The organism is Streptomyces sp. 135 (assembly GCF_020026305.1).
GTDB lineage: Bacteria > Actinomycetota > Actinomycetes > Streptomycetales > Streptomycetaceae > Streptomyces.
The window spans coordinates 1425430-1656115 of record NZ_CP075691.1 but is presented as its reverse complement, the minus strand read 5'-3'; the positions used below and the strand labels follow the sequence as shown (position 1 = coordinate 1656115).

Sequence of the window (230686 nt, the reverse complement as noted above, 5' to 3'; positions counted from 1 at the left end):
ATGATCCGCGGCAATCTCGGCATGGCCATGCAGGGCCTCGCCGTGGTGCCGCTCTTCGCGGGGTATGACGTGGACCGCGAGAAGGGCCGTATCTTCTCCTACGACGTCACGGGCGGCCGCTCCGAGGAGCACGGGTTCGCGGCGACCGGCTCCGGGTCGGTCTTCGCGCGTGGTGCGATGAAGAAGCTGTACCACGACGGTCTGACCGAGGAGCAGGCGACGACGCTCGTCGTCCAGGCGCTGTACGACGCCGCCGACGACGACTCGGCGACGGGCGGCCCCGACATGGCTCGTCGGATCTTTCCCATTGTCACCGTCATCTCCGACGAGGGGTTCCGGCGGCTCACGGACGACGAGTCGGCCGCGATCGCGCGTTCGATCCTGGAGAAGCGGATGGAACAGCCGGACGGCCCGCGCGCCGCGCTGCTCTGATCGCTCCGAATTCGCCACTGACTGAAGTTTTTTGACAGAAAGGGACGGATCCGGTGTCGACGCCGTTCTATGTATCACCTCAGCAGCAGATGGCCGACCGGGCGGAATACGCCCGCAAGGGCATCGCGCGCGGCCGCAGTCTGGTCGTCCTGCAGTATGCCGACGGCATCGTGTTCGTCGGCGAGAACCCGTCCCGTGCGCTGCACAAGTTCAGCGAGATCTATGACCGCATCGGTTTCGCGGCCGCCGGCAAGTACAACGAGTACGAGAACCTCCGGATCGGCGGCGTCCGTTACGCCGATCTCCGTGGTTATACCTACGACCGGGACGACGTGACGGCGCGCGGTCTGGCGAATGTGTACGCGCAGACGCTGGGCACGATCTTCTCCAGTGCGGCCGAGAAGCCGTACGAGGTGGAGCTGGTGGTCGCCGAGGTGGGCGAGACCCGCGAGGGCGATCAGATCTACCGGCTGCCGCACGACGGTTCCATCGTCGACGAGCACGGTTCGCTCGCCGTGGGTGGTAACGCCGAGCAGATCAGCCAGTACCTCGACCAGCACCACCATGACGGCATGACGCTCGCGGAGGCGCTCAAGCTGGCCGTGCGGGCGCTTTCGCGGGACACCAACGGCACTGAGCGGGAGATTCCCGCCGAGCGCCTGGAGGTCGCGGTGCTCGACCGTACGCGTCCGCAGCAGCGCAAGTTCAAGCGGATCGTGGGGCGTCAGCTCTCGCGTCTGCTGGACGAGGGCGGTGCGACGGATGCGGCCGGTGATACGGATGAGGATGCCGGGCCCGCGCCGCGGTCCGGCGGCGACGTCGAGTAGTTCATCGGGTGGCTCACTGTGGCGAACGCCCCGTGCTCCGGCCGTCCGGCCGGGAGGCGGGGCGTTCGCGTGTGTGGGGCGCGGGGCGGGCTAGCGGGCGGGCCCGGTCGAGCCGCGGACGACGAGTTCGACGGGGAGCGGGGTGGCTTCGGGGGTGCGGCCCTCGACGACGGCGACCAAGGTTTCCATGCCGCGCTCGCCGAAGTGTTCGGCGGGCAGCCGTACGGTCGTCAGTTCCGGCTCGACGGCGGTCGCGAGAGTCATGTCGTCGAAGCCGGTCACCGAGAGGTCCTCGGGGACGCGCAGTCCGAGCCGGCGGGCGGCCTTGCAGACGCCGGCGGCGAGGAAGTCGTCGTCGCAGATGACCGCCGTGGGGTGGGGGCCCGGAGGGGCCAGGGCGGCTTCTGCGGCGGTGCGGGCGGCCTCGACGGTCAGGGGTGCCGCGACGCGCCGTACGGTCGCGTCCGTGCCGTGCAGGGCCGTGGCGAGGGCTTCCGCGCGTACGTCGAAGGTCCAGGAGTCGACGGCTGCCGCGAGGTGCAGGAAGTCGCGGTGGCCGAGTGCGAGCAGATGCTCTGTCACCTGGCGCATGCCCTCGGCGAGGTCGAGGTTGACGGTGGCGGCGCCGAGGCTGTGCGCGGGGTCGCTGTCGAGCATGACCAGGGGCAGGTCGTCGCCGCGGATGGTGGCGAGGGTGTCCGAGGCCATGGAGGAGGCGAGGACGCCGTCCAGTGAGGCGCGTGCCGACTCGAAGGGGTCGCGGGCGGGTCCGGTGCCTTCGGGGGAGGGGTAGAGGAGGACGCCGAAGCCGTGCCGGGCGGCGACGCGGGCGGCTCCGGTGTAGACGTGCGCGAAGAACTCGTTGGTGAGGGCGGGGACGACGAGCAGCGCTGTCCTGGTCCTGCCGAGGCGCAGGTTCCGGGCGGCGAGGTTGGGGCGGTAGCCGAGGTGCCGTGCGGTGGCGCGCACGCGCTCGGCGGTCGGTTCGGCGACGCGGCCGCGCCACTTGTCGCCGAGTACGAGGGAGACGGTGGCCTGTGAGACGCCTGCGGCGCGCGCGACGTCGCGGCTCGTGGGGGGCCGGGGGGTTCCGGCTTCCTGCTGTGGTCCGGCCACTGTCACCTCCCTGATCGGCCCGCGGGTGCGGGCGCGGTGGACCTGCGGACTGGGCTCATGGTACGTATGACGCTCGACGTTATACGTAAAACCCCGGCCGTGGCGGCGCGGGGGAGGGGCAGGACGGTATGGCTGCGGGTTACGCGGAGATCCTCCGGACGCGATACGCGACACGGCTGCTCGCCGGGACGCTGGTGGGCCGGCTGCCCAACGCCACGGCCGCGATCGCGATCGTGCTGTTCATCCGGGCCGAGGGCGGCACCTACAGCCTGGCCGGTGCCCTCGCCGCGGTGTACGGCGTGGCCAACGCGGCGGGGCAGCCGCTGCTCGGGCGCCTCGTCGACCTGTACGGCCAGCCGCGCGTGCAGCTGCCCGCGGCCCTGCTCTCCGGGCTCGGGATGGCGGCCTTCGCGTTCACCGGCCCCGACCAGCTGGCCCTGGCCTACGTGGCGGTGGGCGCGGCGGGGCTGTTCACGCCGCCTCTGGAGGGCGGCCTGCGGGCCCTGTGGCCGAGCGTCCTCGGCAAGGAGGAGCAGGTCCACACGGCGTACGCCATGGACGCGATCGCCCAGGAAGTCATGTTCACCGTGGGGCCGTTGCTCGTGACGGGCTGTGTGGCCCTGTGGTCGGAGCAGGCGGCGCTGCTGGTGGTGAACGCCGTGGGCCTGCTCGGTGCTGTCTCCGTGGTGGTGTCGCAGCCCTCGCGCGCCTGGCGTTCGGAGCCGCGCGAGGCGCACTGGCTCGGCGCCCTGCGCTCGCCGGGGCTCCTCGCGCTGCTCGGCGCGTTCCTCTTCATCGGCATGGCGCTCGGCTCCATCACCGTCGCCGGTGTGTCGTACGCGGACGGGCACGGCGGCGACGCGGTGTACGGCTGGATGATGGCGGCGCTCGGGCTCGGCGCGCTGATCGGCGGTTCGGTCTACGGCGCGCGGCAGTGGAGCGGCGTGCCGGAGAAGCGCCTCAGCGTCCTGGTGGCCCTGCTCGCCGTCTGCTACGTGCCCTTGGTGCTTGTGCCCGGCGCGCTCGCGATGATCGCGCTCTCCGCTCTCGCGGGGGTCTTCCTCGCGCCGTCGCTGGCGTGTGCCTTCATCATCGTCGACCGGCACGCCCCGCGCGGGACCGTCACCGAGGCGTTCTCCTGGCTCGTGACGACGTTCACCGTCGGGGCGTCGCTCGGAACCGCCGCCGCCGGGCCCGTCGTCGAGTGGGGCGGGACGGCGGGGGGATTCGCGGTTCCCGCGCTCGCCGGGGCGGCCGCCCTGCTGGTTTTGCTGGCCACCGCTCGGGTACTGGTTCCGGCCCATGAATCCGGGATCGTTGCGGGTTCATCGGAAAATGATCGAAACGGTGCCGTCGAACCCGGTTTCAGTGCCGGGCATCAGGCGTAATGTTCAGTCATGGACCGCCGCATTTTCGGGCTGGAGAACGAGTACGGCGTCACGTGCACGTTCAGGGGACAGCGCCGCCTGTCGCCTGACGAGGTGGCGCGCTACCTCTTCCGCCGTGTTGTGTCATGGGGCCGCAGCAGCAACGTCTTCCTGCGGAACGGCGCCCGCCTCTATCTTGACGTGGGATCACATCCGGAATACGCCACACCCGAATGTGACAACGTGACCGAGCTGGTCACCCACGACAAAGCAGGCGAGCGCATTCTGGAAGGCCTGCTCGTCGATGCCGAACGCCGCCTGCACGAGGAGGGAATCGCGGGCGACGTCTATCTCTTCAAGAACAACACCGACTCGGCGGGAAACTCCTACGGCTGCCACGAGAACTACCTGGTGGCCCGGCACGGAGAGTTTTCCCGGCTCGCGGACATTCTCATTCCGTTCCTCGTGACCCGGCAGCTGCTGTGCGGCGCGGGCAAGGTGCTGCAGACACCGCGCGGCGCCGTGTACTGCGTCAGCCAGCGCGCCGAGCACATCTGGGAAGGCGTCTCGTCCGCGACCACCCGCTCCCGGCCGATCATCAACACCCGCGACGAGCCGCACGCGGACGCCGAGCGCTACCGCAGGCTCCACGTCATCGTCGGCGACTCGAACATGTCCGAGACGACCATGCTCCTCAAGGTCGGCGCCACCGACCTGGTGCTGCGCATGATCGAGGCCGGCACGGTCATGCGCGACCTCACCCTGGAGAACCCGATCCGGGCCATCCGCGAGGTCAGCCACGACATCACGGGCCGCCGCAAGGTGCGCCTGGCCAGTGGCCGCGAGGCGTCCGCCCTCGAAGTGCAGCGCGAGTACTACGAGAAGGCGGTGGACTTCGTCGACCGCCGCGGCATCCGCACCGGCACCGTCGAGCAGGTGCTCGAACTGTGGGGCCGCACGCTGGACGCGATCGAGTCCGAGGACCTCGACCGCATCGGCACCGAGATCGACTGGGTCATGAAGTACAAGCTCATCGAGCGGTACCGGGCCAAGAACAACATGACCATGTCGCATCCGCGGGTCGCCCAGATAGACCTCGCCTACCACGACATCCACCGCCGCCGGGGCCTCTACTACCTCCTGGAGAAGAAGGGCCAAGCCGCCCGGATCTGCAACGACTTGAAGATCTTCGAGGGCAAGTCGGTGCCCCCGCAGACCACCCGGGCGCGGCTGCGCGGAGACTTCATCCGGCGTGCCCAGGAGCAGCGCCGCGACTTCACGGTCGACTGGGTGCACCTCAAGCTCAACGACCAGGCACAGCGCACCGTGTTGTGCAAGGACCCCTTCCGGTCGGTGGACGACCGGGTGGAGAAGCTCATCGCCGGGATGTGAGCCGGTGGGGCCGTGGCATGGCCGCGTGGTAGCCGTGTGATGGCCGTGTGATGTGAGCGGCGTTGTGGGAACGCAACGCGGGCGCCGTACGTTCCTCGTGCGGCGCCCTTCTCACGCCGTAGAGTTGCGCGCACTCCAACCCACAAGATCGACCGATACGAGGCCCCCACCGTGCGCCGACGCTCACTCCTTCTTGCCGTCCCGGCCGGCCTGCTCACGCTGGCAGGCTGCGGTGACGACAAGGCCGACAAGGCCAAGCCCAAGCCCAGCGACAGCCCGACCAACTCGCCGTCGGCCGCGCCGACGGCGAAGATCGTGGCCGGACCGCTGCCCGAGATCACGAAGGGCACGAAGTTCGGCCAGAAGCCGACCGTCGCCAAGGGCCCCGGCAAGGCGTCCTCCGACCTCGCGGTCAAGACGCTGATCGAGGGCAAGGGCAAGGAGGTCGCCAAGGGCGACTACCTCCAGGCCCACTACCTCGGCCAGATCTGGGCGACGGCGAAGGTCTTCGACAACTCCTACGACCGGGGCAACCCCACGGTGTTCCCGATCGGCGTCGGTCAGGTCATCCCCGGCTGGGACCAGGCGCTCGTCGGCAAGAAGCTCGACAGCCGCGTGGAGCTCGCCATCCCCCCGAAGATGGGCTACGGCGAGGAGGGCAACAAGCAGGCGGGCATCAAGGGCTCGGACACCCTCGTGTTCGTCGTCGACCTGGTGAACACCTTCAACGCCAAGAGCTCGGTGAAGGGCCAGGAGGTCGCGCAGTCCAACAAGGACCTGCCCAAGGTCGGCACGAACACCGACGGCAAGGCCCCCTCGATCGACGTCCCGAAGACCGACGCGCCCAAGAAGCTCGTCGCGTCGTACGTCCTGGAGGGCGACGGCGACGAGATCAAGGAGACCGACAGCCTGCTCTGCCAGTACAAGGGCGTGCTCTGGGCGGACGGCAAGGAGTTCGACTCCTCGTACAAGAGCGGCCGGCTCGCCCAGTTCCAGCTGGCGCAGGTCGTCAAGGGCTGGGCGCAGGGCCTGACGGGCAAGAAGGTCGGCAGCCGCGTTCTCATCGTCATCCCGCCGGAGCTGGGGTACGGCGACCAGCCGCCGCAGGGCAGCTCCATCAAGAAGGACTCCACGCTGGTCTTCTGCGTGGACATCCTGGCGAAGGCGTAAGCCCTTCGGGGATGTAAGACTGTCCGCGCTGACTTTCCGTACCAAGCAGGAGCATTTTCGTGAGCATTGACAAGCCCGAGGTCGACTTCCCGGGTGGCGAGCCGCCGGCCGAGCTGCAGATCAGGGACATCTGGGAGGGCGACGGCGAGGTCGCCAAGGCGGGCGACCGCGTCAAGGTCCACTACGTGGGCGTCGCCTTCAGCACGGGCGAGGAGTTCGACGCCAGCTGGAACCGCGGCAACCCGCTGGAGTTCCAGCTCGGCGCCGGCCAGGTCATCTCCGGCTGGGACCAGGGCGTGCAGGGCATGAAGGTCGGTGGCCGCCGCGAGCTGATCATCCCCGCGCACCTCGCGTACGGCGACCGCGGCGCCGGCGGCGGCCGCATCGCCCCGGGCGAGACGCTGATCTTCGTCTGCGACCTGGTCTCCGTCTGAGGACGTCCTTGACCTGATCCTTTCGCCGAGGGTCCATGCCTGACCAGGCATGGACCCTCGGCTTTGCCCGGACACCCCGGGGCGGTACGGTCATCGGTCGGAAGCACAATGTGTAAAGGCCGAGAAAGGGCGTCGATGGCCATTGCCAAGGCCGAGCGGCTCATGAATCTGGCGCTGTGCCTGCTCGGGACCCGGCGGCCGCTCAGCAAGCGGGAGCTGCGCGAGTCGATCGAGGCCTATCTGGAAGCGGGATCCGACGACTCCTTCAACCGGATGTTCGAGCGCGACAAGGACGATCTGCGCGAGCTGGGCCTGGTCATCGAGACCGTGGAGAACCTCGACGGCGAGGTCGGCTACCTCGCCCGGCGCGACAGCAACCGCCTGCCGCCCATCACCATCGACGCCGAGGAGGCCGCGGCCCTCGGCCTCGCCGCCAAGGTGTGGCAGCAGGCGCGCCTGGCCGGAGCCGCCAGCGGCGCCCTCCAGAAGCTGCGCGCCGCGGGCCTGCCCGAGGACGCCGACCCGTACGGGGCGCACAGCGCCCTGGAGCCGCGCATCCCCGCGCACGAGGCGGCCTTCGAGCCGCTGATGCTCGCCTGCCGCGACCGCCGCCCCGTCGTCTTCGACTACCGCAAGGCCACCGCCGCCCGTCCCGAGCAGCGCCATGTGGAGCCCTGGGCGCTGGAGTGCTGGCGCGGCCACTGGTACCTCGCGGGCTGGGACCGCGACCGGGGCGCCGAGCGCGTATTCCGGCTCTCCCGGATCACCGGCAAGGTGCGCGCCCGCGCGGGCAAGTACACCGCCGACGTCCCGGACGTCGTCACGGTCCGCGAGACCGTCGCGAGCTGGGCCGGGGAGAGCGCCGACCGCAGCGCGCGGATCCGGCTGCGCGCCGGGGCCGGCTACCCGCTGCGCGCCAAGGCCGCCTCGGTACGGGAACTGGGCGACGGCTGGGACGAGTTGGAGATTCCCTACGGGCACGGCCTTGACGCCTGGCTGGTGGAGTTCGGGCCCGACGTGGTGGTCCTGGAGCCCGCCGAGCTGCGGGCCGACGTCGTGGACCGGCTGCGCGCCGTGGCCAAGGGCTGAGGGGGAGCGGAGACCAATGGCCTCGAACGCCATCGACCAGACCCGGCGGATGCTGTCGCTGGTGACCTACCTGCGCGAGCGCCCCGGCGCCCACGTCGGCGACGTCGCCCGCGCCTTCGGCATCACCCCGGACGAGCTGATCTCCGACCTCGACGTGCTGCCCCTGTGCGGGACCAGCTTCCGCGGCGGCGACCTGCTCGACATCGACACCGACGGCGACCGCATCTGGTGGCACAACCCCGACGACGTGGCGGCCCCGCTGCGGCTCGCCGCCGACGAGGCGACCGCGCTCCTGGTGGCCGCCCGCGCCGTGGCCACCCTGCCCGGCCTGCGCGAGAGCGACCGCCTCGCGCTGCTGCGGGCCACCGCGAAGCTGGAGACCGCCGCCGGCGAGGCGGCGGGCGCCAGCTCCCGCCTGTCGGTGACCTTCGAGTCCGAGGGCGGCGTCTTCGCGGACGTCGACCGGGCCATCTCCGAGCGCCGCAGGCTCTGGATCCGCTACTACTCGCCCGCGCGCGACGAGGTCACCGAGCGCGAGATCGACCCGATCCGCCTGGTGAGCGTCGGCCACACCTACGTGGAGGCGTGGTGCCGCCGCTCCGAGGCGCGCCGTACCTTCCGCCTGGACCGGGTCGCCGAGATCAAGATCCTCGACGAGCCGTCCGCGCCGCCCGAGGTCGAGCTGCGCGACCTCTCCGAAGGCCTCGTACAACCCGCCGCCGAGGATCCCGAAGTCGTCGTGGAGGTCGGCCCCGGCGGCCGCTGGGTCGCCGAGTACTACCCCCACGACAGCGCCGAGGAGCTGCCCGACGGCGGCCTGCGGATCACCCTGCGCACCCCCGAGCCCGCCTCGCTGCGCCGCCTCGCGCTGCGGCTCGGCGGGGACGGCCGGATCGTCTCGCCGGCCCAGCTCGCGGACAGCGCCCGGCAGGCGGCACGCGAGGCCCTCGCCGCCTATGACCAGGACAGCGATCCAGGCAGCGATCAGCCGTACGGCCAGATGTATGACCGGCCGCCGTACGGCCAGGCCCACGACCGGCAGGAGCACGGGCGTTGAGTTCACCGACCATGTCCGGACTGCCGGGAGTGCCGGCGCAGCGGCCCGCCCCCGTCCTCTTCACCGCCGCCTGCACCGACTGCCGCGCCCGCTTCGAGCTCTCCGCGGGAGCGCTGCGTCTGGTGATGGGCGCCAGCCGCCGCACCACCTTCTACTCCTTCACCTGCCCCGAGTGCGGGGCCGCGGTGCGCAAGCCCGCGGGCGAGCGCATCGTCGAACTCCTCACCGGCGGCGGGGTGCGGACCCTGCGGCTGCACTCGACCGTCTAGGCTCGGCGCATGTTCTGGGCGATGCTCGCGATCGCGGCGGGCTTCTTGGGCCTCGCCGTCCTCGGCGTAATGGCGGTCAAGGTCTTCGTGGAGGCACAGCGCCTCGCGCGCCAAGTGACCGAGACCACACAGCAGATCAACCGGGCGGCCGAGGACCTGGAGAAGGCGGCGGCCGGTGTGGCCCGTGCGGGACGCGAGGCTCTTTAGCGTCCGCGACCTGTCAACTCCCCGAGGGCTGCGGGTACGCTGCGAACGCGGCCCGGATCGAGGCGGGGGCCGCACTCGGAGTACGCGCGGGGATTGCCGGGCGTTTACCCCGGGGGGTTACGATCGCTGACAGCGGAGATCGGATGTATGTCCGGTCTGCCTAGCAACCAGACTCCTGTCGCCTCGGTGAAGAAGGTAAACAGCTATGGGTAGGCTCGGCCCCACCGAGATCATTCTCATCCTCGTCGTCATCGTCCTGCTGTTCGGAGCCAAGAAGCTGCCCGACATGGCGCGCTCCCTCGGCAAGTCGGCCCGCATCCTCAAGAGCGAGGCCAAGGCGATGAAGTCCGAGAGCAAGGACGACGCCGCCGCTCCGGCCGACCCGCCGAGCGAGCCGGTCGTCCAGCAGCGCACGATCCAGGCGGCCCCCGGCGACGTGACCAGTTCGCGCCCGGTCACCGAGCCGACCGACACGACGAAGCGCTGATCCAAGGCCGGCGACGGCCGGCCTGCCGCACGAGATGAGGACGTGGGTTGCTCAAGTCTGCCCGCAAGAAGGAGAAGGACCCCGAGGGACGGATGCCCCTCGCGGAGCACCTTCGCGAGCTCCGCAACCGGCTCGCCAAGGGGCTCCTCGCGATCACGGTCGTGTCGATCGTGGCGGCTTTCTACAGCCAGGACCTGATGGAGTTCCTGGCTGATCCCGTGCCGCGCTGCGAGCCCGGCATGAAGGTGACCGGCGGTCACTGCGCGAAGGTGACGTTCAACGACCTGCTGTCGCCCTTCACCACGACGGTGAAGGTCAGCCTCATGGTCGGCATCATCGTCTCCAGCCCGGTCTGGCTCTACCAGCTGTGGGCGTTCGTCGCTCCCGGTCTGCACAAGCACGAGCGGAAGTACACCTACTGGTTCGTCGCCGCCGCCGTGCCGCTCTTCTTCGGCGGCGCCTGGCTGGCGTACACGATCCTCCCGGTCAGCATGCGCGTCCTGCTCGGCATCACGCCGGACGGGGCCGAGAACCTCCTCCCGATGGACACGATCCTCGACTTCACGGTCAGGATGGTCCTCATCTTCGGCATCTCGTTCGAGCTCCCGCTGCTCCTGGTGATGCTCAACATGACGGGGATGGTGACGGGCCGCCGCATGGCGACCTGGTGGCGCGGCGTCGTCATGGGTGTCTTCATCTTCGGCGCGGTGGCGACCCCGACGACCGACCCCGTCGGCATGATCGCCCTCGCGGGACCGATCGTCGTCCTCTACTTCATGGCCGTCGGCATCTCCCTCCTCAACGACAGGCGCCGCCGTCGCAACGACCCGGACGCCGAGCTGGACGACGACGAGGCCTCCGCGATCGACCTCACCCCCGAGGCCATCGGCGGGATCGAGCCCGTCGCCTCGGCCAAGGCCCTGCCCGAGCAGGCGGGCACCGGCCGAGCCGATCACCGGGTCAACGGTTTCGACGACGTGACATGACATGACCTTGTAGGGTCCCCGCCGTGACCAGCGAGATCACCCTCTTCGTCAACCCCACCGCGGGCCGCGGCCGGGGCGCCCACGCGGCGCAGCCGGCCGCTTTCGCATTGCGGGACCGTGGCTTCTCCGTACGGACGGTCATCGGTGAGGACGCCCCCGACGCGCTGCGGCGGGCCCGCGAGGCGGTCGAGGGCGGTACGGGGGCGCTGATAGCCGTCGGCGGCGACGGCATGGCGAGCCTCGCGCTCCAGGCCGTCGCCGGGACGCGCACCCCGCTCGGACTGATCGCCGTGGGCACCGGCAACGACTTCGCGCGGGCCCTCGGGCTGCCGGTGCGCGAGCCGGCCGCCGCCGGAAGGATCGTGGCCGAGGCGCTCAAAGGGGCCCGCACCCGTGACATCGACCTCGGCAGGGCGGGCGGCACCTGGTTCGGGACCGTGCTCGCGTCCGGGTTCGACTCGCGGGTCAACGACCGGGGCAACCGGATGCGGTGGCCCACGGGCCGCTTCAAGTACGACCTGGCGATGATCGCCGAGCTGGCGGCCTTCAAGCCCGTCCCGTACCGGATCACGCTGGACGGCGGCGACGTCCACGAGACGGAGGCCACGCTGGTCGCCGTCGGCAACGGATCCTCGTACGGCGGCGGCATGCGGATCTGTGCCGGAGCCGACCTGGTCGACGGCCTCTTCGACATCACCGTGGTGGGGGCGTGCAGCCGCACCACGCTGCTCAAGGTGTTCCCGAGGGTCTACAAGGGCACGCACCTCGACCACCCCGCGGTCACCGTCCACCGGGCCACCACGGTGGAGCTGGCCGCCCCAGGGATCACGGGGTACGCGGACGGGGAGCCGCTGGGCGCACTGCCGCTGACCGCGGAGTGCGTGCCGGGGGCCGTGCGGGTCCTGGCCCCCTGAGCGCCCCCGCCCGCGCTTCCGCTGCTTACGGGGCCTGCGGATAATGATCGTCCGTTGTCAGTGGTGGCCGGTAGTCTCGAAAGCACGATGACAGAGGACCTCTCACCGGCCGAGCGGTACGCGGCGGCGCGCAAGCGCGCTGTCGAGCAGGCCACCGCACTCGCGTCCTTCCGCGAGATGTACGAATTCGGCCTCGACCCCTTCCAGATCGAGGCCTGCCAGGCACTGGAGGCGGGCAAGGGCGTGCTCGTCGCCGCCCCCACCGGTTCGGGCAAGACGATCGTCGGCGAATTCGCCGTGCACCTCGCCCTGCTCCAGGGCAAGAAATGCTTCTACACCACGCCCATCAAGGCGCTCTCCAACCAGAAGTACACCGACCTCGCCAAGCGGTACGGCGCGGACAAGGTCGGCCTCCTCACCGGCGACAACAGCGTCAACAGCGACGCCCCGGTGGTCGTGATGACCACCGAGGTCCTGCGGAACATGCTGTATTCGGGCTCCCAGTCGCTGCTGAACCTCGGCTATGTGGTCATGGACGAGGTGCACTACCTCTCCGACCGCTTCCGCGGCGCCGTCTGGGAGGAAGTGATCATCCACCTCCAGGAGTCGGTCACCCTCGTCTCCCTCTCGGCGACGGTGTCGAACGCCGAGGAGTTCGGCGACTGGCTCGACACGGTCCGCGGCGACACCGAAGTGATCGTCTCCGAGCACCGGCCCGTACCGCTCTTCCAGCACGTGCTCGCCGGCCGCCGGATGTACGACCTCTTCGAGGAGGGCGAGGGCCACAAGAAGGCGGTCAACCCCGACCTCACGCGCATGGCGCGCATGGAGGCCAGCCGCTCGTACAACCCGCGCGAGCGACGCAAGGGCAAGATGGTCCGCGAGGCCGACCGCGAGCGCGAGCGGCGCCAGCGGTCCCGGATCTGGACGCCGGGGCGCCCCGAGGTCATCGAGCGGCTCGACGCGGAAGGCCTGCTGCCCGCGATCACGTTCATCTTCAGCCGCGCCGGCTGCGAGGCGGCCGTGCAGCAGTGCCTGTACGCGGGCCTTCGGCTGAACGACGAAGAGGCGCGGGCGAAGGTCCGCGAGATCGTCGAGGAGCGCACGGCCTCGATCCCGGACGAGGACCTCCACGTCCTCGGCTACTACGAATGGCTGGAGGGGCTCGAGCGCGGCATCGCGGCGCACCACGCGGGCATGCTGCCCACCTTCAAGGAGGTCGTCGAGGAGCTGTTCGTGCACGGCCTCGTCAAGGCCGTCTTCGCCACCGAGACCCTCGCCCTCGGCATCAACATGCCCGCGCGCAGCGTGGTCCTGGAGAAGCTCGTCAAGTGGAACGGCGAGCAGCACGCCGACATCACCCCCGGTGAGTACACCCAGCTCACCGGCCGTGCGGGCCGGCGCGGCATCGACGTCGAGGGCCACGCCGTGGTGCTCTGGCAGCGCGCGATGAGCCCGGAGCACCTGGCCGGGCTCGCGGGCACCCGCACGTACCCGCTGCGCTCCAGCTTCAAGCCGTCGTACAACATGGCGGTGAACCTGGTCGAGCAGTTCGGCCGGCACCGCTCGCGCGAGCTTCTGGAGACGTCCTTCGCGCAGTTCCAGGCCGACAAGTCGGTCGTCGGGATCTCCCGTCAGGTGCAGAAGAACGAGGAGGGCCTGGAGGGCTACAAGGCCTCCATGACCTGCCACCTGGGCGACTTCGAGGAGTATGCCCGGCTGCGCCGCAGGCTCAAGGATCGCGAGACCGAGCTCGCCAAGCAGGGCGCGGCCCAGCGCAGGGCCGCCGCCGCTGCCGCCCTGGAGAAGCTCAAGCCGGGCGACGTCATTCATGTGCCCACGGGGAAGTACGCGGGCCTCGCGCTCGTCCTCGACCCCGGGCTGCCCGCCGGCCGGGCCAACGGCCACCGCGGCTTCGACCACGTGGACGGCCCGCGGCCTCTGGTGCTGACCGCCGAGCGGCAGGTCAAGCGGCTCGCGTCGATGGACTTCCCCGTGCCCGTCGAGGCCCTGGAGCGGATGCGCATCCCGAAGTCCTTCAACGCCCGCTCGCCGCAGTCCCGCCGCGATCTGGCGTCCGCGCTGCGCACCAAGGCCGGGCACATCGTGCCCGACCGGCACCGCAAGGGGCGTGCGGCGGCGGCCGACGACCAGGAGATCGCCCGGCTGCGCGCGGAGCTGCGTGCCCACCCCTGCCACGGCTGCGACGAGCGTGAGGACCACGCGCGCTGGGCCGAGCGCTATGACCGCCTCAAGCGCGACACCGCCCAGCTGGAGCGCCGCATCGAGGGGCGTACGAACACCATCGCCCGCACCTTCGACCGCATCGTCGCGCTCCTCACCGAGCTCGACTACCTGCGGGGCAACGAGGTCACCGAGCACGGCAAGCGGCTCGCCCGGCTCTACGGCGAGCTGGACCTGCTGGCCAGCGAGTGCCTGCGCGCCGGGGTCTGGGAGGGCCTCGGCCCCGGTGAGCTGGCCGCGTGCGTCTCGGCGCTGGTGTTCGAGGCGCGGGTCGGCGACGACGCGCTCGCCCCCAAGCTGCCGTCCGGTGCCGCGAAGGCGGCGCTCGGCGAGATGGTGCGGATCTGGGGCCGCCTGGACGCACTGGAGGAAGACTTCAGGATCAGCCAGACCGAGGGCGTCGGTCAGCGTGAGCCCGACCTCGGCTTCGCGTGGGCGGCGTACATGTGGGCGAGCGGCAAGGGCCTGGACGAGGTGCTCCGCGAGGCGGAGATGCCGGCCGGTGACTTCGTGCGCTGGTGCAAGCAGGTCATCGACGTCCTGGGACAGATCGCGGCGGCGGCGCCTCGCGAGGGCGGCAGCACGGTCCCGAAGACGGCCCGCAAGGCGGTCGACCAGCTGTTGCGCGGTGTGGTGGCGTACAGCTCGGTGGGCTGACGTGATGCGGTCGGTGACGCGCCCCTGAGGGGCGTCGACTCCCGGGCCCCACAGGGGCGTTGGTGCACAATGGCCGTACTGACGTGCTAGTGCACTGGGGGGTCCGTGATGACCACGCGCCGGAGACTGCTGGCCGCCGGAGCGGTCGCCGTGGCAGGGGCGGGAGTTCCCGCCGCGGCGACCGCCGCCGGGGGCGGGCCGGCCGGGGGAGCCGCAGCCGTGTCCGGTCCCGGCCACGACCAGCCGCTCGGCATCGCCATGGAGGGCTTCCCCTCGCCTTTCCCGGTGCGCTTCCTGCGGCTGGTGATCGAGGGCGAGCACGTGAACATGGCGTACGTCGATCTCGCGCCGCGGGGCGAGCCGTCCGGGCGGACGGTTCTGCTGCTGCACGGCAAGAACTTCGACGGCGGGGCGTGGGAGCCCACCGCGCGGGCGTTCGTCGCCGCCGGGCACCGGGTCGTCGTACCCGACCAGCTCGGGTTCGGGCGGTCCTCGAAACCGGCCTTGAAGAACTACAGCTTCGAACTGCTCGCGTCGAACACGGTTACGCTCCTCGACCGGCTGGGTGTCGAACGGGCCGACGTCGTCGGTCACTCCATGGGAGGCATGCTCGCCGTCCGCTTCGCCCTGCGGCATCCGGCGCGCGCCCGCAAGCTGGTCCTCGCCAACCCGGTCGGCCTCGAGGACTACCGCGATCTCGTCCCGGCGCTGCCCACCGAGCGGCTCTTCGCCGATGAGCTGGCCAACACCGACCTCGCCGCGATCCGCGCCTTCTACCGCGCGTACGTGGTGCGCTGGCGCCCGGCGTACGAACGCAACGTCGGCATCCGCTACCGGGTGACCCTCGGCGCCGAGTACCCGCGCTGGGCCATGGCCTCCGCGCTCACCTATCAAATGGCGTACCACCAGCCGGTGGTGGCCGATCTGCCGAAGCTGCGGCTTCCCGTGCTGCTCGTCATCGGGCAGCACGACCGCACCGCGATCGGCAAGCCGTACGCGGCCCCCGAGGACCGGGCCAAGCTCGGGAACTACTCGGTCCTCGGGAAGCGGGCGGCCGCCGCGATCCCCGGGGCGCGGCTGGTGGAGTTCGACGACGCCGGGCACCTCCCGCACCTGGAGCGCGGCGCGCGCTTCGAGCGGGAGGTCCTGGCCTTCCTGCGCCGGGACTGACCGCCGGCGGCCGGGCGCTCCGCCCGAGGGACCCTCGGGTCTCTGGGGTCTTCCCGGCTGTTCGAAGACGTCACGCCATGTGTTCGAATGATCGCCCCGCGTGTAAATGGGCGAGTGTATTCCCGTCGGTGGGGCCCGTGCAGGGGGATGCCGAATATGACTCGGCGATGTTTGCGGCGGACTAAGCTCGCCCGGAGCGCGGCGAGTTGAAGTGAGTTGCGAGGAATTCGCGCGCTTGTTCCCAATTCTTTCGATAGTTCGTTTTCGCTCCCCCTTCCCCGAGTTCCCCAAGACGAGTGTTCAGAGGGCATACATGGTGAGTGTTCAATCGCCTCCCGGTGGCCGAGAAGTCCCTTATACGCGTGTGTTGTTGCTGCCCGCCATGCTCATGGCCGCGGCGACCGGAGCCGCCGTCGCGGCGGTGACGGAGCCGGCCAGGCCCGCGGTCGGCTGGTGCGGCGCCGTCGCCACGCTCATGGTCGTCGTGGTCGGCACGGAAGCCGTGCGGCGCGGCAGGACCATCAGGGGCCAGCGCGCACAGTACGCACAGCGGCTCGCCTACCTCGAAGGGCGCATCGCATCCCACGACGACGAGACCGTGCGGCTGGGCCGGGACATCCTGCCCGACGCGCTCTGGCGGCTGCGGCAGGGCGAACCGCCCGCCGACGTGGTCCGCAACGTCGTCGACAAGGACGAGGCCTACCGCGATCTGCCCGACTCCCAGCGCCAGTTGCTGCGGTCGGTCCTGGAGACCCTGGACCACGAGGAAGCGATGCGCGAGTCCGCGCAGCGCGCCTTCGTGAACATCGCCCGGCGCGTCCAGTCGATCGTCCACCAACAGGCCGCGGAACTGCGGGAGATGGAGGAGTTCCACGGCCGCAACCCCGAGGTCTTCGACGACCTCCTGCGCATCGACCACGGCACCGCGCTGATCGGCCGCCTCGCCGACTCCATCACCGTGCTCGGCGGCGCCCGGCCCGGCCGCCAATGGCCCAACCCCGTACCGCTGTTCAGCGTGTTGCGCGGTGCGATGTCCCGGATCCTCGACTACCCGCGCGTAGAGCTGCACTCGATCGCCGATGTCGCGATCAAGGGCACCTCCGTCGAGCCGCTCATCCACGCCTGCGCCGAGCTCCTCGACAACGCCACCCGCTACTCGCCGCCGCAGACCAAGGTGCACGTCACCGCCGTCGAGGTGCAGACCGGCATCGCCGTCGAGATCGAGGACGGCGGCGTCAGCCTCAGCGAGGAGGCCCGGGCCCGCGCCGAGCGCATGCTGGCGCAGGCCCAGGCCGGCATCGACCTCAACGACCTCGGGGACACGCCGCGCCTCGGCATGGCCGTCGTCGGCCGCCTCTCGCAGATGTACAACATGCAGATCTCCCTGCGGCAGTCCGCCTACGGCGGCGTCCGCGCGGTGCTCATCGTGCCGCGCGACATGATGACCACCGACCCGGCCCCCGGTCTCGCCCACGGCATCGGCGCCTCCGCCGTGCCCCGCGTGGACAACGGCGGACAGCTCATCGAGGAGCCCGTCCGCAACATCCGCCGCAAGAAGCCCCGTGTCGTCACTGCGGGCCCACCGCTGCGCTCCCAGCTCACCGCGACCATGGAGGACGACGTCCCCGAGGTCACCGAGTGGACCGAGAACGGCCTGCCGCAGCGCCGCAGCCGCGCCAAGATGTCCCTCAGCGAGCGGTACGCCAGGGAGGCCGAGGCCCAGCGGATCGCCGAGGCCCACGCCGCCGCGACCGCACAGCCGCCGGCCCCCAAGAAGCAGAAGACCGAACCGGGCCTGTGGATCGAGGCGTTCATGAAGGGCGTCAAGGGCGACGGCACGGGCGACCCTGATCCGTCCACCCCGCAGGGCACGATCCCCCCGCAGGGCACGACGCCCCCGCAGGGCACCACCCCTCCGCAGGGAACCACCCGGAACAACCACGGCAACGCCGACGAGGGGGGCTGGCAGTGATCCAGCAGCGCGCCAATTTCGACTGGATGCTGAAGGAACTGGCCGACGGGGTGCCGCAGACGCGGCAGATCGTGGTGCTCTCCGCCGACGGCCTGCGCATCGCGCGCTACGGCGGCGACCCGGACGCCGCCGACCGCATCGCCGCGGCCTGCGCCGGCCTGCAGAGCCTCGCCGCCGCCGTGGCCACGGAGATCCCGCGCAGCGACGGCGGGATGAAGATGGTCATCATCGAGATCGACGGCGGCTACTTCTACCTCATGGCCGCCGGTGCCGGTGCCTATCTGGCGGTGCTCGCCGACGAGACCGTCGACGCCGGTCTCATCGCCGCCCGGATGCGCGACCTCGTCGTACGCATCGGGGCGCACCTGACGAGCCCGCCCCGGCGTGACGGGCAGGCCGTATGACTCCTCCGCAAGGCCCGTCACCCGGCCCTTCGAACGGGGACCCGCCGTCCCGGCGGGACGCGCCCGACCCGGACGCCCCTCCCCAGCGCGAGCGACGCGGCCCCGACAACCCCGAGCGGCTGTACATCCTGACGGGCGAGGACTCCGAGCGGGCGCCCCTCGACCTCGTCACGCTGATCGTGGCCAACGGCGAGGCGTCCCCCATGGCGCAGCCGGAGCACTCGGCGGTGCTGCGGCTGTGCAGGACGCCGCTCTCCGTCGCCGAGATCTCCGCGTATCTGGCGCTGCCGTTCAGTGTGGTGACCGTGGTCCTGACCGATTTGCTCGCGGCCGAACTCGTCCAGGCGCGCGCCCCTATCGTCCGCTCCGCGCTCCCCGACCGATCCCTTCTCGAAGCGGTGATGCATGGACTTCAGAAGCTCTAAGAGCGCCGACACGATCACCGGTCCCCGCAGCGAGGACGTCCTGCCGCACACGGCCGCGGCCGCCGTGAAGGTCGTGATCGTCGGCGGGTTCGGCGTCGGCAAGACGACGATGGTCGGCTCGGTCAGCGAGATCCGCCCGCTGACGACCGAGGAGACGATGACCCAGGCGGGCATCGGCGTCGACGACAACTACGGATCCGAGTCCAAGACGGCCACCACCGTGGCCATGGACTTCGGCCGGATCAGCATCTCCGAAGAACTGGTGCTCTACCTCTTCGGCACCCCCGGCCAGGAGCGCTTCTGGTTCCTGTGGAACGGGCTCTTCGAAGGAGCGCTCGGCGCGGTCGTCCTCATCGACACCCGCCGCCTGGAGGTCAGCTTCGACGTGATCGGGCGTCTGGAGGAGCGCGGGGTGCCGTTCGTCATCGCCGTCAACGACTTCCCGGACGCGCCGCAGCATCCGGTCGAGACCCTGCGCAGGGCGCTGGACCTCGGACCCGGCGTCCCGATCATGGCCTGCGACGCCCGCCGCAGGGAGTCCAGCCGCGACGTCCTGATGACCCTGATGCGCTACCTCCACTCCCTGACCGTGGCCCGCGTCTGACCCGTCCGACGCCTGTGACCCGTCCCTTGCCACATCTGCCTTATCTGCCGCATCTGCCACCCGGAACCCCTTCCGTCAACCCGGAGCGACGACCGTGACGACCCCCTCCCCCTCCTGGCCCGGTACCGACGACCCCGCCGCGCCGCCTCCCGGCTGCCCCGCCCATGGCCTCGGCCCCGGCGGTCTGCGCCGCCTCTACGGCCCCGAGGCGGGTGCCGACCTGGCCGGCCTGTACGAGAAGCTGCGCGCCGAGCACGGCCCGGTCGCCCCCGTACTCCTCCACAACGACGTGCCGATCTGGGCCGTGCTCGGGCACAGCGAGAACCTCCACATGGTCCGCACGCCCTCGCAGTTCACCCGGGACTCGCGCATCTGGCGCGCGGTGCGGGACGGCAGCGCCGGGGCGGACCACCCGCTCGCCCCCGTCTTCACCTGGCAGCCCATGTGCAGCTTCGTCGAGGGCGACGAGCACCAGCGGCTGCGCGGGGCGGTCACCGGCGCCATGTCGACCATCGACCACCGCGGCGTCCGCCGCCACATCAACCGCTACACGAACCACCTGCTCAACGACTTCTGCGAGAACGGCACGGCCGACCTGGTCAGCCAGTTCGCCGAACACCTGCCGATGATGGTGATGTGCCACGTCCTCGGCATGCCCGAGGAGTACAACGAGCGGATGGTGCAGTCGGCCCGCGACATGATCAAGGGCACCGACACGGCCATCGCCAGCAACGCGTACATCATGGAGGTCCTGATGGGCCTCGTGGCGCGGCGCCGGGTCCAGCCCGAGGAGGACTTCACCACGAGCCTCATCTCGCACCCGGCGCAGCTGACCGACGACGAGGTCGGCGCGCATCTGCGGCTGGTGCTCATCGCCGCGTACGAGGCGACCGCCAACCTCATCGCGAACGTCCTGCGGATGGTCCTGACCGACCCGCGCTTTCGCGCGCAGCTCAGCGGCGGGCAGATGACGGTCCCCGAGGCGGTCGAGCAGTCCCTGTGGGACGAGCCGCCGTTCAGCGCCATGATCGGCTACTTCGCCAAGCAGGACACCGAGCTCGGCGGCCAGCGGATCCGGGCGGGCGACGGCCTGATCCTCGGCATCGCGCCGGGCAACGTCGACCCCGTCGTACGCCCCGACCTCGCCGCGAACATGCGGGGCAACCGCTCACACCTCGCGTTCAGCGGCGGGCCCCACGAGTGCCCGGGGCAGGACATCGGCCGGGCCATCGCCGACACCGGTGTCGACGCCCTCCTGATGCGCCTGCCGGACGTCGAACTGGACATCGACGAACGGGACTTGAGGTGGACGTCGTCGATCCTCTCGCGGCATCTGGTGGAGCTGCCGGTGCGGTTCGCGCCGCGCCCCCCGCAGGACGTCATGGCCCGGCCGTCGGCGCAGGTGCCAAGGTCCCGCACGGACTGGCAGATCTCCACGCCGCCGCTGCGGCAGCCGATGCCGGCCGCCGCCCGGGCCCCGCAGCCGCAGGGCGCCCCGACGGCGGCGCCCGCGCCCGAGCCGGTCCAGGCGCAGGGGGCATGGCGGCGCTTCGTCACCTGGTGGCGCGGCTACTGAGCCGGGGCCGCGCGGCTACCGTGCGGCTGTTGGTTCCAGTCGTCGTACGCCGACCACGCGCCCAGCGTCCGCCCGCTCACGAAGCGGTGCCGGGCGCCCGTGACCGGATCCGTGAACTCCAGGACGCGCGCGAGGAGTTGCAGGGGCCGCCGGAAGTCGTCCGGCGCCGCGGGTCCGGTCACCACCGGGTAGACCGGGTCGCCGAGGATCGGCAGGCCGAGCGCGTTCATGTGGACGCGCAGTTGGTGGGTGCGGCCGGTGCGCGGGGTCAGGCGGTAGCGGCCGAGGGCGCCGCGGTGCTCGATGAGTTCGACGTGGCTCTCGCTGTTCGGCTCGGCGCCCTCGACCTCGTACGCCGCGATGCGTCCGCGCTCCTTCTCGATGTGGCTGCGGACGGTGCGGGGGAGCGGCACGTGCGGGTCGTAGGGTGCCACCGCCTCGTACTCCTTGTGTACGAGGCGGTCGCGGAACAGCGTCTGGTAGGCGCCGCGTTCCTCGGGCCGCACGGTGAACAGGAGCAGCCCGGCGGTCAGCCGGTCCAGGCGGTGGGCCGCACTCAGCGTCGGGATACCGAGCCGCACGCGCAGCCTGGCGAGGGCGGTCTGCGCGACGTGGCCGCCGCGCGGCATGGTGGCGAGGAAGTGCGGTTTGTCCACCACCACGATGTGCTCGTCGCGGTGGACGACGTCGAGGGCGAACGGCACGGTCGCCTCCGGCGGCAGGTCCCGGTGGAACCACACGAAGGCGCCCGGTTCGTACGGGGCGTCCGGCGCGACCGGTGTGCCGTCCGCGCCGACGATCTCGCCGCCGCGCAGCATCGCGTCGATGACCCCCGGGCCGGCCGCGAGCCGCTTCACCAAATGGTCGCGGACGGTCGGCCATGTCCCCTCGGGCGGCAGCCTGACCCTGACGGGGTCGACGCCGTCGCGCTGGGGCAGCGGGGCGGGCGGAATGCGGGGCTTGCGTCTCATCAGGAGGCCAGCGTACGGGGCGCCGCAGGTCAGGGCGGTGCGTCGACCGCCGGGGCCCGAAAACCAGTGCCGTCATGTTTGCCGCCGCTGCCACGATGAGGCCATGCCCTACCTGATCTCCGACGTAGTCGCCCCCGGCGCCCTCGCCTGCCGGCAGCAGCCGACGCTCCCCGTCTCCGACGGCGGCCTGGTCCTGCGACCCTGGGCGTCCTCCGACGCACCCGCCGTGTACGAGGCGTTCCAGGACCCCGTGCTCCAGCGCTGGCACGCCCGCGTGGCCGACTCCGAGGGCGAGGCGCGCGACTGGATCGAGGACTGGCGCGCGGCCTGGGCCGGTGAACGGGCCGCGCACTGGGCGATCGCCGACGCCGCCACGGACCGGCTCGTCGGACGGATCGCCCTGCGGATGATCGAGCTCCCCGACGGTCAGGCCGAGGTCGCCTACTGGACTGTGCCGTGGGCACGCGGACGCGGCGTCGCCCCGCGCGCCGTCGAGACCCTCGCGCGCTGGTCCTTCGACGAAGTGGGCCTGCACCGCCTGGAGTTGACCCACGCGACGGCCAACGAGGCATCGTGCCGCGTGGCCCTGAAGACCTGCTTCCCCGCAGAGGGAACCAAGCGCAGCGCGGTACTGCACGCGGACGGCTGGCACGACATGCATCTGCATGCGCGGGTCGCGGGGGCTCCCTTTGAGCCGCGGGGGAGTGGGCGCCCCTGAAAGGGGCGCCGGGAACTGCGCAAGGATGGACCACAACCGGCAGTCGGCCACCGGCATCGGCCCCTACGGCGGCTGCCCGGCCGACCCGACGGCGAGTGCAGTGCTCCGTGCGAAGGACCCCGACACTCATGGGGCCTGCCTTTGGGCTGCGGGGGAGCCGGGCGCCCCTGGAAGGGGCGCGGGGAACTGCGCAAGGACGGCCCACGACCGGCAGTCACGCCACGGACATCGACCCCAACGGCGGCTGCCCGGCCCGGCGGCCAGCCGACCAGTCGACCCGGAAGCCAGCGCAGCGCCTACGCCCCGTTCTCCTGCTCCGCCTCCACCCGCGCGTTCCACTCCCGCTTCGACGCCTGCCAGCCGTCCTCGTTGTGCCCGAGGCGCCAGTAGCCGGAGATCGACAGGCGCTCGCGCGGGATCTCGCGCTCGACGCGGAGGTAGCGGCGCAGCTCCTTCACGAAGCCCGCCTCGCCGTGGACGAAGGCGTGGACGTCACCCGGAGGGAACTCCAGGGAGCGCACGGCCTCGATCAGGGCCTGGCCCACCGGCCGCCCGTCGCGGTGCAGCCAGACGACGTCGGCGTCCGTGAGGATCTTCTGCTCCTCCTTGGGTCCCTCGACCTCCACGAAGATCCGGGCGACCGCGCCTTCGGGGAGCGCCTCGGCCGCGGCGGCGATCGCGGGCAGGGCGCTCTCGTCACCGGCGAGCAGATGCCAGTCGGCGGCCGGGTCCGGGGCGTAGCCGCCGCCGGGGCCGAGGAAGCGGATCGTGGTGCCCGCCTCGGCCTCGCGCGCCCACGGCCCCGCGAGGCCCTCGTCGCCGTGGATCACGAAGTCGAGGGCCAGCTCGCGGGCCTCGGGGTTCCACCAGCGCACCGTGTACGTCCGGGTGACCGGCCACTGGTCGCGCGGGAACTCCTCGCGGATCCGCTGGATGTCGAAGGGCTCCGGGTAGGTGACGCCCTCGGCGGCGAAGAGGAGCTTCACGTAGTGGTCGGTGCACTCGCCCGCGCTGAATTCGGCGAGGCCCTCGCCGCCGAGCACCACGCGCTGCATGTGCGGGGTCAGCCGCTCCGTGCGCACGACCCGTCCCACGTGGGTCTTCGGTGCCTTGCGTGCCGGACGTTCTGCCATGGCGGCGGCCTCCCCTGATCTTCAGATACTTAGGTTTACCTAAGCTAACACCTCAGGTCTGGAGAGTGGTGAGAAGCCGCTGGAGCGAGCCGCCCAGGTTCCAGCGCCGCGCCAGCTCGTCGAGCCCCGCCGGGTCGCGCGGCACGCGGGGCAGCGCCACGTCGACCTCGGGCAGGGGCACGTCACCGGCGACCCGGACGACCTTCGGGGCGACCGCCACGTACGCCCGCGACTCGTCGAGCCGCCTGCGCTGCGAGGGGGTGAGCTTCGACCTCGGGTCGTCGACCGCGGCCATGATCCCGGCCAGGTCGCCGAAGGCGTCGAGGAGCTTGGCCGCCGTCTTCTCGCCGATGCCGGGCACGCCGGGCAGACCGTCGCTCGGGTCGCCGCGCAGTAGCGCGAGATCGACGTAGCCCGGGCCGTCCACCCCGTACTTCTCGCGCAGCCAGGCCTCGTCCGTGACCTGGAGCGTGCCGACGCCCTTCAGGGGATAGAGGACGCGGATGCCGCGCTCGTCGTCGACCAGTTGGTAGAGGTCGCGATCGCCGGTGACGATGTCCACCGGACCCGTGGCGCGCGCCGCGAAGGTGCCGATCACGTCGTCGGCCTCGTACGCCGGCACGCCCACGCGCGCGATGCCGAGCGCGTCGAGGACCGCCTCGATGACCGGGACCTGCGGGGAGAGGGTGTCCGGGATCTCCTCGGCGTCCGGGCCCTGCGCGGTCTCCTCGGCCACGCGGTGCGCCTTGTACGAGGGGATGAGCTCGACGCGCCAGTGCGGGCGCCAGTCCGCGTCCATGCAGGCGACCAGGTCGTCCGGGCGGTGGTCCTGGACGAGGCGGGCGATGAAGTCGAGCAGCCCGCGCACGGCGTTGACCGACGTGCCGTCCGGGGCCTTCACGGAGTCGGGGACCCCGAAGTAGGCCCGGAAGTAGAGGGACGCCGTGTCGAGCAGCATGAGCCGTCGTGTTCGCTGAGTCACGGTGGGCATCATGCCGCACGCCACCGACATCCTCACCGGACCCGGGGCGGCGGAAGTGAGCTGGGTCACTCTTGAGTTTGGTTTGCATGACTGGGGGAAGGCGCGCCGCCGGAGCGCGCCCCGTCGACGATTCAACATTTCGACCGGGCAAGTGGGCAGAGGCCACGGCGCTCCACGGCCCGCCGGCGGGGGAGGCGGGCCGTCTTGCTTCGACCCGAGAGGTGTATGTGTCCAGGCTGCAAGCCGAGCACTTGTACAAGGTGTTCGGCAGACGACCCGATGACGCGGTGGAGCGACTCCGCCACGGAGCCGACCGGGAGGAGCTGCGCGCCGACGGCACCACCGCCGCCGTGATCGACGCTTCCTTCGAGGTCGAGCCGGGCCAGATCTTCGTCGTCATGGGTCTCTCCGGATCCGGCAAGTCCACGTTGCTGCGCATGCTCAACGGGCTGTCGGAGCCGACGGCCGGTCACGTCCGCTTCGACGGCCAGGACCTCACCGAGCTGAGCGCGCGCGAGATGCGCGAGGTGCGCTCCAAGAAGATCAGCATGGTCTTCCAGCACTTCGCGCTCTTCCCGCACCGCAGCGTCCTGGAGAACGCCGGGTACGGTTTGGAGGTGCAGGGCGTCCCGCGCGCCGAGCGCGAGCGGCGCGCCACCGAGGCGCTGGAGCTCGCCGGGCTCAAGGGCTGGGAGAAGTCCTGGCCCGACGAGCTGTCCGGCGGCATGCAGCAGCGCGTGGGCCTGGCCCGCGCGCTCGCCACCGACGCCGACCTGCTCCTCATGGACGAGTCGTTCAGCGCGCTCGACCCGCTGATCCGCCGCGACATGCAGGACCAGCTCCTCGAACTCCAGAAGCGGCTGAAGAAGACCATCGTCTTCATCACCCACGACCTGAACGAGGCCATGCGCCTGGGCGACCAGATCGCCGTCATGCGCGACGGCCGCATCGTCCAGATCGGCAGCGCCGAGGACATCCTCGTCACCCCGGCCAACGACTACGTCGCCGCGTTCACGCAGGACGTCGACCGCGCCCGGGTGCTCACCGCCGGCGCGATCATGGCCGAACCGGACAGCGACTTCGTCCAGGCCGACGCCCCCGCCACGGTCACCGCGGACACCCCGATCATCGAGCTGTTCACGCCCTGCTCCACCAGCGGTGTGGCGGTCGCCGTGACCGACGCGGACGGCAAGCTCATCGGCGTCGTGCCGCGGGCCCGGCTGCTCGCCGTACTCGGCGAGCCGATGGCCCCCGAGGACGAGCCGCAGGAGAGCAAGAAGGTGGTCAGCGGTGCCTAGGATTCCGTTCGGCGAGTGGGTCAACGACGCCGTCGACTGGCTGCTCAGCCACATGGCCTGGCTGTTCGACTTCCTCCAGACCGTCTTCCAGGGCGCCTACGACGGCATAGCCGACGTGCTCCAGGCGCCCGAGCCGCTGCTCCTCGCGGGCATCTTCGCCGTCATCGCCTTCTGGCTGCGCGGCGTGGTCGCCGGTGTGCTGACGTTCGCGGGCTTCGCGTTCATCATCTCGCTGGAACTGTGGGACCACGCGATGATGACGCTGGCCCTGGTGCTCGTCTCGACGATCATCGCGCTGCTCATCTCCGTGCCCGTGGGTATCTGGGCGGCTCGCTCCAGCACGGTCAGCGGCATCGTCCGCCCCGTGCTCGACTTCATGCAGACGCTGCCGGCGATGATCTACCTCATCCCCGCCATCCTCTTCTTCGGGATGGGTGCCCCCGCGGGCATCGTCGCCACCCTGATCTTCGCCCTGGCCCCCGGCGTCCGCATGACGGAGCTGGGCATCCGCCAGGTCGACAAGGAACTGGTCGAGGCCGCTGACGCGTTCGGCACCACGCCGCGCAACATCCTGCTGCGCATCCAGCTGCCCCTCGCCCTCCCCACGATCATGGCCGGCGTCAACCAGGTCATCATGCTGGGCCTGTCCATGGCCGCCATCGCGGGCATGGTCGGCACCGAGGGCCTGGGCGCCGACGTCAACGAGGCCATCGGCCAGCTCAACGTGGGCCTCGGCTCCGAGGCGGGCGTCGCCATCGTCATCCTGGCGATCTACCTGGACCGGATGACCAGCTCGCTGGGCACCCAGGTCTCCCCGCTGGGCCGCCGCGCCGTCGCCAAGCTGCGCGCCGCGCGGGGCCTGAACATCTGGACCTACCGTCCGCAGGCCGCGGTCGCGGTCGTCGGCGTGGTCGTCCTCGCGCTCGTCGCGGGCGGCATGGGCGTCTTCGGCGGCTCGAAGTCGGACGAGGCCGCCGCGGACACCGAGAACGTCGGCCAGGGCAAGCAGATCAACATCGGCTACATCCCCTGGGACGAGGGCGTGGCCTCGACCTTCCTCTGGAAGGAGATCCTGGAGCAGCGGGGCTTCAAGCCGCAGACCAAGCAGCTGGAGGCCGGTCCGCTCTACACCTCGCTGGCGCAGGGCAGCGTCGACTTCCAGACGGACTCCTGGCTGCCGACGACGCACGCCGCGTACTGGAAGAAGTACGGCGACAAGCTGGAGGACATGGGCGCGTGGTTCGGCCCGACCTCGCTGGAGCTGTCCGTGCCCTCGTACGTGAAGGGCGTCGACTCCCTCGAAGACCTCAAGGGCAAGAGCGGCACGTTCAAGGGCAAGATCGTCGGCATCGAGTCGAGCGCCGGAATGATGGGGCTGCTGAAGGACAAGGTGCTGAAGGAGTACGGCCTCGACAAGGAGTACAAGGTCGTCGACGGCTCCACGCCCGCGATGCTGGCCGAGCTCAAGCGCGCGTACGCCAAGAAGGAACCGATCGTCACGACGCTCTGGTCGCCGCACTGGGCGTACAGCGACTTCGACCTGAAGAAGCTCAAGGACCCGAAGGGTGCCTGGGGCAAGGGCGACGGCGTGCACACGCTGGCGCGCAAGGGCTTCTCCGACGAGAACCCCCGGGTCGCCAAGTGGCTGAAGGACTTCAAGATGAGCGAGAAGCAGCTCACGGGTCTTGAGGCGGAGATCAACAAGGCGGGCAAGGGCAAGCAGCAGGAAGCCGTCCGCGCCTGGCTGAAGAAGAACCCGGGTGTCGTCGACAAGCTGGCCCCGCTGCCCGAGACGTCCACCCCCGCCGAGGCGAAGCGTCCGCTGAACGCCGCGTACTTCGCGTGGGACGAGAACATCGCCGTCACGAACCTCTGGAAGCGCGTCCTGGAGAAGCGCGGCTACAAGATGAAGCTGACGCCGTCCGACGTCGGCCCCGTCTACACCGCGCTCGCCCAGGGCGACCTCGACCTGGACCTCGACGCCTGGCTGCCGACGGCCCAGAAGCAGTACTGGGAGAAGAACAAGGCGAACCTCAAGGACCTGGGCTCCTGGTACAGCCCGACGTCGCTGGAGATCGCCGTCCCGTCCTACGTCAAGGACGTGAAGTCGCTGGCGGACCTCAAGGGCAAGGGCGACAAGTTCAAGGGCAAGATCATCGGCATCGAGCCCGGCACGGGCGTGATGACGGCGCTCAAGGACAAGGTCCTGCCCGGCTACGGCCTCGACAAGGAGTACAAGATCGTCTCCGGTTCGACGCCCGCGATGCTCTCCGAGCTGAAGTCGGCGTACGCCAAGAAGGAGCCGGTCGCGGTCCTGCTCTGGTCGCCGCACTGGGCGTACAACGAGTACGAGCTGACCAAGCTGAAGGACCCCGAGGTCGCCTTCGGCAAGGGCGACACGATCCGCACGATCTCCAGCAAGGAGTTCCCGGAGCAGTACCCGCGGCTCACGAAGTGGCTCAAGGACTTCAAGATGAGCGAGCCGCAGCTGGCCAGCCTGGAGAACGAGATCAACAAGGCGGGCAAGGGCAATGAGCCCGAGGCAGTCGACGCCTGGCTGAAGAAGAACCCGGGCTTCGAGGAGAAGATGACCTCCGCGAAGTAGCACGGCCGGTGTTTCCCGAGGGGTGGGCCTCGCCTTGTGGCGAAGCCCACCCCTCGGGGCGTTCCGGAGGGGGGCCGGGGTCCTTAACCTCGACTGGGCCCCGCCACGCCTTTTCCCGACTGGGCCCCGCCACCCCTTCTCGACTGGGCCCCGCCTCCCCACTTCGCATTCTCGAACACCTGAACGTGAGATCCCGCCCCGTGACCGCAAGGCAGCCGAGAACGGCGCTCTTCACCGTCGCCGCCGTCCTCGCCCTGGCCGCCGCCCTGCTCCTCGCGCAGCTGGCCCGCGCCGACGCCGCCCCCGCCTCAGCGGGCACCGCGCGCCTGGCCGCGCTCGCCGAGGACGTCACCGCCGCCGACGGCCACCGCTACGACGCGCGGGACCACACCGGCCGCACCATGGACGCCGCGCAGATCGAACAGGCCCAGGACGGCACCTACCTCGCCGTCTACCACACGCTGCTCGCCGACGGCCGCTTCCACGCCGCCGTCGCCACCTCCACCGACCTGCGGCACTGGCAGCGCCGCCACGACTTCGGGCCCGGCACCCACCAGGCCTCGCTCGCGCACGACGGTCGCGGTGGCTATGTCCTCGCGTACGAGAAGGACCCGCGCAACCACATCGCGGTACGGGCGTACGCCGGTCCGGCGGCGCTGCTCGACGGCCGCGCCGACCGGGCCTTCGACGCGCCCCTCACCCTCTCCCGCTGTGCCGAGGGCACCCCGAGCATCACCGCCGTGCGCGGCGCGACCATCCGGCTCACGGGGCACTACCGCGCGGGCTGTGACACCGACCGCCAGCTGCGCGCCACCCTCACCGGCTTCCGGCACTGGCACGCCGAGCCCGACCGGCGGCTCGACCGCGCCGTGCGGATCTGGGGCAACGGCGGCAACATCGGCGACCGGGCGCCCGTGGAGCTCGGCGGGCAGCGCGTGGTGCTCGTCGAGGGACAGGGGCGGCGGGGTGACTTCGGCAGCTGGGGCACTTACGCGTACGACCCCACCAGCGGCCGGGCGGACCGCCTCCACATCCGTACGCACGGCGGCAGCCGCGCCTTCGCCAACCCCTCCGCGACCCTCCTGACCGATCCGCGGGGCCGCCCGGCCCTGCTCGTCAGCCTCTTCGTCCCGAGTGAGGGTTCCGCCCCCGGCGAGGCCGGGCAGCTGCTGTACTGGCACAGGCTGTAGCAACGGGGCGGAACCGTTTGGCGAACATGCGTAGGGTGCAGAAAACCCGTCAGGGTTGAGAGTGGACCGGCGCGCTGAAGGGAGCCGAGGCGATGGACGAGCACAAGGAGACCCTCCGGGTGGGCTCGGCCGTGCGGCGGCGGCGCCGCCGGCTGGAGCTCACCCTTGCCGTCGTCGCCGAGCGCAGCGGCCTGTCGGTGCCCTTCCTCAGCCAGATCGAGAACGAACGCGCCCGGCCCAGCAGACGCTCCCTGCAGCGCGTCGCGGACGCGCTGCGCACCACCGACGTGGAGCTGCTCGCCGCTGCCGACCCGGCCCGCACCGTCGAGGTGGTGCGTGCCGGAGACGACACGGACCTGGCCGGTTCGACGCCCGACGCGCGCGTGCGGGAACTGGCGCGCGGCCACCATCAACTGCACGTCCTCGAATTCATCGGGGACCACGACGCGGGCCGCGAGTTCCAGCACCGCAACGACGAGTTGATGTACATCGTCGAGGGCGCCGTCGAGATGGAGGCCGAGGGCCGCGCCTACCGCCTCGGGCGCGGCGACAGCCTCTTCCTCACCGGCGGGGTCCGCCACCGCTGGCGGGCCACGGTGGCGGACACGCGGGTGCTGGTGGTCGCCGTGGGGGACCACATCGAGGCGGTGGACGACGGAGGGCGCTGACATGCCGCGCGCCCGGACCGCGCCCAGGACCCCGCCGCGGGTCGTCTCCCTGGTGCCCTCGCTCACCGAGGCGGTCGCCGTGACCGTGCCGGGCGCGCTGGTCGGGGCCACCGACTGGTGCAGCCATCCGGGGGACCTCGACGTCACCAGGGTGGGTGGGACGAAGAACCCCGACGTGCCCCGGATCATCGCCCTCGCGCCCGACCTGGTGATCGCCAACGAGGAGGAGAACCGCGCCCCCGACCTGGCCGCGCTGCGGGCGGCGGGCATCGAGGTCCTCGTCACCGAGGTGCGCACGCTGGACCAGGCCTTCCGCGAGCTGCGCCGGGTCCTCGCCGCGTGCGGGTCGGCACAGCCGCGCTGGCTGGACGAGGCGCGGGCCGCGTGGTCGGACCCGCCCCGCCCCGCGCTCAGGCCGCGGGCGGCGATCCCGATCTGGCGGCGGCCGTGGATGGTGCTCGGCCGCGACACGTTCGCGGGCGACCTGCTCGCGCGCATGGGCGTCGACAACGCGTACGCCGCGCACGCCGAGCGCTACCCCCGCGTCCCCCTGGAAGACCTGCGCTCGGCCGGCCTGGACCTGGTGGTCCTGCCCGACGAGCCGTACCGCTTCACCCCTGACGACGGCCCCGAGGCGTTCGGGCCGGGTATGCCGGTGGCGCTGGTCAGCGGCCGACACCTCACCTGGTACGGGCCGTCGCTGACCGAGGCCCCGGCGGTGCTGGGCGCGGCGCTGCGAGAAGCCTGCCGGTGACGGTGCCGCGCAGGGTGTGGGCCGACGCCAGGGCCCAGGCGGCCACCAGGAAGGCGTAGAGGCCGGCCGCCAGCCAGTCGAAGGCCGCAAGGCCCGTGTGGGCACCGAGGCCCTCGGCGCCCGTCACGCAGGTGCCGACCGGGAAGGTGAAGGCCCACCAGGTCATCGTGAAGCCCATGCCACCGCGCCGGGCGCGCCGCACCATGGCGGTCGCGAGCGCCAGCCACAGCAGCGCGAAGCCCATGACGGGTACGCCGTAGAGCACGGCGAAGGCGAGGAAACCCTGGTCGAACGGGGCGGGCACGACGCCGGGCGCGGCGTCCGCGAACTTGTTGGCGGCCGTCGTCGACTGGCCCAGCGGGCCGAGCACCAAGAAGAGCGTGGGCGTGAGCGCCAGGGGCAGCGGGCCCGCGGTCACCAGGCGGGCGAAGACCACCGGCAGCATCACCAGGGTGGCGAGCAGGCTCAGGCCGAACATCGCGCAGCAGGCGTACAGCATCGTCTGCTGCGCCTGGCCCGAGGGCAGGTGCGGCAGCAGCAGCGGGCCGACGGCCGCCGACACCATCGGGGCCACCACGGGCAGCAGCCACACGGGCGAGGCCTGGTCGGCGGTGATGCGGTGCCGGACCACCATCAGGTACGGGACGGCGACCGCGCCGGCGAGCCCGATCGCGGTGCCGACGATGAACAGCACGGCGCCGATCCCCACGGCGGCACCGGTGCCCGTCCAGTCCTCGCCCACGCTCAGCGTGCCGCCGCCGACCGCGAGCAGCGCCATCGACAGGCAGCCGTAGAAGGGCGCGACCGCCGGGTCGAGGAGGTGGGCGCGAGCCTGGTCGCGGTGGTGGATCCAGTGCGCGGCGCGAGCGGTGAGCAGCACGGCGAGCATCAGGAAGGAGAGCGCCCAGACGGTGGTGCAGGCGGTACGCAACCCCGTGACCTGGTACGGGAGCGTGGCACCGGCGTTGGCGACGACGGCGGTGCCCATGACGGACGCGTACCAGTTCGGGCCGAGGTGGCGCACCGCGGGGAGGCGGGTGCGGGGGGTGGCGGCGGCAGTGGCCAGGGGGGCGGGGTGGGCGGCGGTGACCATGGGTTCCACGGTCGTACGGGGGCGGGGAGGCCACCAGGGAGTACCTTCCTATGGGGGCATAAGCTGGATTTATGAGCCGCCGTCCCGCTTCCTCCGTTCCCTCACCCATACCGGCATCCGGCCCGGCGGATGTGCCGGTGCCGCTCGCGCACCGCGTGCCCGACCTCGGCGCGCTCCAGCTGCTGCTGGCCGTGGCCCGGCTCGGCAGCCTCGGGCGGGCCGCACGGGAGCTGGGCATCACCCAGCCCGCGGCGAGCAGCAGGGTCCGCGCCATGGAGCGGCAGCTGGGCGTCGCACTCGTCGACCGGTCACCGCGCGGCTCGCGCCTCACGGACGCCGGGGCCCTCGTCACCGACTGGGCGGGGCGGATCGTGGAGGCGGCGGAGGCCTTCGACGCGGGGGCGCAGGCGCTGCGGGACCGGCGGGACTCGCGGCTGCGGGTCGCGGCGAGCATGACGATCGCCGAATATCTGCTGCCGGGCTGGCTGATCGCCCTGCGGACCCAGCGGCCCGACACGGCGGTCTCGCTGCTGGCGGGCAACTCCGCGGCCGTGGCGGCCCGGCTGCTCACCGGCGAGGCGGACCTCGGCTTCGTCGAGGGGCTCACCGTGCCCGGCGGCCTCGACGGCGTGGTCATCGCCCACGACCGCCTGGTCGTCGTGACGGCACCGGGGCACCCTTGGGCGCGACGCGGGAAACCCCTCGGCGCGGCGGAGCTGGCCGCGACCCCGCTGATCCTGCGCGAGGAGGGGTCGGGCACCCGGCAGGTCCTCGACGCGGCACTCGGCGGCCTCGCCCGCCCGCTGATCGAACTGTCCTCCACGACGGCGGTCAAGGCGTCGGCCGTCAGCGGCGCGGGCCCCTCGGTCCTGAGCGAACTCGCGGTGGGGGAGGAGCTGGCGGCGCGGCGCCTGGTGGAGATCCCGCTGGCGGAGGTCCGGCTGCGCAGGGAGCTGCGGGCGGTCTGGCCGACGGGACATCGCCCCGCGGGGCCGGGACGGGATCTGCTGGCGCTGACGCGGGGTGGGTCGGGCGTCGGGGGCCGACGGACCTGAGCGCGTCCGGATTCACACCCGAGCGGCGCACAAACAAACTGTTCACAACGAACAGTTGACTGCATGTCGTGTGTCCACGCATGCTGGACGCATGTCGCCCCACCCTGAACAGCCGCACCCTGAACAGCCGGGGTCCGAACAGTCCCGGTCCGCCGACCCACGACCCGCCGACCCCTTCACACCGCCCCACCCCGACCAGGCTCGCGCCCAGCGCGTGTACGCCTCGCTGACGCGCATCGCCGAGCGGCACGCGGCCGACGACGAGCAGCGCGAGCGCCAGATCCACCCCACCGCCCTCGGCCCCCACGAAGCCGTGCGGCTCGTGTCGTTCCTGCTCAGCGGCGCCGCGAAGCCCGTCGCCGGCGAGCCGGCGGTGGACCACGCCGACATCACCGCGGCCCTCACGCTCCTGCCGCTGGTCAGAGGCGAATTGGACGAGCTGGAGACGGGCCTCCTCCAGATGGCCCGCGGGCGTGGCATGACCTGGCCGGACATCGCCTTCGGGCTCGGCCTCGGCACCCCGCAGGCGGCCCGGCAGCGGTATGAGCGGCTGGCGTCGCGGACGGCGGCCGGGGCGGAGTAGGGCGTGCCGCCGCCCACGCGTAAATCCGTGGCGGCCGCTCCGCGTCCCGCCCACCATGGGGGACATGAACCCGTCCGCACCCCCGGCCACCGGCGTCCGCACGCCTTGGCGTCAACTCCCCGTGTACGTACGGGAGGGGGTGGAGGACGCCCTCGGCGCGCCCGTGACCGAAGCGGTGACGCAGCACGGTGGGTTCTCGCCGGGTGTCGCCGCCCGGGTGCGGCTCGCCGACGGGCGGCGGGCCTTCGTGAAGGCCGTCAGTGCCGAGGCCAACCCCGGCAGCCCCGCCCTGCACCGCGCCGAGGCCAGGAACGCCGCCGCCTTGCCGGACTCCGTGCCCGCGCCCCGGCTCCTCGCCTCCTACGATGACGGGGCCTGGGTCGCGCTCGCCTTCGAGGACATCGACGGGCGCCAGCCCCGAGTGCCCTGGGACGTCGGCGAATTGAGGAGCGTACTGGACGCCGTGGACCGCCTCTCGCGGGTCCTGACGCCCGCGCCGGTCGAGGCGCCGTCCGTCATCGAGGCGGTGGCGCGCCCCTTCCGCGGGTGGCAGCGGCTGGTCGAGAGCGGCGCGCAGGACGACGGCAGGCTCGACCCGTGGGTCCGCCGCAACCTGCCCGCTCTCGCCGAACTCGCCGCCCCCTGGCCGGAGTTCGCCGTCGGCGACACCCTCGCCCACGGTGACCTCCGCGCCGACAACATGCTGATCACGGCCGGCGGAGGCCGGGTCGTCTTCGTCGACTGGCCGCATGCCCTGCGTGCCGCGCCCTGGTTCGATCTGCTCCTCATGCTGCCGTGCGTGCGGGCGCAGGGCGGCCCCGACCCCGAGGACGTGTTCACCGCCCAACGGGTGGGCCGGGCGGCGGACCCGAGGGGCGTGACCGCGGTGCTGGCGGGCGTCGCCGGATTCTTCGTAAGGGGGTCCCTGCAGCCGGATCCGCCCGGTCTGCCGACCCTGCGCGCCTTCCAGGCCGCCCAAGGCGCGGCCGCCGTCGACTGGCTCAGGAAGCGGCTCGGACCAGCGCTGCCATGACGCGGGTGTCCTCGCCCATTTCCGGGTGCCACTGCACGCCCAACGCCCAGGCGGGGGAGGGCAGTTCGATGGCCTCGGGGGTGCCGTCCTCCGCGTACGCCGATACCGCGAGCCCCTTGCCGAGGCGGTCCACGGCCTGGTGGTGGTAGGTCGGCACGTCCGTGGAGGCGTCCGGCACGATCGACTCGTACAGCGTGCCCGGCACCGGCTTCACGACGTGCGTGCCGAAGACGCCCGGTGCCACCGTGTGCCCGTCCATGTGCTGGACCAGCGTCCCGCCGAGCGCCACGTTCAGCAGCTGCATGCCCCGGCAGATGCCGAGCAGCGGTGTGCCCGACGCCAACGCGGCCTCGATGAGGGCGAGTTCCCAGGCGTCCCGCTCCCGCGCGGGCGGCCCCGTGTGCTCCTCCGGCTCCGTGCCGTACCGCACGGGCTCGACGTCGGGCCCACCCGAGATGACCACGCCGTCAAGACGGGCGACGACGGACGCCGCGTACGAAGGGTCGTCCGGCGGCAGCAGCGCGGCGATGCCGCCCGCCCGCTGCACCAGGCGCGGATATCCGGCCGGCAGCAAGACCGAGGGCAGCTCCCACACCCGCCAGGTCGCCTTCTCCTCCAGGTAGGTACTGATACCGATCAGTGGCCTGCCGCTCACCGCGTTCTCCCTCACCGTGCTCCTGTCCGTGGTCATCAGTCGCGTGCCAACTCCGCCTCGGCGGCCGCCAGTGCCGCGAACTCCTCCTCCGGCGCACGCGCCACCAGGTGCTTGCGGCTGTACATCCCGAAGTACGCGATCGCGACCACGTACACCGCGAGCGCGATGAGCGCCGCCGTCACGTCCACCAGGAACGTCGCGACCAGCGCCGCACAGGCGAGGACCAGCGCGACCGACGACGTGAGGACACCGCCGGGAGTACGGTACGGCCGCTCCAGGCCCGGCTCGCGGCGGCGCAGCACGATGTGCGAGAGCGACATCAGGGCGTACGAGATGGTGGCGCCGAACACCGCGACGTTCAGCATGCGCGCCCCGTCCCCGGTCGCCGCGGCGAGCCCGAAGCCGATCGCGCCCGGGACGAGCAGGCCGAGGTAAGGGGCCTTGCGGCTGCTGGTGAGGGAGAGGAAGCGGGGGAGGTAGCCGGCGCGGGAGAGCGCGAAGAGCTGGCGCGAGCCCGCGTAGATGAGCGAGAAGAAGGACGCGACGAGGCCGGCCAGGCCCGCGTAGTTGACGACGCGGCTGAGCGCCGTCGCCTCGCCGTCCGGCTGCAGGGCCTCCACCAGGGGGTTGCCCGCGTCCTGGAGCGCGTTCGCGCCGCGCGCGCCCGCCGAGGCGAAGAACGTGAGGAGCGCGAGTACGACCAGGATGGCCATCGACCAGCGGATCGCCCGTGGCAGCGTGCGCGCCGGGTCCTTGGTCTCCTCGGCCGCCAGCGGCACGCCCTCGACGCCGAGGAAGAACCACATGCCGAACGGGAACGCCGCCCAGATGCCCAACAGGCCCATCGGCAGCCAGGAGTTGGCGCCGAACGCGTCCGCCTCCACAGGGATGTCGTTCAGCTTCGACGCGTCGAAGTCCATGAACGCGCCGACCGCGAAGACCAGCAGCGCCGCCACCGCGATGCCGGTCACGACGAAGCTGAAGCGCAGCGCCTCGCCGACGCCCCACAGGTGGATGCCGATGAAGACGACGAAGCAGGCGAGGTAGACCGGCCAGCCCGAGGTGAGGCCGAACAGGCCGAGCGACTCGACGTAGTCGCCGATGAAGATGGAGATCGCGGCCGGGGCGAGGACGTACTCGATGAGGATGGCGGTTCCGGTGAGGAAGCCGCCCCACGGGCCGAGCGCGCGGCGCGCGAAGCCGTAGCCGCCGCCCGCGGTCGGCAGCACGGAGGAGAGTTCGGCGAGCGAGAAGACCATGCACGCGTACATCACGCCCATGAGGGCCATCGCTATGGCGAGGCCGCCGAAACCGCCCTCGGCCAGGCCGAAGTTCCAGCCCGAGTAGTCGCCTGAGACGACGTACGCGACGCCGAGGCCGGTCAGGAGCAGCCAGCCCGCGCTGCCCCGGCGGAGCGTCCTGCGCTCCAGATAGTCGTCCGCCGGTTCGGCGGGGCTCGGACTGCTGGACTCCACGGTCATGGCACGGCTCCTTCGTGGGGGCGGCACTGCGGGGCAGCGGCTTGGCGGCGGGGCGACTCAATGGAACGGATCCATACCTTTGCCGTGCCGGGGGTGAGAAAGCAAGACCCGTGCGTTACGCCGCGGTTAATCACGCCTCACGTCAGAAAGCCCCGCAGCAGCGCCGCCGTCCCCGCGCAGTGCTCCCGCATCATCTCCCGCGCCCCGTCCGCGTCCCCGTCGAGCACCGCCTCGACGAGCGCCGTGTGCTGGCGCTGCGAATGCTCCAGGTTCCGCACCAGCAGCGGAATGCAGTCCAGGAGGTCGTTCACCGTCGCGCGGACCGCCGCGTACTGCGCAGTCAGCGACGGCGAACCGCACAGCTCGGCGAGGGTGAGGTGCAGCAGCGTGTCCAGGCGGCGGTACTCCGACAGAGGCGCGTCATGGGTGTGCGCGAGCGCCGCCCGCAGCCGGTCCGCCTGCTCACCGGTGAGACCGTGCGCCGCGCAGAGCCCGGCCGCGCCCACCTCGAGGACCTCGCGGAAGCGCAGCGCGTCCTCCACGTCGACGTCCTTGATGCGGCGCCGCAGCTCGTCCTCGCCCGGCGCCTCGGGGCGCGGGCGCACGAACGTGCCGCCGTAGCGGCCGCGCCGCGACTCGACCAGGCCCTGGTCCGTCAGGACCTTCAGGACCTCGCGCAGCGTGACCCGGCTGATGCCGAGACGGTCGGCCAACTCCCGCTCAGACGGCAGCCGTTCGCCGCCCGGCACCAGACCGAGGCGGACCACCTGGAGGATCTGCTCCAGGGCCTCCTCGAAGCCGTTGCCCGCCCGCACCGGACGCAGTACCGGAGTAAGCCGGTCGTCGTCGTGTGCGGCGGGCCGCCCGCCCTGTGTCATGCCCTCTTCCGGGCCCTCGCCCGGGCCCTCTTCCGAGTGCGACATGTCCGTACCCCCTTCCCAAGCAAAGGTTCTCCGCAATACCTTATGGCTCCCGGCTGACCCAAGGAGGCTTTTCCCGTGGCAGACCGCACACCCCCGCTCGCCGTCCAGGAGCTGACGGCCCTGGTCGCGAGCGGCGAGATCGACACTGTCGTCCTGGCCTTCCCCGATATGCAGGGGCGGCTCCAGGGCAAGCGGTTCGCCGCCCGCTTCTTCCTCGACGAGGTCCTCGAACACGGCACGGAGGGCTGCAACTACCTCCTCGCCGTCGACCCGGAGATGAACACCGTCGACGGATACGCGATGTCCTCCTGGGACCGCGGCTACGGCGACTTCGCCATGCACGCCGACCTCACCACCCTGCGCCGCGTCCCCTGGAACGAGGGCACCGCGATGCTGATCGCCGACCTCGCCTGGAGCGACGGCTCACCCGTGGTCGCGGCTCCCCGGCAGATCCTCCGCCGCCAGCTGGAGCGCCTCGCCGAGCTGGGCTACACCGCCCACGTCGGCACCGAGCTGGAATTCATCGTCTTCAAGGACACCTACGAGCAGGCCTGGGACGCCGGGTACAAGGACCTCACCCCGGCCAACCAGTACAACATCGACTACTCCGTCCTCGGCACCGGCCGCATCGAGCCGCTCCTGCGCCGCATCCGCAACGACATGACCACCGCCGGTCTGGTCGTCGAGTCCGCCAAGGGCGAGTGCAACCCCGGCCAGCACGAGATCGTGTTCCGCTACGACGAGGCCCTCGTCACCTGCGACCAGCACGCCATCTACAAGACCGGCGCCAAGGAGATCGCGGCCCAGGAAGGCGTCTCGCTCACCTTCATGGCCAAGTTCAACGAGCGCGAGGGCAACTCCTGCCACATCCACCTCTCGCTCCAGGACGCCGACGGCAACAACGCCATGCGGGGCTCCCAGGACGACCCGGGCGGCATGTCGCCCCTCATGCGGCACTTCCTCGCCGGACAGCTCGCCGCGCTGCGCGAGTTCTCCCTGCTCTACGCGCCCCACATCAACTCCTACAAGCGGTTCGTGCCCGGCTCCTTCGCGCCGACCGCCGCCGCGTGGGGCTACGACAACCGCACCTGCGCCCTGCGCGTCGTCGGCCACGGTCGCTCCCTGCGCTTCGAGAACCGGCTGCCCGGCGGCGACGTCAATCCGTATCTCGCCGTCGCGGGCCTGGTCGCCGCCGGTCTGTACGGCATAGAGCAGAAGCTCGAACTGCCGGACGAGTGCACCGGCAACGCCTACACCGGCGACTACGAGCACGTCCCCACCACCCTGCGGGAGGCCGCCGAGCTGTGGGAGAACAGCGCCATCGCCAAGGCCGCCTTCGGTGACGAGGTGGTCGCGCACTACCGCAACATGGCGCGGGTCGAGCTGGACGCCTTCGACTCCGCGGTGACCGACTGGGAGCTCCGCCGCTCCTTCGAACGCATGTGAGGCACCCTTGCTTGAGGTCCTGAAACTCGACGTACTGAACCCGGCGACCGAAGAGGTCGTCGCGACCGTCCCCGCCGCCACCCCGCAGGACGTCGACGCCGCCGTCGCCCGTGCCGCACGGGCGCAGGAGGAGTGGGCCGCGGTCGCCCCCGCCGACCGGGCCCGGCTGCTGCGCCGCTTCGCCGCCCAGGTCGACGACCACCTCGAAGAGCTGGCCCAGCTGGAGGTGCGCGAGGCCGGTCACCTCATCGGCAACGCCCGCTGGGAGGCGGGCAACGTCCGCGACCTGCTCGATTTCTCCGCCGGGGGAGTCGAACGGCTCAGCGGCCGGCAGATCCCCGTACCCGGCGGCCTGAACGTCACCCTCCTGGAGCCCCTCGGGGTCGTCGGCGTCATCGCCCCCTGGAACTTCCCGATGCCGATCGCCGCCTGGGGCACGGCGCCCGCCCTCGCCGCGGGCAACGCGGTGATCCTCAAGCCGGCCGAGACGACACCGCTCACCGCGCTCCGCCTCGCCGAACTCGCCCTGGCGGCGGGCCTGCCCGAAGGCCTCTTCCAGGTCCTGCCCGGCGAGGGCGCCGTCGCGGGCAACGCGCTCGTCGAGCACCCCGGCGTCGCCAAGATCGTGTTCACCGGCTCCACCCGCGTCGGCAAGCAGATCATGGCCAAGTGCGCCGACCGGGTGAAGCGACTCACCCTCGAACTCGGCGGCAAGAGCCCCAACATCGTCTTCGCCGACGCCGACGTGGAGGCGGCCGCCCTCGCCACCCCCATGTCGTACCTGGACAACTCGGGCCAGGACTGCTGCGCCCGCACGCGCGTCCTCGTGCAGCGTTCCGTGTACGACCGCTTCCTGGAGACCGTGGCGCCCGCGATCGAGTCCGTCGTCGTGGGCGACCCGGCCGACGAGAAGACCCAGATGGGTCCGCTGATCTCCAGGGCCCAGCTGGACCGCGTCCGCTCCTTCGTCACCCCCGGCGACGGCATCCACGGCACGGCTCCCGAGGGCCCCGGCTTCTGGTTCCCGCCGACGCTGCTCACCGATGTCGACCCGGACGCCCCGGTGGCCGCCGAGGAGGTCTTCGGACCCGTCGCCGTCGTCATCCCCTTCGAGGACGAGGCCGACGCGGTCCGGCTCGCCAACGCCACCGAGTACGGCCTGTCCGGCTCGATCTGGACCCGGGACGTGGGCCGCGCGCTGCGCGTCTCCCAGGCCATCAGGGCCGGCAACCTCTCCGTCAACTCGCACTCCAGCGTCCGCTACTGGACCCCCTTCGGCGGCTACAAACAGTCCGGACTCGGACGCGAACTCGGCCCCGACGCCCTGCACGCCTTCACGGAAACCAAGAACGTCTTCATCAGCACGGAAGGTCCCGCACAGTGACTGAGCAGAACATCTGCCGCCGCCTCGTCGGCCGTACCGCCGTCATCACCGGCGCCGGCAGCGGCATCGGCCTCGCCACCGCGCGCCGCCTCGCCTCCGAGGGCGCCAACGTCGTCTGCGGCGACATCGACGAGCGGGCGGGCAAGCAGGCCGCCGAAGAGGTCGGCGGGACCTTCGTGAAGGTCGACGTCACCGATGCCGAGGAGGTCGAGGCGCTCTTCAAGACGGCCTTCGACACCTACGGCTCCGTCGACATCGCCTTCAACAACGCGGGCATCTCGCCGCCCGACGACGACTCCATCCTGGACACCGGCCTGGAGGCCTGGAAGCGCGTCCAGGAGGTCAACCTCACCTCCGTCTACCTCTGCTGCAAGGCCGCCATCCCCTACATGCGCCGCCAGGGCAAGGGCTCGATCATCAACACCGCCTCCTTCGTGGCCCGGATGGGCGCCGCGACCTCGCAGATCTCCTACACCGCGTCCAAGGGCGGCGTCCTCGCCATGTCCCGCGAGCTGGGCGTCCAGTTCGCCCGCGAGGGCATCCGCGTCAACGCCCTGTGCCCCGGCCCGGTCAACACCCCGCTGCTCCAGGAACTGTTCGCCAAGGACCCCGAGCGCGCCGCCCGCCGCCTCGTGCACATCCCCGTGGGCCGCTTCGCGGAGGCCGACGAGATGGCCGCCGCGGTGGCGTTCCTCGCCAGCGACGACTCCTCCTTCGTGAACGCGACGGACTTCCTCGTCGACGGCGGCATCTCCGGCGCGTACGTCACCCCGGTGTAGCCCCCGGCCGCAGCCCCCGCAGTTCACCCAGCAGCCACCCACAGGTCAGCCGGGCGTCGCGCGACGCCCGGCTGACCTGCGTAAACACGGGAGTGTGTTCGTGAACTTCAAGCGCCGCGCCGTCGCGGCCGCAGCCGTACTCGCCGTCGCCTCAGCCGGTCTCGCCGCCGTCCAGGCCACCGCCGAAGCCACTCAGCCCGAACCCCACGCGCGGCCCGCGGCCTGCCCCGACCTGACCGTCTCGCGAGGCTGGCACGGCGAGAACGAGGCGCGTCTCCAGCGCCTGATCGACACGTACGGCCACTGCGGCCCCCGGAGCGAGCAGGGCGGCGCCCGGCCCGTCGCCGTCTTCGACTGGGACAACACCGTCATCAAGAACGACGTCGGTGACGCCACCATGTTCTGGCTGCTGCGCCACGGCAAGATACGTACGCCCCGGAACGGCGACTGGCACACCACCAGCCGCTACCTCACCGACCCGGCCGCGAAGTCCCTGGCCGAGGCCTGCCCGGCCACCGGCACCACCCTGCCCACGCACCGCGACACCGCCCGGGGCGCCGCCTGCGCCGACGAGATCCTCTCCGTCTACGGCGAGGGCACCACGACCGGCGGCAAGGCGGCCTTCGACGGCTTCGACCACCGCCGCATGGAGCCGCAGTACGCCTGGCTCGCCCAGCTCACCCGCGGCTGGTCCACCCACCAGGTCAAGCGGTTCGCGGCCGCCGCCCGCGCGGAGAACCTCGCCGCGCCCATCGGCACGGAACAGCGGGTCGGCACCGGCGAGGTCACCGGCTGGGTCCGCTACTACGACCAGCAGCGCGACCTCATCCGCACCCTGAAGAAGGCCGGCTTCGACGTGTACGTCGTCTCCGCGTCCCCCGAGCCGGTCGCCGAGGTCTGGTCCGAGAGCGTCGGCGTCGACCGCCGCCACACCATCGGCATCCGCAACGTCACCGCACACGGCCGGCACACCGCCCACCTCAAGGGCTGCGGCACCGTCGAGGACGGCGACGACTCGATGATCACGTACATCGACGGCAAGCGCTGCTGGATCAACCAGGAGATCTACGGCGTGCACGGCGCCGCCGCCGAGAAGGTCCGACCGGCGGCGAAGCGGCAGGTGTTCGCCGCGGGCGACTCCGACACCGACATCTCCTTCCTGCGCGACGCCACCGCCCTGCGGCTCGTCCTGAACCGCAACAAGGACGAAGTGATGTGCCGCGCGTACGACAACGGCGACCGCCGCTGGCTGATCAACCCCATGTTCATCGAGCCCAAGGGCGAGAAGACCGGCCCGTACCCGTGCGCCACCACCGGCTACATCGAACGCAACGGCGACGTGGGCCCGGTGCGCCGCGCCGACGGCTCCGTGATCCCCGACCAGAAGGACACGGTCCACGCGGCCGCACGGACTCCGTGATCCCGCGCGATCCCACCGGCACGCGTCGTCAGACCATCAGAAAGAATGTACGGTCCACTCACATGCGTAACAGAAACACTTTGGCGCTGACCCTGGCCGCTGCCGCCACGCTGGCGGCCGTACCGGCAGCTCTCCCCGCGACCGCCGCCACGGCCGCCGACTCTCCCGCTGCCGCCGCGCATTGCCCGCAGCTGTCGAAGAAGCTCGCCTGGCACGGTGACAACCGCGCCAAGCTCCAGCGGATGATCGACGAGCGCGGCCGCTGCTCGAACCCCCACCTCGGACACGGCCAGAAGCGCCCGGTCGCCGCCTTCGACTGGGACAACACCGTCGCCAAGAACGACGTCACCGACGCGACCATCGCCTGGTCCCTGCGGCACGACAAGATCCTGCGCCCCAAGAGCTGGAAGTCCACCAGCAAGTGGATGACGGACGAGGCGGACCGCGCCCTCACCGAGGCCTGCGGCACCGACGTGCCCGTCGGCAAGCCCCTGCCGACCTCCAAGAACACCGCCTGCGCCGACGAGATCTTCGAGGTCCGCGAGGACGGGAAGACCATGAGCGGCGCCGCCGCGTTCGCGGGTGAGTGGGACCACCGCCACACCGTCCCGCAGTACGCCTGGGTGCCGCAGCTCTTCGCCGGGCACACCGTCCCCGAACTGGAGTCGTACGCCGCGAAGGCCCGCAAGGAGGCGCTCGCCGCCCCCGTCGGCGCCACCCAGACCGTCGGCACCCACGAACTCCCCGGCTACGTCCGCTACTACGACCAGCAGCGCGACCTGATCCGCACCCTCAAGAAGGCCGGGTTCGACGTCTACATCGTCTCGGCGGGCTCCGAGCCGGTCGCCGAGGTGTGGTCCAAGAGCGTCGGCATCGACCGCGCGCACACCATCGCCATCCGCTCCGTCCTGGACCGCAAGGGCCGCATCACCACCTGGAACCAGGGCTGCGGCGGCGTCCCCGTCAACAAGGGCGAGGCCATCCCGTACATCGACGGGAAGCGCTGCTTCATCAACCAGGAGATCTTCAAGATCAAGGGCAAGTCGGCCTGGGAGAAGCAGGACTGGGACCACCGCATCGCGCTCGGCGGCGGTGACGCCGACACGGACGTGACGTTCGTCGGCGACGCCACCGGCGCGCACCTCGTGCTGAACCGCAACAAGAGCGAGTTCATGTGCCGCGCGTACGACAACGCCGACGGCCGCTGGGTCGTGAACCCGATGTTCATCGAGCCGATGCCGCAGAAGAGCGGCACGTACCCGTGCTCGACCGCCGCGTACAACGAACACGACGGCCGCAAGGGCCCGGTGCTCCACGACGACGGCTCGGTCGTGCCCGACCAGCGGGATTCGGTGTACTGACCCGCGGACCACGTCCTAGAGTGCCGGGATGAGCATGACACCTCCGCCCGGCTGGTACCCCGACCCGAACCAGCCCGCCGTCGAGCGCTGGTGGGACGGGGCCGCCTGGACCGAGCACCGGCGCACCCCCGGGAACGCCCAAGCGGCCCCGGCGCCGCAGGGCTTCGGCCCGGCACCGGACCCGGCGGCGACCGCGGTCATCGCGTCGGCGTCCTCGTCCGGCGGCGGCCGAGCGAAGATCATCGCGCTCGCCGCCGCCGGAGCCGTCCTCGTCGCGTCGATCGTCACGGGCGTCGTCGTGCTCGGCAAGGACGACGGCGACCCTCGGGGTGGCGGCCCCGCGCCGCGCCGATCGGCCACCACCGCCCCGGAGCCGACCGCCACGAAGTCGGCATCGGCATCCCCGGCGGCCGACCCGAACGTCCTCGTCGACGACCTCAACGGCGTCACGATCCCCATCATCGACGGCTGGGAGAAGGCCGAGGGCGCCGTCCACGACGTGCCGACCCTCCAGACACCGGACACCTTCGACTGCCCGGGCGACCCGGGCATGTGCCGCTACGGCGAGGTCACCTCGCACACCGTGACCTCCACCGACGAGACGTCCCCCAAGGCGCTGGCCAGAGGCGACATCAAGGACGCGACCGACAGCGTCTACGGCAAGGACGTCCTCGACAACGAGCACTACGGCGGCGTGACCGGCCACCAGAAGGTCAAGGAAGGCACGGTCGCCGTCGCGGGCCGCAGCGGCTACTACGTCCGCTGGAAGGTGCGGACCGGCAAGGGAGCCGGAGGACACGTGCAGTCCGTGGCCTTCAAGTCCAGCGTCGGCTCCGAACCGATGGTCATCGTCCGCCTCTCCATCGACATCGCCGAGGACGCGCCGCCCCTCAGCGACATGGACCGCATCGTCAAGGGCATCCGGTCGTCCGGGGACAGCGCCACGGGCGGCGGCGTCGGCGAGGACGTCGGCGCGACGCCGTGACGATCCGGCGGGATCACAGGAAGGTGCGGCCCTCGCCCCGGTACGTCGGCACGCTCCCCGTCACCCGGTCACCCTCCACCAGGTGCAGCGCGTCGAACCGTTCGCACAGCTCCCCGGCCTTCGCGTGCCGGAACCACACCTTGTCGCCGATCCGCAGATCGTCCGCCGGGAGCCCGTGCAGCGGCGTCTGCACCTCGCCCGCGCCCTCCTGCGGGTCGTACCGCAGCCCCTCCGGGAGATACGGCACCGGTGAGCGGTCGGGGCCCGCGACCCCCGACGCCGGATAGCCGCCGCCCAGCACCGTCACGGTCCCGGGGCCGGGCCTGCGCACCACGGGCTGCGCGAAGAGCGCGGCCGGACGCCCGCTGAACGACGTGTAGTTGTCGAAGAGCCGCGGCACGAAAAGCCCCGACCCGGCGGCGATCTCCGTCACCGCGCGCTCGGCCGCGGTGTGCTGCACGCTGCCCGTCCCGCCGCCGTTCACGAACTCCAGGTCCGGCGCGACCGCCCGCACGGCGGCGATCGTCCGCGCCCGGCGCTCCGCCAGCTCCTTGCGGGCCGCGGCCTGCATCAGCCGGATCGCCCGCGAGCGCGCCGCGTGCCCCTCGACCGCGTCGCCCACCCCCGCGACATGGCCTTCGTACGCCATGACGCCGACGAGACGGAAGCCGGGCCGCCGGGCGATGGCCCGGGCCAGGGCGGCCACCTGCGCGGGGGAGTGCAGTGGTGACCGCAGCGCGCCGATCCGCACCTTGCCGCCCAGCGGCCGGAAGGAGGTGTCCAACTCCAGGCAGACCCGCACCTCTTCCTTCCCGCCGCCCCTGGCCTCGTCGATCAGCCGCAGCTGCGCCGGGTCGTCGACCATCACGGTCACGGCCGCCGCGAGCTTGGGATCGGCGCTCAGCTCGGCGAAACCGGCGCGGTCGGCGGAAGGGTAGGCGAGCAGGACGTCGTCGAAGCCGGAGCGGGCGAGCCACAGCGACTCGGCGAGCGTGAAGGACATGACCCCGGCGAAGCCCTCGCGTGCCAGGGCCCGCTCCAGCAGGGCCCGGCAGCGCACGGACTTGCTGGCGACGCGGATCGGCTTGCCCTTGGCCCGGCGTACGAGATCGTCGGCGTTGGCGTCGAAGGCGGCCAGGTCGACGATCGCGAGGGGCGCGTCGAGGTGTGCGGTGGCCCGGTCGTAACGGGCCCTGTCTGCGGCACGGTCTGCGGCACGGGCAGTCATGGCCGAAGCCTGCCAGACACGATTACCCGAGGGTAGGGGGATGATCCGGGCAGATCGCCCGGGGCCGTGGACTGGGTTCCCGCGCGCCCCGCGTCTGCCCGTAGAGTGACGCGCACGGAGCCTCGCCGGGCCGAGCGTTCCGGCAGCCGGAGCGCGAGGAGACGGGGGAGCATGGGCACGGAGGCGGGACGCACCCCGATTCCCCCGCGCCCCACCGTGCCACCCCGCCCCACGACCCCACCGGACGAGCCCCCTCCGCCCCCGTCCGCCCGCTTCCCCGACGTCCGCCCCCCGGTCGACGACGACTGGCTCCTGACCGCCCCACGCCCGCCGGCCGGGCGGCCGGACGCGGATGTGGCCGCAGGGTCGATCGGGATGGGCGTGGATGTCGCCGTGGGTGGCAGGAGCGTGGATGCCGTGGCGGTCGAGGCCCGTGGGGGTGTCGCTGCGGGTGGCACGAGTGTGGCTGCCGTGGTGGTCGAGGTCTGCGGGGATGTTGCTGTGGGTGGCAGGAGCGTGGATGCCGTCGCGGTCAACGCCTGCGAGGGTGTCGCTGTGGGTGGCAGGAGCGTGGATGCCGTCGCGGTCAACGCCCGCGGGGACGCCGACGTGGTTGGCACCAGCATGGACTCCGATGCGACCGCCACCGGCGTGAACGCCGACGCGGCCCATCCCGGCACCGACACCGAGGCCCTCGACCGGGCGTCCCGCGTGGAAGAGCTCCTGGCCCCGTTCACCGAGGCCGCCCGCAGCCGAGGCCTGGCGTCCTCGCGCCGGGAAGATGTGTCCGCCGTGCGGGATGGCGCCCCAGACCTGCCCGACCGCGACGCGTCCGCCCCGCACGAAGATCCCCCAGCCCTACGGGACGACAACGCCGCCACCCCGAACTCGTCCGCCAGGCAGGCCGCCCCCGAGGCACCCCCCAAGCCGAGCGGCCGGGCCACCGAGTCGGCCGCGGCGGAGGCGGCCACCGGGGAGGTCACGGGCTCCGTCACCGGCGCGGCCCGCACCGCTCCCCGCGCCCCGACCTCCGCCGGTAGCGACGCCCCGCCGCCCCGCCCCCGCCTCTGCCCGGCTCCCCGACGCCCCGCCCGCGGCCACGGGCTCCCTGCGTGTCCTCGACGTGGACGACGCGCCGGAGGGGTCCGCCGGGGCCCGGCCGCCCCCGGTCCGGGACACGGCGCCCGAGCAGACCACCACCCGGCCGCGCCCCACCGCCGACGACGCGCCGCCGGTCAAGGGCACCGTCGACCTGACGCCGGGGCCCGGCGCCGGGCGGCCCTTCGTGTCCTTCGCGCGGCCCGCCCTGTACGACGACACCACCACCCGGTTGCGCCCCGTCGGCGCCTGGGTCCGACCCCGCGCGGCCGCCGCCGCGGCCTGTGCCGTCCTCGGGCTCGGCCTCATCGGCGGCGCGGTGACCGGCAGTTGGCTGACCGGCGAGTCATCGGCCACCGGCTCCACCCGCAGCGCGTACGCGGTCACCGGCGAGCTCTGGCACAGCGTCCCCGTCGACCGGCTCCTCCCGCCCATCCTCAAGGGCGAGGGCGCGGGCCCCGGCGGCGCCGACCGCTCCTGGACCCGGGTCGCCGTCGCCCCGGACAGCACCTGCGAGGCCGCCTTCGACCCGCTGCTGAGCAAGGCCCTCGCGCCGGCCGGCTGCCTGCGGCTGGTCCGCGCCACGTACACCGACGCGACCCGCAGCCACGTCACCACCGTGGGACTGCTGTTCACCAAGGCGGACGCCGACGGCATGCGCGCCCTGCGGAACCGTTTCACGGAAGAGGGCCTGGACCGGCGCCCCGACCTGATGCCCCGCACGTACCCGGCCAAGGACACCGTCGCCGAGGACTTCGGGGACGCCCAGCGCGCCTCCTGGACCATGTCCGTGCTGCCGGACGCGCCCGTCGTCGCGTACGCCGTGTCCGGGTTCGCCGACGGCCGCGCCGTCACGGACCCCGAGCCCGCCCCCGAGGCGATGGGCAGCAACACCGCCTCGGCGCCCGCGCAGTCCGGCCTCGGTCACGAGGCGAAGGGCATCGCCGACCGCGTCGAGCGGGGCCTGCGCAAGACCATCGCCCGAGCGGAGGAGGCCTGATGAGGCCCCGCGGGACCCGCCGCCCCCTCGTCGCCGCCGCACTCGCCGCCACGCTGGCCCTCGCCCCCGCCACCACGGCACATGCCGACGACGGCATCCGCGCCCAGCAGTGGGCCCTGGACACCATGCGCACCGGCGAGGCCTGGCAGACCACCAAGGGCAGGGGCATTACCGTCGCCGTCCTCGACACCGGCATCGACGCCCAGCACCCGGACCTCGTCGGCAACGTCCTCGAGGGCAAGGACATGGTCGGCTTCGGCGCCCGCCGCGGCGACCGCCCCTGGGCCCGCCACGGCACCGCCATGGCCGGCATCATCGCGGGCCACGGACACGGCATCGGCCGCGGCGACGGCGTGCTCGGCATCGCGCCCGAGGCGAAGATCCTGCCGATCCGCGTGATCCTCGAAGACGGCGACCCCGCCCGCAAGAAGGCCCGCAACACCCGCGGCAACGCGCTCGCCGAAGGCATCCGCTGGGCCGCCGACCACGGAGCCGACGTCATCAACCTCTCCCTCGGCGACGACTCGAAGTCCGCCCACCCCGAACCCGCCGAGGACGCCGCGGTCCAGTACGCCCTGAAGAAGGGCGTCGCCGTCGTCGCCTCCGCGGGCAACGGCGGCGAGCGCGGCGACCACGTCTCCTACCCGGCCGCCTACCCCGGCGTCATCGCCGCGACGGCCGTCGACGAGAACGGCGCCCGCGCCCCCTTCTCCACCCGCCGGTGGTACGCCACCGTCGCCGCGCCCGGCGACGACATCGTCATCGCCGACCCCGACCGCAAGTACTACGAGGGCTGGGGCACCAGCGCCGCCTCCGCCTTCGTCTCCGGCGCCGTCGCCCTGATCCGCGCCGCCCACCCCCGCCTCACCCCCGCGCAGATCAAGCAGCTCCTGGAGGACACCGCCCGCGACGCCCCGCCGGGCGGACGCGACGACTCCCGAGGCTTCGGCCTCATCGACCCGGTCGCCGCCCTGGACCGCGCGGGCAGGCTCAGGACGGGCAAGCCGGCGACGGCGGTGTACGGCGAGAAGTACTTCGGCCGGGGGCCCGACGCGCGCCAGGGCGACGACGGGCCCGCCGGCTGGGCGGGCCCGGTGGCGGGCGGCCTCGGCGTGGCCCTGCTCGCCGCGGCGGTCTCGCTCTGGCGGGGCAGGCGCGTCCCGCCGGAAGGACGCGGCACGGGCCCTCTGTAGGGTCGACACCGTGGCGAACACGGCGAACACGGCGAACACGGCCAAGACGGCCAAGACGGTGAGCATGGCGAGCATGGCGAACAAGAACATTCCGGACCCCGGCTTCTCCGACGACGACGGCACCGCCGACCCCCGGCTGGCCGCGGCGCTCACCGCCTGGTCACAGGACCGCACGGCCCACGGCCCCGTCCTGGAGGCCCTCGCCGGAGCCCGGCTCCTCGTCCCCGTCGTCGCCGTGCTCGGTGAGGTGGAGGTGGACGAGAAGGGGCTGCGCCGCGAGAAGACCAGCGACATGGCCGTCCCCACCCTGAAAGCCGGTGACCGCAAGGCGCTGCCCGCGTTCACCTCCATCGAGGCGCTCGCCCTGTGGGACCCGGCGGCCCGGCCCGTCGCCGTCCCCCTGCACCAGGCGCTTCAGGCCGCCGCCCACGAGCAGGCCGACACGATCGTCCTCGACCTCGCGGGACCCGTCCCCTACGAACTGGGCAGGACCGCGCTGATCGCCCTCGCCGAGGGCCGCGCCAGCGCCGACCCGCTCGCCGACCCCGCCGTCACCGGCGCGGTGCGCGCGGCCGTCGCCGCCGAGCCCGCCGTGCTCCGCGCCCACCTCGGCCCCGGCAGCTCCGACGGCACCCTCGCCCTGGTCCTCGACCCGTCCGCCGCCCCGGCCGAGGCCGCGCAGCGGGTGGCCCGCCGCATCGCCGCCGACGAAACACTGAGGGCCCGCCTGGTGCACGGCCTCGACCTGGCACTCCTGCCGGCCGAGGCCACGCCACCGGGCGAGCCCCTCTACGTACGTACGGTGTGACCGCTCGTACCTACGATGTGCGGGCTCAGCCGAAGACCGGGCCCGTGTACTTCTCGCCCGGGCCCTGGCCCGGCTCGTCCGCCACGATCGACGCCTCGCGGAACGCCAGCTGCAAGGACTTCAGGCCGTCCCGCAGCGGCGCCGCGTGGAACGAGCTGATCTCCGTGGCGCTCGCGTCCATCAGGCCGGCCAGCGAGTGGATCAGCTTGCGGGCCTCGTCCAGGTCCTTGTGGCCCTCGCCGCCCTCGGCGAGGCCGAGGTTGACGGCGGCGGCGCTCATCAGGTGGACCGCCACCGTGGTGATCACCTCGACCGCGGGGACGTCCGCGATGTCACGGGTCAGGGTGTCGAAGTCGGGGGAGTCGGGCGCGGGGGTCCCCGGGGCCGGTGACTCGGGGGTGGGGGTCGTGTCGCTCATGTCCCACACGATATGCCGAGCCCCGCGGCCGCCCGGCGCCGGGAGCCGCCGCGCCCACCGGTTCGCTCCACCCCGGGGGAGCTGCTAACCTTGTGTAACGACCGGCCGGAGACCCGCGTGCCAACGCAAGGATCCGGCCCACAAGTGGAGGCTCCGATCTCCCACCTGACCGCTCCCCGGAGCGGCGGGTCACCGGTCAGGCGGCCGAAGTCCCCGAGGCTTCGGGTCGCCCGATGTGCGCCCCGCGATCACCGCGGAGGTGCTCCGGTAGTACGCGGAGCCCCTTCTGTGATCGGTCGGGGCATTTTTTGTTGCCTCGCTCGGTTGGTCCAGTCAAACAGACGTAACGCGGCTGTCCGCCAGACGGTCGCGTGGTGCTACCGAGGAGGATCCATCAGCGCCGAGCCCCGCATCAACGACCGGATTCGCGTTCCCGAGGTGCGACTTGTCGGTCCCAGCGGCGAGCAGGTCGGGATTGTTCCGCTTGCCAAGGCCCTGGAGCTTGCGCAGGAGTACGACCTCGATCTCGTCGAGGTCGCGGCGAACGCCCGTCCGCCCGTGTGCAAGCTCATGGACTACGGGAAGTTCAAGTACGAGTCGGCCATGAAGGCCCGTGAGGCGCGCAAGAACCAGGCGCACACGGTCATCAAGGAGATGAAGCTCCGGCCGAAGATCGACCCGCACGACTATGACACCAAGAAGGGTCACGTCGTCCGGTTCCTCAAGCAGGGCGACAAGGTCAAGATCACGATCATGTTCCGTGGTCGCGAGCAGTCCCGCCCCGAGCTGGGCTTCCGGCTGCTTCAGCGGCTCGCTTCGGACGTCGAGGACCTTGGGTTCATCGAGTCGAACCCGAAGCAGGACGGCCGAAACATGATCATGGTTCTCGGTCCGCACAAGAAGAAGACCGAGGCGATGGCCGAGGCCCGTGAGGCCCAGGCGGCCCGCAAGGCGGACGCGAAGGCCAACCCGGGCCGCTCGCAGAACTCCGCCGAGGGGGAGGAGTCTTCCGAGGCTCCCGCCGAGGCCCCGGCCGAGGCCAACGCCGAGGCCTGATCTCCCGGACGCGAGTCCAGGGGATCGCCACCTGACACATATGGCTCCCGGATGCCCGGTTTCACGACCGGGCATCGGAGTGCCACTGACGAGGAGAGAACGGCGCTATGCCGAAGAACAAGTCGCACAGCGGTGCCAGCAAGCGCTTCAAGGTCACCGGCTCCGGCAAGGTGCTCCGTGAGCGCGCCGGCAAGCGCCACCTGCTCGAGCACAAGTCGTCCCGTCTGACGCGTCGCCTCACCGGCAACGCCGAGATGGCCCCGGGCGACGCCAAGAAGATCAAGAAGCTTCTCGGCAAGTGAGCCGGGGCGCGCACCGCGCGCCTGAGCTCTGACCGGGACCCAATCGATACCGGGTCGTGTGAGTCCAACCACGGCCCCGCTACAAGGAGTTAACAAGTGGCACGCGTCAAGCGGGCAGTCAACGCCCACAAGAAGCGTCGGGCGATCCTCGAAGCGGCCAGCGGCTACCGCGGCCAGCGTTCGCGCCTGTACCGCAAGGCCAAGGAGCAGGTCACCCACTCCCTGGTCTACAACTACAACGACCGCAAGAAGCGCAAGGGCGACTTCCGTCAGCTGTGGATCCAGCGCATCAACGCCGCTGCCCGCGCCAACGGCATCACCTACAACCGCTTCATCCAGGGTCTGAAGGCCGCCAACATCGAGGTGGACCGCAAGATCCTCGCGGAGCTGGCCGTCAACGACCAGAACGCGTTCGCCGCGCTGGTCGAGGTTGCGCAGAAGGCGCTGCCGAGCGACGTGAACGCGCCCAAGGCTGCGTGACGCCGCGCTTGGCTGAGCGTTGTTTCGGACCCGCAGGCCGTTGGCCTGCGGGTCCGTTGCTGTTCGGGGTTTCGTCTGCCCTCTGCTGTTCGCTGCCGTCCGCGGGTTGCTTCTGGCTGGTCGCGCCCACGCGGCGGAGCCGCATATCGATACAGCCCCGCGCCCCTTTCAGGGGCGCTGTTCCCGAGGTGAGTTTTATGGTTGCCCCCGAGTTGATCTCTCCCAAGTCGCCGCGTGTCAGCGCCGCCCGGCGGCTGTTCCTCGCCGACAGCGGAATCCGGGGACGACCGTGACCGCGGCTGTTCCGGTTCCTCGCCGAGCGCGGCCGGCGGCCGGCGCAGGCCGCGGGCACGCTGCGCCGACGCCGCCGAGGCGTGTCCTCGCCACCGTCAACCCCAAGTCGGTGCGCCGGCGCTTCCACCTGCCGGTCGCGGTCGGCGTACCCGTGGAGAAGGCCGTACGCGGACTCAAGGACGCCGGCGTGCGCATTCTCGCCGCCGACGGCGCGGGCGAGGACGACCTGGACACGGAGCTCGACAAGGGCACCATGGGCACCCCCACCGCCTGGGTCTTCGGCAACGAGGCGTGGGGGCTGCCGGAGGAGACCCGCGCACTCGCCGACGCGGTGGTGCGTGTTCCGATCCACGGCAGAGCGGAGAGCCTCAATCTCGCGACGGCCGCAGCCGTGTGCCTCTATGCCTCCGCTCGTGCACAGCGCGCCGCCGGAGGGTGCCGCTCCGTCACATCGAGCTAGTAGTGTGACGGGCTCGGGGGCCCTCCCCCAAGCTCACGCCTTTGCTCGAGCGGGGAGGCACCCCCACCGCCAGTCCGAGAGGTGGGGTACGGGGAATGAGTGTCGGCACCAGCAGAGCACCGGGAGCACCGGACATCGTCCGTGCTCGCGCGGACCGCCGCGGCCCCGGTGATCTCGGCGACCTCGGACTCGACCCCGACGAACTGCCCGACGGGCTCGTCGTCGCGGACGAGACGGGCCAGGTCATCTGCTTCAACGCGGCAGCCGCGCGGATCACCGCCGTCCGCGCCGCCGACGCCCTCGGCGCGCCCCTGGAGCACGCCCTCCCATTAGAGGACCTCGAAGGCCGCCGCTGGTGGCAGCTGACGAATCCCTACGGAGGCCTCGCCATCCGCGTCGGCCAGCCCGAGCGCAACCTGCTGCTGCCGGGCGGCCGCGAGGTCCTGGTCTCCGCCCGCTATCTGCGTACCACCCGCACCGGGCCCGTGCGCCGCGTCGTCGTCTGCCTGCGGGACACCGAGGCCCGCCGTCGCACCGAGCGCAGCCACGCCGAGCTGATCGCCACCGTCGCCCACGAGCTGCGGTCCCCGCTCACCTCCGTCAAGGGCTTCACGGCGACGCTGCTCGCCAAGTGGGAGCGGTTCACGGACGACCAGAAGAAACTGATGCTGGAGACCGTCGACGCCGACGCCAACCGCGTCACCCGGCTGATCGCCGAGCTCCTCGACATCTCCCGCATCGACTCGGGACGGCTCGAACTGCGCCGTCAGCCCGTCGACATAGGCGCCGCCGTCGGCCGGCACATCCAGGCGCACGTCGCCTCCGGCCAGGACGCCGCCCGCTTCCTGCTCCGCCTCCAGCAGCCGCTGCCCGATCTGTGGGCGGACCCCGACAAGATCGACCAGGTGCTGAGCAACCTGTTGGAAAATGCGGTGCGGCACGGCGAGGGAACCGTCACCATCGACGTGGCACCCTCCTCGTCCCCGCGTGAGCGAGGCGGCGCCGAGACCGCCGTGACCGTCAGCGACGAAGGTTCCGGCATTCCGGAGGAGTCGATGGGCCGCGTCTTCACCCGCTTCTGGCGGGGCAGCAAGCGCGGCGGGACGGGACTGGGGCTGTACATCGTGAAGGGCATCGTGGAGGCGCACGGCGGGACGATCACCGTCGGCCGCGCCCCGGGCGGCGGCGCCCAGTTCCGATTTACGTTGCCCGTGGGGGCTCCCGCGTATCTCCAGTGAGTCCACGGTGACTCCGGTGAGGACGTCCTGAGCAGCCCGCGGGCGCATTCGATCACCGCACCCCCGTTAGACTCGGTCGTTGGCACTTTGCGTCCCCAACCTTGGGACACTCCGTCTCCGATTCGTCGACGGGGACCATCCGCCAGCCAACCGGAAGCACGGGAAGAGATGTCGGCACCGAACAAGTCGTACGACCCTGTTGAGGTCGAGGCACTGAAACCTGAAGAGATCGAGCGCATGCGGGACGAGGCGCTCGCCGCCTTCGCGGCCGCAGACTCCCTCGACGCGCTCCAGGAGGCCAAGGTCGCGCACACCGGCGGCACCTCGCCGCTGGCGCTCGCCAACCGCGAGATCGGCGCGCTGCCCCCGCAGGCCAAGGCCGAGGCGGGCAAGCGCGTCGGCATGGCGCGCGGCGCCGTCAACAAGGCGCTGGCCGCCCGCCAGGCCGAGCTGGAGGCCGAGCGCGACGCCCGGGTCCTGGTCGAGGAGGCGGTGGACGTCACCCTGCCGTACGACCGCACGACCGCCGGCGCCCGGCACCCGCTGACCACGATGATGGAGCGCGTCGCCGACGTCTTCGTCTCGATGGGCTACGAGGTCGCCGAGGGCCCCGAGGTCGAGGCGGAGTGGTTCAACTTCGACGCCCTCAACTTCACGCCCGACCACCCGGCCCGGCAGATGCAGGACACCTTCTTCGTCCAGGGCCCCGAGGGGACCGAGGGTGACGAGTCCGGGGTCGTCCTGCGGACGCACACCTCGCCCGTGCAGGCCCGCGCGCTCCTCGAACGCCGCGATCCGCCCGTCTACATCGTCTGCCCCGGCCGCGTGTACCGCACGGACGAGCTCGACGCGACGCACACCCCGGTCTTCCACCAGATCGAGCTGCTCGCCGTCGACGAGGGCCTGACCATGGCCGACCTGAAGGGCACCCTCGACCACATGGTCCAGGCGCTCTTCGGCCCGGATATGAAGACCCGGCTGCGGCCCAACTACTTCCCGTTCACCGAGCCGTCCGCCGAGATGGACATGGTGTGCTACGTCTGCCGCGGCGAGTCCGTCGGCAACCCCGACCGCCCCTGCCGCACCTGCGGCAGCGAGGGCTGGATCGAGCTCGGCGGCTGCGGCATGGTCAACCCCAAGGTGCTGACCGCCTGCGGCGTCGACCCCCAGAAGTACAGCGGATTCGCCTTCGGGTTCGGCATCGAGCGGATGCTGATGTTCCGCCACAACGTCGAAGACATGCGAGACATGGTCGAGGGTGACGTCCGGTTCACCCGGCCGTTCGGGATGGAGATCTGATGCGGGTCCCGCTTTCCTGGCTGCGGGAGTACGTCGACCTCCCCGCCACCGAGACCGGCCGTGACGTGCAGGCCAAGCTGATCGAGGTCGGCCTCGAGGTCGAGACCGTCGAACAGCTCGGCGGCGGCCTCAAGGGCCCGCTCGTCGTGGGCAAGGTCCTCACCATCGAGGAGCTGGAGGGCTTCAAGAAGCCCATCCGCTTCTGCACCGTCGACGTCGGCACCGCCAACGGCACCGGCGAGCCGCAGGAGATCGTCTGCGGCGCCCGCAACTTCGCCGTCGGCGACAAGGTCGTCGTGGTCCTGCCCGGCGCCGTCCTGCCCGGCGACTTCGCGATCGCCGCCCGCAAGACGTACGGCAAGACCTCGCACGGCATGATCTGCTCCGGCGACGAGCTGGGCATGGGCGACGACGGCTCCGGCGGCATTATCGTGCTGCCGCCCGAGCACGAGGTCGGCACCGACGCCATCGAGCTGCTCGAACTGGTCGACGAGGTCCTGGACATCGCCGTCACGCCCGACCGGGGCTACGCCCTGTCGATGCGCGGCGTCGCCCGCGAGACCGCCATCGCCTACGGCCTGCCGCTGCGCGACCCGGCGCTCCTGGACGTGCCCGCGCCGAACTCCTTCGGCTACCCCGTCAAGATCAGCGACCCCCTCGGCTGCGACCGCTTCACCGCGCGCACCGTCACCGGCCTCCAGCCCGAGGCCCGCTCGCCGATCTGGCTCAAGCGGCGCCTCCAGAAGGCCGGGATGCGCCCCATCTCGCTCACCGTCGACATCGCGAACTACGTGATGCTGGAGCTGGGCCAGCCCCTCCACACGTACGACCGCTCCCGCATCCAGGGGACGATCGGCGTGCGCCGGGCCGAGCAGGGCGAGAAGTTCACGACGCTCGACGGCGCCAAGCGCGTCCTCGACGCCGAGGACCTGGTGATCACCGACGACCGCGGGCCCATCGGCCTCGCGGGTGTCATGGGCGGCGCCAACACGGAGATCGCCGACCACGACGCCGAGAGCGGCACCACCGACGTCGTCATCGAGGCCGCGCACTTCGACGCGCTCTCCGTCGCCCGCACCGCGCGCCGCCACAAGCTGGGCTCCGAGGCCGCCAAGCGCTACGAGCGCGGCGTCGACCCGCAGGCCGCGTCGGCCGCCGCCCAGCGGACCGTCGACCTCCTCGTGCTGCTCGCGGGCGGTACCGCCGAGGCCGGTGTCACGGAGATCATCGCGCCCACCGCGCCGCGCACGATCACCATGCCGGCCGACCACCCCGACAAGGTCGCCGGTGTCACCTACGGCCGGGAGACCGTCGTACGCCGCCTCCAGCAGGTCGGCTGTGACGTGTACGGCCAGGACGACCTGACCGTCACCGTGCCGTCGTGGCGCCCCGACCTCGCGGAGCCGAACGACCTCGCCGAGGAGGTCATCCGCCTCGAGGGATACGAGAACCTCCCCTCGACCCTGCCGAAGCCCCCCGCCGGCCGCGGCCTCACCGACCGGCAGCGCCTGCACCGCCGCTTCGGGCGCGCGCTGGCCGGTGCCGGGTACGTGGAGGCGCTGAGCTACCCCTTCATCGGTGAGAACGTCTTCGACCAGCTGGGCCTGGAGGCGGACGACCCGAACCGCCGCGTGGTCAAGCTCGTCAACCCGCTCTCCGACGAGGAGCCCGCCCTCCGTACGACGCTGCTGCCGGGCCTGCTCGCCGCGCTCCGCCGCAACGACGGCCGGGGCAGCCACGACCTGGCGCTCTTCGAGACGGGCCTCGTCTTCCACCCCCGCGAGGAGCTGAAGGTCGCGGTGCGCCTGCCCGTCGACCGGCGGCCCACCGACGAGGAGATCGCGTCCCTCACCGACGCGCTGCCCGTCCAGCCCCGGCACGCCGCCGTCGTCCTCGCGGGCGCCCGCGAGCAGGCCGGCTGGTGGGGCAAGGGCCGCCCGGCGGACTGGGCGGACGCCGTCGAGGCGGCGCGCACCCTCGCCCGCGAGGCCGGCGCCGAGCTGATCGTCGACCAAGGGCAGTACGGCCCCTGGCACCCGGGCCGCTGCGCGGAGCTGAAGGTCGTCATCGACGGCGACATCGTCTCCGTCGGCCACGCCGGCGAGCTGCACCCGCGCGTCGTCAAGGCGCTCGGCCTGCCCGCCCGCACCTGCGCGATGGAGGTCGACCTGGACCGCCTGGAGCAGGCCGGCGAGGGGACGCTGCGCGCACCGCGGATCTCCGCCTTCCCCGTGGCCACGCAGGACGTCGCGCTGGTCGTCGACAAGGAGGTGCCGGCCGCCGTGGTCGAGTACTACCTGACCGGCGGCGCGGGCGAACTCCTGGAGTCCATCCGGCTGTTCGATGTATTTGTTGGGTCACAGCTCGGCGAGGGCAAGAAGTCCCTGGCGTACGCGCTGCGCTTCCGCGCGGCCGACCGCACGCTGACGGTCGACGAGGCGTCGGCGGCCCGAGACTCGGCCGTCGCCCTGGCGGCCGAGCGCACGGGAGCGGTGCTCCGCGGAGCGTAGTCACCGTCTGTAGGTTTCACCAGGCGCACAATGGGGCGTAAAGAGGGGCCTATCCGGACCACCGGATAGGCGGGTCACCGCAGAATCCGGCGTCGGCCTGCGCGTGCCATAGGGGCCGACGGCATGATCCCCTGGGGCTGTGATCTGCGTGGGCGGCCCGTCGTCGGCCGTCGTCGGTTCCGGCGCGCGCTCGTGCTGGGGCTGCCGACGGTGTGGGGCGCCGTCGCCATCACGTACAAACTGGCCTGTCCGCTGGCCCAGCAGGACGGCATGGGGGCGCGGATCGTCAGCAGCGCGGTCTTCTTCGCCGTCGGGACCGGGCTCATCGTGCACGTCCACCGGACGCTGCTGCGGGAGCTGCGGCAGGTCCGCGCGGTCGCGGGCGCCGCGCAGAACGTGCTGTTGAGACCGCTGCCGCCGCGCGTCGAAGGGCTCGCGCTCGCCGCTGGACGGGTATCGGCGTCGCGGGGCGCCTGTGTCGGCGGCGATCTGTACGAGGTCGCCGCCACCGACCATGGGGTGCGCGTCGTCATGGGTGACGTCCGCGGGCATGGCCTCGGCGCCATCGGGACCGTCGCCGCCGTCCTCGGCAGCTTCCGCGAGGCCGCCCACGACGAACCCGAACTCCCGATGGTCATGCGCCGGTTGGAGCGGGCCCTCGGGCGGCACCTGCGGGAGCGCTCGTACACCGAGCAGCCCGTGAGCGGCAGAGCGGCCCACGACGGCGCGCTGGCCGAGGAGTTCGTCACCGTCCTGCTCCTGGAGATCGGCGAGGACGGCGAGCTGCTGGCCATCAACTGCGGCCACCCCTGGCCGTACCTGCTCACCCGGCAGGCCCGGCCGCTGGCCGACGCCGAACCGCTGCCACCGCTCGGCCTCTTCCCGCTCCCCGGCGAACTGCCCGTGGTGCACTGCGGGCGGCTGCTGCCGGGCGAGTCGCTCGTCCTGCACACGGACGGCATGGAGGACGCCCGCGACGCGGCGGGCGCGTTCTTCCCGCTCCAGGCCGCGCTGACCGAGTCGGCGCGGGCCCGGCCGGCCTCCCCGCAGGACCTCATCGACGCGGTATACGCCGAATTCCTGCGCCACGCGGGCCACTTGCCGTCCGACGACGCGGCGCTGCTCGTCCTGCGCAACGACCGCGAGCAGGCCCCCATCCGGCAGCAGGAGCCCGAGCGGCCCACTACCCGCACCATGAGCTGAGCGCCCCGGTGGGACGGCGCGCGCCGCGCGCCGTCCGCCCCGCCATGGAGTTGTCGGGCAGACAGCGGGACGGACGGCGCCAGGAGGGGCCGCCGCACTGTATTGAGGGGGGAGCCGGCGACCCACCGGCCTCATCGACTGATGAGGCACCTCAGTCAAGCGAGCCCACACAGGACGCGGCAGAGCGCACACCCCCCGGATCCGGGCACTCCGTTCACACCCCGTGTGAAGGCGCCTCCACTACCCTGAACAGCACCGAGCCACCGGAGGGCATCCATGCAGCCCAACACCCTGCTCGACGCGATCCTCGACGAAGCGGGCATCTCGCACGCGGGACTTGCCGCACATGTGAACCAGGCCGGAAAGTCCAGAGGCCTCGCGCTGCGCTACGAACACACCGCCGTCTCCCGCTGGTTGAAGGGGCAGCGCCCGCGCGGTCAGGTCCCGGACCTGATCTGCGAGGTGCTCGCCGCCCGGCTCCAGCGGCCCGTCACCCTCGACGACATCGGCCTCGGGGTGCCCGGCGTCCCCGCCGCCCCCGTCGGCTCGGTCACCTCCACGCTCTCCGGCTTCGTGGAGCGCGCCACCGCGCTGTGGCGCTCGGACGAACAGCAGCGCCCCCACCTGCTCGGCGCGCCCGCGGTCACCGGCACCCCCGCGGTGATGCCGGTCTGGGAGTGGGAGAACCCGCCCGAGGACACCGACGTGTCCCGCGGCGGACGGCACCCCGTCAGCACGGCCGACATCGAGATGATGCGCGCGGCCCGCGCCCACTACGAGCAGATGTACCGCAAGACCGGCGGCGTCGCGACGCGCACCCGCATCGTCGGCTTCCTCAACGCGGAGGCCGCGCCCCTGCTGCGGGGCAGCTACACCGACGAGATGGGGCGCCAACTGCACCGCTCCACTGGCGGGTTGGTGGCGATTGCGGGGATCTGCGCCTACGACTCCGACGCGCACGGCCTAGCCCAGCGCTACTTCCACCAGGCCCTGCGCCTCGCGAAGGCCAGTGGGGACAGGGGACTTGGCGCGTACGTCATCGCGCTGCTGGTCAACCAGTCGCTGTTCATGCGCGAGTACCGCCAGGCCGTGGCGTTCGCCGAGGCGGCGCTGCGGGCCTCGGGCCGGGACCTCACCCCGGCGCTGGCGTCCGATCTGTACGCGATGCAGGCGAAGGCGTACGCACACCTGGGCGACGGCAGGAGCGCGCTGTCGTGCATCCGGCGCGCGGAGGCCGCGGCCGACCGGATCCTGCGGGGCCGCGAGCCGGACGAGACGGGATACGTCCAGCCGGGACTGGTCAACGTACAAGTGGCGGAGGCCCTGCTCAGCCTCGGTGACCTGGTCAGCGCCCGGGAGCACGCCGCCGCGGCCGTCGACACGCCGGCGCACGACCGGGGCCGGGTCCACCGGCTCGCGATGCTCAGCCAGATCGAACTGCGCCAGGGCAACACCGACGAGGCGGTCGCCACGGCGGTGCAGATGGCGGAACAGGCCCGGGGGATGGAGTCCCAGCGGCTGCGGGACAGGCTGCGCGCGGTACGCGAGCACCTGGTGCGCAGCGACTGCGCGGGCACGGCCGAGGCGGCCGAACTCATCGACGGGGCGTTGCGCGTCCCGCTCTGACCCTGGCGCCCCATGACGCCCCCTGACGCCCACTGCTCTGCGGTTCTCCCTGCTGCGATATTGCCGTCTACTCGGCGAAAGGTGGCAGAACCGTGCAGTGGACGAAACAGAGCGAACAAACTGTGTATGGAAACAGGTGGTTCACGGTCAATCTCGCAGATGTCGAGCTACCCGACGGCCGGCATCTGGACCACTTCCTGATACGGCTGCGGCCCGTCGCCGTGGCCACCGTCGTCAACGACGCCAACGAAGTGCTGCTGCTCTGGCGGCACCGCTTCATCACCGACAGCTGGGGCTGGGAACTCGCGGCGGGCGTCGTCGAGGACGGCGAGGACATCGCGTACGCGGCGGCCCGCGAGATGGAGGAGGAGACCGGCTGGCGGCCGGGCCCGCTGCGGCACCTGATGAGCGTCGAACCCTCGAACGGGCTCACCGACGCCCGGCACCACATCTACTGGTCCGACGAAGGGACCTACGTCGGCCATCCCGAGGACGACTTCGAGTCGGACCGCCGTGAGTGGGTCCCTCTCAAGCTCGTCCCCGACATGGTGGCCCGTGGGGAGGTCCCGGCCGCCAACATGGCCGCGGCCCTTCTCCTCCTGCACCATCTGCGCCTCGGCCAGGACGCGCGCTAACCGTGCGGTGGTCAGTGGCCGAGGGCCTGCCAGACCGCCACGGCGAGCGCCGCGACCGCCGCGAGAGCGACGATCGTGGGGAGCGGCCAGCGCGTGTGCTCCAGGGCGGTGACCCGGGACTGCAGGGCCTCCACGTTCTTGGCGGTCTGCTGGTCGTGCTGCGTCAGCAACGCCAGCCGTCCGTCGACGCGGGCGAGACCCACGTCCAGGCTGCGGCGTAACTCCGCGAGTTCTTCCGGGACCACGGCACGCTCGCCATCGGTGGTCACGAGTCCACTCCTCTCTGTAGTGGCGCGTCCCCCCTTCTTCCGCACGGGAAGTCAACTCGCGTGACGGACAGGGCGGGAGAGTGTGCGATGGGCATATGCGAGCCCACCGCGCACACGGTGTGTGAACGCCGCGGGCCCGGCACTCGAAGGAGTGCCGGGCCCGTCACCACAGAGGATTCACACGGGGCGTCAGGCGTACGTGTAGAAGCCCGAGCCGGTCTTCCGGCCGAGGCGGCCCGCGTCCACCATGCGCTGGAGCAGCGGGGGCGCGGCGTACAGCGGCTCCTTGTACTCGGCGTACATGGAGTCGGCGACCGAGGCGACCGTGTCCAGGCCGATCAGGTCGGCGAGCTTGAGCGGGCCCATCGGGTGGGCGCAGCCCATCTCCATGCCGTTGTCGATGTCCTCGCGGCTCGCGATGCCCGACTCGAACATCCGGATCGCGGAGAGCAGGTACGGGATGAGCAGCGCGTTGACCACGAAGCCCGAGCGGTCCTGGGCGCGGATCGCGTGCTTGCCGAGCACCTTCTCGACCATGACCTGCGCCCGGCTGATGGTGCCCTCGGACGTGGTCAGCGCCGGGATCAGCTCGACGAGCTGCTGCACCGGCGCCGGGTTGAAGAAGTGGATGCCGATGACCTGGTCGGGCCGCGAGGTCGCGACCGCCAGCTTCACCAGCGGGATGGAGGAGGTGTTGGAGGCGAGGATCGCGTCCTGGCGGGTCACCACCTGGTCGAGCACCTGGAAGATCTCGGTCTTGACCTGCTCGTTCTCCACGACGGCCTCGATGACCAGGTCACGGTCGCTGAACTCGCCGAGGTCGGTCGTGAAGCTGAGCCGGGCCAGGGTCGCGTCCCGCTCCTCCTCGGAGATCTTGCCGCGCTCGGCCGCCTTGGAGAGCGAGTTGTACAGCCGGGTGCGGCCGATCTCCAGGGCCTCGCCGGTGGTCTCCGCGACCTTCACATCCAGTCCGGAGCGGGCGCAGACCTCTGCGATTCCGGCGCCCATCTGGCCACAGCCCACCACTCCGACGCGTGCGATATCGGTCATGGAGTCGGTCACCTCGTGCCTTTCGCTGATCAACGGGGCCGGCAGGTCCCCCGTATGGATGGTGCCTGCCTCGGCCGTGAACGTTACTCCGCAACCTGGGGTCCATGACGTGCCGGGTCGGGCATGCTGGCCGCAACCCGGCGAAAGGTGCCGGACACAGCGAGCTCAGGGGCGTACAGATGAGGCGTATGTCACGTCGGGGTTTCTCGGTGGTGGCCGCGGCGACGATCGCGGGCCTGGCGACGGCGGGGGACGCGGCGGCGGCCCCCGACCGGCGCCGGAAGAAGGCGCGCGAGCTGCGGGCCATGTGGCTGGCGACCGTCGTCAACCGCGACTGGCCCTCCAAGCCGGGCCTGTCCGCGCAGCAGCAGCGGAGCGAACTCCTTGCGTTCCTCGACTCGGCGGTGAACCGCAGACTGAACGCGGTGGTCTTCCAGGTGCGGCCCACCGCCGACGCCCTGTGGCCCTCGCCGCACGAGCCGTGGTCGGAGTACCTCACCGGGACCCAGGGCAAGGACCCGGGCTGGGACCCGCTGGGCACCGCGGTGAAGGAGGCGCACCGCAGGGGCCTGGAGCTGCACGCGTGGTTCAACCCCTTCCGCATCGCGAACCACACCGACCCGTCGCGGCTGGTGGCCACGCACCCCGCGCGCGTGCACCCCGAGTGGGTGGTGCCGTACGGCGGGAAGCTCTACTACAACCCGGGCCTGCCCGAGGTGCGGCGCTTCGTGCAGGACGCGATGCTCGACGCGGTCCGCCGCTATCCGCTGGACGCGGTGCACTGGGACGACTACTTCTATCCGTACCCCGTCGCGGGCCAGACCTTCGACGACGACGACGCCTTCGCGCGCTACGGCGGCGGCTTCCCGGACCGCGCCTCCTGGCGCCGGGACAACATCGACCGACTGGTGCGCGAGATGTCCGGCCGGATCAAGAAGACCCGGGGACGCACCCAGTTCGGCATCAGCCCCTTCGCGGTCTGGCGCAACAAGGCGACCGACCCGACGGGCTCGGACACCCGGGCCGGGGTGCAGACGTACGACGACCTGTACGCGGACACCCGCGGCTGGGTGAAGAAGGGCTGGATCGACTACATCGTCCCGCAGGTGTACTGGAACATCGGCTTCCCCGCGGCGGACTACGCCAAGCTGGTGCCGTGGTGGAACGACGTCGTACGCGGCACGGGCGTGCGCCTGTACATCGGTGAGGCCCTCTACAAGGCGGGCGACCCGGCGCAGCCCCCGGCCTGGCAGGACCCGGCGGAGCTGTCCCGCCACCTCACGTACGCCGAGGGCTTCAGCGAGGTGCGCGGGCACATCTACTTCTCGGCCAAGGAGGTCGGCGTCGACAGGAACGGCGCCATGGCGCGGGTCGTCGCCGACCACTACCAGGAGCCGGCGAAGCCGCCGCGCTGACGCTCCGGTCCCGGCTCGCGCCCTAGCTCGTCGGGTCCTCGTGCCGTACGACGGTGTCGGGGCCCGGCGACATCAGCGTCTCGTGGCCGTCGTCGAACCGGACGCGGTACGGCGGGCCGCCGTCCTCGCCGAGCACCTCGACGACCTCCGCGGTCCGGTCGTGCTGCCCGACGATCCTGCCGTGCACCACCAGCCTGTCACCTACGGTTGCGCGCATCTGGAGTACTCCCTCGTCCCGCTCTGCGGTCGCGTTCCGTGGCCTCCATTCTAGGGCGGAGGGCGGGAGCCGGCGCCCGGTCGGACGCCGGTCGGGTCAGCCTCGGGTCAGCCGCGGGCCCTTTGGGTGACCGCGATGCAGACGAGGACCGCGGCCGCCGTGAGGGGCGCGGCCACGGGCAGGTGCTCGCCGAGCAGGAACACCGACCAGACCAGGGTCAGCAGCGGCTGGGCGAGCTGGAGCTGACTGGCCTTGGGTACGCCGATGGCCGCCATGCCCCGGTACCAGACGACCAGGCCGAGGAACTGCGAGCCGATCGCGGAGTAGAGCAGGCCCGTCGTGCTGTGCCCGGTGAGCTGGGACGACTCGTGCTGGAGGGCGAGGACCGCGCCGAGCAGGTTGAGCGGCAGGCAGAGCATGAGCCCCCAGCCGATGACCTGCCAGCCGGGCATCTCACGGGCCAGGCGGCCGCCCTCGGTGTAGCCGGCGGCGCAGATCAGGAGCGCGCCGAAGAGGTAGAGGTCGGCGGCGGACAGCGCGCCGCCGCTCTGCTGCACGGTGAACGCGATCACGGCCGCGGCCCCGGTGAGCGCCGCCGCCCAGAACATGCGCGAGGGGCGCGCCCCGGTCCGCAGCGCCGACAAAACGGCGGTCGTCAGGGGGAGCAGGCCGACGACCACGGCTGCGTGCGCGGTGGTGGAGGTCTGCAGGGCGAGCGTGGTGAGCAGGGGGAAGCCGACGACGACCCCGGCGCCGACCACCGCGAGCCCCGCCCAGTGGCGGCGGTGCGGGACCGGCACGCGCAGGGCGAGCAGACAGCCGCCCGCGATGAGGGCGCTGAGCGCGCCGCGCAGGGTGACGAGGCTCCAGGGGCCGATGCCTTCGAGGCCCCAGGCGGTGGCGGGGAAGGTCAGCGAGAAGGCGGTGACGCCGAGGGCGGCCATCACGGTGCCGGTGCGGCGGGAGCCGTGCGGGGCGGGGGCGGCGGCCATGGGCGCCGTCGTACCGGTGGCGGCTTCACTGACCGCTATCCGCTTCGGGCGAGTAGCGCTATCCTGTGCTGTCATGCAAGACGGTAGCAGTGTGGGCGAACTGGCGAAACGGCTGCGGGACGAGATGGACCGCTACTCACCTGGAGGAAAGCTGCCGTCCAGTCGGTCGCTCGTCGAGCGGTTCCGGGTGAGCCCCGTGACCGTGTCGCGGGCCCTGGCGCAGCTGGCCGCCGAAGGGCTCGTCGTCACCCGGCCCGGCTCCGGGGTCTTCCGCGCCGAGCCGTCGGCGCCCGCCGTGCCCGCCGGCGACACCTCGTGGCAGGAGGTATCCCTGAGCGCCGACGCCACCGCCGAGCTGGTGCCGCGCGCGGTCGACGCGTCCGGGGTGCTCGCCACCCTGGCCGCACCGCCGCCCGGCGTCATCGAGTTCAACGGCGGCTACCTCGACGCCTCCCTCCAGCCCGAGCGCGCCATGGCGGCGGCGCTCGCCAGGGCGGGGCGGCGGCCCGGGGCGTGGGGCAGGCCACCGGTCGACGGCCTGCCGGAGCTGCGGGAGTGGTTCGCGCGCGGCGTCGGCGGGGCCGTCACGGCCGCCGAGGTGCTGATCACCGCGGGTGGACAGAGCGCCCTGACCACGGCGCTGCGCGCGCTCGCCCCGCCGGGGGCGCCCGTGCTCGTCGAGTCGCCCACCTACCCCGGGATGCTGGCGATCGCCCGTGCGGCGGGGATGCGTCCCGTGCCGGTGCCCGTCGACACGGACGGGGTGCGCCCGCAGCTCCTGGAGGCCGCCTTCCGCGCGACGGGCGCCCGGGTCTTCGTCTGCCAGCCGCTGTTCCAGAACCCGACGGGGGCCGTACTCTCCGCCGAGCGCCGCCCGGAGGTCCTGCGGATCGCCCGGGAGGCGGGGGCGTTCGTCATCGAGGACGACTTCGTGCGCCGCCTCGTCCACGAGGACGCCGGGCCGCTGCCGCCGCCGCTCTCCGCCGACGACAAGGACGGCGTCGTCGTGCACGTCTGCTCGCTCACCAAGGCCACCTCGCCGAGCTTCAGGGTGAGCGCGCTCGCCGCGCGCGGACCGGTCCTGGAGCGGCTGCGCGCCATCCAGGTCGTCGACCACTTCTTCGTGCCCCGACCGCTTCAGGAGGCGGCGCTCGAACTGGTCGGCTCCCCGGCCTGGCCGCGCCATCTGCGGGCGGTGGCGGGCGAGTTGAGGATCCGCAGGGACGCCATGGCCGCGGCGCTGCGGCTGCGCCTGCCCGAACTCGCGATGCCGCACATCCCCGCGGGCGGCTACAACCTCTGGGTGCGGCTGCCCGACGGCACCGACGAGACGGCGCTCGCCTCGGCCGCCCTGCGCGCGGGCGTGGCCGTGGCCCCCGGCCGCCCGTACTTCGCGGCGGAGCCCACGGCGGCGTACGTCCGGCTGAGCTTCGCGGCGGTCGCGGGGGTGGGGGAGATCGGCGAGGGGGTGCGCAGGCTGCGGGCGGCCTGCGACGAGGTCCGGGGGTAGCCGCCGGGCGGAAAGCGGTCGACGGGACGCACGGGGTGCTGGGAGGGTCGGGGCATGAACGACAGTGTCACGCTCCACGGTCCGTACGAGATATCCGCCGACCCCGCCCGCGTCGACGCGGCCCGCGTCCACCAGTGGCTCTCCGCGGACGCGTACTGGGCGCTCGGCCGCAGTCGCGCCAAGCAGGACGCGGCGATCGCCGGGTCGCTGAACTTCGGCGCGTACGACGGGAGTTCGGGGGAGCAGGTGGCGTACGCGCGCGTGGTGACCGACCGGGCCACCTTCGCCTGGCTCTGCGATGTGTACGTCGCCCCGGCCGCGCGCGGCAGCGGCCTTGGCACCGCCCTCGTGGACGCGGTCCGCGCGCACCTGGAGCCGTTCGGCCTGCGCCGCGTACTGCTGGCCACGGCCGACGCGCACGGCGTCTACGAGAAGGTCGGGTTCAAGCCCCTGGACGACCCGGGGGCGTGGATGGCGCTGGTCGGTCAGTGACCGCCGGGCCCCGGGCGGCCCGTACGTACTCCGTGACGAGCAGGAGATCCTTGGCGGGGCCGCCGACCCTCCACCGGCTGCGCCAGTGATCCGCGTCGTCCACCTCGAACTCGCCCCGGTAGAGGTCCGCCGCGCACGGATGGTCCGTCGCGTGCCGGCCGGAGCGCAGGTCCAGGTCGTGGAAGAAGCGTCCGTCGGCGAACTCGACGCGGGCCGTGCCCGGGGTCGCGCCCGGCAGGAAACGCAGGGTGCGCTCGGCGGGGCGTGCGGTGCCGTGCCAGGTGAAGACGCCCGACTCGTGGTGGAGGAGCCCGCCCTCGTCCGGGGCGGGCAGCGGCGAGAAGAGCGTCGTACCGCTGAAGTGGCCCTCCGAGCCGTCCGCGAGGTCGCGGACCGTGCGGGTCACGCGCCACTCGCCGACGAGATGGGCGAGTGGCTCCGGGACGGGGTGGAGGGAGGGCATACCGGCAGGTTAGCCGCTACTTGTCGAACACCGGCATGTGCTACTTGTCGAGTACCGGCATACGCTACTTGTCGAGCACCGACATGCTGCGCGCGTCGTACCGCGTGCCCGCGACCTTGTCGGCGGGAGCCGCCGCGTCGATCGCCGCGAGGTCCTCGGCGGACAGTTCGAGCGCGGCGGCCGCGATGTTCTCCTCCAGGTACTTCTCGCGGCGCGTGCCCGGGATCGGCACGACGTCGTCGCCGCGGTGCTGCACCCAGGCGAGCGCGAGCTGCCCGGCGGTGACGCCCTTCTCGGCGGCGAGCGCGTTCAGCGTCTCGACGATGGCGAGGTTCCGCTCCAGGTTGCCGTCGGTGAAGCGGGGCTGGGTGCGCCGCAGATCGCCCTCGGGCAGCGCGTCGAGCGAGGTGTAGCGGCCGGTGAGGAAGCCGCGCCCGAGCGGCGAGTACGGCACGATGCCGATGCCGAGCTCCCGGCAGAGCGGCGCGATCTCCGCCTCCAGATCCCTGGTCCACAGCGACCACTCGCTCTGGAGCGCGGCGATCGGATGCACGGCGTGCGCCCTGCGGATCGTGTCCGCGCCCGCCTCGGAGAGCCCGATGTGGCGCACCTTGCCCGCCTGGACCAGCTCGGCGAGCGCGCCGACGGTCTCCTCGATCGGCACGGTCTTGTCGATCCGGTGAGCGTAGTAGAGGTCGATGTGGTCGACGCCGAGGCGCCGCAGCGAGGCGTCGCAGGCCTCGCGTACGTACGGGGCGTCGCCCCGGATGTGCGTCGGCTCGCCGAAGCGGTTGGTGAAGCCGAACTTGGTGGCGAGGACCGCCTGTTCACGGCGCGGGCCCGCGAGGGCGCGGCCCAGGAGCTGTTCGTTGTGGCCGCTGCCGTAGAAGTCGGAGGTGTCGAGCAGGGTGACGCCGAGGTCCAGGGCGCGGTGGATCGTCGCGATCGACCGGTCGTCGTCCGACGCGCCGTAGCCCTGGCTCATCCCCATGCATCCGAGCCCCTGGGCCGAGACCGTCAGCGCGCCGAGCCGGCGGGTGGGAAGACTGGTCATGGTGGTACCTCCTGGCTGGTGCTCCGTGGTCGGCTCCGACACTAGGAGCTGGAGCGGACTCCAGGTCAAGGCCGGACGGCCTACGGCCTCGGGAGAACCGGAGCGCGCGTACGGGGGTTGCCCCCAGGGGCGTTCGGCCCGGTGGCCCGATGGTGGCGCGCCGCGCGCCTTCCCAGCGTGGTGATCGTCTCCGCCGAGTGGGCCGGGGCGGACACCGACGGACCAAGGAGCACGATGCGCGTCGCCTCGACCATCACCGCGGGTTTGGGACCGGCCGGTCTCCTCGCGGGCGGAGTGGCCGCCGCGGCCCCTCCCCCCAAGTCGACACCTCGGCGGCTGAGTTGGGGCGCCTGCTCGGCCGCTCAGAAGGAGCTGATCGCGGCGGGCGCGCAGTGCGCGAAGGTCACCGTGCCCCTCGACTACGCCGACCCCGAGGGCCGCACCATCCGGCTCGCGATCTCCCGCATCAAGGCCAAGTCGCCCGCGCGGCGCGGCATCCTGCTCTCCAACCCCGGCGGCCCGGGCGGCACCGGACTCGCCAACACCCTCGCCCTGCGGCCCGCGTTGAAGGACGTGGCCGACCGCTACGACCTGATCGGCTTCGACCCCCGCTTCCTCGGCGAGAGCACCCCGCTCACCTGCGGCCCCGCCCCGCGCCCGGCCCCGCCCGCGCCGACGACCACACCGCGCGAGGACTTCGAGGCGTCGGTGCGTGCCGCCCGGGACACCGCGCGCCGCTGCCAGGAGCACGGCGACAACGCCACGCTGCTCCCGCACGCCTCGACCCGCAACGTCGCCCGCGACATGGACGCGATCCGCGCCGCCCTCGGCGAGAGCAAGCTGTCGTACTACGGAGTCTCGTACGGCGCGGACCTCGGCGCCGTCTACACCCAGCTGTTCCCGCGCCGCGCCGACCGCGTCGTCCTGGACTCCTCGACGGACCCGGCGGCCACGCAGTACGAACTGTTCCAGCGCTCGGGAGCGCCCGCGGAGGCCGCACTGGCGCCGCGAGTGCGGGCCGACGTACAGGAGTTGCTGGCGCGGGCCGAGCGGCTGGAGAGCAGCGTGGTCGGCGGCGCGATCTTCATGTGCGGCGACGGGGGGTGGCCCGCGGGCGGCTGGCCGAGGAACCCGGCGACGTACTGGAAGAACATGCAGCGCAGCCGTGCCACGCAGCCGGTCTTCGGCCCGTACGTCAACGGCATGATCGCGCCGTGCGCGTTCTGGGGGAGCGAGCCCCGCGAACCCGGCACGACGATCGGCAAGGACGTGCCGATCCTGCTGCTCCAGGCCCGCCACGACAACAACGTGCCCTACGAAGGCGCCCTCGCCCTGCACCGCAGGCTCACCGGCTCGCGCCTCCTGACGGCGGACATCCGCGCGCACGGCGTCTACGGCCGGGGGAACGACGGCCTGACCCCCGTCCCCTGCGCCGACCGCGCCGTCAACACCTACCTTCGCGACGGCGAGCTGCCCGCCGCCGACCTCACCTGCCCGAAGCCGGAGGCGCGCTCATGACGGACATCAGCAGGCGTACGGGGCTCGCGGCCGCCACGGCGGCGCTGCTCACGGGGGCGGCGGCCCCCGCCTCTGCGGTGGCGCCCCGACGGGAGCGGGCCCTGCGACGCCACGTCGACGCCCTCCTCGCCACCGGAGTGACCGGCGTCCTCGCCGAGGTGCAGGGCGCGCACGGCCGCACGGCCGCCCGCGCGGGCGTCGCCGACCTCGCGGCGAAGGATCCGGTGCCCTGGGGCGCGTACTACCGGATCGGCAGCGACACCAAGACGTTCACCGCCACGCTCCTCCTCCAACTCGTGGGCGAGGGGAGGCTGAAGCTCACCGACACAGTCGAGCGGTGGCTGCCCGGCGCGATCCGCGGCCACGGCAACGACGGCCGCCGGATCACCGTCACCAACCTGCTGCGGCAGACCAGCGGCCTGAACGACTACGTCGCCCTCGGAGCGGACCCGGACGACCTCACCCCGGAGGCCTACCGCCGGAACCGCTTCCGCTCGCAGACCCCCGAGGAGCAGCTGACGGCCGCCCTGAGCAAGCCCCCGGAGTGGCTGCCCGACGCCGACGACCCGGCGGGGGAGCGACGCTGGGCCTACTCCAACACCAACTACGTCGTCGCCGGGCTGCTCATCGAGGCGGTCACCGGCCACCCCTGGGCGCAGGAACTCCACGAGCGGATCATCGAACCGCTCGGCCTGCGCGACACCCTCATGCCGGGCACGTCGTCATATGTGCCGAGGCCGACGGCCACCGGTTACACGTACTTCCCGAACGGCACCCGGCCCGTCGACACGACCCTCGGCTTCGGCGGCGGCGCGGACGGCTGCCTCATCTCGACGCCCCGGGACCACGGCGTCTTCCTGCGCGCCCTGCTCGGCGGGCGCCTGCTGCGCCCGGCCGAGCTGGCGGCGATGCGGCGGACCGTGCCCGTGAAGGACTGGATCCCGGCCGACGGCGTCCGCTACGGCCTCGGCATCGCCTGGCGGCCGGTCACCGGCCGCCGCGACGGCATCTGGTTCCACGGCGGAACCAGCCTCGGCTGCGTCAGCGAATGCGGTGTCACCCCGGACGGAGCCACGGCCGTGACCAGCGCGGCGTTCACGCTCCGCTTGGACAGCCGCGAACGGAGCGAGAGGCAGTCGCGGGCGGCTCTGCGGATGGTGGACGGGGCGCTGGGGGAGGCTCTTTCCGGGGGCGGGCGGTAGCTCTGGCGGGGGGTGGGTGCCGCGGTGGTGGGGGCCCGGTGCCTCGGCTGCCGGGCTCGCCGCGTCGTTCGTGCGCGCTCACGATCATCGTGATCGCGAGGGGCAGCGCCCGCAGCGCGCTGTGCAGCGGGTCGAGCTCCAGTACGTCCTGAAGGAAGTACGTGCCCACGAAGAGCGCCCCGAACATCGCCGCGGAGGCCGCCACCAGGATGCCGAGGGCGGTCCCGACCGCGGCCGAGCCGATCAGGAGGGGCGGTATCAGCGGGCTCGCGGCGCGGCGTTCGTGCCGGATGAATACGGCCGCCGCGAGCGCCGTCCCGCACGCCCCGAGCGCGGTGGCCGCCGGCCGGCCGCTCTCCGAGGCGCCGACCAGCGTGTGCACGAGGCACGCCAGCGCCACCGCGAGCAGCCCCGCCCCGGTCAGGTCGAGTCCGGGCGCGGGCCCCTCCCGGGGCGGCGCGGGCACGCGCACCAGCAGTGCCAGTACGCCGATCACCAGCGCGGGCACCACGCTCAGGAAGAACACCGAGCGCCAGCCCAGCTCCGTCGCGAGCGCCCCGCCGAGCACCGGCCCGGCCGCCGCCGCGAGGCCGATCGCGCTGGTCCGCACCGCGATCGGCATCCCGATCCTGTCGGGTGGGTACGCGGCCCGCAGCATCCCGAGAGTGGAGGGCTGGAGCAGCGCGCCGAAGACGCCCTGGGCGACGCGCAGCGCGATCACCCAGCCGATGTCCGACGCGAGGCCGATCCCCGCCGAGGCGAGCGCGAAGCCGAGTGTCCCGACGGCGAAGACCCGCCGGTGTCCGTACCGGTCACCGAGCCGCCCCGCGAAGACCAGCAGGCTCGCCACGGCGATCAGATAGCCGGTGCTGGTCCACTGCACCTGCGTGAACGACGCGCCCAGATCACGCTGGAGGGCGGGCTGCACGACGGTCAGCACGGTGCCGTCCAGAGCGACGACCATGGCGCCGAGAACACTGCACGCGAGGGTCAGGTTCCGCTGCGTCCGGGGGCCGGGCGCCCGCCGGGTCCTTGTACCGAGCACCCCCTCACCCCCCAGCCCCACGGCAGTCACGCCCGCTCCGCACCGAGGTGTGCGTCCAGCGCCGCCTCGATCAGTGGTTCCACGTCCGCCGCCCCCGACGCCAGCCGCAGGCTGCCCCACCCCCACAACTGCGCGATGCCGTGCAGGTTCGCCCAGAGGGATCCCGCGGTGATCCGCGCCCCGGCGCCGGACGCGGGGCGTGCCTCGGCGACCAGGCCGACCAGGACGTCGAAGAGCGGCAGGCTGGTCTCCCGCAGGCCGAGTCCGTCGCTCTCCAGGAGATCGTGGCGGAACATCAGCTCGAACATCCCGCGGTGGTCCGCCGCGAAACCGAGGTAGGCACGGCTCAGCGCCTTCAGCCGCGTACGCGCATCGCCTTCGGCCGTCGCCCGCTCCACCTCCGCCGCCAGCGCCGCGAACCCGCGCCGCGCGATCGCCGACAACAGCTCCACATGCGTGGGGAAGTAGCGCCGGGGCGCCCCGTGCGAGACCCCGGCCCTGCGGGCGATCTCCCGCAGGGCCAGCGCCTGCACACCCTCGGCCGCCAGGAGTTCCACGCCCACGTCCACCAGGCGGGCCCGCAGCCCGGCGTCCTGTGGCTCGTCCGGCTTGGCTGTCCCGTCTTGGTTCATAGACACTGTCTACTACATCGCGTAGACAGTGTCTACGCGGAAGGAAATGGCCAGGGCCCTGTCCGTACGGGGGGAGGTAGGAGATATCTTGATGTCGAGCAATGTTGCAGACGCGGAGCGGAGCACCCGGTGACTGACTCGACCATCATCTACACCCACACTGACGAGGCCCCGGCCCTGGCGACCCATTCGTTCTTGCCGGTGGTCCAGGCCTACGCCTCGACGGCAGGCGTCAGCGTGGAGACCCGTGACATCTCGCTCGCGGGCCGGATCATCGCGAGCTTCCCCGAGCGCCTCGAAGAGGGCCAGCGCATCAACGACGCCCTCGCCGAGCTGGGCGAACTCGCCAAGACGCCCGGGGCGAACATCATCAAGCTGCCCAACATCTCGGCCTCGATCCCGCAGCTGAAGGCCGCGATCGCCGAGCTCCAGGGCCAGGGCTACGCGCTCCCCGACTACCCGGACGACCCCAAGACCGACGAGGAGCGCGACATCCGCGCCCGCTACGACAAGGTCAAGGGCAGCGCCGTCAACCCGGTCCTGCGCGAGGGCAACTCCGACCGCCGCGCCCCCGCGTCGGTCAAGAACTACGCCAAGGCCCACCCGCACCGCATGGGCGCCTGGACGTCCGAGTCGAAGACGAACGTCGCCACCATGGGCGAGAACGACTTCCGCTCCACCGAGAAGTCCGCGGTGATCACCGAGGCCGGCGCGCTGCGCATCGAGCTCGTCGGTGACGACGGCTCCACCACCGTCCTGCGCGAGTCCGTACCGGTCCTCGCGGGCGAGGTCGTCGACGCCTCCGTCATGCGCGTCGCCGCGCTGCGCGAGTTCCTCAAGCAGCAGGTCGCCCGCGCGAAGTCGCAGGGCGTGCTCTTCTCCGTGCACCTCAAGGCCACGATGATGAAGGTCTCCGACCCGATCGTCTTCGGCCACGTGGTCCGCGCCTTCTTCCCGAAGACCTTCGCCGCGCACGGCGAGACCCTCGCCGCCGCCGGCCTGACCCCGAACGACGGCCTGGGCGGCATCTTCAAGGGCCTGGACTCGCTCCCCGAGGGCGACAAGATCAAGGCGTCCTTCGAGGCCGAGCTGGCCGAGGGCCCGGAGCTGGCCATGGTCGACTCCGACAAGGGCATCTCCAACCTGCACGTCCCGAGCGACGTCATCGTCGACGCCTCCATGCCGGCCATGATCCGCACCTCCGGCCACATGTGGGGCCCGGACGGCGAGGAGCACGACACCCTGGCCGTTCTCCCGGACAGCAGCTACGCCGGCATCTACCAGGTCGTCATCGACGACTGCCGCGCCAACGGCGCCTTCGACCCGTCGACCATGGGCTCCGTCCCGAACGTCGGTCTGATGGCGCAGAAGGCCGAGGAGTACGGCAGCCACGACAAGACCTTCGAGATCCAGACCACCGGCACCGTGCGCGTCGTCGACGCCGCGGGCAACGTCGTCCTGGACCAGGCCGTCGCCGTCGGTGACATCTTCCGCATGTGCCAGACCAAGGACGCGCCGATCCAGGACTGGGTCAAGCTCGCCGTCACCCGCGCCCGCGCCACCGGCAGCCCCGCCGTGTTCTGGCTGGACGAGACCCGCGCCCACGACGCCGTGCTCATCGGCAAGGTCAAGCAGTACCTCGCCGACCACGACACCGCGGGCCTGGACATCCGCATCATGTCGCCGGTCGAGGCCACCGCGTTCTCCCTGGAGCGCATCCGCCGCGGCGAGGACACCATCTCCGTCACCGGCAACGTCCTGCGCGACTACCTCACCGACCTCTTCCCGATCCTGGAGCTGGGCACCAGCGCCAAGATGCTGTCGGTCGTCCCGCTGATGAACGGCGGCGGCCTCTTCGAGACCGGCGCCGGCGGCTCCGCGCCGAAGCACGTCCAGCAGCTGGTCAAGGAGAACTACCTGCGCTGGGACAGCCTCGGCGAGTTCCTCGCCCTCGCGGTCAGCTTCGAGCACCTCGCCACCACCACGGGCAACGCCCGCGCGCAGATCCTCGCCGACACCCTGGACCGCGCGACGGCCACGTTCCTGGAGAACGACAAGTCGCCGAGCCGCCGCCTCGGTGGCATCGACAACCGCGGCAGCCACTTCTACCTCGCCCTGTACTGGGCCCAGGAGCTGGCCAAGCAGACCGAGGACACGCAGCTCGCCGAGGCGTTCGCCGCCCTGGCCAAGACGCTGGCCGAGCAGGAGCAGACCATCGTGGACGAGCTCATCGCCGTCCAGGGCTCCCCGGCCGACATCGGCGGCTACTACCAGCCGGACGTCGCCAAGGCCACCGAGGTCATGCGTCCGTCCGCGACGTTCAACCAGGCGCTGTCGATCCTGGGCTGACGTCCGGCACACAGTCGTGAAGCCCGGCACACAGTCGTGAAGGGGGCCTCCCGCCGCTCGGCGGGAGGCCCCCTTCACGGGCCTTCATGTGCGTACGCGACTACGAGCGCCGCCGCGGCTTGCCGCGCTTGGCGGGCTTCGGGCGGGACACGGCCTTCTTCTTCGGCTGGGCCGCGGCCTTGGGCCTGGCCTTGGCCTGCGGCTTCGCCTGGGACTTCTCCTTCGCCGCCGGGGCCTGCGCGCGCCCCCGCGAGCTGTTGACCGTACGGCCGCGGACGATGCCGATGAAGTCCTCGACCAGCTCCGTGGTCCCGTCCTCCCGCCACGAGAGGGCCACACGCGACTCGGGGGCGTCCGTGACGGGGCGGTAGGTGAGGTCCTTGCGGTGGTGCAGCCGCGCGAGGGACTGCGGGACGAGGAGCACGCCAACACCCGCCGCGACCAGCTCGATCGCGTCGGCCGTGGTCGCCGGGCGCTCGGCGGCGGGCACCCCCGGGCGCCGCTCCCACTCCAGCGTCTCGTCCAGCGGGTGGAAGACGATCTCGTCGGCGAGATCCTCGGGGGACACCTCGTCGACCGCGGCCACGACGTGGTCCTTGGGGATCACGACGACCGTGGTCTCGGCGTAGAGGGGGATCGCGCTGAGATCCGTGCGGTCGATCGGCAGCCGTACGAACCCGGCGTCGGCCCCGCCCGCGCGCAGCACGTCAGGTGCCTCGCCGGGGGAGACCTGGAGAAGGGTCAGGGGGACGTCGGGCAGCCGCTCGTTCCAGATACGCACCCACTTGGTGGGCGTCACCCCCGGGACGTAGGCGAGCCGGAACGAAGGGGTTACTTCCGAGCCTGTCACCTCGCCAGGCTACCGGTCGTGGTCAGAGGTAGCGCACATGCTCGATACCCTTGACACCATGACGTCGCACCAGAACACCCAGACCATGAAGCCCGCGACCGCGGCGAAGAAGCTGGGTGTGCTCCTCCAGGCCACGCCCGCCGAGTTCCAGGAGGGTGTCGTCTCGCGCAGCGAGCTGAACTCGCTTCAGGCCGACCCGCCCGAGTGGCTCCAGGAACTGCGGCGCAACGGCCCCCACCCCCGCCCGGTCGTCGCCGCCAAGCTCGGCGTCTCCATCGCGGGCCTCGCCCGGGGCGGGGTCACCGAGCCGCTCACCACCGAGCAGATCGACGCGCTGAAGGACGAGATGCCCGGCTGGCTGCGCCAGGAGCGCGCCACCCAGGCCGAGGTCCGCAAGGAAGCGGTGCGGATCAAGGAGAAGCAGGCCGAGCAGGCCCAGAAGCGTGCGGCCCGCGCCGACGAGGACGCCCGCTAGTCCCGCGTGCGCAGGCTCACCACCAGTTCGCGCGGCAGGCCGTGGGTGTCGTGCAGGTAGCGGAAGTCCTCCTCGTCCAGCGGGCCCCGGAAGCGGGGCCGGGCCAGTACCTGCCGCCCGCGCTCCAGGAGCCGCCCGAAGCGGCGCTCCTCCTCGACCAGCACCCGGTGCACGGCGTTCGGATCGGCGTCCTGCCGGAAGCGGTCCAGGGTGTGCCGCACCAGCTCGTCCGGGAGGTCGCCGAGCGTGCGCGAGGCGTCGTCCCGCCACAGCACGGTGAGTACGCGACGCACCAGCCGCCGCAGCACATAGCCGCGTCCCGAGACGGCCGGGCCCACGCCGTCGCCGATCACCACCACGGCGGAGCGCAGGTGGTCGCAGACCAGCCGCAGCGACGGCTCGTCCAGCGGCCACAGGCCCGGCACGAGCCGCCGCCAGAGGTCGAAGACGTCGCTCTCGAACACCGACCCGCGGCCCTGGAGCAGCGAGGCCAGCCGCTCCAGGCCGAGGCCGGTGTCGACATTGCGCTGGACCAGCGGTACGAGTGAGCCGTCGTCGAGGCGGCGATGGCGCATCATCACGTGGTTCCACACCTCGACCCAGCGGTCGTCGCGCGTCGGGGTCGACTCCGGCGGTCCTTCACCGGTCCACAGGAAGATCTCCGAGTCGGGCCCGCACGGTCCGGCCGATCCGCTGGGCCACCAGTTGTCCTCCACGGTCGGCTCCACCGGGACCCCTCGGTCCTGCCACAGCTCCAGGGAGGCGGTGTCGGGCCCGGTCCGGTCGTCGCCGCCGAAGACCGTGGCGTGCAGCAGCCCGGGGTCGACGCCGAAGCCGTCGGTGAGCAGCTCGTACCCCCAGGCCAGGCTCTGCGGGCCCTCGTAGTCGCCGAGGGACCAGGTGCCGAGCATCTCGAAGACGGTCAGATGGGTGGGGTCGCCGACCTCTTCGAGGTCCGTGGTGCGCAGACACCGCTGGACGTTGACGAGCCGCCTGCCGAGGGGGTGCGGGCGCCCTTCGAGGTACGGGATGAGCGGATGCATCCCCGAGGTGGTGAAGAGCACCGGGTCGCCGGGCGGCGGCAGCAGGGTCGAGCCGGTGATCCGGCGGTGCCCGCGCTCCTCGTAGTACTCGACGAACGTACGGACGATCTGCTCGGTGCTCGGCCCGGTGCTCGGCCCGGTACTCAGGGGGGTCTTCGGGTTCTTCATGAGGGTGGCTCCTTCGCGTCGCGGCGGAAAGGCGCCGGAAGACGGCCCGCGCGTACGGGAACCGGGACGGGAAGACCACGGAACACCGGCGGGCCGTTTCCGGTCGCCGGTGGGGATTCAGGACGTACGTCAGGCGGCGGCGACCGGCGAGCGGGGCGCTCGCGCGGTCGCGGTGGGGCGGTGGCCGATGACGTTCATAGGGCCGAAGATAACGCGGCGGGGCCCGGCGCGGCACGCGAATTACGGGCCGCGCCGGGCCACCGCCGTCGCTCAGCCCGCCATGGCGGCCCCGAACCACCGCGGGAGGGCGTCGAGCAGGGACCGCTGGTCCTCGCCGACCCACGCCACATGGCCGTCCGGGCGCAGCAGTACCGCGGGCGCGTCCAGCTCCTCGCTGACGTCGACGACGTGGTCGACGCGGTCCGCCCAGCCCACCACCGAGAGCCGGCCCGTCTGGTCGAGCAGCAGTCCGCGGCCGGCGTGCGTCAGGTCGTAGAGGCGGCCGCCCTTCAGCCGCACGTCCCGGAGCCGCTTGCCGAGCAGGTCGTGCCCCTCGCCGAAGTCGTAGCGGACCCCGATCGCCGTGATCTTCTCGATCAGGTACCGGTTGACCTCCTCGAAGTCGATCAGCTGCGCCATCAGCCTGCGCACCGCCTGCGCGCCCGGTTCGAGCGACATGAGCTCCATCTGCGCGCGGGTGTTGTCCAGCACGTCGGCGGCCACCGGGTGCCGTTCGTCGTAGTAGCTGTCGAGCAGCCCGTCCGGCGCCCAGCCGTTGATCTCCGCGGCCAGCTTCCAGCCGAGGTTGAACGCGTCCTGGATGCCGAGGTTCAGGCCCTGCCCACCGGTCGGCGGGTGGATGTGCGCCGCGTCGCCCGCCAGCAGCACCCGGCCGACGCGGTAGCGCTCGGCCTGCCGGGTGGCGTCGCCGAAGCGGGAGAGCCAGCGCGGCGAGTGCGCGCCGAAGTCGGTGCCCGCGTACGCGCGGAGCTGCTGCCTGAGCTCCTCCAGGGTCGGCGGGGTCACGCGGTCCTCGGCCACCCCGTCGGCGGGCACCACGACGCGGTACACCCCGCCCTCCAGGGGCATGAAGCCGAACCGCTGCTGCGTCTTGCGCACCTCGGCCACCGCGGCGGCCAGCGTCTCCGGGGAGACGGTCACCTCCACCTCGCCCAGCAGCGTCTCCACCCGGGCGGGCTCCCCGGGGAAGGCGACGCCGAGCAGCTTGCGGACCGTGCTGCGCCCGCCGTCGCAGCCGACGACATGGCGTGCGCGCAGCCGCGTGCCGTCGGCCAGTTCGACGTCCACCCCCTCGTCGTCCTGGCTCAGCCCGACCAGTTCGTGGCCGCGCCGGATCTCGGTGCCCAGCTCCGTGGCGTGCTCGGTCAGCAGCCGCTCGGTGATCTGCTGCGGGATGCCGAGGACGTAGGAGTGCGCGGTGTCGAGACCCTCCGGCCACACGGTGCCGAGACCGGCGAAGAAGCCGCCGACCGTGAACTGCTTGCCGTGCGCGAGGAACCGGTCGAGCAGCCCCCGCTGGTCCATCACCTCGACACTGCGCGCGTGCAGCCCCTGCGCGCGGGACTGCACGGTCGGCTCCGTCTCCTTCTCCAGCACGAGCACGCGCACTCCGTGCAGGCGCAGTTCCGCGGCGAGCATCAGTCCGGTCGGTCCGCCACCGGCGATGAGTACGTCGATCATTACAACAACCCCCATGTATTTCCGCAGGTCGCGGCCTTGCCAGGTGATTGTGCGGGGTAAGGGTACCCTTGCCGCAAGTCCCCCCTTGCGCTATATCTTGAGAGTGGCAAGGAGAGCGAACGACCTCCTTGCCTTTGTCTTTGGCCCCCCCTCCCGGGCGCCCTTTGCATAAAACTGCGGCTATGCGTATAGTCATGCCATCCAAGAGGAGGGTTCCATGGCGGTACGCGCAGCAGTGGCAGGGGCGAGTGGGTACGCGGGCGGCGAGTTGCTGCGCCTGTTGCTCGCCCACCCCGAGGTGGAGATCGGCGCTCTCACCGGGAACTCGAACGCGGGCCAGCGCCTGGGAGCGCTGCAACCGCATCTGCTCCCGCTCGCCGACCGCGTCCTTGAGCCGACCACCCCGGAGATCCTCGCGGGGCAGGACCGGCCGCACGACGTGGTCTTCCTCGCGCTGCCGCACGGGCAGTCCGCCGCCGTCGCCGAGCAGCTCGGCCCCGACGTCCTCGTCGTGGACATGGGCGCCGACTTCCGGCTGAAGGACGCGGGGGACTGGGAGAAGTTCTACGGCAGTCCGCACGCCGGCACCTGGCCCTACGGCCTGCCCGAACTGCCCGGCGCCCGCGCCGCGCTGGCGGGCACCAAGCGCATCGCGGTGCCCGGCTGCTACCCGACCGCCGTCTCGCTCGCGCTCTTCCCCGCGTACACGGCGGACCTCGTCGAACCCGAAGCGGTGATCGTCGCCGCGTCCGGCACCTCCGGCGCGGGCAAGGCCGCCAAGCCGCACCTGCTCGGCTCGGAGGTCATGGGAAACATGTCCCCGTACGGAGTCGGCGGAGCGCACCGGCACACCCCCGAGATGATCCAGAACCTGAGCGCCGCCGCGGGCACCCCGGTCACCGTCTCCTTCACGCCGACCCTGGCCCCGATGCCGCGCGGCATCCTCGCCACGTGCAGCGCGAAGGCCAAGGCGGGCGTCACCGCCGAGACCGTGCGGGACGCGTACGCCAAGGCCTTCGCCGACGAGCCGTTCGTCCACCTGCTCCCCGAGGGGCAGTGGCCCGCGACCGCCGCCGTGTACGGCTCGAACGCCGTACAGATCCAGGTCGCCTGCGACGAGGCGGCCGGCCGCGTGATCGTGATCAGCGCCATCGACAATCTCGCCAAGGGCACCGCGGGCGGCGCCCTCCAGAGCATGAACATCGCCCTCGGCCTCGACGAGGCGACCGGGCTCTCTACGATCGGAGTCGCGCCGTGAGTGTGACGGCAGCCAAGGGATTCACGGCGGCGGGCATCGCCGCCGGCATCAAGGAGAACGGCAACCCGGACCTGGCCCTCGTGGTCAACACCGGGCCCCGCCAGGCCGCCGCGGGCGTCTTCACCTCCAACCGCGTCAAGGCCGCGCCCGTCCTCTGGTCGGAGCAGGTCCTCAAGGGCGGACTCGTCTCCGCCGTCGTCCTCAACTCCGGTGGCGCCAACGCCTGTACGGGGCCCAAGGGCTTCCAGGACACGCACGCCACCGCCGAGAAGGTGGCCGAGGTCCTCTCCCTGAACGCGGGCGAGGTCGCCGTCGCCTCGACCGGGCTCATCGGTGTCACGCTGCCCATGGACAAGCTCCTGCCGGGCGTCGAGAAGGCCGCCGGTGAGCTGTCCGCGCACGGCGGCGAGAAGGCCGCCATCGCCATCAAGACCACCGACAGCGTCCACAAGACGTCCGTGGTGAGCAGGGACGGCTGGACCGTCGGCGGCATGGCCAAGGGTGCCGGCATGCTCGCCCCCGGCCTCGCCACGATGCTCGTCGTGCTGACCACGGACGCCGACCTGGAGGCCGACGTCCTGGACCGGGCCCTGCGCGACGCCACCCGCCTCACCTTCGACCGCGTCGACTCCGACGGCTGCATGTCGACCAACGACACGGTGCTGCTGCTCGCCTCGGGCGCCGCCGAAGTCGCCCCGGAGTACGCAGAGTTCGCCGAGGCCGTCCGCGAGGTCTGCGACGACCTCGGCCGGCAGCTCATCGGCGACGCCGAGGGCGCCAGCAAGGACATCAAGGTCGAGGTGGTCAACGCGGCCAGCGAGGCCGACGCCGTCGAGGTCGGCCGGTCCATCGCCCGCAACAACCTCCTCAAGTGCGCGCTGCACGGCGAGGACCCCAACTGGGGCCGGGTGCTCTCCGCGATCGGCACCACGTCCGCCGCCTTCGACCCGAACCAGCTGAACGTCGCGATCAACGGCGTCTGGGTCTGCAAGAACGGCTCGGTGGGCGAGGACCGCGACCTGGTCGACATGCGCTACCGCGAGGTCGTCATCACCGCCGACCTGGCGGCGGGCGAGGAGACCGCGACGATCTGGACGAACGACCTGACCGCGGACTACGTCCACGAGAACAGCGCGTACTCCTCATGAGCAAGGACCCGGGCTCCCAGCCCACCGCCCGCAAGCACACCGCGCTGCCCAAGGCGCAGATCCTCATCGAGGCGCTGCCCTGGCTGACCCGGCACCGAGGCAAGACCGTCGTCATCAAGTTCGGCGGCAACGCCATGGTCGACGAGGAGCTGAAGGCCGCGTTCGCCCAGGACGTCGTCTTCCTGCACCACGCGGGCCTGAAGCCCGTGGTCGTGCACGGCGGCGGACCGCAGATCAGCAAGGCGCTCGAACGGCACGGCATCGTCAGCGAGTTCAAGGCGGGCCTCAGGGTCACCACCGAGGACGCGATGGACGTCGTACGCATGGTGCTCGCCGGTCAGGTGCAGCGCGAACTGGTCGGCCTGCTCAACCAGCACGGGCCGCTCGCCGTCGGGCTCACCGGCGAGGACGCGCACACCATCACCGCCACCAAGCACCAGCCCCGCATCGAGGGCGAACTGGTCGACATCGGCCGGGTCGGCGAGATCACCGAGATCGACACGGGCGCCATCGAGGCGCTGCTCGCCGACGGCCGCATCCCGGTCGTCTCCTCGATCGCCCGTTCCCAGGACGATCACCATGTCTACAACGTCAATGCTGATACGGCGGCTGCGGCACTCGCTGCGGCGCTTGATGCCGAGACCCTGATGGTGCTGACCGACGTCGAGGGCCTGTACGAGGACTGGCCCAACTCCGACGAGGTCATCAGCAGGCTCACCGCCACCGAGCTGGAGAAGCTCCTGCCCGAGCTGGCCAGCGGCATGGTCCCGAAGATGGAGGGCTGCCTGCACGCCGTGCGCAACGGCGTGGAGACCGCCCGCGTCATCGACGGCCGCGTCCAGCACTCGATCCTGCTGGAGATCTTCACCGACGAGGGCATCGGCACCATGGTCGTGCCGGACGCGTTGAACCACGACAAGACCGAGGGGGAGTCATGAGCAACCAGGAGCTGACCGCGCGCTGGCAGGGCGCGCTCATGGACAACTACGGCACGCCGCGGCTGCCCCTCGTGCGCGGCGCGGGCAGCAGGCTGTGGGACGCCGACGGCAAGGAGTACGTCGACTTCGTCGGCGGCATCGCCGTCAACGCGCTCGGCCACGCCCACCCGGCGATCGTCGAGGCCGTGAGCGCCCAGATCGGCGCGCTCGGCCACGTCTCGAACCTCTTCGTCGCCGAACCGCCCGTCCGGCTGGCCGAACGGCTCCTGGAGCTGTTCGGGCGCGAGGGCCGCGTGTACTTCTGCAACTCCGGGGCCGAGGCCAACGAAGGCGCCTTCAAGATCGGCCGGCTGACCGGCCGCCCGCACATGGTCGCCACCGACGGCGGCTTCCACGGCCGGACCATGGGCGCGCTCGCCCTCACCGGACAGCCCGGCAAGCAGGAGCCGTTCCTGCCGCTGCCCGGCGATGTCACCCATGTGCCGTACGGCGACGTGGAGGCCCTGCGCGCCGCCGTCACCACCGAGACCGCCTTCGTGATCATCGAGCCGATCCAGGGCGAGAACGGCGTCGTCATGCCGCCCCCGGGCTACCTCACGGCGGCCAGGGAGATCACCCGCGCCACCGGGACCCTCCTCGTCCTCGACGAGGTGCAGACCGGAATCGGCCGCACCGGCCACTGGTTCGAGCACCTCGCGCACGAGGGCGTCGAGCCTGACGTCGTCACACTCGCGAAGGGCCTGGGCGGCGGTCTGCCGCTCGGCGCGACCGTCGCGTTCGGCGCCGCCGCCGAGCTGTTCAGGCCCGGTCACCACGGCACGACGTTCGGCGGGAACCCCGTCGCGTGCGCCGCGGGGCTCGCGGTCGTCGACACCATCGTCGCCGAGGGGCTCCTGGAGAACACCAAGCGGGCGGGCGAGAAGCTGCGGGGCGGGATCGAGTCGCTCGGGCACCGGCTCGTCGGGCATGTCAGGGGTGCGGGCCTGCTGCTGGGTATCGTGCTCACCGAGCCGCTCGCGCCGCAGGTCCAGCAGGCGGCTCAGGACGCCGGCTTCCTGGTGAACGCGCCCGCCCCCGATGTCGTACGACTGATGCCACCGCTGAACGTGCGGGGCGACGAGGTGGACGCGTTCCTCCGGGTGCTGCCCGGCATCCTGGCCAAGGCGGACAAGGCGGCCAAGGCCGATGGGGCCGACGGGGACGGACGATCCGGAGAATGAGACGACGATGAGCCAGGCGCAAGGCAACGAGCACGGCGACCACGCGGGTCCCGCCGTGCCGCAGACCCGCACCGCACGCCACCGCCGGATCGTGGACATCCTCAACCGGCAGCCGGTGCGCTCCCAGAGCCAGCTCGCGAAGCTGCTCGCCGACGACGGTCTGAGCGTCACCCAGGCGACGCTCTCGCGGGACCTGGACGAGCTGAACGCCGTGAAGATCCGCAACGCCGAGGGCGACCTCATCTACGCGGTGCCGAGCGAGGGCGGTTTCCGCACCCCGCGCGCGCCGCTCGGGGAGTCGGCCAAGGAGGAGCGGATGCGGCGCCTCTCCGCGGAGCTGCTGATCTCCGCGGAGGCTTCGGCCAACCTCGTCGTGCTGCGTACGCCGCCGGGCGCCGCCCAGTTCCTGGCGTCCGCCATCGACCAGGCCGAGCTGCACGACGTCCTCGGCACGATCGCGGGCGACGACACGCTGATGCTGATCAGCAGGGAGCCGGCGGGCGGCCAGGCGCTGGCGGACCACTTGCTGCGGCTGGCCTCCAACGAGTGACCCCGGGCCGCGCCCGGCCCGTCCTCAGCTGCCGGCCGGGCGTGCACTCCTGCGCGCCATCCACGCCGCCACCAGCGCCCCCGAAACGTTGTGCCACACCGAGAACACCGCCGAGGGCAGCGCGGCCAGCGGGCTGAAGTGGGCCGTGGCCAGGGACGCCGCGAGGCCCGAATTCTGCATGCCGACCTCGAAGGCCATGGCGCGGGACGCGGGCGGGCCGAGGCGGGCCAGCTTGCCCGCGCCGTAACCGAGCGCGAGGCCGAGGCCGTTGTGCAGGAACACCGCGAGGAACACCAGCGCCGCGGCCGACTTGATGGCCGCGGCACTGCCCGCGACCACGATCGCCACGATCGCGGCGATGGTCAGCGCCGACAACCACGGCAGCGCGCCGAGCACCCGGTCCACGTACCGTCCGAAGAGCAGCCGCACGACCAGGCCGCCGAGCACCGGCAGCAGCACGGTCTTCAGGATGTCCGTGACCATCGAGCCCGCGTCGACGGGCAGGTACTCGCCCGCGAGCAGCAGCGTCAGCGGCGGCGTGACCAGCGGCGCGAGGACGGTCGAGACGGTGGCGACCGACACGGACAGCGCCACGTCGCCGCGCGCCAGATAGGTGACCACGTTGGACGCGGTGCCGCTCGGCGCGCAGCCGACCAGGATCACTCCGGCCGCCAACTGCGGTGACAGGCCGAGCGCGTGGGCTATCAGCCAGCCGAGGCCCGGCATGATCACGTAGTGCGCGACGAGCCCGAGCGCCACGGCCCAGGGCCGCTTGACGACGCCCTGGAAGTCCAGCGGGGTCATGGTCAGCCCCATGCAGAACATCACCACGCCGAGCAGGTACGAGACGCTCGTGCGCCCGCCCTCGAACGCCCCCGGCACGGCGAGGCCGAGGGCGCCGGCGGCCAGCACGAGGACGGGGAAGACGGTGACGGCGCGGCGGGCGGCCTTGTCGGCGCCGCTCGTGTCGTCGGCGGGATGAGGGATCGTCTGTTCGGGTCGCACGGCGCGATGCAACGCTCCGCCCCCGCACGCGTGCAACCCCGTCTCGGTATGTGGTCGTTACACGGAGAGTGGGCGCATGGTTCAGACGGTGGAGGGCGGCAGGGGGAGCGGCAGCCCGGGGAGCCCGTCGATGCTCTGCGCGATGAACTCCTTCTTGTCGAAGTAGGCGTTCAGCGAGGCGTCGTCCTCGCGCGCGAAGCGCTTGGCGTGCAGATCGCGGTCCTCGTCGTACGTCATGAAGGGCACCGCGTACCCGCAGGTGTCGCGGACGAGGTCGGCCGTCACGACGATGATGGCGCGCAGGCCGTGCGGCGTGGGGTCGATCCCGGGGAAGTGGCCGAGCAGATCCTTGAAGCGCGGGTCGTCACGGAAGACGGGCTCGCCGCGGCCGTGCACCCGCACGATGTTGGGCGGCCCCTGGAAGGCGCACCACATGAGCGTGATGCGGCCGTTCTCCCGCAGGTGCGCCACGGTTTCCGCGTTGCTGCCCGCGAAGTCCAGGTAGGCGACGGTCAGTTCGTCGATGACCGCGAAGGAGGCCTTGAGCCCTTTGGGGGAGAGGTTGACCGTGCCGTCACCGGAGAGGGGAGCGGTCGCCGTGAAGAACATCGGCTGTTCTTCGATGAAGGTGCGGAGCCGGCCGTCTATGCGTTCGTAGGTCTTTCCCATGGTGCCGAATTTATCCCCGAAATCCTTCGCCTGTCTAACGACTTCGGGAATTGACGAAGCATGCGGAGTTCTGCATACTCATGCATAACGCACATCGGTGAACCCGCAAGCGACAGCCCTGAGGAGCACGTGCAGTGAGCAGCAACAACGGCGGTGACGTCCGGCTCTGGGGCGGACGGTTCGCCGACGGGCCCGCCGAGGCCCTGGCCAAGCTGTCCGCGTCGGTCCACTTCGACTGGCGCCTCGCGCCGTACGACATCGCCGGTTCCCGCGCCCACGCGCGGGTGCTCCACAAGGCGGGCCTGCTCACCGAGGACGAACTGACCCGCATGCTGGCCGGGCTCGACCGCCTCGAAGCCGATGTGGCCGACGGCTCGTTCGTCGGCACCATCGCCGACGAGGACGTGCACACCGCCCTGGAGCGCGGCCTCCTGGAGCGGCTCGGCCCCGACCTCGGCGGCAAGCTGCGGGCGGGACGCTCGCGCAACGACCAGGTGGCGACGCTCTTCCGGATGTACCTGCGCGACCACGCGCGGATCATCGGCGGCCTGATCGCCGACCTCCAGGGCGCGCTCATCGGTCTCGCCGAGGCGCACCCGGACGTCGCGATGCCGGGCCGCACGCACCTCCAGCACGCCCAGCCGGTGCTCTTCGCCCACCACGTCCTCGCGCACGTCCAGTCCCTCTCCAGGGACGCGGAGCGGCTGCGGCAGTGGGACACGCGGACGGCCGTCTCGCCGTACGGCTCGGGGGCGCTGGCCGGCTCGTCCCTCGGCCTCGACCCGGAGGCGGTCGCCGCGGACCTCGGCTTCGAGCGCGGCAGCGCGGGCAACTCCATCGACGGCACGGCCTCCCGTGACTTCGTCGCGGAGTTCGCCTTCATCACCGCGATGATCGGCGTGAACCTCTCGCGGATCGCCGAGGAGATCATCATCTGGAACACGAAGGAGTTCTCCTTCGTCACCCTCCACGACGCCTTCTCGACCGGCTCGTCGATCATGCCGCAGAAGAAGAACCCGGACATCGCAGAGCTGGCGCGGGGCAAGTCGGGCCGCCTGATCGGCAACCTCACGGGGCTGCTCGCCACGCTGAAGGCGCTGCCGCTCGCGTACAACCGCGACCTCCAGGAGGACAAGGAGCCGGTCTTCGACTCCTGCGACCAACTGGAGGTCCTGCTGCCCGCCTTCACCGGCATGATGGCGACGCTCACCGTCCACCGCGAGCGCATGGCGGAGCTGGCCCCGGCCGGTTTCTCGCTCGCCACCGACATCGCCGAGTGGCTGGTCAGGCAGGGCGTGCCGTTCCGTGTAGCGCACGAGGTCGCGGGCGAGTGCGTGAAGGTCGCCGAGGCCGAGGGCAAGGAGCTGGACGACCTCACCGACGATCAGTTCGCCGAGATCTCCGAGCACCTCACCCCCGAGGTCCGCACGGTCCTGAACGTGCCCGGCGCCCTCGCCTCGCGCGACGGCCGCGGCGGCACCGCTCCCTCGGCGGTCGCCGTCCAGCTCGCGGAGGTCAAGGCGGACCTGGCGGCGCAGCGGGAGTGGGCGGCGGCGCGGAAGTGACGGCCGTGCGGGGGTGACGGCCCGCGTGGGTGACGAAGGGCGTCGCGGGTTACGTTGGCGGGGGAAGATCGCCTACGACCACGAGGAGCCCGCGATGCCCTTCGCCCGGCTGGCCGCGGCCACGACCCCGACCGCGCGCATAGGGATCGGCCTCGCCGCCGTCGGCAGGCCCGGCTACATCACGCTGGGCCGCGAGAGCGACCTGCCGCCGTCCCGCAGCGTCGAGGCCCTGCGCGAGCGCACCTTCGAACTCCTCGACGCCGCGTACGCCTCGGGGGTCCGCTACGTCGACGTGGCGCGTTCGTACGGCCGTTCCGAGGAGTTCCTGGCCGACTGGCTGCATGCGCGGCCCGACAACCGTGACGTCGTCGTCGGCAGCAAGTGGGGCTACACGTATACGGCCGACTGGCGTACCGACGTCGAGGGCCCGCACGAGGTCAAGGACCACAGCGTCGCCGCCTACGACCGGCAGCGCGCGCAGAGCGCCGGGCTGCTCGGCGACCGGCTCGACCTCTACCAGATCCACTCCGTCACGCCCGAGAGCCCGGCGCTCACCGACAAGGAACTCCACGCGCGCCTCGCGGGGCTGGCGGCCGAGGGAGTGACCGTCGGCCTCTCGGTGAGCGGTCCCGGGCAGGCGGCGGCGATCCGCGCCGCCCTTGAGGTCACCGTGGACGGTGAGCCGCTCTTCCGTACGGTCCAGGCCACATACAACCTCCTGGAGCCCTCGGCGGGGCCCGCGCTCGCCGAGGCGCACGACGCGGGTCTCACCGTCATCATCAAGGAGGGCATGGCCAACGGCCGGCTCGCCGCCCCGCAGGCGCCCGCCCCGCTGCGCGAGGTCGCCGAGGGGACCGGGTTCGACTGCGACGCGGTGGCGCTCGCGGCCCTGCTCCGCGAGCCGTGGGCGGGGGTCGTCCTGTCCGGGGCGGCCACCTCGGTCCAGCTCGTCTCCAACCTGCACGCCGCCGCCGTGGACCTGGACGCGGACCGCCTGGAACGCCTCACGGGGCTGGTGGAGGAGCCGGGGGAGTACTGGGCCCGACGCGCGGCCCTGCCCTGGCACTGACGCCGCCCTGGGACCCTCTGAGACATATCCGTCTCAATAGGATTATGGTTGTCTCATGTCAGTCGATCGCGACCAGGTACTGCGCAGCGCCGCGGCCCTGCTCACCCGCAAATCCACCTCCACGATGGACGAGGTCGCCCGCGCCGCGGGAATCAGCAGGGCCACCCTCCACCGCCATTTCGCGGGCCGTGACGCGCTCGTACGCGCCCTGGAGGAGCTGGGGCTCCAGGAGTGCGAGGCGGCCCTGGACCGGGCGGGGCTCCGGGACGGCAGCGCGCAGGAGGCCCTGCGGCGCCTGGTGAAGGAGTTCGAGCCCGCCGCCGGGCTCCTCGCGTTCCTCTACACCGAGAACCAGCTCTTCGAGGGGGAGACGCAGAACGAGGGCTGGTCGCGGATCGACGCCCGCCTCGCCGCGCTCTTCCGGCGCGGCCAGGAGAGCGGCGAGTTCCGCATCGACCTGACGCCCGCCTGGCTCACCGAGGCGCTCTACGGCCTCATCGGGTCGGGCGCCTGGGCCGTGCAGGACGGCCGGGTGGCGGCCAAGGACTTCTCGTACATGATTGCCGAGCTGCTGATCGGCGGCGCACGGCGGAGAGTGGAGTCATGACCAGCACCCACCAGCGGGCCGCCGGGGCCGACGTGGAGCGCGGCCCCGGCCGCTGGCTCGCGCTCGCCGTGCTCGTCCTCGCCGTGCTCCTGGTCGCCGTCGACGCGACCGTGCTCGGCCTGGCGACGCCGTACATCAGCGAGGACCTCAAGCCCTCCGGCACCCAGCTGCTGTGGATCGGCGACGTCTACTCCTTCGTCATCGCGGGACTGCTGGTCTCCATGGGCAGCCTCGGCGACCGCATCGGCCGCAAGAAGCTGCTGCTCACCGGCGCCGTCGCCTTCGGCGCGGTCTCCGTCCTCAACTCCTACGCCACCAGCCCGGAGTTGATGATCCTGGCCCGCGCGCTGCTCGGTGTCGCGGGCGCGACCCTGATGCCGTCGACGCTGGCGCTGATCCGGAACATCTTCCACGACCCGCGCGAGCGCAGCCTCGCGGTCGGCATCTGGGGCGCCATGGCGTCCGCGGGCGCGGCCGTCGGGCCCGTCGTCGGCGGCTTCCTGCTCGAACACTTCTGGTGGGGTTCGGTCTTCCTCATCAACCTGCCGGTGATGGCGGTCCTGGTCCTCGTCGGCATCAAGCTGCTCCCCGAGTCGAAGAACCCGGCGCCGGGCCCCTGGGACCTGGTCAGCGTCGTGCTCTCGCTCATCGGCATGATCGCCGTGGTGTACGCCATCAAGGAGGCGGCCGCGCACGGCCTGCGCTGGGACGTCGTGGTGGCGGCGGTCGTCGGCGCGGCGGCGCTCACCTGGTTCGTACGCCGCCAACTGACCCTCGACGCGCCGCTCCTGGACATGCGGCTCTTCCGCAACCGCGGCTTCTCCGGGGCGGTGCTCGCCGACCTGCTGACCGTCCTCGGCCTCTCCGGTCTGGTCTTCTTCCTCTCCCAGTTCCTGCAACTGGTGCAGGGCAGGCGGCCGTTCGAGGCGGGCCTCGCCGAACTGCCCGCCGCGGTGGGCGCGGTGGCGGCGGGTCTCGTCGCGGGCGTGGTGGCGCGCCGCTTCTCCGTCCGTATCGTGGTCGCGGGCGGGCTGGCGGCGGTCGGGCTCTCGCTCGCCGCGCTCACCGGCCTGAGCCAGTCCACCGGCTATCCGCTGCTCGGGGCTTCGCTGCTGGTCGTCGGCATCGGCGCGGGCTTCTCGTTCACGGTGACCGCCGACGTCATTCTCTCCAGCGTCCCCAAGGAAGAGGCGGGCGCGGCCTCCGCGGTGTCGGAAACGGCGTACGAACTGGGCGCGGCGCTCGGCATCGCCCTCCTCGGCTCCATCGTCACCGGCGTCTACCGCGACTTCACGGCCCCACCGGGCACCCCGCCCGCCGTGGCGTCGGCGTCCCACGAATCCCTGGGCGGCGCCGTGGAGTCGGTGGCGGACCTGCCGCCCCACCAGGCGGACGCCCTGCTGGCAGCGGCCCAGACGGCATTCGTCGACGGCCTGAGACTGGCGGCGACGGCCGGCGCGGCGGTCCTCCTGGCGACGGCGGTAGCAGCGTGGTTCCTCCTGAAGGGCCAAAAACTCGCAGAAACCCCAGAAGACCCCTGACCACCGCCAGCCCCGCAAGGGGCGCGGGGAACTGCGCGAGCAACCCCCACGCACCCGCACGAAGTCACCGGCAGGGGCCCCGTAGGGGGCGCGGGGAACTGCGCGAGCAACCCCCACGCACCCGCACGAAGTCACCGGCAGGGGCCCCGTAGGGGGCGCGGGGAACTGCGCGAGCAACCCCCACGCACCCGCACGAAGTCACCGGCAGGGGCCCCGCAAGGGACGCGGGGAACTGCGCGACCAGCCCCCACGCACCCGCAGACGAACCGCCCCCACCCTTCCCCAGCAACCCGCAACCCACCACCCGCAAAAACACGGAACGCCCGCCCCGGCCCGGAGGGCAAAAGCCCCCCCCGCACCGACACGGGCGCACCACCAAACCGCCCAAGCCCCGCAGGGCTACGCCGCTTTGGCCTTCGTCGCATACATGTCCACATACTCCTGCCCGGACAGCTGCATGACCTCCGTCATCACGGAGTCCGTCACCGCCCGCAGCACATAACGGTCACGATCCATGCCGTCGTACCGCGAGAACTCCATCGCCTCGCCGAAACGAACCGTCACCTTGCCCGGCCGCGGCACCCCCTTGCCGCCGGGCTGAAGCTTGTCCGTGCCGATCATCGCGAACGGCACGACCGGCGCCCCCGTCATCAGCGTCAGCCGCGCGATCCCCGTACGGCCCCGGTACAGCCGCCCGTCGGGCGACCGCGTGCCCTCGGGGTAGATGCCGAAGACCTTGCCGTCATCGAGAATGCGCCGACCCGTCATCAGCGCGGCGACACCGCCACGCCCGCCGTCCCGGTCCACCGGAATCATGCCGACGCCCGTGAAGAACCACGCCATCAGGCGGCCCTTGAGGCCCTTGCCGGTGACGTACTCGTCCTTGCCGATGAAGAACACCGGACGGTTGGTCACGAGCGGCAGGATCATCGAGTCGATGAACGTCAGGTGGTTTCCGGCCAGAATGACGGGCCCGGTCCCGGGAATGTTCTCGGCGCCTTCTACCCGTGGGCGGAACATCAGGCGCAAGATCGGTCCGAGCACTGCCTTGATGAGCGCTAGACGGGACAACAGGCCCTCCGGTGTCAACGGGTCGACGACGAGTAGGTGACGAGTAAGTGCAGGTGAGTACGGTACTCGCGGGTCACCGCCGTTTGCACATCGGGTTCACGCACCCGATACGCAGTGTTGACACGGCCCTGTGCCACGTCGCCCCGGGGCGTGGCCCGTGCGACGACCGTATCCCCGCGGGAACGGTGTGGCCCGAAGTAGTGGTCCTTGTCACCCACACACTTCTCTCTGCGTAGCGGCCCTTCCGCACGGGCCGCAGCCTCCATGGTGCGCCCATTCGCCATGCCGCGTCACCCCGCCGTTCCGTCCAGGGTCTCCCACCCGTCACTCGCGGCCACCTACGATCAGTCCCGCTTTGTCAGGTGCAAGGCGGATGCACAACGGGAGGAGCGCCAATGGCGACGCAGGAGTCGGGTCAGCAGCAGTCGGGGACGAGCCGGGGGCGTCGAGCGGTACTGGGGGCTGCGCTCCTCGGCGCGGGCACCGCCGCGGTCGGTCTGCCCACGGTGGCGAGAGCCGACGAGCGGCACGGACCCGGGCACGGCGGATACGAGAGCCTGCCGAAGCCGACCGTCGTCGCGCACCGGGGGGCCAGCGGCTACCGGCCCGAGCACACGCTCGGCTCGTACCAGCTCGCCCTGGACATGGGCGCCCACGTCATCGAGCAGGACATCGTCCCCACCAAGGACGGCCACCTCGTATGCCGTCACGAGAACGACATCACCGGGACGACGGACGTCGCCGCGCGCCCCGAGTTCGCCTCCCGCAAGACCACCAAGTCCGTGGACGGCGCCAAGCTCACCGGCTGGTTCACCGAGGACTTCACGCTCGCCGAGCTGAAGACGCTGCGCGCCAAGGAACGCATCCCGGGCACCCGCCAGCGCAACACCCTCTATGACGGCCGCTGGGACGTGCCCACCCTCGAAGAGGTCTTCGAGTGGGCCGAGAAGCAGGGCCGCAAGCGCGGCAAGCCGATCTGGCTGCACATCGAGACCAAGCACCCCACCTACTTCCGTGGGCTGGGCCTCGGCCTCGAAGAGCCGCTCGCCAAGCTCCTGCGCCGCTACGGCCGCCACAAGAAGAACTCGCCGAACTTCCTCCAGTCCTTCGAGCCGAGCAGCATCCAGCGCCTGGCCAAGCTGGTCTCCGCGCCGCGCGTCGTCCTTCTTTCCGGCGCCGCCAGCCGCCCCTGGGACTTCGTCGAGGCCGGCGACCCGCGCACCGTCGCCGACCTGATCAGGCCCGAGGGCCTGCGGTGGATGGCGCGCTTCGCGCAGGGCATCGGTCCGACGCTCGACCTGGTCATCCCGAAGAAGGCCGACGGCAGCCTCGGCACGCCGACCACGCTCGTCGAGGACGCGCACGAGGCGGACCTGATCCTGCACCCGTACACGATGCGCAACGAGAACACCTTCCTGCCCGCGAACTTCAGGAAGGGCACCGACCCGGCCGCCTACGGAGACGCCTTCGGCGCCCTCAAGGCCTACTTCGAGACGGGCATCGACGGCATCTTCTCCGACAACCCGGACACCGCGCTGCTGGCCGCCGCGGACTTCGACAGGGACTGAGCGGCGCCCCGTCAACGACTGGGGGAGCGCCCCCGGTTGGGGTGAGAGACGGCCGCTCCGGCAACCTCGTACCGGAGCGGCCGCGTCCCGCCGGGCATGACGTACGAGCTCATCCCCACGCTCATCCCCACCCTGCGTCCGCTGCTCGCCGCCGAGGCATCCGCGGAGGCACTCGACTCCGGCGCCGACGCGCGCGACCTGGAACAAGCCGTCTGGCTGCGCCTGCTGGAGCGCCTGGAGTCCGACGGTCCGCCCGCCGACCCGGCGCTGTGGCTGCGCGGCGCCGTCCAGTCCGAGGCGCGCCGCTCCCGCCGCACCAGCCGGCAGGAGGTGGCGTACGCGGCCGAGCCCGCCGACGACACCGACCGCGGCCCCGAGCAGCGCGCCCTGACCGCCGACCGGCACCGCACCCTGCACGCCGCGGTGCGCAGGCTGCCCGGCCGCTGCCCCCGCCTCATGGCCGCGCTGCTGTCCCCCAAGGACCTCACCTACCGAGAAATCGCAGGGGAGTTGGGAATGTCACAGGGGAGTCTGGGGCCGGAACGTTCCCGATGCCTGGGATGCCTGCGCAGAATGCTGGCGGCGGAGGTTGCAGCTCCTGAACCGCGGGGAAAGGAGCGTTAGACAACCGGTGGAGCAGGTGAGCGGGAGGCATGCACACATGGGCATGAGCGTGACCATCTCGGAGGCGACGGAAGCGGACGCCGAGCAGATCCTCAAACTGCAGTACCTCTGCTACCAGAGCGAGGCCGAGCTCTACGGCGACTACTCGATCGAGCCGCTGACCCAGTCCCTCGACTCCATCAAGGCCGAACTGACCACGGGCACCGTCCTGGTGGCCCGCCTCGGCGACGAGGTGGTGGCCTCCGTGCGCGGCACGGTCGACGCCGACGGCACGGCGCGGATCGGCAAGCTCATCGTCCACCCCAGGATGCAGCGGCACGGCCTGGGCGGCCGGCTCCTGAACGCGATCGAGCGACAGCTCGGCGCGGACGGCACCACCAAGAGCTTCCAGCTCTTCACCGGCCACCGCAGTGAACAGAACCTCCAGCTCTACCGCAAGCACGGCTACGCCCCCGTGCAGACCCGGCGGGTGAACGACCGGCTCACCGTCGTGACCCTGGCCAAGGACTCCGACACCCGCGCGTACGTGGCGAGCGCCTAGCGAAGCCACTGGCTCCCTGACACCGGCCGGCCGACGCGAACGCCCTCGTTCCAGGGCGCTCGCGTCGGCCGTCGGCATGTGTGCGGCGCCCGGCATCGATTTCCGCCGCGGTGCCACGCGGACATTTCGCCCGGCGGACCCGCCAGTTTCCCGTGCCGTTTCCTCGCGTTCCGTGATCCCCCGAGCCGCCCTGTCGCAGGGGACGGCTGATTCATAGGGCACCAAGTCGCCCCACGGAGCGCCACGCAGCCCCCGTGAAGCGCTTCCGCCCCTTGTTCCACGGGCGACCGGTGAATGGCCGGGAGTCGTCGCATGCGCATACGTTCAGTCACCACTGATGGCCTTGCGTCAGATATGTGTGTCCTGTGTCACGTTGACGCCCTTCGGCGGTGCCGGGAACGTTCCCGATGGTCTTGGAATCGAGGAGTTCGCAGCCAAGGTGCACGCCGCTCCCGAGGGATACGTCATGTTGTGGGGCAGCTGGAGCGGCTTCAAGAGAGGTTGATGACCAGGTGGGTAGAGGTGCCTATGGCGTGCGTCGCCATACGCAGTACGTGAGTGCCCTTGTGGTCCCGCTGCTACTGGGGGCCGTGGCATGCGGCACCGATTCCGGTGAAGGGGAGGAGCGGGACGGGGGAGCCGAGAAGGAGAGCGGTGCGCCGCAGCGGGAGGCAGGGCGGGCCGCCGTGCTGAAAGCCATGGAGCTCACCGGTGAAGACATCGGGCCGCGGCGCGAGATACGGGTCCTGGACAACGGGTTGGCCGCCGCGTACGGGAAGTCCGACTCCGCCGCCGACCCTGCCCGGTGCCGGCCGCTCGACCTCATGTCGTCCTACAGCTCCAGCCCCAAGCCGAAGGCGTTCCACCCCTACGCGGTCGTCGAGAAGGGGACCACGTATGACAAGCCGAAGGGAGAGGAACTCGTCGTCGGGCTCGCCGCGCACGACAACGCCGGGGCCAAGAAAGTGATGGCGGGGCTGCGCGACGCGGTGGCGAAGTGCGGCAAGGGGTTCGAAAGCGCCGAAGGGACGTACGGCAAGGTCGACGACTGGCCCGCCCAGGGCATCGGGGACGAAGCCGTCGCCTACGTGCTTCAGGGCGGCACGCACGGTGAGTTCGCCGCCGCCCGGTTCACCGTGGTGCGCAGCGGATCGACCGTCATCACGTTCCGGGCCACCGATCTGGAGGCGCCTTCGGAGCTGACAGCACCCGATCTCAAGCTTCTCGACGCCCAAGTGGAGAAGGTGGAGAAGGAGGAGGCAGAGCAAGGCGGGGGCCAGGGCTGATTCAGCGCCCCGCCCGGCCCGCCCGCCGCGCCCTCACCAGCCAGAAGATCGCCGTCACCGGCAGGATCACCGGAATGAAGAGGTAGCCCATCCCGAAGTCCGACCACACCGTGGCGTCGGGGAAGGCGGACGGTTCCGCCAGCGTCCAGGTACCCACGGCCAGCACGCCCACCAGCTCCGCGGCGCAGCACACCAGCGCCGCCTTGCGGGCCGTGTCGCCGCCGCGCACCAGCGAGTACGTGATGAAGCCGTAGACGAGGCCCGCGAGCGCCGACAGGGAGTACGCGAGCGGGGCCTTGTCGAAGTCCGTCGAGATCTGCACGGCCGAGCGCGACACCGCGCCGACGACCATCACGCCGTACAGCCACAGCAGCAGGATGCCCGGCCCCGTGATCAGCTTCTGGCGACCGTCGGCCCGCACGCTTCCCTTGGTGTCCGTCACCTCAGCCACCCCAGATGTCGTAGAGCCGTACCTGGAGCACGGCGAGGACCACGCCGCCCGCGGCGACCGTGAGCGAACCCCAGCGCGTGCGTTCGGCCAGTGACATGAAGCCCGCCGCCGGCACGCACGCGAAGGAGCCGAGCAGATACGCCACGAAGATCGTCGTGCCCTGCTCCGGGTCCTCGCCGCGCGCGAGCTGGACGATGCCGACGATCAGCTGGACCAGGGCCAGCAGGGTCACCACGCCCATGCCGATGAAGTGCCAGTCCTTGGTCGGCTGGTCCCGGTACGCGGCGAAACCGCACCAGGCGGCGAGGGCGAGCGCGGCCACGGCGGTCGCGATCGTCAGGGCAACAAGCATGTCCGTGACTTTATTACGGGCCCTTTGACCCGATGCGCCTGCCCCCGGAGTGCCCGTGCGCGTGCCCCCGGCGTGCCCGTGCGCCTGCCCTGTGGTGCCCGCGCGCCCACACCCCGGAAGACCCGGCCGGTCGGGCCCAAGGCCCCCGCAAAGCGGCCCGAGGCGCCCCGTACGCTCGGACACCATGAAGATCCAGGCTGAAGCGCTCCTGTTCGACAACGACGGCACCCTCATCTCCTCCCTGGAGTCGGTGTACCGCTGCTGGACACGGTGGGCGCGGGAGTACGGGATCACCGCCGAGGAATTCGCCCGTGTAGAACTGCACGGCCGCCCCGCCGCCGAGATAGCCGCCGACCTGCTGCCTCCGGAGAAGGTCCCAGCGGCCGTCGTCCGCATCGAGGAGCTGGAGGTCTCGGACGTCGCCGGCGGCGTCGAACTGCTGCCCGGCACCCGTGAGCTCCTGGAGTCGCTGCCCGCGGACCGCTGGGCCGTGGTCACCTCCGCGACCCGCGTCCTGGCCGAGGCCCGCCTCGCCGAGGTCGGCATCCGCCCCGGCCTGCTGATCGCCGCCGACGACATCACGCGCGGCAAGCCCGACCCCAAGCCCTACCTCCTCGCGGCCGAGAAGCTCGGCGTCGACCCGGCGCGCTGCGTGGTCTTCGAGGACGCCCCGGCAGGCCTTCAGGCCGGACGGGCCGCGGGCATGACCACCGTGGCCTTGGCCACAACCCACGACGCCGCCGAGCTGTCCGCGGACGTCCTGGTCAAGGACCTCTCCGCCGTGTCCGCGCAGGCCACGGACGAGTTCGTGGAGATCGATGTCGCCGGCTGACCGCCCCGCCCGCACCGCCCGGCCCCGTCCCACCGCTGTCCGCTATACGGACAGCGGTGGCGGGCCGTGACCTCACGCGTGTTTTACTTGGGCCCATGACCACGACGAGCAGCCGCACCCTTGCGACCGAGGCGACGATGACGCCCGGTGCTCGTTGTATGTGTCGAATGTGCGCCTTCTGAGGGCCCCCGCACCACGAAGAGCCTCGCGCCCCGAAGCGAAGCCGCTGTGCCGCACCCCCTGCACGACGTACGCGACGAAAGAGCCGTACTGACGTAGGAAGCGAGCCTGCCCCGCGCACACGTCCTCCGGTTCCTTTCGCCACCGCGAGAACCGTGCCGCGTTCCGAACGAATGCCCCGTGCCCGGCGACACCCGCGCCGCGCACTCGACAGTGACGGAAACCCCTGTGATCACCACTTCCGGCCTCACCAAGGTCTACCGCTCACGCGGTCGTGAAGTAACCGCCCTCGACGGAGTCGACCTGCACGTCCGCGAGGGCGAGGTGTACGGCGTCATCGGCCAGTCCGGCGCCGGCAAGTCCTCCCTCATCCGCTGCGTCAACCTCCTGGAGCGTCCCACCTCCGGCACCGTGACCGTCGCCGGACAGGACCTCACCGCCCTCGCCGGCCGCGGCCCGCGCGCGGGCAAGGAGTTGCGCCGGGCACGCAGCCGCATCGGCATGGTCTTCCAGCACTTCAACCTGCTGTCCTCGCGCACCGTCCAGGACAACGTCGAACTGCCGCTGGAGATCCTCGGCCTCTCCGGCCAGGAGCGCTCCCGCAAGGCCCTCGAACTCCTCGACCTCGTCGGCCTGGCCGACAAGGCCCGGTCCTACCCGGCGCAGCTCTCCGGTGGCCAGAAGCAGCGCGTCGGCATCGCCCGCGCGCTCGCCGGCGACCCCAAGGTGCTGCTCTCCGACGAGGCGACCAGCGCCCTGGACCCGGAGACCACCCGCTCCATCCTCCAGCTCCTGCGCGACCTCAACCAGCAGCTCGGCCTGACCGTCCTGCTCATCACGCACGAGATGGACGTCGTCAAGAGCGTCTGCGACTCCGCCGCCCTCATGGAGCGCGGCCAGATCGTCGAGTCCGGCACCGTCAGCGAACTCCTCGCGACGCCCGGCTCCGAACTCGCCGCCGCGCTCTTCCCCGTCAGCGGCGACACCACCGGCGAGGACCGCACCGTCGTCGACGTGACGTTCCACGGCGAGGCCGCGACCCGGCCCGTCATCTCGCAGCTGTCGCGCACGTACAACATCGACATCTCGATCCTCGGCGCCGCGATGGACACCGTCGCGGGCAAGCAGGTCGGCCGCATGCGCATCGAACTGCCCGGCCGCTTCGAGGAGAACGTGGTCCCGATCGGGTTCCTGCGCGAGCAGGGCCTCCAGGTCGACATCGCGGGCGAGGATCCGGCGACGAACGCGCCCCGCAACGAGACGCTGCTGGTCAAGGAAGGTGCCAAGTGACCTGGTCGGAGATGCGCCCGCTGTTGGAGCAGGCCTGTTGGGACACCCTCTACATGGTGGGCTGGTCGACGCTGATAGCCGTCGTCGCCGGACTGCCGCTCGGCATCCTGCTCGTCCTCACCGAGCGCGGCGGCCTCCTGCAGAACGCCGTGCTCAACAAGGTCATCGGGCAGATCGTGAACATCGCCCGCTCGATGCCCTTCATCATCCTGATGGTCGCCCTGATGACCTTCACGCGCTGGATCACCGGCACCACGATCGGCCGCGAGGCCGCCCTCGTGCCGCTCGCCGTCGGCGCCATCCCGTTCTTCGCGCGCCTGGTCGAGACCTCGATCCGCGAGGTCGACGGCGGGCTCGTCGAAGCCGTGCAGTCGATGGGCGGCTCCACCTGGACCGTCGTACGCAAGGTCCTCGTCCCCGAGTCGCTGCCCTCGCTGATCTCGGGCGCCACCACCACGATCGTCGCGCTCATCGGCTACTCCGCGATGGCGGGCACGGTCGGCGGCGGCGGCCTCGGCGACCTCGCGCTGCGCTACGGCTACCAGCGGTTCGAGACGGAGCTGATGTGGATCACCGTGGCGATCCTCGCCGTGGTCATCTCGATCATCCAGTTCGCGGGCGACTACGCGGCCCGCAGGCTCCACAAGCGCGGCGGCGGCTCCGCTCCGCTCCTGCTGTTCCGGCCGCTGCGCGGCGTGCTCCCCGGCACCGTCGCCGCCGAGTCGACCACCAAGACCGGCTGACCGGGACCGCCCCCCCGCAGACCTCCCCGCCACCCACGCGGGGCCGCACCACCGGCACCACCAGCACCACCTACGGAGAAAGGCACTTTTCGTGCGTAACACCGCCAAGATCACCACCGCTGTCCTCGCCGCCTCAGCCCTCACCCTCGGGCTGAGCGCCTGCGGCTCCGACAAGGGCTCCGCGGGCGACAAGGACGGCCCGCTCGTCGTCGCCGCCACCCCGACGCCACAGGGCGAGATCCTGGACTACGTCCAGAAGAACCTCGCCAAGAAGGCCGGCCTCGACCTCGAAGTCCGCGAGTTCACCGACTACGTCACGCCGAACACCGCCGTCCAGCAGGGCGAGGTCTTCGCGAACTACTTCCAGCACAAGCCGTACCTGGACGACTTCAACAAGAAGAACGGCACGGACGTCGTGCCCGTCCCGAACGCCACGGTGCACCTGAAGAAGCCGCCGGCGTCTGAAGAAGGTCATCGACGACTCGGCGCCATCGTCGCGGCGTTCTGACATGCGTACGTCCGTCACGGCGCGGCACGGTTGCCGGTCTCGTCGTAACCCCGGCCGGTGAAGTCCTCACGTACATCCAGGAGAACCTCGCGAAGAAGGCGGGGCTCGACCTGAAGATCACGGAGTTCACGGACTACGTCACGCCGAACACCGCGCTCCAGGAGGGCTCGCTCGACGCCAACCTGTACCAGCACACCCCGTACCTCGAGGACTTCAACGCGTCCAAGAAGACGGACCTGGTGCCGGTCACCGAGGTGTACCTGCCGCCCATGGGCGTGTACGCGAAGAAGGGCACCCGCGACATCGCGAAGCTGAGGGCGGGCGCGACCGTCGCCGTCCCCAACGACGACCCGAACGAACCTCGCTTCAACCGCGACGCCCGAGGACATCACGTCCAACCCGAAGAAGCTCACCATCAAGCCGCTCGACCCGGCGCAGCTGCCGCGCTCGCTCGACGACCTCGACGCGGCCGTCATCAACAACAACTACGCCCTCGACGCCGGGCTCAGCCCCAAGAAGGACGCCATCCTTCTGGAGTCGCCGAAGGACAACCCGTACAACAACGTCCTCGCCGTCAAGAAGGGCGACGAGGACGACCCGCGGGTGAGGAAGCTGGCGAAGCTGCTCACCTCGCCCGAGGTGAAGCGGTTCATCGAGGACGAGTACAAGGGCTCCGTCCTGCCCGTCGAAGGCACGGCCCACACAGAGAACTGACGCACGGTCCGTTCCCGCCGCACCACGGGGTCCCCTCCTGATGAAGGAGCGGACCCCGTGGTGCGTCCGCGCGCCGACATGCTGCATGCTGGGCACTTCAGCAGGCCCGAAGGTTCCAGGTTACGGAGCGGCGCATGACGACCACCTTCCCCGATATCTCCATCAGCACGGAGCGGTTGGTGCTGCGCCCGTTCGAGGACGCCGACGTCCCCGCGTACGCGGAGATGATGAACGACGAGATGGTCACCGCCTGGACCTCCGTCCCCCAGCCCTTCACTGAGGCCGACGCCCGCGACTGGATCACCCGCCTCGCCCCCGCCGAGCGCACCGAGGGCCGCGGAATCGCCCTCGCCGTCACGGAGTTCCTCACCCAGCGCCTGGTCGGCGTCATACACCTGCGCAACACCGACTGGCGGGTGCGCGCCAGCGAACTCAGCTACGTCGTCGCCCCCTGGGCCCGCGGCGAGGGCTACGCCTCGGAGGCCGCGCTCGCCACCGCCCAGTGGCTCTTCAAGGACCAGGCGTTCGAGCGCATCGAGCTGCGCACCGCCGCCGACAACACCGCCGCCCAGCAGGTCGCCCAGAAGATCGGCTGCATCAGCGAGGGCGTCCTGCGCGGCGCCTGGATAGCGCGCATGAGAAACGGCGGCGACCCGTTCGGCGGCTGGCTGGAGGTGCGCACCGACCTCATCGTCTGGAGTCTGCTCCCCGAGGACCTCGAAGGCGTCAGTGACAGCCTCGCCGACAGCGGCTTCTCCGCCTTTTCCGACTGGAACTGAGCCCGCGCCGCACGGCCCGGCACATCCCCCGAGGACCCGGACACCCCGGAGCCCCACCAGGTACGCTCGCCCCTGGCCGCGTGCGCGGTCGCTCCCGCAGCCACCGCCGCCCGCACTGAAGACCCGCGAGAAACCAGGAGACAGACGACGATGGCCGACCGGGTCACGGTGATCGGCTGGGACGGTACGCCGCTGACCGCCGCGGCACGCTCCGCGCTCAGCGCCGCCACGCTCGTGGCGGGCGCCGCCCACCACCTGGCACTGGACGAACTTCCCGCCCGCGCCGAGCGGATCCGCCTCGGCAGCGTGAGCCTCGCCGCCCGCCGCATCGCCGCCCACCGCGGCACCGCCGTGGTCCTCGCCGACGGCGACCCCGGCTTCTTCGGCGTCGTACGCACTCTGCGCGCCCCCGAATTCGGCCTCGAGGTCGAAGTGGTGCCCGCCGTCTCCTCCGTCGCCCAGGCATTCGCCCGCGCGGGCATGCCGTGGGACGACGCCGAGGTCGTCGTCGCCCACCGCCGCACCCTGCGCCGCGCCGTGAACGTCTGCCGCGCCCACACCAAGGTCGCCGTCCTCACCTCGCCCGGCGCCGGCCCCGCCGAGCTGAGCCTGCTGCTCCAGGGCGTCCACCGGACCTTCGTCATCTGCGAGGAGCTCGGTACCGACCGCGAGCGGGTCACCGTCGTCACCTCCGACAAGGCCGCCGACCACGCCTGGCGCGACCCGAACGTCGTCATCGTCATCGGCGGGACGGCCGCCGCGTCCGACACCGGCTGGATCGCCGGGCGCGAACCGGCCGGCTCGCCGCGCGGCTGGGCGCTGCCCGCCGCCGAGTACGGCGGGGACATCTGGCTCGGCGAGGGGGAGAACGACCGGCTGCGGGCCGCCCAACTCGCTCGCCTCGGGCCCCGCGTGGGAGACCTCGTCTGGGACATCGGCTGCGGCAGCGGCGCCTTCGCCGCCGAGGCGGCCCGCTTCGGCGCCGCCGTGATCGCCGTCGACCACGACGCCGACGCCCTCGGCCGCACCACCGCCGCCGTGCGCCGCTTCGGCGTCCAGGCGCAGACCGTGCACGGCGTCGCGCCGCACATCCTCGAGGATCTGCCCGAACCCGACGTCGTACGGGTCGGGGGCGGGGGCGCCGCGGTCGTCTCCGCGGTCGCCGACCGGCGCCCGGAGCGCATCGTGACGCACGCCGCGACACGCGACGCGGCCGAACTCATCGGCAGGGATCTGTCCGAGCACGGATACACCGTCGAGTGCGCCCTCCTCCAGTCCGTGGAGCTCGACACCCGCGCCTGGCGGGAGGAGAAGCGGACCGTGGCATTCCTGCTCTCCGGGCGCCTTCCGGACCGTTCCCCGTGACCCTGCCGCGGCACGGCGCGAGGTAGGCTGGCCGATCGTTGTACCGCACCCGGGTGCCCGGCGATTCGTTGGTCAAGGTCCGGAAAGTCCACCCGTTTTGGGGAACCTGTGTGGTACGGCAGGACCGGAGGGACGCGCAACGTGGCGCAGTCCACAGCGGGCCGTGGCCGATCAAGCTGCCGCGGCGGCGGACCGACCGGGACAATACCTGTTGTCCGGTAAGCGGTTCGTGCCGCGCGGCGCGCACGCTCGTTGAGGATGACGGGCGGTTGGTGCGCCGCTCCGGTCAATGGGGCCTCCCCGGCCGAAGGCTGAGGGGCGGTCGAAGAAGCACTAACCGATGGGCGAGGGGTTACGCATGACCGACACCGGCCAGGTCCCGGGCGAGGGGCTGCCGGAGGGCGCAGGCGACAGTGTGCCTTCCGGGCCCGTGCAGGGCATGGGGGCACAGCAGCCGGGCGTCCCCGCTGCGGATGCGTATACCTTCATGGACCCCTCCGCCCCCTCCGCCCCCGCCGATCCGTCGGCCAACCCGGCCGATGACGACGACCTGCTGCTGATGCCGAGCGCCCAGGGGGCGTGGAGCGAGGCCCAGGCGGCGGCGCACGGCGCGCACCAGGGCCAGGGCCAGGCTCCGGCGGGACAGCCGCAGGCAGCCCAGGCCGTTCATCAGCCGGGCCCGCACGAGACGGCCGGCCGGGACAGCGGCTCGGTCGACCTCAACGGCGTCCGCATGCCCGGCGCCACCCCGGCCGCGTCCCACCCGGGCGCCACCCGCAGACCGCTGCACCGCGGCCCCTCGGGCCCTGCGGTGCCCGACAGCTCCGGCAGCCCGGTGCGCTCGCTCGCCGACCGCGGACCCGCCGGAGCGGTGACGCCCCCGGCACAGCAGCAGGCCGCGCCGGTCCGGCACGCCGGGCCGCCGACCATCGGGCCCGAGTACCTCGACATCCCGCGCGACGACGCCGCTCTGCCCGGGCCGCAGCTCGGTGAGATCCTGCCGCAGGGCGGCGCGCCCTGGGCCCCGCAGCCGGCACAGCCGCAGGCGCCCGCGCAGGAGCAGGTACCGCAGCCTCAGCAGGCGGCGTACGCGGTACCAGCAGAAACGGTCGTCCCGGAGGGCACGGCGGACACAGGCATCTCCGCCGCCACAGGCATCTCTGGTGCCACAGAGGTCACAGGCACCCCGGGCGTCACAGAAGCGGTAGAAGCGGACGCCGCCGTGGCGCAGGAGCCGCAGGCTCCGGAGGCCGTCCAGGACCAGCAGGTTCCCGGAGCGCAGCCGGCGGCGGAAGCCGCGCAGGTCGCCCCCGAAGCCCCGCAGGCCGCCGCCGAATTCGCCCAGGGCACGGACGCCCCGCGGACACCGGAAGCCGCCCCCTCCGAGCTGCCGCTGCCCGCAGAGCTGCCCGAGCAGAGCGCCCCGGCTCCCGCCGCCCCGGAGTCCGCTCCGTTCCCCCACGCCGCCGAGGCCGGACAGGTCCCGGCGGGGGAGCAGCCCGCCTTCGCCGAGGCCGGGCCCGCCGCCGGGCAGCCCCCGTTCGCCGTCGCCTCCGCACAGCCGTGGGGCGAGAGCGCCCCGGCCCCGCACACCGACGAGTGCGGCCGGCCCGGCTTCGCCCCCGACACCGCCCAGGGCGCGTACGCCGCTGCCATCGGCGCCCAACACGGCCACGCGCCGCACGGCGGCCACCCCGCCGAAGCCAGGCACGCCGCGCCCGCCCCGCACCACCCCGAGCAGCCCGCCCCGCAGGACGCCGACGCACCGGAGTACGCGTCGCTCCCCGGCGAACTCGGCGGGGCCGAGGCGCCCATGCCGATCGGCCAGTTCGTACCGGTCGAGGGCTCGGTGCCGACCACGCCCCACCTGGCGCCGACGCCGCCGCGCCACCTCGTCGTGGAGCAGGAACAGGAGCAGGAGCAGGAGCACGGGCAAGGACAGGAGCAGCAGGCCGCCGAGGCGCTCCCCGCCCCTGAGGCCCCCGAGAACGCTCAGGAACTCCCGGGCGCCGATCAGCCCATGGCCGAGCAGGCGCCCGCCGCACCGGCGGAGCCCGGCGTGGACTCCGGCACCTCCACCCCCGTACCGCCGGTCGTCGAACCGGCCGAGGCGGTGGCGGTGGCGAACGAGGCCGCCCCCGCCGAGGCCCCGGCCTCCGACGAGAGCCCCGAAGCCGTGCGGCCCGCCGTCACCGTGCCCGCCCCGCGCGACGGAGCCGAGCCCACGGAGGCGCCGCCCACCGAAGCGGCTGCCGCGCCGGACACCGCGCTCCCGCAGGAAGCGGCGGGCGAGGCGACGGCCGAAGCGGCACAGCCCCTCCAGGACGCGCCGGTCCCGGCCGCGGCCACGGAGGCCCCTGTTGCCACTGCCTCCCCTGTTCCCCCTGTTTCCGCGGTGGTGGCCCCGGCCGAGTTCCCGGCCGCCCCCGAGACGGCCGACCAGGCCGACGAGTTGGACGAGGCCGACGAAGTCATCTCGTTCGAGCCCATCAAAGCGAACGAAGTGACCGAAGTGGCCGAAGCACCCGAGATGGCCGAAGCGCCTGAAGCACCCGAGACGGCGGAGGGCCCCGAGATCCTCGTGGCCGAGGACGCCCCGGCGGCGGAGACACAGCCCGTCGCCGAAGCCCCCGGTCTCCTCGTCATCGAGGACGAGACCGAGGACGTCGACCTGCCCGAGGACGGAGGCCGACCCGAGGACGCGGACCGGCCCGAGGCCGCCGGGCCCGCGACCTCCCCCGGCACCGCCGCCCCCGGCTACGACGACGCCGAGCGCGAGGCCGTCCTGCGTGTCATGCGCGAACGCCGCGACATCCGCAACGGCTTCCGTTCCGACCCCATCCCGCACGAGGTGCTGCTCCGCGTCCTGGAGGCGGCCCACACCGCGCCCTCCGTGGGGCACTCGCAGCCCTGGGACTTCGTCGTCATCAAGTCCGCGGAGACCCGGCGCACCATGCACGAACTGGCCATGCGCCAGCGCGACGCGTACGCCAAGTCCCTGCCCAAGGGCCGCGCGAAGCAGTTCAAGGAACTGAAGATCGAGGCCATCCTCGACACCCCGGTGAACATCGTCGTCACCGCCGACCCCACCCGCGGCGGCCGCCACACCCTCGGCCGGCACACCCAGCCGCAGATGGCCCCGTACTCCTCGGCGCTCGCCGTCGAGAACCTCTGGCTCGCCGCCCGCGCCGAAGGCCTCGGCGTCGGCTGGGTCAGCTTCTTCGACGAGCGCGAGATGGTCCGCGCCCTCGGCCTGCCCGAGCACCTCGAAGTCGTCGCCTACCTCTGCGTGGGTTACGTCGACGAGTTCCCGGACGAGCCCGAGCTGATGCAGGCGGGTTGGTCCAAGCGCCGCCCGCTGTCCTGGGTCGTCCACGAGGAGACGTACGGCCGCCGCGCGCTGCCCGGTGAGGACCCGCACGACCTGCTCGCCGAGACCGTCTCCAACATCCGCCCGCTGGACGCCAAGGCCCTCGGCGAGGCGTGGGAGCGCCAGAAGCGGATGACCAAGCCGCCGGGCGCCCTCGGCATGCTGGAGATCATCTCCGCGCAGCTGTCGGGCCTGTCCCGGATGTGCCCGCCGCCGATCCCGGAGCCCGCGGCCGTCGCGATCTTCGCGGGCGACCACGGCGTGCACGCCCAGGGCGTCACCGCCTGGCCCCAGGAGGTGACCGCCCAGATGGTCGCCAACTTCCTCGGCGGCGGCGCGGTCTGCAACGCCTTCGCCAACCAGGTGGGCGCCGAGGTCTGCGTCATCGACGTGGGCGTGGCGAGCGAACTGCCCGCCACGCCGGGCCTGCTGCCCCGCAAGGTGCGCGCGGGCACGGCCGACATGACGACCGGCCCCGCCCTGACCCGCGAAGAGGTCAAGGCCGCGCTCGAAGTCGGCATCGAGACGGCCCGCGACCTGGTGGCGGCGGGCAACAAGGCCCTGCTCACCGGCGAGATGGGCATCGCGAACACGACCGCGTCCGCGGCCCTGATCTCCGTCTACACGGACACCGACCCGGCCGAGGTCACCGGCCGCGGCACCGGCATCAACGACGACATGCACGCCCGCAAGGTCGAGGTGGTGCGCCGCGCCCTGGAGCTGCACCGGCCCGACCCGGCGGACCCGATCGGCGTCCTCGCGGCGGTCGGCGGCCTGGAGCACGCGGCCATGGTGGGCCTCCTGCTCGGCGGCGCGTCCCTGCGCACGCCGGTGATCCTGGACGGCGTGAGCGCCGGCGCGGCCGCTCTGGTCGCCCGCGCCGTCGCCCCCGAGGTCCTCGCGGCCTGCATCGCGGGCCACCGCAGCGCGGAGCCGGGCCATGTGGCGGCCCTGAACAAGCTGGGCCTGCGCCCGCTGGTCGACCTGGACCTGCGCCTCGGCGAGGGCACGGGCGCGCTCCTGGCCCTGCCGATCGTCCAGAGCGCGGCCCGCGCCATGCACGAGGTCGCCACGTTCGACTCGGCCGGCGTCACCGAGAAGTAGCCGCCGAGGGGCGAAGCCCCGCATTCCGGCACCGGGCGGGGCTGGGGGAGACCTCCGGCCCCGCCCCCGCCATACTGAACCCGCACGTCAAGCAGCCGCTCCAGCGCAGCAGCGGTAGCGCACCTTGAAGACTCCGCCCGCACGAGGAGCCGTAGAGCCATGGCCGAAAACCCCGCCTACCCCGTAGGCCTCCGCCTGACCGGCCGCAGGGTCGTCGTCCTCGGCGGCGGCCAGGTGGCCCAGCGCCGCCTCCCCGCCCTGATCAAGGCGGGCGCCGACATCCTCCTCGTGTCCCCCTCGGCGACCCCCTCCGTGGAGGCGATGGCGGACGCGGGCGAGATCACCTGGGCCAGGCGCCGCTACGAGCACGGTGACCTCCAGGACGCCTGGTACGCCCTGATCGCCACCAGCGACGCCGAGGCGAACACCCGTGCCTCGGCGGAGGCGGAGGCCGGCCGCGTCTGGTGCGTACGCTCGGACGACGCCGAGGCGGCCACCGCCTGGACCCCGGCCACGGGCCGCTCCGAGGGCGTCACCGTCGCCGTACTCAGCAGCGACGTGCACGACCGCGACCCGCGCCGCACGGCCGCCATCCGCGACGCGGTGGTGGAGGGCCTGCGCGACGGCAGCCTCGTCGCCCCCCACCTGCGGACACGCACCCCGGGCGTCGCCCTGGTCGGCGGCGGACCCGGCGACCCCGACCTGATCACGGTCCGCGGCCGCCGCCTGCTCGCCGCCGCGGACGTCGTCATCGCCGACCGGCTCGGCCCCCGCGACCTCCTCGACGAACTCCCGCCGCACGTCGAGGTCATCGACGCCGCGAAGATCCCCTACGGCCGCTACATGGCGCAGGAGGCGATCAACAACGCCCTGATCGAGCACGCCAAGCAGGGCAAGGCCGTCGTCCGCCTCAAGGGCGGCGACCCCTACGTCTTCGGCCGCGGCATGGAGGAGGCCCAGGCGCTCGCCGAGGCGGGCATCGCCTGCACCGTCGTCCCGGGCATCTCCAGCTCGATCTCCGTCCCCTCGGCCGCCGGCATCCCGGTCACCCACCGCGGCGTCGCCCACGAGTTCACCGTGGTCAGCGGCCATGTGGCGCCGGACGACGCGCGCTCCCTGGTCGACTGGGAGTCCCTCGCCAAGCTGCGCGGCACCCTCGTGATCCTCATGGGCGTCGACAAGATCGGCAAGATCGCGCTGGCCCTGATCGCCCACGGCAAGGCGTCCGACACCCCGCTCGCCCTGATCCAGGAGGGCACGACGGCCGCCCAGCGCCGCGTCGACGCGACGCTCGGCACGGTCGCCGAGGCGGTCCGCACCCACGAGGTGAAGCCCCCGGCGGTCATCGTCATCGGAGACGTCGTACGCGTGGGCCCGGAGCCCGTCGCCTAGCGAGCCCCGCACACCCCCGAGAACCACCCGAGTAACCAGCGGTAACGGAACACGCCCCCGGCCGTTGGCACCACACCCAGGACAAGGCAGTATCACCCTGTGGCCGATCTCATCACCGTCGACGACCCCGACGACCCCCGCCTGCGCGACTACACGGGCCTGACCGACGTCGAGCTGCGCCGCAGGCGCGAACCGGCCGAGGGGCTGTTCATCGCGGAGGGCGAGAAGGTCATCAGACGGGCCAGGGACGCCGGCTACGAGATGCGCTCGATGCTGCTCTCCGCCAAGTGGGTCGACGTCATGCGCGACGTCATCGACGAGCTCCCCGCCCCGGTCTACGCGGTCAGCCCCGACCTCGCCGAGCGCGTCACCGGCTACCACGTGCACCGCGGCGCCCTCGCCTCCATGCAGCGCAAGCCGCTGCCGACGGCCGACGAACTCCTCGCGACCACCCGCCGGGTGGTCGTCATGGAGGCGGTGAACGACCACACGAACATCGGCGCGATCTTCCGCTCGGCGGCGGCGCTCGGCATGGACGCGGTCCTGCTCTCCCCGGACTGCGCGGACCCGCTCTACCGCCGCTCGGTGAAGGTCTCGATGGGCGCAGTCTTCTCCGTCCCCTACGCCCGCCTTGAGTCCTGGCCCAAGGGGCTGGAAGGCGTACGCGAGGCGGGTTTCAACCTCCTGGCGCTCACGCCGGACGAGAAGGCCACATCCCTGGACGAGGCGGCCCCGCACCGCATGGACCGCGTCGCGCTGATGCTCGGCGCCGAGGGCGACGGCCTCTCCACCCAGGCGCTGGTCGCCGCCGACGAATGGGTCCGCATCCCGATGGCCCACGGCGTCGACTCGCTCAACGTGGGCGCGGCGGCAGCGGTCGCGTTCTACGCGGTGGCGACGGGCCGCCCACAGGCCTGACGCCACGGCTCAGCTCCGGGGCGCCTGCCCCGGAGCGAGGGGACCGCTCTGCGTCTGCTGCTGCCGTACGTCCATGTCGCCGAGGCTCTTCGCGGGCCCCTGGCAGCCCTGCGCCGCCGCGATCCCGAGCGCCACGAGCAGCGTGACGACCACGAACACGAAGAGGCGCTGCCGCAGCAGCCGAGGGTTGGCGGGCATCCGCCGGCCCGTCCCCGTGGTGCGCGGCCCCTGCCGCCCTGCCGCCGCGCGGCGCGGTCCTGCCGCCGGAACGCGCGGTGTCGCGGGCGCGCGGGCCGGGACCCGGGCCGCGCCCCGCCGGTCCTCGACGAACCCGTCCTGGAAGCACCGGTCTTCGACGCCCCGGTCTTCGAACCCCCGGTCCTGGACGACCCGCTCCTCGCCGGACCGCCCCTGGACGCGCTGGACGCGCCGGGGCGGGGCGGGGGAGTGGCGCCGGGGGCGGAACGCCGCTGGGTGCGCTGATCCGCGTAGCTCTCGGCGAGCCGTCCCGTCGGCCGGTCGTGGTCCTGACGCGGCGCGGGCGGCCGGACGTCGCCGAGGCCCTGGGCCTCGCGCGCGGCGATCTCCTTGAGCCGGAGCGACAGCTGGAGGGTGCTGGGCCGCTCCTCCGGGTCCTTGGCGAGGCAGGCCCGGATCAGCGGGGCCAGGGCGTCGGGGACGCCGTTCAGCTGCGCCTCCTCGTGGACCACCCGGTAGAGCATGACCTCGGAACTGCCCTGCCCGAAGGGCGAGTCCGCCATGCCCGCGTACGCGAGCGTCGCACCGAGCGCGAAGACGTCGGTGGCGGGCGTGACGGCGGCGCCGCGCACCTGTTCGGGCGCGAGGAATCCCGGCGAACCGACGGCCGTGCCGACATGGGTGAGCGTCGAGGCGCCGGTGGCCCAGGCGATACCGAAGTCGATGATCCGCGGCCCCTTCGGCGACAGCAGGATGTTCGACGGCTTCAGGTCGCGGTGTACGACACCGGCCTCGTGCACGGCCACGAGTCCCTCGGCCAGCGCCGAACCGACCACGGCCACGTCGGCCGCGGAGAGCGGCCCCTCGGCGGCGACCTTGTCGTGCAGGGAGGGCCCGGGAACGTACTGGGTCGCGAACCACGGCCGGTCCGCTTCGAGGTCGGCGGCGACGAGCCGGGCGGTACAGCCGCCGCGAATGCGCCGGGCGGCCGAGACCTCCCGCGCGAACCGCGACCGGAACTCCTGATCCTCCGCCAGGTCCGGCCGGATCACCTTCAGCGCGACGCGCTGGCCCCGCCGGTCGGAACCCAGATAGACGACACCCATACCGCCGGCGCCCAGGCGCCTGTGCAGCCTGAACGAGCCGACGACACGCGGGTCCTCGCGCCGGAGCCGCATCATCGCCATGTCCATCCCCGCTACCCGGTCCGTTTGACGAGCCCAGCTTACGTTTCCACGGGCGGGCACGTGCAGAGGCCGCGCCCTCGCGGGGCGATCGATTGTCAGTGCCTGGTGCGAAAATCGAAGAGTGGTCAGGGGGCGCGGGACAAGGGGCCGTTGACGCCACCCCGAGCTCCAACCATCCACCGCTGAAGGGGGATTGATCCCGTGAAGGGTGATCGCGTGGAGATAGTCGTGGACGCCGGGGACACGACGAGGACGTACGAGGTGGTGGCGAGCCGGGCGGGGCGCCGCGTCGAGACGGCCGTGCGCAGAGGAGTGGTGGAAGTGAGCGAAGTCACCCGTACCGGGACAGTGGTGCGTACGGCCCGGTTCATGGCGACGCGCGTCCTGGCCCTGGTCGAGCAGCCCGTCCCGAGGGAGGACGCCTCCGAGGCAGCGGCCCGTCCCCTCCGGGAAGACCCTGAGTCCTAGGACCCCGTCTCCACCCCTGGGAGTACACGCGCGGTGGTCGGTCATCCTCCGGGAGGCCAGCCAATCGGTACGAAGGCATGACGCCAGGTGCCGCCCCCGCACCTAGATTTGAGGTCAAGCGGCGGGTGCAGCACTCGTCCCCCGAGGTCAGACACCCGCCGCTTGCCAAAACCACAACGAGATCGGTCAGGAGAGGAACCATGGCGGACACGGCACCGCGGACCATGGTCCGCACGCAAGGGCGCAGGTTCTCGGCGTTCGGCGTCCGCCCGTCCGGCACGCGCCATCCTCTGGTGGCGACGGCCATGGTCCTCCCCCTGGCAGCCCTGCTCGTGGTCGTCTTCGGCGGCTGGGAAGCAGTGGTCACACAAGCGTCGTCCGTGGGCGTGATGCTGGGGCGCTGAGCGGCGCCCCAGGCCCGGAAGAGCGGTCCGGGCGGGGACATCCGGCCAGGAAACCCCGTGGGGACGGGGGTGCGGCGGACGGCACAGATGCCCGCGCAGCTGGGGAGCTGCGCGGGCATTGCCACGTCCCGGGCGCTGCCGGCAAGGGGCGCGGGGACTGCGCGCCCGGCTCCGACGAACCCGCACCCGGACCACCAACCGCCACAAGCCCGCCCGACCCCACTGGCTACGCTTCGGCGGTAAGCCACCCGCCCCACCCCCCGGGACCCCCGTGACCGCGCTCCTCCCCGCCCTCACCGCCAAGGCCAGGCACACGGCCCACCCGCCTCCAGGCTCCTGTGCCTGCGGCGAAGGCGAAGGTGCGGGCGCCGCCGACGGCACCGGCACCGTCCTCGCGGACCGCCCCGACGCCACGGTCGTACGCCACGGCGACGTCGTCGCGAAGGCCCACGCCCAGGAGACGCACCCGGAAGACCTGGCGGTACGCCTCACCGTGGCCGCCCGTCTCCCCGACACCCTCCTCCCGCCCCTGCGCACCACCCCCACCGCCCTCCACGGCCGCCTCGTCACCTTCTGGCCCCGCGGCACCCCCGTGGACCGCGACGACCCGGACGCGGCCCCCTGGGAGGCGGCAGCCGCCCTGCTGGCCCGCCTGCACGGCACGGACCCGGCGAGCCTCCCGCACCCGCTCCCGCCATGCGCGGCCCGGCCAAGGCGGCCCGCGCCGTCGCCCGCCTGCGCGCCGCGGGTCCGCACCCCGCGGCGCCGCCGGTCCTGCGGGCCTGGCGGGCCCTGCCGCCCTGGGCCCGCGACGAGACCCGGCACCGACCCCGCCGCGCCTGTGCCACGGCGACCTCCACCTGGGCCAGCTCGTCCGCACCCCGGACGGCACCTGGCTGCTGATCGACGTGGACGACCTCGGCGCGGGCGACCCCGCCTGGGACCTGGCCCGCCCCGCCGCCTGGTATGCCTGCGGTCTGCTCGCCCCCGAGGAGTGGACCCGCTTCCTGGACACCTACCGGAGGGCGGGCGGCCCGGCCGTCCCGGCGGACGGGGCCGACCCCTGGCCGGCCCTCGACGTCCCGGCCCGTGCCCTGACCGTGCAGACGGCCGCCCTGGCGATCACCAAGGCTGTCGCCGCCGACCGCCCCCTGGACGAGATCGAGCAGGCCTTGATCGACGCCTGCGACCGGATGAGCAGGGCCTGAGCCGAGTGGGCGCCCTCCCGCCCGAGTTGACCCGGGACGCGACGAAGTAGGGTGCGACGCACCGAAGCCGGGCAGGGTTCCGGCGAAGCAGTCACCACCGGCGAGGAGTTGAGCCGTCCATGCAGTGCCCCAAGTGCCACGCACCGATGCACACGTACAACCGAAATGGCGTCCAGATCGAGCAGTGCAGTGGCTGCCGCGGCATTTTCCTCGACTACGGCGAGCTCGAGTCCCTGACCCGCCTGGAGTCCCAGTGGGGCCAGCAGGCCCCGCCGCCCGCGCCCCCGCAGGCCTATCCCGCGGCTCCCGCCCCAGCCTGGGGCGCCCCGCAGGGCGGTCACGGAGGCCACGGCGGTCACAGCGGCCACTACGGTCACGGCAAGCGCCACAAGAGCTTCGGGCACATGCTCTTCTCCTCCTGAGCGCCCGGGAACGACGGAGCCCCCGGCCGTGGGAACGGCCGGGGGCTCCGGTGGGTGGTGCGCGATACTGGGATTGAACCAGTGACCTCTTCCGTGTCAGGGAAGCGCTCTCCCGCTGAGCTAATCGCGCAGGTCAACCTGCGTGTGCTGCGTACTGCGTGCGCGATACTGGGATTGAACCAGTGACCTCTTCCGTGTCAGGGAAGCGCTCTCCCGCTGAGCTAATCGCGCGGGTCGGACCCTCATGAAGGCACCGCCGAAACGGTCCTCGTGAAGATCAGTGGACGATACTGGGATTGAACCAGTGACCTCTTCCGTGTCAGGGAAGCGCTCTCCCGCTGAGCTAATCGTCCTTGGAGGTGGAGACGGGATTTGAACCCGTGTAGACGGCTTTGCAGGCCGTTGCCTCGCCTCTCGGCCACTCCACCAGGAGTGCGGGGGTTCGGGAAGATCCCCCACTTTCCTGCGAGCGGACGACCAGGTTCGAACTGGCGACCTCAACCTTGGCAAGGTTGCGCTCTACCAACTGAGCTACGTCCGCTTGTCTTTCCCGGTCCGCTTGCGCGTCCCGGCGACGTGTTGAACTCTAGCGGATTCCTGGGCCAGTACAAAAACGCGTTTGCGCAGCGTGCTGCGCTGTCGTCGGCCCGGGGCGCCACCGGGACACCGGTCATAGACTCGCAGCCGTGCACAACCCCCCTCAGACGTCCTCTCCGGCGCTCCCTCCCATGGCGCGCTTCGGCGGCCTGGTCGCCACCGGCCTGCGCGACGTGACCAGCGACCCCGCGGCCCTGGACTCCACCGGCTTCTGGGCGGTGTCCGCCGACTTCGAGGGAGGTCTGGTCTGCGCCCGCTTCGACGACGTACGCGAAGAGCCCGTGCCCGCTCCCGTGCCGGGGAGGTGGCGGGGGCCGGGCGCCGGTGACTGGACGTCGTCCCTGGACCGCGCCGCGTACACGGAGGGCGTACGACGGATACGCGCGTACATCGCGGCCGGCGAGGTCTACCAGGCGAACCTCTGCCGCGTCCTGTCCGCGCCCGTCCCGCCCGACGCCGACGTGGACGCCCTGACGGCCCTCCTCGCGCGCGGGAACCCCGCTCCGTACGCAGGAACGATCCGCCTGCCCGCGCACGGCGTGGAGATAGCCACCGCCTCCCCCGAGCTCTACCTGCGCCGCGCGGGCCGCGTCGTGGAGTCGGGCCCCATCAAGGGCACCGGCCGCACGGAGGCGGACCTCCTGGAGAAGGACTACGCCGAGAACGTCATGATCGTGGACCTCGTCCGCAACGACCTCGGACGCGTCTGCGCGACCGGCTCGGTCACCGTCCCCGACCTCTGCGTGGTGGAGAAGCACCCCGGCCTCGTCCACCTCGTCTCCACCGTCCACGGCGAGCTGCGCCCCGGTGCCGGCTGGCCGGAGCTGTTCGCGGCGACCTTCCCTCCCGGTTCCGTCACGGGCGCCCCCAAGTCCAGCGCCCTGCGGATCATCGACGAGCTGGAGACCGCGCCGCGGGGCCCGTACTGCGGCGGCATCGGCTGGGTCGACGCCGACCGGGGCACCGGAGAGCTGGCCGTCGGCATCCGCACCTTCTGGATCGACCGGGCCGACGGCGTGCTGCGCTTCGGCACCGGGGCGGGCATCACCTGGGGCTCCGACCCCGAGGGGGAGTGGCGGGAGACCGAGCTGAAGGCCGCGCGACTGCTGGCGGTAGCGTCAGGGGCGTACGAAGCGAGTGGAGGAACCCGAACGTGAAGATATGGCTCAATGGCGGGCTGCGGGACGTCGACTCCGCCCGCGTCTCCGTGTTCGACCACGGCCTTACGGTGGGCGACGGCATCTTCGAGACGGTGAAGTCGGTCGAGGGGCGGCCCTTCGCCCTCACCCGTCACCTGGCCCGGCTCACCCGGTCGGCGCGCGGCCTGGGGCTGCCCGAGCCGGACCTCGACGAGGTGCGCCGCGCCTGCGCCGCCGTCCTGGAAGCCAATCCGCTCCCGCTGGGGCGGCTGCGGATCACCTACACCGGCGGGCTCTCGCCGCTCGGCTCCGACCGCGGCGACCAGGGGACCACGCTCATCGTGGCCCTCGGCGAGGCCACGCGGCGCCCCGACTCCACCGCCGTGATCACGGTGCCGTGGACCCGCAACGAACGGGGCGCGCTGACCGGCCTGAAGACCACCTCGTACGCGGAGAACGTCGTCGCCCTCGCCCGCGCCCGCGAGCAGGGCGCCTCGGAGGCCCTGTTCGCGAACACCGTCGGGCAGCTCTGCGAAGGCACCGGCTCCAACGTCTTCGTCGTGCTCGGCGGGGAGATCCTGACCCCGCCGGTCGCCTCCGGGTGCCTCGACGGCATCACCCGCGCGCTGGCCGTCGAGTGGACGGGCGCCCGCGAGACCGACCTGCCGTTGGACGTCCTTGAGCGCGCCGACGAGATCTTCCTGACGTCGACGCTGCGCGACGTCCAGGGCGTGCACCGCGTGGACGGGCGTCAACTGCCCGGCGCCCCGGGCCCGATGACCACCAAGGCGATGCGGACGTTCGACGAGCGGGCCGCCGACGATCTGGATCCCTGAGTCCCCGGGCGGGTAGAACCCCTGGGATGACCACGACCCTGCGGCCGACCGGGCCGCTTCAGCGGAGCGCCGACGGCGTCAAGGCGCGCACGTACGACGTCTGTGTGAACAGCCGGCCCGTGGGCTCGATCACGCTCGCGACCCACGCCGTCTTCGGCCCCGCGGTCTGCCGGGTGACGGATCTGCGGATCGCCGAGCCCGACCGCGGGCGGGGGCGCGCCACCGTGGCCGCGCTCGCGGCGGAGGAGGTCGCCCGCGGCTGGGGCTGCGAGCGCATCGAGGCGGACATTCCGGCCGAGTCGGTCGCCGCGCTGCGCCTGGCGACGGCGCTCGGCTATGTGGAGCGCAACCGCCGGATGGCGAAGCCGGTGCCGGCCGAGCCCGCCGCGCTGCCACCCGGGGTCCGGGGTCGGCCGATGGCCGAGGACGAGTACGAGGTGTGGCTGGCGCGGGCCCGGCGGAGCTACACGCGCGACTGGACCGACCGGGGCGTGCCCGAGGCGCAGGCGCGCGCGAAGTCCGAGGCCGACCACGCCGCGCTCCTGCCTCAGGGCCTGGCCACCCCCGGCACCCTGCTGAGCGCGCTCACCCAGGAGGGCGCGAAGGCCGGCACCCTGTGGCTCACGCTCCGCGACGACGACGCGTTCGTCTTCCGCGTCGAGGTCGACGAGGACTGCCGGGGGCGCGGCCACGGCCGTTCCCTGATGCTCCTGGCCGAGGCGCAGACGCGCGCGGCGGGCCGGGACCGCATCGGCCTCAACGTCTTCGCGGGCAACGCCCCGGCCCTGTGCCTGTACGACTCGCTCGGCTACGAACCCGTCTCGTACTCCCTGTACAAGCCGCTGCTCTAAGGGCTAGGAGCCCTCGGCCGCCAGCAGCCCGTCGGTGATCTCCTCGATGCGCTCGCGCAGCCCTTCCTGGCTCTTGCCGCCGTCCAGGCGCTCGCCGCCGATGACGTACGTCGGCGTGCCGGTGACCCCGATCGCCTTGCCCTCGGCCTGGTCGGCGTCGACGATCAGGATGTGCCGGCCGTCGATGAGGGCGGTGTCGAACTCCTCGGCGTCCAGACCGAGTTCCCGGGCGGTGTCCACCAGGAACGGCTCGCCCCGGCGGTCCAGTTCCTCGACCCCGGCGAGCACGGCCTCGACGTACGGCCAGCCCTTGCCCTGCTCGAAGGCCTCCTCGGCGGCCTGCGCGGCGGCGAAGGAGTGCTTGTGCTTCTCCAGGGGGAAGTGCCGCAGGCGCAGCTCGACGCGGTCGCCGTAGCGCGCACGCAGGGCGCGCACGTCATCCAGGGCGGTGCGGCAGTCGGGGCACTGGAGCTCACACCAGACGTCGAGGACGACGGGGCGGGCGGAGTGGTCAGGAGGGGAGTCGCTCATGGGCACAGTCTCCCAGCCCCCGGTGGCGCCTCCCAACCGGGAGCGGGAGCGCGGACCGGCACCTGGGGAGGAGGCCGGACCCCGAGATGACCCGGATATGTCCCTGAGGTCCGGCCCGGGCGTGGCTTGGCGGGGCCCACCCGGTGCAGGATGGAAGGGACGACCACGTCACGCACGACGTACGCCTGTATGCCTGGAGGGCCGGATGATTGCCGAGACCGTCTGTTCCGCCGTATCCGCGGCCGGGCTCGGCATCGCCGTGGTCTCGGCCTATCGCAAGCGGTTCCTGACCGCGGCCCGCCTCGCCGCGTACTCCCTGGTGCCCGTCGGACTCGCCCTGACCGGCGTCGTCGGATGGGCCGCCGACACCGCGTTCAGCCTCAAGGCGTGGGTCGGCTTCGGCGTGCTCGGCGCGGCCTGGCTGATCTTCCTCGGCACACGCGCGGTGGAGCGCCGCAGGGGCGGCACCCGCAAGGAACGCAAGGCCGCGAAGGCCGACCGGCGCGAGGCGGTGGCCCCCACGGCCTCCGCGCCCTCGCTCGGCGAGGGTGCCCGCCCGGCCGCCGCGCGCCCCGCCGCCAAACCGAAGGCCGCCGCGCCCGCGGAGGACTTCAGCGACATCGAGGCCATCTTGAAGAAGCACGGCATCTGACACGGGCGACGCGACGGCCCGACGGCCCCGGCACGCCTTTGGCCGGGCCCGCCCGTCAGGGCAGCCGGACCTCGGCCAGCATGCTCACGCCGTCCTCCCACGCCACCGAGGCGTTCGCGCACCGCACGGCCCGGCCGCGCGCGGGGACGCGTACTCCCAGAGGTAGAAGTACAGCTGCGTGAGGTGCGCACCCGGGCCATACTCGCGCTCCAGGAGGCCGAGGGTGCGCGCGGCGTCGGGGGAGTGGTCCTGCTCGCTCGGCCAAGGGCTCGTCAGGTCACGGGCGTTGTACGACATCTCGTAGCGGAACCCGCGGCGCGGGTTGGGCAGCGGGGCGCGGCCCTCGGGGTCGTCGGGGCGGATGCCGCGGTGCGGGACGCGGCGCCACGAGGCGGTGCGGCCGGCCGTGGCCGACGCGGCGACGAGCGGGACGGCGGACAGGGCACCCCCGCCGAGGGCGGTCGTCAACAGCCGTCTGCGTTCCATGACCATGGCGGCTCCCTCGTTCGAGTGCGGGCGGTGCCGCCGAGTGTCGCGGGGGTGAACGGCCGGGGGCCATGGACGGAACGCGTCGGGCCCTGGACTTTCCCTGTTCACGGGATCCGGCGAACTGCCCCCTCGTTCGGGCGTGTTGGTCAGCGGGGGCCCGCCGCCTGCGTCATCATCAGCGCGAGATGCTGGACACCACCACACAGGGCGATGCGGCCGCGCCGGACGACGGACGGCAAGCGGTACCGGCCCAAGAGCGACGACCTGCCGACGAAGAGCGGCACGCCACCGACGAAGAACCGCGAGGCTGCCTCTTCGCCCTCTCCCAGCCACCGCTGATGATCTTTCTGACGGTGGTCGGCATGCTGATCCTGCTGGCGTCGCTCCACGACCTGCTGCTTCTCTAGCCCGCGGCTTCCTTGCGGCGCGCCCGGTACGCGGCGACATGCAGACGGTTGCCGCAGGTACGGCTGTCGCAGTAGCGGCGGGAGCGGTTGCGGGAGAGGTCGACGAAGGCGCGTCGGCAGTCCGGTGCCTCGCAGCGCCGCAGCCGCTCCTGCTCCCCGGCGACGACGAAGAAGGCCAGCGCCATCCCGCAGTCGGCCGCCAGGTGGTCCGCGATGGACGCCCCCGGCGCGTAGTAGTGGATGTGCCAGTCGTAGCCGTCGTGGTCGGTGAGGCGCGGCGTGGTGCCCGCCGCCGCGATCAGCTCGTTGATGATCGTGGACGCGGCCCGGGGCTCGGGGTTCGCGAAGACCTCGGCGAAGCGGCCGCGCACCCGGCGCACGTCGGCGACGTCACGCTCCGAGAGCACTCCGACGTCGCTCACTTCGTGCGTTCGTACGAAGTCACTGAGCGCCGCGAGGTCCGCGAGGCCGTCGGGGCCGTCCTCCTCGGGTGCGGTGTTCACCAGATCGACCACGGCGTCGAGAGAACACCGGTTGTCGTGGGTGATCAGCACGATGCGCTCCCTGGCCTGGGGGGTCGGGCCTGTGCCCGCCGACGCTGGCCGATGCTAGCGGCTCCCCCGGGAGACGCACCGGCGCCGTCGCCGCGGGATTCCCGCGGTGACGGCGCCGGTGACTGTTCTGTTCGCCTTGTCTCGGCTTGTCGCGCCTTGTGGTGTCGTGACTGCCTGCGCCGTCGCCCCGAGTCGGACGGCGTGACGGGATCTCGACGCTCCCGCGCCGTTAGCTTTCGGCCAGGATGTGTGACAGCTCCGTGTCGAGATCGAAGTGGCGGTGCTCCGTGCCGGGCGGCACGGCCGCGTCTGTTCGCTTCAGGAAGGACTCCAGGGCCCGCGCCGGGGCCTCGAGCAGAGCCTCGCCCTCCGGCGAGCTCAGGGCGATGCAGACAACGCCCTGACCGTGGCTCCGGGACGGCCAGACTCGGACGTCGCCGGTTCCGGTGGGCCGGTGCAGGCCCTCGGCGAGGAGGTCGCGGGCGAACACCCACTCGACCGTTTCCTCGGCTCCGGTGTGGAAGGTGGCGTGCACGGCATAGGGATCGGCCGTGTCATACCGCAGTCCTGCGGGTACAGGCAGTGAGGACTCGCTCGACACAACGAGGCGCAGGTGCAGCTCGCAGCTGACCGTGGTGTTCATAAGCGCCAGGGCCTTTCGCTCAGTGTGCGCTCGGGGATTCGCACGTCGGCGAAATCGACATGCCACCTACGGTGCCGTTGTAAACCCCTCTGAGGGTTTTGCGTGTCTTTAGGTAGCTCGACTGGCGGGTTCTCTCTGCTGTCCGTGCACCCATTCCGGTGACGGGTTTCCGTCCGGTAGGGTTTGGCCGTATGAATACGGGGAGTAACGGGCGTAAGGAGCCCACGGGGGTCGTGGAACCGGCCCCCGGGACGCAGGCCGAGCAGCCGCTCGGGTCGCGGGCGCCGCAGTACATCCAGGCCCGCAAGGCGCTGCACCTGAGCTGGCAGGTCGGCGTGTTCATCGTGGGGCTCGCGGTGGTCGTCGCGGGCATCATCATGCTTCCGCTGCCCGGCCCCGGCTGGCTGGTGATCTTCGGCGGAATGGCGATCTGGGCGACCGAGTTCGTCTGGGCCCAGCTGGTGCTGCGCTGGACGAAACGCAAGGTCACCGAGGCCGCACAGCGCGCGCTCGACCCGAAGGTGCGCCGCCGGAACATCATCCTGACGACCATCGGCCTGGTGATCGTCGCGGTGCTCGTCGCGGTCTACGTCTGGAAGTTCGGCATCACGATGCCGTGGAAGATCAAGGAGTGACCGAGGGGTGACTCCGGGGCGGTCGGAAGCACCCGCTGACATGCGGTAATGTTCTCCGTGCGCCCGGGGCGATTAGCTCAGTGGGAGAGCGCTTCGTTCACACCGAAGAGGTCACTGGTTCGAACCCAGTATCGCCCACCCCGGATTGCGGCCCGGAGGCTTTGAGCCTCCGGGCCGTTCTCGTATTTCCTCTGTTTTTCAAGGGAATTGACGGGTCCACATATGGTGGCCGCGGTTGTGTGCCACGGTCCGCATTCAGTGCATTCGGCCGAGGGCATTCCGCAACCGCCGCGCGTCGCGCAGCCGTTGCTCGTACGTCGCGCCGACGGCCAGGAGCAGCAGTCCCGCCAGCGCGGGCGGCAGCCAGCGGGGCAGGACGCCCGCCACCTGTACGAGGTACGGGGCCAGTTCGTGCAGCGCGTCCAGGGCGAGCACCGTGCCGCCGAGGACCAGCGGGGCGCGCAGCCGGTGCCGGGCGCCGGTCAGTGTCAGGGTGAGCGCCGCGACGCCGAGCAGCAGCGGGCGCTGCCAGTGCGGGTCGCCCCAGGTGGCGGCGAGGCTCGGCAGCAGCGTCAGGGCGAGGCCGGGACCGTAGGCCACCCAGGAGGAGACCTCGGGGTCGCGGCGGCGGCGCAGCAGGCCGATGAGGAGCGCGGGGACGGTGGCCGGCAGCGTGTACGCCTCCGGGGTCACCACCTCCCAGGAGGCGAGGCGGACCCAGCTCGCCAGGAGGAGCAGGGCCACGGCCGCGTAGCCCACCGGGCGGCGGTCGGGACGCAGTGCCGTGCCCGCCGCGATGAGCCCGCAGAGGGCCAGCGCGAGCGCGAGCGTCGGGGTATGCGCCACGGTGAGCGTGAGGGCGAGGCCCCCGGACGCGGCCGCCATGATCTCGACCGGCAGGGCCGCCGGGTGCGGCCCGAGGCGGGCTGCGGCGAACGCGGCGAGGGCCGGGACGGCGAGGACGGTCAGCCCGATGTGCTCCGGGCGCAGCCCGCCGCGCATGGCGCAGACGAGCGCGGTGGCGTACGCGAGGGCCGCACACGCGGTGAGCGCGACCGCGCCGGGCCCATGCGGTGCCGGAGCCGCGGCCCCCGCCGCCGCCCCACCCGGTGTCGACGGCGGCCGACGTGCCGTCCAGGCGCAGGCGGCCAGGCACAGGGCCGTGAGCGCGCCGAGGGTGCCGAGGGTCGCCGCCTCCGTGGGCAGCGAGAGGAACGCGACGCTCACCGAGGACACCAGGGCCAGGGCCGAAGCCGTCAGGGCGGAAGCGGTGGACGTGGCGCGGGCGGCGACGATCAGCAGGATCGCGGCCACGGTCATCTGGGCCGCCAGCCCGGCCGCGTACGGAAGGCCCAGCGCGGACGGCAGGGCGACACCGGCGGCCCAGACGAGTGCTCCCGCGCCGTAGCGGATGACGGGGTACGCGGCGGCGCCGCTCCCGAAGAGCGGGCCGAGCGAAGCCGACCCCCTGCTGAGCGCTCCGGAGACCATGAGCAGGACCGCGGCGACGGTCGCGAGGACCAGGGGCGCCAGGAGCGGGTGGGACAGGGGCGGTTCGACGAGGAGGGCGGCCCGGGCGTCCCGCGGGGCGCCCGTCCAGATCCGCGTGGCCCAGCCGAGGGGGCCGATCAGGGCCACGGCGGTGACGGGGAGCGCCCACAGCACCGCGAAGCCCTGGACCACGGCGGACGCGCCCGCCGCGCCGATCCGCACGGGCCGGGGCAGAGCCGTGCGGACGGCGGCCAGCAGCGCGACACCGCACACCAGGCAGGCCGGGACGGTCCACTCGGGCGGCAGGACGGTGCGCAGCACGCCACCGCACGCGGCCACCACGAGCAGGCCACCCGCGCCCGCCGCACCGGCGGCGGTCCGCGTCTCCTTCGCCCGCCACGCCACCACCAGAACGATCAACGCGGCGAAGAGCAGCAGCACCCCGGCGCGCGCCGCCTCCGTCGGGTCCGTGACCCGCAGCGACAGCAGGCCCGCGCCCGCCGCACCCCACAGGCCGAGCACGCCGCCGCCGACGGCCGCGACGACCCGTACGGACCTGACGGTCGCCCACAGCGCGAGCGCGGCGCCGAAAGCCGCCGTCACGAGCAGCGCGGCCGTCACGGCGTGCTCGCCCGCGTCCACGGCGCCCGCCCAGAGGATCAGAGGCAGTTGGGCCGTCGCCACCGCCGTCGGCAGCGGCAGGCGCAGCTCGCCGAGGAGCAGGCCGTACCCCGCCCACAGCATGGCGAGGACCACGGAGGTGCCGGCGGCGTAACCGAGCGTCGCTGTTTCGGGAAGGGCGAGGTAGCGCAGCGCGTACGAGTCGAGGACGGTCAGCGCGAGCCCCAGGCCCGCCACCGCCTCGGCCGTCGAGCGCAGCGAACGTCGCAGCAGCAGCGCGGGAGCAGCGAGCGCCGCCAGGGTCACCACCCCGAGGGCCGCGCTGCGCCCGGCGATGCCCAGGTGCCCCCAGCTCACCACCGTGAAGGCGATCGCGGCGATGGTCAGCAGCACGCCGCCCAGCGTCAGCAGGACGTTCTGCGCGCTCGGGGGAGCGGGGGCGGGGGCGGCCGGGCCGGCCGGGTGAGAGGGCGGCGCGGCCGGGCCCGCCGAGCGCAGGACGCCGAGCAGCCAGGCCCGGCGGCGCAGCAACTGCGTCCTGCGCGCCTCCAGTTGGCGCAGCTCCCAGTCGAGGAGACGCAGCTCCTCGGCCGGTGGCGGAATGTTCGTCATGCCTGGGGAGTGTGGTCGGCGCCACGTCCGGCGGCATCGGCGCGGATACTCACGACGTACTCAGATCCGGTGCCCACCGGCCCCACCGGGCAGGATCCCTCCATGAACTGGTGTCACTACCGCTTCCGCAGCCTGTGGGATCTGCCCGGTACGCCCGTACAGGCCTACGCCGTCCTGGAGCGGGTGGAGGACTATCCGCTGTGGTGGCCGCAGGTGCGCGAGGCGACCTCGGACGACGGCCGCAACGGCGTCTTCCGCTTCCGGTCCTTCCTCCCGTACGACCTCGTCGTCACCGCGCGGGAGCGGCGGCGCGACCCCGAAGCCGGGGTCCTGGAGATCACCATGGCCGGGGACCTGGAGGGCTGGGCGCGCTGGACGGTGACCGATGGGCCGAGGGGGGCGCGCGCCCGCTACGACCAGGAGGTCGAGGTGCGGCGGCCGCTGATGCGGCGCCTCGCGGTCCCCGGAAGGCCCGTGTTCCTGCTCAACCACGCCCTCATGATGCGGGCGGGCCGCAGAGGTCTCGCGGCGTATCTGGCAGCGGTTTGAAGGAAAGGCGCCCGGACCTGTATTGTTCAGTCCGTTCCCGGGCGATTAGCTCAGTGGGAGAGCGCTTCGTTCACACCGAAGAGGTCACTGGTTCGAACCCAGTATCGCCCACCCGGAGAATGCCGGTCCGTCAGCAGACGGACCGGTTTTTTCTTGCCCGCGCGGCGTCGCGCCGCGGGTGTGCGCGGCCGGTCGGGCCTCAGGCAGCCGCCCGGAGTTCGGGACGCAGCGGCCATGCCGGGTCCACCGCCTCCGGTGAGCCGCTCTTGGCGAACCACGCCTGGAGCCCGCGCGCCTGCGCCGCGTGCCAGACGGCCTGGAGCGTGTGCAGCTCGCCGGGGGAGAGCCGCTCCAGACGGGCCGAGAAACGGCGCCCCACCGCTCGTACGACATCGAGAGCGGCCTGCGCGTCCGCCGCCGCGTCGTGCGCATCCGCCAGCTCCACCTCGTAGTGCGCGCACAGGTCGGTCAGTGTGCGGCGGCCCTTGCGGTAGCGGTCAAGCTGCTTGTCCAGGACCCGCGGGTCGATCACACAGAGGGGCGAGCCCTCCATGTAGCGGCTCAGCGACGAGGCGCGGTGCCGGCGCAGCTCCCGGTCCAGGATGGTCAGGTCGAACGGCGCGTTCATCACCACGATCGGCCGTCCCGCCGCGCCCTGTTCGGCCAGATCGCGCGCTATCTCCTCCATCACCGGCGCGGGCCAGCGGCCGTTGCGCTGGAGGTGATCCTCCGTCAGTCCGTGTACGGCGGTGGACTCCTCGGGCACCGGGATGCCCGGGTTCACCAGCCAGCGGGTGATGCGCGGACGGGTCCCCGCGCCCTGCTGGACGACGACGGCGGCCGACACGATGCGGTCGGTCTCGACGTCGACGCCCGTGGTCTCTGTGTCGAATGCGGCCAAGGGCCCCTCGTACCAGCACGTCATGGTGACGCAACTCCTCGATCAGTCCCGGCAGATGACGTCAGTCCCCTGCCCACGCTGGTGATACCCGGGCCGTTTGCGCTGTACGCGGCCCGGAGACAACAGAGGTACTGGGCCCAGGCGTTGACGGCCCGAGCGGGGAAGTACCGTTGTGGAAAGGCCTGTTGGACATGGCGCTCGCGCGGCCCGAACGGGGTGGGCTGCTGCCCGAGCGGATCGCACCGCCGCGCGGCACACTCGCCGTCACCGCCTGTATGGAGACCCTCCAGGTGGGCTATCTGCACGCCGTCGCTGCCGCCGCCGGATGCTCGCTCTCCCAGCCCTTTCCGGACAACGGCATCGACTGGCACGTCAGCCACAGCGCCCCCGGTCACACGGTCGACGACGAGGTCACCATCAAGGTCCAGCTGAAGTGCACCTACCAGACGGCGCCGGACCCGGACCGGCCCGCCTTCTCCTTCACGCTCGACAACCCGCACCTGGAGAAGCTCGCCCGCACGCCGGTCTCGGTCCACAAGATCCTCGTCGTGATGCTCGTGCCCAGGTCCCAGGACGACTGGCTGCGCGCCGGTCACGACCGGCTCGACCTGCGGCACTGCTGCTACTGGACCAACCTCGCGGGGCACCCGGTGACCGGCCGGCGCAGGACCACCGTGCGGATACCGACCTCGCGGATCTTCGACGACCGCGCGCTCCGCGAGATCATGACGCGGGTCGGGACGGGGGACAGCCCCTGATGCACCGCCCCCACGAAGAGCCCCCGCACCCCGCCCGTCCGCACCCGCACCTCGCCCCGGTCGCGGGCCCGTGGACCGCCTCGCCCGAGCCCGCCCCGCCCGAGCCCGGCACCGTCGACCCCGCGGTGCTCGCCGCGCTGCTCGCCCGGCACGGCTGGCAACGACGCGGAGGAGCCCCGGGCCGCTATGCCCGCTGGATGCCGCCGGGGCCCGACGGCAGGGGCACCAGCCTCCTGGTGCCCGAGAGCCGGGCCTTCCCCGACTGCGAGGACCTGATCGGCGAGGCCCTCGTCGCGCTCTCCCGCAGCGCCGCGCCGGCCGCCCGTGACGTGCTCGTAGGACTCTGCGTGCCCAGCGACGAGATCCACTGGTGGCGCGATGTGCCGACGGGGCCCGCCGGTGCCGCGCCCTGGCCGGTCGAGGAGCAGCTGCGCTCCGCGGCCCGGCGGATGCTGCTCGCCGGGGCACTCGCCGCGCGCGGCCGGGCCGGGTACTACGGCGCGCGGCACCGCGGGCCCGCCACCGCCGCGCTGGAGAACGTCCTGGTGGGGCCCGCCCCCGGCGGGCGGCAGCCCACCGCTTTCGTGCCTGTGCTCACCGGGCGGCCACTCGCGGTCAGGCTGCATCAGGCGCTGTACGCGGCCCGCGAGGCCGTCGACTACCAGCGCGCCACCGGCGGCATGGACGCCTTCGACGGGGCGGTCGAGGCAGGTGTGAGCCATGAACTGACCGAGGCGATCGTGGCCCTGGTGCGGGGCACCGAAGGGGCGCGTATCGCCGTGGAGTGGGCGCCCGGCGCACAGGTGCCCGAGGGGTGTGCGGCGTACGCCGAGCCCGTCGAGTTCTCGCCCGGCGACCTGACGGTGCTCCGTGAGGCGGGCGCCCGCTATCTGCGCGACGAGCCGTCGGTGCCGGTGCGGATCACCGGGACCGTGGTGCGGATGCGGCGCTCCTCGCCGGGCGGGGAGGGCACGGTGCGGCTGCGGGTGATCGGCGGGGCGGAGATCCCGCACGTGCGGATGACCCTGGACGAGGAGTCGTACCGCGTCGCGGGCCACGCCCATCTGGTCGGGCTGCCGATCCGGGTGCACGGGCGCCTGGAGAGCCGGGGCGGGTTCCGGCGGCTGACGGGGGCGACCGGGGTGGTGCCGGTACAGGTGGACGAGGGGGACCGGGACCGGCTCATGAAGTCGCTCCAGGAGAACCTCGACTTCTTCGGGGAGGCGTGCGGCGGCGACTGAGCGAGACGTGCGGCGGCGACTGGGCGCGCCCGCCGGGGGCCGGTGCGGAGGGGGCGCTTCCGGGCGGCGGGGACAACCGTTTCGCGGCGGGTGCCCCCGGCTCGGTACGATCCTTAGTGCGCGCGCATCAGAGAGAGCGCCGCAGCCCCCTTCTGCAAGGAGAGACCGGTGTCTGACGTCCGTGTGATCATCCAACGCGATTCCGAGCGGGAAGAGCGCGTGGTGACGACGGGCACTACGGCCGCCGAGATCTTCGCCGGTGAGCGCACCATCGTCGCCGCCCGCGTGGCCGGCGAGCTGAAGGACCTGGCGTACGCCGTCGCCGACGGCGACGAGATCGAGGCCGTGGAGATCTCCTCCGAGGACGGCCTGAACATCCTGCGCCACTCGACCGCGCACGTCATGGCGCAGGCCGTGCAGGAGCTCTTCCCCGAGGCCAAGCTGGGCATCGGCCCGCCCAGGACGGCCTTCTCAACGCGAGGTTGCAGGAGGAGCGTCAGCGCTCGCGTCACCAATGACGACGACGCCCGCGTGGAGCTGGCCGACGAGCCGTACAAGCTGGAGCTCATCGGCCTCAAGGGCAACGCCGCGAACGCCGCCGACGGCGCGGACGCCGAGGTGGGCGCCGGCGAGCTGACCATCTACGACAACATCGACGCGAAGACCGGCGAGCTGTGCTGGAAGGACCTCTGCCGGGGTCCGCACCTGCCCACCACCCGGAACATCCCCGCGTTCAAGCTGATGCGCTCCGCTGCCGCCTACTGGCGCGGCAGCGAGAAGAACCCGCAGCTCCAGCGCATCTACGGCACCGCGTGGCCGTCGAAGGACGAGCTCAAGGCGCACCTGGAGTTCCTCGCCGAGGCCGAGAAGCGCGACCACCGCAAGCTCGGCTCCGAGCTGGACCTCTTCTCCTTCCCGGAGGAGCTGGGCCCGGGCCTCGCGGTCTTCCACCCCAAGGGCGGCGTGATCCGCAAGGTGATGGAGGACTACTCCCGCAAGCGGCACGAGGACGCGGGCTACGAGTTCGTGAACACCCCGCACATCTCGAAGGAGCACCTCTTCGAGACCTCCGGGCACCTGCCGCACTACGCGGAGGGCATGTTCCCGCCGATCGAGTTCGACGGGCAGAACTACCGCCTGAAGGCGATGAACTGCCCGATGCACAACCTCATCTTCAAGTCGCGCGGCCGCTCCTACCGCGAACTGCCCCTGCGGCTCTTCGAGTTCGGCACGGTCTACCGCTACGAGAAGTCGGGCGTCGTGCACGGCCTGACCCGCTCGCGCGGCTTCACGCAGGACGACTCGCACATCTACTGCACCAAGGAGCAGATGGCCGAGGAGCTCGACAAGCTCCTCACCTTCGTCCTGGACCTGCTGCGCGACTACGGCCTGAACGAGTTCGAGCTGGAGCTGTCCACCCGCGACGACTCCGACAAGTTCATCGGCTCCGACGAGGACTGGGCGGAGGCCACCGAGGCGCTGCGCCAGGCGGCCGAGAAGCAGGGCCTTCCGCTGGTCCCTGACCCGGGCGGCGCCGCGTACTACGGCCCGAAGATCTCGGTGCAGGCGAAGGACGCGATCGGCCGGTCCTGGCAGATGTCGACCCTCCAGGTCGACTTCAACCAGCCCAAGCGGTTCGGCCTGGAGTACACCTCGGCGGACGGCTCCAAGCAGCAGCCGGTCATGCTGCACCGCGCGCTGTTCGGATCGATCGAGCGGTTCTTCGGTGTCCTCCTCGAGCACTACGCGGGCGCGTTCCCGGCGTGGCTGGCCCCGGTCCAGGCGATCGGCATCCCGGTCGGCGACGCGCACGTGCCCTACCTCCAGGAGTTCGCCGAGGAGGCGAGGAGGCGGGGGCTGCGGGTCGAGGTGGACGCCTCGTCGGACCGTATGCAGAAGAAGATCCGCAACGCGCAGAAGTCCAAGGTGCCGTTCATGGTCATCGTCGGTGACGACGACATGAACGCCGGAGCGGTCTCCTTCCGCTACCGCGACGGGTCGCAGGAGAACGGGATTCCCCGTGACGAGGCGATCGCGAAGCTCGTCGACGTCGTGGAGCGCCGCGTACAGGTGTGACGTGCTCCCCGCCGCCGCGGGGTTCCAGGGGCGGTCCCGTTCGGGGCCGCCCCTCGCCACGCACCCGCCGGGGAATATGCTGACCACCATGACGAGTGAGCCGGAGCAGCAGATCGGAGTGGGTACGCAGGACGCGTTCCAGCGCCTGTGGACGCCCCACCGGATGGCGTACATCCAGGGCGAGAACAAGCCCACGGGACCGGGGGCCGACGACGGCTGCCCCTTCTGCTCCATCCCGGCCAAGTCCGACGAGGACGGCCTGGTGATCGCGCGCGGCGAGCACGTGTACGGGGTGCTGAACCTCTACCCGTACAACGGCGGCCATCTGATGGTCGTGCCCTACCGGCACGTCGCCGACTACACCGATCTCACCGCCCCCGAGACCGCCGAGCTGGGCGAGCTGACCAAGCAGGCGATGACGGCCCTGCGCGCCGCGTCCGGCGCGCACGGCTTCAACATCGGCATGAACCAAGGAGCCGTGGCGGGCGCCGGCATCGCCGCGCACCTGCACCAGCACGTCGTCCCGCGCTGGGGCGGCGACACCAACTTCATGCCGGTCGTGGGGCACACGAAGGTGCTGCCGCAGCTGCTCGCCGACACCCGCAAGATGCTCGCTGACGCCTGGCCCGCGGCGCTGTAGCACTGCCGGGCGGCGGGGCGGCGACCCTCACGCGTCGTACACGTCCGCCTTCCTCGGCATCGGGTCCTGGATCGCCCCGCTGAGGAAGCCGGAGCGCGTGCCGAACTTCTCGGTGTTCACGCCGTTCTCCGCGAGGACCTTGATGGCCGCCGAGTGCACCACGCGCAGCACGGGCGTGGCGGCGCGCAGCGCGTCGTCGGCCATGAAGCGGTGCCGCCACGGCTTGTCGGCCCAGGCGTGCCGCAGGCCGAAGGGCTCGGGCAGGACCAGCTTGCCGCCGAGGTGGTCCAGGAGCGGCGGGTACCAGGTGAAGGGGGCGCGCACGGCGAGGCGTACGACCTCGTCGGCGTCGACCAGCGGCAGGTGGCGGTCGACGGTCTCCCAGAACTTGATGGCCTTGGAGACCGTCTTCGTCTTGGGCTCGGGCTTGGTCGTGAACAGGGAGTGCACGGGGCCCAGCGCGTGCCCGGTGACCTCGATGCGCAGCGTCTCGTGCAGCACGGTCACCGTGATGAGCATCGTGATGACCAGCTGGCCGTCCCAGAGGGTGAACTGGACGCCGAGGTAGTGCCGGTCCCCGCTGCCGAACTGCTGTTCGTTGCAGATGCGCTGTATCTCGTGGCCGCGGATCTGGAAGGCGTCGACGTCCGTGCCGGTGGGGCGGGCCACCGATCCGGCGTTCTCCCCGATCGGGGAGACGATCCAGTGGTTTATCGACGGGGTCGGGAAGCCGCCGGTGTGCAGGGGACCGCGCTCCAGCATGCGGAGCTGGTCGTGCACCGCCCGTATGACGTCCCAGCTGCGGAAGGGGTGGATCTCCTTGCCGTCCTCGGCGGGCACCAGCTCCTCGGCCAGCTGCCAGCTGCCCCAGCGTGTGCCCATGCCCAATATGCCCTTGGGCCCGGCGTAGAACACGGAGTTGCTCTGCTGCTCGGCGGAGAGCCTGGCCAGGCCCTGGCGCAGCCGCTCGGCGGCCGTCTCGCCGGGGCTGCCCGGCACCGCCTCGGGGATCTTGGCGCCGATGCCGCCGCCCGAGAGCAGGCTCCCCCAGCGCTCGCGCATGTCCCTGGCGGTGCGCTCGGCGATCTGCTTGGCCCAGAACCAGCCGACCACCGGCAGGACGATCGACGCCCGCAGGTACCAGGCCCAGAAGCCGTCGAAGGGCAGCTTGAGCAGGGCGAGCACGGCCAGCACGCCCATGGCGACCAGGACGGCCGAGGCGAGCGCGCCCGCCCGCTTGTTCTCACCCTTGGCGACCTGGCGCCTGATGGTGAAGACGAGCAGCCAGACGATCAGTCCCGGCAGGAACAGCAGGCCGCACAGGACCATCACCGCCGTGAGCCAGCTGTCGCGCTCCTTGCGGATGCGGTTCGCCGCGAGGCAGTGCTCCACCACCGCCTGCGGCTCGATGCCGAAGGACTGGATGAGCGGCTTGCGGCCGCCGCCGAGCATCCGCACCTGCACGGTCCGCGCGAACGCCTCACCGAGGCTCGGCTTGAACAGTGACCAGAGCCCGGGTTTGACCACGGACTTGTGCCACTCGCTGTTGGCCTTCAGGATCTCGTCGACGTCTCCGTCCCGGTACGCCGCCGAGGCCAGGGCGTGGGTCGCCGCGGTCTGTCCCGCGGCGCCCGAGAGCGGGACCTGTGCCCCGGGCCTGAAGTCGAATACATCGTCCGCCACTGCCGCCCCCTCGCCGCGACGCCTTCGCTCCTGCGGCTCTTCCCGACTTCCTTGTCCGGCACACCTGTTGCCGTCCGGCACATCCGGTGATCAGGTCATCAGCGTATCGGTGCGCACCGACATCCGTCAGGGCGCACCGGATCCGCCGGGGGAGTGCGGAAGGCCGCCCGCCCGAGAGCGGCTGGGCGGGCGGCCTCGTCCGCCGGTCCGGTCCGGCCCGGCGCAACTACGTAGCGCCCTGGGCCTGTTCGCGGATCCGCTCCGACAGCTGAGGGGGCATCGGCTCATGGCGGACGTACGCGCGGCTGAACCGGCCGGTGCCCTGGGAGAGGGAGCGCAGATCCACCGCGTACCGGCCGATCTCGATCTCGGGGACCTCGGCCCGTACGAGTGTGCGCCCGCCCGGTGCCTGCTCGGTGCCGACCACCCGGCCGCGACGGCCCGACAGATCGCTCATCACCGCGCCGACGTGGTCGTCACCGACCAACACCCGCACTTCGGCCACCGGTTCGAGCAGGTGGATCCTCGCCCCGGCGGCCGCCTCGCGCAGCGCGAGGGCGCCCGCCGTCTGGAACGCGGCGTCCGAGGAGTCCACCGAGTGCGCCTTGCCGTCCAGCAGCGTGACGCGTACGTCGATGAGCGCGTACCCGGCGGCGACGCCCTTCGCCGCCTGGGCGCGCACGCCCTTCTCGACGGACGGGATGAACTGCCGCGGGACCGCGCCGCCGACGACCTTGTCGACGAACTCGATGCCGCTGCCGCCGGGCAGCGGCTCCACCTCGATCTCGCAGATCGCGTACTGGCCGTGCCCGCCGGACTGCTTCACATGGCGCCCGCGCCCCGTCGACCGGTCCGCGAACGTCTCCCGTAGGGAGACCTTGTGCGGTACGACGTCGACCTGCACGCCGTACCGGCTGCGCAGCCGCTCCAGGGCCACGTCGGCGTGTGCCTCGCCCAGGCACCACAGGACCACCTGGTGGGTGTCCTGGTTCTGCTCCAGGCGCATCGTCGGGTCCTCGGCGACCAGGCGCGCGAGCCCCTGCGAGAGCTTGTCCTCGTCCGCCTTGCTGTGCGCCTGGATGGCGAGCGGCAGCAGCGGGTCCGGCATGTCCCAGGGCTCCATCAGGAGCGGGGCGTCCTTGTCCGAGAGCGTGTCGCCGGTCTCCGCGCGGTGCAGCTTGGCCACGCACGCCAGGTCGCCCGCCACGCACCGGGTCAGGGTGCGCTGCTGTTTGCCGAAGGGTGAGGAGAGCGCGCCGATGCGTTCGTCGGCCTCGTGGAGGGCGCGGCCCTCAGGACCCCGGTCGGCCAGGCCGTGGCCGGAGACGTGCACCGTCTCGTCGGGGCGCAGGGTGCCGGAGAAGACGCGTACGAGCGAGATCCGGCCGACATACGGGTCGGAGGCGGTCTTGACCACCTCGGCCGCCAGCGGGCCGTCCGGGTCGCAGGTGAGCGCGGGCCGGGCCTTGCCGTCCGGCGTGGTCACGGCCGGCGCCGGGTGCTCCAGCGGGGTGGGGAAGCCACCCGTGATCAGCTCCAGGAGTTCGACCGTGCCGATGCCCTGACGGGCGCCCTGCGTTGCGGGCCCCGCGGCGAGCACGGGATGGAAGATGCCGCGCGCCACGGCGCGCTCCAGGTCGTCCACGAGTGTCTTGAAGTCGATGTCCTCGCCGCCGAGATAGCGGTCCATGAGGGACTCGTCCTCGCTCTCGGCGATGATCCCCTCGATCAGCTTGTCGCGCGCCTCCCGGATCAGCGGCAGCTGGTCGCCGCCCGGCTCGGACTCCTTGCGCTCCCCGGAGGCGTAGTCGTAGATCCGCTGGGAGAGCAGTCCGATCAGGCCGGTCACCGGCGCGTGCCCGTCGGGGCCCTGCTCACCGTGGAGCGGCAGATACAGCGGCAGCACGGCGTCCGGGTCGTCGGCGCCGAACGCCTCGGCGCAGCAGCGCGTGATGTCGGCGAAGTCGGTGCGGGCCGACTCCAGGTGCGTGACCACGATGGCCCGCGGCATGCCGACCGCCGCGCACTCCTCCCAGACCATGCGGGTGGTGCCGGTGATGCCCTCCGTGCCCTCGGCCGCCGAGACGACGAAGAGGGCCGCGTCCGCGGCGCGCAGACCGGCCCTCAGCTCACCGACGAAGTCGGCATACCCGGGGGTGTCCAGGAGGTTGATCTTGATGCCGTCCCATTCGAGGGGCACCAGGGACAGCTGCACCGAGCGCTGCTGCCGGTGTTCGATCTCGTCGTGGTCGGAGACGGCGGTGCCGTCCTCGACCCGGCCCGCCCGGTTCACCGCCCCCGCGGTCAGCGCGAGGGCCTCCACCAGGGTCGTCTTGCCCGATCCGCTGTGGCCGACCAGCACCACATTCCGTACGGACGTGGGGTGGTCGGCCGTCACTGCCCTGCCGGCGGCTCCGGGGTGTGCGTTCGCCTTGTCGCCCATGCCTTGCCTCCCGGTCACGTGCACGGTGAGGAGGCTCAGCCCCCTCGGGGATGCTGGCTGCTGCGGACGCGCTGGGGCCCGGTGCGGGGCGGCTCCGACGGCGCCCGTGGTGCTTCCGAGCTTTCCACTCGGCTCCCGGTGCGTCCATACGTCGTACGCGATCGTGAGGGGGCGAGCCGGGCCCTCAGGGGCGTGACTACGATGGGTCGGCCGGTGGCCAACGGGGCCACGCGGCGCACCGACCCCTCGGGAAGGCCATGCTGAACAAGTACGCGCGTGCATTCTTCACGCGTGTCCTCACACCGTTCGCCGCGTTTCTCATCCGCCGCGGGGTCAGCCCCGACGCGGTGACCTTCATCGGCACGGCCGGTGTGGTGGCGGGAGCGCTGGTCTTCTTCCCCCGTGGCGAGTTCTTCTGGGGCACGATCGTCATCACGCTGTTCGTCTTCTCCGACCTCGTCGACGGCAACATGGCCCGCCAGCTCGGCCGCTCCAGCCGCTGGGGCGCCTTCCTCGACTCGACGCTCGACCGGGTGGCCGACGGTGCGATCTTCGGTGGCCTCGCCCTCTGGTACGCCGGATCGGGTGACGACAACATCCTCTGCGCCGTCTCCATCTTCTGCCTGGCGAGCGGCCAGGTGGTCTCGTACACGAAGGCGCGCGGCGAGGCGATCGGCCTGCCCGTCGCCGTCAACGGCCTGGTGGAGCGCGCCGAGCGCCTGGTGATCTCGCTGGTCGCCGCGGGGCTCGCGGGCCTCCACACGTTCGGCGTCCCCGGCATCGACATCCTGCTGCCCATCGCCCTGTGGATCGTCGCGGTGGGCAGTATGGTCACCCTCGTCCAGCGCGTCGTGACCGTGCGCCGCGAGTCGGCGGAGGCCGACGCCGGCCCGGCCGGTCCGGGCCAGGAGAGTGAGACCGCGCAGTGAAGGACCGACTCACCGACGCGCTGTACGGCCTCGGCTGGAGCACCGTCAAGAAGCTCCCGGAGCCGGCCGCCGAGCGGCTCGGCAGGACCATTGCCGACGCGGTCTGGAAGCGCCGCGGCAAGGGCGTGCTGCGGCTGGAGGCCAACCTCGCGCGCGTGGTGCCCGACGCCGGCCCGGAGCGGCTCGCCGAGCTCTCCAGGGCGGGCATGCGGTCGTACCTGCGCTACTGGATGGAGTCCTTCCGGCTGCCGTCCTGGAGTCGGCAGCGCATCAAGGACGGCGTCGACGTCAAGGACCTGCACCACCTCACCGACGGGCTCGCCGCCGGCAAGGGCGTCGTCATCGCGCTGCCGCACCTCGCCAACTGGGACCTCGCGGGCGCCTGGGTCACCACCAAGCTGGAGACCCCCTTCACGACCGTCGCCGAGCGCCTGAAGCCCGAGACGCTCTACGACCGCTTCGTCGCCTACCGCGAGAGCCTCGGCATGGAGGTCCTGCCGCACACCGGCGGCTCCGCCTTCGGCACGCTGGCCCGGCGGCTGCGCGCGGGCGGCCTGGTCTGCCTCGTCGCGGACCGCGACCTGTCGGCCTCCGGCGTCGAGGTGAAGTTCTTCGGGGAGAGCGCCCGGATGCCCGGGGGACCCGCGATGCTGGCCCAGCAGACCGGCGCGCTGCTCCTGCCCGTGACGCTCTGGTACGACGGACCCGTCATGAAGGGCCGGGTCCACCCGCCCGTGGACGTCCCCGAGACAGGTACCCGCGCCGAGAAGACGTCTGTCATGACGCAGGCGCTGGCCGATGCCTTCGCCACCGGTATCGCCGATCACCCGGAGGACTGGCACATGCTCCAGCGACTGTGGCTCGCCGACCTGGAACCCCGCTCCGACGGGTCCGCGGCGGGGGAGTCCTCGTGAAGGTCGGCATCGTCTGCCCGTACTCGTGGGACGTGCCGGGCGGCGTCCAGTTCCACATCCGGGACCTCGCGGAGCACCTCATCCGGCTCGGCCACGAGGTGTCCGTCCTGGCCCCGGCCGACGACGAGACCCCGCTGCCGCCGTACGTCGTCTCGGCGGGCCGCGCCGTCCCGGTGCCGTACAACGGCTCGGTGGCGCGGCTCAACTTCGGCTTCCTGTCCGCCGCGCGGGTGCGCCGCTGGCTGCACGACGGCACGTTCGACGTGATCCACATCCATGAGCCGACGTCGCCGTCGCTGGGGCTGCTCACGTGCTGGGCCGCGCAGGGCCCGATCGTCGCGACGTTCCACACGTCCAACCCGCGCTCCCGGGCCATGATCGCCGCGTATCCGATCCTCCAGCCCGCCCTGGAGAAGATCAGCGCCCGCATCGCGGTGAGCGAGTACGCGCGCCGCACCCTCGTGGAGCACCTGGGCGGCGACGCGGTCGTCATCCCGAACGGCGTCGACGTCGACTTCTTCGCCAAGGCCGAGCCCAGGCCCGAGTGGCAGGGGGAGACGATCGGCTTCATCGGCCGCATCGACGAGCCCCGCAAGGGACTGCCGGTGCTGATGAAGGCGCTGCCGCAGATCCTCGCCGAGCGCCCGAACGCGCGTCTGCTGGTCGCCGGGCGCGGTGACGAGGACGAGGCGGTGGCCACGCTCCCCGCCGAACTGCGCTCCCGCGTGGAGTTCCTCGGCATGGTCAGCGACGAGGACAAGGCACGGCTGCTGCGCAGCGTCGACCTGTACGTCGCCCCGAACACCGGCGGCGAGAGCTTCGGGATCATCCTGGTCGAGGCGATGTCCGCCGGTGCGCCCGTGCTCGCCAGCGACCTCGACGCCTTCGCGCAGGTCCTCGACCAGGGCGGCGCGGGCGACCTGTTCGGCAACGAGGACGCGGAGTCCCTCGCCAAGGCGGCGGTGCGCCTCCTCGCCGACCCCGAGCGCCGCGAGGGCCTGCGCGAGCGCGGCAGCACACACGTGCGGCGCTTCGACTGGTCGACCGTCGGCGCGGACATCCTCGCCGTCTACGAGACGGTGACGGACGGCGCGGCCTCGGTCGCCACCGACGAACGCACGGGCCTGCGGGCACGGTTCGGCCTGGCCCGGGACTGACCCTCCTGACCCCGCGGGACGCCCGGCGGTGAGCCGGGCCTCCCAGGGGGACTAGCCTTTGGGCCCGTGACCTCCACCCTGATCTGGATCGCGGCAGCCCTCTTCGCGATCGGCCTGTACCTGAGCTGGACCGCCGGGCGGCTCGACCGGCTGCACGCGCGCATCGACGCGGCCCGCGCCGCCCTCGACGCGCAACTGCTGCGCCGCGCTTCGGTCGCCCAGGAACTGGCCACCTCCGGAGTCCTCGACCCCGCCGCCTCGATCGTGCTCTACGAGGCGGCGCACGCGGCCCGGCAGGCGGAGGAGGAGCAGCGCGAGGTCGCCGAGAGCGAGCTGAGCCAGGCGCTGCGGGCCATCTTCGGCGAGAGCCAGCAGGTCGAGGCGGTGCGCGAGGCCCCGGGCGGGGACGAGGCGGCCACCGAACTGGCCGCGGCCGTACGCCGGGTGCCGATGGCCCGCCGCTTCCACAACGACTCCGTACGCGCCGCCCGCGCCCTGCGCAGGCACCGCAAGGTCCGCTGGTTCCGCCTCGCGGGCCACGCGCCCTTCCCGATGGCGTTCGAGATGGACGACGAGCCCCCGGTAGCCCTGGCGGACCGGGCCACTACGTAGCGGGGCGCCGCGTTGCTGGAACAGCGCTGACCAGGGACGTCCCGAAAAAACGAGCCACCGGTCATTCATTGGCCCTTGCTGTGGCCTGGTGGCCGGGAGTTTCCTCAAAGGCGCAGTAACTGTCTCCAGCGAGTCTTCAGCGAGTGAGGTCAACTCCGTGTCCAGCCCCGCCAGCAACAACCCGTCCCCCGAGACCGGCACCGCGCGCGTGAAGCGCGGCATGGCCGAGCAGCTCAAGGGCGGCGTCATCATGGACGTGGTCAACGCCGAGCAGGCGAAGATCGCCGAGGACGCCGGCGCCGTCGCCGTCATGGCGCTGGAGCGGGTGCCCGCCGACATCCGCAAGGACGGCGGCGTCGCCCGGATGTCCGACCCGAACATGATCGAAGAGATCATCGAGGCCGTCTCCATCCCGGTCATGGCCAAGTCCCGCATCGGCCACTTCGTCGAGGCCCAGGTCCTGCAGTCCCTCGGCGTCGACTACATCGACGAGTCCGAGGTCCTGACCCCGGCCGACGAGGTCAACCACAGCGACAAGTTCGCCTTCACGACCCCGTTCGTGTGCGGCGCCACCAACCTGGGCGAGGCCCTGCGCCGCATAGCCGAGGGCGCGGCCATGATCCGCTCCAAGGGCGAGGCCGGCACGGGCAACGTCGTCGAGGCCGTCCGCCACCTGCGCCAGATCAAGAACGAGATCGCCAAGCTGCGCGGCTTCGACAACAACGAGCTGTACGCCGCCGCCAAGGAGCTGCGCGCCCCCTACGAGCTGGTCAAGGAGACCGCCGAGCTCGGCAAGCTCCCGGTCGTGCTCTTCTCCGCCGGTGGCGTCGCCACCCCCGCCGACGCCGCCCTGATGCGCCAGCTCGGCGCCGAGGGCGTCTTCGTCGGCTCCGGCATCTTCAAGTCCGGCGACCCGGCCAAGCGCGCCGCCGCCATCGTGAAGGCCACCACCTTCTACGACGACCCGAAGATCATCGCGGACGCCTCCCGCAACCTCGGCGAGGCCATGGTCGGCATCAACTGCGACACCCTGCCCGAGACCGAGCGCTACGCGAACCGAGGCTGGTAATGACCACTCCCGTAGTGGGCGTCCTCGCCCTCCAGGGGGACGTACGGGAGCACCTGATCGCCCTGGCCTCGGCGGACGCCGTGGCCAGGCCGGTGAGGCGCCCCGAGGAACTGGCCGAGGTCGACGGCCTGGTCATCCCCGGCGGCGAGTCCACCACCATCTCGAAGCTGGCCACCCTCTTCGGCGTCATGGAGCCCCTTCGCGCGCGCGTGCGCGACGGCATGCCGGTCTACGGCACCTGCGCGGGCATGATCATGCTCGCCGACAAGATCCTCGACCCGCGTTCGGGCCAGGAGACGGTGGGCGGCATCGACATGATCGTGCGGCGCAACGCCTTCGGGCGGCAGAACGAGTCGTTCGAGGCGGCCGTCGACATCAAGGGCGTCGAGGGCGCTCCCGTGGAGGGCGTCTTCATCCGCGCGCCCTGGGTGGAGTCGGTCGGAGCGCAGGCCGAGGTGCTCGCCGAGCACGGGGGCCACATCGTCGCCGTGCGCCAGGGCAACGCCCTCGCCACGTCCTTCCATCCCGAGCTGACGGGCGACCACCGGGTCCACGCTCTGTTCGTGGAGATGGCGCGGGGTAACCCGCGCGCGGGATCCTTGTAGGATCTCCCGGGGTATCTCCCGGGCCCGCAAGACCCGGGAGTTCGTACAGGTTGGGTAACGCGAAGGAGACAGGCAGATGTCCGGCCACTCTAAATGGGCTACGACGAAGCACAAGAAGGCCGTGATCGACGCCAAGCGCGGCAAGCTCTTCGCGAAGATGATCAAGAACATCGAGGTCGCGGCCCGTACGGGCGGCGCCGACCCGGCCGGTAACCCGACCCTGTTCGACGCCATCCAGAAGGCCAAGAAGAGCTCGGTCCCGAACAAGAACATCGACTCCGCGGTCAAGCGCGGCGCCGGCCTCGAAGCCGGTGGCGCCGACTACGAGACGATCATGTACGAGGGCTACGGCCCGAACGGCGTCGCGGTGCTCATCGAGTGCCTCACCGACAACCGCAACCGCGCCGCGTCCGACGTCCGCGTCGCCATGACGCGCAACGGCGGCTCGATGGCCGACCCGGGCTCCGTCTCGTACCTCTTCAACCGCAAGGGCGTCGTGATCGTCCCCAAGGGTGAGGCCGGGCTCTCCGAGGACGACGTCCTCGGCGCGGTCCTGGACGCCGGTGCCGAAGAGGTCAACGACCTCGGCGACACCTTCGAGGTGCTCAGCGAGGCCACCGACCTGGTCGCGGTCCGCACCGCGCTCCAGGAGGCCGGCATCGACTACGACTCGGCCGACGCCAACTTCGTCCCGACCATGCAGGTCGAACTGGACGAGGACGGCGCCCGGAAGATCTTCAAGCTGATCGACGCCCTGGAGGACAGCGACGACGTGCAGAACGTCTTCGCCAACTTCGACGTCTCCGACGAGGTCATGGCCAAGGTGGATGCCTGAGCCGCGGCTTCGCTGACGGGCCGGTACGCCTGCGCCGACGGGCCGACGGGGACACGCCCCCGTCGGCCCGTCGCGTTGTCGGTGCGAGGCGTTGTCAGTGCGAGCCGATAGCCTGCACAAACAGGTGAGCGAAGAGGTGGGGGGCTGTCGTGCGGGTGCTGGGCGTGGACCCGGGGCTGACCCGGTGTGGGGTCGGCGTCGTCGAAGGCGTCGCCGGACGCCCCCTGGCCATGCGCGGTGTCGGAGTCGTACGGACCCCGGCCGACGCCGAGTTGGGCCACCGCCTCGTCGCCATCGAGCAGGGCATCGAGCAGTGGCTCGACGAGCACAACCCCGAAGTCCTCGCCGTGGAGCGGGTGTTCAGCCAGCACAATGTGCGTACGGTCATGGGCACCGCCCAGGCCAGCGCCGTCGCCATGCTCTGCGCCTCCCGCCGCGGCATCCCCGTCGCCCTGCACACCCCGAGCGAGGTCAAGGCCGCCGTCACCGGCAGCGGCCGCGCCGACAAGGCCCAGGTGGGCGCCATGGTGACCCGGCTGCTGCGGCTCGACGCACCGCCGAAGCCCGCCGACGCCGCGGACGCCCTGGCCCTCGCCATCTGCCACATCTGGCGCGCCCCCGCGCAGAACCGCCTCCAGCAGGCCGTCGCCCGGAACCGCATCCAGCAGGCCGCGGCACCGCACGCCAGGAAACCCCCGACAGCAGCAGCACAGAAAGGCCGTACCGCATGATCGCCTTCGTCAGCGGCCCCGTCGCCGCCCTCGCCCCCGATACCGCGGTGGTCGAGGTCGGCGGCATCGGCATGGCCGTCCAGTGCACGCCGAACACCCTCTCCACGCTCCGGGTGGGCCAGCAGGCCAAGCTCGCCACCTCCCTGGTCGTGCGCGAGGACTCCCTGACCCTGTACGGCTTCGCGGACGACGACGAGCGCCAGACCTTCGAGCTGCTCCAGACCGCGAGCGGCGTCGGCCCGCGCCTGGCCCAGGCCATGCTCGCCGTACACAGCCCCGACGCCCTGCGGCGCGCGGTCTCCACCGGCGACGAGAAGGCCCTGACCGCCGTGCCCGGCATCGGCAAGAAGGGCGCCCAGAAGCTCCTCCTGGAGTACAAGGACCGCCTCGGCGAACCGCTCGGCACCGGCGGCCCCACGATCGGCAAGGCCGTCACCTCCGGCTGGCGCGACCAGCTGCACGCCGCGCTGATCGGCCTCGGATACGCCACGCGCGAGGCGGACGAAGCCGTCGCCGCCGTGACCCCGCAGGCCGAGGCGACCGAGGGCACGCCGCAGGTGGGCCAGCTCCTGAAGGCCGCGCTCCAGACCCTGAACCGCACCCGCTGAGCGCTCCCGCGCCCGCCCCCCGACCCCCTGACCCCCTGACCCCCGAACCACATCGCGAGGCACACCGCATGAACTGGGACGACAGGCCCGAAGACGCAGCAGCCGCTGCCGCCGCGGCCGAGCGGCTCGTCGGGCCCGCCGCGGAGCGGCTGGTGGACTCCGGCGCCGACGGCGAGGACCAGGCCGTCGAGGCCGCCCTGCGCCCCAAGGACCTGGGCGAGTTCATCGGCCAGGAGAAGGTCCGCGAGCAGCTCGACCTCGTCCTGCGGGCCGCCCGCGCGCGCGGCGCCACCGCCGACCACGTCCTGCTCTCCGGCGCTCCCGGCCTCGGCAAGACCACCCTCTCGATGATCATCGCCGCCGAGATGGGGGCCCCGATCCGCATCACCAGCGGCCCCGCCATCCAGCACGCGGGCGACCTCGCCGCGATCCTCTCCTCCCTCCAGGAGGGCGAGGTCCTCTTCCTCGACGAGATCCACCGCATGTCGCGGCCCGCCGAGGAGATGCTCTACATGGCCATGGAGGACTTCCGCGTCGACGTCATCGTCGGCAAGGGCCCCGGCGCCACCGCCATCCCGCTCGAACTGCCGCCCTTCACCCTGGTCGGCGCCACCACCCGCGCGGGCCTGCTGCCCCCGCCGCTGCGCGACCGCTTCGGCTTCACCGCGCACATGGAGTTCTACGAACCCGCGGAGCTCGAGCGGGTCGTCCACCGCTCCGCCCAGCTGCTCGACGTGGAGATCGACACGGCGGGCGCCGCCGAGATCGCGGGCCGCTCGCGCGGTACGCCCCGTATCGCCAACCGCCTGCTGCGCCGCGTGCGGGACTACGCCCAGGTCAAGGCCGACGGCAGGATCGACCGCGAGATCGCGGGCGCGGCCCTCGCGGTCTACGAGGTCGACGGACGCGGCCTCGACCGCCTCGACCGCGCGGTCCTCGAAGCCCTGCTCAAGCTGTTCGGCGGCGGCCCCGTCGGCCTGTCCACCCTCGCGGTCGCCGTGGGGGAGGAGCGCGAGACAGTCGAGGAGGTGGCCGAGCCCTTCCTCGTACGGGAGGGGCTGCTCGCCCGCACCCCCCGCGGCCGCGTCGGAACCCCCGCGGCATGGGCGCACCTGGGGCTCACACCCCCGCAGAAAGCGGGCGGAGCCGGTCAACAGGATCTGTTCGGGGCGTGACGACGACGCAACCGCCCCCACGGACGACAGAACGGCGCGGATAGTCGTCCGGTCAGGAACTGCGGTGCCATGCTGAGCGTTGTTCCTTAGGCGCGGACTCGCTTAGACTCCGCCGACGCCGCCTTTGCGGGCGGCGTGCCCACCCCCATCCATCAGGCCGCTTACCCGCGCGGTCGTGCGAAGGAAACTCCGTCCCGTGAATATCGTGACCCTCCTCCCGTTCATCGTGCTCATCGGGGCCATGTTCCTGATGACCCGGTCTGCGAAGAAGAAGCAGCAGGCCGCCGCGCAGATGCGTAACGAGATGCAGCCCGGCACCGGCATCCGCACGATCGGTGGCATGTACGCCACCGTCAAGGAGGTCCACGACGACGCCGTCCTCCTTGAGGTGGCCCCCGGTGTCCACGCGGTTTACGCGAAGAACGCGATCGGCGCCGTTCTCGCCGACGACGAGTACAACCGCATCGTGCACGGCACCGAGGACAACCTGAACGAGGACACCCCCGTCGTTCCGGACGACGCCTCCTCCCTGACCGAGCCCGCCGAGCCCGCTGAGCCCGCCGACGCCTCCGACGACTCGCGCATCGACCTCGGCAAGAAGGACGCGGCCGCCGAGGCCGACGACGCGAAGCCGAAGAAGACCGACGGCGAGTCCGACGCGAAGTAGTCACGACCGGGGCCCGTGGGGCGCGCCGCTCGCGCGCCACGGGCCCCGGACCACGTGCATTTCGCGCCGAATCTCGACACCACTTCATGGCCGCCCGCCCGGGCCCTCCCCGCACCGTTCGGGGCCGGACCGGACGCCGGGCGGTTGGACAGGGAGAACGAGAAGGTGGCAGCACCGAAGAAGGGCCGAAGGCAGGGCGCACCGGGCAAGCCGGGCCGCGCGCTGGCCTTCATCCTGATCGCCCTCGTGGCGCTGACCGGGGGAATGTTCCTTTCCGGGCACACCACACCGAGGCTGGGCATCGACCTCGCGGGTGGTACGAGCATCACGCTCGAGGCGAGGAACGAGCCGGGCCAGCAGAACGCGATCAACCCGACCAACATGAACACCGCCGTTGACATCATCAACAACCGTGTCAACGGTCTGGGTGTCTCCGAGGCCGAGGTTCAGACGCAGGGCGATCGCAACATCATCGTCAACATCCCCAAGGGGACGAACGAGAAGCAGGCGCGCGAGCAGGTCGGTACGACCGCTCAGCTCTACTTCCGTCCGGTGATCACGCAGGCCCCCAGCGGCCCGGCCCCCGAGCCGACCCCCAGCTCCTCGTCCGGGACGGACAAGGAGAAGGACAAGGCCACCGACAAGGACAAGGCCACCGACGAGGCGACGGACAAGGCGTCCGACAAGGACAAGGCCACCTCTCCGACGTCCTCCTCATCGCCCCAGGGCCGCGCCGTCAGCGAGGCCCTGAAGGCCGACCCGACCTCGCCCACGACGGACAAGGCCAAGGACGACACGAAGAAGGACGAGAAGCCTTCGCCCACGCCGTCCACGGACCCGGCCACGGCCAAGCTCCAGGAGCAGTTCACCAAGCTGGACTGCACGGACAAGAAGGCCCGCGCGGCGGCCGGCAAGGGCGTCAAGCCGTCCGAGCCGACCATCGCCTGCGGCAAGAGCCCCGACGGCAAGACGTGGGACAAGTTCATCCTTGCCCCGGCCGAGGTCAACGGCAAGGACGTCGACGAGGCCAAGGCGACGATCAACCAGCAGAACGGTGCCTGGGTCGTCAACATGGACTTCACCAAGGCCGGCTCGAAGAAGTTCGCGAAGACCACGGCGAAGCTCTCGCAGCAGCAGCCCCCGCAGAACCAGTTCGCCATCGTCCTGGACGGCGAGGTCGTCTCGGCCCCCAGCGTCAGGACGACCCTGAGCGCCAATGCCGAGATCTCCGGCAGCTTCAACCAGGACTCGGCCAAGGACCTCGCGAACATCCTGTCGTACGGCGCGCTGCCGCTCACCTTCCACGAGCAGAGCGTCACCACGGTCAGCCCGGCCCTCGGTGGCGAGCAGCTGGAGGCGGGCCTGATCGCGGGCGCCATCGGCCTCGCGCTCGTCGTGATCTACCTGGTGGCGTACTACCGCGGCCTGTCGCTCATCGCCATCGTGAGCCTCCTGGTCTCCGCGGCGCTGACGTACACGATCATGACGCTGCTCGGCCCGACCATCAAGTTCGCGCTGAACCTGCCCGCGGTCTGCGGCGCCATCGTCGCCATCGGCATCACGGCGGACTCGTTCATCGTCTTCTTCGAACGCGTCCGTGACGAGGTCCGCGAGGGACGCACGCTGCGCCCCGCCGTCGAGCGGGCCTGGCCGCGTGCCCGGCGCACCATCCTGGTCTCCGACTTCGTGTCGTTCCTCGCCGCCGCCGTCCTCTTCGTCGTCACGGTCGGCAAGGTGCAGGGCTTCGCGTTCACGCTCGGCCTGACCACGCTGCTCGACGTCGTCGTGGTCTTCTTCTTCACCAAGCCGCTGATGACGCTCATGGCCCGCAAGAAGTTCTTCGCGAGCGGCCACAAGTGGTCCGGCTTCGACCCGAAGCGGCTCGGTATCAAGCCCCCCGTCCGCCGGTCCCGCCGCGCCACCGGCTCCTCCGTTGGCCCTGTCGACCCGAAGGAGGCGTGAGATGTCGAAGCTCGGCAATCTCGGCGCCAGGCTCTACCGCGGCGAGGTCGGTTACGACTTCGTCGGCAAGCGCAAGATCTGGTACGCCGTCTCGATACTGATCACCATCACGGCCATCGTCGGCCTGGCGGTGCGCGGCCTCAACATGGGCATCGAGTTCGAGGGCGGCGCCGTCTTCAACACCCCCAAGACGAGCGTCTCGGTCGCGAAGGCCGAGGAGTCCGCGGAGAAGGCCTCCGGCCACGACGCGATCGTCCAGAAGCTGGGCGACGACGCGATGCGCATCCAGATCGCGGGTGTGGACATCGACAAGTCCGACCAGATCAAGGCGGCGCTGGCCAAGGACCTCGACGTCAAGGCCGCGGACATCAACGCCGACCTGGTCGGCCCCAGTTGGGGCGAGCAGATCGCCAACAAGGCCTGGCAGGGCCTGGCGATCTTCATGGTCCTCGTGGTGATCTACCTGGCCATCGCCTTCGAATGGCGCATGGCTCTCGCGGCCCTGATCGCGCTGATCCACGACATCACCATCACCGTGGGTGTGTACGCGCTCGTCGGCTTCGAGGTCACGCCGGGCACGGTGATCGGTCTGCTGACCATTCTCGGTTACTCGCTCTACGACACGGTCGTGGTTTTCGACAGCTTGAAGGAGCAGTCGAAGGACCTCACCAAGCAGACCCGCTTCACCTACAGCGAGGTCGCCAACCGCAGTATCAACGGCACCCTGGTGCGCTCCATCAACACCACGGTCGTCGCGCTGCTGCCGGTGGCGGGCCTGCTCTTCATCGGTGGCGGTGTCCTCGGCGCCGGCATGCTCAACGACATCTCCCTGTCGCTGTTCGTCGGCCTCGCGGCCGGCGCGTACTCCTCGATCTTCATCGCGACGCCGCTCGTCGCCGACTTCAAGGAGCGCGAGCCGCAGCTGAAGGCCCTCAAGAAGCGGGTGCTCGCCAAGCGCGCGGCGGCCGCGGCCAAGGGTGAATCGGCCGAGGGCCCGCAGTCCGCGGACTCTGAGAACTCCGACGACTCCGACGGCTACGACGGCTACGACGACGAGGGGCCGCAGGACAGCGCCTCCGGCGACGCCGCACCGGCTGCTGTCGTAGGGCCGCGGACCCAGCCCGCCTCGAGGGGCCGCGGCAGGGGCCGTCCGTCGGGGAAGCGCCGATGACGGAGCTCGCAGGCGTCACGGAGCTGCTGCTCAGCCGCATCCGTGACGTCCCGGACTACCCGGTCCCGGGCGTGACGTTCAAGGACATCACCCCGCTCCTCGCGGACCCCGTGGCGTTCACGGCGCTCACCGACGCGCTGGCCGACTTCAGCGTGCGGCACGGCGCCACGAAGATCGTCGGCCTGGAGGCCCGCGGCTTCATCCTCGGCGCCCCGGTCGCGCTCCGCGCGGGGCTCGGCTTCATCCCCGTACGCAAGGCGGGCAAGCTCCCCGGGGCGACGCTGAGGCAGAGCTACGACCTGGAGTACGGCAGCGCCGAGATCGAGGTGCACGCCGAGGACCTGGCGGCGGGCGACCGCGTCATGGTCATCGACGACGTCCTCGCCACCGGCGGCACGGCCGAGGCCTCGCTGAACCTGATCCGGCGCTCCGGCGCCGGGGTGGCCGGCGTCGCGGTCCTGATGGAGCTCGGCTTCCTGGAGGGCCGGCGCAAGCTGGTCCAGGCCCTGGACGGGGCGCCCCTGGAGGCGCTGATCACCATCTGAGCGACCCACGCGACCCACGCGACAGCGCGACGGACGCCCCGGCACCGGCCGGGGCGTCCGGCGTCGTTTCCGGCGGCATCCCGGGCTTCCGGGGGCCCGGGTTGTCGTGTCCGGGCCGGTCGGCGGGAATCGATGTTCCGCCCCGCACGTTTCTCCTGTACAGAGGTGTCTCACCGGCCGCAGGCGAGCCGAAGCCCCAGGATCGATACCATGGGTACTTCGGGGCCTGTCCGGGGGACCCCGATCGCGCACAGGGAGCGCTCTTGCCAGACGAGTCCCAGCCACTCACCGCCGCCAAGGCCGCCCAGAAGGCCCAGCAGGCCTCGGCGGGCTCCGCCGCGCCCGCGAAGAAGGCAGAAGGCGCGCAGGGCGGCTCGTCCGCGCAGCGCGCCAAGGGAGAGGTTTCCCGGGGCGACAAGCCGGCCGAGCAGCCCCGCCCGAAGCCGCCCGCGGACCACCACCCGACGGCTCCCGCGATCCGTCCCGCCACGGGCCAGCCCACGCGCTCCGGCTCCTCCAACCGCGTACGGGCCCGGCTCGCCCGCCTCGGCGTCCAGCGTTCGAACCCGTACAACCCGGTCCTGGAGCCCCTGCTGCGGATAGTGCGCAGCAACGACCCCAAGATCGAGACGGCTACGCTCCGCCAGATCGAGCGGGCCTACCAGGTCGCCGAGCGCTGGCACCGCGGCCAGAAGCGCAAGAGCGGCGACCCGTACATCACGCACCCCCTCGCCGTGACGACCATCCTCGCCGAGCTCGGCATGGACCCGGCCACCCTGATGGCCGGTCTCCTGCACGACACCGTCGAGGACACCGAGTACGGCCTGGACACCCTGCGCCGCGACTTCGGCGACCAGGTCGCACTGCTCGTCGACGGCGTGACCAAGCTCGACAAGGTCAAGTTCGGCGAGGCCGCGCAGGCCGAGACCGTCCGCAAGATGGTCGTCGCCATGGCCAAGGACCCGCGCGTCCTGGTCATCAAGCTCGCCGACCGACTGCACAACATGCGCACGATGCGGTACCTCAAGCGCGAGAAGCAGGAGAAGAAGGCGCGCGAGACCCTGGAGATCTACGCGCCGCTCGCCCACCGCCTGGGCATGAACACCATCAAGTGGGAGCTGGAGGACCTCGCCTTCGCGATCCTCTACCCCAAGATGTACGACGAGATCGTGCGCCTGGTCGCCGAGCGCGCCCCCAAGCGCGACGAGTACCTCGCCATAGTGACCGACGAGGTCCAGGCCGACCTGCGCGCAGCCCGCATCAAGGCCACCGTCACCGGCCGCCCGAAGCACTACTACAGCGTCTACCAGAAGATGATCGTCCGCGGCCGTGACTTCGCGGAGATCTACGACCTGGTGGGTATTCGGGTACTTGTCGACACCGTGCGCGACTGTTACGCCGCGCTCGGCACCGTCCACGCGCGATGGAACCCGGTCCCCGGCCGGTTCAAGGACTACATCGCGATGCCGAAGTTCAACATGTACCAGTCGTTGCACACGACGGTCATCGGCCCCAACGGCAAGCCCGTCGAGCTCCAGATCCGTACGTTCGACATGCACCGCCGCGCCGAGTACGGCATCGCCGCGCACTGGAAGTACAAGCAGGAGGCCGTCGCCGGCGCCTCGAAGGTGCGTACGGACGTGCCGAGGAAGGCCGGCGGCAAGGATGACCACCTCAACGACATGGCGTGGCTGCGCCAGCTCCTGGACTGGCAGAAGGAGACCGAGGACCCCAGCGAGTTCCTCGAGTCCCTGCGCTTCGACCTGTCGCGCAACGAGGTCTTCGTCTTCACGCCGAAGGGCGACGTCATAGCGCTCCCGGCGGGCGCCACCCCCGTCGACTTCTCGTACGCGGTCCACACCGAGGTCGGCCACCGCACCATAGGGGCCCGGGTCAACGGCCGCCTCGTGCCGCTCGAATCGACCCTGGACAACGGCGACCTGGTGGAGGTCTTCACCTCCAAGGCGGCAGGCGCGGGCCCGTCGCGCGACTGGCTCGGCTTCGTCAAGTCGCCACGGGCGCGCAACAAGATCCGCGCGTGGTTCTCCAAGGAGCGCCGCGACGAGGCGATCGAGCAGGGCAAGGACGCCATCGCGCGCGCCATGCGCAAGCAGAACCTGCCGATCCAGCGGATCCTGACCGGCGACTCCCTGGTCACCCTCGCGCACGAGATGCGCTACCCCGACATCTCGTCCCTGTACGCGGCGATCGGCGAAGGCCACGTCACCGCGCAGTCCGTCGTGCAGAAGCTGGTCCAGGCCCTCGGTGGCGAGGAGGCCGCCAACGAGGACATCGCCGAGAGCGCGCCGCCCTCGCGCGGCCGCAGCAAGCGCCGCTCCAACGCCGACCCGGGTGTCGTGGTCAAGGGCGTCGACGACGTGTGGGTCAAGCTGGCCCGCTGCTGTACGCCCGTCCCCGGCGACCCCATCATCGGCTTCGTCACGCGCGGCAGCGGCGTCTCGGTCCACCGGAGCGACTGCGTGAACGTCGACTCGCTCTCGCGTGAGCCGGAGCGGATCCTTGAGGTCGAGTGGGCGCCGACCCAGTCCTCGGTCTTCCTCGTCGCCATCCAGGTCGAGGCCCTGGACCGCTCCCGCCTCCTGTCCGACGTCACGCGCATCCTCTCCGACCAGCACGTGAACATCCTCTCGGCGGCGGTACAGACCTCCCGCGACCGCGTCGCCACCTCCCGCTTCACCTTCGAGATGGGCGACCCGAAGCACCTGGGGCATGTACTCAAGGCCGTCCGAGGAGTAGAGGGTGTGTACGACGTGTACCGGGTGACGTCGGCGCGCAGGCCCTGAGCGGGCGCGGCGCGCGGAACGGGGGAAGGCGATGGACCACGGCGTGGGCGCGACCGTCGCCGGGCGGTACCGGCTGCTCGGGCCGCTGGGCCGCGGCGGCATGGGTGTGGTGCACGAGGCCGAGGACACCCGCCTCGGGCGGCGCGTGGCGGTGAAGATGCTGACGGCCGTCGAAGGCCTCGCCGAGGACGGTGAGGCCCGCGACCGGTTCCTGCGCGAGGCGCGGGCCCTCGCGCGCATCGACCACCCGGGCGTGGTGACGCTGTACGACGCCGGGGTGGCCGACGGGACGCCCTACCTCGTCATGCAGGTGCTCGACGGACTGAGCCTCGCGGAACTGGTCAAGCGGACCGGGCCGCTGCCGGTGCCCGTCGTCGCCCTGATCGCCCTGGACGTGGTGCGCGGCCTCGCCGCGGCGCACGGATCCGGCGTACTCCACCGGGACGTCAAGCCCTCCAACATCGGCATCAACCGCGGCGGCCATGTCGTCCTGCACGACTTCGGGCTCGCCCGGCTCGCGGGGGAGCGGGCCATCACCAGGACGGGGGAGCTCATCGGCACCCCGCAGTTCATGGCCCCCGAAGCCATCCGGGGCGTGACCCCGTCACCGGCCGCCGACCTGTACGGCCTCGGCGCCTGCATGTACCTCATGCTCACCGGGGAACTGCCGCTCGGTGACGCCACGGTCGACTACGGCGCCATCGTGGACCGCGCGCTCGGCGACGGCGTCCCCAAGCTCTGTGAACGAAGCAGCCGGGTCCAAGGGGCACCTGCCCACCTCCTCGACCTGGTCGACCGGCTCTGCGCCCAGGACCCCGCCGACCGGCCGCAGCACACCGGCGCCACCGAGGAACTGCTCGAACGGTACGCGGACGGCGGCCGGGAGGCCCTGGCCGCGCTCCTGGCAGGTCAGGTGAGGGACGAGGCGGTGCGCTCCCTCGGCGAGCAGGCGGCCGTCGCCGAGGAGCCGGAGTACGACTGGGAAGAGGCCGTCCCGCACCCGAGGGCCGCACCCGCCGACCCCCTGCACCCGCCGACGCTCAGCGAGGCCACCCGCCGCATCGTGCTCAGCAGCATGACCCCGCAGAGCGCCCTGTCCCGCCAGCGTGAGGCGGTCAACCTCGTGCTCCGCGGCGAGCTGCAGGAGGCCGCGCAGATGCTGGCCGCGGTGGTCCCCGTCTGCCTCTCGTCGCTCGGGCCCACCCACCCGACGACGCTCATCAGCCAGTACTGGCAGGCCGTCTGCCTGGCCCGGCTGGGCGCGGGAGACAAGGCCGTGGAACTGCTCGCCCGGGTGAACCGTCACGTGGACCAGCGAAGAGGGAGTGAGCGGTGACCGATCTGGTGGTGGAGGTCCGGGAAGCCGACGCCGAGGACGAACTGCGGTCCCTGGCCGACTGGCTGCGCGAGGACGAGACCCTCGACGGGCACCTCCGGAGCAGGGTCGCCTCGGCCGCGCCCGCCCCGGCGGACCACATGGGCGCCGGCTTCGACGTCCTCGAACTCGCCCTCGGCACCTCCCTGTCCACCGCAGCCCTGGTCGTCTCCCTGCTCCAGTGGCAGCTCTCGCGCCGCCGGGCCCCGGCCCTCGTGCTGAGCCGCGGCGACGTACGCGTGGAACTCACCCAGGAAGCGGCGCGCGACGAGGAGACCCTGCGGCGCGTCATGGCGGTCCTCGAGCCCGGCGAGGGAGGCGCTGCCGATGGCGACGGCGCTCCCTGACCCGGCCCGCTCCCGCGCCGTCCTGGTCGGCACCGCGTCCTACCGCCACCTGCCCCAGCTGCCGGCCGTCGAGGCCAACGTGGTGGACCTGGCGGCCGAGCTGTGCGACGCGACCGTCTGGGGGCTCCCCGTCCAGCACTGCACCGTGGTCACCGACCCGCAGAGCGTCCCCGCCATGCTCGACCCTGTGCACCAGGCCGCCGACGAGGCCACGGACACCCTCGTCGTGTACTACGCCGGACACGGCATGCGCGACTCGGAGTCCACGGACCTCTACCTCGCCCTCGGTGACTCGCGCGACACCATGGGGTACACCGCGGTCGCCTACCAGCACCTGCGCACCGCGCTGCGCGGCTCCCGCGCCCGGCGCAAGATCGTCGTACTCGACTGCTGCTTCAGCGGACGCGCCGCCCGCACGCTCTCCGGCGGTGACGTGCTCGCCGCGCAGGCCGCCGTCGACGGGGCGTACGTCCTCACCGCCTCGCCCCGCGACCGCGTGGCCCTCGCGCCCGACGGGGAGCGCTACACGGCGTTCACCGGCGAACTCCTGACCGTCCTGCGCGGCGGCGTCCCCGACGGCCCCGAGCTGATCGACCTCGAAACGCTCTACCGCGTCCTCGAGGAGCGGCTGCGCGCCAAGAACCGCCCGCTGCCCCAGCGCTCCCAGGAGAACGGCGTCGGCCGCCTGCCCTTCGCCCGCAACAAGGCCCGCGCCGCCCGCAGCGCCCCCGCGGGCCCCGTCCTCGCCACCGACATCCGCGCGGCCATGGTCGCCACCGGACTGAACGTCGCCCGGCTGCTGCGCGCCGAGGGGAACACCCGGGACGCGCTGCCCGTGCTGCGCCTCGCGCTCCAGGAGCAGGTCAGCGACGGCCGGGGCGAACTGCTCGCCGTACAGCTGGAGTTGTCGGAGCTACTGGCCGAGACCGGGCAGATCCGCGAGGCCATCGAAGTCCTGGAACTCGCCTTCCAGCAGGTGCACAAGGTGTACGGGCCCGAGGCCGTCCTCGTCTGCCGCAGGCTCGCCGATCTGCTCCAGGAGTCCGGCAACCACATCCAGGCCTGCGAGGTCCTCAAACACGCGCTGGACATCAACGACTACGGGGGAGCCCGCACCCCTCCATAGCCAGAGCCGAAGGGCCCGGCCGGTGGTCACCGGCCGGGCCCTTCGCACGTCCGCGGGGTCAGCCGCCGAACTCGTGCAGCCCCTTCAGCGCCTGGTCGAGCAGCGCCTGGCGGCCGTCCAGCTCCTTCTGGAGCTTGTCGGCCTTGGCGTTGTTGCCCGCCGCGCGGGCCGTCTCGATCTGGCCGCGCAGCTTGTCCACGGCCGCCTGGAGCTGGCCGGTGAGACCCTCGGCACGCGCGCGTGCCTCCGGGTTCGTGCGGCGCCACTCGGCTTCCTCGGACTCCTGGAGCGCCCGCTCCACGGCCTGCATACGACCCTCGACCTTGGGCCGGGCGTCGCGCGGGACGTGGCCGATGGCCTCCCAGCGTTCGTTGATCGAGCGGAACGCGGCCCGCGCCGCCTTCAGGTCCTTCACCGGGACGAGCTTCTCGGCCTCCTCGGCCAGCTCCTCCTTGAGCTTCAGGTTCTCCGACTGCTCGGCGTCGCGCTCCGCGAAGACCGCGCTGCGCGCCGCGAAGAACACGTCCTGGGCGCCGCGGAAGCGGTTCCACAGGTCGTCCTCGTGCTCACGCTGGGCGCGGCCGGCAGCCTTCCAGTCGGCCATCAGCTCGCGGTACCGCGCGGCCGTCGGACCCCAGTCCGTCGAGCCCGACAGCGCCTCGGCCTCGCCGACCAGCTTCTCCTTGGTCTTGCGGGCCTCCTCGCGCTGCGCGTCCAGCGACGCGAAGTGCGCCTTGCGGCGCTTGGAGAACGCCGAGCGGGCGTGCGAGAAGCGGTGCCACAGCTCGTCGTCCGACTTGCGGTCGAGACGCGGCAGACCCTTCCAGGTGTCCACCAGCGCCCGCAGCCGCTCACCGGCCGCCCGCCACTGCTCGCTCTGGGCCAGCTCCTCGGCCTCGACGACCAGGGCCTCCTTGGCGTGCCGCGCCTCGTCGGACTGCTTGGCCTTCTGGGCCTTGCGCTCCTCGCGCCGGGCCTCGACGGTCTCCACGAGCTGGTCGAGCCGCTTGCTCAGGGCGTCCAGATCGCCGACCGCGTGCGCCTCGTCGACCTGCTGGCGCAGATGCCCGATGGCGGTCATCGCGTCCTTGGCCGACAGGTCGGTCGTCTTCACCCGGCGCTCGAGAAGTCCGATCTCGACGACCAGACCGTCGTACTTGCGCTCGAAGTAGGCGAGGGCCTCATCAGGAGATCCTGCCTGCCACGAACCGACCACTCGCTCGCCGCCGTCGGCCGTACGCACGTACACGGTCCCCGTCTCGTCGACGCGGCCCCACGGGTCGCTGCTCACAGCGCCTCCTCCACATGATGCCTGCGCAGGGCCGTCGGGCCCCCGGCATCGTCCACAGTTTCGTCACCGCCAACATAGGCGACCGGCGGGGCGGCTGTCCGCATCCCGCACGACCGAAGTTTGCCTGGCGGAGCTCAGGATTTGGTGACGGTCGCCTTGTCGATGACGACGGTCGCGTTGGGGGCGCCGTCACCCTGCCCGGAGCTCTCCCCGGCCGCGGCGATCTTCTTGAGCACCTTCATCCCGGAATCGGAAATGGTCCCGAACGGTGTGTAGTCGGGCGGGAGCTGACTGTCCTGGTAGACCAGGAAGAACTGGCTGCCACCGGTGTCGCGGCCCTTCTTCGTCCGGGCGTCGTACTGGTTCGCCATGGCGACCGTGCCGGCCGGATAGACGCCGCCCTTCAGGCGCTTGTCCTTGAGGTTCTCGTCCGGGATCGAGTAGCCCGGGCCGCCCTTGCCGGTGCCCTCCGGGTCGCCGCACTGGAGGACGTAGATGCCGCCCGTGGTGAGGCGGTGGCACTTGGTGTGGTCGAGGTAGCCCTTGTTCACCAGGAAGTCGAACGAGTTGACCGTGTGCGGGGCCTTCGCCGCGTCCAGGTCGAGGCCGATGTCGCCGCACGTCGTCTTCAGGTCCATCGTGTACTCGGCGGACCTGTCGACCTTGAGCGCCGGCTCCTTCTTGAAGCTCAGCGGCTTCACCTTGCCGGGAGCCGCCTTCGCGCAGGGGTCCTTGGGCGTGCTGGTGGGCGCCGCGCCCGCGTCGTCCCGCGTCGAACCGTCGCCGTCGAAGGCACCCGCCGCGTACGACACCGCGCCGCCCGCCACCACCACCGCGAGCGTCCCCGCGATCACGCCGTTGCGCAGGCGCACCCTGCGCCGCGCGGCCTCCCGCCGCTGCTGCTGCCGCTCGAACTTCTCCCGGGCGAGCTGCCGCCGCCGCTGATCGTTGCTGACCACCGGGTTCTCTCCCCTTTTCCGGTTCTCCGGTTTCCCGGTTCCCACAGAGCGCGGCCGCCCTTTCGCGGGACCGCCTGAACGTGCCCCGTACCGTATATGGGTTACCTGTGGAATCGGCAGCGCCGGTAGGCTCTGATCTGCCGCATTCTCCCGTTCCGGGGGCTGCGGCCCCTCCCGCCGGACGACGAACGAAGGACGATCGTGCTCATTGCCGGGTTCCCCGCCGGGGCCTGGGGCACCAACTGCTACCTGGTCGCCCCCGCCGCAGGCGAGGAGTGCGTGATCATCGACCCCGGCCATCAGGCCAGCCAGGGAGTCGAGGACACCCTCAAGAAGCATCGGCTCAAGCCCGTCGCGGTCATCCTCACCCACGGCCACATCGACCACGTCGCCTCGGTCGTCCCGGTCTGCGGGGCGCACGACGTGCCCGCGTGGATTCACCCCCGCGACCGGTACATGATGAGCGACCCCGAGAAGGCGCTCGGCCGCTCCATCGGGATGCCGCTCATGGGCGAGCTGACCGTCGGGGAGCCGGACGACATGCGGGAGCTGTCCGACGGCGCCGAGCTGAAGCTGGCGGGCCTCGACTTCTCCGTCGCGCACGCGCCGGGCCATACGAAGGGGTCGGTGACCTTCCAGATGCCCGAGACGGCCGAGATCCCCTCGGTCTTCTTCTCGGGCGATCTGCTCTTCGCCGGCTCCATCGGACGCACCGACCTGCCCGGCGGCAGCCACGCCGAGATCCTCGAGTCGCTGGCCCGCGTGTGCCTGCCGCTCGACGACTCCACCGTGGTGCTGTCCGGCCACGGCCCCCAGACATCCATCGGCCAGGAGCGCGCCACCAACCCGTACTTGCGGCAGGTGGCATCCGGCCTGGGCGCGGACCCCACGTCCGCCCCGCGACGAGGAATGTGACGAGAAGAATCCCGTGAGCACCTTCAAGGCCCCCAAGGGCACGTACGACCTGCTTCCGCCGGACTCCGCGAAGTTCCTGGCGGTCCGCGACGCGATCGCCGGCCCGCTGCGCAACTCCGGCTACGGCTACATCGAGACGCCCGGTTTTGAAAACGTCGAGCTGTTCGCGCGCGGTGTCGGTGAGTCCACCGACATCGTCACCAAGGAGATGTACGCCTTCACCACCAAGGGCGGCGACGAGCTCGCGCTGCGCCCCGAGGGCACCGCGTCCGTGCTGCGCGCGGCGCTCGAGGGCAACCTCCACAAGGCGGGCAACCTCCCGGTCAAGCTCTGGTACTCGGGCTCCTACTACCGCTACGAGCGCCCCCAGAAGGGCCGCTACAGGCACTTCTCCCAGGTCGGCGCCGAGGCGATCGGCACCGAGGACCCGGCGCTCGACGCCGAGTTGATCATCCTGGCCGACCAGGCCTACCGCGCCCTGGGCCTGCGGAACTTCCGCATCCTGCTCAACTCGCTGGGCGACAAGGAGTGCCGTCCCGTCTACCGCGCCGCGCTCCAGGACTTCCTGCGCGGCCTGGACCTGGACGAGGAGACACGTCGACGTATCGACATCAACCCGCTCCGTGTCCTCGACGACAAGCGCGCCGAGGTCCAGAAGCAGCTGGTGGGCGCCCCCTCGCTGCGCGACTACCTGTGCGACGCGTGCAAGGCGTACCACGAGCAGGTCCGCGAGCTGATCACGGCGGCCGGTGTCGCCTTCGAGGACGACGAGAAGCTGGTCCGCGGTCTGGACTACTACACCCGCACCACCTTCGAGTTCGTCCACGACGGCCTCGGCTCGCAGTCCGCCGTCGGCGGCGGCGGGCGCTACGACGGCCTCTCCGAGATGATCGGCGGCCCCTCGCTGCCCTCGGTCGGCTGGGCGCTCGGCGTGGACCGCACGGTGCTCGCCCTGGAGGCGGAGGGCGTCGAGCTCGAACTGCCCTCGGCCACCAGCGTCTTCGCCGTCCCGCTCGGCGACGAGGCGCGCCGCGTGCTCTTCGCCAAGGTGACGGAGCTGCGCAAGGCCGGGGTCGCGGCGGACTTCTCGTACGGCGGGAAGGGGCTGAAGGGAGCCATGAAGAACGCGAACCGCAGCGGCGCGCGCTTCACCGTCGTCGCCGGTGAGCGTGACCTCGCCGAGGGCGTCGTCCAGCTCAAGGACATGGAGTCCGGGGAGCAGGAGGCGGTCGCGGTGGACGAGATCGTCGCCGTCCTGAAGGGCAGGCTCGCCTGAAACCGGGCTCCTCGCAGCTCCTCGTACCTGTGTGTCCAACGGCCGGTGGACACACAGGTACATGCGGCACAATGTGCGTGCCCACAGGCCCCCTCAAGCGACGGAACGGCGTGATGACCAAAACGATCTCGGCGCAGGCTCACGACTCGGACCACGGGGAGCGGGCGGACACCCCAGGTGCCTTCGGCGGAAGCCGTGCGTTCGCCCTGCTCCTGGTGATCACGGGCGCGGCCGGTCTGCTCGCCTCCTGGATCATCACCCTCGACAAGCTGGAACTCCTGAAGAACCCCGATTTCCAGCCCGGGTGCAGCATCAACCCCATCGTGTCCTGCGGCAGCATCATGAAGAGCGAGCAGGCGCAGGCCTTTGGCTTCCCCAACCCGATGCTCGGCCTGGTCACCTACGGCATCGTCATCGCCGTCGGCATGAGCCTGCTCGCCGGGGCGCGCTTCCCGCGCTGGTACTGGCTGACGTTCAACGCGGGCACCCTCTTCGGGGTCGGGTTCTGCACCTGGCTGATGATCCAGTCGCTCTACCACATCAACGCGCTCTGCCTCTGGTGCTGCCTGGCCTGGGTCGCCACCCTCCTGATGTTCTGGTACGTCACGTCCTTCAACATCCGCCACGGCTTCCTGCCCGCCCCGCGCTGGGCCAGGAGCTTCCTGGAGGACTTCACCTGGGCCCTGCCCGTGATGCACACCGGCGTCATCGCGATGCTGATCCTCACGCGCTGGGGCGCCGACCTCTGGGCCTGAACCGCGCCCGGAAGGATTGTCAGTGGGGTGACATAGGGTTCTGGACGTGGAGCCCGACCTGTTCACCGCCGCAGCCGAAGACCGCCAGGAGAAGGATCCGTCCAGCAGCCCCCTGGCCGTCCGGATGCGCCCCCGTACCCTCGACGAAGTCGTCGGCCAGCAGCATCTGCTGAAGCCGGGCTCGCCCCTGCGCCGCCTGGTGGGCGAGGCCGGTGGCGGGCCCGCGGGGCCCTCCTCCGTACTCCTCTGGGGCCCGCCCGGCATCGGCAAGACGACGCTGGCGTACGTCGTATCCAAGGCCACGAACAAGCGCTTCGTGGAGCTCTCGGCGATCACCGCGGGCGTCAAGGAAGTGCGCGCGGTCATCGACGGCGCCCGCCGGGCCATGGGCGGCCACGGCAAGGAGACCGTCCTCTTCCTCGACGAGATCCACCGCTTCAGCAAGGCCCAGCAGGACTCCCTCCTGCCCGCCGTCGAGAACCGCTGGGTGACGCTGATCGCGGCGACCACCGAGAACCCGTACTTCTCGATCATCTCCCCGCTCCTGTCCCGCTCCTTGCTGCTCACCCTCGAACCGCTCACGGACGACGACCTGCGCGACCTGCTGCACCGGGCCGTCACCGACGAGCGGGGTCTCGGCGGCGCGGTCGAGCTGCCCGAGGAGGCCGAGGAGCACCTGCTGCGGATCGCCGGCGGCGACGCCCGGCGCGCCCTCACCGCCCTGGAGGCGGGTGCGGGCTCGGCCCTCGCCAAGGGCGAGGGGACCATCACCCTCCAGACCCTGGAGGAGTCGGTCGACCGGGCCGCGGTGAAGTACGACCGCGACGGCGACCAGCACTACGACGTGGCGAGCGCCCTCATCAAGTCCATCCGCGGCTCCGACGTCGACGCGGCCCTGCACTATCTGGCCCGCATGATCGAGGCTGGCGAGGACCCCCGCTTCATCGCCCGGCGCCTGATGATCTCCGCCAGCGAGGACATCGGCCTCGCCGATCCGAACGCCCTGCCCACCGCGGTCGCCGCCGCCCAGGCCGTCGCCATGATCGGCTTCCCGGAGGCCGCGCTCACCCTCAGCCACGCCACGATCGCCCTCGCCCTGGCCCCCAAGTCGAACGCCGCGACGATCGCCATCCAGCAGGCCCAGGCCGACGTCCGCGGCGGCCTCGCCGGCCCCGTCCCGCCCCACCTGCGCGACGGCCACTACAAGGGCGCCGCCAAGCTGGGGCACGCGCAGGGGTACGTGTACCCGCACGACGTCCCCGGCGGCATCGCCGCCCAGCAGTACGCCCCGGACACCATCGAGGGCAAGCGCTACTACCAGCCCACGAGATACGGCGCCGAGGCGCGGTACGCCGACGTGGTCGAGCGGGTCCGCGCCCGCCTCAAGGGCGAGCAGCCCGAGTAGCGGCACCGCCCCGGCTGAGGCACCCCGCCGCACCCGGTACACTTGCCCGAAGTGCTGCGTCCCGTGTCCGGTCTCGTACCGGCACCACCAGAACGGGACATCCAGCCGGAACCCCACCGCCGCAAGGCACGGGGATCCAGGAGCGTCGCGCACCGTCGAAGGTGTCGCGGGCAGCCCACCACCACCCCGGAGCCCCGGGAATCGGTCGGTGGGCCACTCGCGTGCTGCACATAGTGCCCAGACCAGGGAGCGGCTGCCTTGAGAGCCCATGGCTCACGAGGTTTCCCAGGCTGCGGATGCGACCTCCCCTAACCACTGGTGAAGCCGAATTCACATTGAACAGAGAGGTTGGTTCATGCCGAACCAGTCCCGCCCCAAGGTCAAGAAGTCGCGTGCTCTTGGCATCGCGCTGACCCCGAAGGCCGTCAAGTACTTCGAGGCCCGCCCCTACCCGCCGGGCGAGCACGGCCGTGGGCGCAAGCAGAACTCGGACTACAAGGTCCGTCTGCTCGAGAAGCAGCGTCTGCGCGCGCAGTACGACGTGTCCGAGCGCCAGCTCGTCCGCGCCTACGAGCGTGCCGCCAAGACGCAGGGCAAGACCGGTGAGGCCCTGGTCATCGAGCTGGAGCGTCGTCTCGACGCCCTGGTTCTGCGTTCGGGCATCGCCCGCACGATCTACCAGGCCCGCCAGATGGTCGTGCACGGCCACATCGAGGTCAACGGCCAGAAGGTCGACAAGCCGTCCTTCCGCGTCAAGCCGGACGACGTCGTCATGGTCCGCGAGCGCAGCCGCGAGAAGCCGCTGTTCCAGGTCGCGCGCGAGGGTGGCTTCGCCCCCGACGGCGAGACCCCGCGCTACCTCCAGGTGAACCTGAAGGCCCTGGCCTTCCGCCTGGACCGCGACCCGAACCGCAAGGAGATCCCCGTGATCTGCGACGAGCAGCTCGTCGTCGAGTACTACGCCCGCTGACCCGGACGTAGCTCACCCTGCTTCAGCCCGTCGCCTCCCCGCCCTTCCCGGCGGGGCAGGCGGCGGGTTCGCTCGTTCCCGGGGCCCCTCCGCAGCGCCCGCGCGACCGCCGCGTCCAGCCCGAGCGCCGCCCCCGCCCGCAGGCACTCCTCGTACCGCTCGTCGCCGAGCGCCGCGCGGGCCCGCTGCTCGCACAGCGCGTGCGGCCCGCCGAAGTACCCCGAGCCGAACAGCGGCAGCCCCACCGAGGGCCAGATGCGGGACGCGGCCCCCTGGAGCACCGCCGCCTCCGCCGGATCGCCCTCCGCGGCCGTGAACAGCGCGAGCAGCTCCAGGGACAGGACCGTGCCCAGCAGATCGTGGAAGCGGTGGTCGAGATCGAGCGACTCGGCGAGCAGTGCCCGCGCCTCCTGCGTCTCGCCGTGGGTCCACGCCGCGAAGCCGAGGACGTACAGCGCGTACGCGAGCGCCCAGCGCTCACCGTGGTCCTCGCAGACCCGGCGGACGTCCTCGCACAGCTCCACCGCCCCTGCGAGGTCGCCGCGGAAGGCGAGGGCCATCGCCAGTTCGACCCGGCCCATCAGGACATTGCTGTTGAGCTCACCGATCTCCTGGTAGCGCTCCAGCGCCGAGCGCAGCAGCCTCTCCGCACGCGGAAGGTCGTCCGTGACCAGCGCCAGACAGCCGATGCGGTGCTCGGCGTAGGCCGCCGCGACCGCACTGCCCGAGCGCTCGGCGCCCTCGCTGCACTCGTGCAGCGCGGCCAGGGCGGAGACCGTGTCGCCCTGGAGCACCGACACGTAGCCGAGCACCCACAGTGCCTTGAGCCGCGCGTGCTCGTGGCCGCCCTCGAGCTCCAGCGCCCTGTCGAGCCAGTGCCTGCCCTCCGCGAGCCGCCCGCACCCCACCCAGTAGAACCACAGGGTGCCCGCGAGGTACTGCCCGAGATGGGCCTCGCCCCCCTCGGTGAGGCAGAACTCCAACGCCGCGCGCACATTGGGCAGTTCGGTGTCGACCAGAGCCGCGACCTCCGCCTGGCGCGGCGAGAACCAGTCCACCTCGCACCACGTGGCGAGCCCCATGTACCAGTCGCGGTGCCTGCGCCGCAGCCGCGTGGCCTCGCCCGCGGCCTCCAGCCACTGGGCGCCGTACGCCCTCACCGTGTCGAGCATGCGGTAGCGCACGCCCGCGGGCCCCTCCTCGCGGTTCACGACGCACTGCGCGAGCAGTTCGTCCAGCACGTCGATGATCTCGTCGGCGTGCAGCCCCTCCCCGGCACAGATGTACTCGACCGCCTCCAGATCGAACTGCCCGGCGAACACCGACAGCCGCGACCACAGCAGCCGCTCCCGGGGCGCGCACAGCTCATGGCTCCAGCCGATGGCCGTACGCAGGGTCTGGTGGCGGGGCGGCACGTCGCGGCGTACGCCCGTCAGCAGCCGGAAGCGGTCGTCGAGCCGGGAGACCAGCTGCGCGGGGGAGAGGACCCGCAGCCGGCCCGCCGCAAGCTCGACGGCGAGCGGGATGCCGTCCAGGCGCCGGCACAGTTCGAGGACGTCCTCGCGGCTGCCGTCGTCCAGGGTGAAGCGGGGCACGCACGCCGCCGCCCGGTCCGCGAAGAGTTCGGCAGCTTCCTCCGGGGGCAGCGGCGCCAGCGGCAGGAGCCGCTCGCCCTCGGTCTCCAGCGGCCTGCGCCCCGCCGCGAGCACCCGGAGCCCGGGGGAGTGCACCAGCAGCTCGCGCACCAGCGAGGCGCACGCGTCCACGAGGTGCTCGAACCCGTCGACGACCAGGAGGAGTTCCCGCTCCGCGAGGTGCTCGCGCAGCACCTGGCGCGGCGGCCTGCTCGTGTGGTCGGTCAGCCCCAGGGCCTCGGCGACGGCGTACTCCACCAGGTCCGCGTCCCGCAGCGGCGCCAGGTCCACCAGCCAGACGCCGTCGCGCGGCCTGCGCCGGCCCGCGGCCCGCACGGCCAGCCGCGACTTCCCCACTCCGCCGACCCCGGTGATCGTGACGAGCCGGCCGGTCTCCAAGGCCGCGGCCAGCTCGGCGAGTTCGCCGGTGCGCCCGACGAAGGCGTTCAGTTCCAGGGGGAGGCTGCCGGGTTGAGAGGGTCGCATGGGGTACGGAGCGTACTCATGCGCATGCGGTCCGTACAATCACGTGGGGCAACTCCTGTGACGGCGAGCGGGAATGCGGTACGGACCGAGCGCCCCGGCGCGATAGGCTCGGGGGACGACTTTTCGATGTTCACGTTTCGATGTTCAGGGACGATGTCCCAGGGAGCGGTGCCAAGTGTCCGGTGGAGAGGTTGCCGGGATCCTGGTGGCCGTCTTCTGGGCGATCCTGGTCTCCTTCCTCGCGGTGGCACTGGCGAGGCTGGCCCAGACGCTCAGGGCGACCACCAAGCTCGTCGCGGACGTGACCGAGCAGGCGGTCCCCCTCCTGGCAGACGCCTCCTCGGCGGTGCGCTCCGCGCAGACGCAGATCGACCGCGTCGACGCCATCGCCTCCGACGTCCAAGAGGTCACGTCGAACGCGTCGGCGCTCTCCAGCACGGTCGCCTCCACCTTCGGCGGCCCGCTCGTCAAGGTGGCCGCGTTCGGCTACGGCGTGCGGCGGGCCATCAGCCGCAAGACCGGCCCCGAGGCGAAGGACATGCCCGCCAAACCGTCCCGGCGTACGGTGATCGTGGGCCGCACCGTCCCCTCCGCACGGCAGCGGAAGCGGGACAACCGGAATAAGAGGGACTGACGCAGCGATGTTCCGCCGTACGTTCTGGTTCACCGCGGGCGCAGCCGCCGGCGTATGGGCCACCACCAAGGTCAACCGCAAGCTCAAGAAGCTGACGCCAGAGAGCCTTGCCGCGCAGGCGGCGAACAAGGCGATCGAGGCGGGCCACAAGCTGAAGGACTTCGCACTCGACGTCCGCGACGGCATGGTCGAGCGCGAGGCCGAACTGGGCGAGGCCCTCGGCCTGAACGATCACCCCGACGCCGCACTCCCCGCCGGGCGCCGCTTCGCGGTCATCGAGAACACCACACACGACAGCGACAACAAGAAGACGAAGTACCTCGGCGACACGAGGCACTCGTACAACCGGAATGAGGACCACTGATGGAGTCGGCTGAAATCCGCCGCCGCTGGCTGAGCTTCTTCGAGGAGCGCGGGCACACCGTCGTCCCTTCGGCGTCGCTCATCGCCGACGACCCGACTCTGCTCCTGGTCCCCGCGGGCATGGTGCCCTTCAAGCCCTACTTCCTCGGTGAGGTCAAGCCGCCCGCGCCGCGCGTGACCAGCGTGCAGAAGTGCGTGCGTACGCCCGACATCGAAGAGGTCGGCAAGACCACGCGGCACGGCACGTTCTTCCAGATGTGCGGCAACTTCTCGTTCGGCGACTACTTCAAGGAAGGCGCCATCGAGCTGGCCTGGGAGCTGCTCACCGGCTCCGTGGCCGACGGCGGCTTCGGCCTCGACCCCGAGCGCCTGTGGATCACGGTCTACCTCGACGACGACGAGGCCGAGCGGATCTGGCGCGAGAAGATCGGCGTCCCCGCCGAGCGGATCCAGCGCCTGGGCAAGAAGGACAACTTCTGGTCCATGGGCGTCCCCGGCCCCTGCGGCCCCTGCTCCGAGATCAACTACGACCGCGGCCCCGAGTTCGGCGTCGAGGGCGGCCCGGCCGTCAACGACGAGCGGTACGTGGAGATCTGGAACCTCGTCTTCATGCAGTACGAGCGCGGCCAGGGCACCTCGAAGGAGGACTTCGAGATCCTGGGCGAGCTGCCCACCAAGAACATCGACACCGGTCTCGGCCTCGAACGTCTCGCCATGATCCTGCAGGACGTGCGGAACATGTACGAGACCGACACCCTGCGCGTCGTCATGGACAAGGCCACCGAGCTGACCGGCGTGCGCTACGGCGCCGACCACGGCTCGGACGTCTCCCTGCGCGTGGTCGCCGACCACATCCGTACGTCCGCCATGCTCATCGGCGACGGCGTCACGCCCGGCAACGAAGGCCGCGGCTACGTCCTGCGCCGCATCATGCGCCGCGCCATCCGCAACATGCGCCTGCTCGGCGCCACCGGCCCGGTCATCCAGGAACTCATCGACGTCGTGATCGACACGATGGGCCTCCAGTACCCCGAGCTGATCACCGACCGCAAGCGCGTCGAGACCGTCGCCCTCGCCGAAGAGGCCGCCTTCCTCAAGGCCCTCAAGGGCGGCACGAACATCCTCGACACCGCCGTCACCGAGACCAAGGCCGCGGGCGGCAAGGTCCTCTCCGGTGACAAGGCGTTCCTGCTGCACGACACGTGGGGCTTCCCCATCGACCTCACCCTGGAGATGGCCGCCGAGCAGGGCCTTTCCGTGGACGAGGACGGCTTCCGCCGGCTGATGAAGGAGCAGCGCGAGCGCGCCAAGGCCGACGCCCAGGCCAAGAAGACGGGCCACGCCGACCTGCTCGCCTACCGTGAGATCGCCGACGCCGCGGGCGCCACCGACTTCACGGGCTACTCCCTCACCGAGAACGAGGCCGTGATCGTCGGCCTGCTGGTCAACGGCGTCTCCTCGCCCGCCGCCACCGAGGGCGACGACGTCGAGATCGTCCTCGACCGCACCCCGTTCTACGCCGAGGGCGGCGGCCAGATCGGCGACACCGGCCGCATCCGCCTGGACAGCGGGGCCATCGTCGAGGTCCGTGACGTGCAGAAGCCGGTCCCCGGCGTGCACGTCCACAAGGGTGTCGTCCAGGTCGGCGAGATCACCGTCGGCGCCCCGGTGTGGGCCTCGATCGACTCGCACCGCCGCCGCGCCATCGCCCGCGCCCACTCCGCCACGCACCTCACGCACCAGGCGCTGCGCGACGCGCTCGGCCCCACGGCCGCCCAGGCCGGTTCGGAGAACCAGCCCGGCCGCTTCCGCTTCGACTTCGGTTCGCCGTCCGCCGTGCCCACGGCCGTGATGACGGACGTCGAGCAGAAGATCAACGAGGTCCTCGCCCACGAGCTGGACGTCCAGGCCGAGGTCATGTCCATCGACGAGGCGAAGAAGCAGGGCGCGATCGCCGAGTTCGGCGAGAAGTACGGCGAGCGCGTGCGCGTCGTCACCATCGGCGACTTCTCCAAGGAACTGTGCGGCGGTACGCATGTGCGCAACACCGCCCAGCTCGGCCTGGTCAAGCTGCTCGGCGAGTCCTCCATCGGCTCCGGCGTGCGCCGCATCGAGGCCCTGGTCGGCGTCGACGCGTACAACTTCCTCGCCAAGGAGCACACCGTCGTCGCCCAGCTCCAGGAGCTGGTCAAGGGCCGCTCCGAGGAGCTGCCCGAGAAGATCTCCGGCATGCTCGCCAAGCTGAAGGACGCCGAGAAGGAGATCGAGAAGTTCCGCGCGGAGAAGGTCCTCGCGGCCGCCGCCGGTCTCGTCGACTCCGCCAAGGACGTACGCGGCGTCGCCCTCGTCACCGGCCAGGTGCCGGACGGCACGGGCGCCGACGACCTGCGCAGGCTCGTCCTCGACGTGCGCGGCCGCATCCCCGGCGACCGCCCCGCCGTGGTCGCGCTCTTCACGACGGCCAACGGCAAGCCGCTCACGGTCACCGCCACCAACGAAGCCGCCCGTGAGCGCGGCCTCAAGGCCGGCGACCTGGTCCGTACGGCCGCCAAGACCCTCGGCGGCGGTGGCGGCGGCAAGCCGGACGTCGCCCAGGGCGGCGGCCAGAACCCGGCCGCGATCGGCGACGCCATCGCCGCCGTCGAGCGCCTCGTCACCGAGACGGCCTGATGACCGGGCCCGCCCAGCCGGCCCCGGGCATGCGCAGGGGCCGGCGGCTGGCCATCGACGTCGGTGACGCCCGGATCGGGGTCGCCTCGTGCGACCCCGACGGGATCCTCGCCACGCCGGTGGAGACGGTGCCGGGGCGTGATGTCCCGGCGGCCCAGCGCCGTTTGAAGCAGCTCGTCGACGAGTACGAGCCGATCGAGATCGTCGTCGGCCTCCCTCGCTCCCTCAACGGGCGCGAGGGCCCGGCGGCCGCGAAGATCCGCGTGTTCACGCAGCAGCTCGCCCGCGTGGTCGCCCCCATCCCGGTGAGGCTCGTGGACGAGAGGATGACCACAGTGACGGCCAGTCAGGGCCTGCGCGCCTCGGGCGTGAAGTCCAAAAAGGGCCGGTCCGTCATCGATCAGGCAGCGGCCGTGATCATCCTTCAGCAGGCCCTGGAGTCCGAACGGGCGTCAGGGAAGGCACCCGGCGAGGGCGTCGAAGTGGTCATCTGATCGCGATACGGTAACGTTCCGCGCGATGCGGCGGCGTTCGAACAGCTGCCGCACAGCATCAAGAGGCGGAACGGTTGCCCGGCCATCCCAACGGCGGCCCCGCCTCGCGGCATGTAGGGGATCGATGACTGAGTATGGCCGGGGCCCAGGCTCCGAACCGTGGCATCCGGAGGACCCGTTGTACGGGGACAGCGGATGGGGAGGACAGCAGCCCGCGGGCGGCCAGTCCCCCTACGGCGGCCAGGGGCAGTACCACCAGCCGCATCAGCATCAGCAGCCACAGCAGTCGCAGTACGGCGGCGACTGGAGCACCGGGCAGCAGCAGGCCGCCGCGTACGGCGCGCAGGGCCACGAGGGGGGGCAGCAGCAGTACGAGGGCGGCCCCGCTCAGGCGTACAACGGCTCCGACCAGGGCTACAACGGTGACTCCGACCACCACGGCCACAACGGCGGGCCCGACCAGGGGCACAACGGCGGGTCGGATCAGTACAACGGCGGCGGCTCCGACCAGGGCCAGGGTCACCAGGGTTATGACGGTGGCTACGGCGGGGGAGCGGACCCGCACCACAACGGCGGGCAGGACGCGCCCAGCGGCGGGTGGGACACCGGGCAGCAGGGCCAGGCCCCCTACACCGATCCGATGGACCCCTACGCCGGCCAGCAGGCCGGTTACGGCCAAGAGGGCCCCGACTACTACGCAACGCCCGACGCCTACGCGCCGCCGGAGCCGCCCACCCGCCGCCGGCCCGACCCGGAGCCCGAGGCGGCGCCCGACGCCGAGACGGACTGGGACCCGGGGCCGGACCGAGGCGAGCACGCCTTCTTCGCGGGCGGCGACGAGGACGACGACGATGAGCCCGGCCGCCGAGGTGGCCGCGGGGACCGGCGCGGGGGCCGGGGCGGCAAGAAATCGCAGAAGCGGCGCAGCGGCTGTGCCTGCCTGGTCGTGACGCTCGTCTTCGCGGGCGGCCTCGGCGGGGTCGGCTACTTCGGCTACCAGTTCTACCAGGACCGTTTCGGCACGGCGCCGGACTACGCGGGCGAGGGCTCGGGCACGGTCACCGTCGACGTCCCCAAGCACTCCCTCGGTTATGCCATCGGTCAGAAACTGAAGGACGCCGGTGTCGTGAAGAGCGTCGACGCCTTCGTCTCCGCCCAGGGCAAGCATCCGCAGGGCCAGTCCATTCAGGCGGGCGTCTACGTCCTCAAGAAGCACATGTCGGCGGCGAGCGCCGTCGAATTGATGCTCGACCCCAAGAGCCGCGCCAACCTCATCATTCCCGAGGGCAAGCGGAACGCATGGGTCTACAAAATGATCGACGCCCGTCTCAAAGTGTCCTCTGGTACGACGGAAAAGGTCGCCAAGAAGGAATGGAAGACCCTCGGTCTTCCGAAGTGGGCCAATACCAACGGGGACATCAAGGACCCGCTGGAAGGATTCCTCTTCCCCGCCAGCTATCCGGTCGCCCCGGGGCAGAAGCCCGATGACGTCCTGCGCAAGATGGTCGCCCAGGCCAATGAGAAGTACGAGGAACTCGGCCTCGCGTCGAAGGCCGCCGAGCTGGATCTGAAGGACCCGCTGGAAGTCCTCACGGTGGCGAGCCTGGTCCAGGCGGAGGGCAAGCACAAGCACGACTTCGACAAGGTCGCGACGGTCGTCTACAACCGCCTGAAGCCCAACAACACCGAGACGTACGGCCTGTTGGACTTCGACTCCACGGTGAACTACCTCAGGGGCGAGTCCAAGCTCGCCATCGGTTCGGTCGACGAGCTGCGCAAGATCAAGGACCCGTACAACACCTACAAGGTCAAGGGCCTGCCGCCCGGGCCGATCAGCAACCCCGGCGAGGTCGCGCTGAATTCGGCGCTGCACCCGGCCGAGGGGAACTGGTACTACTTCGTCTCGATCAGCGAGGACAAGACGCTTTTCGCCGAGACCAACGAAGAGCAGAACCGAAACCGCGAGAAATACCTGAAGGGGCAATGAGCGCGCCACAGCGTCGAGCCGCCGTCCTCGGCTCCCCGATCGCCCACTCCCTCTCTCCGGTGCTGCACCGCGCCGCTTATGAGGCACTCGGGCTGACCGACTGGACGTATGATCGTTTCGAGATCGACGAGGCGGCCCTGCCCGGATTCGTCGGGGAACTCGGCCCGGAATGGGCGGGGCTTTCCCTGACGATGCCGTTGAAGCGGGCGATCATTCCGTTGCTCGACGAGGTCAGCGGGACCGCCGCCTCCGTGGAGGCCGTGAACACCGTCGTGTTCGGCGAGGACGGCCGGAAGGTCGGTGACAACACCGATATCCCCGGCATGGTCGCCGCGCTGCGCGAACGCGGCATCGAGCAGGTCGACTCCGCCGCGATCCTCGGCGCCGGCGCCACCGCGTCGTCCGCGCTCGCCGCCCTCGCGCGGATCTGCACCGGCGAGGTCGTCGCGTACGTACGCAGTGACGCCCGCGCGGCCGAGATGCGGCAGTGGGGCGAGCGGCTCGACGTGGAGGTCAGGACCGAGGACTGGGAGGACGCCCGCGAGGCGCTGAGCGCGCCGCTGGTGATCGCCACGACCCCGGCGGGCGCCACGGACGCGCTGTCGGGCCTGGTGCCCGAGCGTCCGGCGACCCTCTTCGACGTGCTGTACGACCCGTGGCCCACCGAGCTGGCGGCCCGCTGGTCGGCGTACGGCGGGGCGGTCGTCAGCGGGCTCGACCTGCTCGTGCACCAGGCCGTGCTCCAGGTCGAGCAGATGACCGGCCGCGGCCCCGCGCCGCTGGACGCGATGCGCAAGGCGGGGGAGCACGCGCTCGCCGAGCGATAGCCCCGGGGACCCCGGGACGCGTCGACGCCGTGTCCGGAGGATGGGCGCGGCGTCCGCCTGGTGGACCGGAGGCCGGGGGCGCCCCGGGGACGTGGGAGGATCGGGGGCGGCGGGCCAGGGCCGCGCACCCGGCCGCGCCGTCGAAGACCGCAGTTCCAGGCGCGAGCATGAGGAGCACCGTTGAGCAGGTTGCGCTGGCTGACCGCTGGGGAGTCCCACGGACCCGCACTTGTCGCCACGCTGGAGGGACTTCCCGCCGGCGTGCCGATCACCACGGAGATGGTGGCGGACCACCTGGCCCGGCGGCGGCTCGGCTATGGACGCGGCGCGCGCATGAAGTTCGAGCGCGACGAGGTCACCTTCCTCGGTGGCGTACGGCACGGCCTGACCATGGGCTCGCCGGTGGCGATCATGGTCGGCAACACCGAGTGGCCCAAGTGGGAGCAGGTCATGTCGGCCGACCCGGTCGACCCCGCCGAACTCGCCGAGCTGGCCCGCAACGCCCCGCTGACCCGCCCCCGCCCCGGCCACGCCGACCTCGCGGGCATGCAGAAGTACGGCTTCGACGAGGCCCGGCCGATCCTGGAGCGCGCCTCCGCCCGTGAGACCGCGGCCCGCGTCGCGCTCGGCGCGGTCGCCCGCTCGTACCTCAAGGAGACGGCCGGGATCGAGATCGTCAGCCATGTGACGGAGCTGGCGGCCGCCAAGGCCCCCTACGGCGTCTACCCGACCCCCGCCGATGTCGAGAAGCTCGACGCCGACCCCGTGCGCTGCCTGGACGCCGACGCGTCGGAGGCGATGGTCGCCGAGATCGACCAGGCCCACAAGGACGGCGACACGCTGGGCGGCGTGGTCGAGGTCCTCGCCTACGGCGTGCCCGTCGGGCTCGGCTCGCACGTGCACTGGGACCGGCGGCTCGACGCCCGTCTCGCCGCCGCGCTCATGGGCATCCAGGCCATCAAGGGCGTCGAGGTCGGCGACGGCTTCGACCTCGCGCGCGTGCCGGGCTCCAAGGCGCACGACGAGATCGTCACCACCGAGGACGGCATCAGGCGCACCTCCGGCCGCTCCGGCGGCACCGAGGGCGGCCTGACCACCGGTGAACTGCTGCGCGTACGCGCCGCGATGAAGCCCATCGCGACCGTGCCGCGCGCGCTCGCCACCATCGACGTGGCCACCGGTGAGGCCGCCAAGGCGCACCACCAGCGCTCCGACGTGTGCGCCGTCCCGGCCGCCGGCATCGTCGCCGAGGCCATGGTCGCCCTCGTCCTCGCCGACGCCGTCGCCGAGAAGTTCGGCGGCGACAGCGTGCCCGAGACGCGGCGCAACGTCCGCTCCTACCTCGACAACCTCCAGATCCGGTGAGCGGCCCGCAGATCGTTCTCGTCGGCCCCATGGGCGTGGGCAAGACGACGGTCGGCGAGCTGCTCGCCGACCGGCTCGGCACCGCCTTCCGGGACACCGACGCCGACATCGTCGCCGCCCAGGGCCGCGAGATCTCGGACATCTTCGTCGACGAGGGCGAACCGTACTTCCGCGAGCTGGAGCGGGAGGCGGTACGCGCCGCCGTCCAGGAGCACACAGGCGTCCTCGCGCTCGGCGGCGGCGCGATCCTCGACGAGTCGACGCGCGCGCTGCTCGCCCCGCACCCCGTCGTCTACCTCTCGATGGACGTCGAGGAGGCCGTCAAGCGCACCGGACTCAACCAGGCGCGCCCCCTGCTCGCCGTCAACCCGCGCAAGCAGTGGCGCGAGCTGATGGACGCCCGCCGCCAGCTGTACGCCGAAGTCGCCCGCGCGGTCGTCGCCACCGACGACCGCACCCCCGAAGAGGTCGCCCAGGCGGTCCTCGACGCACTGGAGTTGAAGGAAGCATGACGACGGAGCAGAGCCCCACCCGTATCCACGTCGGCGGCACCGCCGGTACGGATCCGTACGAGGTCCTGGTCGGTCGGCAGCTCCTCGGCGAGCTGCCCGGCCTCATCGGCGACCAGGTCAAGCGCGTCGCGATCATCCACCCCGAGGCGCTCGCCGAGACCGGTGACGCGCTCCGCGAGGACCTCGCAGGCCAGGGGTACGAGGTCGTCGCCATCCAGGTGCCGAACGCCGAGGAGGCCAAGACGGCGGAGGTCGCCGCGTACTGCTGGAAGGCGCTCGGCCAGTCCGGGTTCACGCGCAGCGACATCATCGTCGGCGTCGGCGGCGGGGCCACCACTGACCTCGCCGGGTTCGTCGCCGCGACCTGGCTGCGCGGCGTGCGCTGGATCGCCGTCCCGACCACGGTGCTCGGCATGGTGGACGCGGCGGTCGGCGGCAAGACCGGCATCAACACCGCCGAGGGCAAGAACCTCGTGGGGTCCTTCCACCCGCCGGCCGGGGTCCTGTGCGACCTCGCGGCGCTCGACTCGCTCCCGGTGAACGACTACGTCTCCGGGCTCGCGGAGATCATCAAGGCCGGTTTCATCGCCGACCCGGTCATCCTGGAGCTCATCGAGGCGGACCCGCAGGCCGCCCGCACGCCCGCGGGGCCGCACACCGCCGAGCTGATCGAACGCTCCATCAAGGTCAAGGCCGAGGTCGTCTCCGGCGACCTCAAGGAGTCGGGCCTGCGCGAGATCCTCAACTACGGGCACACCCTCGCGCACGCCATCGAGAAGAACGAGCGCTACAAGTGGCGGCACGGCGCCGCCGTCTCCGTCGGCATGCTCTTCGCCGCCGAACTCGGCCGTCTGGCCGGGCGCCTGGACGACGTGACGGCCGACCGGCATCGCACCGTCCTTGAGTCCGTCGGGCTGCCGCTGACCTACCGCTACGACCAGTGGCCCAAGCTCCTGGAGACCATGAAGGTCGACAAGAAGTCCCGCGGTGACCTGCTGCGCTTCATCGTCCTTGACGGCCTCGGCAAGCCGACCGTCCTGGAGGGCCCCGACCCGGCGGTGCTGCTCGCCGCGTACGGCGAAGTGGGTCAGTAACTCCCCTTGCGAGGCCGGTGTTCCGGCCACGGGCACTTCAGTGCCTCCCCGGCCGTTCACACAACGGCGGCCGGGGACGGTACCGTTCGGTAACGGGCGGCCCGGCCGCCGCCCGACCAGCGTCAGTCGCACGAGACGGAGTGGCACCGGATGCAGCACGCAGTGGGGTCTCCGCTGCCGCCGCCCCATCAGCCGGGGCACGGACCGGCCACCGGCTGGTCCCCGGCCGCACAGCAACCGCCCGGGGCCCCGCAGCCCCCCGCGCCGGGCTTCGCGGGCACTCCCGCCGCCCCGCACACCCAGGGACAGGCCCCGCACACCCAGGGACAGCCTCCGCACGCCCCGGGCCACGCTCCCCCCGCGTCGGCGCCGCCGCCCCGCCCGCAGGGCCAGGCGCCCGCCACCCTTCAGCTGGGGCCGGGCCCCGTGCCGCCGACCCCGGACACCACGGGACACATCCAGCTGCCGCCCGGCGGCCCCGTCGCGATGCCGAGCCCCCCGCAGGGCACGGCGCAGGCCGACTCCGGCGCCACGACGCTCGCCGTGCTGCTCATCGGCCCTGCGGGCGCGGGCAAGACGAGCGTGGCCAAGTTCTGGGCCGAGCACCGGCGCGTCCCGACGGCCCACATCAGCCTCGACGACGTACGCGAATGGGTCCGCTCCGGGTTCGCCGACCCCCAGTCGGGCTGGAACGACCACTCGGAGGCGCAGTACCGCCTGGCCCGCCGCACCTGCGGCTTCGCCGCGCGGAACTTCCTGGCGAACGGCATATCGTGCATCCTCGACGACGCCGTCTTCCCCGACCGCCCGGTCGTGGGCCTCGGCGGCTGGAAGCGCCACGTGGGGCCGGGGCTGCTGCCCGTCGTGCTCCTGCCGGGCCTGGAAGTAGTCCTGGAGCGCAACGCCGAGCGCAGCGGCAACCGCCGCCTCACCGACGAGGAAGTGGCCCGCATCCACGGCCGCATGGCCGGCTGGTACGGCTCGGGCCTGCCCATCATCGACAACTCCCAGATGGACGTTCCCGCCACGGCCCGCGTCCTGGACGACGTCCTGGCCCGCGCCATCGCGAGCCCGCCGCAGTGGTAGCGCAGGGCCCACCGCAGTCGTAGGGAAGGGCCCGCCGCCCGGTCGGACGCGCTGACCGGGCCGGGTCGCCGTGGCGCTCATAGGCTCGCCCCATGTCAGAGGTGTACGCGGTCCGCAGGGAGCGGGTGAGGGAGCGGTGTGCCGCGGGTGGTGGTGCGGCGGCGCTGATCTCCCGGCCCGCCAACGTCCGCTATCTCGCCGGAGCGGCGCCCCGCGGCGCCGTGCTCCTGGTCGGCACGGACGAGGACGTCCTGCTGTGCGGGCGCCCACCCGGTGACCTGCCGGGCGAGGGGCGGCCCGACGAAGCGCTGCGGACGCGGCTGCTGCCCGCGCCGGGCGCCGACCCGGCCGTCGCCGGGGCCGGGCTCGCCGCCGCACAGGGAGTCGAGTCGCTGGCCGTCGAGGAGCACCACCTGACGGTGGCCCGGCACCGGGCGCTCGGCTCGGTCGCGCCGGGGCTGCGGCTGGTGGACCTCGGCGGGGCGGTGGAGCAGCTGCGGTTCGTCAAGGACGAGGAGGAGATCTCCTGCCTGCGGATCGCCGCGGAGATCGCCGACCAGGCGCTGGGGGAGCTGCTCGAGTCCATCCTCGTCGGGCGCACGGAGCGGCATCTGGCGCTGGAGCTGGAGCGGCGCCTGGTGGACCACGGCGCGGACGGGCCCGCCTTCCCGACCTCCGTCGGCACCGGGCCGAATTCCGGCAAGGGCGGCCACCGGCCGTCCGACCGCCGGGTGGAGGAGGGCGACTTCCTCTCCGTCTGCCTGGGGGCGAGCTACCGCGGATACTGCTGCGAGATCGGGCGTACGTTCGTCATCGGGACGTCTCCCGCGGACTGGCAGATCGAGCTGTACGACCTCGTCTTCGCCGCTCAGCGGGCGGGCAGGGAGGCCCTCGTACCCGGTGCGGCCTGCCGCGACGTGGACCGGGCGGCACGTCATCCACTGGACTCCGCGGGCTATGCGGACGGGCTCGCTCCGCTGACTGGACACGGTGTGGGGCTCGAAATCGACGAGGACCCGCAGCTGGCGCCCTCGGCCATGGGTAAACTGGACGCTTGCGTGCCGGTCACCGTCGAACCGGGGGTTCACCTCCCGGGCCGGGGTGGTGTCCGGATCGATGACACGCTCGTCGTGCGCCCCGAGGCGGACGGCGGACCCGAGCTACTCACCATCACGACCAAGGAACTGCTCGCGCTGTGACGCGCGTGCGCCCCCGGGGTCGTCCACCAGTCAGTCAGTGCAGGAGATTCCGCAACCGTGGCTTCCACGAACGACCTCAAGAACGGCCTGGTGCTCAAGCTCGAAGGCGGCCAGCTCTGGTCCGTCGTCGAGTTCCAGCACGTCAAGCCCGGCAAGGGCCCGGCCTTCGTGCGCACCAAGCTCAAGAACGTGCTCTCCGGCAAGGTCGTCGACAAGACGTTCAACGCCGGCGTCAAGGTCGAAACGGCCACGATCGACAAGCGCGACATGCAGTTCTCCTACATGGACGGCGACTACTTCGTCTTCATGGACATGGAGACGTACGACCAGCTGCACGTCGACAAGAAGGCCGTCGGCGACGCCGCCAACTTCCTGATCGAGGGCTTCACCGCCTCCGTCGCGCAGCACGAGGGCGAGGTGCTCTACGTCGAGCTGCCCGCCGCCGTCGAGCTCGTCATCCAGGAGACCGAGCCGGGCGTCCAGGGCGACCGCTCCACCGGTGGCACCAAGCCCGCCACCCTGGAGACCGGCCACCAGATCCAGGTGCCGCTCTTCATCACCACCGGTGAGAAGATCAAGGTCGACACCCGCACCAGCGACTACCTCGGCCGGGTGAACAGCTAACCGTGGCTGCTCGTAACACGGCCCGCAAGCGCGCCTTCCAGATCCTCTTCGAGGCGGACCAGCGCGGAACGGACGTCCTGACGGTCCTCGCCGACTGGGTGCGCCACTCGCGGTCCGACACCCGGCAGCCGCCGGTGAGCGAGTACACGATGGAACTCGTCGAGGGGTACGCGCAGCATGAGCGACGCATCGACGAGCTCATCTCGCAGTACGCCGTCGGATGGACCCTGGACCGCATGCCGGTCGTCGACCGGAACATCCTGCGGCTCGGCGCCTACGAACTGGTCTGGGTCGACGGCACCCCCGACGCGGTGGTCCTCGACGAGGCGGTCCAGCTCGCCAAGGAGTTCTCCACGGACGAGTCGCCGTCCTTCGTCAACGGCCTGCTCGGACGCTTCAAGGACCTGAAGCCGTCCCTGCGCCGGGACGAGGCGTAAAGCCTCTTCCGTACCTCACCGCCGGGGCCCGCAGCGGATTGCTGCGGGCCCCGGCGGTTTTCTCGTACCTGGTTTTCACCGGGGCGGCCCGGGGAATTGCTCCGGAATAGCGAAAACCGCCGGGGTGGCCGCGGCCTTTCGGCCGCAGCCACGTTCTGCTGAAGTGTCGGGGCGGGATCAGACCTCTTCGTGGGCCACCGCGCGACGCGCGTCCGCGTCCAGGACGCCCCAGCTGATGAGCTGCTCGGTCAGGACCGAGGGGGACTGGTCGTAGATGACGGCGAGGGTGCGCAGGTCGTCCTGGCGGATCGAGAGCACCTTGCCGTTGTAGTCACCGCGCTGCGACTGGATCGTGGCGGCATACCGCTGGAGCGGGCCCGCCTTCTCCGCAGGCACGTGGGCCAGGCGCTCCAGGTCGAGGACGAGCTTCGGCGGCGGCTCGGCGGCGCCACCGGGAGCCGTGCCGGGCAGGAGCTCCTGCACGGGGACGCCGTAGAAGTCCGCCAGCTCGGCGAGGCGCTGCACGGTCACGGCACGGTCGCCGCGCTCGTACGACCCCACGACGACCGCCTTCCAGCGTCCCTGGGACTTCTCCTCGACGCCGTGGAGGGAAAGGCCCTGCTGGGTACGGATCGCGCGGAGCTTGGCCCCGAGCTGCTTGGCGTATTCGCTGGACATATAGCTCCCCGGACGCTGCGACAATCATGCGGCTCCGCCGCGTGGCTGGTAACTCACTGTGAGGTTACGCAGCGTTACTTGCCTGCGTCAAGCCGAATGGTCCGTACCGCCTCTTCGGTGGAGGCCGATGACGTGTTCGGTCATCAGTACTGGTAGTCTGGCTGGCGCAATTTCGACGTCCTTTAATGTCCGTCCCGTGAGGCGGAGAAGGAGGTCCGTTTCATATGGACACGCAGGACCCCAAAGACCCCGCTGTCGCGCGCCCCGTACTCGAAGGCCCGGACATCGCACGGGTGTTGACCCGCATCGCCCACGAGATCGTCGAGCGCGCCAAGGGCGCCGACGACGTGGTGCTCCTCGGCATTCCCACCCGCGGCGTCTTCCTCGCCCGCCGGCTCGCCACGAAGCTCGAAGAGATCACCGGCGGCAAGATCCCGGTCGGCTCCCTCGACATCACCATGTACCGCGACGACCTGCGCATGCACCCGCCGCGTGCGCTGGCCCGCACCGAGATCCCCGGTGACGGCATCGACGGCCGCCTGGTCGTCCTCGTCGACGACGTGCTCTTCTCCGGCCGCACCATCCGGGCCGCCCTCGACGCGCTGAACGACATCGGGCGTCCGCGCGCGGTGCAGCTCGCCGTGCTCGTCGACCGGGGCCACCGCGAACTGCCCATCCGCGCCGACTACGTCGGCAAGAACCTCCCCACGTCGCTGCGGGAGACGGTCAAGGTGCAGCTCACCGAGGAGGACGGCCGCGACGCCGTGCTGCTCGGCGCCAAGCCCGCCTCCGCTTAAGGCCGGCTTCCCACCGCACGGGCCCAGGGCACGACCCTGCGCGCCCGCGCGCCCGCAGACCTCCACACACCGGAGTACCCCCCGATGATGCGACACCTCATCTCGGCCGCCGACCTCTCCCGCGACGACGCCGTCCTGATCCTCGACACGGCCGAGGAGATGGCGCGGGTGGCCGACCGGCCGATCAAGAAACTGCCCGCCCTGCGCGGCCGCACCGTGGTCAACCTCTTCTTCGAGGACTCGACCCGGACCCGGATCTCCTTCGAGGCCGCCGAGAAGCGCCTCTCCGCCGACGTCATCAACTTCGCCGCCAAGGGGTCGTCCGTCTCCAAGGGCGAATCCCTCAAGGACACCGCGCAGACCCTGGAGGCGATGGGCGTCGACGCCGTCGTCATCCGGCACGGCGCCTCCGGCGCGCCCTACCGCCTGGCCACCTCCGGGTGGATCGACGCCGTCGTCATCAACGCCGGCGACGGCACCCACCAGCACCCCACCCAGGCCCTGCTCGACGCCTTCACCATGCGGCGCCGCCTCGTCGGACCCGACGCGGGCCTCGGCCAGGACCTCGCGGGCAAGCACATCACCCTCGTCGGCGACGTCCTGCACAGCCGCGTGGCCCGCTCCAACGTCGACCTGCTGCACACCCTCGGTGCCGAGGTCACCCTCGTCGCCCCGCCCACCCTGGTGCCGGTCGGCGTCGAGCAGTGGCCCTGCGAGGTCTCGTACGACCTGGACCGCGTCCTCGCGAAGTCCGACGCCGTGATGATGCTGCGGGTGCAGCGCGAGCGCATGAACGCCGCGTTCTTCCCCACCGAGCGCGAGTACTCGCGGCGCTACGGCCTGGACGGCGAGCGCATGGCGAAGATGCCGGAGCACGCCATCGTGATGCACCCCGGCCCGATGGTCCGCGGCATGGAGATCACCGCCGAGGTCGCCGACTCCGACCGCTGCACGGTGGTCGAACAGGTCGCCAACGGCGTCTCCATCCGCATGGCCGTCCTCTACCTGCTTCTCGGCGGCAACGAGCCTGCCGTCACCCACACCCGGTCCAATGATTCGGAGACCAAGTAAGCATGAGCAAGATCCTGATCCGTGGTGCGAAGGTGCTGGGCGGCGAGGCGCAGGACGTCCTCATCGACGGGGAGACCATCGCCGATGTCGGCACCGGGCTCGCCGCCGAGGGCGCGACCGTCGTCGAGGCCGAGGGCAAGATCCTCCTGCCGGGTCTCGTCGACCTCCACACCCACCTGCGCGAGCCGGGCCGCGAGGACTCCGAGACCGTCCTGACCGGTACGCGCGCCGCCGCCTCCGGTGGCTACACCGCCGTCTTCGCCATGGCCAACACCTTCCCCGTCGCCGACACCGCCGGCGTCGTCGAGCAGGTCTACCGGCTCGGCAAGGAGTCCGGCTACTGCGACGTGCAGCCCATCGGCGCCGTCACCGTCGGCCTGGAGGGCAAGAAGCTCGCCGAGCTGGGCGCCATGCACGAGTCCGCCGCCGGGGTGACCGTCTTCTCCGACGACGGCAAGTGCGTCGACGACGCCGTGATCATGCGGCGCGCCCTGGAGTACGTGAAGGCCTTCGGCGGCGTCGTCGCCCAGCACGCCCAGGAGCCCCGCCTCACCGAGGGCGCCCAGATGAACGAGGGCGTCGTCTCCGCCGAGCTGGGCCTCGGCGGCTGGCCCGCGGTGGCCGAGGAGTCGATCATCGCCCGGGACGTCCTGCTCGCCGAGCACGTCGGATCCCGCGTCCACATCTGCCACCTCTCGACCGCAGGGTCCGTCGAGATCGTGCGCTGGGCCAAGTCCCGCGGCATCGACGTGACGGCCGAGGTCACCCCGCACCACCTGCTGCTCACCGACGAGCTGGTCCGCTCGTACAACCCGGTCTACAAGGTCAACCCGCCGCTGCGCACCGAGCGCGACGTCATGGCGCTGCGCGAGGCCCTCGCCGACGGCACCATCGACATCGTCGCCACCGACCACGCCCCGCACCCGCACGAGGACAAGGACTGCGAGTGGGCCGCGGCCGCCATGGGCATGGTGGGCCTGGAGACCGCCCTCTCCGTCGTCCAGCAGACGATGGTCGAGACCGGCCTGCTGACCTGGGAGGCGGTCGCCGACCGCATGTCCTTCAAGCCGGCGAGGATCGGCCGAGCCACCGGCCACGGCCGCCCCGTCTCGGCAGGTGAGCCCGCGAACCTCGTCCTGGTCGACGCCGATTACCGTGGGGAAGTGGACCCCGCGGGCTTCGCCTCGCGCAGCCGCAACACTCCCTATGAGGGCCGTGAGCTGCCGGGCCGCGTCACGCACACCTGGCTCCGGGGCCGGGCCACGCTCGTCGACGGGAATCTCGCGTGACAACTCTTGTGGAACTGGCCGCCGAGAAGGAATCGGCGGACGTGACCGACTGGGCCGCACGGCTCGGCTGGGTCGTCGGACTGCTGCTCTTCATCGCGCTCGTCTACTGGCTGATGCGCGAGGGCTGGAAGTGGCGCGGCACCCTCCAGAGCGACCTGCCGGAACTCCCCAGCGCGCCGAGCGAGGCGGGCCCGGCCAGACTTGAGCTGAGCGGCCGCTACCACGGCTCCACCACGGCGGGGCAGTGGCTCGACCGCATCGTGGCGCACGGCCTGGGCACCCGCAGCCGCGTCGAGCTGACGCTCACCGACGCGGGGCTCGACGTCGTACGCCCCGGAGCGGCCGACTTCTTCATCCCGGCCGACCGGCTGCGCGAAGCCCGTCTGGACAAGGGCATCGCCGGGAAGGTTCTCGCGGAGGGCGGTCTGCTGATCGTCACGTGGGAACACGGCGAGAAGCTCATCGACTCCGGCTTCCGCTCGGACCACGCGGCCGAACAGGCCGAGTGGGTCGAGACCATCAACAGCATGATCAATACCGCTACTACGGAAGGCACCGCACGATGACGACCTCCACCCGGGGAGCCGGCAAGGCTCCCGCCGTACTCGTCCTGGAGGACGGCCGCATCTTCCGCGGCCGCGCCTACGGGGCCGTGGGGGAGACCTTCGGCGAAGCGGTGTTCTCCACCGGCATGACCGGCTACCAGGAGACGCTCACCGACCCCTCGTACGACCGCCAGATCGTGGTCGCCACCGCCCCCCAGATCGGCAACACCGGCTGGAACGACGAGGACGACGAGTCGGGCCGCATCTGGGTCTCCGGTTACGTGGTCCGCGACCCCGCCCGCATCCCCTCCAACTGGCGTGCCCGGCGCTCGCTCGACGACGAGCTGGCGAAGCAGGGCGTCGTCGGCATCTCCGGGATCGACACCCGCGCCCTCACCCGCCACCTGCGCGAGAGCGGCTCCATGCGCTCCGGCATCTTCTCCGGCACCGCGCTGGACAGCACCTCCGGCGCGGGCCCCGCCGCCCACGAGGAGCTGGTCGCCCGCGTCCAGGCGCAGCCCCACATGAAGGGCGCCAGCCTGTACGAGGAGGTCGCCACCAAGGAGGCCTACGTCGTCCCGGCCGTCGGCGAGAAGAAGTTCACCGTCGCCGCCATCGACCTCGGCATCAAGGGCATGACCCCGCACCGGATGGCCGAGCGCGGCATCGAGGTGCACGTGCTGCCCGCGACCGCCACCGAGGAGGAGGTGTACGCCGTCGCCCCCGACGGAGTCTTCTTCTCCAACGGCCCGGGCGACCCGGCCACCGCCGAAGGACCGGTCGCGCTGATGGCCGCCGTCCTGAAGCGCAAGACGCCGCTGTTCGGCATCTGCTTCGGCAACCAGATCCTCGGCCGCGCCCTCGGCTTCGGCACGTACAAGCTGAAGTACGGCCACCGCGGCATCAACCAGCCGGTGCAGGACCGCACCACCGGCAAGGTCGAGGTCACCGCGCACAACCACGGCTTCGCCGTGGACGCGCCGCTCGACAAGGTGAGCGAGACCCCCTTCGGCCGCGTCGAGGTCTCCCACGTCTGCCTCAACGACAACGTCGTGGAGGGGCTCCAGCTGCTCGACCAGCCGGGCTTCTCCGTCCAGTACCACCCCGAGGCGGCCGCCGGCCCGCACGACGCCGCGTACCTCTTCGACCGCTTCACGTCTTTGATGAACACCGTCCTGATGGAGGGCCAGCGTGCCTAAGCGCACCGATATCCAGTCCGTCCTGGTCATCGGCTCCGGCCCGATCGTCATCGGTCAGGCCGCCGAGTTCGACTACTCCGGCACCCAGGCGTGCCGGGTCCTCAAGGCCGAGGGCCTGCGCGTCATCCTCGTCAACTCCAACCCGGCGACGATCATGACCGACCCGGAGATCGCCGACGCCACGTACGTCGAGCCGATCACCCCGGAGTTCGTCGAGAAGATCATCGCCAAGGAGCGTCCGGACGCGCTGCTGCCGACGCTGGGCGGCCAGACGGCCCTCAACACGGCGATCTCCATGCACGAGCAGGGCGTCCTGGAGAAGTACGGCGTCGAACTCATCGGGGCCAACGTCGAGGCGATCAACAAGGGCGAGGACCGCGACCTCTTCAAGGGCGTCGTCGAAGAGGTCCGCAAGAAGATCGGGCACGGCGAGTCCGCCCGCTCGTACATCTGCCACTCCATGGACGACGTCCTCAAGGGCGTCGAGGAGCTCGGCGGCTACCCCGTCGTCGTCCGCCCCTCCTTCACCATGGGCGGCGCCGGCTCCGGCTTCGCCCACGACGAGGAGGAGCTCCGCCGTATCGCCGGGCAGGGCCTGACCCTCTCGCCGACCACCGAGGTGCTCCTGGAGGAGTCCATCCTCGGCTGGAAGGAGTACGAGCTGGAGCTGATGCGCGACAAGAACGACAACGTCGTGGTCGTCTGCTCCATCGAGAACTTCGACCCGATGGGCGTGCACACCGGTGACTCGATCACCGTCGCGCCCGCGATGACGCTGACCGACCGCGAGTACCAGGTCCTGCGGGACGTCGGCATCGCGATCATCCGTGAGGTCGGCGTCGACACCGGCGGCTGCAACATCCAGTTCGCGGTCGACCCCAAGGACGGCCGCGTCATCGTCATCGAGATGAACCCGCGCGTCTCGCGGTCCTCCGCGCTCGCTTCGAAGGCCACCGGCTTCCCGATCGCGAAGATCGCCGCCAAGCTGGCCGTCGGCTATACGCTGGACGAGATCCCGAACGACATCACCGAGAAGACGCCGGCCTCCTTCGAGCCGACCCTCGACTACGTCGTCGTCAAGGCCCCCCGCTTCGCCTTCGAGAAGTTCCCGTCGGCGGACTCGACCCTGACGACCACCATGAAGTCGGTCGGCGAGGCCATGGCCATCGGCCGCAACTTCCCCGAGGCCCTCCAGAAGGCGCTGCGGTCGCTGGAGAAGAAGGGCTCGCAGTTCACGTTCGTGGGCGAGCCCGGTGACAAGGCCCTTCTTCTGGAGGAGGCCGTCCGCCCGACCGACGGCCGCATCAACTCCGTCATGCAGGCCATCCGCGCGGGCGCCACCCCGGACGAGATCTTCGACGCCACGAAGATCGACCCGTGGTTCGTCGACCAGCTCTTCCTGATCAAGGAGATCGCGGACGAGCTGGCCGCCGCCGAGCGCATGGACGCCGACCTGCTCGCCGAGGCCAAGCGGCACGGCTTCTCCGACGCCCAGATCGCCGAGATCCGCGGCCTGGGCGAGGACGTCGTCCGCGAGGTGCGCCAGACGCTCGGCGTACGCCCGGTCTACAAGACGGTCGACACCTGCGCCGCCGAGTTCGCCGCGAAGACGCCGTACTTCTACTCCTCGTACGACGAGGAGAGCGAGGTCGCCGAGCGCGAGAAGCCCGCGGTGATCATCCTGGGCTCGGGCCCGAACCGCATCGGCCAGGGCATCGAGTTCGACTACTCCTGCGTCCACGCCTCCTTCGCGCTGAGCGACGCGGGCTACGAGACCGTGATGGTCAACTGCAACCCCGAGACCGTCTCCACGGACTACGACACCTCCGACCGGCTCTACTTCGAGCCGCTCACCCTGGAGGACGTCCTGGAGATCGTCCACGCCGAGGCGCAGGCCGGGCCGATCGCGGGCGTCATCGTCCAGCTCGGCGGCCAGACCCCGCTCGGCCTCGCGCAGGCCCTCAAGGACAACGGCGTCCCCATCGTCGGCACCTCGCCCGAGGCCATCCACGCCGCCGAGGACCGCGGCGCCTTCGGCCGCGTGCTCGCGGAGGCCGGGCTCCCCGCGCCCAAGCACGGCACCGCCACCACGTTCGACGAGGCCAAGGCCATCGCGGACGAGATCGGCTACCCCGTCCTCGTCCGCCCGTCGTACGTGCTCGGCGGCCGCGGCATGGAGATCGTGTACGACGAGGTCCGCCTCGCCGCGTACATCGAGGAGTCGACCGAGATCAGCCCCTCGCGGCCGGTCCTCGTCGACCGCTTCCTGGACGACGCGATCGAGATCGACGTGGACGCCCTCTACGACGGCACCGAGCTCTACCTCGGCGGCGTCATGGAGCACATCGAGGAGGCCGGCATCCACTCCGGCGACTCGGCGTGCGCCCTGCCCCCGATCACGCTCGGCGGCTTCGACATCAAGCGCCTGCGCGCCTCCACGGAGGGCATCGCCAAGGGCGTCGGCGTCCGCGGGCTGATCAACATCCAGTTCGCGATGGCGGGCGACATCTTGTACGTCCTCGAAGCCAACCCGCGCGCCTCCCGCACCGTGCCCTTCACCTCGAAGGCGACCGCGGTGCCGCTGGCCAAGGCCGCCGCCCGGATCTCGCTCGGCGCGACCGTCGCCGAGCTGCGCGCGGAGGGCATGCTGCCCCGGCACGGCGACGGCGGCACGCTGCCGATGGACGCGCCGATCTCCGTCAAGGAGGCCGTCATGCCGTGGTCGCGCTTCCGCGACATCCACGGACGCGGCGTCGACACCGTCCTCGGCCCGGAGATGCGCTCCACGGGTGAGGTCATGGGCATCGACTCGGTGTTCGGCACCGCCTACGCCAAGTCGCAGGCCGGTGCGTACGGCCCGCTGCCGACCAAGGGCCGCGCCTTCATCTCCGTCGCCAACCGCGACAAGCGCTCGATGATCTTCCCGGCGCGTGAACTGGTCGCGCACGGCTTCGAGCTGTTCGCCACGTCCGGCACGGCCGAGGTGCTCAAGCGCAACGGCCTGCCCGCCACGGTGGTGCGCAAGCAGTCCGAGGGCGAGGGCCCGAACGGCGAGAAGACCATCGTCCAGCTCATCCACGACGGCGGCGTCGACCTCATCGTCAACACCCCGTACGGCACCGGCGGCCGCCTCGACGGCTACGAGATCCGTACGGCCGCCGTGGCGCGCTCCGTGCCGTGCCTGACGACGGTCCAGGCGCTCGCCGCCGCCGTCCAGGGCATCGACGCGCTCAACCGCGGCGAGGTGAGCGTCCGTTCGCTCCAGGAACACGCGGAACGCCTGACCGCGGCCCGCGACTAGCAGCCCTGAGGGGGACACCGGAAACGGTGTCCCCCTCTTCATGAGGCTCTGCTCACGAGGCTCTCCCCGTGAGGTCATGGGGCTCTTTCTGAGGACATCGAACATGTACAAGCTCTTCTTCAACCTCGTCTTCAAGCGCATGGACCCGGAGCAGGCCCACCACCTCGCCTTCCGCTGGATCCGCCTCGCGGCCCGCATTCCCGTGCTGCGCACCTACCTCGCGGCCGCCCTCGCGCCCCGCCACGAGGAACTGCGCACCGAGGCCTTCGGACTGCGGATGCACGGCCCCTTCGGTCTCGCCGCGGGCTTCGACAAGAACGCCGTCGCGATCGACGGGATGTCGATGCTCGGCTTCGACCACATCGAGATCGGCACCGTCACCGGGGAGCCGCAGCCCGGCAACCCCAAGAAGCGGCTCTTCCGCCTCGTGCAGGACCGCGCGCTGATCAACCGCATGGGATTCAACAACGAAGGCTCGGCGGCCGTGGCGGAGCGCCTGGCGGCCCGCACGGCGGTGTTCAAGACCGTCGTCGGCGTGAACATCGGCAAGACCAAGGTCGTGCCGGAGGAGGAGGCCGTCGGCGACTACGTGAAGTCGACCGAGCGCCTGGCCCGCCACGCCGACTACCTCGTCGTCAACGTCTCGTCCCCCAACACCCCGGGGCTGCGCAACCTCCAGGCCACCGAATCGCTGCGCCCGCTCCTGACCGCCGTACGCGAGGCCGCCGACCGCAGCGTCGAGGGCCGACGCGTACCGCTCCTCGTGAAGATCGCCCCTGACCTGGCTGACGAGGACATCGACGCCGTCGCGGACCTCGCCGTCGAGCTCGGCCTGGACGGCATCATCGCCACCAACACGACCATCGCGCGCGAGGGCCTCGGTCTGAAATCCGAACCCACCCTCTACGGAGAGACCGGCGGGCTCTCCGGCGCCCCGCTCAAGGAGCGCTCCCTGGAGGTCCTGCGCCGCCTCTACGCGCGCGTGGGCGACCGCATCACGCTCGTGGGCGTCGGTGGCATCGAGAACGCCGAGGACGCCTGGCAGCGCATCCTCGCCGGCGCCACCCTCGTCCAGGGCTACAGCGCCTTCATCTACGAGGGACCCTTCTGGGCCCGCGCCATCCACAAGGGCCTCGCCGCGCGCCTGCGCACGAGCCCGTACGCCACCCTCGCCGACGCGGTCGGCGCCGACGTGAGGAAGTCCGCATGACCGCCCCGCAGACCCCCGTGAGCGCCCTGGAGCCCTTCGGCACCCGGCTGCGCCACGCCATGGACGAGCGCGGCCCGCTCTGCGTCGGCATCGACCCGCACGCCTCGCTGCTGTCCGCCTGGGGACTGGACGACGACATCGCGGGCCTGGAGCGGTTCACGCGCACCGTAGTCGAGACGCTCGCCGGGACCGTGGCGGTCTTCAAGCCGCAGAGCGCGTTCTTCGAGCGCTTCGGGTCGCGCGGCATCGCCGTCCTGGAGAAGGCGGTCGCGGAGCTGCGGGCGGCCGGGGCCCTGGTCATCATGGACGCCAAGCGCGGCGACATCGGCTCGACCATGGCCGCGTACGCCGAGACCTTCCTGCACCAGGACTCGCCGCTGTTCAGCGACGCCCTCACGGTCTCGCCCTACCTCGGATACGGCTCCCTGAAGCCGGCCGTCGAGCTGGCCCGCGAGAACGGCGCCGGGCTCTTCGTGCTCGCCCTGACCTCCAACCCGGAGGGCGCCGAGGTCCAGCACGCGCTCCGCGAGGACGGCCGCACGGTCGCGGCCACCGTCCTCGGTCACCTCGCCGACGAGAACGCCGGACAGGCGCCCCTCGGCTCCTTCGGGGCCGTCGTCGGCGCGACGCTGGGCGACCTCTCCTCGTACGACCTCGGCATCAACGGCCCGCTGCTCGCCCCCGGGATCGGTGCCCAGGGCGCGACCCCGGCGGACCTGCCGGCCGTCTTCGGTCCGGCCGTGCGCAACGTCGTCCCGAGCGTCAGCCGGGGCGTGCTGCGGTATGGGCCGGATGCGGCGGGCCTGAGAGGTGCCGCGGAGCGCTTCGCGGACGAGATCCGGGCCGCGGTCGAGGCGGCGTGAACGGGGCGGCGGGGCGTGCGCGTGGCTCCCGACGCCGGTTCGCCGACGACTCGGTGATGGCTCACTGACACTTCCCTGACAACTCGCTGGCTCAAATCGGCGTCGATATGCCCGATATGTACGGCTCGACAGAGGCTGACCAGGACTTTTCGTCAGTTCTCGCTGACTCCAGCGGCCATGGCCGCTAGTCTCCGAGGGAGCCAACGGGCAAGTGCGTTGCGCGTTGCTCCCCTGGTGTGGGGCGACTAGGTTCCTCACCGGTCCGTATCCGACAGTTCGACATCCGAGGTGACGTAGGCGTGGCTCTTCCGCCCCTTACCCCTGAACAGCGCGCAGCCGCGCTCGAAAAGGCCGCCGCGGCTCGCCGGGAGCGGGCCGAGGTCAAGAATCGACTCAAGCACTCCGGTGCCTCGCTTCACGAGGTCATCAAGCAGGGCCAGGAGAACGATGTCATCGGCAAGATGAAGGTCTCCGCCCTCCTGGAGTCCCTGCCGGGCGTGGGCAAGGTCCGCGCCAAGCAGATCATGGAGCGTCTTGGCATCTCCGAGAGCCGCCGCGTGCGCGGTCTCGGCTCCAATCAGATCGCGTCTCTTGAGCGCGAGTTCGGCGGTGGCGCTGCCTGACGTTCTCAGGCACTCCTGAGAACCTGGATAATCGCTGCATGGCTGCAACATCCCGGGGGACGACCCCCGTACCCCCGGACGTACGTCCGCGGCTGACCGTGCTCTCCGGCCCCTCCGGGGTCGGCAAGAGCACGGTCGTCGCCCATATGCGCAAGGAACACCCCGAGGTCTGGCTCTCCGTCTCCGCCACCACGCGTAAGCCGCGCCCCGGTGAGAAGCACGGAGTCCAGTACTTCTTCGTCTCCGACGAGGAGATGGACAAGCTGATCGCCAACGGCGAGCTCCTGGAGTGGGCCGAGTTCGCGGGCAACCGCTACGGCACGCCGCGGCGTGCCGTCCTCGAACGCCTGGAGGCGGGCGAACCCGTCCTCCTGGAGATCGACCTCCAGGGCGCGCGCCTGGTGCGCGAGTCGATGCCCGAGGCACAGCTGGTCTTCCTCGCCCCGCCGAGCTGGGACGAGCTGGTCCGCCGGCTCACCGGCCGGGGGACCGAGGCACCCGAGGTGATCGAGCGCAGACTGGCCGCGGCCAAGATCGAGCTCGCCGCCGAGGCCGAGTTCGACACGACCCTGGTCAACACCTCCGTCGAGGACGTGGCCCGTGAGCTGCTAGCCTTGATGAAAGTTCTTTGATCTGTACCCATGTCTTGACTTCTGGTCTTGACTCACTTGATCCCACCGGAAGGCAGAGCGTGTCCTCTTCCATCACCGCGCCCGAGGGCATCATCAACCCGCCGATTGATGAGCTGCTCGAAGCCACCGACTCGAAGTACAGCCTCGTGATCTACGCCGCCAAGCGCGCGCGCCAGATCAACGCGTACTACTCGCAGCTCGGTGAGGGCCTCCTGGAGTACGTCGGCCCCCTGGTCGACACCCACGTCCACGAGAAGCCCCTCTCGATCGCGCTCCGCGAGATCAACGCGGGCCTGCTGACGTCCGAGGCCATCGAGGGCCCCGCCCAGTAGGCGTTGTTCGTTCTTTCATCACAGGCCCGGCAGCGCTACTGCCGGGCCTGTGGTGTGTCATGGAGCAGTACGCATCCGAGCGCGGGGAGACAGAGGCAGTGGCCGAGAAGCCGAAGGTAGTCCTGGGGGTCAGCGGTGGCATCGCCGCCTACAAGGCGTGTGAGCTGCTGCGGCGGCTGACCGAGTCGGGCCATGACGTGCGCGTGGTGCCCACCGCGTCCGCGCTGCACTTCGTCGGCGCCGCGACCTGGTCCGCGCTCTCCGGCCACCCCGTCTCGACCGAGGTCTGGTCGGACGTCCACGAGGTGCCGCACGTCCGCATCGGCCAGCACGCCGACCTCGTGATCGTCGCGCCCGCCACCGCCGACATGCTCGCCAAGGCGGCCCACGGCCTCGCCGACGACCTCCTCACCAACACGCTCCTGACCGCCCGCTGTCCGGTGGTCTTCGCCCCGGCCATGCACACGGAGATGTGGGAGCACCCGGCCACCCAGGAGAACGTCGCCACGCTGCGGCGGCGCGGCGCCCTGGTCATCGAGCCCGCCGTCGGCCGCCTCACCGGCGTCGACACCGGCAAGGGCCGCTTCCCCGTCCCCGCCGAGCTCTTCGAGGTCGTACGCCGTGTCCTCGCGCGCGGCGACCTGGCGCAGGATCTCGCGGGACGTCACGTCGTGGTCAGCGCGGGCGGGACCCGCGAGCCCCTCGACCCGGTCCGCTTCCTCGGCAACCGCTCCTCGGGCAAGCAGGGGTACGCGCTCGCCCGCAGCGCGGCGGCACGGGGCGCCCGCGTCACGCTCGTGGCGGCGAACGCGGCCCTGCCGGACCCGGCGGGCGTCGACGTCGTGCCGGTCGGCACCGCCATGCAGCTGCGCGAGGCCGTCCTGAAGGCCGCGGCCGACGCCGACGCGGTGGTGATGGCGGCCGCCGTGGCCGACTTCCGGCCCGAGACGTACGCGGCGGGCAAGATCAAGAAGAAGGACGGCCAGGAGCCGGCGCCCATCACCCTGGTCCGCAACCCCGACATCCTCGCCGAGATCGCGGGGGAGCGGGCGCGCCCCGGCCAGGTGATCGTCGGCTTCGCCGCCGAGACGGACGACGTCCTCGCCAACGGCCGCGCCAAGCTCGAACGCAAGGGATGCGATCTGCTGGTCGTCAATGAGGTCGGCGAGCGCAAGACGTTCGGTTCCGAGGAGAACGAGGCCGTCGTGCTCGGCGCGGACGGCAGCGAGACGCCGGTGCCGTACGGGCCGAAGGAAGCGCTCGCGGACACGGTGTGGGATCTGGTCGCGGGGCGGCTGTCCTGAGGCGATGAGAGAGGTGAGGGAGGCGAGGCGGAGGAGATGGCGGTTGCGGCCTCTCACCTGTCTCACCATGTGGATGGCGTGTGCACGTCCGTGATCACCTCCGGCGGTGTGTGGCTGATCTCTTTCGCCTCTTCCTCATCCGTTCGCCGTATCTCTTTCGTCTCTTGGCGGAACTCGGCCACAATGCGACGCGTTACTTGACGGGGTCTCCATCCGCGGGGCTCAATGTCATCTTCGTCCCACCAGGGGCTCAAACCCGGGAAAAACGGGCGCGAGGCCCTCTGGCGGGGACTGATCGCCGTACCGCACAATGCAGTGCCGCAGGTCACAGGGCTCCCAAGTGGCGAGACATGTGGTCCGGCGGACGAGTGTGACCGATAAACTGGTCTCGGACGACGTCGGGCGCAGCCCCCGGCCGTCCACCAATGATCAGACAGCAGCCGCTGCAACCACAGGGAGCGATGTGTCCCGGCGCCTCTTCACCTCGGAGTCTGTGACCGAGGGTCACCCCGACAAGATCGCTGACCAGATCAGCGACACCATTCTCGACGCGCTTCTGCGGGAGGACCCGACCTCCCGGGTCGCCGTGGAGACGCTGATCACCACCGGCCTCGTCCACGTGGCCGGCGAGGTCACGACGAAGGCGTACGCGCCGATCGCGCAGCTCGTGCGCGACAAGATCCTCGAGATCGGTTACGACTCCTCGAAGAAGGGCTTCGACGGCGCCTCCTGCGGCGTGTCGGTGTCCATCGGCTCGCAGTCCCCCGACATCGCGCAGGGCGTCGACACGGCGTACGAAAAGCGTGTCGAAGGCGATGAGGACGAGCTGGACAAGCAGGGCGCGGGCGACCAGGGCCTGATGTTCGGCTACGCCTGCGACGAGACGCCGGAGCTCATGCCGCTCCCGATCCACCTCGCGCACCGCCTCTCGCGGCGCCTGTCCGAGGTGCGCAAGAACGGGACGATCCCGTACCTGCGCCCCGACGGCAAGACCCAGGTCACCATCGAGTACGACGGCGACAAGGCCGTCCGCCTCGACACGGTCGTCGTCTCCTCGCAGCACGCGAGCGACATCGACCTGGACTCGCTCCTCGCTCCCGACATCCGTGAGTTCGTGGTCGAGCCCGAGCTGAAGGCCCTCCTCGAGGACGGCATCAAGCTGGAGACCGAGGGCTACCGCCTCCTGGTCAACCCCACCGGCCGCTTCGAGATCGGCGGCCCGATGGGCGACGCCGGCCTGACCGGCCGCAAGATCATCATCGACACGTACGGCGGCATGGCCCGCCACGGCGGCGGCGCCTTCTCCGGCAAGGACCCGTCCAAGGTCGACCGCTCGGCCGCCTACGCGATGCGCTGGGTCGCCAAGAACGTCGTCGCGGCCGGCCTCGCGGCCCGCTGCGAGGTCCAGGTCGCCTACGCCATCGGCAAGGCCGAGCCGGTCGGCCTCTTCGTCGAGACCTTCGGCACGGCCACGGTCGACACCGACAAGATCGAGACGGCCATCGGCGAGGTCTTCGACCTGCGCCCGGCCGCGATCATCCGCGACCTCGACCTGCTCCGCCCGATCTACTCGCAGACCGCCGCGTACGGCCACTTCGGCCGGGCGATCCCCGACTTCACGTGGGAGCGCACGGACCGCGTGGACGCGCTGCGGAAGGCGGCGGGGCTTTAGGTCCTGGCCTGTTCGGTTGTGGCGAGGCCCGGTGTCCCTGGTGGGGTGCCGGGCCTCGGTCTTTTTCCGGCGCTGTCAGTACGGTCTGGTAGGAATGCTGCTGTGAGCAGCGAGAACGGGGCGGGTGTGGGTGCGGGCGCCGGGGGTGGGGTGCCCGAGGCCGAGCAGCTCGCGTTGATTCGGGACAGTGTGCGGGGGGCCAAGGTGCCGCGGGCCAAGCCGCGGACGTGGCGGGGGGCCGCGCTCGCCAAGGAGCTGCCGGTGGCGCGGGTTCTGGTCGACAAGGGCGTGCTGCACCTCGACCGGTACTTCGACTATGCCGTTCCCGAGGAACTGGACGAGGTCGCTCAGCCCGGGGTGCGGGTCCGCGTGCGCTTCGGGGCCGGGTCGCGGAACGTGCGCGAGGGACGGCGCGAGGGCGGCGGGCTGATCGACGGGTTCATCGTCGAGCGGTGCGCCGAGACCGAGTACAGCGGGCCGCTGGCCGCCCTGGCGCAGGTCGTCTCACCGGAGCCCGTGCTGGACGCCGGGCTGCTCGAACTCGCTCGCGCCGTCGCCGACCGGTACGCGGGCAGCCTCGCCGATGTGTTGCAGCTGGCGATCCCGCCCCGGCACGCGCGCGCCGAGTCCCGGGCGGCCGGTGCTCCCGCGGCACCCCCGGCCGCCCCGGACGCCGGGACCTGGCGGCGGTACGGGCACGGGGCCGAGTTCCTCGGAGCGCTGGCCTCGGGAGGGTCGCCCCGTGCGGTGTGGACCGCGCTGCCCGGGCCGCAGTGGGCCGAGGAGATCGCCCGCGCCGTGCAGGCCACGCTCGCCTCAGGGCGGGGAGCGCTCGTCGTCGTGCCCACAGGGCGGCCCGCCGCGCGCGTGGACGCCGCGCTCACCGCGCTCCTCGGCGAGGGGCAGCACGCCCTGCTGACCGCCGACGCCGGGCAGGAGCGGCGCTACCGGGAGTGGCTGTCCGTGCGCCGGGGTGAGGTGCGGGCCGTCGTCGGGACGCGGGCCGCCATGTTCGCGCCCGTACGGGATCTTGGGCTGGTGGTCGTCTGGGACGACGGCGACTCCAACCACAGTGAGGACCGCGCCCCTTTCCCGCATGTGCGGGAGGTGCTGGAGCTGCGGGCCACCCGCGACAAGTGCGGGTTCCTGTTGGGGAGTTGGAGCTGCACGGTCGAGGCCGCCCAGCTCGTCGAGAGCGGCTGGGCCGCGCCTCTGGTGGCCGACCGCGAGCAGGTCCGGGGCGCGGCGCCGCTCGTGCGCACCGTGGGCGACGGGGACCTCGCGCGTGACGAGGCGGCGCGGGCCGCGCGGCTGCCGACGCTGGCCTGGCGGGCCGTGCGGGAAGGGCTGAAGCACGGGCCCGTCCTGGTCCAGGTGCCCCGGCGCGGCTATGTGCCGCGGCTCGCGTGCGAGCGGTGCCGGGAGCCCGCGCGGTGCCGCCGGTGCGCCGGTCCGCTGGAGGCGCAGGAGAGTGGCGCCGCTCTGCGCTGCGGCTGGTGCGGGGTGGCGGAAGCCGCCTGGCACTGCGATTCCTGCGGTGGGTTCCGGCTGCGGGCGCAGGTCGTGGGGGCGCGGCGGACGGCCGAGGAGCTGGGGCGGGCGTTTCCGGCGGTGCCGGTACGGACGTCGGGGCGCGAGCAGGTGCTCGACACGGTGCCGGGAGCGCCCGCGCTGGTGGTCAGCACGCCCGGGGCGGAGCCCGTCGCCGAGGGAGGGTACGCCGCCGCGCTGCTGCTGGACGGCTGGGCCATGCTCGGCCGGCCCGATCTGCGGGCGGGCGAGGACGCGCTGCGGCGGTGGATCGGGGCCGCCTCGCTCGTGCGTCCGCAGGGTGCGGGCGGCACCGTGGTGGTCGTCGCCGAGCCGACGCTGCGGCCCGTGCAGGCGCTGGTGCGGTGGGACCCCGTGGGGCACGCGGTGCGGGAGCTCGCGGACCGGGCCGAGCTGGGCTTCCCGCCGGTGTCGCGGATGGCGGCGGTCTCCGGGCCGCCGGAGGCGCTCGCGGGGTTCCTCGCCGGGGCCGAACTGCCCCCGGAGGCCGTGGTGTTGGGCCCCGTCCCGGTACGGGACCCTGGCCCCGGCCCCACGCGGCGCCCCGGCGCGGCGCCCGCCGGTGAGCAGTGGGAGCGGGTGCTGATCCGCGTGCCGCCGGGCAGCGGGGCCGCGCTCGCCGCCTCACTGAAGACGGCGCAGGCCGCGCGGATGGCCCGGGGGGCTAAGGGGGCCCGGGAGGGCGGCGCCGAGGCGGTGCGGATCCGGGTGGATCCGCTGGACATCGGCTGAGGGTTCGGGTTCCGGTGGGGGTGGGGGCGGCGTATGGCTGCCCCTCGTGATGGGAGGGAGGCCGGCTGCCCTCTCGCCGTGGGCAAGGAGGCAGGGAGGCAGTGCCCGTGGGGCGCGGGTCGGCTGTGCGCGCCCGTGAGGATGGCGTCGTGGCTGTGCGGATTCGGGTGGGGCCGCTGGTCATCAGCTGAGGTTGCGGACGGGGCGGCATACGACTGCCTCCTCGCCGCAGGCAACGCGGCGAGGAGGCAGTCGTCGTGGGGTGCCGGTCAGCCGTTGCGGGGGCCCGGGAACGCGCTCGGCCTGGCTTCCTCGCGGAGGGCGGGGCTGCCCGCGGTCGGCTGGGTCGGCATCGTGCGGGCCGCGGGGACGGACGGCAGGGGGCCGCCGACCGGGAACGGGCGGGGGGCCGTGGTCGTGGTGGTCGAGGTCGGTGCCGGGGCCTCCGTCGCCCGCTCCGCCTCGGCCGCCGCCTGCGTGGTGGCCCGCCGCGCGCCGTAACGGCGGTGGACCGCCTGCTTGGTGACGCCGAGCGCCGAGCCCACCGCGTCCCACGAGAACCCGAGCGAGCGGTCGAAGTCCACGGCCGCGGTGACCAGCGTCTCGACGCTGTCCCGCAGTTCCTGGGCGAGGCGGACGGTCGGGGCGGGCGCCCGCCCGTACACGACGAAGCCCGCGGAGGGGCTGGAGCGGCGCGGGCGGTAGACGTTGCCGAGCTGGGCGGTGAGGGTGCGCAGTGCGTCCACCTGCCGGCGGACCCGCTCGATGTCCCGCACCAAGAGGTGCAGGCTGGCCCGTGCCTGGGCGTCGTGGGTTGCGTGGTCGGCCATGAACAAGCCTCTCGAACCGGCGTTGAAAAGGATCGAGCCGCGACCGCGGCCCATTTTGGTCAACTCTTACTTGACCAACGCGCTAGCGCGTGTGGGGTCACGGTGCAGGGGCGTATGCGCATATGCACAGGGCGCGCGTCAGTTCGTACGCCCCCACGTGCGTCAACGGCCGCCGCCCATAGACTGGTGCGCTGCCGTCGCTCCCACACAGATCCGAGGTACCACCCAGTGAAGCTCGTCTTCGCAGGCACTCCTGAGGTCGCCGTCCCCGCGCTGGACGCCCTGATCGCCTCCGACCGGCACGAGGTGGCCGCCGTCGTGACCCGTCCGGACGCGCCCGCGGGCCGGGGCCGCAGGCTCGTCGCGAGCCCGGTGGCGGAGCGCGCGCAGGAGGCGGGCATCGAGGTGCTGAAGCCCGAGAAGCCGCGTGACGAGGAGTTCCTGGCGCGGCTGCGGGAGATCGGGCCGGACTGCTGCCCCGTCGTCGCCTACGGCGCGCTGCTGCCCAAGGCCGCCCTCGACGTGCCGGCCCGCGGCTGGGTCAATCTGCACTTCTCGCTGCTGCCCGCCTGGCGCGGCGCCGCGCCCGTGCAGCACGCGGTGATGGCGGGCGACGAGATCACGGGCGCCTCGACGTTCCTGATCGAGCAGGGGCTCGACTCCGGGCCGGTGTACGGCACGGTCACCGAGGAGGTGCGGCCCACCGACACCAGCGGCGACCTGCTCACCCGGCTCGCCTTCGCCGGCTCCGGGCTGCTCGTCGCCACCATGGACGGCATCGAGGACGGCAGCCTCAAGGCCGTGCCGCAGCCGGCCGACGGCGTCACCCTCGCCCCGAAGATCAGCGTCGAGGACGCCCAGGTGGACTGGGCCGCGCCCGCGCTGCGCGTGGACCGCGTGGTGCGCGGCTGCACGCCCGCGCCCGGCGCCTGGACCGTATTCCGCGGCGAGCGGCTGAAGATCATTCAGGCGGCGCTCGTCCCCGACCGCACCGATCTCGCGCCCGGCGAGCTCTCCGCCGCCAAGAACAACGTGTACGTCGGTTCCGGCTCGCACGCCGTCGAGCTGCTCTGGGTCCAGCCGCAGGGCAAGAAGCCGATGCGCGGTGCCGACTGGGCGCGCGGGGTGCGGATCGCCCCCGATGAGCGCCTCGGCGGTGGGGACGTAGGCTGAGTGGGTTCGACCCATTCCAGCAGCGGAGCACCTTTGAACGACCAGCCGAACCGGCGCCCCCGCAAGCCCTCCGGCAAGCCGGGGAAGTCCGGCAAGCCCTACCGTCGGCCCCAGAAGGACCCCGTCCGCATCCTCGCCTTCGAGGCGCTGCGGGCCGTGGACGAGCGGGACGCGTACGCGAACCTCGTCCTGCCGCCCCTGCTGCGCAAGGCCAGGGAGAAGGAGGGGCCCGAGAAGTTCGACGCGCGGGACGCGGCGCTCGCCACCGAACTCGTCTACGGGACGCTGCGCCGCCAGGGCACGTACGACGCGATCGTGGCGGCCTGCATCGACCGGCCGCTGAGCGAGGTCGACCCGCCGGTGCTCGACGTGCTCAACCTCGGTGTGCACCAGCTGCTCGGCACGCGCATCCCGACGCACGCCGCCGTCTCCGCCTCGGTGGAGCTGGCGCGCGTGGTGCTCGGCGACGGACGGGCCAAGTTCGTCAACGCCGTGCTGCGCAAGGTCGCGCAGGACGATCTCGACGGCTGGGTGGAGAAGGTCGCGCCGCCCTACGACGAGGACCCCGAGGACCACCTCGCCGTCGTGCACTCGCACCCCCGGTGGGTCGTCTCCGCGCTGTGGGACTCGCTCGGCGGGGGCCGCGCCGGGATCGAGGACCTGCTCGAGGCCGACAACGAACGCCCCGAGGTCACGCTCGTCGCCCGGCCCGGCCGCTCCACCGCCGATGAGCTGCTCGACTCCGTGGGCGAGGACTCGGCGCTGCCGGGCCGCTGGTCGCCGTACGCCGTGCGGCTCAGCGAGGGCGGGGAGCCCGGACTGATCGAGGCGGTGCGGGAAGGCCGCGCGGGGGTACAGGACGAGGGCAGCCAGCTCGTCGCGCTCGCCCTGGCGAACGCCCCGCTGGACGGCCCCGACCGGAAGTGGCTCGACGGCTGCGCGGGCCCCGGCGGCAAGGCGGCCATGCTGGCCGGGCTCGCCGCCGGGCGCGGTGCCACGCTGCTCGCCTCCGAGAAGCAGCCGCACCGGGCCGGCCTCGTCGCGCAGTCGCTCGACGGCAACCCCGGCCCCTACCAGGTCATCGCCGCCGACGGCACCCGCCCGCCGTGGCGTCCCGGTACCTTCGACCGCGTCCTGATGGACGTGCCCTGCACGGGACTGGGCGCGCTGCGCCGCCGCCCGGAGGCCCGCTGGCGCCGCCGCCCGCAGGACCTGGACGGCTTCGCCCCGCTCCAACGCGCCCTGCTGCGCACGGCGCTGGAGTCGGTGCGCGTCGGCGGCGTCGTCGGCTACGCCACCTGCTCGCCGCACCTGGCCGAGACCCGCGCGGTCGTCGACGACGTCCTCAAGCACACGGGCGGCGCCGAACTGCTCGACGCGCGCCCGCTGCTGCCGGGCGTCCCGGCGCTGGGGGACGGGCCCGACGTACAGCTGTGGCCGCATCTGCACGGGACGGATGCGATGTATCTGGCGTTGATTCGGCGGACGGCCTGATTCGGTGGAGGGCTGGATGCGGTGGTCGGCCTGATGCGGTGGTCGGCCTGATCCGGCGGAGGGCCGGATGCGGTGGAGGGCCGGATGCGGCGGACAGCCTGGTCCGGTGGACGGGCTGGGTCGGGCGAGGGCCGGATCCGTGGGCGGACTGGCCCTTGGACGGCGTCTTCACGTGCGAACTGGCGCGGCGCGGGGCTTCGCGATGGCGAGCGGCCGGGCGTACGGCGTGGGGACCGCCCGTACGTAGGGCGCGAAGAGCGTCCTCGCAGCTCCCGGCCTCGTGCGCGTCCTCGGCGGCGCGGGCGGGGCCCGTCATGGGGCGCTGCCCCTTCGCTGCCGTACACGGCACCGCGCGCGTCCGCGCAAGGCGTCGTGCCCAGGGCGCGGACCGCGGTCCGCGCCGGGCGCCGGGCATGGCAGTCTTGAGGCATGGCCGTGCAGATCAACCCCAGCATCCTGTCCGCGGACTTCGCCCGCCTTGCCGAGGAGGCAAAGGCCGTCGAGGGCGCCGACTGGCTCCACGTCGACGTGATGGACAACCACTTCGTCCCGAACCTGACCCTCGGTGTGCCGATCGTGGAGTCGCTGGCCCGGGCGACGGACACGCCTCTGGACTGCCACCTGATGATCGAGGACCCCGATCGCTGGGCCCCGCAGTACGTCGAGGCGGGCGCCGGATCCGTCACCTTCCACGCGGAGGCCGCCGCCGCCCCCGTCCGCCTCGCCCGCGAGATCCGCGCCAAGGGTGCCCGCGCCTCCATGGCGCTGAAGCCGGCGACGCCCATCGAGCCGTACGAGGACCTGCTGCGCGAGCTCGACATGCTGCTGATCATGACGGTCGAGCCGGGCTTCGGCGGGCAGGCGTTCCTCGACATCATGCTGCCCAAGATCCGCCGCACCCGTGAGCTGATCGGCAAGCACGGTCTGGAGCTGTGGCTCCAGGTCGACGGCGGTGTCTCCGCCGAGACCATCGAGCGCTGCGCGGAGGCCGGCGCCGATGTCTTCGTCGCGGGCTCGGCCGTCTACGGCGCCACGGACCCGGCAGAAGCGGTACGTTCATTGCGTGCCCAAGCGACGGCAAAGACCGCGTCAAGTGCCTGGGCATGCGACCACTGAGCCACGGGAACGTGAACGCAGTCCCTCAGGGCTGATCAACTAGGCCGGATCTGCAAGGATGAACGGCGAACCCAGTTTGTGAACAGCAGTGAGGAGAGCGCCGTGTCGGCCATGTCGGCGGGTCGGTCAGCCATGCGGATGGGCCCCGCGGAGCTGGTACAGGCGGCGGCCATGGCCCGCCGCTTCTACCTCGAGGGCAAATCCAAGATCCAGATCGCCGAGGAGTTCGGCGTCAGCCGCTTCAAGGTGGCCCGGGTCCTGGAGACGGCACTTGAGCGGGATCTCGTGCGCATCGAGATCCGGGTCCCGGCGGAGCTGGACGCCGAGCGCTCCGACGCGCTCCGCGCCCGCTACGGCCTGCGGCACGCCGTCGTCGTGGAGTCGCCGGCGCCCACCGACGAGATCGAGGACTCACCCGACCCCGAGAACCTCGGCGAGGTCGCGGCGGACCTCCTCGGCGAACTCGTCACCGAGGGCGATGTGCTCGGCCTCGCCTGGGGCCGCTCCACGATCCACATGGCGGCCGCGCTCGATCAGCTGCCGCCGTGCACGGTCGTGCAGCTGACCGGTGTCTACGACGCGGGGACCGCCGAGCGCGGCTCGGTGGAGGCCGTGCGCCGCGCCGCCCAGGTCTCCGGCGGCGAGGCCCACCCCATCTACGCGCCGATGCTGCTGCCGGACCCCGCCACCGCGGCGGCGCTGCGCAACCAGACCGGCATCGCCCGTGCCTTCGAGTACTTCGACAAGGTCACGGTCGCCGCGGTCTCCATCGGCTCCTGGGAGCCGGGCATCTCCACCGTCCACGACATGCTCAGCGACGAGGAGCGAGCGCACTATGCCTCGCTGGGCGTGGCCGCGGAGATGTCCGCGCATCTGTTTGACGCCGAGGGGCGTCGGGTCGGGCGGGACCTCGGGGAGCGGTGCATCACCGTCGAAGCGGATCGGCTTCGGCGCATTCCTGAAGTCGTCGCCATCGCGGGTGGTCAGCGGAAGGCCGCGGCCATCGACGCGGTGCTGAGGTCGGGGCTTGTCACGAGTCTTGTCACGGATACCGCTGCTGCTGATCAGCTTCTTGTGGCGGGGGCGGCGCCGCGGCCCGCGTTGGATCGGGCGGATCCTGACGGCAGCTGAGTCGCTGCGGGTGGTGGGGGCTGGTGGCGCGGTTCCCCGCGCCCCTGTCGCGGCGTGTGGCTTGCGGGGGGCGCTTTACACCGGTGACCACTACGCGTCCTTCAAGGCGGTGCTGAGGTAATGCCAGGCGGAACCGACACCACGCCCGACCCGCTCGCGTCCGTGCTCGACGCCGCGCGCGACGCGGGCTGGACCACCGCGACGCTTCACCTGACCGGGGTGGCCGACAAGGCCGGCTTCATGGAGCGCTGCGCCCGGGGCCTCGGTCTGCCCGACTGGTTCGGGCGCAACTGGGACGCCCTCGCCGACTGCCTCGGCGACCTGTCGTGGGCGCCGCCCGCGCGCGGGCGGCTGATCGTCGTCTCCGGCTGGCAGGAGTACGCGCGGGCCGCGCCGGAGGAGTGGGCCGTCGCGCAGGAGGTCTTCTCGTCCTCGGTGGAGCACCGGAGGGGCGCGGAGGCGCCGCTGGAGATCGTCCTCGCCCTCGGTTGAGCCCCGCCGCGGAAACGGCGGGGCCCGGCCGGGTGGCCTGACGGTCAGGCCGTCAGGTGCGTACGGATCCTCTCCAGTACGGAAGCGGCGTGCGTGTCCAGGTAGAAGTGCCCGCCACGGTACGCGTGCAGCTCGAAGTGCCCGGTGGTGAACTCGCGCCAGCCCTCGGCCTCGTCGACGGTGACCATCGGGTCCGCGTCGCCGGTCAGCACCACCAGCGGGCAGTTCAGGGGCTCGCCCGGGGTGAGGCGGTAGGTCTCCACCGCGCGGTAGTCGTTGCGGATCGCGGGGAGCAGCATCGCCACCACGTCCGGGTCCTCCAGGAGACCGCCCGAGGTGCCGCCCAGCTCCTTCACCCTGTCGAGCAGACCCGCGTCGTCACGCCGGTGCACCCCCTCGTCACGCGAGAGGGAAGGAGCGGCGCGCCCCGAAGCGAAGAGCGCGACCAGCTCGATGTCCTTCTGCCGGAGCCTGCGGGCGACTTCGAAGGCCACCAGCGAGCCCATGCTGTGGCCGAAGAACGCCAGCGGCCTGTCGGCCCACTCCAGCAGCTCCTCCGCCAGGATGTCGGCCAGCGAGGTCACGCTGTCGACGCACGGCTCCTTGCGCCGCTCCTGCCGCCCCGGGTACTGGACGGCCAGCACGTCGGCCACCGGCGACAGCTGCCGCGACACGGGGAAGAAATAGCTGGCGGCGCCGCCCGCGTGCGGGAAGCACACCAGGCGGACGCCCGCGTCGGAGGGGTGGAAGCGGCGTATGGAAGGGGTGCTGAGGTCCGTCATGTCTGTCATGTCTGTGGTCGCTCCTCGGTACCGGGTCTGCGGGGCACTCCGACTCCCCACTCACGCACGGGAGTTCGCCGTCTTGGGGCCGGGCCAGCGCTTCACCCAGTCCTCCAGGATGTCGACGGCCGTCTCTGTGCCGTTCTCGGCGCGCACGGCCTCGCCGATGCGCGCCGCCCGCCGGGCCATGCCCTCGTCGTTCAGGGCCTTGCCGAGTGCCTCGTCGAGGAGTTCGGCGGTGAACTTCGAGAACGGGATGGGCCGCGGGGACACGCCGAGCCGGTGCACCTGCGCCGCCCAGAAGGGGCTGTCGGCGAACGTCGGCACGACCACCTGGGGCGTGCCCGAACGCAGCGCCTCGCCCGTGGTGTTGCAGCCGCCGTGGTGGATGATCGCCGACGACCGGGGGAACAGCCAGGGATAGTGCACGTCCTCGACGCGGAACACGTCGTCCGGCACCTCTTCGGGGCCGCCGCCCACGAGCACGAGGCGACGCCCGTACGACCGGACGACGCCGAGCACCTTCCGCAGGGTCTTGTCCGGCTGGTGCACCGGCCAGATGCTGCCGAACGACAGCGTCACCGGGGCGTCCCCGGACTCCACGAAGTCGACCAGCGCGTCGGAGGGGCTCCACTCGCGGTCCCAGAACCAGTAGCCGGTGAACCGCGAGAGGGCGGGCCAGTCGGCGGGCTCGGTGAACATCTCGCGGGTGACGGGGCACAACAGCGGTACGTCACGGCCCAGTTCGCGGTAGGGCGCGCCGAACGGCAGCCCCGGCATGTTCGCGTCCTTGCGGTATCCGCGGATGGAGACCCAGTCCAGGAGGCCCGCCGCGCGGTGCGTCAGGCGGTTGTAGAGCGGACCCAGCTTGCTCGGGGGCGCCATCATGGCCGGCCACTGGCTGGTGGGGTTCAGCGGCCACCAGGTCAGCGAGGCCCAGGGGGCCTTGCCGTTGTCCTCGAACAGGATGCGGCTCAGTACGCTGTTGACCACCAGGTCGGCCCCCTCGCACACCTCCGCTATGCGGGAGGCGAGCAGGCGGATGTGCTCCTGCGTCTGCCGGGGGACCTTGCGCGCCGCGCGGAAGAGCGAGGCGCCCTGCTGGAGCGCCTCGGCGAGCGCCGGGTGCGCCAGGAAGTCCCGTGGGCTGCCCGGGAGTTCGGCGAAGTCGAGGCCGGACTCACGCACCAGCTTCTCGAAGTCACCGTGGGTGGCGAGGATCACCGAGTGTCCGCGGGCCGTCAGGGTCCTGCCCAGCGCGATGAACGGCTGGACGTCACCCCTTGATCCGGTGACAACGAGCGAGACGTGCATGAATCCTCCGTTGTTCAGTAATAGGGGTGTTCAGTAATAGGGGACGTAGCGGTCGAGCATGCGGTCCAGGTAGTCGGAGTCGGCCACCGGTCGCAGCTCGGGCAGCAAGGCGCAGAGCTTGTCGACCGACACCCGGGTCAGGCTGAAGGGCACGTCGAGGATCTCGTGCCGCGCGAAGAGCCCCAGACGCTTCTCGATGCCGTGGACGACGGTCTCCACGGGCAGCGGCGTCCCCGAGGCCACGTTGACCACCTCGTTCTCGACGCCCTGTTCGAGGAGGCCGTCGACAGCCCGGACCAGGTCGGCCACGTCCACCAGATCGCGGTGCGCGCCCTTGTACAGCCGCACGTTGCCGTCGCGTACCTGCCGGACGAAGGCGGGCAGCAGTTGGTGCGGGCGCTGCCAGCGGCCCGTCGCATGGCTCACCCGCAGCACGAGATACGGCGCTCCGGACCCGGTGACGATGTCCTCCAGGCGCAGTCGCTGGATGCCGTAGGCGGAGGTCGGCCGCAGCTCGGCGTCCTCGGCCATCGGTACGTCCCCGGTGCCGTACAGCGCGTGGGACGCGCTGGAGAGGAACACCATGAGCCGGCCTTCGGCGCGGCATTTGCGGCTGACCTCGTTCACCAGGGCCGTCTCGCGGTCGAACTCCGCGTCCGAGCTCGTCCAGGTGCTGGAGACCCCGGCGGCCAGGACCGTGGCGTTGGGGTGGCGGTCCTCGACGGCCGCCAGGTTGCGGGCGATGAACCCCTTGCCGATGATCTCCATCAGGGGCCCTCCGCGGAGGTGACGCGGACCGCCGATTTGTGGATGGCGTCGAGCAGTTCGGCCGTCCGTACGGTGGTGGCGGCCCAGGCCGGGTGGCCGGAGTCGACGCCGGTGGACGCGGTCTCGCGCACCGCGGCGGCGAACGCGGCCACCGAGCCCGCGAATTGGTGCTCGGCGGGGAGCACGAGCTCCTCGGTGCGGTTCTGCTCCTCGATGCGTACGACGGGCGCCATGGTCGCCGGCGGGGTGAAGGCGCGGTCCACGGTCAGCCGGGCCTCGCTGCCCCAGAGGGTGTAGCGCGAGCCGTAGGTGTGCAGGAAGCCGAAGCCGACCGTCGCGATCTGACCCGCCGAGGCCGCGAGCACCGCGCTGCCCGCGACGTCGACGCCCGAGACCGGGTCGTCGTGCAGTACGGCACCGGCGACGGCGAGGTCGTCGCCGAGGAAGTACTGCGCGAGCCGTACGGGGTAGATGCCGGCGTCCAGCAGGGCGCCGCCGCCGAGTTCGGGACGGTAGCGGACGTCGTGTGCGGGCAGCGGCGGGAAGCAGAACGCCGCGTCGACGTGCCGGAGCCGGCCGATGCGGCCCTGCGCGACCAGCTCGGCGACGCGCCGGTGGAGCCCGTGGTGGACGAAGGCGAGGTTCTCGCGGAGCACGAGGCCGCGTTCCGCCGCGACCCGTGCCAGCGCGCCGGTGTCCGCCGCACCGGTGGTCAGTGGCTTCTCGGACAGGACGTGCTTGCCCGCTTCGAGGGCGGCGTTCACCCAGGTGTGGTGCAGGGAGTTGGGGACCGACACGTAGACGGCGTCGATGTCGTCCCGCTGGAGGAGCCGCTCGTAGCCGTGCACGGCCTCGCAGTCGAAGTCGGCGGCGAATCGCTCCGCCTTCTCGCGCTCCCGGCTGGCGATGGCGGCGACGACGGTGTCAGGCACGTCGCGCAGCGCGGGCAGCGTGCGCCGCGCGGCGATCGAGGACGCGCCGAGCACACCGACCCTCAGCGGTAAATCCGACGCAGTGGTGGTACCCACGTTCATTCCCCTCTGGTCTGGCACAGCAGGCTGTGCAGGCAGGCAAGGAGACTCCTGGCCTGGATGTTCAGGTAGTTGCCGTGCTGGACGAGCTCCGAGAGCTGATGGACCGCCAGCCAGCGGAAGTCCTCCGGCTCCCGGAGCTCGCGCTCCGGGGGGATCTCCACGATCAGATAGCGGCTGCGGGTGTGGAAGAAGCGGCCGCCCTCCTCGGAGAGCACGGTGTCGAACCGGATGGCCTCGGCAGGGGCGCTCAGGACCTCGTCCAGGAACGGGGGAGCGGCCTCGGCCGGCAGTACGGCGTAATTCTCCGGGGTGCACTGCACGGTGGGCGCGAGCTCGACGGCGTCCATGAAGCCGGGCTCGTGCTTGGCCCGGACCAGGGCGTGCAGCACGCCCTCGATCCGCTGGACCAGGAAGGCCGTGACACCCTGGCCGCGCGCCTGGATCATCGGCTGGGTCCAGCCGTCGATCTCGCGGCTGCCGGTCTTCACGTCCACGGCCATCACGTCGAAGAACAGGCCGGATTCGTGTGAGATCCGATCCTCGGAGCGGTGCCAGCCCCGCAGGGAGCCGAGGCCGACGAGAGTGGCCTCGCCCTCGAAGTCCGCCCGTGCGCCGGTGAACCAGTTGCGCAGCGAGCCGGCGGAGTGCAGCGAGCCGTGGCCGGGAACCAACGATCTTGTCAGTGCGGAACGAACGGTGTCGGTCCTGTCCGGATACAGTGATCGTGGATCACCTTCCGGGGGCCGGAAGTCGGGTAACGCGGGATCCGTCAACGGGAGGCAGGACATGACCGTGCGCGCGTCCATGTTCACCAGATCGTCCACCGCGAGCAGGGCGTGCAGCTGCCCTGCCGACAGCCAGTAGAAGCCGTCGAGCAGCTCCACGTCCTCCGTGGTTTTGACCACCATGTTTCGATTACGTTTCCGGTAGAACCAGGAGCCCTGCTCCGACTGGAGCACATCGGCGAGCACGCTATGCCGTGCGGCATTCCGAAAATAGTCGAGATAAGGCACCGGACGGCCGCCGTGCACCCTGGTGTAGTTACTCCGTGTTGCCTGCACGGTGGGTGAGAGCTGTACGCCGTTATGGTTTCCCGGCTCCATCTTCGCCTGCATCAGGCAGTGCGGTATGCCGTCGAATTCCTTGACCAGTATGCCCAGTACGCCGACTTCCGGCTGACTGATGACCGGTTGTTCCCAAGAAGGTACTGACCCCGGTGCGTCACGAACGCGCAGACCCCGTACCGAAAAGAACCGGCCACTGTCGTGAACGAGGTTTCCGTTCGACTCCTCGAATCGCCACCCCTTCAGCTCCGTGAACGGGATGTGACGAACCATCGACTGTTCTGTGTCGCGGTACGCGGTGAACCACGCGTGAAAATCCCGCAGACTCGTGATGGCTTGATCCACGTCTCGCAGGGAGTCGGAGATCCTGGTGGTCAGGCCGGCCCCGGGCCTGGTCAACACGTTGGCGCTGCCCGTCGGGGCGTGCGTCATCAGTGGCTCCTTGTTCCCTGGCGAGGGTTTGTGGACGGGGTGGTGGGGGGAGGGTCCGTATTTGGGGCGGCCGACTCCGGCGTGCGGCGATAACCGTCGACTCCCGACATTCCCGGGGGAGCGTGCGCCTAGTCCTGTGGTTTCCGGCCCTGGCTAGTCCTACGTCTCTCGCGAGCGGCTGTCAACACGCTCCATGTGACTTCGGGCCGTCCATACGGTGTACTGCGCAAGGGGGTTCGCGGCCGGTGTCATCAGGGATGCCATCAGGGATGCCGTCAGGCATGTCAGCAGGGATTATTTGACGTAATCATGATGGTGCGTTCCGGTGCCGGACCTCTGTGACTCCCATCACATTGTCACCTCCGTTAGTGGTGTGGCAGGGTTGATGTACGCATTTGAACTGCTCTTTTTTCCGCGCTGAATCAAGAAACTCGCGATAAGTCATCCGACGCTTCTGCCGATTGAAATCCGGTTGTGGGCGGCCGTCGGAACAAAACTATTGCGTCGACGACTTCGGCGAATCTGAAGATCTAAGCGGGGGTTCAATTTTGTCCAGGGCTGCTCGGTCGGCGCAGCACGGTGGCGGCGGCGATCAGATAGCGGTGGTGGGGATCTCCTGCCGCCTGCCGCAGGCCGGTTCAGTGGCGCGGTTACGGCGACTCCTGCACGACGGAGTCGACGCCGTCACCGCCTTACCGCAGGGGCGCTGGCCCCAACGACCGCAAGATCAAGCCGTGTTGGCCGCCGAGCGCGGTGGCTTCCTGGACCACGTCGACCAGTTCGACGCCGACTTCTTCGGGATCTCCCCGCGCGAGGCCGCGGCCATGGACCCCCAGCAGCGCCTCGCGCTCGAACTGGGCTGGGAACTCCTCGAGAACGGCGGCGTCACCCCCGACCGCCTGACGGAACAGCGCGCCGGTGTCTTCGTCGGCGCCATGAGCGACGACTACGCCACCCTCACCAGACAGCGCAGCTCCGAAGCCGTCTCCCACCACACACTCGCCGGTCTCCAGCGCAGCATGATCGCCAACCGGCTCTCCTACCTCCTGGGCGTGAACGGCCCCAGCCTGACGGTCGATTCGGGCCAGTCCTCCTCCCTCGTCGCCGTCCACATGGCGTGCCAGAGCCTGCGTGCCGGGGAGTGCGAGATCGCCCTCGCCGGCGGCGTGAACCTGAACCTCACCTTCGACGGCACCCTGACCGTCTCCCGCTTCGGCGGACTCTCGCCCGACGGCCGCTGCTACACCTTCGACGCCCGCGCCAACGGCTACGTACGCGGTGAGGGCGGTGGCTTCGTCCTCCTGAAGCCGCTGGCCCAGGCGCTCCGGGACGGCGACCACATCCACGGCGTCCTGCGCGGCAGCGCCGTCAACAACGACGGCGGCGGCGACAGCCTCACCACCCCCAGCCGGCAGGCGCAGGAAGAGGTGCTGCGCCGCGCCTACGCCGCGGCGGACGTCCGCCCCGAGGACATCCAGTACGTCGAACTCCACGGCACGGGCACCGCTGTCGGCGACCCCATCGAGGCGGCGGCGCTCGCCTCCGTCCTCGGCTCCACCCGCCCGGCGGACGCACCGCTGCGGGTCGGCTCGGTCAAGACGAACGTGGGCCACCTGGAGGGCGCCGCGGGCATCGTGGGCCTGATCAAGGTCCTGCTGTCCGTCGAAGCGGGCGAGCTGCCCGCGAGCCTCAACTTCGAGACGCCCAACCCCGCCATTCCGCTGGAGGACTGGCGGCTCCAGGTCCAGACCGAACTCACCCCCTGGCCGCGGCCGGACGCGCCGCTGCTGGCCGGCGTGTCGTCGTTCGGTGTGGGCGGGACGAACGCGCACGTGGTCGTGGAGCAGGCCCCCGAAGCCGAAGCCGAAGCCGAGGCCGGGGTGGGGGTCGGGTCCGGTCTGGTTGGGCTGGTGGCCGGTGGTGGTGTGGTGCCGTGGGTGCTTTCGGGGCGGTCGGTTGCGGGGTTGCGGGGGCAGGCGGAGCGGCTGCGGGAGTTTGTTGCGGCGTCCGGGGCTTCGGTTGCTGATGTGGGGTGGTCGTTGGCGTCGTCGCGGGCGGGGCTTGAGCATCGGGCGGTGGTGCTGGGTCCGGGCCGTGAGGAGTTGTTGGCGGGGTTGGAGGCCGTGGCGGCGGGTGAGCCTGCCGAGGGTGTGGTCTCTGGGGTGCGGGCTGGTGAGGGTGACGGGGTGGTGTTCGTCTTCCCTGGTCAGGGTTCGCAGTGGGCCGGTATGGCGACCGAACTCGTGGACGGGTCGAGCGTGTTCGCGGAGCGGTTCGGTGAGTGTGCGGACGCGTTGGCGCCGCATATCGACTGGGTGCCCGTGGATGTTCTGCGGGGGGAGCCGGGCGCGCCGTCGCTGGATCGTGTGGACGTCGTCCAGCCGATGCTGTGGGCGGTGATGGTCTCCCTGGCGGAGGTGTGGCGTGCGCATGGTGTGCGGCCTGCCGCTGTCATCGGCCACTCGCAGGGGGAGTTGGCGGCTGCGGTGGTGGCGGGTGTGCTGTCGGTCGAGGATGGTGCGCGGATCGTCGCGTTGCGCAGTCAGCTGATCGGGCGGGAGCTGGCCGGTCAGGGCGGGATGGTGTCGGTGCCGCTGGCGGAGGCCGCGGCGGTCGGGCTCATCGAGCCCTGGAGCGGTCGCATCAGCGTGGCCACGGTCAACGGCCCTCAGTCGACCGTCGTCGCGGGTGAGGCAGCCGCGTTGGACGAGCTGATGGCCGCGTGTGAGCGTGATGAGGTACGCGCCCGCCGCATCCCCGTGGACTACGGGTCGCATACGCCGCAGGTGGAGCAGTTGAAGGACGCGTTGCTGGAGCTGGCCGCTCCTGTGACGGCACGTTCGGGTGACGTACCCATGTACTCGACCGTGACGGGTGAGCTGCTCGGCGAGGGTGTGGCGGATGCGGAGTACTGGTTCCGTAATCTGCGGCAGCCGGTGCGGTTCCATGACACGGTGCGGGGGCTGATCGCTTCGGGGCACACCACCTTTGTCGAGGTGAGTCCGCATCCGGTGTTGACCTCTCCGGTCGAGGAGACCGGTGAGGCGGTGGGTGTGGATGTGTTCGCGGGGGGCACCCTGCGGCGTGAGCAGGGCGGGACCCGGCGCTTCCTGACCTCTCTTGCGCAGGTGTGGGCGCATGGTGTGGAGCCGGACTGGCGGGCCGTGTTCGCCGGTACGGGTGCGCGGCGTGTCGAGTTGCCCACGTATGCCTTCCAGCGCCGCCACTACTGGCTGGACGGCGCCGCCGTTGCCCCCCAGGCCGGGGCCGAAGCCCCTGCGGCCGTCCAAGCGGCCGAGGCGACGCAGGACGTCGCGCTCGCCGTGCGGGCCCAGGCAGCCGCCGTGCTGGGGTACGGGACGCCGGAAGAGATCGACGTACGGCGTACCTTCAAGGACCTCGGCTTCGACTCGATCATGCTGGGCGATCTGCGCGGCAGGCTGAACACCGTGCTCGGCGGTCGGCTCACCATGGCAACCCTCTTCTCGCACCCGACCCCGGCCAGGCTCGCGGCGCACCTGGAATCCCTGCGCGGCAGCGCCGGAGAGCCCTCCACCGCGGCCGTCGCGGCACGCGGGCCCGGCCGTGACGGCGCGGCGGACCCCGACGACGATCTCATCGCCATCGTGGGCATGAGCTGCCGCTTCCCCGGTGGCGTCGCCTCGCCCGAGGACCTGTGGCGCCTCGTCACCTCCGAGCAGGACGCCATCTCGGAGTTCCCCGACGACCGCGGCTGGGACCTGGAGCGGCTGCTGAGCCCCGACGGGCCGGGCCGTGTCTCCGTCGGCGTCGGCGGATTCGTCGACCGCGTCACGGACTTCGACCCCCGCTTCTTCGGGATATCCCCGCGCGAGGCGCTCGCCATGGACCCGCAGCAGCGGCTGCTCCTCGAGACCTCCTGGGAACTCCTGGAGCGCGCCGGCATCGACCCGGACGTGCTGCGCGGCACTCGGACGGGCGTGTTCGTCGGCACGATGGACCAGGAGTACGGCCCCCGCCTGCACGAGGCACCGGAGACGCTCGACGGCCTGATGCTCACCGGCAAGGGCACCAGCGTCGCCTCCGGCCGCATCGCCTACGTACTCGGTCTGACGGGCCCCGCGCTGACGGTGGACACCGCCTGCTCCTCCTCGCTGGTGGCCCTGCACCTGGCCGTGCAGTCCCTGCGGCGCGGCGAGTGCACGCTGGCCCTCGCCGGCGGCGCCACGGTCCTGTCCACGCCCGGCATCTTCACCGAACTCACCAGCCAGCAGGGCCTGGCGCTCGACGGCCGCTGCAAGGCGTTCGCCGCGGCCGCCGACGGCACCGGCTTCTCCGAGGGCGCGGGCATGCTCCTGGTCGAGCGGCTCTCGGACGCGCGCCGCAACGGCCACCGGGTGCTCGCGGTCGTCCGCGGCTCCGCGATGAACCAGGACGGCGCCTCCAACGGCCTGACGGCCCCCAACGGCCTCTCCCAGCAGCAGGTCATCCGGGACGCCTGGTCGAGCGCCGGTCTCGCCTCCGCCGACGTCGACATGCTGGAGGCGCACGGCACGGGAACCGCGCTCGGCGACCCCATCGAAGCCGAGGCGCTGCTCGCCACGTACGGCCAGGACCGGCCCGAGGAGCGGCCGCTGCTGCTCGGCTCGCTCAAGTCCAACATCGGCCACACCCAGGCGGCCGCGGGCGTCGCGGGCGTCATCAAGTCGGTCCTCGCCATCCGGCACGGCCTCGTGCCGCGCACCCTGCACGTCGACGGTCCGACGCCCGAGGTGGACTGGTCCACCGGCGCGGTCCGCCTCGCCACGCAGAGCACCCCGTGGCCCGAGGCCAGCCCGGTCCGCAGGGCCGGCGTCTCCTCGTTCGGCATCAGCGGCACCAACGCCCACGTCATCATCGAGCAGGCGCCCGAGGGCGCCGGAGCCCCCGTCGAGGAGCCCGCGCGGATCGCGTCCACGGCACGGATGCGCGACGGCGGTGCGCTGCCCTGGGTGATCTCCGGCCGTACCGCGGCGGGACTGCGCGCACAGGCCGCACGGCTGCGCGAGTTCGCGGCCGAAGCCGGCGCCACGGACGAGGAACTCGGGCGCGCCCTGGCCACGACCAGGTCGGCCCTGGAGCACCGCGCCGTCGTGGTGGCCGACGACCGGGAGACGTTCCTGGCCGGGCTCGACGCCCTGGAGGCGGGGGAGTCCGCCGCCCACGTACTGACGGGACGCGCGGCCGACGAGCCCGGCGACCTGGTGTTCGTCTTCCCCGGACAGGGGCACCAGTGGGCGGGCATGACCGCCGAGCTGATGGAGACCTCGCCGGTGTTCGCCGACTCCATGCGGCGCTGCGCCGAGGCGCTCTCCGCCGAGCTCGACTGGGACCTGCTCGACGTCCTGCGCGACGACCGGGGCCTGGAGAAGGTCGATGTCCTCCAGCCCGTGCTGTGGGCCGTCATGATCTCGCTCGCCGAGGTCTGGCGCTCCGTCGGTGTCGTGCCCACGGCTGTCGTCGGCCACTCCCAGGGCGAACTCGCGGCCGCCTGTTTCTCCGGTGCGCTCTCGCTCGCCGACGGTGCCCGCCTCGTGGTGCTGCGCAGCAGGCTCGCGGCCGCCGAACTGGACTGCAGCGGCGCCCTGTTGACGCTCAGCGCACCCGTCGGCCAAGTCGAGGAGATGCTCGCGGGACGCGACGGCGTGTGGATCGCGGCCGCCAACAGCCCCGGCTCCACGGTGGTCGGCGGCCTCCCCGAGGCCCTCGCAGCCGTGCGCGAGGAGGCCGAGCGGGCCGAGCTGCGCCCGCGGGTCGTCCCCGCCGCCTTCGCCTCGCACACGCCCGTGGTCGAGGCCATCAAGGAACCGCTGCTCGCCGGGGCCGCCGGGGTCGCCCCGCGCACCGGCACGATCCCGATGTACTCGACCGTCACCTCAGAACTGATCGACGGCGCGACGCTCGATGCCCGGTACTGGTACGATAACCTGCGCCGGCGGGTCCGCTTCCAGGACACCGTCGAGACCATGCTGGACGCGGGCAAGCGGATCTTCCTGGAGATCAGCGCGCACCCCGTGCTCACCGCCCCGCTGCAGGCCGTCGGGCACGCCGCCGAGCGCGACATCCTCTGTGCCGGTACGCTCCGCCGCGACCAGGGCGGCATCCGCCAGGTGCTCACCAACCTCGGGCAGCTGTGGACACGAGGGGTCCGGCCCGACTGGACCGCGCTCTTCGCCCCGGCCGCCGACGGCACCGAGCCCGTCGAACTGCCCACCTACGCCTTCCAGCGCGACCGCTACTGGCTCGCGCCCTCGGCCGCCGGCGGCCCGGTGCGGGTCGAACTGCCCTCCGCGGCGGTCTCCGAACCGGTCGACGGCTTCCGGCAGAAGGTCCTCGACGCGCCCACCGACGCCCAGCGGCTGCGCGTCGTCCTGGACGAGGTGTGCGGCCAGGCCGCGGCCGTCCTCGGCTGGTCCTCGGCCCAGGAGGTCGAGGTCACCCGGGCGTTCCGTGAGGCCGGCTTCGACTCGCTGACCGCCGTGGACCTGCGCAACCGCCTCGGCATCGCGACCGGGCAGCCCCTCGCGCCCACGGCCGTCTTCGACTACCCGACGCCGCTGCGGCTCGCCGAGCACCTGCGCGACCGGATCCTCGGCACGGAAGGCACGGAAGGCACGGAGGACACCGAAGGCGCGGGCGGCGCGGGCGCCACGGCCGGCACTGCGGCGGGCGTCGCCGCCGGGGCGCCCGCGCCGCGACCGGTGACGACCCCATCGCCATCGTCGCCACCAGCTGCCGCTTCCCCGGCGACGTCCGCTCCCCGGAAGACCTGTGGCGGATGCTGCTCGACGGGCGGGACGCCATATCCGGGCTCCCCGACAACCGCGGCTGGGACCTCGACGCGCTGTACGACCCGGACTCCTCGCGGCCCGGCACCAGCTATGTCGACCAGGGCGGATTCCTGCACGACGCCGGGCAGTTCGACGCCGGGTTCTTCGGGATCTCGCCGCGTGAGGCCGTCGCCATGGACCCGCAGCAGCGGCTCCTCCTGGAGACCTCCTGGGAGGCCATGGAACGCGCGGGCCTCGACCCGGCGACGCTGCGCGGCAGCAGGACCGGCGTGTTCGTCGGCGCCGTCCCGCACGGCTACGGCACCGATGCCACCAACACCGAGGAGTCCGGCGGCTATCTGTTCACCGGAGCCGCGGGCAGCGTGGCCTCCGGACGCATCGCGTACACCTTCGGTCTGACGGGTCCGGCGGTGACGGTGGACACGGCGTGCTCGTCGTCGCTGGTGGCGCTGCACCTCGCGGTGCAGGCGCTGCGGCAGGGCGAGTGCACGATGGCGCTGGCCGCCGGAGTCACCGTGATGTCGACGCCGGGTGTCTTCACCGAGTTCAGCCAGAACCGAGGGCTCGCCCCCGACGGCCGTTGCAAGCCCTTCGCCGCCGCGGCGGACGGCACCTCCTGGGGCGAGGGCGTCGGTGTCCTCCTCCTGGAGCCGCTCTCCCGGGCCCGGCGCAACGGCCACCAGGTCCTCGGCGTGATCCGCGGCACCGCGGTCAACCAGGACGGCGCGTCCAACGGCCTGACCGCGCCCAACGGCCCGTCCCAGCAGCGGGTCATCCGCACGGCGCTCGCCAACGCGGGGCTCACCGCGGCGGACGTCGACGTGGTCGACGCGCACGGCACCGGCACCACGCTGGGCGACCCGATAGAAGCGCAGGCGCTCCTCGCGACGTACGGTCAGAACCGTCCCGAGGGCCGTCCGCTGCTGCTCGGCTCGCTGAAGTCCAACATCGGCCACACCTCCGCCGTCGCGGGCGTGGCGAGTGTCATCAAGATGGTCGAGGCGATGCGCCACGGCGCGGTGCCCAAGACGCTGCACGTGGATGAGCCGACGCCGCATGTGGACTGGGCCTCGGGCGCGGTGGAGCTGGTGACCGAGGAGCGTCCGTGGCCCGAAACGGGCCGGGTGCGCCGCGCGGGTGTGTCGTCGTTCGGTGTGAGCGGGACGAACGCACACGTCATCGTCGAGCAGGCCCCTGCGGAGGAGGCGCCCGAAGCCGAAGCCGAGGTCGGGTACGGTCCGGCTGGGCTGGTCTTCGGTGGCGGCGCTGTCCCATGGGTGCTTTCGGGGCGGTCGGCCGCCGGACTGCGTGGGCAGGCGGAGCGGCTGGCGGAGTTCGTGGCGTCGTCCGAGGCCTCGGTCACCGATCTGGGGTGGTCGTTGGCGTCCTCGCGTGCGGGGCTCGAGCACCGGGCTGTGGTGCTGGGTTCGGACCGTGAGGAGTTGCTGGCGGCGCTGAAGTCCTTGGAGGAGGACGAGCCGGCGTCCGGCGTGGTCACGGGCGTGGCGTCGGAGGGCAACGCTTCAGACGTGGTGTTCGTCTTCCCTGGTCAGGGTTCGCAGTGGGCCGGTATGGCGACCGAACTCCTGGGCAGCTCAAGCGTGTTCGCGGAGCGGTTCGGTGAGTGTGCGGACGCGTTGGCGCCGCATATCGACTGGGTGCCCGTGGATGTTCTGCGGGGGGAGCCGGGCGCGCCGTCGCTGGATCGTGTGGACGTCGTCCAGCCGATGCTGTGGGCGGTGATGGTCTCCCTGGCGGAGGTGTGGCGTGCGCATGGTGTGCGGCCTGCCGCTGTCATCGGCCACTCGCAGGGGGAGTTGGCGGCTGCTGTGGTGGCGGGCGTCTTGTCGGTCGAGGATGGTGCGCGGATCGTCGCGTTGCGGAGTCAGCTGATCCGGCGGGAGTTGGCCGGTCAGGGCGGGATGGTGTCGGTGCCGCTGGCGGAGGCCGCGGCGGTCGGGCTCATCGAGCCCTGGAGTGGTCGCATCAGCGTGGCCACGGTCAACGGCCCTCAGTCCACTGTCGTCGCGGGTGAGGCTGCGGCGTTGGATGAGCTGATGGCCGCGTGTGAGCGCGATGAGGTACGCGCCCGCCGCATCCCCGTGGACTACGGGTCCCACACGCCGCAGGTCGAGCAGTTGAAGGACGCGTTGCTGGAGCTGGCCGCTCCCGTGACGCCGCGTTCCGGTGACGTACCCATGTACTCCACCGTGACCGGCGAACTGCTCGCGGACGGCATGGCCGACGCCGAGTACTGGTACCGCAACCTCCGCGAGCCCGTCCGCTTCCTCGACACCGTGCACGCGCTGATCGCCGCGGGCCACACCACCTTCGTCGAGGCCAGCCCGCACCCCGTCCTCACGTACGCGATCTCGGACGCGGGCGAGGCCGTGGCGCGCGACGTCACCGCGGTCGGCACCCTGCGCCGCGACGAAGGCGGCCCGCAGCGGCTGCTGACCTCGCTGGCCGAGCTGTGGGTACGAGGTGTCGTACCGGACTGGCAGGCCGTGTTCGCCGGCAGCGGTGCCCGGCGCGTCGAGCTGCCCACGTACGCCTTCCAGACCAAGCACTACTGGTTCGACACGGCACCGGCCCGCCCCGCCGCGGGCGCGGACCCGCACGCCGACTTCTGGGAGGTCGTCGAGCGCGAGGACCTGGAGGAGCTCGCCAAGACCCTGCGGCTCGACGCGGCGCGGTCGGAGCTCACCGCCGTGCTGCCCGCGCTCAACGCCTGGCACCAGCGGCACGCCGAGGCGGCCGCTCTGGAGTCGTGGCGGTACCGGGCGCACTGGAAGTCACTGCCCGGCGGCGCCAAGGCTGCCCTGTCCGGCACCTGGCTGGTGGCCGTCACGCCCGGCCAGCTCGACGGAACGCTGTACGAGACGGTCGCCGGCGCCCTGCGCGACCAGGGCGCCGAGGTCGAACCGCTGGTCGCCGCAGCGTCCGGCGACGAGGCGGGCCCGTGGGCCGAAGGGCTCGCCGCGCACCCTGGCGCGTCCGGTGTCCTCTCGCTGCTCGCCCAGGACGAGACGCTCCTCGCGGACGCCACGGTCCTGCCGACCGGGTACGCCCTGAACCTGGCACTGCTGAAGGAGCTGGAGGCCGCGGACGCGGACATCCCGCTGTGGTGCGCCACCCAGGGCGCCGTGTCCACCGGCGAACGCGACCCGCTCAGCAGCCCCGCCCAGGCGCTGACCTGGGGCCTCGGCAGGGTCGCCGCGCAGGAACTGCCCGCCCGCTGGGGCGGCCTGGTGGACCTGCCGACGGAGCTCGACGAGCGTGCCGTCGCACGGCTCGGCGCGGTGCTCGCGGGCGACGCCGACGAGGACCAGGTCGCCGTCCGCGCGACCGGCGTCTACGGACGCCGCCTCGTCCGCGCCTCGGGCGAGGACTGGACCCCCGCAGCGGCACCGGCGGCACCGGCCAGGTCGCCTGCCTCGCGCGCGAACACCTGCGCTCTCGGGACCACGGCCGCCTGACGTCACTGCGCCGCCTCCTCGACGAGGTGCCCGGCGACAGCCCGCTGACGACCGTCGTGCACACCGCGGCCGTCTTGGACGACGGCGCGCTGACCACCCTGACGCCCGAGCAGCTCGACCGGGTCCTTCGGGTCAAGGCAGGAGCCGCCTGGCACCTGCACGAGCTGACGCGGGACCTGGACCTCACGGCGTTCGTGCTGTTCTCGTCCCTCGCGGGCACCGTCGGCATGGCCGGCCAGGGCAACTACGCGCCGGGCAACGCCTACTTGGACGCGCTCGCCCAGTACCGCCGCGCCCAAGGACTCGCCGCCACCTCCGTGGCCTGGGGCTCCTGGGCCAAGGGCGGCATGGCGGGCCTCGACGCGGTGGGGGAGACCAGCGCACGGCACGGCGTTCCGCTGCTGCCGCCGGAGCGCGCCACCGTCGCGCTGGAAGCGGCCCTGGCGCACGGCGACACCAGCCTCGTCATCGCCGACATCGACTGGGAGAGGTTCGCGCACGCCTACACCGCGACGCGGCCCAGCCGACTGCTCGACGAACTCCCGGAGGCCCGCGCCGTCCTGACGGCGGACGAGCCCACGGAGGGCGCCGTCACCGCCGGGCTGCGCGAACGCCTCGCCGGGCTCGCACCGGCCGAACGCGACCGGCAGCTGCGCGAGGCCGTACGGGCCCAGGTCGCGGCCGTCCTCGGCCACGACTCGGTGGAGACGGTGGAGTTGCGGCGCCGGTTCCTCGAACTCGGCCTGGACTCGGTCACCGCCGTGGAGCTGCGCAACCGGCTCAGCACCGCGACCGGTCTGCGGCTGCCCACCACCGTGATCTTCGACTTCCCGACCGTGACGGAGCTCGTGCGCCACCTCGGCACCGAACTCTTCGGCGACGAAGACGAGGCCGCGGACGCGGGCGCGCCGGGAGCGGCCGAACTCGAACGGCTGGAGGCGCTGTTGACCGGCCTCCCCGAAACCGACCCCTCAAGAACCGAGCTGGCGGAACGGCTTCGGCAGCTGCTGCGCGCCGCCACCGGCGCGGCTCCCGACGGCGAGGAAGCCGTCGACGTGGAGGACCTCGAATCCGCAAGCAACGACGAGATCTTCGACTACATCGGCAAGGAGTTCGGGATCTCCTGAGCCCCGGACTCCTGTCGACGTCGCGGCTCCGACCAGCGCCTTCCCGCGGGCGCACGCACACTTCCGTCTCACCCTCGGGGGACACGCAAGCATGGATGACGCCAAGAAGCTCCGCCACTTCCTGACCCGGGTCACAGCCGAGCTGAAGGAGACCCAGTCACGGCTGAAGGCCGTGGAGTCGGCCGGCAGCGAGCCGGTGGCGATCGTCGGGATGAGCTGCCGCTTCCCCGGCGGCGTCACCTCGCCCGAGGACCTGTGGCGGCTGCTGGCCGAGGGCGGCGACGCCATCACGGGCCTGCCCGCCGACCGCGGCTGGGACCCGGCATCGCTGATCGACGTGAGCGGCGAGCGCCCCGGTTCCTCGTACGTCGCCGAGGGCGGATTCCTGCATGACGCCGGGGAGTTCGACGCCGACTTCTTCGGCATATCCCCGCGCGAGGCACTCGCCATGGACCCGCAGCAGCGGCTGCTCCTGGAGACCTCCTGGGAGCTCTTCGAGCACTCCGGCATCGCGCCCGACGCCCTGGAGGGCAGCAGGACCGGCGTCTTCATCGGCTCCAGCTTCCGGGACTACGGCAGCAGACTGCCCGCGATCCCCGAAGAGGTCGAGGGCCACGCCATGACGGGGACCGCGGGCAGCGTGGCCTCCGGGCGCATCGCGTACACCTTCGGCCTGACGGGTCCGGCGGTGACGGTGGACACGGCGTGCTCGTCGTCGCTGGTGGCGCTGCACCTCGCGGTGCAGGCGCTGCGGCAGGGCGAGTGCACGATGGCACTCGCGGGCGGCGTCGCGGTGATGTCGACGCCGGACCTCTTCACGGAGTTCAGCCGCCAGCAGGGCCTGGCTCGGGACGGCCGCTGCAAGGCGTTCGCCGCCACCGCCGACGGCATGAGCGCGGCGGAGGGCGTGGGCCTGCTGCTCGTCGAGCGGCTCTCGGACGCGCGCCGCAACGGCCACCAGGTGCTCGCCGTGGTCCGCGGCTCGGCCGTCAACCAGGACGGCGCCTCCAGCGGTCTGACCGCGCCCAACGGCCCCGCGCAGCAGCGCGTGATCCGGCAGGCCCTCGCGAGCGCCGGGATGCAGACTGCCGACGTCGACGTGGTCGAGGCGCACGGCACCGGCACGGCCCTGGGCGACCCCATCGAGGCGCAGGCGCTCCTCGCCACGTACGGCCAGAACCGCGAAGTACCGCTCCAGCTCGGTTCGTTGAAGTCCAACATCGGCCACACACAGGCCGCCGCCGGCGTGGCGAGTGTCATCAAGATGGTCGAGGCGATGCGGCACGGCGTGGTGCCGAAGACGCTGCACGTGGATGAGCCGACGCCGCATGTGGACTGGGCCTCGGGCGCGGTGGAGCTGGTGACCGAGGAGCGTCCGTGGCCCGAGACGGGCCGGGTGCGCCGCGCGGGTGTGTCGTCGTTCGGTGTGAGCGGCACGAACGCGCACGTCATCCTGGAGCAGGCCCCCGAAGTCGAAGTCGAAGCCGAGGCCGGGGTCGGGGTCGGGGTCGGGGTCGGGGTCGGGTCGGGCCTGGTTGGGCTGGTGGCCGGTGGTGGTGTGGTGCCGTGGGTGCTTTCGGGGCGGTCGGTTGCGGGGTTGCGGGGGCAGGCGGAGCGGCTGCGGGAGTTTGTTGCGGCGTCTGAGGCTTCGGTTGCTGATGTGGGGTGGTCGTTGGCGTCGTCGCGGGCGGGGCTTGAGCATCGGGCGGTGGTGCTGGGTTCGGGTCGTGAGGAGTTGTTGGCGGGGTTGGAGGCCGTGGCGGCGGGTGAGCCTGCCGAGGGTGTGGTCTCTGGGGTGCGGGCTGGTGAGGGCGACGGGGTGGTGTTCGTCTTCCCTGGTCAGGGTTCGCAGTGGGCCGGTATGGCGACCGAACTCGTGGACGGGTCGAGCGTGTTCGCGGAGCGGTTCGGTGAGTGTGCGGACGCGTTGGCGCCGCATATCGACTGGGTGCCCGTGGATGTTCTGCGGGGGGAGCCGGGCGCGCCGTCGCTGGATCGTGTGGACGTCGTCCAGCCGATGCTGTGGGCGGTGATGGTCTCCCTGGCGGAGGTGTGGCGTGCGCATGGTGTGCGGCCTGCCGCTGTCATCGGCCACTCGCAGGGGGAGTTGGCGGCTGCGGTGGTGGCGGGTGTGCTGTCGGTCGAGGATGGTGCGCGGATCGTCGCGTTGCGCAGTCAGCTGATCGGGCGGGAGCTGGCCGGTCAGGGCGGGATGGTGTCGGTGCCGCTGGCGGAGGCCGCGGCGGTCGGGCTCATCGAGCCCTGGAGCGGTCGCATCAGCGTGGCCACGGTCAACGGCCCTCAGTCGACCGTCGTCGCGGGTGAGGCAGCCGCGTTGGACGAGCTGATGGCCGCGTGTGAGCGTGATGAGGTACGCGCCCGCCGCATCCCCGTGGACTACGGGTCGCATACGCCGCAGGTGGAGCAGTTGAAGGACGCGTTGCTGGAGCTGGCCGCTCCTGTGACGGCACGTTCGGGTGACGTACCCATGTACTCGACCGTGACGGGTGAGCTGCTCGGCGAGGGTGTGGCGGATGCGGAGTACTGGTTCCGTAATCTGCGGCAGCCGGTGCGGTTCCATGACACGGTGCGGGGGCTGATCGCTTCGGGGCACACCACCTTTGTCGAGGTGAGTCCGCATCCGGTGTTGACCTCTCCGGTCGAGGAGACCGGTGAGGCGGTGGGTGTGGATGTGTTCGCGGGGGGCACCCTGCGGCGTGAGCAGGGCGGGACCCGGCGCTTCCTGACCTCTCTTGCGCAGGTGTGGGCGCATGGTGTGGAGCCGGACTGGCGGGCCGTGTTCGCCGGTACGGGTGCGCGGCGTGTCGAGTTGCCCACGTATGCCTTCCAGCGCCGCCACTACTGGCTGGACGGCGCCGCCGGAACCGCCGAGGTGTCCGGGGCGGGTCTCTCCGCGCTCGGCCACCCGCTCCTCGCCGCGGGCATCGCGCTCGCGGACGGCGAGGGGCACCTCTCCACCGGCCGCATATCCCTGCACACCCACCCCTGGCTCGCCGACCACACGGTGCTGGGCCGGGCCCTCGTGCCCGGCGCCGCCGTGCTCGAACTGATGCTGCGGGCGGGCGAGAGCGTCGGCTGCGAACTCCTCGACGAACTCGTCCTGCACGCCCCGCTGGTCGTGCCGAGCGGTGACGCGGCGGTCGACATCCAGGTCGCCGTCGACGCCCCCGACGAGCAGGGCAGGCGCGCGGTGCGGCTGCACTCCCGCGCCGTGCGTCCGGGAGAGGAGGACGACGGCGCCGAGTGGATCTGCCACGCCGACGGACTGCTGACCGCCGCACCCGCCGCGACCGACGCACTCACCGCGACCTCCGCACTCCCCGGGCCCGCCGTACTCGCCGACGAGCAGGCCGCGGCCGACACCGCCTGGCCCCCGGCCGGCGCCGAGGCCGTCGACATCGACGGGCTCTACGAACGCCTGGCGGCCACCGGTTACGGCTACGGCCCCACCTTCCAGGGCATACGCGCGGTCTGGCGGCGCGGCGACGAGCTGTTCGCCGAGGTCGCGCTGCCGGAGGGCGCCGAGCGGGACGCCGGGCGCTTCGGGGTGCACCCCGCGCTGGTCGACGCCGCGCTGCAGACGCGCCTGGTGACGCTGCTGGATGGCGACGGTGAGCGGATGATGCCGTTCTCCTTCGCCGGGGCCCGCCTCCACGCGACCGGCGCCACCACGGCACGGGTCCGGCTGACGCCGACGGGCGCCGACTCGCTCGCGGTGCGGCTGACCGACGGCACCGGCCTTCCCGTGCTCACCATCGACACGCTCACCTCGCGGCCGCTCACCGCCGACGCCCTCGCCGGCCAGAGCGTCGATTCGCTGTACGAGGTCAACTGGGCGCCTCTGGCGGGGGGTTCGGGTGGTGTAACCGACGCCCCCGGGGCGATCGTGGTCCTTGGTGACGCTCTGCCGGAACTCGGGCTGCCGCGCCATGCCGACCTCGCCGCGCTCGCCGAGAGCGTCCGGGGCGGCGGCGCCGTGCCCGCGGCCGTGCTCCTGCCCTGCCCGCAGCCGTCGGCCGCGGACACCCCCACCGCCGTACGCGAGCTGCTGGCCTCCGTGCTCGCCACCGCGCAGGAGTGGCTCGGCCTGGCCGAGCTGGAGGAGGCGCGCCTCGCCGTGGTGACCCGCGCCGGCGCCGCCACGGCGCCGGGCGAGCGGCCCGAACCCGGGCAGGCCGCGGTGCAGGGCCTGATCCGCACCGCGTACTCCGAACACCCCGACCGCTTCCTGCTGGTCGACCTGGACGACACCCCGGCAGACGCCGCCGCCCTGACCGCCGCGGTCGCCGGGGCGGTGGCCGCGGGCGAGTCCGTGGTCGCCCTGCGCGGCCACACCGCGTCCGTGCCCCGGCTCGGCCGGGTCTCCTCCGCCGACGCCGGCACCCTGGCCCTGCCCGACGCGGACGTCTGGGGCGTGGACCTGGACACGGGGGGCACCCTGGACGGGCTGCGCCTGGCTCCCGCCCCGCGCGCCGCCGAGCCCCTCGAAGCGGGCCGGGTGCGCGTCGCCGTACGCGCCACCGGCGTCAACTTCCGTGACGTCCTCGTGGCGTTGGGCGTCGTACCCCACACCGAGGCACTGTTCGACAGCGAGGGCGCGGGCGTCGTCACCGAAGTGGGCCCCGGCGTCAGCGGATTCGCGGTCGGCGACCGCGTCATGGGACTGCTGTCCGGTTCGTACGCCGGTCCCTCGGCGGTGGCCGACAGCCGCATGCTCGTCCCGATGCCCGACGGCTGGTCCTTCGCGCAGGCGGCATCCGTGCCCGCGGCGTTCCTGACCGCCTACTACGCGCTGTACGACCTCGCCGGGCTCCGCGAGGGCGAGTCCCTGCTCGTCCACGCGGCCGCGGGCGGCGTCGGCATGGCCGCCGTCCAGCTGGCCGGGCACCTGGGTGCCGAGGTGTACGCGACGGCGAGCGAGGCCAAGTGGCCCACCGTGCGCGCCACCGGTGTCGACGCCGAGCGGCTCGCCTCCTCACGCGGCCTGGACTTCGCCGACCGGTTCCTCCGGCGGAGCGAGGGGCGAGGCGTCGACGTCGTCCTCAACAGCCTGGCCCGCGAGTACGTGGACGCCTCGCTGCGACTGCTGCCGCGCGGCGGCCGGTTCGTCGAGATGGGCAAGACCGACATCCGTGACGCCGACGAAGTGGCCGCCGCCCACCCGGGTGTGCGCTACCGGGCCTTCGACCTCGGCGAGGCGGGCGCCGACCGGCTCGGCGAGATGCTCACGCACCTGGCCGAACTCTTCGGCCGCGGCGAGCTGACGCCGCTGCCCGTCACCGCCTGGGACACCCGACAGGTCCCCCAGGCCTTCCGGCACATGAGCCAGGCCCGCCACACCGGCAAGGTCGTCCTGACCACCCCGCGCACCACCCTCGACGGCACCGTCCTCGTCACCGGCGGCACCGGCCTCATCGGCTCCGCCGTGGCCCGCCACCTGGTCACCGCGCACGGCGTACGGGACCTCGTGCTCACCAGCCGCCGCGGGCGGGAAGCGCCCGGCGCCCGGGAGCTCGCCGCCGAACTGACCGGGCTCGGCGCCACCGTGCGCGTCGAGGCCTGCGACGCCGCCGACCGCGCGGCCCTCGGCACGCTCCTGGACGGACTCGACGGGCTGTGCGGCGTGGTGCACGCCGCCGGAGCCCTGGACGACGGCGTCGTGTCCGCCCTCACCCCCGAGCGCCTCGACACCGTGCTCCGTCCCAAGCTGGACGCCGCCCGGAACCTCCACGAGCTCACCCTCGGCCGCGACCTCGCGCTGTTCGTGCTCTTCTCCTCGGCCGCCGGCGCCCTCGGCTCCGCCGGGCAGGGCGGCTACGCGGCGGCGAACTCCTTCCTCGACGCCCTCGCGGAACAGCGGCGCGCCCAGGGCCTGCCGGCACACTCCCTCGCCTGGGGACTGTGGGCCGACCGCAGCGCCATGACCGGCGCGCTCGGCACCGCCGACCTCGACCGCATGCGGCGCGCCGGCATCCGGCCGCTGGCCACCGAGGAGGGACTCGCCCTCTTCGATGCCGCCGTGCGCCTCCCGTACCCGTACACCGTTCCGGTCCGCCTCGACATCGCCGCGCTGCGCGAACAGCGGCCCCCCGCCCCGCTGCTGCGCGCCCTCGTGCGCACCACGGCCAAGCGCGCCGCCGCCACCCCCGCGGGCGGCGACGGGCTGCGCGGGCGCCTCGCCGCGCTGGCCCCGCCGAGCGCGACCGCGAGCTGACGGAGCTGGTGCGCGCCCAGGCCGCGCTGGTCCTCGGCCACGGCTCCGCCGAGGCGGTGGAGGTCGACCGGGCCTTCCGCGACATGGGCTTCGACTCGCTGACCGCCGTCGAACTGCGCAACCGCATCGGCTCCGCCACCGGACTGCGCCTGCCCGTGACCGCCGTCTTCGACCACCCGACCCCCGCCGCGCTCGCGGCCGAGGTGGGCGCGCGGCTCGGCGTCGACTCCGGGGCCACGCCGCGGCGCGCGGTCCCGGTCACCGCGCCGGCCGCGGCGACCGACGACGACCCGGTCGTCATCGTCGGCATGAGCTGCCGCTTCCCCGGCGGCGTCGACTCGCCCGAGGCGCTGTGGCAGCTGCTCACCGACGAGCGCGACGCCATGGGCGACTACCCCACCGACCGCGGCTGGGACTCCGTCGACCTGCACAACCCCGAGACACCGGAGCTGCGCTTCGCGAAGGTCGGCGGATTCCTGCACGACATGGCGGACTTCGACCCCGGCTTCTTCGGGATGTCACCCCGCGAGGCGCAGGCCACCGACCCCCAGCAGCGCCTGCTCCTGGAGGCCACCTGGGAGGCGCTGGAGCGGGCCGGCATCGACCCGGGCACCCTGCGCTCCACGCCGACCGGCGTCTTCACCGGCCTGATCTACAACGACTACGCCGCGCGCTTCCCCGACCTGCTCAGCGGCTACGAGGGTTACCTCGGCAACGGCAGCGCCAACAGCGTCGCCTCCGGCCGCATCGCCTACACGCTCGGCCTCGAAGGCCCCGCGATCACCGTCGACACGGCGTGCTCGTCCTCCCTGGTCGCCCTGCACCAGGCCGCGCACGCCCTGCGCAACGGCGACTGCACGCTGGCCGTCGCCGGAGGCGTCACCGTCATGTCGACCCCCCGCCCGATGGTGGAGTTCAGCCGCATCAGTGGCCTCTCGCCGGACGGCCGCTGCAAGGCGTTCTCCGCCGAGGCCAACGGCATGGGCTTCGCCGAAGGCGTCGGCATGCTCGTCGTGGAGCGGCTCTCGGACGCCCGCCGCAACGGCCACCGGGTCCTCGCGGCGCTGCGCGGCTCCGCCCTCAACCAGGACGGCGCCTCCAACGGCCTGACCGCGCCGAGCGGCCCCGCGCAGCAGCGCGTCATCCGCCAGGCGCTCGCCAACGCCGGACTCACCACCGCCGACGTCGACGCCGTCGAGGCGCACGGCACCGGCACCCCGCTCGGCGACCCCATCGAAGGACAGGCGCTCCTCGCCACCTACGGCCAGGACCGCCCCGAGGACAAGCCGCTGCTGCTCGGCTCGGTGAAGTCCAACATCGGCCACACCCAGGCCGCGGCCGGTGTCGCGGGCGTCATCAAGATGGTGCTCGCCCTGCGCCACGGCGTCGTACCGCGCACCCTGCACATCGACGAGCCCACCTCGCACATCGAGTGGGACTCCGCCGGCGTGCGGCTCGCCGACGCGCACGTGCCGTGGCCCGAGACGGGCAGGCCGCGGCGCGGCGCCGTCTCCTCGTTCGGCATCAGCGGCACCAACGCCCACGTCATCCTCGAACACGCCCCGGAGCCCGAGGCCGAGCCCGCCGAGACCACCCGCGACCACCTGCCGTGGGTGATCTCCGCCAAGAGCCCGGAGAGCCTGCGCGAGCAGGCCCTGCGACTGCACGCCCACGTGAGCGCCGCCCCCGGGACGGCCGTCGTCGACATCGCCCACTCGCTCCTGACCACCCGGGCCCGCTTCGAGCACCGCGCCGTCGTCATCGGCCGCGACCGCGAGGAACTGCTGGCACGCCTCGCCGCGTTCGGCCGCGGCGACGAGAGCCCCGGAGTGGTCCAGGGCACCGCGGCACGCGACACCAGGACCGCGTTCGTCTTCCCCGGCCAGGGATCACAGTGGGCCGGCATGGCGACCGGTCTCCTGGACACCTCCCCGGCCTTCGCGGAGCGGTTCGGCGAGTGCGCGGCCGCGCTGGCGCCGCACATCGACTGGGTGCCCGCAGACGTGCTGCGCGAGCGCGAGGGCGCTCCGTCGCTGGACCGGGTGGACGTGATCCAGCCGATGCTGTGGGCCGTCATGGTCTCGCTCGCCGAGGTGTGGCGCGCGCACGGCGTCGAGCCCGCCGCCGTCGTGGGCCACTCCCAGGGCGAGCTGGCGGCCGCCGTCGTCGCGGGCGTGCTCTCCCTCCAGGACGCGGCGCGGATCGTCGCGCTGCGTAGCCGGCTGATCGGACGTGAACTGGCGGGGCAGGGCGGCATGGTGTCCGTGCCGGTCGGCGAGGACGCGGCGCGGGAGCTCATCGAGCCCTGGGCGGGCCGGATCAGCGTCGCCACGATCAACGGCCCCCAGTCCACCGTCGTCGCCGGTGAGGCCGCGGCCCTCGACGAACTCATGGCCGCCTGCGAAGGCGACGGCGTACGGGCCCGCCGCATCCCCGTGGACTACGGCTCCCACACCCCGCAGGTCGAGCGGTTGCGCGAGGCCCTCCTCGACCTCGCCGCGCCCGTGACGCCGCGCCCCGCCCAGGTGCCGATGTACTCGACCGTCACCGCGGAGCTCCTCGCGGACGGCGCGGCCGACGCCGAGTACTGGTACCGCAACCTGCGCGAGCCCGTCCGCTTCCAGCAGACCGCGCAGGCCCTGGCCGACGCGGGCCACGGCGTCTTCGTCGAGGTCAGCCCGCACCCGGTCCTCACCGCCGGCATCGAGACCAGCCTCGCGGACCGCGCGGCCGCCCCCGTGGTCGCGGGCACCCTGCGGCGCGACGACGGCGGCCGCGGCAGGCTTTTGACCGCCCTCGCCGAACTGTTCGTCGCCGGCGCCCCCGTGGACTGGTCGAGCACCTTCGACGGCGGCAGGACCGTTGACCTGCCCACCTACGCCTTCCACCGGCAGCGCTACTGGCTGGACGCCCCCGCTCCCGCGCGGGGCGCCACAGGCTCCGGCACCGACGCCTTCTGGACGGCCGTCGACGGCGGGGACACCGAAGGGCTCGCCGCCGCGCTCGGCGTGGCGGACGACTCCGTGCGCTCCTCGCTCGCCACCGTCCTGCCCGCGCTCTCCGCCTGGCACGGCAAGCAGCGCGAGGAGTCCGCCGTGGACGCCTGGCGCTACGGGATCGAATGGACGCCGGTCCAGGACACCCGGGCCCGCCTCACGGGCACCTGGCTGCTCGCCGTGCCCGAGCGACGCGCCGACGACCCGACGGTGCTGGCCATCGGCGCGGGCATCGAGCGCCGCGGCGCCACCGTCCGGTGGGTCCTGCTCCCCGCGGAGCAGGCCGAGTACGGCGAGTACGGCGAGTACGCCGAGGGCGCAGCCACCACGGGCGAACTCCCGTACGTCGCCGAGATCTCCGTACGACTGCGTGCCGTCGATGGACACGAGCAGGCGGCCGGAGTCCTCGCGCTGACCGGGGACGACGAGGACTCCCACCCGGCACACCCGGGCGTGCCCCTCGGCTTCACCCGCACCCTCGGGCTGATCCAGGCCCTGGCCACCACCGCCGTCGCCGCCCCCATGTGGTGCGTCACCAGCGGCGCGGTCACCACCGGCGGCGGTGCCGAACTCACCGCACCCCGACAGGCGATGGTGTGGGGCCTCGGCCGGGTCGCGGCCCAGGAGTACCCGGACCGTTGGGGGGGCCTGATCGACCTGCCCGCCCGGCCGGGGGAGCGGGACATCGACCGGCTCTGCGCCCTGCTGACCGGCGAGACGGGCGAGGACCAGCTCGCGGTGCGCCCCTCCGGCGTCCGCGCCAGGAGGCTGGTGCGCGCCGCCGCCTCCACGGGACGCGGCGGCTGGCGGACCCCCAAGGGCACCGTCCTGATCACCGGCGGCACCGGCGCGCTCGGCGGCCACATCGCGCGCTGGCTCGCCGGACGCGGCGCCGAGCACCTGCTGCTCCTGAGCAGGAGCGGCGAGCAGGCCGAGGGCGCGGCGGAGCTGCGGGCCGAACTGACCGCGGCCGGCGCCCGGGTGACCATCCGGTCCTGCGACGCGGGCGACCGCGACGCGCTGGCGGCAGCGCTGGCCGCCATTCCCGAGGAGCTGCCGCTGACCGCGGTCTTCCACACCGCGGCCGCCCTGGACGACGGCCCGCTGGAGACCCTGACCGTGCCCCGGGTGGCGGCCTCGCTCCGCTCGAAGGCCGGCGCCGCCTGGAACCTCCACGAGCTGACCGCGGACGCGGACCTGTCGGCGTTCGTGCTCTTCTCGTCCACGGCGGGCACGTTCGGCGCCGCGGGCCAGGGCAACTACGCGCCCGGCAACGCCTACCTGGACGCGCTGGCCTGGTACCGCAGGGCCCACGGGCAGGTGGCGACCTCCATCGGCTGGGGCGCCTGGGACCAGGGCGGCATGGCGGAGAAGGACGCCGTCGCCGACCTGCGCCGCAGGCACGGAGTGCCGCTCATGTCGCCGCGCCGCGCCACCCTCGCCATGGAGCGCGCCCTGGCGGGCGACGACACCTTCGTGGTCCTCGCCGACATCGAGTGGGACAAGTTCCAGCTCGCCTACACCGCCGCACGGCCCAGCCCCCTGCTGTACGGCCTCGCGGAGGTCCAGCGCCCCCAGGAGGCGGCGGGGGACGGGCCGGGCACCGGCGGCACGGCCGGCCCCGCGCTCGCCGAACGCCTGCGGGGCCTCGCCCGCAAGGAGCAGGACCGGGTGCTGCGCGAGGCGGTCCGTACCCACGCCGCCGCCGTACTCGGCCACGACGGGGCCGAATCGGTGCCGCTCGCCCGGCCGTTCGGGGAGCTCGGCCTCGACTCGGTGACCGCCGTGGAGCTGCGCAACCGGCTCGGCAACGCGGTCGGCCACAAGCTGCCCGCCGGCCTCATCTTCGACTACCCGACGGTCGCCGACCTCGTCGCCTACCTGCACGACCTGCTGTGCGGCGACGCGACGTCCACCAGCCCGCTCGTCGCCGAACTGGAGCGCCTGGACGTCGAATTGGCGACCCTGCGGGACGACGACCCGGCCAGGGGAGAGGTGGCGGAGCGCCTGGAGAAGCTGCTGCGCCGCGTCAGCCCCGACTCGGTCGTCACCTCGGGCGGCGGGGCCGCGCAGGGCTGGGACCTGGGAGCCGCCTCCCAGGACGAAGTGTTCGCGATGATCGACGAAGAGCTGGGGGAGTCGTGATCCGGACCGGCCGGACGCCCTGCGCGCCGCCCTTGTGACCCGACCCGGAACACGACTGCCGACCCTTTAGTGCGCAAAGGAATGGACCCGTCCCCCATGGCGAATGAAGAGAAGCTCTTCGACTACCTCAAGCGCGTGACCGCCGAGCTCAAGGAGACCAAGTCACGGCTGCGCGAGGCGGAGTCGGCGACCGCCGAACCGGTGGCGATCGTCGGCATGAGCTGCCGCTACCCGGGGGGCGTGGCCTCGCCCGAGGAGCTGTGGCGACTGGTGGCCGACGGCACCGACGCCATCTCCGGGATCCCGCTCGACCGCGGCTGGGACGTGGCGGGCCAGTTCGACGTGAGCGGCGAGCGCCCCGGCACCTCGTACGTCGCCGAGGGCGGATTCCTGCACCAGGCCGCCGAGTTCGACTCCGCCTTCTTCGGCATATCGCCGCGCGAGGCGCTCGCCATGGACCCGCAGCAGCGGCTCCTCCTGGAGACCTCCTGGGAGCTGTTCGAGCGCTCCGGCATCGACCCCACCGCGTTGCGCGGCAGCGACACCGGCGTCTTCGTGGGCTCCAGCTTCCACGGGTACGGCGACCAGGCCACCGCCCCCGACGAGGTGCAGGGCTATCTGCTCACCGGCCGCGCCGACAGCGTCATCTCCGGCCGGATCTCCTACACGCTGGGCCTCGAAGGTCCGGCGCTCACCGTCGACACGGCCTGCTCCTCCTCCCTCGTCGCGCTGCACCTGGCGGTCAGCGCCCTCCAGCGGGGCGAGTGCTCGCTCGCGCTCACCGGCGGCGTGATGGTCATGTCGACGCCCGAGGTCTTCGTCGGATTCAGCCGCCAGCAGGGGCTCTCCCGCGACGGCCGCTGCCGCGCCTTCGCGGACAGCGCGGACGGCACCGGGCTCGGCGAGGGCGTCGGCCTGCTCCTGGTCGAGCGGCTCTCCGACGCGCGCCGCAACGGCCACCAGGTCCTCGCCGTCGTCCGCGGTACCGCCGTCAACCAGGACGGCGCCTCCAACGGCCTCACCGCGCCCAACGGCCCCTCCCAGCAGCGCGTCATCCGCCAGGCCCTGGACGCCGCCGGACTCGCCCCCGCGCAGGTCGACGTGGTCGAGGCGCACGGCACCGGCACCACCCTCGGCGACCCCATCGAGGCCGACGCCCTGCTCGCCACCTACGGCAAGGACCGCCCGCGGGAGCGCCCCCTGCTCCTCGGCTCGGTGAAGTCCAACATCGGCCACACCCAGGCCGCCGCCGGCGTCGCGGGCATCATCAAGATGGTCGAGGCCATGCGCCACGGCACGGTCCCCGGCACGCTGCACGTCGACGAGCCCACGACCCACGTCGACTGGG

At 71.9% G+C, this 230686-nt stretch carries 192 protein-coding genes, 7 tRNA genes and 7 pseudogenes (2 of these 206 running past the window's edge); 156 read left to right on the top strand and 50 right to left on the bottom strand.

The annotated features are described in order from the left end of the window. A protein-coding gene (prcB, locus tag KKZ08_RS07415; RefSeq protein WP_223773678.1) for a proteasome subunit beta crosses the window boundary here: on the top strand, nt 1–432 show its 3' portion. The gene continues 414 nt to the left of window position 1, outside the view; only the last 432 of its 846 coding nucleotides appear in the window; its start codon lies beyond the left edge, outside the window; its stop codon occupies nt 430–432. A gap of 53 nt (nt 433–485) precedes the next feature. Then, the gene (gene prcA / locus KKZ08_RS07410; protein WP_223773677.1) at nt 486–1259 is read left to right on the top strand and encodes a proteasome subunit alpha; all 774 of its coding nucleotides are present in this window, start codon (nt 486–488) and stop codon (nt 1257–1259) included. Between the two features lie 90 nt (nt 1260–1349). Here the strand turns inward: prcA and KKZ08_RS07405 are convergent, their stop codons facing one another. Beyond that, on the bottom strand, nt 1350–2375 hold the full coding sequence (locus KKZ08_RS07405; RefSeq protein WP_223773676.1) for a LacI family DNA-binding transcriptional regulator: 1026 nt from the start codon (nt 2373–2375) through the stop codon (nt 1350–1352). A gap of 128 nt (nt 2376–2503) precedes the next feature. Here KKZ08_RS07405 and KKZ08_RS07400 point away from each other — a divergent pair, with 128 nt between their 5' ends. From KKZ08_RS07400 to KKZ08_RS07315, 18 genes are all read left to right on the top strand, one after another. Then, on the top strand, nt 2504–3763 hold the full coding sequence (locus KKZ08_RS07400; protein WP_223773675.1) for an MFS transporter: 1260 nt from the start codon (nt 2504–2506) through the stop codon (nt 3761–3763). A 9-nt stretch (nt 3764–3772) separates the two neighbouring features. Continuing rightward, on the top strand, nt 3773–5134 hold the full coding sequence (pafA, locus tag KKZ08_RS07395) for a Pup--protein ligase (protein WP_055567245.1): 1362 nt from the start codon (nt 3773–3775) through the stop codon (nt 5132–5134). Between the two features lie 171 nt (nt 5135–5305). Further along, on the top strand, nt 5306–6304 hold the full coding sequence (locus KKZ08_RS07390; RefSeq protein WP_223773674.1) for an FKBP-type peptidyl-prolyl cis-trans isomerase: 999 nt from the start codon (nt 5306–5308) through the stop codon (nt 6302–6304). Between the two features lie 59 nt (nt 6305–6363). After that, nucleotides 6364–6738: an FKBP-type peptidyl-prolyl cis-trans isomerase gene (locus tag KKZ08_RS07385; protein ID WP_223773673.1), complete on the top strand. Its 375-nt coding sequence runs from the start codon at nt 6364–6366 to the stop codon at nt 6736–6738. A 135-nt stretch (nt 6739–6873) separates the two neighbouring features. Continuing rightward, entirely contained in the window at nt 6874–7827 is a 954-nt protein-coding gene (locus KKZ08_RS07380) for a WYL domain-containing protein (RefSeq protein WP_223773672.1), read from the top strand. A gap of 16 nt (nt 7828–7843) precedes the next feature. Then, nucleotides 7844–8884: a WYL domain-containing protein gene (locus KKZ08_RS07375; protein WP_223773671.1), complete on the top strand. Its 1041-nt coding sequence runs from the start codon at nt 7844–7846 to the stop codon at nt 8882–8884. A gap of 11 nt (nt 8885–8895) precedes the next feature. Beyond that, nucleotides 8896–9153, top strand: a complete 258-nt coding sequence (locus KKZ08_RS07370) for a hypothetical protein (protein WP_223778944.1) — start codon at nt 8896–8898, stop codon at nt 9151–9153. A 9-nt stretch (nt 9154–9162) separates the two neighbouring features. Continuing rightward, entirely contained in the window at nt 9163–9360 is a 198-nt protein-coding gene (locus tag KKZ08_RS07365) for a hypothetical protein (protein ID WP_223773670.1), read from the top strand. A 205-nt stretch (nt 9361–9565) separates the two neighbouring features. After that, nucleotides 9566–9847 (top strand): Sec-independent protein translocase subunit TatA, encoded by a 282-nt coding sequence (gene tatA, locus KKZ08_RS07360; RefSeq protein WP_223773669.1) that lies wholly within the window; start codon nt 9566–9568, stop codon nt 9845–9847. A 92-nt stretch (nt 9848–9939) separates the two neighbouring features. Continuing rightward, nucleotides 9940–10833, top strand: a complete 894-nt coding sequence (gene tatC, locus KKZ08_RS07355; RefSeq protein ID WP_127911322.1) for a twin-arginine translocase subunit TatC — start codon at nt 9940–9942, stop codon at nt 10831–10833. Between the two features lie 23 nt (nt 10834–10856). Then, nucleotides 10857–11747, top strand: coding sequence for a diacylglycerol kinase (locus KKZ08_RS07350; RefSeq protein ID WP_223773668.1), 891 nt, complete (start codon nt 10857–10859; stop codon nt 11745–11747). Between the two features lie 87 nt (nt 11748–11834). Next, a complete protein-coding gene (locus tag KKZ08_RS07345; RefSeq protein ID WP_223773667.1) occupies nt 11835–14648 on the top strand; it encodes a DEAD/DEAH box helicase in 2814 nt (937 codons plus the stop codon). A gap of 108 nt (nt 14649–14756) precedes the next feature. Then, a complete protein-coding gene (locus tag KKZ08_RS07340) occupies nt 14757–15818 on the top strand; it encodes an alpha/beta hydrolase (RefSeq protein ID WP_223773666.1) in 1062 nt (353 codons plus the stop codon). A 313-nt stretch (nt 15819–16131) separates the two neighbouring features. Then, nucleotides 16132–17790: an ATP-binding protein gene (locus KKZ08_RS07335; protein ID WP_223773665.1), complete on the top strand. Its 1659-nt coding sequence runs from the start codon at nt 16132–16134 to the stop codon at nt 17788–17790. Then, the gene (locus KKZ08_RS07330) at nt 17787–18194 is read left to right on the top strand and encodes a roadblock/LC7 domain-containing protein (RefSeq protein WP_223773664.1); all 408 of its coding nucleotides are present in this window, start codon (nt 17787–17789) and stop codon (nt 18192–18194) included. Before KKZ08_RS07335 ends, KKZ08_RS07330 begins: the two co-directional genes overlap by 4 nt. Next, nucleotides 18191–18619, top strand: a complete 429-nt coding sequence (locus KKZ08_RS07325; protein WP_223773663.1) for a DUF742 domain-containing protein — start codon at nt 18191–18193, stop codon at nt 18617–18619. The genes KKZ08_RS07330 and KKZ08_RS07325 overlap by 4 nt, the downstream gene beginning before the upstream one ends. After that, nucleotides 18600–19223, top strand: a complete 624-nt coding sequence (locus KKZ08_RS07320; RefSeq protein ID WP_223773662.1) for an ATP/GTP-binding protein — start codon at nt 18600–18602, stop codon at nt 19221–19223. The genes KKZ08_RS07325 and KKZ08_RS07320 overlap by 20 nt, the downstream gene beginning before the upstream one ends. A 94-nt stretch (nt 19224–19317) precedes the next feature. After that, nucleotides 19318–20799, top strand: a complete 1482-nt coding sequence (locus KKZ08_RS07315; protein WP_223773661.1) for a cytochrome P450 — start codon at nt 19318–19320, stop codon at nt 20797–20799. Here KKZ08_RS07315 and KKZ08_RS07310 read toward each other — a convergent pair. Beyond that, nucleotides 20793–21770 carry an RluA family pseudouridine synthase gene (locus tag KKZ08_RS07310; RefSeq protein ID WP_223773660.1) on the bottom strand — a complete coding sequence of 326 codons (978 nt, stop codon included), beginning with the start codon at nt 21768–21770 and terminating at the stop codon, nt 20793–20795. The two genes, KKZ08_RS07315 and KKZ08_RS07310, sit on opposite strands and share 7 nt — an antisense overlap. Before the next feature lie 103 nt (nt 21771–21873). Here KKZ08_RS07310 and KKZ08_RS07305 point away from each other — a divergent pair, with 103 nt between their 5' ends. Next, nucleotides 21874–22488 carry a GNAT family N-acetyltransferase gene (locus KKZ08_RS07305; protein ID WP_223773659.1) on the top strand — a complete coding sequence of 205 codons (615 nt, stop codon included), beginning with the start codon at nt 21874–21876 and terminating at the stop codon, nt 22486–22488. Nucleotides 22489–22784: 296 nt separating this feature from the next. Here KKZ08_RS07305 and KKZ08_RS07300 read toward each other — a convergent pair whose 3' ends face one another. After that, entirely contained in the window at nt 22785–23621 is an 837-nt protein-coding gene (locus tag KKZ08_RS07300; RefSeq protein ID WP_223773658.1) for a siderophore-interacting protein, read from the bottom strand. Nucleotides 23622–23673: 52 nt separating this feature from the next. Then, nucleotides 23674–24633, bottom strand: a complete 960-nt coding sequence (locus tag KKZ08_RS07295; protein WP_223778943.1) for a 5'-3' exonuclease — start codon at nt 24631–24633, stop codon at nt 23674–23676. Nucleotides 24634–24830: 197 nt separating this feature from the next. Here KKZ08_RS07295 and KKZ08_RS07290 point away from each other — a divergent pair, with 197 nt between their 5' ends. From KKZ08_RS07290 to KKZ08_RS07270, 5 genes are all read left to right on the top strand, one after another. Then, a complete protein-coding gene (locus tag KKZ08_RS07290; protein WP_223773657.1) occupies nt 24831–25901 on the top strand; it encodes a glycine betaine/L-proline ABC transporter ATP-binding protein in 1071 nt (356 codons plus the stop codon). Beyond that, the gene (locus KKZ08_RS07285) at nt 25894–28506 is read left to right on the top strand and encodes an ABC transporter permease/substrate binding protein (protein ID WP_223773656.1); all 2613 of its coding nucleotides are present in this window, start codon (nt 25894–25896) and stop codon (nt 28504–28506) included. The genes KKZ08_RS07290 and KKZ08_RS07285 overlap by 8 nt, the downstream gene beginning before the upstream one ends. Nucleotides 28507–28706: 200 nt before the next feature. Continuing rightward, entirely contained in the window at nt 28707–29696 is a 990-nt protein-coding gene (locus KKZ08_RS07280) for a hypothetical protein (protein ID WP_223773655.1), read from the top strand. Nucleotides 29697–29788: 92 nt separating this feature from the next. Beyond that, nucleotides 29789–30364 carry a cupin domain-containing protein gene (locus tag KKZ08_RS07275; protein ID WP_223773654.1) on the top strand — a complete coding sequence of 192 codons (576 nt, stop codon included), beginning with the start codon at nt 29789–29791 and terminating at the stop codon, nt 30362–30364. Nucleotide 30365: 1 nt separating this feature from the next. Further along, the gene (locus KKZ08_RS07270; protein ID WP_223773653.1) at nt 30366–31118 is read left to right on the top strand and encodes a helical backbone metal receptor; all 753 of its coding nucleotides are present in this window, start codon (nt 30366–30368) and stop codon (nt 31116–31118) included. Here KKZ08_RS07270 and KKZ08_RS07265 read toward each other — a convergent pair. Continuing rightward, entirely contained in the window at nt 31045–32211 is a 1167-nt protein-coding gene (locus KKZ08_RS07265; RefSeq protein WP_223773652.1) for a TDT family transporter, read from the bottom strand. The genes KKZ08_RS07270 and KKZ08_RS07265 overlap by 74 nt on opposite strands. A 71-nt stretch (nt 32212–32282) precedes the next feature. Here KKZ08_RS07265 and KKZ08_RS07260 point away from each other — a divergent pair, with 71 nt between their 5' ends. The 3 genes from KKZ08_RS07260 (at nt 32283) to KKZ08_RS07250 (ending at nt 34882) form a co-directional block, all read left to right on the top strand. Beyond that, nucleotides 32283–33266, top strand: a complete 984-nt coding sequence (locus KKZ08_RS07260) for a LysR family transcriptional regulator (RefSeq protein ID WP_223773651.1) — start codon at nt 32283–32285, stop codon at nt 33264–33266. A 91-nt stretch (nt 33267–33357) separates the two neighbouring features. After that, a complete protein-coding gene (locus KKZ08_RS07255; RefSeq protein WP_223773650.1) occupies nt 33358–33849 on the top strand; it encodes a DNA-binding protein in 492 nt (163 codons plus the stop codon). A 64-nt stretch (nt 33850–33913) separates the two neighbouring features. Further along, the gene (locus KKZ08_RS07250; RefSeq protein WP_223773649.1) at nt 33914–34882 is read left to right on the top strand and encodes a phosphotransferase; all 969 of its coding nucleotides are present in this window, start codon (nt 33914–33916) and stop codon (nt 34880–34882) included. Here KKZ08_RS07250 and KKZ08_RS07245 read toward each other — a convergent pair. The 3 genes from KKZ08_RS07245 to KKZ08_RS07235 all read right to left on the bottom strand — a co-directional run bounded on the left by KKZ08_RS07245 (nt 34851) and on the right by KKZ08_RS07235 (nt 37896). Beyond that, on the bottom strand, nt 34851–35573 hold the full coding sequence (locus KKZ08_RS07245) for a gamma-glutamyl-gamma-aminobutyrate hydrolase family protein (protein WP_223773648.1): 723 nt from the start codon (nt 35571–35573) through the stop codon (nt 34851–34853). The genes KKZ08_RS07250 and KKZ08_RS07245 overlap by 32 nt on opposite strands. Next, entirely contained in the window at nt 35573–37018 is a 1446-nt protein-coding gene (gene eat / locus KKZ08_RS07240) for an ethanolamine permease (RefSeq protein WP_223773647.1), read from the bottom strand. The genes KKZ08_RS07245 and eat overlap by 1 nt, the downstream gene beginning before the upstream one ends. A gap of 137 nt (nt 37019–37155) precedes the next feature. Continuing rightward, nucleotides 37156–37896 carry an FCD domain-containing protein gene (locus tag KKZ08_RS07235; protein WP_223778942.1) on the bottom strand — a complete coding sequence of 247 codons (741 nt, stop codon included), beginning with the start codon at nt 37894–37896 and terminating at the stop codon, nt 37156–37158. Between the two features lie 120 nt (nt 37897–38016). Here KKZ08_RS07235 and KKZ08_RS07230 point away from each other — a divergent pair, with 120 nt between their 5' ends. From KKZ08_RS07230 to KKZ08_RS07205, 6 genes are all read left to right on the top strand, one after another. Continuing rightward, a complete protein-coding gene (locus KKZ08_RS07230; protein ID WP_223773646.1) occupies nt 38017–39387 on the top strand; it encodes a glutamine synthetase family protein in 1371 nt (456 codons plus the stop codon). A 7-nt stretch (nt 39388–39394) separates the two neighbouring features. Beyond that, on the top strand, nt 39395–40771 hold the full coding sequence (locus tag KKZ08_RS07225; protein ID WP_223773645.1) for an aldehyde dehydrogenase family protein: 1377 nt from the start codon (nt 39395–39397) through the stop codon (nt 40769–40771). Next, nucleotides 40768–41550, top strand: coding sequence for a 3-oxoacyl-ACP reductase (locus KKZ08_RS07220; protein ID WP_223773644.1), 783 nt, complete (start codon nt 40768–40770; stop codon nt 41548–41550). Before KKZ08_RS07225 ends, KKZ08_RS07220 begins: the two co-directional genes overlap by 4 nt. A 100-nt stretch (nt 41551–41650) precedes the next feature. Then, nucleotides 41651–42970, top strand: a complete 1320-nt coding sequence (locus KKZ08_RS07215; RefSeq protein ID WP_223773643.1) for a haloacid dehalogenase-like hydrolase — start codon at nt 41651–41653, stop codon at nt 42968–42970. Nucleotides 42971–43032: 62 nt separating this feature from the next. Further along, nucleotides 43033–44331: a haloacid dehalogenase-like hydrolase gene (locus KKZ08_RS07210; RefSeq protein ID WP_223773642.1), complete on the top strand. Its 1299-nt coding sequence runs from the start codon at nt 43033–43035 to the stop codon at nt 44329–44331. 28 nt (nt 44332–44359) lie between these two features. Then, nucleotides 44360–45316 (top strand): DUF2510 domain-containing protein, encoded by a 957-nt coding sequence (locus tag KKZ08_RS07205; protein ID WP_223773641.1) that lies wholly within the window; start codon nt 44360–44362, stop codon nt 45314–45316. Between the two features lie 13 nt (nt 45317–45329). On the opposite strand, the gene KKZ08_RS07200 is transcribed toward KKZ08_RS07205, so the two are convergent. Beyond that, nucleotides 45330–46544: an amino acid deaminase/aldolase gene (locus KKZ08_RS07200; RefSeq protein WP_223773640.1), complete on the bottom strand. Its 1215-nt coding sequence runs from the start codon at nt 46542–46544 to the stop codon at nt 45330–45332. 1123 nt (nt 46545–47667) lie between these two features. On the opposite strand from KKZ08_RS07200, the gene KKZ08_RS07190 reads away from it, so the two are divergent. From KKZ08_RS07190 to KKZ08_RS07180, 3 genes are all read left to right on the top strand, one after another. Beyond that, a complete protein-coding gene (locus KKZ08_RS07190) occupies nt 47668–48642 on the top strand; it encodes a hypothetical protein (RefSeq protein WP_223773639.1) in 975 nt (324 codons plus the stop codon). Further along, nucleotides 48642–49835: a type VII secretion-associated serine protease mycosin gene (mycP, locus tag KKZ08_RS07185; RefSeq protein WP_223778941.1), complete on the top strand. Its 1194-nt coding sequence runs from the start codon at nt 48642–48644 to the stop codon at nt 49833–49835. Before KKZ08_RS07190 ends, mycP begins: the two co-directional genes overlap by 1 nt. 73 nt (nt 49836–49908) lie before the next feature. Beyond that, nucleotides 49909–50643: an SseB family protein gene (locus KKZ08_RS07180; RefSeq protein ID WP_223773638.1), complete on the top strand. Its 735-nt coding sequence runs from the start codon at nt 49909–49911 to the stop codon at nt 50641–50643. Nucleotides 50644–50668: 25 nt separating this feature from the next. On the opposite strand, the gene KKZ08_RS07175 is transcribed toward KKZ08_RS07180, so the two are convergent. After that, nucleotides 50669–51061 carry a DUF1844 domain-containing protein gene (locus KKZ08_RS07175; protein WP_223773637.1) on the bottom strand — a complete coding sequence of 131 codons (393 nt, stop codon included), beginning with the start codon at nt 51059–51061 and terminating at the stop codon, nt 50669–50671. A gap of 393 nt (nt 51062–51454) precedes the next feature. Between KKZ08_RS07175 and infC the strand changes: the two genes are divergently transcribed. From infC to KKZ08_RS07125, 10 genes and pseudogenes are all read left to right on the top strand, one after another. Continuing rightward, nucleotides 51455–52117 carry a translation initiation factor IF-3 gene (gene infC / locus KKZ08_RS07170; RefSeq protein ID WP_223778940.1) on the top strand — a complete coding sequence of 221 codons (663 nt, stop codon included), beginning with the start codon at nt 51455–51457 and terminating at the stop codon, nt 52115–52117. Nucleotides 52118–52224: 107 nt separating this feature from the next. Beyond that, on the top strand, nt 52225–52419 hold the full coding sequence (gene rpmI / locus KKZ08_RS07165; RefSeq protein WP_007829094.1) for a 50S ribosomal protein L35: 195 nt from the start codon (nt 52225–52227) through the stop codon (nt 52417–52419). A 96-nt stretch (nt 52420–52515) separates the two neighbouring features. Next, nucleotides 52516–52899 (top strand): 50S ribosomal protein L20, encoded by a 384-nt coding sequence (gene rplT, locus KKZ08_RS07160; RefSeq protein WP_030783035.1) that lies wholly within the window; start codon nt 52516–52518, stop codon nt 52897–52899. A gap of 391 nt (nt 52900–53290) precedes the next feature. Next, a pseudogene (locus KKZ08_RS07155) lies at nt 53291–53653 on the top strand (RNA methyltransferase); the annotation flags it as partial. A 95-nt stretch (nt 53654–53748) separates the two neighbouring features. Continuing rightward, entirely contained in the window at nt 53749–54891 is a 1143-nt protein-coding gene (locus tag KKZ08_RS07150; RefSeq protein ID WP_223773636.1) for an ATP-binding protein, read from the top strand. A 168-nt stretch (nt 54892–55059) separates the two neighbouring features. Further along, nucleotides 55060–56190, top strand: a complete 1131-nt coding sequence (gene pheS / locus KKZ08_RS07145) for a phenylalanine--tRNA ligase subunit alpha (RefSeq protein ID WP_223773635.1) — start codon at nt 55060–55062, stop codon at nt 56188–56190. Continuing rightward, the gene (gene pheT, locus KKZ08_RS07140) at nt 56190–58700 is read left to right on the top strand and encodes a phenylalanine--tRNA ligase subunit beta (protein WP_223773634.1); all 2511 of its coding nucleotides are present in this window, start codon (nt 56190–56192) and stop codon (nt 58698–58700) included. Before pheS ends, pheT begins: the two co-directional genes overlap by 1 nt. Nucleotides 58701–58823: 123 nt before the next feature. Then, entirely contained in the window at nt 58824–59903 is a 1080-nt protein-coding gene (locus KKZ08_RS07135) for a PP2C family protein-serine/threonine phosphatase (protein WP_223773633.1), read from the top strand. A 276-nt stretch (nt 59904–60179) separates the two neighbouring features. After that, complete coding sequence (locus KKZ08_RS07130) at nt 60180–61529, top strand: transcriptional regulator (RefSeq protein ID WP_223773632.1); 1350 nt, start codon at nt 60180–60182, stop codon at nt 61527–61529. Nucleotides 61530–61621: 92 nt separating this feature from the next. Next, entirely contained in the window at nt 61622–62164 is a 543-nt protein-coding gene (locus KKZ08_RS07125) for an NUDIX hydrolase (protein ID WP_223773631.1), read from the top strand. Between the two features lie 11 nt (nt 62165–62175). On the opposite strand, the gene KKZ08_RS07120 is transcribed toward KKZ08_RS07125, so the two are convergent. Together KKZ08_RS07120 and KKZ08_RS07115 are read right to left on the bottom strand one after the other, a co-directional pair. Then, on the bottom strand, nt 62176–62433 hold the full coding sequence (locus KKZ08_RS07120; RefSeq protein ID WP_223773630.1) for a hypothetical protein: 258 nt from the start codon (nt 62431–62433) through the stop codon (nt 62176–62178). Between the two features lie 189 nt (nt 62434–62622). Next, on the bottom strand, nt 62623–63483 hold the full coding sequence (locus KKZ08_RS07115; RefSeq protein WP_223773629.1) for a 3-hydroxybutyryl-CoA dehydrogenase: 861 nt from the start codon (nt 63481–63483) through the stop codon (nt 62623–62625). A gap of 179 nt (nt 63484–63662) precedes the next feature. Between KKZ08_RS07115 and KKZ08_RS07110 the strand changes: the two genes are divergently transcribed. Beyond that, a complete protein-coding gene (locus KKZ08_RS07110; RefSeq protein WP_223773628.1) occupies nt 63663–64898 on the top strand; it encodes a family 10 glycosylhydrolase in 1236 nt (411 codons plus the stop codon). A 22-nt stretch (nt 64899–64920) separates the two neighbouring features. Here the strand turns inward: KKZ08_RS07110 and KKZ08_RS07105 are convergent, their stop codons facing one another. Then, complete coding sequence (locus tag KKZ08_RS07105) at nt 64921–65115, bottom strand: DUF1918 domain-containing protein (RefSeq protein WP_223773627.1); 195 nt, start codon at nt 65113–65115, stop codon at nt 64921–64923. Nucleotides 65116–65222: 107 nt separating this feature from the next. After that, complete coding sequence (locus KKZ08_RS07100) at nt 65223–66182, bottom strand: DMT family transporter (RefSeq protein ID WP_223773626.1); 960 nt, start codon at nt 66180–66182, stop codon at nt 65223–65225. Here KKZ08_RS07100 and KKZ08_RS07095 point away from each other — a divergent pair. Both KKZ08_RS07095 and KKZ08_RS07090 read left to right on the top strand, forming a co-directional pair. Next, nucleotides 66181–67617: a PLP-dependent aminotransferase family protein gene (locus KKZ08_RS07095; protein WP_223773625.1), complete on the top strand. Its 1437-nt coding sequence runs from the start codon at nt 66181–66183 to the stop codon at nt 67615–67617. The two genes, KKZ08_RS07100 and KKZ08_RS07095, sit on opposite strands and share 2 nt — an antisense overlap. Nucleotides 67618–67671: 54 nt before the next feature. Beyond that, on the top strand, nt 67672–68109 hold the full coding sequence (locus KKZ08_RS07090) for a GNAT family N-acetyltransferase (RefSeq protein ID WP_223773624.1): 438 nt from the start codon (nt 67672–67674) through the stop codon (nt 68107–68109). Here KKZ08_RS07090 and KKZ08_RS07085 read toward each other — a convergent pair. Continuing rightward, nucleotides 68060–68572: a DUF6314 family protein gene (locus tag KKZ08_RS07085; RefSeq protein ID WP_223773623.1), complete on the bottom strand. Its 513-nt coding sequence runs from the start codon at nt 68570–68572 to the stop codon at nt 68060–68062. The genes KKZ08_RS07090 and KKZ08_RS07085 overlap by 50 nt on opposite strands. Nucleotides 68573–68636: 64 nt before the next feature. Then, nucleotides 68637–69626 (bottom strand): aldo/keto reductase, encoded by a 990-nt coding sequence (locus KKZ08_RS07080; RefSeq protein ID WP_223773622.1) that lies wholly within the window; start codon nt 69624–69626, stop codon nt 68637–68639. 234 nt (nt 69627–69860) lie between these two features. On the opposite strand from KKZ08_RS07080, the gene KKZ08_RS07075 reads away from it, so the two are divergent. Together KKZ08_RS07075 and KKZ08_RS07070 are read left to right on the top strand one after the other, a co-directional pair. Then, the gene (locus KKZ08_RS07075) at nt 69861–71144 is read left to right on the top strand and encodes an alpha/beta hydrolase (RefSeq protein WP_223778939.1); all 1284 of its coding nucleotides are present in this window, start codon (nt 69861–69863) and stop codon (nt 71142–71144) included. Then, the gene (locus KKZ08_RS07070; RefSeq protein WP_223773621.1) at nt 71141–72346 is read left to right on the top strand and encodes a serine hydrolase domain-containing protein; all 1206 of its coding nucleotides are present in this window, start codon (nt 71141–71143) and stop codon (nt 72344–72346) included. Before KKZ08_RS07075 ends, KKZ08_RS07070 begins: the two co-directional genes overlap by 4 nt. Before the next feature lie 73 nt (nt 72347–72419). On the opposite strand, the pseudogene KKZ08_RS07065 reads toward KKZ08_RS07070, so the two are convergent. Next, nucleotides 72420–73310: pseudogene (locus KKZ08_RS07065) on the bottom strand (MFS transporter); the annotation flags it as partial. 107 nt (nt 73311–73417) lie between these two features. Continuing rightward, on the bottom strand, nt 73418–74023 hold the full coding sequence (locus tag KKZ08_RS07060) for a TetR/AcrR family transcriptional regulator (RefSeq protein ID WP_223773620.1): 606 nt from the start codon (nt 74021–74023) through the stop codon (nt 73418–73420). A gap of 129 nt (nt 74024–74152) precedes the next feature. Between KKZ08_RS07060 and KKZ08_RS07055 the strand changes: the two genes are divergently transcribed. Beyond that, on the top strand, nt 74153–76372 hold the full coding sequence (locus KKZ08_RS07055; protein ID WP_223773619.1) for an NADP-dependent isocitrate dehydrogenase: 2220 nt from the start codon (nt 74153–74155) through the stop codon (nt 76370–76372). Between the two features lie 100 nt (nt 76373–76472). Here the strand turns inward: KKZ08_RS07055 and KKZ08_RS07050 are convergent, their stop codons facing one another. Beyond that, nucleotides 76473–77222, bottom strand: coding sequence for a LysR family substrate-binding domain-containing protein (locus KKZ08_RS07050; protein ID WP_223773618.1), 750 nt, complete (start codon nt 77220–77222; stop codon nt 76473–76475). A 58-nt stretch (nt 77223–77280) separates the two neighbouring features. Between KKZ08_RS07050 and KKZ08_RS07045 the strand changes: the two genes are divergently transcribed. Further along, the gene (locus KKZ08_RS07045) at nt 77281–77697 is read left to right on the top strand and encodes a DUF5997 family protein (protein ID WP_223773617.1); all 417 of its coding nucleotides are present in this window, start codon (nt 77281–77283) and stop codon (nt 77695–77697) included. Here KKZ08_RS07045 and KKZ08_RS07040 read toward each other — a convergent pair. Both KKZ08_RS07040 and rox read right to left on the bottom strand, forming a co-directional pair. Next, nucleotides 77694–78908, bottom strand: coding sequence for an alanine--tRNA ligase-related protein (locus KKZ08_RS07040; protein ID WP_223773616.1), 1215 nt, complete (start codon nt 78906–78908; stop codon nt 77694–77696). The two genes, KKZ08_RS07045 and KKZ08_RS07040, sit on opposite strands and share 4 nt — an antisense overlap. A gap of 270 nt (nt 78909–79178) precedes the next feature. Next, the gene (rox, locus tag KKZ08_RS07035) at nt 79179–80609 is read right to left on the bottom strand and encodes a rifampin monooxygenase (protein ID WP_223773615.1); all 1431 of its coding nucleotides are present in this window, start codon (nt 80607–80609) and stop codon (nt 79179–79181) included. Nucleotides 80610–80826: 217 nt separating this feature from the next. Between rox and argC the strand changes: the two genes are divergently transcribed. Genes argC through KKZ08_RS07010 form a run of 5 tightly spaced genes read left to right on the top strand, consistent with a single transcriptional unit; the run spans nt 80827 to nt 85723 of the window. Beyond that, nucleotides 80827–81867, top strand: a complete 1041-nt coding sequence (gene argC, locus KKZ08_RS07030; RefSeq protein ID WP_223773614.1) for an N-acetyl-gamma-glutamyl-phosphate reductase — start codon at nt 80827–80829, stop codon at nt 81865–81867. After that, complete coding sequence (gene argJ, locus KKZ08_RS07025) at nt 81864–83015, top strand: bifunctional glutamate N-acetyltransferase/amino-acid acetyltransferase ArgJ (RefSeq protein ID WP_223773613.1); 1152 nt, start codon at nt 81864–81866, stop codon at nt 83013–83015. The genes argC and argJ overlap by 4 nt, the downstream gene beginning before the upstream one ends. Next, nucleotides 83012–83953, top strand: coding sequence for an acetylglutamate kinase (gene argB / locus KKZ08_RS07020; RefSeq protein ID WP_223773612.1), 942 nt, complete (start codon nt 83012–83014; stop codon nt 83951–83953). Before argJ ends, argB begins: the two co-directional genes overlap by 4 nt. Further along, nucleotides 83950–85173: an acetylornithine transaminase gene (locus tag KKZ08_RS07015; protein ID WP_223773611.1), complete on the top strand. Its 1224-nt coding sequence runs from the start codon at nt 83950–83952 to the stop codon at nt 85171–85173. Before argB ends, KKZ08_RS07015 begins: the two co-directional genes overlap by 4 nt. A 7-nt stretch (nt 85174–85180) precedes the next feature. Beyond that, nucleotides 85181–85723 (top strand): arginine repressor, encoded by a 543-nt coding sequence (locus tag KKZ08_RS07010; RefSeq protein ID WP_223773610.1) that lies wholly within the window; start codon nt 85181–85183, stop codon nt 85721–85723. A 24-nt stretch (nt 85724–85747) separates the two neighbouring features. Here KKZ08_RS07010 and KKZ08_RS07005 read toward each other — a convergent pair whose 3' ends face one another. Both KKZ08_RS07005 and KKZ08_RS07000 read right to left on the bottom strand, forming a co-directional pair. Then, on the bottom strand, nt 85748–86728 hold the full coding sequence (locus tag KKZ08_RS07005; protein WP_223773609.1) for a bile acid:sodium symporter family protein: 981 nt from the start codon (nt 86726–86728) through the stop codon (nt 85748–85750). 81 nt (nt 86729–86809) lie between these two features. Further along, entirely contained in the window at nt 86810–87397 is a 588-nt protein-coding gene (locus tag KKZ08_RS07000) for a pyridoxamine 5'-phosphate oxidase family protein (protein WP_223773608.1), read from the bottom strand. 134 nt (nt 87398–87531) lie between these two features. On the opposite strand from KKZ08_RS07000, the gene argH reads away from it, so the two are divergent. From argH to KKZ08_RS06980, 4 genes are all read left to right on the top strand, one after another. After that, nucleotides 87532–88962 (top strand): argininosuccinate lyase, encoded by a 1431-nt coding sequence (gene argH, locus KKZ08_RS06995; RefSeq protein ID WP_223773607.1) that lies wholly within the window; start codon nt 87532–87534, stop codon nt 88960–88962. A gap of 94 nt (nt 88963–89056) precedes the next feature. Then, on the top strand, nt 89057–90031 hold the full coding sequence (locus tag KKZ08_RS06990) for an aldo/keto reductase (protein WP_223773606.1): 975 nt from the start codon (nt 89057–89059) through the stop codon (nt 90029–90031). A gap of 55 nt (nt 90032–90086) precedes the next feature. Beyond that, nucleotides 90087–90638: a TetR/AcrR family transcriptional regulator gene (locus KKZ08_RS06985; protein WP_223773605.1), complete on the top strand. Its 552-nt coding sequence runs from the start codon at nt 90087–90089 to the stop codon at nt 90636–90638. Further along, the gene (locus KKZ08_RS06980; RefSeq protein ID WP_223773604.1) at nt 90635–92179 is read left to right on the top strand and encodes an MFS transporter; all 1545 of its coding nucleotides are present in this window, start codon (nt 90635–90637) and stop codon (nt 92177–92179) included. Before KKZ08_RS06985 ends, KKZ08_RS06980 begins: the two co-directional genes overlap by 4 nt. A gap of 399 nt (nt 92180–92578) precedes the next feature. Here KKZ08_RS06980 and KKZ08_RS06975 read toward each other — a convergent pair whose 3' ends face one another. Continuing rightward, complete coding sequence (locus tag KKZ08_RS06975) at nt 92579–93268, bottom strand: lysophospholipid acyltransferase family protein (RefSeq protein ID WP_223773603.1); 690 nt, start codon at nt 93266–93268, stop codon at nt 92579–92581. 377 nt (nt 93269–93645) lie between these two features. Here KKZ08_RS06975 and KKZ08_RS06970 point away from each other — a divergent pair, with 377 nt between their 5' ends. The 4 genes from KKZ08_RS06970 to KKZ08_RS06955 all read left to right on the top strand — a co-directional run bounded on the left by KKZ08_RS06970 (nt 93646) and on the right by KKZ08_RS06955 (nt 97269). Continuing rightward, the gene (locus KKZ08_RS06970) at nt 93646–94818 is read left to right on the top strand and encodes a glycerophosphodiester phosphodiesterase (RefSeq protein WP_223773602.1); all 1173 of its coding nucleotides are present in this window, start codon (nt 93646–93648) and stop codon (nt 94816–94818) included. 96 nt (nt 94819–94914) lie between these two features. Continuing rightward, complete coding sequence (locus tag KKZ08_RS06965) at nt 94915–95442, top strand: sigma-70 family RNA polymerase sigma factor (protein ID WP_223773601.1); 528 nt, start codon at nt 94915–94917, stop codon at nt 95440–95442. A gap of 37 nt (nt 95443–95479) precedes the next feature. Continuing rightward, nucleotides 95480–95983 carry a GNAT family N-acetyltransferase gene (locus KKZ08_RS06960; RefSeq protein WP_223773600.1) on the top strand — a complete coding sequence of 168 codons (504 nt, stop codon included), beginning with the start codon at nt 95480–95482 and terminating at the stop codon, nt 95981–95983. Nucleotides 95984–96537: 554 nt separating this feature from the next. Continuing rightward, a complete protein-coding gene (locus KKZ08_RS06955) occupies nt 96538–97269 on the top strand; it encodes a hypothetical protein (RefSeq protein WP_223773599.1) in 732 nt (243 codons plus the stop codon). 1 nt (nt 97270) lies between these two features. Here KKZ08_RS06955 and KKZ08_RS06950 read toward each other — a convergent pair whose 3' ends face one another. Together KKZ08_RS06950 and KKZ08_RS06945 are read right to left on the bottom strand one after the other, a co-directional pair. Next, nucleotides 97271–97720 carry a hypothetical protein gene (locus KKZ08_RS06950; RefSeq protein ID WP_223773598.1) on the bottom strand — a complete coding sequence of 150 codons (450 nt, stop codon included), beginning with the start codon at nt 97718–97720 and terminating at the stop codon, nt 97271–97273. Continuing rightward, on the bottom strand, nt 97713–98072 hold the full coding sequence (locus tag KKZ08_RS06945) for a hypothetical protein (RefSeq protein WP_223773597.1): 360 nt from the start codon (nt 98070–98072) through the stop codon (nt 97713–97715). The genes KKZ08_RS06950 and KKZ08_RS06945 overlap by 8 nt, the downstream gene beginning before the upstream one ends. Nucleotides 98073–98256: 184 nt before the next feature. Here KKZ08_RS06945 and KKZ08_RS06940 point away from each other — a divergent pair, with 184 nt between their 5' ends. From KKZ08_RS06940 to KKZ08_RS06895, 10 genes and pseudogenes are all read left to right on the top strand, one after another. Continuing rightward, a complete protein-coding gene (locus KKZ08_RS06940; RefSeq protein ID WP_223773596.1) occupies nt 98257–98904 on the top strand; it encodes an HAD family hydrolase in 648 nt (215 codons plus the stop codon). 408 nt (nt 98905–99312) lie between these two features. Continuing rightward, nucleotides 99313–100374, top strand: coding sequence for an ATP-binding cassette domain-containing protein (locus KKZ08_RS06935; RefSeq protein WP_223773595.1), 1062 nt, complete (start codon nt 99313–99315; stop codon nt 100372–100374). Further along, nucleotides 100371–101117 carry a methionine ABC transporter permease gene (locus tag KKZ08_RS06930; protein ID WP_223773594.1) on the top strand — a complete coding sequence of 249 codons (747 nt, stop codon included), beginning with the start codon at nt 100371–100373 and terminating at the stop codon, nt 101115–101117. The genes KKZ08_RS06935 and KKZ08_RS06930 overlap by 4 nt, the downstream gene beginning before the upstream one ends. A gap of 91 nt (nt 101118–101208) precedes the next feature. Beyond that, nucleotides 101209–101565 (top strand): annotated as a pseudogene (locus KKZ08_RS06925) (MetQ/NlpA family ABC transporter substrate-binding protein); the annotation flags it as partial. Between the two features lie 107 nt (nt 101566–101672). Beyond that, nucleotides 101673–102339, top strand: a pseudogene (locus tag KKZ08_RS06920) (MetQ/NlpA family ABC transporter substrate-binding protein); the annotation flags it as partial. A 134-nt stretch (nt 102340–102473) separates the two neighbouring features. Next, nucleotides 102474–103118 carry a GNAT family N-acetyltransferase gene (locus tag KKZ08_RS06915; protein WP_223773593.1) on the top strand — a complete coding sequence of 215 codons (645 nt, stop codon included), beginning with the start codon at nt 102474–102476 and terminating at the stop codon, nt 103116–103118. 150 nt (nt 103119–103268) lie between these two features. Further along, on the top strand, nt 103269–104483 hold the full coding sequence (cbiE, locus tag KKZ08_RS06910; RefSeq protein WP_223773592.1) for a precorrin-6y C5,15-methyltransferase (decarboxylating) subunit CbiE: 1215 nt from the start codon (nt 103269–103271) through the stop codon (nt 104481–104483). Nucleotides 104484–104841: 358 nt separating this feature from the next. After that, nucleotides 104842–108957 carry a nicotinate-nucleotide--dimethylbenzimidazole phosphoribosyltransferase gene (gene cobT, locus KKZ08_RS06905; RefSeq protein WP_223773591.1) on the top strand — a complete coding sequence of 1372 codons (4116 nt, stop codon included), beginning with the start codon at nt 104842–104844 and terminating at the stop codon, nt 108955–108957. Between the two features lie 159 nt (nt 108958–109116). Then, nucleotides 109117–110349 (top strand): uroporphyrinogen-III C-methyltransferase, encoded by a 1233-nt coding sequence (cobA, locus tag KKZ08_RS06900; protein ID WP_223773590.1) that lies wholly within the window; start codon nt 109117–109119, stop codon nt 110347–110349. Nucleotides 110350–110448: 99 nt separating this feature from the next. Continuing rightward, a complete protein-coding gene (locus KKZ08_RS06895; protein WP_223773589.1) occupies nt 110449–111267 on the top strand; it encodes an RNA methyltransferase in 819 nt (272 codons plus the stop codon). 9 nt (nt 111268–111276) lie between these two features. On the opposite strand, the pseudogene KKZ08_RS06890 reads toward KKZ08_RS06895, so the two are convergent. Next, nucleotides 111277–112652 (bottom strand): annotated as a pseudogene (locus KKZ08_RS06890) (protein kinase). Nucleotides 112653–112853: 201 nt separating this feature from the next. Between KKZ08_RS06890 and KKZ08_RS06885 the strand changes: the two are divergent. The 4 genes and pseudogenes from KKZ08_RS06885 to KKZ08_RS06870 all read left to right on the top strand — a co-directional run bounded on the left by KKZ08_RS06885 (nt 112854) and on the right by KKZ08_RS06870 (nt 115154). After that, nucleotides 112854–113120 (top strand): hypothetical protein, encoded by a 267-nt coding sequence (locus KKZ08_RS06885; RefSeq protein WP_223773588.1) that lies wholly within the window; start codon nt 112854–112856, stop codon nt 113118–113120. A gap of 200 nt (nt 113121–113320) precedes the next feature. Continuing rightward, complete coding sequence (locus tag KKZ08_RS06880; protein ID WP_223773587.1) at nt 113321–113524, top strand: hypothetical protein; 204 nt, start codon at nt 113321–113323, stop codon at nt 113522–113524. A 271-nt stretch (nt 113525–113795) separates the two neighbouring features. Further along, nucleotides 113796–114732 (top strand): annotated as a pseudogene (locus KKZ08_RS06875) (phosphotransferase). A 119-nt stretch (nt 114733–114851) separates the two neighbouring features. Then, nucleotides 114852–115154, top strand: a complete 303-nt coding sequence (locus KKZ08_RS06870; protein WP_223773586.1) for a zf-TFIIB domain-containing protein — start codon at nt 114852–114854, stop codon at nt 115152–115154. Between the two features lie 55 nt (nt 115155–115209). Here the strand turns inward: KKZ08_RS06870 and KKZ08_RS06865 are convergent. The 5 genes from KKZ08_RS06865 to KKZ08_RS06845 form a co-directional block, all read right to left on the bottom strand. Then, a tRNA-Val gene (locus KKZ08_RS06865) sits at nt 115210–115284 on the bottom strand. A gap of 29 nt (nt 115285–115313) precedes the next feature. Then, nucleotides 115314–115385: transfer RNA gene (locus KKZ08_RS06860), tRNA-Val, on the bottom strand. Nucleotides 115386–115435: 50 nt separating this feature from the next. Next, a tRNA-Val gene (locus tag KKZ08_RS06855) sits at nt 115436–115507 on the bottom strand. Nucleotide 115508: 1 nt separating this feature from the next. Then, nucleotides 115509–115582 (bottom strand) — tRNA-Cys (locus KKZ08_RS06850). Nucleotides 115583–115622: 40 nt separating this feature from the next. Then, nucleotides 115623–115695: transfer RNA gene (locus KKZ08_RS06845), tRNA-Gly, on the bottom strand. 187 nt (nt 115696–115882) lie between these two features. Between KKZ08_RS06845 and KKZ08_RS06840 the strand changes: the two genes are divergently transcribed. The 3 genes from KKZ08_RS06840 to KKZ08_RS06830 are packed head-to-tail and all read left to right on the top strand — an operon-like array spanning nt 115883 to nt 118577. Then, nucleotides 115883–116908: a chorismate-binding protein gene (locus KKZ08_RS06840; protein WP_223778938.1), complete on the top strand. Its 1026-nt coding sequence runs from the start codon at nt 115883–115885 to the stop codon at nt 116906–116908. Further along, entirely contained in the window at nt 116905–117726 is an 822-nt protein-coding gene (locus tag KKZ08_RS06835; protein WP_223773585.1) for an aminodeoxychorismate lyase, read from the top strand. The genes KKZ08_RS06840 and KKZ08_RS06835 overlap by 4 nt, the downstream gene beginning before the upstream one ends. A gap of 26 nt (nt 117727–117752) precedes the next feature. Continuing rightward, entirely contained in the window at nt 117753–118577 is an 825-nt protein-coding gene (locus KKZ08_RS06830) for a GNAT family N-acetyltransferase (RefSeq protein WP_223773584.1), read from the top strand. Nucleotides 118578–118580: 3 nt separating this feature from the next. Here KKZ08_RS06830 and KKZ08_RS06825 read toward each other — a convergent pair whose 3' ends face one another. Beyond that, nucleotides 118581–119108, bottom strand: coding sequence for a DsbA family protein (locus KKZ08_RS06825; protein ID WP_223773583.1), 528 nt, complete (start codon nt 119106–119108; stop codon nt 118581–118583). A 205-nt stretch (nt 119109–119313) separates the two neighbouring features. Between KKZ08_RS06825 and KKZ08_RS06820 the strand changes: the two genes are divergently transcribed. Continuing rightward, nucleotides 119314–119760 carry a hypothetical protein gene (locus KKZ08_RS06820; RefSeq protein ID WP_223773582.1) on the top strand — a complete coding sequence of 149 codons (447 nt, stop codon included), beginning with the start codon at nt 119314–119316 and terminating at the stop codon, nt 119758–119760. An 84-nt stretch (nt 119761–119844) separates the two neighbouring features. Here KKZ08_RS06820 and KKZ08_RS06815 read toward each other — a convergent pair whose 3' ends face one another. Then, nucleotides 119845–120246: a hypothetical protein gene (locus KKZ08_RS06815; protein WP_223773581.1), complete on the bottom strand. Its 402-nt coding sequence runs from the start codon at nt 120244–120246 to the stop codon at nt 119845–119847. Between the two features lie 188 nt (nt 120247–120434). On the opposite strand from KKZ08_RS06815, the gene KKZ08_RS06810 reads away from it, so the two are divergent. Next, the gene (locus tag KKZ08_RS06810) at nt 120435–120656 is read left to right on the top strand and encodes a hypothetical protein (RefSeq protein ID WP_223773580.1); all 222 of its coding nucleotides are present in this window, start codon (nt 120435–120437) and stop codon (nt 120654–120656) included. Here the strand turns inward: KKZ08_RS06810 and KKZ08_RS06805 are convergent. Together KKZ08_RS06805 and KKZ08_RS06800 are read right to left on the bottom strand one after the other, a co-directional pair. Beyond that, entirely contained in the window at nt 120653–121210 is a 558-nt protein-coding gene (locus KKZ08_RS06805) for a CGNR zinc finger domain-containing protein (protein WP_223773579.1), read from the bottom strand. The two genes, KKZ08_RS06810 and KKZ08_RS06805, sit on opposite strands and share 4 nt — an antisense overlap. Before the next feature lie 229 nt (nt 121211–121439). Beyond that, complete coding sequence (locus tag KKZ08_RS06800) at nt 121440–121853, bottom strand: SsgA family sporulation/cell division regulator (RefSeq protein ID WP_003959770.1); 414 nt, start codon at nt 121851–121853, stop codon at nt 121440–121442. 191 nt (nt 121854–122044) lie between these two features. Between KKZ08_RS06800 and KKZ08_RS06795 the strand changes: the two genes are divergently transcribed. Together KKZ08_RS06795 and KKZ08_RS06790 are read left to right on the top strand one after the other, a co-directional pair. Beyond that, nucleotides 122045–122488 (top strand): TIGR02611 family protein, encoded by a 444-nt coding sequence (locus KKZ08_RS06795; RefSeq protein WP_223773578.1) that lies wholly within the window; start codon nt 122045–122047, stop codon nt 122486–122488. Nucleotides 122489–122554: 66 nt separating this feature from the next. Beyond that, nucleotides 122555–122626: transfer RNA gene (locus KKZ08_RS06790), tRNA-Val, on the top strand. Nucleotides 122627–122743: 117 nt separating this feature from the next. Here the strand turns inward: KKZ08_RS06790 and KKZ08_RS06785 are convergent. Then, complete coding sequence (locus tag KKZ08_RS06785) at nt 122744–125212, bottom strand: hypothetical protein (protein WP_223773577.1); 2469 nt, start codon at nt 125210–125212, stop codon at nt 122744–122746. A gap of 102 nt (nt 125213–125314) precedes the next feature. On the opposite strand from KKZ08_RS06785, the gene KKZ08_RS06780 reads away from it, so the two are divergent. Together KKZ08_RS06780 and KKZ08_RS06775 are read left to right on the top strand one after the other, a co-directional pair. Next, complete coding sequence (locus KKZ08_RS06780; RefSeq protein ID WP_223773576.1) at nt 125315–125761, top strand: SRPBCC family protein; 447 nt, start codon at nt 125315–125317, stop codon at nt 125759–125761. 39 nt (nt 125762–125800) lie between these two features. Next, nucleotides 125801–125872, top strand: a tRNA-Val gene (locus KKZ08_RS06775). Nucleotides 125873–125960: 88 nt separating this feature from the next. On the opposite strand, the gene KKZ08_RS06770 is transcribed toward KKZ08_RS06775, so the two are convergent. Beyond that, a complete protein-coding gene (locus KKZ08_RS06770) occupies nt 125961–126686 on the bottom strand; it encodes a 3'-5' exonuclease (protein ID WP_223773575.1) in 726 nt (241 codons plus the stop codon). A gap of 167 nt (nt 126687–126853) precedes the next feature. On the opposite strand from KKZ08_RS06770, the gene KKZ08_RS06765 reads away from it, so the two are divergent. From KKZ08_RS06765 to KKZ08_RS06750, 4 genes are all read left to right on the top strand, one after another. After that, nucleotides 126854–127420: a DUF4365 domain-containing protein gene (locus KKZ08_RS06765; RefSeq protein WP_223773574.1), complete on the top strand. Its 567-nt coding sequence runs from the start codon at nt 126854–126856 to the stop codon at nt 127418–127420. Next, the gene (locus KKZ08_RS06760) at nt 127417–128661 is read left to right on the top strand and encodes a hypothetical protein (protein ID WP_223778937.1); all 1245 of its coding nucleotides are present in this window, start codon (nt 127417–127419) and stop codon (nt 128659–128661) included. The genes KKZ08_RS06765 and KKZ08_RS06760 overlap by 4 nt, the downstream gene beginning before the upstream one ends. 168 nt (nt 128662–128829) lie before the next feature. Next, nucleotides 128830–130737, top strand: coding sequence for a threonine--tRNA ligase (gene thrS, locus KKZ08_RS06755; protein WP_223773573.1), 1908 nt, complete (start codon nt 128830–128832; stop codon nt 130735–130737). 76 nt (nt 130738–130813) lie between these two features. Continuing rightward, nucleotides 130814–131377: an HIT domain-containing protein gene (locus tag KKZ08_RS06750; protein ID WP_223773572.1), complete on the top strand. Its 564-nt coding sequence runs from the start codon at nt 130814–130816 to the stop codon at nt 131375–131377. A gap of 27 nt (nt 131378–131404) precedes the next feature. Here the strand turns inward: KKZ08_RS06750 and KKZ08_RS06745 are convergent, their stop codons facing one another. Then, entirely contained in the window at nt 131405–133060 is a 1656-nt protein-coding gene (locus KKZ08_RS06745; RefSeq protein ID WP_223773571.1) for a hypothetical protein, read from the bottom strand. 226 nt (nt 133061–133286) lie between these two features. Then, the gene (locus KKZ08_RS06740; protein WP_223773570.1) at nt 133287–135503 is read right to left on the bottom strand and encodes an elongation factor G-like protein EF-G2; all 2217 of its coding nucleotides are present in this window, start codon (nt 135501–135503) and stop codon (nt 133287–133289) included. A gap of 257 nt (nt 135504–135760) precedes the next feature. On the opposite strand from KKZ08_RS06740, the gene pgsA reads away from it, so the two are divergent. The 18 genes from pgsA (at nt 135761) to KKZ08_RS06650 (ending at nt 154135) form a co-directional block, all read left to right on the top strand. Beyond that, nucleotides 135761–136432 (top strand): phosphatidylinositol phosphate synthase, encoded by a 672-nt coding sequence (gene pgsA, locus KKZ08_RS06735; protein WP_223773569.1) that lies wholly within the window; start codon nt 135761–135763, stop codon nt 136430–136432. Beyond that, nucleotides 136429–137346, top strand: a complete 918-nt coding sequence (locus KKZ08_RS06730) for a phosphatidylinositol mannoside acyltransferase (RefSeq protein ID WP_223773568.1) — start codon at nt 136429–136431, stop codon at nt 137344–137346. The genes pgsA and KKZ08_RS06730 overlap by 4 nt, the downstream gene beginning before the upstream one ends. After that, nucleotides 137343–138503: a glycosyltransferase family 4 protein gene (locus KKZ08_RS06725; protein ID WP_223773567.1), complete on the top strand. Its 1161-nt coding sequence runs from the start codon at nt 137343–137345 to the stop codon at nt 138501–138503. Before KKZ08_RS06730 ends, KKZ08_RS06725 begins: the two co-directional genes overlap by 4 nt. Before the next feature lie 66 nt (nt 138504–138569). Next, nucleotides 138570–139115, top strand: coding sequence for a hypothetical protein (locus tag KKZ08_RS06720; protein WP_223773566.1), 546 nt, complete (start codon nt 138570–138572; stop codon nt 139113–139115). A 157-nt stretch (nt 139116–139272) separates the two neighbouring features. Next, nucleotides 139273–140184 carry a pyridoxal 5'-phosphate synthase lyase subunit PdxS gene (pdxS, locus tag KKZ08_RS06715; protein ID WP_223773565.1) on the top strand — a complete coding sequence of 304 codons (912 nt, stop codon included), beginning with the start codon at nt 139273–139275 and terminating at the stop codon, nt 140182–140184. Next, entirely contained in the window at nt 140184–140789 is a 606-nt protein-coding gene (pdxT, locus tag KKZ08_RS06710) for a pyridoxal 5'-phosphate synthase glutaminase subunit PdxT (RefSeq protein ID WP_223773564.1), read from the top strand. The genes pdxS and pdxT overlap by 1 nt, the downstream gene beginning before the upstream one ends. Nucleotides 140790–140865: 76 nt before the next feature. After that, complete coding sequence (locus tag KKZ08_RS06705) at nt 140866–141624, top strand: YebC/PmpR family DNA-binding transcriptional regulator (RefSeq protein WP_223773563.1); 759 nt, start codon at nt 140866–140868, stop codon at nt 141622–141624. 149 nt (nt 141625–141773) lie between these two features. Then, entirely contained in the window at nt 141774–142355 is a 582-nt protein-coding gene (ruvC, locus tag KKZ08_RS06700) for a crossover junction endodeoxyribonuclease RuvC (RefSeq protein WP_223773562.1), read from the top strand. Continuing rightward, nucleotides 142352–142963 (top strand): Holliday junction branch migration protein RuvA, encoded by a 612-nt coding sequence (ruvA, locus tag KKZ08_RS06695; RefSeq protein ID WP_223773561.1) that lies wholly within the window; start codon nt 142352–142354, stop codon nt 142961–142963. Before ruvC ends, ruvA begins: the two co-directional genes overlap by 4 nt. A 68-nt stretch (nt 142964–143031) precedes the next feature. Further along, the gene (ruvB, locus tag KKZ08_RS06690) at nt 143032–144138 is read left to right on the top strand and encodes a Holliday junction branch migration DNA helicase RuvB (protein WP_223773560.1); all 1107 of its coding nucleotides are present in this window, start codon (nt 143032–143034) and stop codon (nt 144136–144138) included. A gap of 196 nt (nt 144139–144334) precedes the next feature. Beyond that, nucleotides 144335–144805, top strand: a complete 471-nt coding sequence (gene yajC / locus KKZ08_RS06685; RefSeq protein WP_223773559.1) for a preprotein translocase subunit YajC — start codon at nt 144335–144337, stop codon at nt 144803–144805. A gap of 165 nt (nt 144806–144970) precedes the next feature. Beyond that, a complete protein-coding gene (gene secD, locus KKZ08_RS06680) occupies nt 144971–146767 on the top strand; it encodes a protein translocase subunit SecD (RefSeq protein ID WP_223773558.1) in 1797 nt (598 codons plus the stop codon). A 1-nt stretch (nt 146768) separates the two neighbouring features. After that, entirely contained in the window at nt 146769–147938 is a 1170-nt protein-coding gene (gene secF, locus KKZ08_RS06675) for a protein translocase subunit SecF (protein WP_223773557.1), read from the top strand. Continuing rightward, the gene (locus tag KKZ08_RS06670; RefSeq protein WP_223773556.1) at nt 147935–148483 is read left to right on the top strand and encodes an adenine phosphoribosyltransferase; all 549 of its coding nucleotides are present in this window, start codon (nt 147935–147937) and stop codon (nt 148481–148483) included. The genes secF and KKZ08_RS06670 overlap by 4 nt, the downstream gene beginning before the upstream one ends. Before the next feature lie 263 nt (nt 148484–148746). Continuing rightward, complete coding sequence (locus KKZ08_RS06665) at nt 148747–151287, top strand: bifunctional (p)ppGpp synthetase/guanosine-3',5'-bis(diphosphate) 3'-pyrophosphohydrolase (RefSeq protein WP_223773555.1); 2541 nt, start codon at nt 148747–148749, stop codon at nt 151285–151287. Between the two features lie 31 nt (nt 151288–151318). Beyond that, entirely contained in the window at nt 151319–152623 is a 1305-nt protein-coding gene (locus KKZ08_RS06660; RefSeq protein WP_223773554.1) for a serine/threonine-protein kinase, read from the top strand. Continuing rightward, nucleotides 152620–153009: a hypothetical protein gene (locus KKZ08_RS06655; protein ID WP_223773553.1), complete on the top strand. Its 390-nt coding sequence runs from the start codon at nt 152620–152622 to the stop codon at nt 153007–153009. Before KKZ08_RS06660 ends, KKZ08_RS06655 begins: the two co-directional genes overlap by 4 nt. Next, on the top strand, nt 152990–154135 hold the full coding sequence (locus tag KKZ08_RS06650; RefSeq protein ID WP_223773552.1) for a caspase family protein: 1146 nt from the start codon (nt 152990–152992) through the stop codon (nt 154133–154135). The genes KKZ08_RS06655 and KKZ08_RS06650 overlap by 20 nt, the downstream gene beginning before the upstream one ends. A 58-nt stretch (nt 154136–154193) precedes the next feature. Here the strand turns inward: KKZ08_RS06650 and KKZ08_RS06645 are convergent, their stop codons facing one another. Together KKZ08_RS06645 and KKZ08_RS06640 are read right to left on the bottom strand one after the other, a co-directional pair. Continuing rightward, nucleotides 154194–155426 (bottom strand): DUF349 domain-containing protein, encoded by a 1233-nt coding sequence (locus tag KKZ08_RS06645; protein ID WP_223773551.1) that lies wholly within the window; start codon nt 155424–155426, stop codon nt 154194–154196. 134 nt (nt 155427–155560) lie between these two features. After that, a complete protein-coding gene (locus KKZ08_RS06640) occupies nt 155561–156385 on the bottom strand; it encodes a peptidylprolyl isomerase (RefSeq protein WP_223773550.1) in 825 nt (274 codons plus the stop codon). A 201-nt stretch (nt 156386–156586) separates the two neighbouring features. On the opposite strand from KKZ08_RS06640, the gene KKZ08_RS06635 reads away from it, so the two are divergent. The 5 genes from KKZ08_RS06635 to rpsD all read left to right on the top strand — a co-directional run bounded on the left by KKZ08_RS06635 (nt 156587) and on the right by rpsD (nt 161706). Next, nucleotides 156587–157300 carry an MBL fold metallo-hydrolase gene (locus KKZ08_RS06635; protein WP_223773549.1) on the top strand — a complete coding sequence of 238 codons (714 nt, stop codon included), beginning with the start codon at nt 156587–156589 and terminating at the stop codon, nt 157298–157300. A 13-nt stretch (nt 157301–157313) separates the two neighbouring features. Next, on the top strand, nt 157314–158576 hold the full coding sequence (hisS, locus tag KKZ08_RS06630) for a histidine--tRNA ligase (protein ID WP_223773548.1): 1263 nt from the start codon (nt 157314–157316) through the stop codon (nt 158574–158576). A 113-nt stretch (nt 158577–158689) separates the two neighbouring features. Then, nucleotides 158690–159331: a vitamin K epoxide reductase family protein gene (locus KKZ08_RS06625; protein WP_223773547.1), complete on the top strand. Its 642-nt coding sequence runs from the start codon at nt 158690–158692 to the stop codon at nt 159329–159331. Nucleotides 159332–159377: 46 nt separating this feature from the next. Next, nucleotides 159378–160736, top strand: coding sequence for a replication-associated recombination protein A (locus KKZ08_RS06620; RefSeq protein ID WP_223773546.1), 1359 nt, complete (start codon nt 159378–159380; stop codon nt 160734–160736). Nucleotides 160737–161091: 355 nt separating this feature from the next. Beyond that, nucleotides 161092–161706: a 30S ribosomal protein S4 gene (gene rpsD / locus KKZ08_RS06615; RefSeq protein WP_055698916.1), complete on the top strand. Its 615-nt coding sequence runs from the start codon at nt 161092–161094 to the stop codon at nt 161704–161706. On the opposite strand, the gene KKZ08_RS06610 is transcribed toward rpsD, so the two are convergent. Next, nucleotides 161694–163826, bottom strand: a complete 2133-nt coding sequence (locus KKZ08_RS06610) for an AAA family ATPase (RefSeq protein ID WP_223773545.1) — start codon at nt 163824–163826, stop codon at nt 161694–161696. The genes rpsD and KKZ08_RS06610 overlap by 13 nt on opposite strands. Before the next feature lie 175 nt (nt 163827–164001). Here KKZ08_RS06610 and KKZ08_RS06605 point away from each other — a divergent pair, with 175 nt between their 5' ends. From KKZ08_RS06605 to nusB, 13 genes are all read left to right on the top strand, one after another. Then, a complete protein-coding gene (locus KKZ08_RS06605; RefSeq protein WP_223773544.1) occupies nt 164002–164460 on the top strand; it encodes a DUF948 domain-containing protein in 459 nt (152 codons plus the stop codon). 7 nt (nt 164461–164467) lie between these two features. Further along, nucleotides 164468–164824 (top strand): DUF6167 family protein, encoded by a 357-nt coding sequence (locus tag KKZ08_RS06600; RefSeq protein ID WP_223773543.1) that lies wholly within the window; start codon nt 164468–164470, stop codon nt 164822–164824. Next, nucleotides 164824–167493 carry an alanine--tRNA ligase gene (alaS, locus tag KKZ08_RS06595; protein ID WP_223773542.1) on the top strand — a complete coding sequence of 890 codons (2670 nt, stop codon included), beginning with the start codon at nt 164824–164826 and terminating at the stop codon, nt 167491–167493. The genes KKZ08_RS06600 and alaS overlap by 1 nt, the downstream gene beginning before the upstream one ends. Further along, nucleotides 167493–167987 (top strand): Holliday junction resolvase RuvX, encoded by a 495-nt coding sequence (ruvX, locus tag KKZ08_RS06590; RefSeq protein ID WP_223773541.1) that lies wholly within the window; start codon nt 167493–167495, stop codon nt 167985–167987. Before alaS ends, ruvX begins: the two co-directional genes overlap by 1 nt. Nucleotides 167988–168111: 124 nt before the next feature. Beyond that, the gene (mltG, locus tag KKZ08_RS06585) at nt 168112–169974 is read left to right on the top strand and encodes an endolytic transglycosylase MltG (RefSeq protein WP_223773540.1); all 1863 of its coding nucleotides are present in this window, start codon (nt 168112–168114) and stop codon (nt 169972–169974) included. Then, a complete protein-coding gene (locus KKZ08_RS06580; protein ID WP_223773539.1) occupies nt 169971–170801 on the top strand; it encodes a shikimate dehydrogenase in 831 nt (276 codons plus the stop codon). The genes mltG and KKZ08_RS06580 overlap by 4 nt, the downstream gene beginning before the upstream one ends. Before the next feature lie 180 nt (nt 170802–170981). Next, complete coding sequence (gene aroC / locus KKZ08_RS06575; RefSeq protein ID WP_223773538.1) at nt 170982–172166, top strand: chorismate synthase; 1185 nt, start codon at nt 170982–170984, stop codon at nt 172164–172166. Next, the gene (locus KKZ08_RS06570) at nt 172163–172678 is read left to right on the top strand and encodes a shikimate kinase (RefSeq protein WP_223773537.1); all 516 of its coding nucleotides are present in this window, start codon (nt 172163–172165) and stop codon (nt 172676–172678) included. Before aroC ends, KKZ08_RS06570 begins: the two co-directional genes overlap by 4 nt. Next, nucleotides 172675–173772: a 3-dehydroquinate synthase gene (aroB, locus tag KKZ08_RS06565; RefSeq protein WP_223773536.1), complete on the top strand. Its 1098-nt coding sequence runs from the start codon at nt 172675–172677 to the stop codon at nt 173770–173772. The genes KKZ08_RS06570 and aroB overlap by 4 nt, the downstream gene beginning before the upstream one ends. A 150-nt stretch (nt 173773–173922) precedes the next feature. Beyond that, entirely contained in the window at nt 173923–174858 is a 936-nt protein-coding gene (locus KKZ08_RS06560) for a Pro-rich N-terminal domain-containing protein (protein WP_223773535.1), read from the top strand. A gap of 92 nt (nt 174859–174950) precedes the next feature. Then, the gene (locus tag KKZ08_RS06555; protein ID WP_223773534.1) at nt 174951–176057 is read left to right on the top strand and encodes an aminopeptidase P family protein; all 1107 of its coding nucleotides are present in this window, start codon (nt 174951–174953) and stop codon (nt 176055–176057) included. Nucleotides 176058–176114: 57 nt separating this feature from the next. Continuing rightward, the gene (gene efp, locus KKZ08_RS06550; protein ID WP_223773533.1) at nt 176115–176681 is read left to right on the top strand and encodes an elongation factor P; all 567 of its coding nucleotides are present in this window, start codon (nt 176115–176117) and stop codon (nt 176679–176681) included. Between the two features lie 2 nt (nt 176682–176683). Next, nucleotides 176684–177118, top strand: coding sequence for a transcription antitermination factor NusB (gene nusB / locus KKZ08_RS06545; protein WP_223773532.1), 435 nt, complete (start codon nt 176684–176686; stop codon nt 177116–177118). A gap of 177 nt (nt 177119–177295) precedes the next feature. Here nusB and bldD read toward each other — a convergent pair whose 3' ends face one another. Next, nucleotides 177296–177796 carry a transcriptional regulator BldD gene (bldD, locus tag KKZ08_RS06540; RefSeq protein ID WP_055698930.1) on the bottom strand — a complete coding sequence of 167 codons (501 nt, stop codon included), beginning with the start codon at nt 177794–177796 and terminating at the stop codon, nt 177296–177298. 224 nt (nt 177797–178020) lie between these two features. Here bldD and pyrR point away from each other — a divergent pair, with 224 nt between their 5' ends. The 14 genes from pyrR to KKZ08_RS06470 all read left to right on the top strand — a co-directional run bounded on the left by pyrR (nt 178021) and on the right by KKZ08_RS06470 (nt 194917). Then, nucleotides 178021–178593, top strand: a complete 573-nt coding sequence (pyrR, locus tag KKZ08_RS06535; RefSeq protein ID WP_223773531.1) for a bifunctional pyr operon transcriptional regulator/uracil phosphoribosyltransferase PyrR — start codon at nt 178021–178023, stop codon at nt 178591–178593. An 84-nt stretch (nt 178594–178677) separates the two neighbouring features. Then, nucleotides 178678–179664 carry an aspartate carbamoyltransferase catalytic subunit gene (locus KKZ08_RS06530; protein ID WP_223773530.1) on the top strand — a complete coding sequence of 329 codons (987 nt, stop codon included), beginning with the start codon at nt 178678–178680 and terminating at the stop codon, nt 179662–179664. Between the two features lie 2 nt (nt 179665–179666). Continuing rightward, the gene (locus KKZ08_RS06525; protein WP_223773529.1) at nt 179667–180953 is read left to right on the top strand and encodes a dihydroorotase; all 1287 of its coding nucleotides are present in this window, start codon (nt 179667–179669) and stop codon (nt 180951–180953) included. Continuing rightward, complete coding sequence (locus KKZ08_RS06520; RefSeq protein ID WP_223773528.1) at nt 180950–181519, top strand: hypothetical protein; 570 nt, start codon at nt 180950–180952, stop codon at nt 181517–181519. The genes KKZ08_RS06525 and KKZ08_RS06520 overlap by 4 nt, the downstream gene beginning before the upstream one ends. Next, nucleotides 181516–182697: a glutamine-hydrolyzing carbamoyl-phosphate synthase small subunit gene (gene carA / locus KKZ08_RS06515; RefSeq protein ID WP_223773527.1), complete on the top strand. Its 1182-nt coding sequence runs from the start codon at nt 181516–181518 to the stop codon at nt 182695–182697. Before KKZ08_RS06520 ends, carA begins: the two co-directional genes overlap by 4 nt. Beyond that, nucleotides 182690–185998, top strand: a complete 3309-nt coding sequence (gene carB / locus KKZ08_RS06510) for a carbamoyl-phosphate synthase large subunit (protein ID WP_223773526.1) — start codon at nt 182690–182692, stop codon at nt 185996–185998. The genes carA and carB overlap by 8 nt, the downstream gene beginning before the upstream one ends. A 103-nt stretch (nt 185999–186101) precedes the next feature. Beyond that, nucleotides 186102–187208, top strand: a complete 1107-nt coding sequence (locus KKZ08_RS06505) for a quinone-dependent dihydroorotate dehydrogenase (protein ID WP_223773525.1) — start codon at nt 186102–186104, stop codon at nt 187206–187208. A gap of 17 nt (nt 187209–187225) precedes the next feature. Further along, on the top strand, nt 187226–188071 hold the full coding sequence (gene pyrF, locus KKZ08_RS06500) for an orotidine-5'-phosphate decarboxylase (protein ID WP_223778936.1): 846 nt from the start codon (nt 187226–187228) through the stop codon (nt 188069–188071). 299 nt (nt 188072–188370) lie between these two features. After that, nucleotides 188371–188694 carry an integration host factor gene (locus KKZ08_RS06495; protein WP_005319887.1) on the top strand — a complete coding sequence of 108 codons (324 nt, stop codon included), beginning with the start codon at nt 188371–188373 and terminating at the stop codon, nt 188692–188694. A gap of 38 nt (nt 188695–188732) precedes the next feature. Beyond that, the gene (gene gmk / locus KKZ08_RS06490; RefSeq protein WP_223773524.1) at nt 188733–189326 is read left to right on the top strand and encodes a guanylate kinase; all 594 of its coding nucleotides are present in this window, start codon (nt 188733–188735) and stop codon (nt 189324–189326) included. A 59-nt stretch (nt 189327–189385) separates the two neighbouring features. After that, nucleotides 189386–189658: a DNA-directed RNA polymerase subunit omega gene (rpoZ, locus tag KKZ08_RS06485; RefSeq protein ID WP_005319902.1), complete on the top strand. Its 273-nt coding sequence runs from the start codon at nt 189386–189388 to the stop codon at nt 189656–189658. 59 nt (nt 189659–189717) lie between these two features. Next, nucleotides 189718–190962: a bifunctional phosphopantothenoylcysteine decarboxylase/phosphopantothenate--cysteine ligase CoaBC gene (coaBC, locus tag KKZ08_RS06480; protein WP_223773523.1), complete on the top strand. Its 1245-nt coding sequence runs from the start codon at nt 189718–189720 to the stop codon at nt 190960–190962. A 463-nt stretch (nt 190963–191425) separates the two neighbouring features. Continuing rightward, nucleotides 191426–192634 (top strand): methionine adenosyltransferase, encoded by a 1209-nt coding sequence (gene metK / locus KKZ08_RS06475; protein WP_223773522.1) that lies wholly within the window; start codon nt 191426–191428, stop codon nt 192632–192634. A 102-nt stretch (nt 192635–192736) separates the two neighbouring features. Continuing rightward, a complete protein-coding gene (locus KKZ08_RS06470; RefSeq protein WP_223773521.1) occupies nt 192737–194917 on the top strand; it encodes a primosomal protein N' in 2181 nt (726 codons plus the stop codon). Nucleotides 194918–195186: 269 nt separating this feature from the next. Here KKZ08_RS06470 and KKZ08_RS06465 read toward each other — a convergent pair whose 3' ends face one another. Next, nucleotides 195187–195747 (bottom strand): hypothetical protein, encoded by a 561-nt coding sequence (locus KKZ08_RS06465; RefSeq protein ID WP_223773520.1) that lies wholly within the window; start codon nt 195745–195747, stop codon nt 195187–195189. Nucleotides 195748–195975: 228 nt separating this feature from the next. On the opposite strand from KKZ08_RS06465, the gene fmt reads away from it, so the two are divergent. From fmt to KKZ08_RS06440, 5 genes are all read left to right on the top strand, one after another. Then, complete coding sequence (gene fmt, locus KKZ08_RS06460) at nt 195976–196920, top strand: methionyl-tRNA formyltransferase (protein WP_223773519.1); 945 nt, start codon at nt 195976–195978, stop codon at nt 196918–196920. 33 nt (nt 196921–196953) lie between these two features. After that, nucleotides 196954–198414: a transcription antitermination factor NusB gene (locus KKZ08_RS06455; protein WP_223773518.1), complete on the top strand. Its 1461-nt coding sequence runs from the start codon at nt 196954–196956 to the stop codon at nt 198412–198414. 429 nt (nt 198415–198843) lie between these two features. Next, nucleotides 198844–199530 (top strand): ribulose-phosphate 3-epimerase, encoded by a 687-nt coding sequence (gene rpe / locus KKZ08_RS06450; RefSeq protein ID WP_223773517.1) that lies wholly within the window; start codon nt 198844–198846, stop codon nt 199528–199530. 78 nt (nt 199531–199608) lie between these two features. Continuing rightward, nucleotides 199609–200661, top strand: a complete 1053-nt coding sequence (locus KKZ08_RS06445; protein ID WP_223773516.1) for a sugar-binding domain-containing protein — start codon at nt 199609–199611, stop codon at nt 200659–200661. A 120-nt stretch (nt 200662–200781) separates the two neighbouring features. Then, the gene (locus tag KKZ08_RS06440) at nt 200782–201153 is read left to right on the top strand and encodes a barstar family protein (RefSeq protein WP_223773515.1); all 372 of its coding nucleotides are present in this window, start codon (nt 200782–200784) and stop codon (nt 201151–201153) included. Between the two features lie 44 nt (nt 201154–201197). Here KKZ08_RS06440 and KKZ08_RS06435 read toward each other — a convergent pair whose 3' ends face one another. Genes KKZ08_RS06435 through KKZ08_RS06415 form a run of 5 tightly spaced genes read right to left on the bottom strand, consistent with a single transcriptional unit; the run spans nt 201198 to nt 206547 of the window. After that, complete coding sequence (locus KKZ08_RS06435; RefSeq protein ID WP_223773514.1) at nt 201198–201944, bottom strand: alpha/beta fold hydrolase; 747 nt, start codon at nt 201942–201944, stop codon at nt 201198–201200. Nucleotides 201945–201995: 51 nt separating this feature from the next. Continuing rightward, nucleotides 201996–203249, bottom strand: coding sequence for a glycosyltransferase (locus KKZ08_RS06430; RefSeq protein WP_223773513.1), 1254 nt, complete (start codon nt 203247–203249; stop codon nt 201996–201998). Nucleotides 203250–203279: 30 nt separating this feature from the next. Then, nucleotides 203280–204017: an NAD-dependent epimerase/dehydratase family protein gene (locus tag KKZ08_RS06425; RefSeq protein ID WP_223773512.1), complete on the bottom strand. Its 738-nt coding sequence runs from the start codon at nt 204015–204017 to the stop codon at nt 203280–203282. Further along, nucleotides 204017–205045, bottom strand: coding sequence for a Gfo/Idh/MocA family oxidoreductase (locus tag KKZ08_RS06420; protein WP_223773511.1), 1029 nt, complete (start codon nt 205043–205045; stop codon nt 204017–204019). Before KKZ08_RS06420 ends, KKZ08_RS06425 begins: the two co-directional genes overlap by 1 nt. A gap of 2 nt (nt 205046–205047) precedes the next feature. Next, entirely contained in the window at nt 205048–206547 is a 1500-nt protein-coding gene (locus tag KKZ08_RS06415; protein ID WP_223773510.1) for an NDP-hexose 2,3-dehydratase family protein, read from the bottom strand. 602 nt (nt 206548–207149) lie between these two features. Between KKZ08_RS06415 and KKZ08_RS06410 the strand changes: the two are divergent. The 6 genes and pseudogenes from KKZ08_RS06410 to KKZ08_RS06390 all read left to right on the top strand — a co-directional run. Further along, a pseudogene (locus tag KKZ08_RS06410) lies at nt 207150–213083 on the top strand (beta-ketoacyl synthase N-terminal-like domain-containing protein); the annotation flags it as partial. 194 nt (nt 213084–213277) lie between these two features. After that, nucleotides 213278–216835, top strand: coding sequence for a type I polyketide synthase (locus tag KKZ08_RS06405; protein WP_346657916.1), 3558 nt, complete (start codon nt 213278–213280; stop codon nt 216833–216835). Nucleotides 216836–216861: 26 nt separating this feature from the next. After that, entirely contained in the window at nt 216862–217962 is a 1101-nt protein-coding gene (locus KKZ08_RS38830) for a beta-ketoacyl reductase (protein ID WP_276573889.1), read from the top strand. Nucleotides 217963–218053: 91 nt separating this feature from the next. Continuing rightward, nucleotides 218054–224197, top strand: coding sequence for a type I polyketide synthase (locus tag KKZ08_RS06400; protein ID WP_223773509.1), 6144 nt, complete (start codon nt 218054–218056; stop codon nt 224195–224197). A gap of 8 nt (nt 224198–224205) precedes the next feature. Then, a complete protein-coding gene (locus tag KKZ08_RS06395) occupies nt 224206–229338 on the top strand; it encodes a type I polyketide synthase (RefSeq protein ID WP_223773508.1) in 5133 nt (1710 codons plus the stop codon). A gap of 96 nt (nt 229339–229434) precedes the next feature. Further along, on the top strand, nt 229435–230686 hold the beginning of the coding sequence (locus KKZ08_RS06390; RefSeq protein WP_223773507.1) for a type I polyketide synthase. The gene runs 14252 nt beyond the window's last position; the window shows 1252 of its 15504 coding nt (coding positions 1–1252); it begins with the start codon at nt 229435–229437; the stop codon falls past the right edge of the window.

Bases quoted from the DNA above. Each gene is read 5' to 3' on its own strand.
- KKZ08_RS07400 (WP_223773675.1), top strand. From the start codon at position 2,504: ATGGCTGCGGGTTACGCGGAGATCCTCCGGACGCGATACGCGACACGG.
- pafA (WP_055567245.1), top strand. From the start codon at position 3,773: ATGGACCGCCGCATTTTCGGGCTGGAGAACGAGTACGGCGTCACGTGC.
- KKZ08_RS07380 (WP_223773672.1), top strand. From the start codon at position 6,874: ATGGCCATTGCCAAGGCCGAGCGGCTCATGAATCTGGCGCTGTGCCTG.
- KKZ08_RS07375 (WP_223773671.1), top strand. From the start codon at position 7,844: ATGGCCTCGAACGCCATCGACCAGACCCGGCGGATGCTGTCGCTGGTG.
- KKZ08_RS07370 (WP_223778944.1), top strand. From the start codon at position 8,896: ATGTCCGGACTGCCGGGAGTGCCGGCGCAGCGGCCCGCCCCCGTCCTC.
- KKZ08_RS07365 (WP_223773670.1), top strand. From the start codon at position 9,163: ATGTTCTGGGCGATGCTCGCGATCGCGGCGGGCTTCTTGGGCCTCGCC.
- tatA (WP_223773669.1), top strand. From the start codon at position 9,566: ATGGGTAGGCTCGGCCCCACCGAGATCATTCTCATCCTCGTCGTCATC.
- tatC (WP_127911322.1), top strand. From the start codon at position 9,940: ATGCCCCTCGCGGAGCACCTTCGCGAGCTCCGCAACCGGCTCGCCAAG.
- KKZ08_RS07345 (WP_223773667.1), top strand. From the start codon at position 11,835: ATGACAGAGGACCTCTCACCGGCCGAGCGGTACGCGGCGGCGCGCAAG.
- KKZ08_RS07340 (WP_223773666.1), top strand. From the start codon at position 14,757: ATGACCACGCGCCGGAGACTGCTGGCCGCCGGAGCGGTCGCCGTGGCA.
- KKZ08_RS07335 (WP_223773665.1), top strand. From the start codon at position 16,132: ATGGTGAGTGTTCAATCGCCTCCCGGTGGCCGAGAAGTCCCTTATACG.
- KKZ08_RS07325 (WP_223773663.1), top strand. From the start codon at position 18,191: ATGACTCCTCCGCAAGGCCCGTCACCCGGCCCTTCGAACGGGGACCCG.
- KKZ08_RS07320 (WP_223773662.1), top strand. From the start codon at position 18,600: ATGGACTTCAGAAGCTCTAAGAGCGCCGACACGATCACCGGTCCCCGC.
- KKZ08_RS07310 (WP_223773660.1), bottom strand. From the start codon at position 21,770: ATGAGACGCAAGCCCCGCATTCCGCCCGCCCCGCTGCCCCAGCGCGAC.
- KKZ08_RS07305 (WP_223773659.1), top strand. From the start codon at position 21,874: ATGCCCTACCTGATCTCCGACGTAGTCGCCCCCGGCGCCCTCGCCTGC.
- KKZ08_RS07300 (WP_223773658.1), bottom strand. From the start codon at position 23,621: ATGGCAGAACGTCCGGCACGCAAGGCACCGAAGACCCACGTGGGACGG.
- KKZ08_RS07295 (WP_223778943.1), bottom strand. From the start codon at position 24,633: ATGTCGGTGGCGTGCGGCATGATGCCCACCGTGACTCAGCGAACACGA.
- KKZ08_RS07275 (WP_223773654.1), top strand. From the start codon at position 29,789: ATGGACGAGCACAAGGAGACCCTCCGGGTGGGCTCGGCCGTGCGGCGG.
- KKZ08_RS07270 (WP_223773653.1), top strand. From the start codon at position 30,366: ATGCCGCGCGCCCGGACCGCGCCCAGGACCCCGCCGCGGGTCGTCTCC.
- KKZ08_RS07265 (WP_223773652.1), bottom strand. From the start codon at position 32,211: ATGGTCACCGCCGCCCACCCCGCCCCCCTGGCCACTGCCGCCGCCACC.
- KKZ08_RS07260 (WP_223773651.1), top strand. From the start codon at position 32,283: ATGAGCCGCCGTCCCGCTTCCTCCGTTCCCTCACCCATACCGGCATCC.
- KKZ08_RS07255 (WP_223773650.1), top strand. From the start codon at position 33,358: ATGTCGCCCCACCCTGAACAGCCGCACCCTGAACAGCCGGGGTCCGAA.
- KKZ08_RS07250 (WP_223773649.1), top strand. From the start codon at position 33,914: ATGAACCCGTCCGCACCCCCGGCCACCGGCGTCCGCACGCCTTGGCGT.
- KKZ08_RS07245 (WP_223773648.1), bottom strand. From the start codon at position 35,573: ATGACCACGGACAGGAGCACGGTGAGGGAGAACGCGGTGAGCGGCAGG.
- eat (WP_223773647.1), bottom strand. From the start codon at position 37,018: ATGACCGTGGAGTCCAGCAGTCCGAGCCCCGCCGAACCGGCGGACGAC.
- KKZ08_RS07235 (WP_223778942.1), bottom strand. From the start codon at position 37,896: ATGACACAGGGCGGGCGGCCCGCCGCACACGACGACGACCGGCTTACT.
- KKZ08_RS07210 (WP_223773642.1), top strand. From the start codon at position 43,033: ATGCGTAACAGAAACACTTTGGCGCTGACCCTGGCCGCTGCCGCCACG.
- KKZ08_RS07205 (WP_223773641.1), top strand. From the start codon at position 44,360: ATGAGCATGACACCTCCGCCCGGCTGGTACCCCGACCCGAACCAGCCC.
- KKZ08_RS07200 (WP_223773640.1), bottom strand. From the start codon at position 46,544: ATGACTGCCCGTGCCGCAGACCGTGCCGCAGACAGGGCCCGTTACGAC.
- mycP (WP_223778941.1), top strand. From the start codon at position 48,642: ATGAGGCCCCGCGGGACCCGCCGCCCCCTCGTCGCCGCCGCACTCGCC.
- KKZ08_RS07180 (WP_223773638.1), top strand. From the start codon at position 49,909: ATGGCGAACAAGAACATTCCGGACCCCGGCTTCTCCGACGACGACGGC.
- KKZ08_RS07175 (WP_223773637.1), bottom strand. From the start codon at position 51,061: ATGAGCGACACGACCCCCACCCCCGAGTCACCGGCCCCGGGGACCCCC.
- rpmI (WP_007829094.1), top strand. From the start codon at position 52,225: ATGCCGAAGAACAAGTCGCACAGCGGTGCCAGCAAGCGCTTCAAGGTC.
- KKZ08_RS07150 (WP_223773636.1), top strand. From the start codon at position 53,749: ATGAGTGTCGGCACCAGCAGAGCACCGGGAGCACCGGACATCGTCCGT.
- pheS (WP_223773635.1), top strand. From the start codon at position 55,060: ATGTCGGCACCGAACAAGTCGTACGACCCTGTTGAGGTCGAGGCACTG.
- pheT (WP_223773634.1), top strand. From the start codon at position 56,190: ATGCGGGTCCCGCTTTCCTGGCTGCGGGAGTACGTCGACCTCCCCGCC.
- KKZ08_RS07135 (WP_223773633.1), top strand. From the start codon at position 58,824: ATGATCCCCTGGGGCTGTGATCTGCGTGGGCGGCCCGTCGTCGGCCGT.
- KKZ08_RS07130 (WP_223773632.1), top strand. From the start codon at position 60,180: ATGCAGCCCAACACCCTGCTCGACGCGATCCTCGACGAAGCGGGCATC.
- KKZ08_RS07115 (WP_223773629.1), bottom strand. From the start codon at position 63,483: ATGACCGATATCGCACGCGTCGGAGTGGTGGGCTGTGGCCAGATGGGC.
- KKZ08_RS07110 (WP_223773628.1), top strand. From the start codon at position 63,663: ATGAGGCGTATGTCACGTCGGGGTTTCTCGGTGGTGGCCGCGGCGACG.
- KKZ08_RS07105 (WP_223773627.1), bottom strand. From the start codon at position 65,115: ATGCGCGCAACCGTAGGTGACAGGCTGGTGGTGCACGGCAGGATCGTC.
- KKZ08_RS07095 (WP_223773625.1), top strand. From the start codon at position 66,181: ATGCAAGACGGTAGCAGTGTGGGCGAACTGGCGAAACGGCTGCGGGAC.
- KKZ08_RS07100 (WP_223773626.1), bottom strand. From the start codon at position 66,182: ATGACAGCACAGGATAGCGCTACTCGCCCGAAGCGGATAGCGGTCAGT.
- KKZ08_RS07090 (WP_223773624.1), top strand. From the start codon at position 67,672: ATGAACGACAGTGTCACGCTCCACGGTCCGTACGAGATATCCGCCGAC.
- KKZ08_RS07085 (WP_223773623.1), bottom strand. From the start codon at position 68,572: ATGCCCTCCCTCCACCCCGTCCCGGAGCCACTCGCCCATCTCGTCGGC.
- KKZ08_RS07080 (WP_223773622.1), bottom strand. From the start codon at position 69,626: ATGACCAGTCTTCCCACCCGCCGGCTCGGCGCGCTGACGGTCTCGGCC.
- KKZ08_RS07075 (WP_223778939.1), top strand. From the start codon at position 69,861: ATGCGCGTCGCCTCGACCATCACCGCGGGTTTGGGACCGGCCGGTCTC.
- KKZ08_RS07070 (WP_223773621.1), top strand. From the start codon at position 71,141: ATGACGGACATCAGCAGGCGTACGGGGCTCGCGGCCGCCACGGCGGCG.
- KKZ08_RS07060 (WP_223773620.1), bottom strand. From the start codon at position 74,023: ATGAACCAAGACGGGACAGCCAAGCCGGACGAGCCACAGGACGCCGGG.
- KKZ08_RS07045 (WP_223773617.1), top strand. From the start codon at position 77,281: ATGACGTCGCACCAGAACACCCAGACCATGAAGCCCGCGACCGCGGCG.
- KKZ08_RS07040 (WP_223773616.1), bottom strand. From the start codon at position 78,908: ATGAAGAACCCGAAGACCCCCCTGAGTACCGGGCCGAGCACCGGGCCG.
- rox (WP_223773615.1), bottom strand. From the start codon at position 80,609: ATGATCGACGTACTCATCGCCGGTGGCGGACCGACCGGACTGATGCTC.
- argC (WP_223773614.1), top strand. From the start codon at position 80,827: ATGGCGGTACGCGCAGCAGTGGCAGGGGCGAGTGGGTACGCGGGCGGC.
- argB (WP_223773612.1), top strand. From the start codon at position 83,012: ATGAGCAAGGACCCGGGCTCCCAGCCCACCGCCCGCAAGCACACCGCG.
- KKZ08_RS07015 (WP_223773611.1), top strand. From the start codon at position 83,950: ATGAGCAACCAGGAGCTGACCGCGCGCTGGCAGGGCGCGCTCATGGAC.
- KKZ08_RS07010 (WP_223773610.1), top strand. From the start codon at position 85,181: ATGAGCCAGGCGCAAGGCAACGAGCACGGCGACCACGCGGGTCCCGCC.
- KKZ08_RS07000 (WP_223773608.1), bottom strand. From the start codon at position 87,397: ATGGGAAAGACCTACGAACGCATAGACGGCCGGCTCCGCACCTTCATC.
- KKZ08_RS06990 (WP_223773606.1), top strand. From the start codon at position 89,057: ATGCCCTTCGCCCGGCTGGCCGCGGCCACGACCCCGACCGCGCGCATA.
- KKZ08_RS06985 (WP_223773605.1), top strand. From the start codon at position 90,087: ATGTCAGTCGATCGCGACCAGGTACTGCGCAGCGCCGCGGCCCTGCTC.
- KKZ08_RS06980 (WP_223773604.1), top strand. From the start codon at position 90,635: ATGACCAGCACCCACCAGCGGGCCGCCGGGGCCGACGTGGAGCGCGGC.
- KKZ08_RS06970 (WP_223773602.1), top strand. From the start codon at position 93,646: ATGGCGACGCAGGAGTCGGGTCAGCAGCAGTCGGGGACGAGCCGGGGG.
- KKZ08_RS06965 (WP_223773601.1), top strand. From the start codon at position 94,915: ATGACGTACGAGCTCATCCCCACGCTCATCCCCACCCTGCGTCCGCTG.
- KKZ08_RS06960 (WP_223773600.1), top strand. From the start codon at position 95,480: ATGGGCATGAGCGTGACCATCTCGGAGGCGACGGAAGCGGACGCCGAG.
- KKZ08_RS06945 (WP_223773597.1), bottom strand. From the start codon at position 98,072: ATGCTTGTTGCCCTGACGATCGCGACCGCCGTGGCCGCGCTCGCCCTC.
- KKZ08_RS06940 (WP_223773596.1), top strand. From the start codon at position 98,257: ATGAAGATCCAGGCTGAAGCGCTCCTGTTCGACAACGACGGCACCCTC.
- KKZ08_RS06915 (WP_223773593.1), top strand. From the start codon at position 102,474: ATGACGACCACCTTCCCCGATATCTCCATCAGCACGGAGCGGTTGGTG.
- cbiE (WP_223773592.1), top strand. From the start codon at position 103,269: ATGGCCGACCGGGTCACGGTGATCGGCTGGGACGGTACGCCGCTGACC.
- cobT (WP_223773591.1), top strand. From the start codon at position 104,842: ATGACCGACACCGGCCAGGTCCCGGGCGAGGGGCTGCCGGAGGGCGCA.
- cobA (WP_223773590.1), top strand. From the start codon at position 109,117: ATGGCCGAAAACCCCGCCTACCCCGTAGGCCTCCGCCTGACCGGCCGC.
- KKZ08_RS06880 (WP_223773587.1), top strand. From the start codon at position 113,321: ATGGCGGACACGGCACCGCGGACCATGGTCCGCACGCAAGGGCGCAGG.
- KKZ08_RS06870 (WP_223773586.1), top strand. From the start codon at position 114,852: ATGCAGTGCCCCAAGTGCCACGCACCGATGCACACGTACAACCGAAAT.
- KKZ08_RS06840 (WP_223778938.1), top strand. From the start codon at position 115,883: ATGGCGCGCTTCGGCGGCCTGGTCGCCACCGGCCTGCGCGACGTGACC.
- KKZ08_RS06830 (WP_223773584.1), top strand. From the start codon at position 117,753: ATGACCACGACCCTGCGGCCGACCGGGCCGCTTCAGCGGAGCGCCGAC.
- KKZ08_RS06825 (WP_223773583.1), bottom strand. From the start codon at position 119,108: ATGAGCGACTCCCCTCCTGACCACTCCGCCCGCCCCGTCGTCCTCGAC.
- KKZ08_RS06820 (WP_223773582.1), top strand. From the start codon at position 119,314: ATGATTGCCGAGACCGTCTGTTCCGCCGTATCCGCGGCCGGGCTCGGC.
- KKZ08_RS06815 (WP_223773581.1), bottom strand. From the start codon at position 120,246: ATGGAACGCAGACGGCTGTTGACGACCGCCCTCGGCGGGGGTGCCCTG.
- KKZ08_RS06810 (WP_223773580.1), top strand. From the start codon at position 120,435: ATGCTGGACACCACCACACAGGGCGATGCGGCCGCGCCGGACGACGGA.
- KKZ08_RS06800 (WP_003959770.1), bottom strand. From the start codon at position 121,853: ATGAACACCACGGTCAGCTGCGAGCTGCACCTGCGCCTCGTTGTGTCG.
- KKZ08_RS06795 (WP_223773578.1), top strand. From the start codon at position 122,045: ATGAATACGGGGAGTAACGGGCGTAAGGAGCCCACGGGGGTCGTGGAA.
- KKZ08_RS06785 (WP_223773577.1), bottom strand. From the start codon at position 125,212: ATGACGAACATTCCGCCACCGGCCGAGGAGCTGCGTCTCCTCGACTGG.
- KKZ08_RS06780 (WP_223773576.1), top strand. From the start codon at position 125,315: ATGAACTGGTGTCACTACCGCTTCCGCAGCCTGTGGGATCTGCCCGGT.
- KKZ08_RS06770 (WP_223773575.1), bottom strand. From the start codon at position 126,686: ATGACGTGCTGGTACGAGGGGCCCTTGGCCGCATTCGACACAGAGACC.
- KKZ08_RS06765 (WP_223773574.1), top strand. From the start codon at position 126,854: ATGGCGCTCGCGCGGCCCGAACGGGGTGGGCTGCTGCCCGAGCGGATC.
- KKZ08_RS06750 (WP_223773572.1), top strand. From the start codon at position 130,814: ATGCTGACCACCATGACGAGTGAGCCGGAGCAGCAGATCGGAGTGGGT.
- KKZ08_RS06740 (WP_223773570.1), bottom strand. From the start codon at position 135,503: ATGGGCGACAAGGCGAACGCACACCCCGGAGCCGCCGGCAGGGCAGTG.
- pgsA (WP_223773569.1), top strand. From the start codon at position 135,761: ATGCTGAACAAGTACGCGCGTGCATTCTTCACGCGTGTCCTCACACCG.
- pdxT (WP_223773564.1), top strand. From the start codon at position 140,184: ATGACCACTCCCGTAGTGGGCGTCCTCGCCCTCCAGGGGGACGTACGG.
- KKZ08_RS06705 (WP_223773563.1), top strand. From the start codon at position 140,866: ATGTCCGGCCACTCTAAATGGGCTACGACGAAGCACAAGAAGGCCGTG.
- ruvA (WP_223773561.1), top strand. From the start codon at position 142,352: ATGATCGCCTTCGTCAGCGGCCCCGTCGCCGCCCTCGCCCCCGATACC.
- ruvB (WP_223773560.1), top strand. From the start codon at position 143,032: ATGAACTGGGACGACAGGCCCGAAGACGCAGCAGCCGCTGCCGCCGCG.
- secF (WP_223773557.1), top strand. From the start codon at position 146,769: ATGTCGAAGCTCGGCAATCTCGGCGCCAGGCTCTACCGCGGCGAGGTC.
- KKZ08_RS06670 (WP_223773556.1), top strand. From the start codon at position 147,935: ATGACGGAGCTCGCAGGCGTCACGGAGCTGCTGCTCAGCCGCATCCGT.
- KKZ08_RS06660 (WP_223773554.1), top strand. From the start codon at position 151,319: ATGGACCACGGCGTGGGCGCGACCGTCGCCGGGCGGTACCGGCTGCTC.
- KKZ08_RS06650 (WP_223773552.1), top strand. From the start codon at position 152,990: ATGGCGACGGCGCTCCCTGACCCGGCCCGCTCCCGCGCCGTCCTGGTC.
- KKZ08_RS06625 (WP_223773547.1), top strand. From the start codon at position 158,690: ATGACCAAAACGATCTCGGCGCAGGCTCACGACTCGGACCACGGGGAG.
- rpsD (WP_055698916.1), top strand. From the start codon at position 161,092: ATGCCGAACCAGTCCCGCCCCAAGGTCAAGAAGTCGCGTGCTCTTGGC.
- KKZ08_RS06610 (WP_223773545.1), bottom strand. From the start codon at position 163,826: ATGCGACCCTCTCAACCCGGCAGCCTCCCCCTGGAACTGAACGCCTTC.
- KKZ08_RS06600 (WP_223773543.1), top strand. From the start codon at position 164,468: ATGTTCCGCCGTACGTTCTGGTTCACCGCGGGCGCAGCCGCCGGCGTA.
- alaS (WP_223773542.1), top strand. From the start codon at position 164,824: ATGGAGTCGGCTGAAATCCGCCGCCGCTGGCTGAGCTTCTTCGAGGAG.
- ruvX (WP_223773541.1), top strand. From the start codon at position 167,493: ATGACCGGGCCCGCCCAGCCGGCCCCGGGCATGCGCAGGGGCCGGCGG.
- mltG (WP_223773540.1), top strand. From the start codon at position 168,112: ATGACTGAGTATGGCCGGGGCCCAGGCTCCGAACCGTGGCATCCGGAG.
- KKZ08_RS06580 (WP_223773539.1), top strand. From the start codon at position 169,971: ATGAGCGCGCCACAGCGTCGAGCCGCCGTCCTCGGCTCCCCGATCGCC.
- aroB (WP_223773536.1), top strand. From the start codon at position 172,675: ATGACGACGGAGCAGAGCCCCACCCGTATCCACGTCGGCGGCACCGCC.
- KKZ08_RS06560 (WP_223773535.1), top strand. From the start codon at position 173,923: ATGCAGCACGCAGTGGGGTCTCCGCTGCCGCCGCCCCATCAGCCGGGG.
- KKZ08_RS06555 (WP_223773534.1), top strand. From the start codon at position 174,951: ATGTCAGAGGTGTACGCGGTCCGCAGGGAGCGGGTGAGGGAGCGGTGT.
- bldD (WP_055698930.1), bottom strand. From the start codon at position 177,796: ATGTCCAGCGAATACGCCAAGCAGCTCGGGGCCAAGCTCCGCGCGATC.
- pyrR (WP_223773531.1), top strand. From the start codon at position 178,021: ATGGACACGCAGGACCCCAAAGACCCCGCTGTCGCGCGCCCCGTACTC.
- KKZ08_RS06530 (WP_223773530.1), top strand. From the start codon at position 178,678: ATGATGCGACACCTCATCTCGGCCGCCGACCTCTCCCGCGACGACGCC.
- KKZ08_RS06525 (WP_223773529.1), top strand. From the start codon at position 179,667: ATGAGCAAGATCCTGATCCGTGGTGCGAAGGTGCTGGGCGGCGAGGCG.
- carA (WP_223773527.1), top strand. From the start codon at position 181,516: ATGACGACCTCCACCCGGGGAGCCGGCAAGGCTCCCGCCGTACTCGTC.
- KKZ08_RS06505 (WP_223773525.1), top strand. From the start codon at position 186,102: ATGTACAAGCTCTTCTTCAACCTCGTCTTCAAGCGCATGGACCCGGAG.
- gmk (WP_223773524.1), top strand. From the start codon at position 188,733: ATGGCTGCAACATCCCGGGGGACGACCCCCGTACCCCCGGACGTACGT.
- coaBC (WP_223773523.1), top strand. From the start codon at position 189,718: ATGGAGCAGTACGCATCCGAGCGCGGGGAGACAGAGGCAGTGGCCGAG.
- KKZ08_RS06465 (WP_223773520.1), bottom strand. From the start codon at position 195,747: ATGGCCGACCACGCAACCCACGACGCCCAGGCACGGGCCAGCCTGCAC.
- rpe (WP_223773517.1), top strand. From the start codon at position 198,844: ATGGCCGTGCAGATCAACCCCAGCATCCTGTCCGCGGACTTCGCCCGC.
- KKZ08_RS06440 (WP_223773515.1), top strand. From the start codon at position 200,782: ATGCCAGGCGGAACCGACACCACGCCCGACCCGCTCGCGTCCGTGCTC.
- KKZ08_RS06435 (WP_223773514.1), bottom strand. From the start codon at position 201,944: ATGACAGACATGACGGACCTCAGCACCCCTTCCATACGCCGCTTCCAC.
- KKZ08_RS06430 (WP_223773513.1), bottom strand. From the start codon at position 203,249: ATGCACGTCTCGCTCGTTGTCACCGGATCAAGGGGTGACGTCCAGCCG.
- KKZ08_RS06425 (WP_223773512.1), bottom strand. From the start codon at position 204,017: ATGGAGATCATCGGCAAGGGGTTCATCGCCCGCAACCTGGCGGCCGTC.
- KKZ08_RS06415 (WP_223773510.1), bottom strand. From the start codon at position 206,547: ATGACGCACGCCCCGACGGGCAGCGCCAACGTGTTGACCAGGCCCGGG.
- KKZ08_RS06400 (WP_223773509.1), top strand. From the start codon at position 218,054: ATGGATGACGCCAAGAAGCTCCGCCACTTCCTGACCCGGGTCACAGCC.